Genomic DNA, 226,373 nt, shown 5'->3' on the forward strand with positions numbered 1-226,373 from the left:
GGTGAGCAGGTATTTACCGGCGAGCAGGGCAGTGTATCGCTTGAATTGAGCGATGGTCGCGAGGTCGACCTGGGTCGTGACTCTTCCTTCCGCGTTGCCGACGATGAAGCTGCCGCAGCAACAGACCAGCCCCAGGATCTGGATATTGACGCCATTCAGGCGGCGATCGCAGCCGGTGTTGACCCGACCCAATTGCTTGAGGCGACAGCGGCCGGTCCGGCGGCCGGCGCAGCGGGTGCCGGTGGTCAGGGTGGTGGCCATTCCTTCGTTTTGCTTGATCGTCTTGATCTGCGTGTGACCCCCGACGTTGGCCTGGATACCGGCCCGATTGCGTCCGCTCCCCTTGAGATTCCCAACGAAGAAGACCTGTTTCTGCCCGAGGATGGCGGCCCGGTTATTTCCATTACACCGGTTGAGCCCGGCGGCGATGTAGACGGTGCGCAGGCGGTGGAAGGCGGCTCTCTCGACTTTCTGGTGTCCCTCTCTGCACCCAGCACGGTACCGGTTACCTTTACCTGGAGCGTCACCCTGGGCTCGGCTGATGGCGATGATCTGCCCGGCGGCACCCTCTTGACCGGTACGGTCACCATTCCGGCCGGTGAGACCAGTTATCTGCTGTCGATTCCGACCTTCGATGACGCTCTTTTCGAAGGCGGCCCCGGTAGCTTTGAAGACCTGGTTGTGTCCATTACCGATGTCGTTGCGGCGGTGCCGGGTGATGTGTCTGCCGTGGGCCTGATCGAAGACAATGACGCCATTCCGGTCGTCAACCTGGACGATGCTGACGGTATCGGCGCACAGACCGTCGAAGGCGGCGATCTGGTATTCGGCATCACCATGAGCGGTGCGTCCGATGAGGACGTGACCGTCAACTGGACAATGACCCTGGGCAGTGCCGAAGCCGACGACCTGACTTCACCGATCGAGTACAGCGGCAGTGTATTGATTCCGGCAGGCAGCACGACGGGTCAGATCATCATTCCGACCTTCGATGACAGCTTGTTCGAAGGTGGTGCGGGCAGTTTCGAAAACCTGACCATGACCCTGACCTCGGTATCGGGTGCGAATCTGGGCAGCACAACCAGCGTGACTGGTCAGATCGAAGACAACGAAGAGGTCCCGGTCATTGATCTGGTCGAGACCGACGTGCAGGGCGTGGGCGCCATCGCCGTGGAAGGCGAAGACCTGGTGTTCAACCTGGAGATGAGCGGGCCGTCGGACACCGACGTCACCGTGACCTGGACCCTGACACTGGATGGCAGCGCTGAAGCCAATGACCTGACTGGCCCGATCACCTACACCGGTGTGGCGACCATTCTGGCCGGTGAAACCACCGCTGAAATCCGTGTACCGACCTTTGACGATGCGCTGTTCGAGGGTGGCGAAGGCACCTTTGAAAACCTGACCATGACCCTGAGCAACCCGAACGGGGCGACGCTGGGCACCGCCAGCCTGCAGGGTCAGATCGAAGACAACGAAGAGGTCCCGGTCATTGATCTGGTCGAGACCGACGTGCAGGGCGTGGGCGCCATCGCCGTGGAAGGCGAAGACCTGGTGTTCAACCTGGAGATGAGCGGGCCGTCGGACACCGACGTCACCGTGACCTGGACCCTGACGCTGGATGGCAGCGCCGAAGCCAATGACCTGACTGGCCCGATCACCTACACCGGTGTGGCGACCATTCTGGCCGGTGAAACCACCGCTGAAATCCGTGTACCGACCTTTGACGATGCGCTGTTCGAGGGTGGCGAAGGCACCTTTGAAAACCTGACCATGACCCTGAGCAACCCGAACGGGGCGACGCTGGGCACCGCCAGCCTGCAGGGTCAGATCGAAGACAACGAAGAGATCCCGGTCATTGATCTGGTCGAGACCGACGTGCAGGGCGTGGGCGCCATCGCCGTGGAAGGCGAAGACCTGGTGTTCAACCTGGAGATGAGCGGGCCGTCGGACACCGACGTCACCGTGACCTGGACGCTGACGCTGGATGGCAGCGCTAAAGCCAATGACCTGACCGGCCCGATCACCTATACCGGTGTGGCGACCATTCTGGCCGGTGAAACCACCGCTGAAATCCGCGTACCGACCTTTGACGATGCGCTGTTCGAGGGTGGTGAAGGCACCTTTGAAAACCTGACCATGACCCTGAGCAACCCGAACGGGGCGACGCTGGGTACTGCCAGCCTGCAGGGTCAGATCGAAGATAACGAAGAGGTCCCGGTCATTGATCTGGTCGAGACCGACGTGCAGGGCGTGGGCGCCATCGCCGTGGAAGGCGAAGACCTGGTGTTCAACCTGGAGATGAGCGGGCCGTCGGACACCGACGTCACCGTGACCTGGACCCTGACACTGGATGGCAGCGCTGAAGCCAATGACCTGACTGGCCCGATCACCTACACCGGTGTGGCGACCATTCTGGCCGGTGAAACCACCGCTGAAATCCGCGTACCGACCTTTGACGATGCGCTGTTCGAGGGTGGTGAAGACACCTTTGAAAACCTGACCATGACCCTGAGCAACCCGAACGGGGCGACGCTGGGCACCGCCAGCCTGCAGGGTCAGATCGAAGACAACGAAGAGGTCCCGGTCATTGATCTGGTCGAGACCGACGTGCAGGGCGTGGGCGCCATCGCCGTGGAAGGCGAAGACCTGGTGTTCAACCTGGAGATGAGCGGGCCGTCGGACACCGACGTCACCGTGACCTGGACCCTGACGCTGGATGGCAGCGCTGAAGCCAATGACCTGACTGGCCCGATCACCTACACCGGTGTGGCGACCATTCTGGCCGGTGAAACCACCGCTGAAATCCGCGTACCGACCTTTGACGATGCGCTGTTCGAGGGTGGTGAAGACACCTTTGAAAACCTGACCATGACCCTGAGCAACCCGAACGGGGCGACGCTGGGCACCGCCAGCCTGCAGGGTCAGATCGAAGACAACGAAGAGGTCCCGGTCATTGATCTGGTCGAGACCGACGTGCAGGGCGTGGGCGCCATCGCCGTGGAAGGCGAAGACCTGGTGTTCAACCTGGAGATGAGCGGGCCGTCGGACACCGACGTCACCGTGACCTGGACCCTGACACTGGATGGCAGCGCTGAAGCCAATGACCTGACTGGCCCGATCACCTACACCGGTGTGGCGACCATTCTGGCCGGTGAAACCACCGCTGAAATCCGCGTACCGACCTTTGACGATGCGCTGTTCGAGGGTGGTGAAGGCACCTTTGAAAACCTGACCATGACCCTGAGCAACCCGAACGGGGCGACGCTGGGCACCGCCAGCCTGCAGGGTCAGATCGAAGACAACGAAGAGGTCCCGGTCATTGATCTGGTCGAGACCGACGTGCAGGGCGTGGGCGCCATCGCCGTGGAAGGCGAAGACCTGGTGTTCAACCTGGAGATGAGCGGGCCGTCGGACACCGACGTCACCGTGACCTGGACCCTGACGCTGGATGGCAGCGCCGAAGCCAATGACCTGACTGGCCCGATCACCTACACCGGTGTGGCGACCATTCTGGCCGGTGAAACCACCGCTGAAATCCGTGTACCGACCTTTGACGATGCGCTGTTCGAGGGTGGCGAAGGCACCTTTGAAAACCTGACCATGACCCTGAGCAACCCGAACGGGGCGACGCTGGGCACCGCCAGCCTGCAGGGTCAGATCGAAGACAACGAAGAGATCCCGGTCATTGATCTGGTCGAGACCGACGTGCAGGGCGTGGGCGCCATCGCCGTGGAAGGCGAAGACCTGGTGTTCAACCTGGAAATGAGCGGGCCGTCGGACACCGACGTCACCGTGACCTGGACCCTGACGCTGGATGGTAGCGCTGAAGCCAATGACCTGACTGGCCCGATCACCTACACCGGTGTGGCGACCATTCTGGCCGGTGAAACCACCGCTGAAATTCGCGTACCGACCTTTGACGATGCGCTGTTCGAGGGTGGTGAAGACACCTTTGAAAACCTGACCATGACCCTGAGCAACCCGAACGGGGCGACGCTGGGCACCGCCAGCCTGCAGGGTCAGATCGAAGACAACGAAGAGGTCCCGGTCATTGATCTGGTCGAGACCGACGTGCAGGGCGTGGGCGCCATCGCCGTGGAAGGCGAAGACCTGGTGTTCAACCTGGAGATGAGCGGGCCGTCGGACACCGACGTCACCGTGACCTGGACGCTGACGCTGGATGGCAGCGCTGAAGCCAATGACCTGACTGGCCCGATCACCTACACCGGTGTGGCGACCATTCTGGCCGGTGAAACCACCGCTGAAATCCGCGTACCGACCTTTGACGATGCGCTGTTCGAGGGTGGTGAAGACACCTTTGAAAACCTGACCATGACCCTGAGCAACCCGAACGGGGCGACGCTGGGCACCGCCAGCCTGCAGGGTCAGATCGAAGACAACGAAGAGGTCCCGGTCATTGATCTGGTCGAGACCGACGTGCAGGGCGTGGGCGCCATCGCCGTGGAAGGCGAAGACCTGGTGTTCAACCTGGAGATGAGCGGGCCGTCGGACACCGACGTCACCGTGACCTGGACCCTGACGCTGGATGGCAGCGCTGAAGCCAATGACCTGACTGGCCCGATCACCTACACCGGTGTGGCGACCATTCTGGCCGGTGAAACCACCGCTGAAATTCGCGTACCGACCTTTGACGATGCGCTGTTCGAGGGTGGTGAAGACACCTTTGAAAACCTGACCATGACCCTGAGCAACCCGAACGGGGCGACGCTGGGCACCGCCAGCCTGCAGGGTCAGATCGAAGACAACGAAGAGATCCCGGTCATTGATCTGGTCGAGACCGACGTGCAGGGCGTGGGCGCCATCGCCGTGGAAGGCGAAGACCTGGTGTTCAACCTGGAGATGAGCGGGCCGTCGGACACCGACGTCACCGTGACCTGGACCCTGACACTGGATGGCAGCGCTGAAGCCAATGACCTGACTGGCCCGATCACCTACACCGGTGTGGCGACCATTCTGGCCGGTGAAACCACCGCTGAAATCCGCGTACCGACCTTTGACGATGCGCTGTTCGAGGGTGGCGAAGGCACCTTTGAAGACCTGACCATGACCCTGAGCAACCCGAACGGGGCGACGCTGGGCACCGCCAGCCTGCAGGGTCAGATCGAAGACAACGAAGAGGTCCCGGTCATTGATCTGGTCGAGACCGACGTGCAGGGCGTGGGCGCCATCGCCGTGGAAGGCGAAGACCTGGTGTTCAATCTGGAGATGAGCGGGCCGTCGGACACCGACGTCACCGTGACCTGGACGCTGACGCTGGATGGCAGCGCTGAAGCCAATGACCTGACTGGCCCGATCACCTACACCGGTGTGGCGACCATTCTGGCCGGTGAAACCACCGCTGAAATCCGCGTACCGACCTTTGACGATGCGCTGTTCGAGGGTGGTGAAGACACCTTTGAAAACCTGACCATGACCCTGAGCAACCCGAACGGGGCGACGCTGGGCACCGCCAGCCTGCAGGGTCAGATCGAAGACAACGAAGAGATCCCGGTCATTGATCTGGTCGAGACCGACGTGCAGGGCGTGGGCGCCATCGCCGTGGAAGGCGAAGACCTGGTGTTCAACCTGGAAATGAGCGGGCCGTCGGACACCGACGTCACCGTGACCTGGACGCTGACGCTGGATGGCAGCGCCGAAGCCAATGACCTGACTGGCCCGATCACCTACACCGGTGTGGCGACCATTCTGGCCGGTGAAACCACCGCTGAAATCCGCGTGCCGACCTTTAATGATGAGCTGTTCGAGGGTGGCGTGGGCACCTTTGAAAACCTGACCATGACCCTGAGCAACCCGAACGGGGCGACGCTGGGCACCGCCAGCCTGCAGGGTCAGATCGAAGACAACGACGAGGTCCCGGTTATTGATCTGGTCGAGACTGACGTGCAGGGCGTGGGCGCCATCGTCGTGGAAGGCGAAGACCTGGTGTTCAATCTGGAGATGAGCGGACCGTCGGACACCGACGTCACCGTGACCTGGACCCTGACGCTGGATGGCAGCGCTGAAGCCAATGACCTGACTGGCCCGATCACCTACACCGGTGTGGCGACCATTCTGGCCGGTGAAACCACCGCTGAAATCCGCGTACCGACCTTTGACGATGCCCTGTTCGAGGGTGGCGAAGGCACCTTTGAAGACCTGACCATGACCCTGAGCAACCCGAACGGGGCGACGCTGGGCACCGCCAGCCTGCAGGGTCAGATCGAAGACAACGAAGAGGTCCCGGTCATTGATCTGGTCGAGACCGACGTGCAGGGCGTGGGCGCCATCGCCGTGGAAGGCGAAGACCTGGTGTTCAATCTGGAGATGAGCGGGCCGTCGGACACCGACGTCACCGTGACCTGGACGCTGACGCTGGATGGCAGCGCCGAAGCCAATGACCTGACTGGCCCGATCACCTACACCGGTGTGGCGACCATTCTGGCCGGTGAAACCACCGCTGAAATCCGCGTACCGACCTTTGACGATGCGCTGTTCGAGGGTGGCGAAGGCACCTTTGAAAACCTGACCATGACCCTGAGCAACCCGAACGGGGCGACGCTGGGTACTGCCAGCCTGCAGGGTCAGATCGAAGACAACGACTCCTTCTCTGGTGGCACCACCGATCAGTATGGGGTCACCGAGGGCAGCACTCTGGATACAGACGCCGATGGCACTATCAATGGCGTCCTGTTCAATGATCCGGCTGGTCGCAGCGTATCGAGCGTGTCCAATAACGCAGACGGCACTGGCGGTACAGCCGTCGGCTCGACGGGTGCTGTGTTGACCACCGCGCTGGGTGGCACGGTTACCGTCTATGCCAACGGCGAGTTCACCTATGACGCGCCGGTGCTGGATCACCCGCTTGCCGATCCGTATCTGACCGACAGTTTCTACTACACCGCCACTGACGGCACCAATACCGCAGACCCGGTATTGGTCAACATCCGTGTGTATGACACAGTGCCCCTGATCTCTGCAGTAGACGATATGACTACCTCGAATGAGGCTGGTGTTACCGTCGGCAACTGGTCTTATAGCGGTGGTGCCGATGGCCTGTCGGATGTTGCATCTGACCTGGAAAGCGGCATCAATTTGAGCTTCGATGCTGCAGGCCTGGGTGAGGCATTCTCCGCCGTGCGCGAAGACGTCTACAACGCCGGCGAGTATCAGGGTGAGCTGCTGACCGTCAGTTATGCCGATGGTACCGACAGCTACACTTACTTCACCCTGTTCATGAAGGTGGATGGCACCTACGAATTTAATCTGGTTACGCCCAAGCCAACCGGCTCGGAAGATGTGGTATTCACCAGCATCAACGGCGGTATCGCTCCTACGCTGTGGGCGTCTCAGGTTATCAATAACTATGATGGGGCGACCGATATTCGCTTCACCGCGACCAAGAACGGCAGCACCGACGAGGTGAACTGGGGTAATCAGGGCATTGGCTCCGACAACAACCTGTTCTCAATTGGCGAAACACTGACGCTGGCGTTCTTTGACGCCACCGGTACTTCAACCCTGCCGGCGGCGGACGCGACCAAACTGGTCGATTCAGCCACCCTGACGTTCAACTTCAATGGCAGCGGAGATGACGCCAAGATCAGCATTGATGTGCTGGATGAAAACGGTGACGTCATCGCCACGTTGAATGACATCGCGCTGACCGACACCTCACCGACGATTCTGATCAGTGCCGATGATCTGAATATCGATGGTTTCTATGGCGTCACCATCAAGCACCAGGGTGGCTTTGACAGCACCAATGGTGATGAGATTCGTCTGGCCTCGATGGATATCGAAACCGCATTGCTGCCGGCTGACACCCATCTGGACTTTGGCGTCGAGATTGTCGATGCCGACGGCGACACCGACGATGCCCAGTTCAGCGTGGACGTGAATTCACCAGCGGTTGACCAGCTGATTGTTGGTACTGCCGAAGATGACACCCTCAACGCCGGGCGTGGCAACGACATCATCATCGGTGATGTCGAAGGCTCCTACAGTGTCGTTGTGCCGGATGACTACAACATCGCCCTGATGGTGGATTTGTCTGCAAGTATGAATGACAGCTCGGGTACCGCAGGCAAAAGCCGTCTGGAACTGATGAAAGAGTCGCTCACCAAACTGGTCAATGACCTCGGCTCGCATGGTGGTGTGGTGAACGTCCGGCTGATCACCTTCGGTGGCGATGTCGGCCAGGAAACCAGCTACTCACTGAACAGCCCGGCTCAGCTCAATGCTTTGCTGCTGGCAATTTCCGGCCTGGCAGCTTACTCGGGCTCTACCGATATGGGCGGCACCAACTACGAGGCTGTGCTGCGCGCAGCCAAGAGCTGGTTCGATACCCAGACCCCTGGCACGCCTGACTTTGAAAACCTGGCGCTGTTCCTGACTGACGGTAACCCGACATTCCATCTGAACAGTAGCGGTAACCCGACCGATGGCGGCAGTGGCAACAGCACCCAGTACTGGGACCTGGCTGATGCAGTAAGCGCCATGGCCTCGCTGGTGGGGCAGCCCTACAGCGTCAAGGTCAATGCCATTGGCATTGGTGACGGCAGTAATACGGACTATCTCCGCTTCTTCGACAACACCGATACCACAGGCAATGCCTCGGTTTGGGTCGACGGGTGGCGGATCAGAGGGCCGGTTGGCGAGGTTGAAAACGTCGATACCGCGGAGGACCTGGAGCTGGCTCTGGACAGCAGCGTGACCGTGGTACCGAAGGTTGGTGATGACACCCTGGTCGGCACAGCCGGTGATGACATCATCTATGGCGACACCGTCAGCTCGGACAGCCTGGGTACCGACTACGCCGGCATGGGTTATCAGGGTATTGTCGATTACCTGACTGACACCCTCGGCCATGCGCCCAGCACCGAAGAAGTTATCGCACTGCTGCGGGCCAACCCGCTGGACTTCTATGACCAGACCACCACCGAAGGTGGGGCCGATACCATCACCGCCGGTGCTGGTAACGACCTGCTGATGGCCGGTGCCGGCGATGACGTACTGATCGGCGGTCAGGGCAATGACATCCTCTACGGTGGCCTCGGCTCTGACACCTTCGTCTGGCAGAGCGGTGATGCCGGCGCGGTTGGCACCCCGGCAGTCGACATGGTCATGGACTTCTCCCTCGGGACCGACGTGCTTGACCTCAGTTCGCTGCTGGGCGATATCACTCCCTCTGAAATTGCTGACTATCTGCAGGTCTCCAGCGCCTCGGTTGATGGCGTGGCTAGTGCCCAGCTCAATATCAGCACTACAGGCGATATTGCCAGCGGTGCGGATCAGGTGATTCTGGTCAAGGGGCTCAGTGTGTCTGACATCAACAGCATGCTGGCAGGCCCGGATCCGAGCCTGATTGTCTAAGCGTCAGTAAAAGCAAGGGCCAGGGGCCGACATCGGGTGACCGGTGTCGGCCCTTGTTCTATAGTCGCTGTATCAATCCAGCCTCCGGCAGAAGGGGAGTGCATGTACGTCAAGCGTGACACCGATGGCGCAATCAGCGCGATTTCCAGCGAGGCCGGCAACGGCTTCTCCGAATGGCTGGCCGATGACGCAAGGGAACTGATGGAGTGGCAGCAGGGCCGCTCGATGAAGGAGAGCCTGCAACGCCTTCAAGGCAGCGATGCCGATATGATCCGGGTGCTGGAAGACCTGATCGAAGTCCTGTTGCGGCGTGGCGTCATTCGCATTACCGACCTGCCAGAAGCCGCCGTCGCCAAACTCAACAGCCGCTCTGCCGAACGGGCGAAGCTCAGTGAACTGAGCGGCCTGATCGATCAAGACGAGCTGGATGTACTGATCTAGCTCACCCCGTCACTCCCATCTTTTCCTCTCATCCCCGCGAAGGCGGGGATCCAGCGACCCCGGGTACTAACCGGGCACATGGGTTACACATCAAACCGCATCATGCCAATCACCGACACTACCTGCGTCCTCAAGGCTCGCCACACGTCGTGACCGGGTTCGCCGAATCGCCCGGCATATCCGTTTATGATCCGGGGCATGCAATACGCCGCCGGATTGCGGCAACAGACAATAACAACCAGGCAAAAGGAATTTGCTGATGAACCAACACCCCTATCCGCGGGTGCAGCACCATGGCGCGGTCAACGGCGTGACCGGGTCCTGCCACCAACTGTGGATGACACCGACCGACAGCCTGCTGATCGACTGCGGCCTATTCCAGGGCGCCGAGACCTCCGGCGCCGGTGCCGGCCAGGATCAGCTCGCCATCGAGTTCCCCCTCGACTCGGTACATGCACTGCTGCTCACCCACGTCCATGTGGATCACGTGGGGCGCCTGCCCTGGTTGCTGGCAGCGGGCTTTGATCGGGCTGTTCATGCCACCGACGCCTCGGCGTTGCTGCTGCCTGCCGTACTGGAGGATGCCTTCCGGGTTGGCGTGCGCCCGGATGCGGCGCTGGCCTCGCGCTATGTCGCCGCCGTCTCCGCGTTACTCCAGGGGCACGCCTACGGGCAGTGGGTCAGCCTAATCACCCGGGACGATCTCATTTGCCGGATTCGCTTCCAGCCGGCGGGGCATATTCTCGGGTCGGCCTATGTTGAAATCGATATCGACTATCCGCCGGAACAGCGCAGCCAACGTGTGGTCTTCTCCGGCGATCTTGGTGCCGCCGGCGCACCCCTGCTCGAACCGCCCCAGCCACCCGAGCGCGCCGATTTGCTGATACTGGAAAGCACCTACGGCGACCGCCTGCACGAAGATCGCGCCACCCGGCGTGCCCGCCTGCAGCGGGTGCTGGAACAGGCGCTGGCCGATGGCGGTACCGTGATCGTGCCGGCCTTCAGCATTGGCCGTACCCAGGAGCTGCTCTACGAACTCGAAGGCATCATGCACGACAACCCCGAGTGGCAGCAGATCCCCGTCATTCTGGATGCACCACTGGCCGGGCGTTTTACCGCCCTGTACCGCGAGCTGCGCCAGAGCTGGAACGCAGAAGGGCAGGCACGTCTTGCCGCCGGCCGGCGACCGCTCGGCTTTGATCAACTGCTTAAGGTGCAGACTCATGCCCAGCACCAGCGGATGCTTAACCGGCTGGTCAGCACCCGCCAGCCGGCCGTGGTGATTACCGGCAGCGGCATGTGCAACGCCGGCCGGGTGGTCAACTACCTCAAGGCCATGCTGGGTGATGTACGGCACAACGTCGTGTTTGTCGGCTACCAGGCCAAAGGCACACCCGGACACGCCATCCAGCAATACGGCCCCGCCGGTGGGTATGTTGAACTCGACGGTCAGCGTTACACCATCCGCGCCGGTGTTCATTCACTGGGAGGCTATTCCGCCCACGCCGATCAGGCCGGGCTGATAGCCTTTGTGCGCGACATTCCGGTTGCGCCGCGCGAAGTGCGTCTGGTTCACGGAGACGCAGCAGCCAAAGCCGAATTGGCTGCGCAGCTGCGGGCTGATGCCAAAGCGCAGGACCGGTCGCTGAACGTTGTGATTGCAGACTGACCCTGGGTCAGCCACCACGGACGCGACATGTCGCGTCCCTACGGCTGGTGCGAGACACGTCACAGCGTCGCAGAGAATCATCCCGCGCACCGCCCTTTGTCACGGCACAGCGTGCTGTGCCCAATGTGCACCCAACCCGAATGTAGGGCCACGACATGTCGTGGCCGCCCCCTCCGCAACGACAGCCTCTCAACCATTCGACGTACACTGCGTGGGAATCATTCTCGATAATCCATTTGTATTACTGCCCGAACATACGTTTTGACTGTTAGAATCCCGGCGCAAACCAGCGTCAAAATGTTGCTTGCACCATCTTTGACTCACTGGTTATGATCCCGCCTCTCGTCAAAAGCTGGTGGCAATGAGCCATCTATTGAGCTGCTTCGAGACGCATGCCAGACGTGTTCAGGCGACTTCAGGATGACCCTGAAGATGTGAGCCAATCGCGGTTTTCAGGGTTTGCCTGTGCTAGTCGGCAGTCAGCGATGAACCATGCGGTTGCGCTTTGCTCGAACGGCAATCGACTGCCCCTCGTGACGGGACACGAGTCTTGCAAAGGAAGATTGACGGTATGTGCGGAATTGTAGGTGGCATCGCCACGCGTGACTTGACCCCGGTTCTGCTGGAGGGGTTGCGGCGGCTGGAATATCGCGGTTACGACTCGGCCGGCATCGCCGCGCTGGATGCTGCCGGAGCGGTGAATCGTGCCCGCTCCACCGGCAAGGTCGCCGAGCTTGAGCAACGGCTCGCCCGGCAACCGCTCACGGGCCAACTGGGCATTGCCCATACCCGCTGGGCAACCCACGGCAAGGCCAGTGAGCAGAACGCCCACCCGCATTGTTCCGACCGCCTGGCTATCGTCCACAACGGTATCATCGAGAATCACCACCCGTTGCGCCTGCAGCTGCAGGAACTTGGCTACGTATTCACCTCCGAGACCGACACCGAAGTGGTCGCCCACCTGCTGGCTCACCACTACGGCCGTCAGCAGAACATGCTCAGCGCCCTGCGTTGCACGCTGGCCGAACTGCGCGGCGCCTTTGCCCTCGGCATCATCCATCAGGATGAACCCGACACCCTGTATTGCGCCCGCATGGGCAGCCCGCTGGTCATCGGCGTGGGCAGCGGCGAGCATTACATCGGCTCCGACCCCCTGGCCCTGCTGCAGGTGACCGACCGCTTTATCTATCTGGATGAAGGCGAACACGCCCGCCTGACCCGTGACGACTGCCAGATCTGGAACAGGCAGAACCAGCCAGTCCAGCACGCTGTGCAGCAATACCAGCACGCGGCCCTGAGCATGGACAAGGGCGAGTATCAGCACTTTATGCTCAAGGAAATCTTTGAGCAGCCCGCCGCCATCGCCGACACGCTGGATGGCCTGCTCGCGGATGATCATGTCCTCACCGCCGCCCTGGGCCCCGGGGCTGAAAGCCAGCTGCCGTTGATCCGCAATATTCACATCGTCGCCTGCGGCACCAGCTACCACGCCGGTATGGTTGCCCGTTACTGGATCGAAGAGCAGACGGGCCTGCCCTGTCAGGTCGAGGTCGCCAGCGAATACCGTTACCGTCAGGTCTGTGTGCCCGAAGGCACCCTGCTGATCGCCATCTCCCAATCCGGAGAAACGGCCGATACCCTGGCTGCGTTGCGCTATGCCCGCGAGCAGCAATATCTTGGCACCCTGGCGATTTGCAACGTACCGGGCAGCTCCCTGGTGCGTGAGGCAGACTGGCGGTTGCTGACCCATGCCGGCCCGGAAATTGGCGTGGCCTCCACCAAGGCGTTTACCACCCAACTCACCGCACTGCTGTGGCTGACCACCGCCTTGGCCCAGGTGCGCGAGCGCGCCCCTGAAATCATCGCCGCCAATGTGCGCGCTCTGCGCAGCCTGCCGGCCCGCATCAGCGACACACTGGAGCTGGCCCCGGCGATTGCCGAGCTGGCAAAGCAGTTTCAGGCAAAGCATCACGCCTTGTTCCTGGGCCGCGGGCCGCATTACCCCATCGCGATGGAAGGGGCGCTCAAGCTCAAGGAAATTTCCTACATTCACGCAGAAGCCTACGCCGCCGGCGAGCTAAAACACGGCCCGCTGGCTCTGGTCGACGACGACATGCCCGTCGTCAGCGTCGCCCCCAGCGACAGCCTGCTGGAGAAGCTCAAGTCCAACTTGCAGGAAGTCCGCGCCCGCGGCGGACAATTGATCAACTTCGCCTGCGAACGCGCCGCGCTTGATGACGGCGAAGGCATCACCCATATCGCCATGCCCTGGGTGTACGAAACTGTTTCTCCGATTCTGTACACCATCCCGCTGCAACTACTCAGCTACCATGTCGCCCTGATCAAGGGCACGGATGTAGACAAGCCGCGGAACCTAGCCAAGTCGGTCACCGTGGAGTAAGGGTTCGGTCAATCCACTTTTTTTGATGATCCCAACATTGATAGCGAAAGACAGCTAATGTGGGAATACACGTAACTGTTGGCAAAGGTGGCTAGAGTCGCACATCGTGCGGCTTTTCAAGCGAAGTCGCGCTGCACCATCATGCCTAGGAAGAGCAAAGACGGAAATGAACATCACAGTAGTAGGCACAGGCTACGTAGGTCTATCAAACGCGGTTCTCTTGAGTCAGCACAACAAGGTCATCGCTTTGGATATCGCCAAGCACCGTGTAGAGATGCTGAACGATCGGATTTCACCAATCGTAGATGCTGAGATAACGGACTACCTTAAGAATAAGCCGCTAAACCTGACAGCCACGCTGGATAAACAGCAAGCGTTGAGCAGGGCAGACTTCGTGATCATTGCCACACCAACTGACTACGATCCCAAAACTAACTACTTCGATACGAGTAGCGTAGAAGGCGTAATTCAGGATGTATTGTCCATAAACCCTGCCGCAATCATGGTCATCAAATCGACCGTGCCGGTTGGCTATACCCAGTCGGTCAAACAGAAGTTCAACACCGACAATGTCATCTTCTCCCCTGAATTTCTGCGCGAAGGCAAGGCTTTATACGACAACCTCTACCCGTCACGGATCATTGTCGGCGAACAGAGCGAGCGCGCCCAAATCTTTGCAGGGCTGCTTCAGCAGGGCGCATTAAAAAAAGATATACCGGTTCTGTTCGCAAATTCGACTGAGGCGGAAGCCATAAAGCTTTTCTCGAATACGTATTTAGCCATGCGCGTGGCTTACTTCAATGAGCTTGACAGCTACGCTCAGGTACACGGTCTGGACACCAGGCATATAATTGAGGGGGTAGGACTGGATCCTCGTATTGGGACACACTACAACAACCCTTCTTTTGGGTACGGCGGCTATTGTCTGCCTAAAGACACTAAACAATTGCTTGCTAACTATGATCAGGTACCGAATAACCTGATTAGAGCAATTGTTGATGCGAATAGTACTAGGAAGGATTTTATTGCAAGCTCCGTTCTTGCAGGGCAGCCAAAAGTGGTAGGTGTTTATAGGTTAGTAATGAAAGCGGGTTCTGATAACTTTAGAGCTTCTGCTATTCAAGGGGTAATGAGACGGATAAGAGAGAAGGGCGTGGAGGTCGTGGTGTTTGAGCCAGTATTAGAGGGTTGCTTGTATTGTGGTTCAAAAGTAATTTCTGATTTGAAAGAATTTAAGGAATATTCAGATGTGATACTGGCGAACAGGGTTTCACCTGATATAGAGGATGTGGTGGAGAAGGTTTATACACGCGATTTATTCGGAAGTGACTAGTTTATAGTTGGGATGGTTTATTGATGAAGAGTAAAATTAATTAATGGTCTGGATAAGAGAGGTATTTCGCTCGCGTTTTATTCGCAACGTAGCGGTTGTCGCGACGGGAACTGCGGGTGCGCAAGTTATTACCATGTTGTTCTCTCCAATGGTGACTCGAATATATGGTCCAGAAGCATTCGGGTTGCTTGGTACATTTATAGCTATACTTGCGGTCTTAACTCCAATGGCTGCAATGAGTTATCCTATAGCAATTGTTTTGCCTAAGCGCGATGTTGAGGCGCTAATGGTTGCGAAGCTTAGCCTTGTAATTTCTGCGATGGTGTTTTTACTTGTTTTTTTTGTAATTATAGTTTGGGGCGATTTATTGGTTGTCTTGTTAGGTGCGGATGTTGTTAAAGATTATTTATGGTTGGTGCCGATAGCAATGCTGTTTTCTGCATTGCATCAGATATGTGAGCAGTACGTGATACGCCAGAGAAAATTCAGGGCAGCGGCCAGAGTGGCGTTAATACAGTCTATAGCGCTAAACACCGCAAAAACCGGAGCAGGAATGATTTACCCCGCAGCGATGGTTCTAGTCTTAATGCAAGCTATTAATAGCGGTGTTCACGCGTTTCTTCTGTGGTTTAGTGTGCGAAGAAGCTTTCCTGTAAGAAACTGGTGCGGGCCAGAAACTGGTATAAACCTAAGGTCGCTATCTTATAAATATCGTGATTTTGCTTTTTATCGAGCACCGGAGGGAGTAATCAACGCCGCATCCCAAAGTCTGCCGATACTTATGCTAGCGGCGTTATTTGGCCCGGCGTCAGCAGGTTTTTATACCCTCGGGCGAACTGTGATGGGGATGCCTGCTGCCCTGATTGGTAAGTCAGTGGGTGATGTTTTTTATCCTCGTATTAGTGAAGCTGCTAATAAAGGGGAAGAGCTTTATCCTCTCGTTCGCAATGCGACTTTAGCTCTAGCGGCTGTCGGAGTGTTGCCTTTTTTAATTGTGATTATATTTGGTCCGTCGCTTTTCTCATTTGTGTTTGGTGATGATTGGGCGGAAGCTGGGGATTATGCTCGATGGCTAGCGATTTGGATGTTTTTTATGTTTATTAATAACCCCTCTATAAAGGTCATTCCTGTCATAAGGGTTCAGGGATTTCAGCTTGCATATACGCTCTTGAGTTTGGTTCTAAGAGCATGTGTTTTGTATTTTGCTTATTACTGTTATCGGGATGATCAGTTGGCTGTCTCGCTATTTAGTGTGGTGGGGGCGATTCTTAATATCGGATTGATAGCAATAGTTTTTGTGAAGTGTGCTTACTATGATCGCGCTGGGGTGGTGGATGGCTAAAATATTTGCTTGTGGTGATGTTGTTAACTATGGCAATAATACCGGATTGCTCTGCGATGCGAAGCTTGAAAGTATAATTTCTGGTGCTGATTACTCTGTTTGTAACTTCGAGGCTCCGATTGCTGGGTTTGGTCGACCGATAAGTAAATGTGGGCCCCATTTACAGCAGGATAAAAAAACGTTGACTGGTTTAAAAGAGCAAGGGTTTGATCTGGTGCTGCTCGCTAATAACCACATAATGGATTATGGCCGTGCGGGGTTAAAAGCAACAATTGATGCTGCAAATGATGTCGGTTTGGATACTGTTGGTGCCGGTCTCGACTTTCAGAGTGCTTACAAATCGTTAGTAAGAGATATTGCAGGTGTTCGTGTTGGGATAATTAACGCTTGTGAAGCTCAATTTGGTGTGCTTGATGGCTCTGGTACTATTGGTGATGCAGGTTATGCTTGGATAAATCACAATAAGATTGATGCCGAAATTTTTAGCTTAAGGAAAGAGTGTGATTTTGTGTTACTTTTTGCCCATGCCGGGTTAGAGGATGTGCACATCCCTCAAAAGGAATGGCGTAGTAGATATAAATATTTTTGCGATCTTGGTGTGGATGTTGTTATTGGTTCACACCCTCATGTTCCGCAAGGTTACGAGGCTTACAATAAATCCTTAATATTTTATAGCTTAGGTAATTTTTATTTTGATTATGGATATGCCAAGAACTATAAAAATCATTCGTATGCTTTAATGCTTCATCTGGAAAAGGGGCGAACAATATCTTTCGAACCTGTTCATCATGTAACTAATTCCCATAAGGTTTTTGTTTGCGAAGATGAGGTTGATATAAATGGCTTATGCCGAAGTTTGGTGGAGAACTACAATGAGAAACTCGACGAAATAAGTTTGGCGGCTTACCGCCACATAAATAGACAATTGATTTCGTCGGGCTCACAGCTTCCATTTGATGGTACTTTATTTGGTTCGTTGAAGGAGTTGGTGGCGACCATTTTAGGTAGGCGAAAAGCTTCTTACAAAAGGTTGGTTCAATTGCATTATGTAAGGAATGAAACTTATCATTATGCGGCTAAGCATGCGCTGGATGTGTTGAGTAAGAACTATGTTGCTTAAAATAAAAAGGGTTTTGCCCGAAGGTTTTAAGGCCCCACTTAGACGGTTGTGGTCGTTTTTTCTGCGGGGTGTGAATTCTCTCTCTCCAGTGCTAGCAACAAAAATACTTCATTGGGTTAATACTGGAAGTTGGATTAACTTTAATAGGCCCAAGAACTTTAATGAGAAGCTGCAGTGGTTGAAGTTTAATGAGGATCAGCTGTTAAGGGCGAGGTGTTCGGATAAATATGAGGTTTATGGTTATATAAGAGATAATTATGATCCTACAATTTTGAATAATTTGATTTCAGTTCATGATGACCCGAATGAGATTGTTTGGGAGCATCTTCCTGAGAAGTTTGTAATAAAGTGCACTCATGGATGTGGTTATAATATTATTGCTAAAAATAAGGGCGAATTAAATAAGAGAGAGGTTTTTAGGAGGTTGGCAGCATGGATGCGGGAGGACTTCTCTAGGCGCTCGCTTGAATATCATTACGGATTGATTAAGCCGAGAATTATTGTTGAGGATTATATCGAAGATGGTGCTGGCGAACTTCCTCTAGATTATAAAATCTATTGTTTCAATGGTGTTCCTCGTCTTGTATTGGTCTGTTCTGAAAGAGATGAGAGCCTGAGGTTGGATTTCTTTGATCTTGATTGGAATAAGTTGGCTATAGGTCTTGAAGTAAATGAAAGCACAGAGTGCATTCCTAAGCCAAAATCTTTTGACGACATGGTCAGGCATGCTGCTGCGCTTGCAAAGCCATTTGTTTTTGTACGTATAGATTTTTACGATAAAGATGGAATTCCGATATTCGGTGAGTTTACTTTTACTCCAGCAGGTAATATGGCTAACTACTATAATGAATATGGTCTTCATTGGCTTGGCGATCTTCTAGATATTGGATCCTCTTAGTGCTAAATGTTGGCTTGCTGGCGGGGTCGGGCTTGGTTGTTCGTATGCTGCCTACTTTCAGTTCTTGGTTATGTACGTTTGCTAGGTTTCTAAATCTAATATGTCGATTTTTTCTTTAAAAAAGCGAAAGCTACGTGTGGCACTCGTGCCGGATAAGTTTGCCCATTATAGATATCCTGTGTTTAAGAAGTTAAGCGATGCAAAAGAAAATGATTTCGTCTTGGATATTTATGCTGATAGCCTACCTCATGGTAATATTGAGTTGGCAAGTTCTGATTTTTGTAACCTGGATTACGAAAAAGGTGGTGTGCGATGGCAGTTAATTCGCGACTATGTTGTGCGCGGAGTGTGCGTATGGCAAAGCAAAATTGTAGCTTTGGGTTTGCTTAGTGATTACGAGATAATTGTGTATTGGGGGGATGCCTGGAGACTATCTACTTGGGTTAGCGCTATTTCAGCTCGTATTAGGGGGAAAAAAGTAGTTTTCTGGACGCATGGTCTTTATGGTAAAGAATCTAGGTTAAAGCTTTTTGTCCGATTAGCTTTTTATAAGATCGCTAACGGGATGCTGCTGTATGGTTGCCACGCGAAAACTCTTTTGGTGATGCATGGTTTTGATAGCGCTAAGTTATGGGTGATCAATAATTCGCTTGACTATGATGAGCAGATTAGAATCTATTCCTCAAGTTCTACCATCAAGCGCTCAGGTAGGTTCTTTGATGCCCAGTGTAAAACGTTGATTTTTGTTGGTCGGCTTGAGCCTAGTAAATCATTAGATATGTTGATCGTGGCATTAAGCGCGCTGCTTAAATCTAACTATAACGTTGGGCTGCTTTTGGTTGGTGATGGCAGTTGCCGCCGCGAGCTCGAGGAGTTGGCAATAAGACTGGGTGTTATGTCTCGAGTTGTTTTTTATGGTGCATGCTATAATCAAGTTGAAATTGCGTCTTTGATTATTAATTGTGATGTATGTGTTTCGCCGGGAAATGTGGGCTTGACGGCAATGCAGTCCCTTGTTTACGGTGTTCCGGTGGTGACTCATAGTAATTTTGCTATGCAAATGCCTGAGTTTGAAGCGGTTGTAGAGGGCCAAAGCGGAGCGCTTTATGAATATGGGTCGCAGCAGTCTTTAAATGAAGCTATTGTTAGATGTATTGGGTATTTGGATTCTGGTTCCATAAGCGCTCGTTCATGTCAAGCTGTAATTGAAAGTGGCTATACGCCTAGTTTTCAGGTTGGCGTTTTTAATGAGATGTTGTCTGGTTTGGATTGTATTCGCACCTGAATTCTTTTAAAGAAACTCGCCCTGGGTTGGGGTAGATTTTTGATATGAAAATAATTTTATTTAATTTGTATGTAGGTCTTTTTTTTCTACTGCCAATTCCTTTGTTCTTTGAGTTGCAAGACTTTAGTTTGTTTTTAATTCGTGTTGATGAGTTTAATTATCTGCTTGACTCTCCTAAGATTCCAGTTCCTATTGGGGCTTTGGCTTTATTTTTTTCAATAATATTGGGGTATTGTTGTTCTCTGGTTTCTCCGGAAAGAATGTCGTGCGTGATGCGTCCGAAAGCGTTATTGGTTTTTTATTTGTTTGTTGTTTTTCCTCTGTTTTTGTATGTTCGGTTTGTCTCTGGCTTGGCGATGACTAGAATTGTCCAGGTTATGCTGCCTTTGTTGTTTCTAAGTATGCTTAGTTTTCCGCGTAAAGCAGAGGATCGACTGGCCATCCTGTCAGTCTCCATATTGGGGGCAGCTGTTTTTTTTGGATTGCATTTTTTATCTATTTTGATTGAGTCTGATAGATTCATCTCTCCTGATGAAAAGCTAGAGTTTTCGTCATTTTTTGGTTATTTGCTTTACCAATCTCTTGTCTCTTATCCCGGGGTATTGTCGCTTTATTTGTTTCTTTGCTTTGCCGTTATCTACTCAAGGCGAGTGGATGGCGAGAAGTTCTCTAGAACGATAAAAGTTTTAGTTTGGATGTTGCCGGTTGTTTTGCTTTATTTGCTGGCCGCGAGCGGTAGGCGTGCGTTCTTGGTGGAGTTTCTAAGTGGTTCTGCTATTGTCCTTTTTTCGTGCTTTATTTATATGGTTTCTCATGGTCGGATCAAGATTCGTGCTAGCATGTATTTTTCTCTTTTTCTTGCGCTAGCAGTGTTTTTCTTTGTTTTTTACTTCTTGTCTCCTCTTTCGGACAGAGTTGTTTCTTCTATTTATGATAATACTTTTGATTCAGGTAGATTGAATATTATCAGCAAGGCGTATGCTTTTTTTTCTGATAATGTGGCGGTGTTTTTTTTAGGTGCGGGTGGGCACGAGTCTCCGGGTTTTCATAATTACATCCTAGATCAAGTTTATAGAGTTGGTTTGGTTGGGTTCCTGTGGATCTATTTTGTTAATGGTTTTTTGATATATAAGTTTGTAAAGATGGCCGACTTGGGTGTAAATATGATTTTTGCCAGGAAGATATTTTCTATTGTTTTGTTATCTTGCTTGTTTTGGCAGTCCATGATTAATGCTTCTATTTCTCAGCCCTTTTATTTTGTAAATTTTCTTTTGGTTGCGATGCTTTCTGTCTTTGTAGTCTTTAGTGTTCCCAATAGTTCAGTGATTGGTGAAAATTTTCCGGGAGGGCGTGATGTGGAAGGGAAAAATGTTTGCTAACAAGTGTCTGCTTATTACAGGTGGTACGGGCTCGTTTGGCAACGCAGCGCTGAATCGCTTTTTAAGTACAGGTATTGCGGAAATTCGAATCTTCAGTCGAGATGAGAAAAAACAGGATGACATGCGCAAGCGCTATGCTAACCCTAAGCTCAAGTTCTACATTGGCGATGTGCGGGATTACAGCAGCGTTCTGAACGCCACCCGGGGTGTGGATTTTATTTTTCATGCAGCAGCTCTAAAGCAGGTTCCTTCTTGCGAGTTTCATCCCATGGAGGCGGTTAAAACCAATGTGATTGGTACTGAGAATATTTTGGAAGCGGCCATCCAGAACGAAGTAAAGCGGGTAGTGTGCCTAAGTACCGATAAAGCAGTTTATCCCATCAACGCCATGGGTATTTCCAAGGCGATGATGGAAAAAGTCATGGTCGCCAAATCTCGTAACGTTGATGAGCGCAAGACGGTTATCTGCGGTACTCGCTATGGCAATGTGATGGCATCCCGTGGGTCGGTCATTCCGCTGTTCATCGAGCAAATTCGTGCAGGTAAGCCGCTGACATTGACCGACCCCAATATGACTCGCTTCATGATGACGTTGGCTGATGCCGTTGATCTCGTTCTGTACGCCTTTGAGCACGGTAATAACGGTGATCTGTTCGTGCAGAAAGCGCCCGCTGCGACTGTAGAGACGCTTGCACTTGCCTTGACTGATCTTGTTGGCAAGCCGGATCACCCTATCCAGGTAATAGGCACACGGCACGGCGAGAAGCTCTATGAGGCGCTTTTGAGTCGTGAAGAAATGGCTTGTGCTGAGGATATGGGAGATTACTTCCGGGTCCCGCCGGATCTGCGTGATCTCAACTACACGAAGTACGTTGAGCAGGGAGAAACTAGAATATCCAGGTCCGAAGATTACAACTCGCATAATACCGAGCGGCTTGATGTGGCCGGCATGCAGCGCCTGTTGTTGAAACTGGAATTTATGCAAGCCATTCAGCGTGGCGAGCACGCCACACCCGAGGAGTGAGCATGAGGGTCTTGATTACCGGCGCCAACGGTTTTGTCGGGCAGAACCTGATTGCCCACTTGAACGAAAGGGCAGATGTCGATGTCTTGCGGTTCACCCGTGAAGAGTCCCTTGCTGATTTGCCCAGCCTAGTCGCTCAGGCTGACTATGTGTTTCATCTTGCCGGTATCAATCGCCCTCAAGATCCGCAAGAGTTCGTGACCGGCAATGCCGATTTGACCAAGGCTCTCTGTAATGCGGTCAGGGCCAGTGGCAGGCAGGTTCCGGTGGTGTACACCTCATCTATCCAGGCTGAGCTTAACAACCCTTATGGTCAGAGCAAGCAGGCGGCAGAACAGGCACTGTTGGAACTGTTCGAGACGTATGGCTCACCTGTTCATATTTTTCGCTTGCCTAACGTATTTGGCAAATGGGCTCGGCCGAACTATAACTCTGCGGTTGCGACCTTTTGTCATAACGTCGCGCGCGATCTGCCTATCCAAATCAACGACCTGCACGCCGTTATCAGGCTGGTTTATATCGACGATGTTGTTCGTCGGTTCATCGCCGTGATGGATGGCACGTTAGCTGACGCGCCGTTTGTTAGCGTCGCGCCTGAATATCAGATTTCCGTGGGTGAGCTGGCCGAGCAGCTTTACGCGTTCCGCGATAGCCGCCAGACGATGGTTACTGAGCGAGTAGGCACGGGGCTGGTCAGAGCTCTTTATTCCACGTACCTAAGCTATCTGCCGCCAGCGCGGTTCACCTATGAAGTACCAAGGCATGGTGATCCTCGCGGTGTGTTCGTCGAGATGCTCAAAACGAGTGATTCAGGTCAGTTTTCTTACTTCACGGCTCACCCCGGAATTACCCGTGGCGGACATTATCATCACTCCAAGACTGAGAAGTTCTTGGTCATCAAGGGGCATGCGTGCTTCCGATTCAGGCATATCGTGACAGGCGAATTTTACGAGTTACACACTACAGGCGAGCAGCCTGAGATTGTCGAAACCGTACCGGGATGGACGCATGACGTCACCAACGTGGGCGATGACGAAATGATCGTGATGCTTTGGGCCAACGAGATTTTTGACAGGGTAAATCCCGATACCTACGCCCGTCCGGTTGGCGCCAAAGTTTAATAGCATTGAGACTCGCATGAAAAAATTGAAAGTAATGACTGTGGTAGGCACCCGGCCAGAGATTATCCGTCTCTCTCGCGTGATGGCTGCGCTGGATGAGCACTGTGAACATATTTTGGTACACACAGGGCAGAACTACGATTTCGAACTGAACGAGATATTTTTCCAGGATTTGGGGATCCGCAAGCCGGACCACTTCCTTAGTGCCGCCGGTGCAACGGGGGCGGAAACCATTGGTAATGTGATCATTGCCGTGGATAAGGTGCTGGCAGAGGTACAGCCCGAGGCCGTGCTGGTGTTGGGTGACACCAACAGTTGCATGGCTGTCATCCCTGCCAAGCGTCGCAAGATTCCTACGTTTCATATGGAAGCCGGCAATCGTTGCTTTGATATGCGAGTTCCCGAGGAAATCAACCGCCGCATCGTGGATCACACCGCTGATATCAATCTGACTTACAGCACCATTGCTCGTGACTATCTGTTGCGTGAAGGCTTGCCGCCGGATCGGGTAATCAAAACCGGCAGCCCGATGTTCGAGGTTCTGAACTACTACCGGGACGGCATTGAGGCCTCGGATGTACTGAAAAGGTTGGGGCTGGCTGAGCGCAAGTTCTTTGTGGTCAGTGCTCATCGGGAAGAGAACGTGGACTCAGATAGAAACTTCCTGGCGCTGGTGGACACTCTCAATGCCGTGGCTGAGCAGTACGACCATCCTGTGATCGTCTCCACTCATCCCCGTACTCAGAAGCGAGTCGATGCGATGGGAGTGCAATTCCACCGTAATGTGCGCCTTCTGAAACCATTGGGATTCAAGGACTACAACAAGCTTCAACTGAGCGCTAAGGCGGTGTTGTCTGATAGCGGCACGATTAATGAAGAAGCCTCCATACTGAACTTTCCGGCCCTAAACCTGCGCGAAGCGCATGAGCGCCCCGAAGGTATGGAAGAGGCCGCTGCCATGATGGTCGGCCTGAGTAAGGAACGGGTGCTTCAGGGGCTGGCCATTTTGGAGACCCAGGCGCGTGGTGATAAGCGTAGCCTCCGCTTGGTTGCCGACTACAACATGCCGAATGTTGCCGATAAGGTCGTGCGCATTATTCACAGCTATCGGGATTATGTAATGCAGACGGTTTGGAAGCAGTATTGAAGATGCCTGTAGCTATGGCACGTAAAAGAACAGATTTGGCAATCGTAAATCGGAGCTTCTGGCCACAAGACCAAGTTATCGGCGAAGGGCTGATGCAGTTCGCAGAGCGAGCAGCTCAGCATAATTCGGTCTGTGTGATCACTCAGGCCGACGTCAACCTGTCCGCGCTATTTGCTAGTTCGGGGCGTGGCGAACGAGTGCAGGTGCATGCTTGCAAGTCTTATACAACCTCGGCCAGTAGTGTGTTCAAACGCATCTTCGAAGCGCTGTACTTTATGTTTTGGGTGTTTGTCAGTCTGCTTCGTTCCAAACCGTCAAATGTGTATGTTTCTACCAACCCGCCGGTGGCGGTGCCTTTCATTGTGGCGTTGTATTGCCGGCTCTTTGGGGCCAGGTATGTGTACCACCTGCAAGACATTCATCCCGAAGCTGCCAATGTTGTGGTACCGCTCAATGGGCTTTTGTTCAAGCTATTGCAAGCGGTGGATAATTTCACTCTGCGCCATGCAGATTCAATCATCACGCTATCTGAGGATATGAAAAGCTATATCCAAGAGCGTAGCCGCACCGAGCGCCCGATTTACCTGTTGGATAACCCCTCCTTTGAGGTTACCCATGTTCCGACTGGGCAGCGGCCCAACGACATCGTTTTCTGCGGCAACGCAGGTCGTTTGCAACGCATTCCCTTGCTGATGACAGCGATTAGGGATTACTTGCAACAAGGGGGGAAGCTTCGGTTTACCTTCGCCGGTGGTGGTGTGCACTCTACAGACATCAAAGCGCTGGCGAGTGCATACGAACAAGTGGATTACCTCGGAGTGATTCCGGCCTCCGACGCAGCAGAGTTGGTAAGTCAGCATCGCTGGGCATTGTTGCCTATTGAAGACGAAGTCACCAAATACGCCTTCCCTAGCAAATCTTCTGGCTATGCATTATCCGGCGCCGGGGTTTTGGCTGTGTGCGGGGCGACCACCAGCGTTGCTCGATGGGTAAATCAGTTGAAGGTTGGCCTGGTTTGTCCTGCGGAGCATAGTGCTTTGGTGCGTTGTTTTTTTTCGCTTGAAGGGCGTGAAATAGATGGCTTTTTGATGGATGAAGATGTGCGTGAGAAGCTGAAAGTACCCTATTTCGCCGACCAGTTGTTCCGATTAGCTGTGCCGGGCAAGCCCTGAGGTTCTGATGTTAAAAAGACTTTTCGATATTTTTGCTTCAGCTTTTGGTCTAGTGCTGCTTGCCCCTGTGATCGTTTTTGTCGCTTGGCAAATCAGCCGCAAGATGGGCTCACCTGTGTTATTTCGACAGGTGCGCCCCGGTCTGCACGGTAAGCCGTTCCAGATGGTCAAGTTCCGAACCATGAAAGATGCTCTGGATGCTGCCGGTAACCCGCTGCCCGATGCAGAGCGCTTGACGCCCTTTGGTCAGTTCTTGCGTTCATCCAGCCTGGACGAGTTGCCTGAGTTGTGGAATGTGCTTAAGGGCGATATGAGTCTGGTGGGCCCGCGCCCTCTGTTGATGGAATATTTGCCGCTGTACTCGCCTGAGCAGGCTCGGCGGCATGAGGTGCGGCCGGGTGTTACCGGTTGGGCCCAGGTGAATGGTCGTAACACGCTGAGCTGGGAAGACAAGTTCAAGCTGGACGTTTGGTACGTGGATAACCGTTCGCTCTGGCTGGACATCAAGGTGTTGTTTCTGACCGTAAAAAAGGTACTGGTGCGTGATGGCATCAGTGCGGAAGGGGAGGCAACGATGACACGGTTTTATGGCAACGGAAGCGAGAAGAAAGATGGCTAGTGTACTTGTCGGGGTTTACGGTGCCAGTGGTTTTGGTCGAGAAGTCATGCCTCTGGTGGTTCGGCAGTTAGGGGATCAATCGGATACGCGCTTTGTATTTGTTGATGATGCGCCACCTTCTGACTCGTTGAATGGGTATCCGGTACTCACCTATGCCCAGTTGCTGGCTTCCGACGCGGACACTCGCCAGGTGGTTTTGGCTATCGCGAATAGCACCGTTAGAGAAAATCTGGTTTCGCGCTGCTCCTCTGATGGCGTTCAAGTTCTCTCTGTCTCGGCTGACAATGTAGTGGTTCTGGATGAGGTAGCGGTTGGCGAGGGGGCCATTCTTTGCCACTTTGTGCAGCTAACCTCGAATATCCGCATCGGTAAGCAATTCCATGCCAACATTTACAGCTATGTTGCGCATGATTGTGTCATTGGTGATTACGTCACCTTCGCACCCGGAGTGCGTTGCAACGGGAACATTCATATCCATGACCATGCCTATATCGGTACTGGTGCGATCATCAAGCAAGGCACGCCTGAGAAACCTCTGGTGATTGGAAAAGGCGCTGTCGTTGGTATGGGTGCCGTTGTGACAAAGGATGTGCCTCCGGGGGTTACCGTTGTCGGCAACCCAGCCAAGCCATTGGTTAGAAGCTGAGTGTCCATTCACCCTAGCCGTTGTTCGATTTTATATAGCCTGAAGGTTTTCAATGCTTAACACCCCGTTTTCTCCCTGGCCGTCGTTCACCTCAGAAGAAGCCGACGCGCTGCAGGCGGTGCTCTTGTCCAACAAGGTCAATTACTGGACCGGGCAGGAGGGGCGCGAGTTTGAGAAGGAGTTTGCGGCCTGGGCCGACTGCAATCACGCCATTGCGCTGTCCAATGGCACGCAGGCGCTGGATCTGGCGCTGAAGGGGCTGGGCATTGGGCCGGGTGACGAGGTGATTGTCACGCCGCGTACCTTTCTGGCGTCCGCTTCGAGCATTGTGACGGCAGGTGCCGTGCCGGTGTTTGCGGATGTGGACCGTGACTCGCAGAACATCACTGCCGAAACCATTGCAGCGGTGCTGAGCGAGCGCACCAGAGCCATCATCTGTGTGCACTTGGCGGGTTGGCCGTGCGATATGGACCCGATCATGGCGTTGGCGGCCAAGCGCGGTCTCTTCGTGATTGAGGATTGTGCGCAGGCGCATGGTGCCCGTTACAAGGGGCGTTCGGTTGGCTCCATTGGGCATGTGGGCGCGTGGTCGTTCTGTCAGGACAAGATCATGACCACCGGCGGTGAAGGCGGTATGGTGACGACCAACGACCGCGAACTGTGGTCGCGCATGTGGTCTTACAAGGATCACGGCAAGAGCTGGGAGGCGGTATATGAGCGCGAGCATCCGCCGGGTTTCCGCTGGCTGCACGAGAGCTTTGGCACCAACTGGCGCATGACCGAACTGCAGGCGGTGATCGGGCGAATTCAGCTGCGGCGCATGGCCGACTGGACGGCGGCGCGCATGCGCAATGCGGAGCGTATCTGGAATACCTGCCGCGCATTTGATGTTGTGCGCGTACCGGCATTCCCCGCCGATTGTGTGCACGCCCATTACAAGTGTTACGTTCAGGTGGTGCCGGAGAGGTTGGCTTCTGGCTGGACGCGTGACCGTATTATCGAGGCGATTGTGGCCGAAGGCGTGCCCTGTTTTCAGGGGTCCTGTTCCGAGGTGTATCTGGAGAAGGCGTTTGACGATACCGGCTGGCGGCCGGCGGAGCGTTTGCCGGTGGCGCGTGAGCTGGGTGAGACCAGCTTGATGTTTCTGGTGCACCCGACGCTGACCGAGGCGGAGATGACCAAAACCTGTGCAGTGATTGAGCAAGTTCTGGCGCAGGCTGGGCATCGTTGATCATTGCGGGATCGCCGTTTTAGAGCGGTTGACGTTCTTTGGTGGCGTATTGATCCCGTTGGGGTGGTGCCAATCTTGCTTGGTTGGGTTATGGGTTTCTGTGCGGACGCGGCATGCCGCGTCCCTGCAGGTGCAGGGTGTTTTGTGCGTGGGCAGTGTGTGCGATGCACCGCAGTTGTCTAATGCCGCCGTTGATTCGTAGGGCCACGGCATGCCGTGGCCGGTTGGGGCAGGGTGGACGTTGGCGTCGCGCCCCACAGGATGAATGAATTTGAATAATCAGGAGTTGCCGTGAAGGTTACCAAGGCTGTTTTACCCGTAGCGGGGCTGGGCACGCGGTTTTTGCCGGCCAGTAAAGCGATTCCGAAGGAAATGGTCACCGTGGTGGACAAGCCCGTGGTGCAGTATGTGGCTGAGGAAGCGCTGGCGGCGGGTATCAACGAGATTGTGCTGGTGACCCACGCGAGCAAGAAGGCCATTGAAGATCACTTTGACGTTAACTACGAGCTTGAGGCCGAGCTGGCACGGCGCGGTAAGGACGCCCTGCTGCAGGTGCTGCGCGAGATTGCGCCGCCGGAGCTGAAGGTTACGGCGGTGCGCCAGGGCCGTGCGCTGGGTCTGGGTCACGCGGTGGCCTGCGCGCGCCCAGTGGTGGGCGATCAGCCCTTTGCGGTGTTGCTGCCGGATGTGCTGGTGGCCCAGGCGGGGGCGGTGTCTGATTTGCAGGCGATGACCGAGCGTTTTGTCGCCACTGGCAAGGCGCAGGTGATGGTTGAGCCGGTGCCGTGGGAGCAGGTGCATCAATACGGTGTGGTTGATCTGGGCGGCGCGCAGTTGCATCAGGGCAAGCAGGCGCTGATGCAGCAGGTGGTGGAAAAGCCCGCCCGCGAGGCGGCACCCTCCAATCTGGCGATTGTGGGCCGCTATGTGCTGCCGGGTGAGATCTTCGAGCTGCTGGCAGCAACAAAGCCGGGCGCCGGCGGCGAGATTCAGCTGACCGATGCGATTGCGGCACTGATGCAGCAGACCGGGGCAGAGGCCTATCGCATGCGTGGCCGCTCGTTCGACTGCGGCAGCAAGCTGGGTTATCTGGAAGCGACACTGGCCTACGGGCTGGAGCATCCGGTGTTGGGGCAGGATTTCAAGGGATTGCTGGCCCGCTATGCGCAGTAAGCGCGCGGGCTGAGGACAGGCACCATGCAGGTTGATGTTTACGGTGACACGCTGTGCGCCCTGGTCAGCGCAACGGCGCTGGCTTCGACCGGTAACCAGGTGCAGTTGCACCTGCCGGCCGGTCCGCACGCAGAGCAGTTGCAGCGCGGCGAGTGCCCCTTTCGGGAGGCCGGGCTGGCAGACCTGATGGCTGAGCAGATGCAAGGCGGCAGGCTGATGCTTGCGCCGCTCGCCGCACCGCCGCAGCCGTCCGCGGTGATCTGGCTGGCGTTGAACCCGGACAGCATGCCCGAGGCTCTCTCGCTGATCGCTGCGTTGCCGGAGCGCTGCACGCGGCGCTGGCTGGTGGTGAATCAGTCCACCTTTGCGGTGGGCAGCAGCGAGTTGCTGCAACAAACCCTGCTCGACTGCGATACGCCGCCTGTGAATCCGGGGGCGGTGGTCAGCCTGCCGGATCTGCTGATCGAGGGTAATGCGCTGCAGAGTTTCATGCGTGCCGACAGCTGGCTGCTGGGCGCTGATGCCGACTGGGCCCGCCAACTGGTAACCGAGCTGCTGCGGCCATTCAATCGCCGCCGCGACGCCATCATGCCGATGCGCCCGCGTGAGGCGGAGTTCACCAAACTGGCGATCACCGGCATGCTCGCCACGCGTTTGAGCTACATGAACGATATGGCCAATCTGGCCGACAGCCTGGATGTGGATATCGAACAGGTGCGCCAGGGCATGGGCGCTGACCGGCGGATTGGTGATGCCTACCTGTATCCCGGCTGCGGCTTCGGCGGGCTGAGTTTCTCCCGCGATGTGATGAGCCTGGCCTCGACCCTCGAAGGCAGCGGCCTGGCGGCTCAGCTGCTCGATGAGGTGCTGAATATCAACGAGCGCCAGAAAGAGGTGCTGTTTCGCAAGCTATGGCGTCATTACGGTACCGACCTGCGCGGCCGCAAGGTGGCACTGTGGGGCGTGGCGTTCAAGCCGGAAACCTCGCGCATCAACAATGCGCCTGCGCTCAAATTGCTTGAGGCGCTCTGGGCCCAGGGCGTTGAGGTGCATGTGCATGATCCGCGTGCGCTCGACACGCTGGCCCGCTGGGCGGGTGAGCGCGATGATCTGGTGCTGCATCAGGACCCGTATGCGGCAGTCGCCGGTGCCGATGCGTTGATGCTGGTCACCGAATGGAAAGCCTACTGGAGCCCTGATCTGCCGCGCCTGCGCGAGCTGATGGCCGCGCCTCTGCTGCTCGACGGCCGCAATGTATGGGATCCTGCGTTTATGAAGCAGAACGGCTTTACCTACTACGGCATAGGACGGCGATGACATGAGCAGTTCATTGACGCAAAAGGCCGCCTGGCAGGCGCTGATGCAGCATGCCGCGGAGCTGCGCAGCAGCCATCTGGCCGAGCTGTTTGCCGCCGATGCAGGGCGTTTTGACAGCCTGCATCGTGCCTTTGGCCCGCTGCTGTTTGATTTTTCCAAGCAGCGGCTGGACGCCCGCACGCTGCCGCTGCTGTTTGATCTGGCAGCCGAGCAGGGGCTGGCCGAGCACATGAGCGAGCTGTTCTCCGGTGCGGCGGTCAACCCAAGCGAAGGCCGGGCCGCGATGCACTGGGCTTTGCGCCTGCCGGCCGAGCATGGCTGCGTGCTTGGTGGCGAGGACATCAACGCCCAGGTTCAGGCCCAGTTGCAACGCATGGACAACATCGTGCAGAAGGTGCGCAGCGGTCAGTGGCGCGGCGCCACCGGAGAGGCGATTACCGATGTGGTCAATATCGGTGTTGGTGGCTCGGATCTTGGTCCGCTGATGGTCACCGAGGCGCTCACCGACTCCCGCCCGGCTAACGATTCACCGCTGCGGGTGCACTTTGCCTCGACCATGGACGGCAGCCAGGTGTCGCAGTTGCTGGGTGGCCTGAACCCGCATGCGACGCTGTTTATCATTTCGTCCAAGTCGTTCTCCACCATCGATACCCTGAGCAATGCGGCCACCGCCCGCGGCTGGCTGGAGCGCGAGCTGGGCGAGCTGCCGGGGCTCTTGGCCTGCCACTTTGTCGGCGTGTCGGCGGCGGCCGAGCGCATGACCGAGTGGGGGATTGCCCCGGCCAATCAGCTGGCGCTGTGGGAGTGGGTTGGCGGGCGGTTTTCGTTGTGGTCGGCCATTGGCCTGCCGATTGCCCTGTCGATCGGCATGGCGGGTTTTCGTGAGTTGCTGGCCGGTGCGCATGCGATGGACGAGCATTTCCGTCAGGCGCCCTGGGCCGACAATCTGCCGGTGCTGCTGGGGCTGATCGGGATCTGGAACACCAACATGCTGGGCATCAACGCCCACGCGGTACTGCCCTACGACGGACGCCTCAAGGAGTTGCCCAACTACCTGGAGCAACTGGAGATGGAGTCCAACGGCAAGTCGGTCAATCTGGCCGGCGACACGGTGGATTACGCCACCTGCCCGATTGTCTGGGGCACCATTGGCCCCAACGCGCAGCATGCGTTCTATCAGTTGCTGCACCAGGGGACCGAGCCGGTCACCTGCGACTTTATCGTGCCGGCACGGCGCTACCGCGAGGCCCAGCACAGCCTTGCCGTGGCCGAACTGAGGGCCCAGCACGAGCTGGCATTGGCGAACTGTCTGGCCCAGTCGCGGCTGCTGGCACTCGGTGATGCGGCGGTAGAGGATGCCGACACCTTGCCGCGTAACCGTCGCTATCGCGGTAATCAACCCAGCTCGACCCTGCTGCTGGACGAACTGACACCCTACAGCCTGGGGGCGCTGATTGCGTTGTATGAACACAAGGTATTCGTGCAGTCGGTGATCTGGGAAATCAACCCGTTCGACCAGTGGGGCGTGGAGATGGGCAAACGCATCGCGGTGGACGCGCTGGCCTGCATCCGCGGCGACATCGAGCGCCTGCCGGGCGCTGATGCCTCTACCGCCGGCCTGCTGGCGCGGATCATGGCCGGTAGCGCGTGATCAGCGGCGCAACGCGTAGGGCGGACTAAGCGCAGCGTGTCCGCCGTTCAGCCCCGGTGGCCAACGCGATGCGTTGACCACCCTACGGGCGAACTGTCGCAGGCTTGGCGAAGGAGCCGGTGACGGTGCCAGGTCATGGCGGGGATAACGCGTAGGGCGGACTAAGCAAAGCGTGTCCGCCGTTCAACCCCGGTGGCCAACGCTGTGCGTTGACCACCCTACAGGCGATATGTCGCAGGGCTTGGCGAAGCAGCCGATGACGATGCCAGGCCACGGCGGAGATAATACGTAGGGCGGACTAAGCGCAGCGTGTCCGCCGTTCAGCCCCGGTGGCCAACGCGGTGCGTTGACCACCCTACAGGCGATATGTCGCAGGGCTTGGCGAAGCAGCCGATGACGATGCCAGGCCACGGCGGGGATAATGCGTAGGGCGGACTAAGCAAAGCGTGTCCGCCGTTCAACCCCGGTGGCCAACGCGGTGCGTTGACCACCCTACGGGCGAACTGTCGCAGGCTTGGCGAAGGAGCCGGTGACGGTGCCAGGTCATGGCGGGGATAACGCGTAGGGCGGACTAAGCAAAGCGTGTCCGCCGTTTAGCCCCGGCGACCATGGAGTTAGCAGTGCGGATCAGTCCAAGGCCTGCAGGATGCGGTTGGACAGCACACGCGAGCCGGCTGCGGTCGGATGAATGCCGTCACTGGTGATGTAAATCGACTCGCGGCCGGCGAAGTCGGCGCGCACATCGACGAACTTCACACCCATGCCCGGGTAGGCGGCAGCCTTGTAGTTCATGCTGTAGTTGTTGATGTCCTGCAGGTCCTCGGCGCTGCCCACGGCGTTGTAGTAGCCGAGGAAGATGATCTCTTCGATACCGTCATTGCGCATCTTTTGCACCAGGGTGGCGATGCGATCTTCCAGCTCGTTGAGCAGCGGCATGCAGGCGCTCAGGGAAGGACGGCAGCTGTTGAGCTGAATGTCATTACCGCCGCCATTGAAGATCACCGTACGAATGCCGCTCTTGTCGGCCCGGGCGTACTGGTTTTCTACCGAATACAGCCGTGAACAGAGAATGTTACCGCCGGTCAGCTGGCAGCCGGAGCGGGCGTAGGTGTCGATGTTCTCGTCCAGATCGGCTTCCAGGTTCTCGTGAATATCACCGGACAGGGCAAAGATCGAATCGCCAAGGATCATGGTGTCCGGGCTGCTGATGCCGGGGTTGCTGGCCATGGCCGGCAGGCTGACCAGGGTGCTGAGGGCGAGTGCGGCCAGACCGCGTTTGAACAGAGTGTGCATGGGCATTCCTTTTTGTTGTTGTGCTGACGGGTCTCCAGTAAGGCTGAATCAGGTGTTGAAACAAAAGGAGACATTTTCGCAATATGCATCGCGCATGTTAGGCGGCAGCGGCTGGTAAACAAGCACCCAAACGGGCGAGTGGGCAGAACAATACGTAGGGCGGACTAAGCGCAGCGTGTCCGCCGTTTGTGAACGTGTTGGTCAGAGTTTGCGCTGGCTTGACGTGTCCATGGCGGAGACGCCGTTGGCTTATGCCGCCCGACGTCGGGCGGCGTTCCGTCGGGCGGCGATCCGTAGGGCGGACTAAGCGTAGCGTGTCCGCCGTTTGAGGGCCGTTGCCTAGTTGGCCAGTTCGATATGCTCCGGATGAATCCGAATAACGCCTTTTTTCAGCAGGCCGCCGAGCGCCTTTTTGAAGTTGCTCTTGCTGACGTTGAAAGCCTCGCTGATGGCCTCGGGGCTGCTGCGGTCGCTCAGGGCGAGCTGACCGCCATTGGCCTGCAGACGTTCGAGAATCTGTTGCTGGAGCAGGTCTGCTGCCTGGCCGCCAACCGGTTGCAGGCTGAGGTTGATCTTGCCGTCCGGGCGGACTTCGCGAATGTAGCCCTGTTCCTTGCGGCCCAGCTTGACCGGCCTGAACGCTTCGTTGCGGTGCAGCAGGCCCCAGTGTTCGCTGTTGATGATGGCCTTGTAGCCCAGGTCGGTGCGCTCTACCAGCAGTAGGTTGACCGCATCACCGACCTTGTAGCGGGCCGGGGTCTTGTCCAGATAGCGGTCGAGTCGGGTGGTCGCCAGTACCCGGCTGGTGTGCTTGTCGAGGTACAGGTAGGCAACGCAGTACTGGCCTTCTTCGAGCGGCTTCTTCAGTTCGGCAAACGGCAGCAGCACATCCTTGGGCAGACCCCAGTCGAGGAACAGACCGACCTGATTGCGCGCGACCACCTTGAGGTTGGCGAACTCGCCGACCTGCGCGCGCGGGCGCGTGGTGGTGGCGATGATGCGGTCTTCGCTGTCGAAGTAGATAAATACCCGCAGCCAGTCACCGACCTCGGTGGGCTGGTCTTTTGGCACATAGCGGTTGGGCAGCAGGATCTCGTCGTCTTCACCGCCGTCCAGGTACAGCCCGAAGCCGGTCTGCTTGATGATCTGCAGTTTGTTGAATCGCCCGATGTCGGCCATGTAATTGCTCCTGAGTTAGCCGCGCATTCTAGGGGCTATCGCGCTGCGATAACAGTGCGGGTCGTCGCTATTGCCGTTGCCTGCCATCCGCATCGGTTGTCTGGGTTGCCCCGGCCACGGCATCCTGCACGCTGTTGACCTCGATGCGGTCGGCATCAAACAGTGTTTCCAGCTCCGCACGGGCCTGACGGGCTGTCTGCATTACCGCGGCGGCGTCATCGTAGACCCTGTGCTGGGCCGCCAGCACCGCTTCATCGTGGCGGCGGAAACGGGCGATACGCGAGTCGGCCTGCTCCGGGCTGAGACCCATGCCGGTCAGAATCTGCCGGCTCATTTCCAGACTGGAATGGAAGGTTTCGCGCACGGCCAGGACATTCAGGTCGATCAGCTTGTGCACGTGCTGACGGTTGCGGGCGCGGGCGATGATAGTGATCGCCGGGTACAGGCGGCGCACGGTTTCGGCGGTGCGCAGGGTCACGTCCGGGTCGCTGCTGGTGATGATGAAGAACTGCGCCTTGTCGACCTGGGCCGCGCGCAGGATCTCGGGACGCAGCGGGTCACCGTAGAAAATCGGCATGTCGGCGCTGAGGCTGCGCGACATGTCGATACTGTCGACCGAGGTATCCAGCGCAATGTAGGGCACACGCTGGGCGCGCATCATGCGGGCGATCACCTGGCCCATCCGGCCCATACCGGAGATCACGACGCGAGGGCTGTCGGATTCGATCTGCTCGTACTCTGGCGGAACCGGCTTGATGCTGCTGGCGGCCCGGCTCAGCAGTGGTGACAGGGCGAGAATCAGCAGCGGGGTGATGGCCATCGAGAGGGTGATCGCCAGCACCAGCATGCCGTGCAGAGCGGGGCTCAGCAGCTGGTGCCCGGCAGCCAGCTGGAAGACCACGAAGGCGAACTCGCCACCGGCGGCCAGCACCAGGCCAAGACGCAGCGCGTTGGCGCTATCGAGCCCGGCTACGCTGCGGCCAACCAGATAGATCAGCGGCAGTTTGAGACCGATCACCAGTGCGGTCAGCAGGGCCACCGCGCTGCCGTTGCTGGCCAGCAGTGAGAGGTCCGCCTGCATGCCCACGGTGATGAAAAACAGGCCCAGCAGCAGCCCCTTGAATGGCTCGATCTGCGACTCCAGCTCGTGACGGTATTCGGAATCGGCCAGCAGCAGGCCGGCCAGAAACGCGCCCAGTGCCATCGACACGCCAACCATGTCCATCAGCCAGGCGGTGCCGATCACCACCAGCAACGCGGTGGCGGTGGAGACCTCCTGCAGACCGGTGCGGGCGACCACGCGGAACAGCGGGCGCAGCAGATAGCGTCCGCCGATCACGATCACGGCGATGCTGCCGAGCACCTCAGCGGTTCGCACTAGCGGGTTGCCGTCAGCACTGCCCTCCGGCTGGACTCCCAGCAGCGGAATCAGTGCGATCAGCGGGATGGCTGCGATGTCCTGAAACAGCAATACGGCAAAGGCCTGGCGGCCGTGCGGGCTGTTGAGCTCTCGCCGTTCGGCCAGCAGCTGCAGGCCGAATGCGGTGGACGACAGGGCCAGACCCAGGCCGAGAATCAGCGCGGTCTGCAGCGGTTGGGCAAACACCAGCCAGGCGAGCAGTGCCATCACGCTTGCGCACAGCAGCACCTGAGCAAGTCCGGTGCCGAACACCGCGCGGCGCATGACCCACAGGCGTTTGGGCGACAGTTCCAGGCCGATGATAAACAGCAGCAGGACAACGCCCAGCTCGGAGACATGGCTCATGCTTTCCGGGTGCGCGATCAGTGCCAGTGCACCGGGGCCGATGATCACACCCGCCGCCAGGTAACCAATCACAGCGCCCAGACGCAGGCGTTTGGCCAATGGCACCGCGATCACGGTGGCGAGCAGAAGGACGACAACGACCTGTAGAATGCTGCCCGGTTCATGCATGAAGAGATACCCGAAGGGAGATTGGCTGGGGGAGGTGGCAAGAGCTTGCCAGACGGCCAATTCTAGGCCCTCGCAGGCCTGCTGCTCAATGCGCCACAGACGCTTTTTTAACCGCCACGCTGCAGGTCCAGTTGCGCATGGCGGACCAGGCGCAGCGTGTCCGCCGCTCAGCTCCGGTGGCCAACGCGGTGCGTTGACCACCCTACAGGCGAATTGTCGCAGGGCTCGACGACGGTGCCGGGTCAAGGCGGGGATAATGCGTGGGGCGGACCAGGCGCAGCGTGTCCGCCGTTCAACCCCGGTGGCCTGTCGCAGGGCTTGGCGAAACAGTCGATGACGATGCTGGGTCACGGCGGTGATAATACGTAGGGCGGACTAAGCGTAGCGTGTCCGCCGCGCCCCCACATTTCAGTCAGAACAGAGGTCAACCAGCACGACATGACGATTTTGCAGCGCATCAGACAGCTCGGTGCATGGCTCGGGTTGCGCCCGCGTGGCGAGCAGGAGCGGGAGGTCGAGCGCCTGCGCGATGATTTCGGGCTGATCCGGGTGACCGAGCTTGGCGAGCTGCGCTATCTGTTCTTTGGCGAGCAGACCGAGCAAAGCTGCGGGCTGATCGGCAATCCGGCCTGGCTGGAGTACGACTACACCCGCGCCATGCTGCTGGCCGGCTACTGGCTGGAGGATACGCAGCGGGTGCTGGCGCTGGGCCTCGGTGGCGGCTCGCTGGTCAGCGCGGTGCTGACCCATCTGCAACCGCAGCAGATCACCGCCGTGGAGCTGCGCCCCGGTGTGGTGGAGGTAGCCCGGCGCTGGTTCGGCCTGCCGGATGATCCGCGACTGACCGTGCTGATCGACAGCGCCGAGAAGGTCATTGCGCGCGAGCAGGCCAGTGCCGACCTGGTGCTGCTCGACCTGTATATGGAGGGCGGGATCACCGCCCTGCAATTGCGTATGGACTTTCTCGAACAGTGCCATGCGGCGCTGCGCCCGGGCGGGCTGATGGTGGTGAACCAGTGGCAGTTGGGCCATACCGGGCAGCCCTACGCGGCAGAGCGGTTGCAGAAACTGTTTGGTGACCGCTATCTGCAGGTGGAAGTCGAGGAGGGCAATATCGTGCTGTTCATTCCGCAGGCGGGCGAGTTGCCGCTGGATCAGGATACGATGCGCCGCTGGGCAGACAGCCTGGAGCCGCAGCTCGGGTACAGCCTGCGCCCCTATGTGGAAGTGCTGCGCAGAGCCGAAGACGCTATCCCTGCTGCCGACTGCCGGTAAACTGCAGCTGGCTGCCGCAACGGCGACACAGATAACGCGAGCCACGGGCAACCCGGGCGTGGCGTTGCGCGGTAAAGGGCATCGGGTCCGGGCAGGCGCAGCGGTACAGGTAACGGGTGACCCGCCGGGTTGGCACCGCGTAGTTGTGGCAGCGGTTGGCGGGCAGACCATACAACCCGGTCATCAGGCCCTGCCACTCCCGGCCGTGCGGGCGAATGCGATGCCCGTACAGTTGATGGGCAATCAGGTGCGCGACCTCGTGCGCCACGGTGTGCTGCAGGAAGTGCTCCTGGTTCTCGCGGTACATGCGGCCGTTGAAACGCAGCAGGTTGCGATCCAGATAGGCAACCCCTGCGCGCTGGCCACGCAGATCCAGTTCAATATCGGGGCGCGGAAAACGGCGGCGAAAGTGCTGCTCTGCCAGCCGGTAGCACTCCTCGGTGCGGGCGATTACGCGGTCCATCGACTCAGAACACCCCGTTGTCGAGACCGGCAGCCAGATACAGCCCCAATTCTTCTACCTGCTGCTCAAACCCGTCCTGCCAGTCGCCGCGCAGGGTCAGTGGTTCCTGCACCCAGTTCCAGCGCAGGCCGGTGACGATCGACTCGACGGCGCGGCGAGTGCCGGTGCCATCCATGCCGGCGCGGATATACAGCGCACAGGGCAGCCCCTGTTTTTCCTCCAGCACCGGGTAATAACAGCGGTCGAAAAAGTCCTTCAGGGCGCCGCTCATGTAGCCGAGGTTTTCCGTGGTGCCGAGCAGAATCGCATCGGCCGCCAGTACGTCGTCAGGTTGCGCCTCGAGCGGCGGCACCCAGCGTGCGTCTACCTGCTCGATATCGGCATGGCTGGCGCCGCGCAGGGCCGCTTCGGCCAGGCGCCGGGTATTCGGCGAGGGGGCGTGGGCGACGATCAGTAGCTGCTTGCGAGGCATTTCGCTCACCCTTGCCGGCTGTTCCACAGCCGCGAAACGGCGCGGTCGCTGCCCAACCAGGCAATCAGCAAACCTGCCAGGCCGATCAGGCCGAACACGGCGACCGGCAGCAGGAAGAACGGATCGCTGCCGGAGGGCAGCAAGACCGCCAGGCCGATGGCGATGGTCAGAAACAGGGCGCACATGATGACCAGAATCAGGCGACTTTTGGGCGCGTAGTGGAATGGCTCGTCGCCGCGTTCCAGCGGGGCGAGCAGGGGAGCGCACAGTGTGCGGGCGTGATCTTTGAGTGTGGCCATGCGGAAGTCTGTGTCTCTGCGAGGAACCTTTCGGCGAGTGTAACCCGACGGCTCCGCCGCGCAAACCGGCCAGGGCCGCTTCCGCTCATGCGCTGGTCATCGCGGCCCTGATGGGGTAGGGTGTTTACAGCTGAATATAAATATCCGTGGGTCACCAAGACCCCCATTTGCACCCCCTACCTGCCTGGAACCGATCCACCGTTTGGGAGACGCGGCTCCATGATCAGGCTTTTGTTGCCCATCGCGGCACTGCTCTGCGGCATTGCGTTGCTGCTGCTGGGCACCGGACTGCTCAATACCCTGCTGGCCTTGCGTGGCAGTGCCGAGCAGTTCAGTGATCAGACCCTGGGTTTACTCGGCTCGGCCTACTTTGCCGGTTTCATCCTCGGCACCTGGCTGTGCCCGCGGCTGATCCGGCGCATGGGGCATGTGCGCGCCTTCACCTTTCTCGCCGCTGCCGAAGCGGCCTGTGTACTCATTCATCTGCTGTGGATTCAACCTGGCCTGTGGCTGCTGCTGCGGGTGATCACCGGCGTGGCGCTGGTGGGCATCTATACCGTGATCGAAAGCTGGCTCAACACCCAGGCGCCGCCCGAGCGCCGCGGCCAGGTGTTTGCCTGCTATATGGCAGTCAACCTCGGCGCGCTGGCGCTGGCCCAGCAGATGCTGAACTGGGACAGCCCGCTGACCTTTACCCTGTTTGCCGTAGCCGCGACCTTCATCGTACTCGCGGTGATGCCGGTGTCGGCCACCCGCCTGCCGCAACCCGTGATTGACGATACCCCGCCATTGAAGCTCGCCAGGCTCTGGCAGGCGGCGCCGGTGGCCTGTGCCGGCGCGGTGCTGTCCGGCCTTGGCATGGGCGGATTCTGGGGGCTGGGGGCGGTCTATGCCGCGCGCATGGAAATGGATACCGCGCAGATCGCCGGCTTTGTGTCGTTGGTGATCCTTGCTGGTGCATTGGCCCAGTGGCCGATGGGGCGCCTGTCCGACAGTATCGACCGGCGCCGGGCACTGGTGATCATCGCCGGTTTGGCGGCGGCAGGTGGAGTGCTGATGGCGTTGCTCGGCCCGTTCGGTCTCTGGTTGCTGGTGGCGGCGGCGATTTTCGGCGCGGGTGCCTTCTCGGTGTATCCGGCGGTTGTGGCGCATCTGATCGATCACTTACACCAGGAAGATATTCTCTCGGGCAACGCCTCTCTGTTGATGCTGCACGGCCTTGGGGCTGCAGTTGGTCCGGCGCTGGCCGGTGCCCTGATGGGAATCACGGCTGCATCGGCGTTGCCGCTGTTTTTTGCCCTGATGTTCTCACTGATTGCGGTCTATGCCCTGCGTCATCTGCGTCAGGGCGATGACCGGATTGTCGATGGCGCGGCGCATCAGGTCCCGATGGTGCGCACCTCGACCGCGGTACTGGAAATGATGCTGGAAGAGGCAAGTGGTGACGAGTTGGCAGGCAGTAATCACGCGGCGGACGGTCGAGAGGCCGCCCGCGATGAATTCGAGCAGCAAGATGGAGATCACGCCCATGATGTTGGCAACCGACCTTGATGGAACCTTTCTGGCAGGCGATCCGGACAACCGGCAGCGCCTGTATCAACTGATCAACGCACACCCCGGTATCACTCTGGTGTTCGTGACGGGACGGGGGTTGGAGGTAGTGGTGCCATTGCTCTCCGATCCGGCCATTCCGCGACCGGACTACATCATCTGTGATGTAGGTGCGACCCTGGTTGATGGCGACACCCTGCAGCCGGTCTACCCGGTGCAGAGTGAAATAGAGCAGCGCTGGCCGGGCGAGCAGGTGGTCGCCCAGCGGATGGCCGGCTTCCCCGGACTGGAACGTCAGGAAGTACCCCAGCAGCGCCGCTGCTCCTGGTTCTGCGAACCCGGTGCGGTGACCGAGCGGGTACACAAGGCGGCGGATGAGCTGGGCTGTGATCTGCTGTTTTCCGCCGGCATGTATCTGGACTGCCTGCCCAAGGGCGTAAACAAGGGCTCGACGCTGCGTCGGCTGGTTGAGCATCTGGGGGAGTCGATGGACCGGGTGCTGGTAGCCGGCGACACCCTGAATGACCTGTCCATGTACGAGCAGGGCTTTATGGGCGTGTGCGTTGGCGAATCGGAGCAGGGGTTGCTGGACGCCACCGCTGATCGGGCCAAGGTGCTGCATGCGCGCCTGAGCGGCTGCGGCGGGATTCTGGAAGCGGTGTCGCACTTCGGCTTTCTCGGCCCGCTCGGTGTGGATTCCGAGCTGCGTGATCTGCAGATCAAGGGCAAGGCGGACCTGGTGATGGTGTATCACCGCTTGCCTTACGAGGAAGTGATCGAGGACGGCAAGCTGGTGCGCCGTCCGCCCACCTCGCCCAACGGCATCCTGCCAACCCTGCTGAGTTTCTTCGGTGGCGACCAGCCCGGCTCCTGGGTGGCCTGGTCGATTCACGACCCGCGTCAGCGCGAGGCCTTCGAGGTGCACACCAAGGTGGATGCCGAGCGTTATCCCAATCTGGTGGCGGCGCGGGTTGCACTGACCAAGGACGATGTCGACGTGTTCTACAAGCGCTTCTCCAAGGAGGCGTTCTGGCCCACCCTGCACACCTTCTGGGAGCGCGCGGTGTTCCGCGAGGAGGACTGGGCGGTGTTCCTCAAGGTGAACCGGCTGTTTGCCGAGCGCACTGCGGCAGAGGCGGCTGAGGGCGCGGTAGTCTGGCTGCACGACTACAACCTGTGGATGGTGCCGGCGTTTCTGCGCTCGCTGCGGCCGGATCTGAATATCGCCTTCTTTCACCATACCTACTTCCCGTCGGCTGACGTATTCAACGTGCTGCCCTGGCGGCGCGAGATCATCGGCAGCCTGCTGCAGTGCGATTACATCGGCTTTCACATACCGCGTCAGGCCGAAAACTTTGTCGACGTGGCCCGCGGCGTCGCGCCGCTGGAGGTGCTGGAGGAAAAGGGCTGCGCGCCGCGCTATCTGACCTACGGCTGCGCCGTCGGGCTGGACCGCATGACCAGCTGCATCAGTGTGCACGGCCGCGAGATCGGTCTGGGCGCGCATCCGGTCGGGCTGGATATCGGCCGGGTGCAGAAGGTGATCGACAGCGACCACTGCCAGCAGCTGATCGGCGAGCTGCGTGAGCAACTGCAGGGGGTGCGGGTGGTGCTGTCGGTCGAGCGGCTGGATTACACCAAGGGCACCTATGCCAAGCTGCTGGCCTTTGAAGCGCTGCTGGATGCCCACCCGGAGCTGATCGGCAAGGTCACGCTGATTACCATCTGCGTGCCGGCCGCCCGGGAGATGACGGTCTATGACGAGCTGATCAGCCAGATCGAGCAGGCGGTCGGGCGTATCAACGGGCGCTTCTCGAAGGTCGGCTGGACGCCGGTGCAGTTCTTCTATCGCGCGGTGCCGTTTGAGGATCTGGTGGCCTATTACCTGATGGCCGATGTGATGTGGATTACCCCGCTGCGCGACGGCCTGAATCTGGTCGCCAAGGAATATGTCGCAACCCAGGGGCTGTGCCAGGGCAGTGGGGTGCTGGTGCTGTCGGAGTTTGCCGGCGCGGCGGCCGAGCTGCACGGGGCGCTGCTGACCAATCCGCATGATCCCCATGACCTGCGCGACACCCTCTACATCGGCCTGACGCTGGGCAAGGCCGAGCGGCTGGCACGCTTGCGCGAATTGTTTGGCGTGGTGCAGTACAACGACATTCGCCGTTGGGGCGATGAGTTTCTGCAGGCGGTGCGCCAGCGCCGTGAGGCTGCGAGCGCGCTGGAGGCTGACGAGGTGGGGGAGGTTGCCTGAGGCGGGGCTTGCCGACCGGGAACCCGGTCGGCAAGTGTGGTCAGGTGCTGATCAGTTCACGATCTGATTGATCTGATACACCGCAGTGGTGCCGCTGACCTCGTTGCCGATGACCAGCAGCGCCTCGCCGTTGGGCGAATCTTCCGGGGCAATGAATACCAGACCTTCCGGACCCAGGTCACCGGCTGTCGCCAGCACGGTGGACGGGTCTGCGGTGGTCCAGTCTTCGCGGGTGTTGAGGTAATCCACCAGCACCGGAGCGGTCGGGTCGGTGATGTCCCAGGCCATGACACCGCCAATGCGCTCCAGACCGATGAAGGCAAAGGTCTTGTTGCCAAGCTGGCCGACGGTCACGCCTTCCGGTTCCGGCCCTTTGTTGTCGCTGCGGTTGTCGAAGGTATCGCCTTCATCATGGGTGGCGTTGAAATAGTCGGTGCACGGAATGGTGCGGTTGGCGCCGAGCATGCACGCATCACTGGCGAAATACTGCTCGAGCTGGTCGCCGGAATCCCACACCAGTTGGCCCTCGCCGTCACGGATCGAGAACGAGCGAGCGCCGTAGGCGTAGAGGTTGTCGTACATCAGCCGGTCACCGGCGAGGTTCTGGTTGCCGGACGCGTCGAACAGCACCGGATCGCCGTTGGCGTCCTTGCGGTAGCCGTCGGTCCAGGCCACGGTCAGGCGGCCGAGGTTTTCGTCGGCGCGGCAGTCACCCGGATCGGCAGCGGTCGCGCCGCAGTAGGCGAAGGTGGTCGGGTTGAGCAGGGCGCCGGCGGCCAGCTCGCGCAGCTGCGGCGGCAGGTCGTCGCCGGCACGGCGGTCGAAGCCGCTGACGTGAACCAGATGCTTGACGCGGAATTCTTCAACAAAGCCCTTGCTGGCATCGCCATCCCAGTAAGCCTGGTCGTCTTCACCCCAGGCGCGGGAGTCGCCCTCGTTGGCGGTGACCAGCAGGGTTTCGCCGTCGACCTCGTAGGCGGCGATGCTGTCTGGCTGGTACATGCCGAGTACGCCCGTCCAGGTATCGATGTTGATGGCGTCGTCGGAATCACTGACATCCAGACCATTGCCTGCGGTGCCGTGATCCTTGTAGCCGAGCGGCAGGATGTCGGTGACAGTGGCCGTGGCGATGTCGACCTTGGCCAGGGCGTTGTTCTCCTGCAGCGATACCCAGGCAGTGCTGCTGTCGCTGGAGATGGCAATGTATTCCGGCTCCAGATCCTGCTCGACGCTGGCATTCGGGCCGTAGATCCGCACGCCGGCGCTGCGCAGCGCATCGGCCTGGGTGTTGAAGGCACTGAATCCGGCTGTGCGAACCTCAACGAGCTGACCTTCCGAGACGCCCAGAATGCTGATCGAGCCTACCGGGTCGATCTGATAGTCGGTGCTCGGCTCGCCTTCGTTGGCTGTCAGCACATACTCGCCATCCGGGGTAAAGGTGACCATGTCCGGCTGGGCCCCGACCTGCTCATAGCCAAGCATTTCCAGGCTGGTAGCGTCGAACAGGGCGACCCAGCCGTTGTCGGTTTTGGTGGGTGCTTCGACGGCCACGGCCAGATAGCCACCCTTGTAGGCAATACTGTTGACCACGGCGCCTTCGGTGATGGATTCGACTGTCAACTCCTGCAGCAGCACCGGGTTGGCCGGATCGGCAGCGTTGAGCACATCGACGGCACCCTTTTGCGCATTGACGATGAAGATGCGCTGGTTGACCGGATCGAAGGCCGGAATTTCAGCGGCGCTGGCGCCGAAGATGTTGGCACTGTAGCGGCCGAGATAATTCAGCGTGATGCTGTCGGGTGTGACCACCTCGGGGGCATCGTTATCGTCGTTGCTGCTGCTCTTGCAGCCGGCCAGGGTGGCCAGCAGGGCCGCGCTGGTCGCAGCCATCATCCATTTTTTCATTGTCTGTTGCCTGTACTGGGTTCACGAAGGATGACAGTGATACACACAGGCGATGACATGGGGTTGTCAGTCTGATGGCAGAGTGATGACAGGCGTGGAGGGGAGGGTATGTGGCGGCTCTGTTACACTCGGGCACATGATTGATGTGCAACCCGACATGCTGCTCCCCGACGCCTTTGATGAGGGCCTGCTGCAACTGCTGCACGGCCATCCGGCAGGGCTGAGCGAATATGCCCTGTTGCAGGCACTGGCCGAGCGCTTTCCTGATTCACTGTTTGCCGAACCGGGAGTGCTGCGCGACCCGTTGCAGTTGTTTCGGGTGCACTTTCTGCTGTTTCACCAGCTTTATCAGTTGGCCGACCAGCTGGGTGACGACGGCCTGACGCTGCAGATCCATGCCCTGAATATTCAGGTTCAGCCACGCGCCTCCGGCACTGAGGCGCTGCAGGTCGATGACCCACTGCGGCGTTATTACCTCGACTGGGCGCAGTGGCGTACGACCAACCGGGATGACGTGGAGCAGCTGATCGACAGCTTCTGGCGTCGCCGCGCGCCGGTTTCCGCGCCAGAGGTGGATGCCGCGCTGGCCGTGCTGGGGCTGGAGCCGGGCGCCGACGCCGTGGCTTGCCGGCGGCAGTACCGACGCATGCTCAGCGTTCATCACCCTGACCGGGGTGGCAGCACCGCCCGCGCGCAGGAAATCAACCAGGCCATGCTAATTCTGCAACGCTATTACGGCAAAAGCTGAAGTCGCCAATCTCTCTAAGCAAACCACCTTACTTCATTTTCTTTTTGGCTATAGTCAATGCAGGGCGCGGGTAACCCCGCAGTCCGCTTGCTCTGCCGGCCGTTGTCGTGCGGAGCCGAATAATAACCAGGAGGTCAGACCATGATCCATCACGTACTGGGGCTATTCACTCATCCCGATGAGGAATGGAAGGAAATCAAGGGCGAAGACGAAAGCATTGGCCACATGTATCTCACCCATGTGCTTGTGCTTGCCGCCATTCCGGTCATTTCGGCCTATATCGGCACCACCCAGGTGGGCTGGACGATAGGCACGGAGGACCCGGTCAAGCTGACGCAGGCCAGCGCCCTGCAGATGACGGTGCTGTCCTATATCGCCATGCTGGCCGGCGTTGCCGTGATGGGCGCCTTCATTCACTGGATGGCGCGCACCTATGATGCCAATCCAACCTTCAACGATTGCGTGATCTTCGCCGCTTACACCGCCACGCCGCTGTTCATTGCCGGCCTTGCTGCGCTGTATCCGAGCCTCTGGCTGGGCATGCTGGTGGGCACGGCAGCGATCTCCTACACGGTGTACCTGCTGTATCAGGGCATTCCGATCTTTATGGACATCCCCAGTGACGAGGGCTTCCTGTTCTCCAGCTCCGTGCTTGCCGTGGGTCTGGTGGTGCTGGTTGCGATGATTGCGACCTCGGTTATCTTCTGGGGATTCGGCGTCGGTCCCGTTTATCTTCGCTGAGTGGTTTGGGGACCCCTCGGCGTCATTCCCGGCCTGCCTGAGCCAGCAACAACCCCCGTCAGCACTGCTGACGGGGGTTGTTGTTTTTATGTACAGCAGATTTCAGTAGAATGCCCGTTTTTGCCGAGCCGGTACCCCGTCCATGAGCCACCTGAGCGTTAACCAGAACAAGCTGCAGAAACGTCTGCGTCGTCTGACTGCCGAGGCAGTGACCGATTACAACATGATCGAAGACGGCGACAAGGTGATGGTCTGCCTATCCGGCGGCAAGGACAGCTACACCATGCTCGACATGCTGCTGTACCTGCAGAAGGTGGCGCCGATCAAGTTCGAGCTGGTGGCGGTCAATATGGACCAGAAGCAGCCGGGCTTTCCGGAAGAGGTGCTGCCGGCCTACCTCGAGAGCATTGGCGTGCCGTATCACATCCTTGAGCGCGACACCTATTCGATCGTCAAGGAGAAGATTCCGGAGGGTAAGACGACCTGTTCGCTATGCTCGCGCCTGCGCCGCGGCAATCTGTATACCTTCGCCGACGAGATCGGTGCGACCAAGATGGCACTGGGTCACCATCGTGACGACATCGTTGAGACCTTCTTCCTCAACATGTTCTTCGGCGGCAACCTCAAGGCGATGCCGCCCAAACTGCGCTCCGACGATGGCCGCAACGTGGTGATTCGCCCGCTGTCCTACTGCAACGAAGTGGATATCGAAGCGTATGCCACGTTGCAAAACTTCCCGATCATCCCGTGTAACCTGTGTGGCTCGCAGGAGAACCTGCAGCGCAAGGTAGTCAAGGAAATGCTGCAGGGCTGGGAGAAGGCCAACCCGGGGCGGGTGGAAAATATCTTCCGGGCGCTGAAAAACGTCCAACCCTCACAGTTGGCCGACACCGCGTTGTTCGATTTTGCCAGTCTGCGTATCGACGAGCAGGCTGCCTCGCGCGTTCTGAGCGTAATGAACCTCTGAGCCCAGGATTAGCCGATGCAGGATTACCGCTGGCTGCACGCGTACTGTCTCAACCGCTTCGGATCGGCTGCTGCTCTGGAAGCGCGCCTGCCTCAGGTCAGGAGTGCCGAGCAGTTACGCGCGATCAGCGACGACCGCTATCTGTCGATGATCGCCCTGCGGGTGTTCCGCGCAGGCCTCAAGCACAGTGTGGTGGATGCCAAGTGGCCGGCCTTTGAACAGGTGTTTTTTGGCTTTGATCCGGAGAAGGTGGTGCTGATGAGCGCCGAGCATCTGGAGCGACTGATGGCCGACACCCGGATCATTCGTCACTTGGGCAAGCTGCGCAGTGTGCCGCGCAATGCGCAACTGGTGCTGGATTTGCGTGCCGAATACGGCTCGGTGGGCAATCTGATCGCTGATTGGCCGGTGGACGATATCATCGGGCTCTGGCGGTTGCTGGCCAAGCGCGGCGCCCAACTGGGCGGGCTGTCGGCACCGCGGCTGCTGCGCATGGTTGGCAAGGATACCTGGGTCGCCACCGATGACGTGGTTGCCGCGCTGAAGGCGCAGGGCATCATCGACAAGGCGCCGACCAGTCAGCGCGATCAGGCCACCGTGCAGGCCGCCTTCAATCAGTGGCGGGCGGAAAGTGGACGGCCGCTGTGCCAGCTGTCCATGATGCTGGCGTATACCGTCAACCATTGAACTGTGTTTTCTGAATTCTCCATAAAAGCTGCTCGCTTGGCACATGAAGTTAAAGTAAATTCTTGACCTCGCGCCGATCCCGGTGCATTTTTTGATCAGAACCCCTGTGCTGGAGGTGGCCGGATGCGGCTCGCTGGACTGCTGACATTGTTGATTGCTGCCCTGCTGGCAGGCTGCTCCAGTGCCCCGCCGGCGCCGGTCACCGTGAGCGTGCCGAGCCCGGTTGAGTCCATCCCCGACTATGAACTCAAGCGTCACGATGTGGTGTTCCAGGCGTTCAGTCTGGTTGGCACTCCCTACCGCTGGGGCGGCAGCTCGCCGGCTACCGGCTTCGACTGCAGTGGCCTGATTCAGTATGTCTACCGGGAAGCGGCGGGTGTGAGCCTGCCGCGCACCACCTCCGATCTCTACAATCTGCAGGTTTCCAGACCCCCGGAAAACTCGCTCGCGCCGGGTGATCTGGTGCTGTTTGCGATGAACGGCGGGCGGGTGAACCATGCGGGCATCTACATCGGCGATGGGCGTTTTCTGCATGCGCCCAGCACCGGTGGTGTGGTGCGGGTGGACGAGCTGGAATCCTCCTTCTGGCAGCGCAGCTTCAAGGGTGCGCGCCGGGTACTGGGCAGTCTCTGAGTCCCTATGGCGAACCCTCCGCCAGACCCCGCGCGCTGTCCATTCTGTGCCGGCAGCAATGCCTGCGCCGCTGACAGCGGCAGCTGCTGGTGCTTTGCGCTGACGGTACCGCAAGGGCTGCTGGCACTGGTGCCTGAGGCGCAGCGCAACCGGGCCTGCATCTGTCAGCGTTGCATCCAGTCGTTTGTGGCTGATCCGCCGGGTTTTGCCGCGCGTTTCAGTCGGCGCTGAGCTCTGGCTTGCGCAGCAGCGCGACATCGGCACCGATCAGTTCCAGCTCTGCCTGCCATTTTGCCGCCAGCCAGCGGAAGCTCTGTTCGCTGAAAAAGCTGATGTGGGTCGGATCGCTCTTGTAGTGCCAGCGGCTGAAGGCCTCCGGACTGATAACCCGCTTGGTCATCAGGCCGAGCCAGCCGCCCGGTTTCAGGCACTGCCACAGCTGCTCAAGCACCTCACGCGGGGCGGCCAGATGCTCGACCACCTCGGTTGCGGTGATGAAATCCCATTGCTGGCGCAGGGCTTCGGGGTTGGGGTGATAGTAGAGATCGTGCAGGGCAACCTGATGGCCGTGTTCGCGCAGCATCATGGCCAGCGCCGGCCCCGGGCCGCAGCCGAAATCCAGGCCGCTGCCGGCGGCCGGCAGGCGCGCCAGCAGGGGCTCTGCCAGGCGTGAGAGAAAGCGTCGATAGCCCGGATCATCCGGGTGGTTTTCGTGGCGGTCGTACTCGGCCTTTTCCAGCTCGGCGGTCAGCTGCCAGCGGGGCGGTACATGCACCATCAGGCATTGCTCGCACTGCCAGTAGCTGCGCTTGCGATCATCCAGCAGCCAGTGGCTTGCGGCGCCGCAGAGCGGGCAGGGCAGTGCCTCGTGTTGCTCGCTCACAGCGGTTTGATGCGGTCGATCAGACGGCCGGAGTCGGCCAGCTCGAGAAATTCATCGCCGAGGCGCTGGCTCTCGCTCATCGCCTTGCGCCAGTAGGCTTCACGGCCGTCGTTGTCGTAGACGTAGCGGTTGAAGTCCTTGCGGTCGGGCAGCTTGCGATGCGGCAGGCGCTCAAGATACTCGGGTGAGGGGGCCAGCAGCAGCACGTCGCGCAGCTGCTCTGCGTTGTGCTTGCGCCAGGGAATGGTCTTGTCGAACCAGCCGGGCACCACCCGATCAAGAAAGTGCGGGTAGAGGATCACGCCGGGGGCGGTGTAGGGCAGGTCGAGGTGGTAATCCAGCAGGCCGCCGTCGCGGTAAACACCGGGCGCGGCGCCGGGTATGTCGCGTACGGCTTCCATGACCATGGGGATCGAGCCCGACGCCAGCAGGGCCGAGCGCAGATTCTGCGGCGTCAGCTCCACGTGCGCGCTGGTGAAGTCGCGCAGTTCTGCCAGCTCCGGCAATTGCCGCGGATCGTGCAGAATGACGCGCTCGAAGAAGCGCCCCAGATGGCGGCGGCCCAGCAGGTTGGCACCGATGACACCACCCAGGCCCAGCGCCAAACGCGCGCGCGAATCATGCCGCAGCAGCCCGCGGCTTTTCACCACGACGATATTGAGACGGTAGTTGGGGTTGCTGAGGATGGCCTCAAACTGCCCCTGCAGCAGCTCGTCGATCATCTGGCCGCAGGCGGCGCTGATGGTCTGGATGGTGACACCCTTGGGGAAGCGCATGGCGGTGTAGAGTTCGCCCAGCTGGCGCAGGGTGTGCACCGGGTCAGGCATGCAGGCACTGGCGAAGCGCCAACTGCCGATCGAGGCACCGATCAGGCTGCGCGGCTGGGGCGCGCGTGGCAGCCACTCGCCGAACAGGGCCAGGTCGAGCCCCTGAATGCCCAGCGCCTTGGGGCCGCCAGCCGCACCGGGGATCATATGGACGTCGGCTGGCTGTAACCCGTTGTTGCGGATATGCTCAATGGCGCGATGCCCTGCTCGCAGCGTCAATGCCGGAGCGCGAACCTGGATAGCTGTCATGCGGTAAGGGGTCCCTTGGAGTGCGCGGCCAATTTTAAGGTTGGTTTCAGCTCGGCGCTATAGTCTGAGACTGTCTAAACGCAACGGAGGAATCCAACATGTACAAACACATTCTCGCTCTTTCCTGTTCTGCAATCCTGGCGCTGGGCAGTTCTGCACTGCTGGCCGACGACGATGTGCGCATGGATGAAGTCAACGGGCTGGTGGAACAGGGTACCATTCAATCCCTGGAAAGCCTGAACGAAAAGGCATTGGCGGTGCAACCCGGCACCATCACTGATACCGACCTGGACAAGCACTATGGCCGTTTTATCTATGAAGTCGAAATCCGCGACGCCCAGGGGCAGGAGTGGGATATTGACCTGGATGCGTCCAATGGTGATGTGCTCGAACACCGCCGCGACGACTGATCGGTTGCGCAATCCTCTGCCGGCCCTGTTGCTGGGTGCGCTGGTGCTGCTGCCAGGGGTGGCGGCAGCACACGACCTCAGTCAGGACGAAGCACTGGCGCTAACCGAGCAGGGGCGCATCCTGCCCCTGCCGGTGTTTATCGAAGACGCGCTGACGCGGTTCCCCGGCCGCTTTCTGGAAGCCGAGCTGGAGCTGGACGACGGGCGTTATATCTATGAACTGGAGCTGGTGACCCGTGATCGCCGGGTCATGGAACTGGAATACGATGCTGTCAGCGGCGAGCTGCTGGATGCGGAAGAGGACGACTGATGCGCCTGCTGCTGGTGGAAGACAATGTGGCGCTGGCCGATAGCCTGTGCAGCGTGCTGAAACGCGCCGGGTATGCGGTGGATTGGCGTACCGATGGCCGCGATGCCGTGGTGCTGGGCGAGCAGGAGCCTTACGACCTTGCCATTCTCGATCTTGGCCTGCCCGGTATGGACGGGCTGGCCGTGCTGCAGCGCTGGCGTGCAGCCGGCAGTAGCCTGCCGGTACTGATTCTGACCGCCCGCAGCCGCTGGACCGAGCGTGTGGAGGGGCTGCAGGCCGGGGCCGACGATTATCTGACCAAACCCTTTCACAACGAGGAACTGCTGCTGCGGGTACAGGCGTTGCTGCGCCGCGCCCACGGTCGGGTGCCCCAGGCGCTGCTCAGCGTCGCCGGGTTGCAGCTGGACGAGGCGCAGCAGCAGGTGCGGGTCGGAGATGCCGAACCGCTCAGCCTGTCGGCCAGTGAATTCAAGCTGTTGCGCTACTTCATGCTCAATCCGGGCAAGGTGCTGTCGAAGACGCAACTGGCCGAGCACCTGTATGACTACGAGGATGAGCGCGACTCCAATGTGATCGAGGTACTGATCAATCATCTGCGCCGCAAGCTGGGTCGCGAGGCGATCGAAACGCGCCGTGGCCAGGGCTACGTGCTGGTCGGGCACGCAGAATGACATCGATCAGTCGCCGGCTGGCGGCCACGCTGGTGCCGCTGCTGTTGTGCAGCGTGCTGCTGATCGTGCAGGGCAGTGTCTGGCTGTATGACCGCGCCCAGCGCAATTACCTGACCCTGCTGCTGCAGCGCGAAACCGACAGCCTGCTGGCGGCGCTGACGGTTGGCCCCGACGGTCTGTTTCTGGATCTGGACAAGATTGATCCGGATTACCGCAGGCCGTATTCCGGGCGCTATTTCGTTGTTCAGGGGCGTGAGAAATGGCGTTCGCGATCGCTCTGGGATCATCGTCTGCCGCTGCCCGGGGATGGCTTGCAGAGCGGTCTTCTGCCCGGCCCGCAGGGGCAGGAGCTGCTGGTGTGGTCTGGTGAATACCGCAAGGCGGGGGAGCCGGTGACCATCAGCGTGGCGCTCGATTATCAGCCGTTGATGACCGAGTTTCGGCGGGCCAGCATCTGGATCAGTGCTCTGGCTGTGCTGGTGACGCTGCTGGCGGTATTGATACAGCAGTGGCTGCTGCGGCGCTCGCTGCTGCCGCTGCGGCGGGTACAGCAGGAACTGGCCGAATGGCGCAGCGGTGAACGTCTGCATCTGAGCGAGCAGGTGCCGCAGGAGTTGCAGCCGCTGGTGGCAGAAATCAATCATCTTGGGGCGCAGATTGAGGCGCTGCTGCTGCGTGCGCGCAACAGTGCCGGCGACCTGGGGCACGCTCTGAAAACACCGCTGGCGGTGATCGAGAGCCGGCTTGATGCCCTCGCACCGAGTTTGCCTGGGGAGCAACTGACCGAGCTGCAGGCGCAGCTGCAGGCCATGCGTAACCAGCTGGAGCGCACGCTGCAGCGTGCCAGACTGGCAACCGATCAGTCGCGGGCACAGCGCTTTGATCCTGCGACCGATCTGCCGGCGCTGGTGCAGACGCTGGCCAGCCTGTATCCGGCGGTGCCCGAGATCAGGCTGGACGGCGCGTCGGACACGCGCTGGCCGTTTGACCGGGAAGACATGCTCGAGTTGCTCGGCAATCTGCTGGATAACGCCTGCAAATGGGCGCGGGCCCGGGTCAGGCTAAGTTGGCGCCTGGACGCCCAGCACCTCTGCGTTGAGGTGGCAGACGACGGCCCCGGTATTGATCGTGATGCGCGTGATCAGGTTTTGAGTCGCGGCCTGCGGCTTGATCAGCAGACCCCGGGTCACGGCCTGGGGCTGGCCATTGTGCGAGATCTGGTTGCCGCCTACGGTGGCACACTGTCACTCGAGCAGGCGCCCGAAGGCGGCCTGCTGGTCAGCATCAGTTTGCCGCGGGAGCGGCGTTGATCAGAGGAATGACGCGTCGATGTCGACCAGCAACAGGTGCCGGCTGTCGTCGATGAACAGGCCCGAGGTCATGCAGTACTGATTGGTGGTGGCATCGCGGTAGCGGTTCGACAGGATGACCCGGCTGTCCTCTCCGGCCTCGGCGAGAATCTGATAGAAGTACGGCCGCCAGGACCAGTTATGGTCCAGATAGCGCGGGTCGGTGTGCCAGGCGTCACCACGCCATTCGAAGTTCGGCGAAATCTGGGTGCCTTCGGCATCGCACAGAAAGCAGCGCAGCAGCCATGGGTAGTTGCGCGGGTCCGGCAGGTGCGCCGGTTGTGCGCCGCGGGCCAGCCACTGGCGCAGTTCGGCAAACAGCTCTGCCAGCGAGCTGCGCAGGGTCGCCAGCTTCTCTCGCTCGGCCAGTTTGGCCCGTACGTAATGATCGCGCATGATTGAGAACTGCTTCTGCACGGCGTCGCTGGGCAGGAAGTTCTCCTCCGGGCGGCCGAACAGATAGCCTTGCACGTAACGCGCGCCGCACTCCAGTGCAAAGTGCAGCTCCTGTTCGGTTTCCACGCCCTCGGCGATGATCCAGCAGCCACTCTTTTCCGCCATCAGGGCCAGCGCGCGTACAAAGTCGCCGCTGTTGCTGTTGCCCGCTGCCGCCTGGCGGAACAGCTGGATATCCAGCTTGAGAATGTCGGGTTCCAGTGCCAGCACCCGGTCGAGCATCGAATATCCCGCGCCAAAATCATCGATGGCAATGCGTATGCCGGCGGCACGGTAGCGCTGCACTACATCACGCAGCTGCTCGATGCTGCCCTGCAGTTCGGTGATTTCGAAAACGATCTGGTCTGTTGGTAGCCCCAGCTCCTCAAGCAGCTGCAGGCTGGGCAGCGGCTTGCCCGGCAGCAGCTGGCTGACCCAGGCCGGTGAAATATTCAGGCTGATAAAGCCTTCGGGGGTATCGCGAAAGCGTTCCAGCGCCTGCCTGCGGATGTTGCGATCCAGTTCCAGCAGCTCGGCCTGCGAGACTGAAGGGTCGGTAAACAGTGGGCCGGCACTGCTGATATTGCCCTCATCGTCGCGCAGGCGCGCCAGCGCCTCATAACCGGCAATGCGGCCGGTGGCGGTATCGATCAGGGGTTGGAAGTAAGGCAGTGGCTGTCCAGTAAACACATCTTTCTCCGGGGTCGGAACGTCGGGCGCTGAACTTATGCAAGATTGTAGCCAAGCGACCGGCAGGCGACTGCCTGCGTGTGCCGGGCATGCGCTTTCGGGTGCCAGGGCACCCGTCGAACGCTTTCAGTGCATGATTCTGCCTCTTTGGTATGGCGATTGCACTATCACGGTGAGGTGAGCTGGTTCGTCCGCATCAATTTGGTGCCTGTTTTGCTGAATGGCGGTCAGGATTGGCATACAAGTAATTGAAAAATAAAAATTATTTCAGATTGCTCGGAATGCGTGCCGATCAGGGTGGTTTGTGTGGAATCTTTTTGATTGCACTACAACGGTTCACTCGTCTCGCATGCGCACGCAACGGGTGCATTTTCTGACTTGATAGAGGCTGCTTGAATGGAAAACCTGAACAGTGCTGTGGAAACCCTGATCCACGGTGCAAACACCCTGTTTATTCTGATGGGCGCGATCATGGTTCTGGCCATGCACGCCGGTTTTGCGTTTCTTGAGGTAGGTACGGTTCGGCAAAAGAATCAGGTAAACGCGCTGTCGAAAATCATCAGTGATTTCGCGATTTCGTGTCTTGCCTATTTCTTTGTCGGCTACTGGATTGCCTATGGGGCTACCTTCTTTGCCGATGCGGCAACCCTGTCGCAGAACAACGGTTACGCGCTGGTGAAGTTCTTCTTCCTGATGACCTTTGCCGCAGCCATTCCGGCGATCATCTCCGGTGGTATTGCCGAACGGGCCAAGTTTGCGCCGCAGCTGTGCGCCTCGCTGCTGATCGTTGGTGTGGTGTATCCGTTCTTTGAAGGTATCGTCTGGAATGGCAACTACGGCTTCCAGGGCTGGCTGGAAGCGCAGTTTGGTGCCGGCTTCCACGACTTTGCCGGCTCGGTTGTTGTGCACGCCGTTGGCGGCTGGATTGCGCTGGCGGCGGTATTGCTGCTGGGAGCGCGTAACGGCCGCTATCGCGGTGGTCATGTGGTGGCGATGCCGCCATCCAATATTCCGTTTCTGGCACTGGGCGCATGGATTCTGACGATTGGCTGGTTCGGCTTTAATGTGATGTCTGCGCAGACGCTGGAGGGCATCAGCGGTCTGGTGGCAGTCAACTCACTGATGGCGATGGTCGGTGGCACCCTGGTGGCGCTGCTGGTGGGGCGTGCCGACCCGGGCTTTATTCATAACGGCCCGTTGGCGGGGCTGGTGGCGGTGTGTGCCGGTTCCGACCTGATGCATCCGCTGGGCGCGCTGGCGACCGGTGCGGTCGCTGGTGGCCTGTTTGTCTGGACCTTTATCCTGACCCAGAACCGCTTCAAGATCGATGACGTGCTGGGTGTCTGGCCGCTGCACGGCCTGTGCGGTGTGTGGGGCGGTCTGGCGGCCGGTATCTTTGGCACCAAAGCGCTGGGCGGTCTGGGCGGCGTGAGCTTCATGTCGCAACTGATTGGCTCGCTGGCCGGTGTGGTCATCGCCTTTGCCGGTGGTCTGCTGGTGTACGGCGTGATCAAGGCGGTAGCCGGGTTGCGCCTGACAGATGAAGAGGAATATCAGGGCGCCGACCTGTCGATCCACAAGATCGGCGCGACCTCGGTCGACTGAGCTGCGCCGGGGGCTGGCGGACACGCCTTTGGCTTAGTCCGCCCTACGGTGCGGTGCGGGGCGGGGCGGTATGGTAGGGCGGACTAAGCGAAGCGTGTCCGCCATCGGGGCCACGCGGTACAGACCCTGAGGGCACAAAAAAACCGGGCGGTTGGGCCCGGTTTTTTATTGTCCGCAAAAAGCGGCGGCTTACTCTTCCAGACCACCCATGGCGGTGATGTTGAAGCCACCGTCAACGTAGGTGATTTCACCGGATATGCCGGAGGCCAGGTCGGAGCAGAGGAAGGCGCCGACGTTGCCGACTTCCTCGATGGTAACGTTGCGACGCAGCGGCGTTTGCGCAGCGTTGTGGGCCAGCATCTTGCGGAAGCTCTTGATGCCGGAAGCGGCCAGGGTGCGGATCGGGCCGGCAGAGATCGCGTTGACGCGGGTGCCTTCCGGGCCCAGGCTGGTAGCCAGGTAGCGAACGCCAGCTTCCAGACTGGCCTTGGCCATACCCATCACGTTGTAGTTCGGCATGGTGCGCTCGGCGCCGAGGTACGACAGGGTCAGCAGGCTGCCGTTGCGGCCTTTCATCAGTTCACGGCCGGCCTTGGCCAGGGCGACGAAGCTGTAGGCGCTGATGTCGTGGGCGATGCGGAAGCCTTCGCGGGTGGTGACTTCGGCAAAGTTGCCATCCAGCTGGTCGCCCGGAGCGAAGCCAACGGAGTGAACGATGCAGTCCAGGCCGTCCCACTTCTTGGCCAGCTCGACGAATACCTGCTCGATCTCGGCGTCATCGGCGACGTCGCAGGGGAAGCACAGCTCAGGACCGGAGCCCCAGCCGGCAGCGAATTCTTCAACCCGGCCTTTCAGCTTTTCGTTCTGATAGGTGAAGGCCAGTTCGGCGCCCTCGCGGTGCATGGCCGCGGCGATGCCGGAGGCAATGGACAGTTTGCTGGCAACGCCAACGATGAGTACGCGCTTTCCGCTGAGAAATCCCATAGTACTTTCCTGTTTAGTGCATGGCCGTATCGGCCCTGTTATCGGTTTGCGGCAGGGCAAAGGCCGCTTCCAGCAGCTGACGAGTATAGTCATGCTGTGGTGAAGCGAAGATTTCACCTGCCGGTCCCTGTTCGACTACTTCGCCCTGGCGGATCACCATCAATTGATGGCTGAGAACCTTGACCACTGCCAGGTCGTGACTGATAAACAAATACGTCAAATTGTACTTCTGCTGCAGACTGCGCAGCAGTTCCACCACCTGGCCCTGCACGGTGCGATCCAGTGCCGACGTTGGTTCGTCGAGCAGGATCAGCTTGGGCTTGAGCACCAGTGCCCGGGCAATCGAGATCCGCTGCCGCTGGCCGCCGGAGAACTCGTGCGGGTAGCGGTGGCGGGTCTCCGGATCCAGGCCGACTTCTTCCAGCGCCTGAATCACCATCTGTTCGCGCTCGGCCTCAGTGCCGATACGGTGAATCTCCAGCCCCTCGCTGATGATCTGGCCTACCGACATGCGCGGGCTCAGGCTGCCATAGGGGTCCTGAAAGACCACCTGAAACTCACGGCGCAGTGGGCGAACCTGCTGCTGGCTCAGGCCATCAAGCCGGGTGCCGTCGCATTCGATCAGCCCCTGGCTGTCGATCAGTCTGAGCAGGGCCATGCCCAGCGTGGTCTTGCCCGAGCCGCTTTCACCGACAATGCCCAGAGTCTGTCCTCGGGGCAGGGTAAAGCTGATGTCGGTCACTGCCTTGACGTGATCCACGGTGCGCCGCAGCACCCCTTTCCTGATCGGAAACCAGACCCGCAATTGCTCTGTCCGCAGAATTTCCGGGGCGTCCGGATCAACGGGGACCGGTTCGCCGCGCGGGTCGGCTGCCAACAGCTGACGGGTATATTCATGCTGCGGTGAGCTGAACAAGGTGGCGCAATCGTTTTCTTCGACGACGTTACCGCGGTACATGACACATACTCGGTGGGCAATTTTACGCACCAGATTCAGATCGTGACTGATCAGCAGCAGTGCCATGCCCAGTTTCTGCTGCAATTCGCGCAGCAGTTCGAGGATTTTCAGCTGCACGGTGACGTCCAGTGCGGTGGTTGGCTCGTCGGCGATCAGCAGTTCCGGCTCATTGGCCAGCGCCATGGCGATCATCACGCGCTGGCGTTGGCCGCCGGACAGTTCGTGCGGATAGGCACCGAGGCGCTTGCGCGGCTCGGGGATGCCAACCAGGTCCAGCAGCTCCAGCGTGCGCTCGCGCGCCTGCGCCTTGTTCAGGCCTTTGTGCAGGGCCAATACCTCGCCGATCTGCCGCTCGACCGTATGCAGCGGGTTGAGCGAACTCATCGGTTCCTGAAAGATCATCGAGATACGGTTGCCGCGCACCTTGCGCAGGGTGTTCTCGTTGGCCTTGAGCAGGTCCTGGCCGTCGAATTCGATGCTGCCGCTCGGGTGTGATGCGGCCGGGTAGGGCAGCAGCCTCAGGATCGAGTGCGCGGTTACGGATTTGCCCGAGCCGCTCTCGCCCACCAGCGCCAGGGTCTGGCCGGGGCGGATATCGAAGCTGACGTCCTTGACCGCCATGGTCTGATCGCTGCCCTGGCGGAAGGCGACGCTGAGATTGCGGATACTGATCAACGGTTGTTCGCTCATCTCATTTCCTTGGGTCGAAGGCATCGCGCAGGGCCTCGCCGATGAACACCAGCAAGCTGAGCATCAGTGACAGCACGACAAAGGCGGTAATGCCGAGCCAGGGTGCCTGCAGGTTGGCTTTGCCCTGGGCGATCAGCTCGCCCAGCGACGGCGCACCCGGCGGCAGGCCGAAGCCGAGGAAGTCGAGAGAGGTCAGGGTGATGACGCCACCGGTCAGAATGAACGGGAAGAAGGTCAGGGTGGCGACCATGGCGTTGGGCAGGATATGCCTGAACATGATGGTCTGGTTGCTGGCGCCCAGGGCGCGTGCGGCGCGCACGTATTCCAGGTTGCGGCCGCGCAGAAACTCGGCGCGTACCACGTCCACCAGTGCCATCCACGAGAACAGCAGCATGATGCCGAGCAGCCACCAGAAGTTCGGCTGAACGAAACTGGCCAGAATGATCAGCAGGTACAGCACCGGCAGGCCTGACCAGACCTCGATAAAGCGCTGGCCGATCAGGTCGATACGTCCGCCGTAGAAGCCCTGCACGGCACCGGCGATGACGCCGATGATGGAGCTGAGAATGGTCAGGGTCAGGGCGAATAGTACCGAAATACGGAACCCGTAAATCACCCGTGACATCACATCGCGGGCCTGATCGTCGGTACCCAGCCAGTTGTCCGCCGAGGGCGGCGCCGGCGCCGGAACGCGCAGATCGTAGTTGATGGTGTCGTAGTGGTACGGGATTGGCGGCCAGAGCATCCAGCCGTCGCCGTCCTCGGTGATCAGTTGCTGAACATAGGGGCTGCGGTAGTCCGCTTCAATCGGGAATTCGCCGCCAAAGGCGGTTTCCGGATAACGCTTGAAGACCGGGAAATACAGCTCGCCCTGATAGCCGACAGCGAGCGGTTTATCGTTGGCGATCAGTTCGGCGCCAAGGCTGAGCACGAACAGCACCAGAAACAGGTGCAGTGACCACCAGCCACGGCGGTTGGCACGGAAACGGGCGAAGCGGCGCTGGTTGAGCGGAGAGAGGTTGAACAATTTCATCTCAACCCTCCCTGCTGTCGAAGTCAATGCGCGGATCGACCAGGGTGTAGGTAATGTCACCGATCAGCTTCACCACCAGACCGACCAGCGTGAAGATGTACAGGGTGCCGAACATCACCGGGTAGTCGCGATTGATGGCCGCTTCAAAGCCGAGCAGGCCGAGGCCGTCGAGGGAGAAGATCACCTCGATCAGCAGCGCGCCGGTAAAGAAGATGCTGATCAGCGCGGACGGGAAGCCGGCAATGATCAGCAGCATGGCGTTGCGGAACACGTGACCATACAGTACGCGGCGCTCTGAAAGCCCTTTGGCGCGGGCAGTGACCACGTACTGCTTGCCGATTTCATCGAGAAAGCAGTTCTTGGTCAGCATGGTCAGGGTGGCGAAGCTGCCCACCACCATGGCAAAGATCGGCAGCACCAGATGCCAGAAGTAGTCGAGGATCTGCTCGCCGGTGCTCATCTGATCGAAGTTGTTGGAGGTCAGCCCGCGCAGCGGGAACCAGTCCAGATAGCTGCCGCCGGCGAACAGCACGATCAGCAGGATAGCCAGCAGAAAGCCGGGGATGGCGTAGCCGACGATGATCAGTGAACTGGTCCAGACGTCGAAGGCCGAGCCGTGCTTGATCGCCTTGCGGATGCCCAGCGGAATGGAGATCAGGTAGGTCAGCAGGGTGGTCCACAGCCCGAGCGAGATCGAGACCGGCATCTTCTCGATGATCAGGTCGGTGACCTTGGCGTCGCGGAAGAAACTGTCACCGAAGTCGAATTGCAGGTAACCCTTGATCATCAGCCAGAAGCGCTCGTGGGCCGGCTTGTCGAAGCCGTACATGCGTTCGATTTCGGCGATGATGTCCGGGTCGAGACCCTGTGCGCCGCGGTAACTGCCGCCGCTGGCAACCTCGCTGCCGCCGCCGGAAACCCGGCTGGTGGCGCCGCCTTCAAAGCCTTCAAGGTTGGCGATCATCTGTTCGACCGGCCCGCCGGGGGCGGCCTGAATGATCAGAAAATTGATCAGCAAGATGCCGAACAGGGTGGGGATGATCAGCAGCAGACGACGAACGATATAGGCCAGCATGCTTATTCAGCCCCTGCCGGCTGGTCGCCTTGCTGCTGCCCGGCGCCGTCGTCTTGCTGCCTGCCCAATGCGCCGCGCAGGCGCGCTTCCTTGTCCGGGTCGACCCACCAGGTGAACAGCCCCAGATCATACTTTGGCGGCGTCGCCGGATGGCCAAACTTGTTCCAGTAGGCGACCCGATAGACGCTGGTATACCAGTTGGGCACCAGCAGATGCAGCGAACGCAGGGCCCGGTCCAGCGCATGGGTATGGGTGATCAGCGATTCGCGGGAGTCGGCCTGCACCAGCCCATCGACCAGAGCATCAACGGCCGGGTCTTTCAGACCCATGAGATTGCGACTGCCGGGATTGTCTGCGCTGGAGGAGTGCCAGTATTCGCGTTGCTCGTTCCCGGGCGAGTTGGACTGGCCAAAGCCGGTGACCACCATGTCGAACTCACGTGAGCGCAGCCGATTGATGTACTGGGAGACATCGACCCGGCGCAACTCCATGGTAATGCCGAGCGAGGCCAGATTGCGTTTGAATGGCAGCAGAACCCGCTCAAACTCTGGCTGCACCAGCAGAAACTCGAACTGCAGGGGCTCACCGTCGGCGTTGACCAACTGGTCGTCAACGATCTGCCAGCCGGCGTCCTTGAGCAGCGCGTAGGCAGTGCGGCGCTGCTCGCGGATGGCACCGCTGCCATCGGTTTTCGGCGGCACCCATGCCGGGCCGAATACGGCAGCCGGCAACTGGTCGCGCAACGGTTCCAGCAGTGCCAGCTCACTGGCGTCGGGCTCGCCACGGGCAGCCAGCTCGGAGTTGTCAAAGTAGCTGGAGGTGCGGGTGTAGGCGTTGTGAAACAACGTGGCGTTGGACCATTCAAAGTCGAACAGCAGCGTGATCGCCTGGCGCACCCGGGCGTCCTGGAAGTAGGGTTTGCGCAGGTTGAATACAAAGCCCTGCATGCCCTGGGTATTGTTGTTGGGTATCTCTTCCTTGACGATCTGGCCGGCGTCCAGCGCCGGGCTGGCATAGCCGGTCGCCCAGTTCTTGGCGGCCATTTCCTGGTTGAAGTCGAACTGGCCGGCCTTGAAGGCCTCCAGGGTGACGTTGCCGTCGCGGTAGTAGTCGACCACCACGGTGTCGAAATTGTAGAAGCCGCGCATCACCGGTAGGTCTTTGGCCCAGTAGTCTTCGACGCGCTCAAAACTGATGCTGCGACCGGGGCGCACCTGACCGATGCGGTAGGGACCGCTGCCCAGTGGCGGTTCCAGCGAGCCCTTGCTGAAGTCGCGGCCTTGCCAATAGTGTTTGGGCAGCACGGGGAGCTGACCGAGTACCAGTGGCAGCTCGCGGTTGCCGGTATGCTTGAAGTGGAAGGTGACGCTCTGCGGGTTGTCGGCGACCACGCGATCCACATCGCCATAGTAGGCGCGATAAAACGGGGCACCGTGTTCGATCAGGGTATTGAAGGTGAATACCACGTCGTCGGCGGTGATGGCGACGCCATCATGGAAGCGCGCTTCCGGGCGCAGGGTGAAGCGCACCCAGCTGCCGTCATCGGCCTTTTCCATGCTTTCGGCAACCAGGCCGTATTCGGTAAAGGGCTCGTCCAGGGCATGGAAGGTCAGGGTGTCGTAGATCAGACCGAGCTGGTCGGCCGAGGTGCCGCGGCTGATGTAGGGATTGAGCGAGTCAAAGCCGCCGAAGCCGGACAGCCGCAGGGTACCGCCCTTGGGGGCATCGGGATTGACGTACTCGAAGTGGCTGAAGTCGGCGGGGTACCTGGGTGCTTCATCGTAGAGCGTCAAGGCGTGCTGTGGTGCGGCGTTAAGGGCACCTGCCCAACAGGTCAGCAGTGCCAGACAGCAGGATTTCAGCGAGTGTTGCATTCAGATCCCTTGTTTTTCTAGTTGCTTGCCGGGTCTTTCCACCAGCTGCGGATGGCCAGCGTATACGGCGGTATGTCCGGGGTGCGCAGCCAGTTCCGATAGGCAATGCGGTGGTAGTTTATATACCAGTTCGGAATTGTATAGTGATTCCACAGCAGTACCCTGTCGAGGGCGCGCGCGGCCGCGATCTGCTCACTGCGGCTGCTGGCGGCGCCCAGGCGTTCGACCAGTTCGTCGACCACCGGATTGTTGATGCCGGCATAGTTGCGACTGCCTTTGACATTGCGCTGGCTGGAGTGGAAGTAGCTGATCTGCTCCAGTCCGGGCGACAGCCCCTGCGGCAGGGTAGTCAGAATCATGTCGTAATCAAACTGATCCAGCCGGGCCTTGTATTGCGCCCGGTCGACGGTGCGGATCTGCATGTCGATACCCAGCCGTGCAAGATTGGCTCGATAAGGCTGCAGGATCCGTTCCAGACTCGAGTTGACCAGCAGTACCTCGAAGCGCAACGGATCACCATCGGCATTTTCAAGGCGCCCTCTGCGCAGTTTCCAGCCGGCCTCGGCAAACAGCTCCACCGCTTCGCGCAGTGTCTCGCGCGGGATTCCCCGGCCGTCGGTGACAGGTAGACTGAATGGCTCAAGAAAGAGTTCCGGTGGCAGTTGATTGCGGTGCGGCGACAGGTAGAGAAACTCCTGTCCGGCCGGGATCCCGGTGGCACTGAACGGACTGTTCGGGTAGTAGCTCTGCGAGCGCTGGTAGGCATCGTAGAACAGCACCCGGTTGGACCATTCGAAGTCGAACAGCATGCCGAGCGCCTTGCGCAGGGGCAGGTTGTCAAAGGGCGTTCGCCGGGTGTTGAAGAACATCGCCTGGGTCGGGCTGGGAATCTGGTGGGTTATTTCGCGCTTGATGATGTCGCCGCGCGCGACTGCCGGAAACTGGTAGGCATTGGCCCAGTTGCTGGCCTTGTGGTCGTTGTAGAGGTCGAACTCGCCGGCCTTGAAAGCCTCGAAGGCGACGTTGTTGTCGCGGTAAAACTCGACCTCCATGCGATCGAAGTTGTACTTGCCGCGGTTGATCGGCAGGTCTCGCCCCCAGTAACTCTTGACCCGCTCGAACACCACGCGGCGGCCGGGATCGACACTGACCACCCGATACGGGCCGCTGTTCAGGCCGGCCTCAAAGGTTGTGCTGGCAAAATCGCGGCCTTGCCAGTAATGCGCCGGCAGCACCGGCAGCTCGCCCAGGCGCAGGATCAGCAGCGAATTGCCGGGGCGCTTGAAGACAAAGCGAATACGTCGTTCGCCGAGAATGTCGATGCGGCTGACATCCTGCAGTACGGAGCGATAGTTGGGGTGGCCCTGTTCCTTGAGCAGACGATAGGAGAATGCTACGTCCTCGGCGGTGATCTGCCGGCCGTCGTGAAAGCGTGCCTCGGGGCGCAGGTTGAAGACTACCCAGCTGCGATTGTCGGCAAACTCCAGGCTTTCGGCGATCAGACCGTAGGCGGAGTAGGGCTCGTCGCCGGACGGGTCATACAGGCCGCTGCCGACCATCAGTGGCTCGTTCAGCTCACTGATGCCGAGCTGGGCAAAGTCGCCGGTGTTGATCGGGCTGGTGCCCTTGAGGGTATAGGGGTTCAGGGTATCGAAGGTGCCGCTGCCCATGACCCGCAGCGTGCCCCCCTTCGGTGCGTCCGGGTTGACGTAGTCGAGGTGCTCGAAGTTTTCCGGGTAGCGGGGCTGGCCGTAGAGTGAATAGCCGTGCTGGCGATACAGCGTGGCCCAGCTGGGTAGAGCGGTTGCAAGGAGCAGTGTCAGGACAAGTGAGCGGGACAGCAGCGACATGGATTTCCGCGCGGTGGTAGGGCCGTGGGATAACGGCTGGCGCATTTGAATCAGCGGCAGCCGTCAGCAATGTGCCAACGCTACCATGCTGATGCAGCCGGGCGGAAGCCCGACGGCTCAAGGGACGAACAGGGTCAACTGCTGGCCCGGCTGCAGGTAGCGGCCAAGCTGGTTCCAGTCGCGAATCCGCTCGACGTTGACATTGAAGCGCTGGGCGATGGTGTACAGCGAGTCGCCCGACTTGACGGTATAGGCAATGCGCCGTCCATTGGCTGTGGCGGGTTGGGCCTGCGTCTGTGCTGCCGACGCCAGCATCAGGGTGTGACCGACGGTCAGGGCGCTGTCCTGCAGATTGTTGTCGCGCTTGATGCGATTCACGGTAGTGCCGTGGCTGCGGGCGATACTCCACAGGTTGTCGCCTGGCTTTACCCGGTAGCGCAGCTGCTCGACGCCGGCGATACGCTGGCGGCTGACCGGTTCGCTGGCCGGGGCATCATTGAACTGGGGCAGCATCAGGGTCTGGCCGACGCGCAGCAGGCTGCCGTTGATGTCGTTGACGTCGCGGATAGCGCTGACGGTCAGCTGGTGACGACGGGCAATCTGCGAGAGGGTGTCGCCACTGCGAACGCGATAGTGCCGGTAATTGATGCGCTCATCGTCCGGCAGCTCGGCAAGCGCTTCGGTGAACTGGTCAACCCGGTCGACCGGAATCAGCAACTGGTATTCGGCGTTGGGCGCGGTGACCCGCTGGTTGAACGCGGGGTTCAGGCTCAGCAGCTCGTCGGTGGAGACGTCGGCCAGCTCCGCGACCTTGCGCAGGTCGATCTGCTGATCGAGGGTAACCTCGGCGAAGTAGGGTTCGTTGGCCAGGCTTGGCAGCACGGTGCCGTAGGCGGTCGGACTGTCGACGATCTGCGCCAGAGCCAGCAGCTTGGGTACGTAGTTCATGGTTTCGCGCGGCAGCTGCAGATTCCAGTAGTCGGTTGGCAGGCCGAGCGCTTCGTTGCGCTTGATGGCTCGGCCCACGCAGCCTTCGCCGCAGTTGTAGGCGGCCAGCGCGAGCAGCCAGTCGCCATCGAAGTAGTCGTGCAGCAGGCTGAGGTAATCAAGCGCCGCCTGGGTGGAGGCGGTTACGTCGCGGCGACCGTCGTACCACCAGTCCTGACGCAGCGAGAAGTTGCGTCCGGTGGACGGAATGAACTGCCACAGGCCGGCGGCCTGGGCGCTGGAGATGGCCTGCGGATTATAGGCACTTTCGATGAATGGCAGCAGTGCCAGCTCCTGCGGCATGTCGCGGCTTTCCAGCTGCTCGACAACGTAATAGAGGTAACGCTGCGCTCGCGCGGAGGTCAGCTCGAAGTAGCGTGACTGGTTGGCGAAGGCGATGCGCTGCTGGTCGATTCGGGGGTTGTCGATGGTCGCCGGGTCAAGGCTGAAACCGGCTCGAATACGCCCCCACAGGGTATGCGGTTTGGTCTGTACGGCTTGCGATGCGGCGGCTTGTGCGCTGGGCGTGCGGAATGGGGATGCTGTGCGTTCTGTGACCGGTGAGCGGTAATCGGCTTCGCTCTGGCTCAGTCCGCTGTGGTCGGTGGTCTGACAGCCGGCAATCAGCAGCAGACCACCGAGGGACGCTGCTGACAGCACTCTGGGCAAGATGGCAGATACCACACGACGCATGAACGACCCCCAAAATGAGGTCGATTCTATGGACCAGCCGCGGGAGGGTCAAGGCGCCTTCGGTCAGAAGCGGTCTTTCCAGGCCCGAATTGCGGCGAACGTCTCAACCCCGGGTGCCACGGCTGCGCCGGTCTGCTGGCTGGCCGCTTGCGTCACAGCGTCGCAGTCAGAGCGCAGGAAGGGGTTGGTGCGTTTTTCCAGTGCCAGGTCGGTTGGCAGTGTCATGCGACCGGCCGCGCGCAGGTCATCCACGACCTCCAGTCGAATCTTGATATCGGTGTTGTCGGGCTCCACCGCGCGGGCAAAGCGCAGATTGGACTGGGTGTATTCATGGGCGCAGTAAATGCGGGTGTTGTCGGGCAGTGCAGCGAGACGCGACAGCGACTGGTGCATTTGCTCGGCGGTGCCCTCGAACAGCCTGCCGCAGCCCCCCGCGAACAGGGTGTCACCACTGAGCAGCCAGGGGTCACCTGTATTGTCGCAGAAGAAGGCAATGTGGCCGAGGGTATGGCCGGGTACGCCGATCACCTCGAGTGTGTGGCCGAACAGGGTAACGCGGTCGCCGTCGTTAAGGGCGCGATCACGGCCGGGGATGGTTTCGGCGGCGGGGCCCCAGACCTTGCATTCGGTGCCGGCCTTGAGTGCGTTGATGCCGCCGACGTGGTCAGGATGGTGATGGGTGACCAGTACATGGCTCAGGCTGTATTCCGGGTGGCGGCCCAGCCAGGCGATGACCGGCTTGGCGTCACCGGGATCGACGGCGGCAACCTGTTGGCGTTGTTCGTCGACCAGCAGCCAGATGTAGTTGTCATTGAAAGCGGGTAGCGCGATAAAGGTGGACATGAGGCAGCTTTTCCTTAACGTGTAGAGCTATTTTAGCGAATTGTGTCGATGGCAAGTACCGTGGAGAGGTAATGGAGATCAGCGAAGCCAGGCGCTCGATCAGTCAGGCGGACATGTTGCGTCTGCTGCAGGAGGCACGGCAATGGCTGGAGCAGCCGGCCGGACGCATGCTGTTGCAGGCCGAGTGCAGCGCGCAGCGCGAGTTGCTGCCCAATTGCTTTGGGCAGCATCTGGTTCAGTACGGCCTGGCCCCGGGCCTGTTGGCACCGGAGGTCAAGGTGCTGCGTCACTGCTGGCATCTGGATATGCTCAGCCAGGGCGAGAGTATCGCGGTGGATGAGGCCTGCTGGCCGTTTGCGCCGCAGGCCCTGGATGTGGTGGTGCTGCATCACGGGCTGGATTTCAGTCTGTCGCCCCGGGCGTTGCTGCGCGAGGCAAGTCAGGCGGTGCGTGCCGGCGGTCATCTGCTGATCTTTGGCTTCAATCCGATGAGTACCTGGGGCTGGCAGCACTATTTTGGCCGCAGCTGGTTTGGCGAGGCGGGGTTCGTCAGTCCGGCCCGGCTGGTCGATTGGCTGGAGCTGCTCGGCTTTGCGGTGGAGAAACGCATCGATGGGTGCTATCGTCCGCCGCTCGCATCCTCCACCTGGTTACAACGTCTCGATTTCATGGAGTCGCTGGGGCAGCGTCGCTGTCTGCCGGGGGGCGGTTTCTATTGTCTGCTGGCGCGGCGCCAGATGCTTGGAATAACGCCGCAGCGTGAGCGCGGGCGGGTGTTTCCGGCGTTGACGATGCCCCCTCTGGCAGCGGGCAGCCGGCGGGCGCACAAACGGGAAGGTAGATGAGTCAAGCAATCGAGATCTATACCGACGGGGCATGCAAGGGTAATCCCGGCCCCGGCGGCTGGGGCGTGCTGCTGCGGCTGGGGTCGCACGAGAAGCGCCTGTACGGCGGTGAGCCGGAGACCACCAATAACCGCATGGAGCTGACGGCTGCCATTCGCGGACTGGAGGCGCTCAAGCGTCCGGCTTCGGTGGTGTTGACCACCGACTCGCAGTACGTCATGAAAGGGGTCCGCGAGTGGATGCCCAACTGGAAGAAGCGCAACTGGCAGACCGCCAGCAAGCAGCCGGTCAAGAATGTGGATCTCTGGCAGCAGCTCGATGCGCTGGTCAGTCAGCATGAGATTGAGTGGCGTTGGGTGCGCGGTCATACCGGCCACCCGGAAAACGAGCTGGCCGACCAGTTGGCCAACCTCGGTGTTGAACACGTGTTGAAAGAACGGAAGGGCTGAGCATGCGTGAAGTGGTTCTGGATACCGAAACGACGGGTATCGAGCACAAGGAAGGTCACCGGATCATCGAGATCGGCTGTGTCGAGGTCATTGATCGACGCCTGACCGGCCGTCACTACCACGTTTATATCAATCCGCAGCGTGAGATTGACGAAGGCGCGCAGGCCGTTCACGGGATTTCGCTGGAGTTTCTCGCCGACAAGCCGGTGTTTGCCGATATCGCCGATGATTTCATGAACTTTATCAGCGGCGCGCGGCTGGTCATCCATAACGCCGCGTTTGACGTCGGCTTTCTGGACAGCGAGCTGACCCGCCTCAATCGCGGGCATGGCCTGATTGCCGATCACTGCAGCGTACTCGACACCCTGGCCATGGCGCGGGAGAAACACCCCGGTCAGCGCAACAGCCTGGATGCGCTGTGCAAGCGCTACGGGGTAGACAACTCGCAGCGCGAGCTGCACGGCGCTTTGCTCGACGCCGAGATTCTTGCCGACGTCTACCTGACCATGACCGGTGGCCAGACGGCGCTGTCGCTGGCAGCACACGGTCAGGGTGAGGGTGGGGATGGCAGCTCGGTGAGCGCGATTCGGCGGATAGACCCTGCTCTGCGCGAACAGCTGCGGGTGCTGCGTGCCAGCGCCGAAGAGCTGGAGGCCCATGATCAGCGCCTGGCGGCGGTCGAGAAGTCGGCGGGGTTTGCCCTGTGGCGCGGTGCGCCCGAGCAGTGAGCTGAGTAAGTGCTGACGTAAAAGAATGCCCCGCTGATGTCAGCGGGGCATTCTTGTTTCTACAGCCACCAGGTGACGGCAATCAGGCCGACGCCGCCCAGCACCAGGGTGTAGGGCAGGGCCATGAATACCATGCGGCCATAGGACAGACGCACCAGCGGCGCGATCGCCGAGGTCAGCAGGAACAGGAAGGCGGCCTGGCCGTTCGGGGTGGCAACACTCGGCAAATTGGTGCCGGTGTTGATGGCGATTGCCAGTTGCTCGAATTGGGCGCGGGTGATTTCACCCGCATCCAGACTCTGTTTGACCTCGCTGATGTAGACGGTGGCCACAAACACGTTATCGCTGATCATCGACAGTACACCGTTGGCGATAAAGAACATGCTGGGCTGTTGCTCGGGTGGCAATGCCAGTACCGCGTGGATGATCGGGCTGAACAGGTGCTGCTCGTGGATCACCGCCACGATGGCAAAGAACACGACCAGCAGCGAGGTGAACGGCAGGGCTTCCTGGAAGGATTTGCCGATCTGGTGTTCGTCAATGATGCCGTTGAACGAGGCAATCAGGATGATCACCATCAGACCGATAAAGCCGACTTCAGCCAGGTGCAGTGCCAGGCCAATGACCAGCAGCACGGCAGCGATGGCCTGAATCAGCAGGGCGGCTTTTTGCGGCGCCCGGCGCTTGGCCTGCTCGGCGGCGGCAAAGTCCTCAAGCACCCTGCGAACCGGGCGCGGCAGGCGTGCGCCGTAACCGAACCAGCTGGTTTTCTCCAGCAGCAGGCAGGTCAGCAGGCCGGCGGCCAGCACCGGCATGCTGACCGGGGCCATCAGGGTGAAGAACTGAATAAAGTCCCAGCCGGCAACACCTGCGATCAGCAGGTTCTGAGGCTCACCGACCAGCGTGCACACACCGCCCAGGGCAGTGCCGACCGCGCCGTGCATCAGCAGACTGCGCAGAAAGGCACGGAACTCTTCCAGGTGCTCGCGGTGCAGCGGGTTTTCGTCGGGGTCAATGCTGGCGCCTTCGCTCGGGCCGGCTGAGGCCACCTTGTGATACACACCGTAAAAGCCGACAGCGACGGTGATGATCACTGCGGTTACCGTGAGTGCGTCAAGGAAGGCCGAAAGCACTGCGGCGACCAGACTGAACAGCAGCGCAAGGGTCGATTTGGAGCGCACCCCAAGGATCAGCTTGGTGAAGGTCAGCAGCAGCAGGTCCTTCATGAAGTAGATGCCGGCGACCATGAACATCAGCAGCAGAATCACCGGGAAATTTCCGAGCACCTCCTTGTAGAGGGCTTCCGGTGAGGTCATGCCAATGGCCAGGGCTTCCAGTGCGAGCAGGCCGCCGGGCAGCAGCGGGTAGCATTTAAGCGCCATGGCCAGGGTGAAGATGAACTCGATGATCAGCAGCCAGCCGGTTATGTAAGGGCCCAGCAGCCACATTGCGAGGGGGTTGAGCAGCAGGAAGGCAATGATGGTGCGCTTGTACCAGCCGGGCGCCTGGCCCAGAAAGTTGTGCGCCAGCGCCGGCAACATGGCTTCAGACATGGTGAAGGTCCTGTTTCTATTAGGGGAAAGTGTGTCGAACAGCCCCCTTGCCTGCCGTTCCGGCAAGGGGGCTGTTCGACATGCTCTCGCTGACCCGAGGCAAGCATAAACTACTGCTTCCTTCATGGCTGCCCCGACGCAGGTCTTTGTTTGCCCTACTTTGGAAGCTGCCTGGTAGTCCAAGCGCGTCGCATTTTCAGTATCTTAGGCGAGCTTGCTGAGTAATTGGTTATGGAGTTTGAGTGTCAGCTTGATATAGTCATGCCAATGCAAATAGTCCAAGGTGGTATTTGATTCGAATCGGATTCGTGTCAGGTGCCGGTTGTTACCTACAAGAAAAAGGCCGTATATGTCGCAATACGAGACGCTGCTGGTTGAGCAAGTTGGCAAGGTCGCCCACATCCAGATCAACCGCCCGGAGAAGATCAATGCCATGAACCGCGCGTTCTGGCTGGAGATCATCGACGTCTTCAAGTGGGTTGATGAAACCCCCGAGGTTCGTTGTGCTGTGATATCCGGAGCGGGCAAACACTTCTCTGCGGGGATCGACCTGCAGATGCTTGCCGAAGCCTCAAGTGGCATGGACAAGGACATCGGCCGCAAGGCAGAGGCCATTCGTCGCAACGTGCTGCAGTTGCAAGAGTCCTTCAACGTGATCGATCGCTGCCGCAAGCCGGTCATCGCCGCTATTCACGGCTACTGCATAGGTGGGGCGATTGACCTGATCTCCGCCTGCGATATGCGTTACAGCACCGAGGACGCCAGTTTCTCGATCAAGGAAATCGATATGGGGATGGCCGCAGACGTCGGCACCCTTCAGCGTTTGCCGCGTCTTATCAGCGATGGCATGATGCGGGAGCTGGCCTATACCGGTCGCTTCGTCGATGGTCATGAGGCGGCGCGTATCGGCCTGGTCAATCGTACCTGGAGCGATCACGTCCAGCTGATGGCGGGTGTCATGGAGCTGGCCCGGGAAATTGCTTCCAAGTCGCCGCTCGCTATTCGTGGCACCAAGGAAATGATCCGCTTTGCCCGTGACCACAGTGTGGAAGACGGCCTGAACTACATCGCGACCTGGAACGCCGCAATGCTGCAGTCCGATGACCTCAAGGTTGCGGTCATGGCGCATATGAGCAAGCAGACGCCCGAGTTTGCAGACTGATCGACAACCGCGCTACGCAGGGATGGTGGGAGACTGAATGCCATGTTGACCGGTACCACTTCACTGGATCTTGTCAGGGACGAACTCTTCGCCAGCATGGGTGAAGTGGAAAACCTGTTGCAGCAGTTCCTCGAGGATCGTCAGGACGGCAGCCTGCTGCAGCAGTCTATCGAAGGGCTTCAGCAGTTGCGCGGTACCCTGGCCTTGATAGAGCTCAAGGGCGCTGCATTGCTGCTGGACGAGATGATCAGTCTGGCGATGGATATTCCCGTTCACGACGGGGAAGAGCGCAATGAGCCGCTGTCGTCGTTGTGCGATGCACTGTTTTTGCTGGAGCGCTATCTGGATCAGGCACGCCAGCAGGGGCGTGAACGCCCCGAGTTGCTGCTGCCGATGATCAATCAGATGCGTCAGCACCGGCCGGGTGTCCCCGCGTTGCCTGACAGTCATTTTTATCCGCTGCCGGTGGCCGGCTTGCCAGCCGGGTTCCGCAAGGGTGCAACCGGGCCCGTTGAACCCAAGGTCGCCGGCCGACTGCGCCAGATGTATCAACTGGGTCTGCTGGGGTTGCTGCGCGATGACGGGCTGGCGGCGTCTGTACCGCTGATGCAGCGCGCGCTGGCACGCTTTGAGGGCAGCCTTGCCTCACGCATGGCGACCCTGTGCTGGGTTGCCGGGGCGGCCCTGGAAGCCATTGAGCAAACGCCGCTGAATCTGACCCCCGCGCGCAAGCGCCTGTTCGCGCTGCTGGATCGCGAAATTCGGGGAGCCCTGCTCAATGCCGCCGAGCACCGACTCAATGAAGGGCTGTTGCGCGAGCTGTTGTTTCTCGTTGCACTGGCCGATGCCGGTTGTGATCGTTGCGCCGAAGTGAGCACGGCCTATCAGTTGCCGGATCCCGGCTTTACCGAATACGAGTTGAACGACGCCTTTGCCAAGCTGCATGGTCCCGGCATTGATGTCATGCGCTCTGTGGCCGAAGCGTTGCGGGAAGAGGTTAACGCCCTGAAGGATCTGCTGGATCTGTTGGCGCGCAATGCCGGGGATGCCGAACAGTCACTGGAAAGCCTGTCGTCTGGACTGGAGCGACTGTGGAAAACGCTGTCGATGCTTGACCTCAAGGCCGAGTCCGAGGCGATTCACGCCATTTCCGGTCGTCTTGCCGGTTGGCAGCCTGGTGACGTTGCTGTGCTGGAACAGGTCGCCGATGCGGTGTTGCGCGCTGAAACAGCAGTCAATCGACTCGACTCTTCGGCTTTCGCAGGCGATACGGCTGCCGGTGCCGAGGGTGAGTTTGCCGAACCGCTGGAGCTGAAAGAGGCCCGCATCGTTCTGATCGAGGAATCACAAGCCGGCCTGGCACTGGCGAAACGGTCCATCACGGCGTACATGGAATCCGGTAACGACGCCATGCATTTGCTCAACGTGCCGCCCTCGCTGGAGACGGTTCGCGGCGGTCTGCTGTTCCTGGGCATGGGGCGTGCCGCCAGAATTATCAGCATGGCAGCGAACTTCATCCGTGAAACCATGCTCGAGCGCAAGCAGGTACCGACGGATGCCCAATTGGAGGTGCTGGCCGATGCCTTGACCAGTATCGAGTTCTATCTGGAGTCAGCTGAGCGTGCAACGGTAGCTTCAGGCGATGTGCTGGCGCTGGCCGAGGACAGCATGGCTGAGCTGGGATACGCTGTATCGGGGAATACGTCCGAATGAGATCCTTTCGTGTGTTTCAACCCGCCTCGCGCCTGGATGCTGCTGCGCAGCAGCAGGGCGTGGTCGTGGTGTTTTATCAGAATCAATTTGCCATGTACGACGGCAGCTTGCTGCATGACCCGGATCAGGCGTTGTACTTTGGCGATGTGAGCCACCGTTTGCCTCTTGGTCTGGTCGACGGTCGGGCCTGCGAGCTGATTCACCTGAGCGACAGCCTGGACATGCCGGGCCTGAGTTGGCACGGACTGCGCACGCTGGTCGGGCAGGTCGACGATCAGCTGTTTCGTCTGTTGGGCGTCGCCCAGCAACTGAATGCCTGGTATCAGAGTCACCGTTTCTGCGGCTGCTGCGGCGAGCCCATGCAGCCGCGTGAAGAGGAGCGGGCGATGGAGTGCGTGCGCTGTGAACGGCGCGAGTATCCCAAGCTGGCACCCTGCATCATTGTGCTGATCACCCGTGGCAGTGAGATTCTGCTGGCCCGTTCTCCGCATTTTCCTCCCGGATTTTTCAGTACGCTGGCCGGTTTTATCGAGCCGGGCGAGTCGGTAGAGCAATGCCTGCACCGCGAGGTGAAGGAAGAGGTCAATCTTGAGGTCAGCAACCTTGAGTACCTGGGCAGCCAGAGCTGGCCGTTCCCCAATTCGCTGATGCTGGGTTTCCACGCCGAATATGCAGGTGGCGACATCATCCCTCAGGAGGGCGAGATTGAAGCGGCCTACTGGTGGTCGATAGATGAGTTGCCGAAGATACCGCCGCGCGGCACCATCTCGCGCTGGCTTATTGATTGCTATCTTGCGCGGCAGGCGGGTGTTGAAGCCCCGCCAGTGCCAAGCTGATTCGGGCGAGGAGCCACGATGCAATTTCCGGGATTGGCCCTGATTGCGGCAATCATTGCCGCCGTTCTGGTGCTGCTGACGTTGAGTCAGGGCTGGCGCCTGCGCTGGCTGGCGGGTTGGCTGCGCGGCAATTTGCTGCTGGCAGCGCTGGCACTGGCCGCGGTTCTCGGGCTGGCGGCCTGGGACCTCCAGTCTTTCCGTGTCATTGACGGCAAGGGCACCGCGGGGACCTTGAGTTTTACCCAGGTTGCGCCCCAGCAATACGATGCAGTGATTACGACCTCGGCGGGCGAGCAGCGCGTGCGTCTGGCCGGTGATCTGTGGGAGCTGGAAGTTCAGGTTTTGCGTTGGCAGGGGCTGGCTTCGCTGATTGGTCTGGAAGACGGATATCGACTGCACCGCCTGCTGGGTCGTTATCTTGCCCTTGAGCAGCAGCGCGGGGCCAGTTCTGGGCTGGCGGCGAATCTGAACTCGACGCCGGCCTGGCGTGACCTTTGGCTGTGGCTGGACCGTGCGGGCGGCGCGTCGCTGGTGCATGCGGACGCCTTCGAGGTGCGTTTTGTTCCGTTGGTAGATGGCGCCCGCTTTTCGCTGGAAATCGGGCCGACCGGTTTGATCCCCGAGCCGCTCAATACACAGGCCAAAGCCGCGCTCAAGCGCTTTCAGTAATACCGTTGCGGAAACAAAAAAGGCTGCCCCAGGGCAGCCTTTCTGCTTTATGCCGCAGGTTTATGCGAGCATGCCGCCGTCGACGTTGATCGCAGCGCCAGTGGTGTAGCTTGAGGCGTCGCTGACCAGATACAGGACGGTGCCTGCCATTTCGGTCGGATCCGCTGCACGGGCCAGCGGGATGCGCTGCAGTGCCGGCTTGAGGATAGCGTCGTTGGTGGTCAGGGCGGAGGCGAACTTGGTGTCGGTCAGGCCCGGCAGCAGGGCGTTGCAGCGAATGCCGAACTGAGCGCACTCCTTGGCGAATACCTTGGTCATGTTGATGACTGCTGCCTTGGTGATCGAGTAGATACCCTGCAGCTGACCGGGAACCACACCATTGACGGAGGCTACGTTGAGGATGTTGCCGCCGCCGTTTTCGCGCATCAGTTTGCCCGCTTCAACCGACATGAAGAAGTAGCCGCGGATGTTGACGTCTACGGTCTTCTGGAAGGCGCCCAGATCGGTGTCCAGCACGTTGCCGAAGTAGGGGTTGGCAGCGGCGTTGTTAACCAGGATATCCAGCTTGCCGAACTGCTCGCGAATGGCGGCAACGGTGGCAACGATCTGATCCATGTCGCCGATGTGGCAGGCGAGTGCGGAGGCTTTGCCGCCGGCGGCGACGATGGCGTCGGCAACGGCCTGGCAGTCATCGATCTTGCGGCTGGAGATGATCACGTGCGCACCCTGCTGGGCCAGTAGCTTGGCAATCGCCTCGCCGATACCGCGGCTGGCGCCGGTTACCAGGGCAACTTTGCCGTCGAGGTCGAACAGTTGGGTCTTTTCCATGATGAATCCTTGTTGTCGTGCTGCCCCGGCTCACGAGGCTGTCAGTGGGTGTCGGGCAGTTGCTGATAGCAAGGCTGTCTGCGACACGGCTTGGTCGCCTAATTTAAAGCAGTGGCAGGGTGCGAACAAGAAAACCGCGAATGCATCAGGTCCGGTGTTGGCCGGCCATTGTCTTGATCAATGAGTGTCTGAGGGGGCGAGAGCATTCGGCGTAGAAGGGATGCTGTCTGTTGCCTGCAGGGCGCGCTGGCGAGCCTGCTGCAGCATGTGCAGGGTGACCTTGCGTACTTCTGCCTTGCTTGCCTCTATGTGCGCGGTCAGCAGGTGCTGGGCCTGTTGCAGTTCGCCGGCGCGAATGTGCCGCAGGATTTGCCCATGTTCTTCCCAGGTCTTGTCGAGCCGCTCGGCACGCTCGAAATCCAGTTTGCGAACAACGCGTATGCGCTCGCAGATCTCGGCGTGCAGACGCGTCATCTCGCCGTTGCCGGCGGCTTCCACCAGTTGGCAGTGAAAGTGCTCATCCATGACGAACACCTGCTGGCCGTCACCAGTGCGCAGCGCGGGCGCTACGCACCAGGTGTCATGCAGGGTTTTCAGTATGTGCTCTGCTGCCGTGCCGGGCTGGCCGGTGCAAAGACGCCTGAGCGCTTCCATCTCCAGCACGATGCGCAGGTCATAGAGCTCCTCGAAGCGGGTAAAGTCGAAGCTTCTGACCTGCCAGCCACTGCGAAAACGCACCTCCAGATAGCCTTCGCGCTCAAGCTGATAGAGTGCCTGGCGCACCGGTGTGCGGCTGGCGTTCATGCGTGCGGCGATTTCACCCTCGGAAAAGCGGTCACCGGGCAGCAGCCGGAAGGACAAGATGTCCTCCTTGAGCCGCGCGTGGATGCGCTCGGCGAGGTTCTCCCGCCGAGCTGCTGTGTTGGATGGCTGGCTCAGTTGCACGGTGTGACCTGCTCAGGCTGCACTGAGGCTGGCAATGAATGCACGCCAGCCGCCGAAGGCGGTAATGTCGCGGGCGTCGGCGAGTGCGGCCGGTTCACAAATAAAGCCCTTCACCCAGCGACCATCTGCCAGCTGCAGGTTGCCAATGCCCAGCGGCGGCGGAATCTCGGCGACGAATTCCCCGAAGCGGGCCAGCGGGATATCCCACAGCTCGACAATAATCTGTGCGCCATCCTGCGCAACCCGCGCCAGACCAGGCTTGGGGGGAACGGTGCCGGGCAGGGCATACAGCCGGTAATCCGGACAGGTCAGGGTTTGTTCGACCAGCACGGCGTCGCGACTGGTCAGCTGGAAGTTCAGCGGCATGCCGGTCAGGTGCGCGCCGACCACCGCTACGGGCACGCTACCCGGCGCTTGAATAGTCTGTTGCGCACCCGGACAGGGCTTGCCGGTTGCGCCCAGTGGCAGTGCCTGGGCTTGCTGCCAGCGTTTGCCCAGCTCGGCCAGGGCGTAATCGTGCCAGGCCGGTGCAATCAGGGTGACGCCGGCGGGCAGGCCGTCTTCGCGCATCCCTGCGGGCAAGGCCAGTGCGCAAAGGTCGGCCAGGTTGGTGAAGTTGGTATAGGTGCCGAACTGGCTGTTGTAGAGTACCGGTTCCTCCGCCATCTCGCTGATCCGGCGAATGGTCGGCGAGGTTGGCACCAGCAGGGCATCAAAGTCGGCCAGGATCAGGCTGATCTGGCGTGACAACTCGGCACGGATGTATTCGGCCTGATAGGCCTCGCAGGCGCTGTATTTATGACCGCCTTCGACGATGCCGCGTACGACCGGATCCATTTTATCCGGGTCCATATCGCCAACGGCGACGGTGCGTTCGGCCACCCACGAGCCCTGATAGAGCTGTGCCGCCAGGTCCGCAAAGGGGCTGAAGTCAATCTCGACCAGCTCTGCGCCAAACGCGCGCCACTTCTCGAGCGCTGCTTCATAGGCTGTCTGCATCTGCGTGTCGTCGAAGAACTCGGGATTGGCCGGTATGGCCAGTTTCGGCCTGACCGGCAACCCGACCGGCGCGCTACAGGGGTTGGCGCGGCTGTAGGCGTCGCTGGGATCGAAGCCGCCGGCGATGGTGGCGACTGCCTGGGCGTCGGCAACAGTCAGGGCGAATACCGAGATGCAATCGAGGGTTCGGCAGGCCGGTACCAGTCCGGTATTGGAGAGCCAGCCGCGGGTCGGTTTGAGGCCGACAATATTGTTGAAGCCGGCCGGCACGCGGCCGGACCCGGCGGTGTCGGTGCCGAGCGCAAAGGGTACCAGGCCACGGGCGACCACACTGGCGGAGCCGGAGCTGGAGCCACCGCTGACGTAATCGGCGTTGAAGCTGTTGCTGACGGCGCCATACGGGGAACGGGTGCCGACCAGGCCGGTGGCGAATTGGTCCAGATTGGTCTTGCCAATCAGAATGGCTCCTGCCGCGCGCAGGCGGGCAACGACGGTGGCATCGGCACTAGCCTGGTGAGCGAAGGCCGGGCAGGCGGCAGTGGTGTCCCAGCCAGCTGCGTCGATGTTGTCCTTTACCGCGAAGGGGACGCCGTACAGTGGCAGCGATGCGACGTTGCCTTCCACCTGTTGCAGGCGCTCATCCAGAGCGGCTAACTGCTCGTTGAGCTGGGCCTCGCTGGCAAGGCTGATCCAGGCGTTATCGTCGGTGCTCAGCTCGTTGCGCAGGGCACCGAGCACTGCTGCAGGAGCGAGACCTTCCTGTTGATATGCCTGTTGCCAGTCGGAGAGGGTAAAGCCGAGGGTCTGTTGTGTCATGTCTGAATACCATCTTGGATACAAGTTGGTATTTACAGAGCAATCGTCGTGCCTGTTTGTTATTTATCAATAAAAACAGAGGTTTATGTTGTTTTTTTGAGTTTTTGGTCAGGGGGCAGGCGAAGAAGTGAGGATTGCTGGTGCAGGTCTGCAGTACGAAGTGCAATTGTGGTGCAGGGACCGGCAGGTGCCAATGAGCGGCGGCCTGCCGGTCTGCATGGGATCAGGCCGGGAACAGTTCGCCCAGCTTGAGTGCCAGCATCATGTCGCCTTCGGCGCGCAGTTTGCCGCCCATGAAGGCCTGCATGCCGTCGGTTTCACCGGTCATCACGCCGACCAGGGTTTCCTTGTCCATGATCAGGGTCACGTTCGGATCGGCGGCTTCGCCCTGAGCTACAGCGCAGCTGCCGTCCTTGACGGTCACGTTGAAGTTTTCGTCGTCGGTGATGTTGAACTGGAATACCAGATCCAGACCGGCTGCAGCGGCTGAGTTGAACTTGGATTCCATTTGGCTGGTGATTTCTGCAACGGTAGTCATTGGTGGTTCCTTTGCTAGGTAATGCAGGGCGCGGGATGCGCACTGCGACTCATCTGAAGCTGATCCACTCGGGTTGGCGGTGAATCTCAAGATGTGCCTGGCTGTTGAAGTAGGCCAGACTCAGCTTGTCTGCACGGTACTGCAGGCGGCTTACAGAGGTATTCACGATTTGCCAGTTCAGCTCAAAGGCGCTGGTGGCCGGCATTTGCGTGATCAGTTGCAGGGCGGCGGTAATGGTGCCGCCCGATGCGAATACGGCGATGTTCTGGCCGCTGCCGCGGTTGTCATCGATAACCCGGCGCAGGCCTGTGCCAACCTGCTCGACATAGCTCTGCCAGGAAGGGCAGCCCGGGCGCTCGCGGGTGTCGGTGATCCAGAGTGTCACGGCGTGACTGAATATGCGCTGAAACTCCTTGCGGAACTGTCCTGCGTTCTTCAGGTAGTGCTCGGCGTCGGGGATGGCTTCGAGCACCTGCGGCAGGTAGCTTTCAAGCACCTGGTCAGAGTGGTATTCGTTAAAGCTGGCGTCGCTCTGGACCGCGAGGGAGGACTGATTCATCGCGTCGAGCGCGTGGCGGGCGGTATCGATCTGGCGTTGCAGGGTGCCGGCGTAGCAGGCATCAAACTGCAGGCCGAGCGCGCCGAAATGTTCGCCGCACAGCTGTGACTGGCGGATGCCGAGGGGGGACAGGACGTCGTAGTTGGCTGCGCCAAGTGATGCCTGTCCATGCCTGATCAGATAGATACTGCCCACAATCTGCCGCCTTGTAATGTTATGTAGACGGAGGTTAGGGGCAAGCTCGCGAAGCTGTCAACCAAAAATCATACGGGCGTTTGAATTTTCCCCGGACGGCCTGCGCCCATGCCCTGATGATCCTGTATGCTTGCTGTGCTTAGCGGGTTTTGCAGAGACGGGAGAACACTGTGGAATGGTTTGATCAATATGTCTATTTTCTTGCCAAGGCCCTGACGGTGCTGGTGGTGGTGGCGCTGATTCTGGCGATGATTGCTGCCGGCAAGGCGCGCAGCAAGCGTACCGAGGGTACACTGAGTGTGACTCGCCTGAACGACCGTCTGCAGCGCATGCACGAGCAGCTTGGGCTGATGGTGCTCAGCAAGGGCACTCGCAAGGCCCGGCAGAAGCAGCTCAAGCAGGAGGCGAAGGCCCGCGACAAGGATGCAGCCCAGGATGAGCGCGGGCGCGTTTATGTGCTCAACTTTCATGGCGACATCAAGGCCAGTGCGCTGGAAAATCTGCGCCATGAAGTGACGGCGGTGCTGGAGCTGGCGCGTCCGCAGGATGAGGTCGTTGTTCGCCTGGAAAGTGGTGGCGGCATGGTGCATGCGTACGGGCTTGCGTCATCGCAGCTGGTGCGTGTGCGCGAGGCGGGTATCCCGCTGACCATCTCCGTCGACAAGGTGGCAGCCAGTGGCGGCTATATGATGGCCTGTATCGCTGATCGGATTCTGGCGGCACCCTTCGCCATGCTGGGCTCGATCGGCGTTGTCGCGCAGTTGCCCAACTTCAATCGATTGCTGAAAAAGCACGATATTGATTTTGAAATGCTGACTGCGGGGGAGTACAAGCGCACACTGACGGTATTTGGCGAGAACAGTGACAAGGCGCGGGAAAAGTTTCAGGATGACCTGGAAAACATTCACCGCCTGTTCAAGCAGTTTGTTGCGCGCTATCGCCCAAGCCTGGACATTGAGACGGTCGCCACAGGTGAGGTCTGGTTCGGCAGCGAGGCATTGCTGCGCGGGCTGGCCGACGAGATCAAGACCAGTGACCAGTACCTGTGTGAGCGGGTCAGGCAGGCTGATGTATTTGAGGTGCAGTTTGAGCAGCGCAAGCGCCTGCAGGACCGGTTGTCCGGCGGGCTGGCCCAGGCGGCGGACCGACTGTTGCTGACCTGGGTGTCGCGCTTCAACAATCAACGTTTCTGGTAGGAGTGGATATGTCTGAATTCAAGGCGCTGGTGGTGTCGGAGCAGGACGGCCGGTATGTCACCGAGATCAAGCAACGGCATGTGGATGAGCTGCCTGCAGGGGATGTGCTCATTCGTGTGCGCTACTCCTCCCTGAACTACAAGGACGCGCTCTCGGCCACCGGTAACAAGGGTGTGACGCGGAACTTCCCCCATACCCCGGGTATTGATGCAGCCGGTGTGGTGGAGGCCAGTTCGGTGCCTGAATTGGCAGTCGGTGATGAGGTAATCGTCACCGGCTACGACCTCGGCATGAATACCGCTGGCGGCTTTGGTCAATACATCCGCGTGCCGGCCGGCTGGGTGATCAAGCGTCCGGAAGGGTTGTCGCTGCGTGACAGCATGGTGCTGGGTACTGCCGGCCTGACGGCGGCGCTGTGTATCGACAAGCTGGAGCAGGCGGGCCTGACGCCGGGGCAGGGCCCGGTGCTGGTAACCGGCGCCACCGGTGGTGTAGGCAGCATTGCGGTGGCCATGCTGGCATCTCTGGGTTACGAGGTGGCAGCCTCGACCGGCAAGGTTGATCAGGTGGATATGCTCAAGAGCCTGGGTGCCAGCCAGATCGTTGATCGCGCTGCGCTGGCGGCGGGTGTCGAGAAAATGTTGCTCAAGGAACAGTGGGCTGGCGCGGTGGATACCGTCGGTGGCGACATTCTGTTCAATGTGGTCAAGTCACTGCGTTATGGCGCCAGTGTTGCGACCTGCGGAATGACCGCTGGCGGTGGGTTTGCAGCCAGTGTGTTCCCGTTCATTTTGCGCAATGTGAACCTGCTGGGCGTCGACTCGGTAGAGCTGCCGCTGGTGGTCAAGGCCTCGATGTGGGATCGGTTGTCACTGCAATGGAAGACCGATCTGCACAATCTTGAGCGCGAGGTGACGCTGGAGCAGTTGCCCGCCGAGATCGAGCGCATTCTGGCCGGCAAGATGATCGGTCGGGTAGTCGTTAATCTGGGCTGATCGGCAGCCCTGCAGCAGGCACAAAAAAACCGGGGCAGTGTGCCCCGGTTTTTTATTTGCGTATCAGGCGCGGCGGCGGAACAGCGGCAAGGGCTGGTCCGTCGCAGCCTGGTAGCAGTTGGAAAAGTCTTTCAGGCTTTCCAGTGCTTCCTCGGCATTACGGTCGGCACGCAGGGCAAAGGCGTCAAAGCCGCAGCGCTGCATGAAGAACAGCTGGTCGCGCAGTACGTCGCCTATGGCGCGTACCTCGCCCTGGTACTGGTAACGATCACGCAGCAGGCGGGCGTTGGAGTAATTGCGGCCGTCGCTGAAGACCGGGAAGTTCAGCGCGATGACCTGGAACTGATCCAGATCGCCGGCGATGCTTTCCACTTCCTCGTCGCTGTCCAGCCAGACACCCAGACCACCGTCGCGGGCTTTCAGCGCATGGCTGTGTTCCAGCCACAGGGCCAGCGGGACGATGATGCTGTCACTGTTGGGCAGGCCGTCCAGCGTGGCGTCCTTGTCCAGAACGTGCCAGCTGTCGTTAACGACTGCACCGTTCTTAATTAGTCGCTGCATACACGCGCTCCTTGAAAGGTGCCATGCCGATACGCTTGAAAGTATCGAGGAACTGTTCTTCGGGGGTGCGGTTCTCGATGTACACATCGATTACCTTGGTCATCACGCTGGGCATGTCTTCGGCCGAGAAGGATGGGCCGAGGATCTGACCGATGCTGGCATCACGGCCGCTGTTGCCGCCGAGGGAGACCTGATAGAACTCCTGACCTTTCTTGTCGACACCCAGTACGCCGATGTGGCCGACGTGGTGGTGGCCGCAGGCGTTCATGCAGCCGGAGATGTTCAGGTCCAGATCGCCGATGTCGTGCAGGTAATCCAGGTCATCAAAGGTGCGCTGGATGGCTTCGGCAATCGGAATCGACTTGGCGTTGGCCAGGGCACAGAAATCGCCGCCGGGGCAGCAGATGATGTCGGTCAACAGGCCGATGTTCGGGGTTGCGAAGCCGTGCTTGCGGCAGGCTTGCCAGAGGTCATACAGGTCGCTCTGGCGCACGTCGGCCAGCACCAGGTTCTGCTGGTGGGTAACGCGCAGTTCGCCGAAGCTGAACTGGTCGGCCAGGTCTGCAATGGCTTCAAGCTGCTTGTCGTCAGCATCGCCCGGGGCAACCGCGGTCGGTTTCAGCGACAGGGTGACGGCGGCGTAGCCCGGCACCTTGTGCGCCTGAACGTTGCGCATGGCCCAGTTGTTGAAGCCCTTTTCGGCTTCGCGCTTGGCCAGGTAGCCCGCATCGTCACCGCTGAACTGCTCGTAGGCAGGGGCGGAGAAGTGGCCGGCAACGCGATCCAGCTCCTGCTGGGTCAGGGTGGCCGGGCCATCCTTGGTGTGCGCCCATTCGGCGTTGACCTTTTCGGCAAACACTTCAGGGGTCAATGCCTTGACCAGAATCTTGATGCGCGCCTTGTACTTGTTGTCACGACGGCCATAGCGGTTGTACACACGCAGGATGGCATCGAGGTAGGTCAGCAGGTGCTGCCAAGGCAGGAACTCGCAGATCTGCGAGCCCACCATCGGGGTGCGGCCGAGGCCGCCACCAACAAGGACGCGGAAGCCGATTTCGCCAGCGGCGTTGCGCACGACGTTCAGACCAATGTCGTGTACGCCGATGGCGGCACGATCCGCCTCGGCGCCGTTGACTGCGATCTTGAACTTGCGCGGCAGGAAGGCAAATTCGGGATGGAAAGTGGACCACTGACGAATGATCTCGCACCACGGACGCGGATCGACCAGCTCATCTGCGGCAACGCCGGCAAATTGGTCGGTGGTGGTGTTGCGGATACAGTTGCCGCTGGTTTGAATGGCATGCATCTGCACTTCAGCCAGGTGGGCCAGAATGTCCGGCACATCCTCCAGGGCCGGCCAGTTGAACTGGACGTTCTGGCGGGTGCTGAAGTGAACATAGCCCTTGTCGTAGGTACGGGCGATGAAGGCCAGCTTGCGTACCTGCCGGGCGGAAATCAGCCCGTAGGGAATGGCAACGCGCAGCATTGGGGCGTAGCGCTGGACGTACAGGCCGTTCTGCAGTCGCAGCGGCAGGAACTCACTCTCGCTCAGCTCGCCTGCGAGAAAGCGGCGGGTCTGATCGCGGAACTGCTTTACGCGGTCCTCGACGATCTGCTGATCATATTCGTCGTAGATATACATACAGAAACCTGTTCATCGGGCACTGACGGCCCTTCGCTAGTCATGGCCCATCAGGCTTGGGCGGGCAGACAATAGCAGTTTTTGAATATGCACAAAAGGAATGTTTATCTATATCTTTAGATTGAAAATGCACATAGAAAACCGCCTTGTACGGCCCGGTACCATGGTCTTTACTGGGGGGTGACCATAACAATAATCAGGGGGCCAGGCCATGGCTGACCAGCAGTCACAGAACAACCAGTCTTCACTCGATGCGGTGGCATCGGTTGCGCTGATCGTTATCGTAGTGGTGGCGGCGGTATTCTGGGTAAGCGGCCAGTAGGTGCGCCGGATTCAGACTCCGGCGAGGTAGAGCACGAGCTTTACGACGCCCAGAACTACCATCACAAACAGCAGGGTAAAGGCCACGCCAAGGGCGATGAAATGGCTGGGTTTGCCCTTTGAGAAGTCGCGCTCCCTGGCGCGATTGCTCTGCACGCCCAAGGCCGCGGCAAGCACGCTCTGCAAGGTGTCGCGCAGGCGCATCGGTTCTTCGTGTTGTGGTTTGTCCCGTGAGTCGTTCATGCTGCCTCCACGTTATCCGTTCTCAGCAGCTTAGTCGCTCCTGCGCCTTGGCGCAGGTCAGATATCGATTGCGGCCCAGTGCCGTCTGCGCCACATGAAGGCAAATATCAGCGAGTTGATGCAGCGATAGACTGATTGCAGCAGCCAGACCGCCAGCAGCCCGCCCCCCAGCACCGGGCCAATCAGATAGGCGCAGGGCAGAAACAGCAGCCACTGACTGCCCATGTTGACGCCCATCACGGTGCGGCTTGCACCGGCCCCGAGCAACGCCTGGGTCAGTACCAGGGCAGTTGCATCCAGACTCATGCCCAGGCCCGTGATGCGCAGTGGCCATTCGCCGAGGGCGATCAGGTCTGCATCTGGGGTGAACAGGCCGAGAATCAGGTGCGGCGCTAGCCAGAAGGGCATGCCAAGCAGAAACAGGGTGCATGCTGCTACCCGCACCACGTCCCAACCCCAGCGATAGGCTTCCTCTGCATCATTCTGGCCCAGACTATGGCTTACCAGCGTGGTTGCGGCCATACCCAGGCCCACGCCGGGAAGGATGAGGAACAATGCCAGGTTGATCAGCACGTGGGCGATTGCCAGTTCGTCGGTGCCTATCTGGGCAATGATCCAGAACAACGTAGTGATACCGGTGGCAAAAAAGAATTGCTGCAGTGAGTTCGGCACCGCCAGCCGGAGCATGGCGCGGATGTCCCGCCAGCGGGGGCGGGCGCGCAGAAAGCCGTGTTTGCGGCCGCTGTAGAGGGTGGTGGCAAAGTAGAGCGCGCAGCCGATCAGCATAGCGATCGCCGTACCGGCGCCGGAGCCTTCGGCGCCCATCTGCGGCAGACCGAAGTGGCCGAAGATCAGGCTGTAGCTTATGCCAATGTTGGCCAGATGCATGATCACCAGGATCTGCAGATAGCGGCCGGCGTTGTGGATACCGTTCCAGTAGCCGCGGAACGCAAAGTTGGCGCCAACGGCTGCAATCGCCAGCACGCGCCACTGAAAATAATGGGTGCCGACCTCTATGACCCCCGGGTCGTCGGCCAGAAAACGGATGATGGCGTCAGCCTGGGTCCAGCCAATCAGCGTCAGGGGAATGGCCAGCAGCAGGGCGATCAGCAGGCCTTCATTCAGTGGTCCGGCGATCTCGCCGGTTGCGCCGGCGCCCTTGCGGCGGGCGACCATGGCCTGCACCCCGGCACCCAGGCCCATGACCAGCGCAACAGCCATGAAGTTGGCGTAGCTCCCCAGGCCGACGCCGGCCAGTGCCTCGCTGCCCAGGCTGCCGACCATGGCGGCATCAATCAGGTTGAGCAGGCTCTGGCTGAGCATGCCACCCATGATCGGCAGACCGAGGGTGGTGATGCGTGTCAGCCGCTCGCGCGCCGGCAGCAGGGCCATCGGTTCAGCGGTCGTAGTTCAGGTTCGGGGCGAGCCAGCGCTCGACACCGTCCAGCTCCTGCTGTTTGCGCTGACTGTAGCGCTCGACCTGATCGCGACCGATTTTGCCAACCGCAAAGTATTGGCTCTGCGGGTGCGAGAAGTACCAGCCGCTGACCGACGCCGCCGGGTACATGGCAAAGTGCTCGGTCAGGCTGACGCCGCATTGCTGTTGGGGGTCAAGCAGGCTGAACAGGGTGGCCTTTTCGGTGTGGTCCGGGCAGGCAGGGTAGCCCGGTGCCGGACGAATGCCGCGGTATTTTTCGCGGATCAGGTCATCGTTTGCCAACTTCTCGTCGTCGGCGTAGCCCCAGTAGGTCTTGCGCACCTGTTCGTGCAGCCATTCGGCGCAGGCTTCCGCCAGGCGGTCTGCCAGTGCCTTGACCATGATCGCGTTGTAGTCGTCGCCCTTGGCTTCGTATTCCCTGGCCATTTCCTCGGCGCCGATGCCGGCAGTGGTAATAAAACCGCCTACATAGTCGGTCTTGCCGCTGTTTTCAGGGGCGACAAAGTCGGCCAGCGACAGGTTGGGCTTGCCGTCCGGCTTGATGTTCTGCTGGCGCAGATGATGCAGGCGGGCGAGGGGGGCACCCTGCTCGTCGCGCAGCTGAATGTCGTCGCCATCGACCTGGTTGGCCGGCCAGAAGCCGAACAGGGCGCGGGCCGTCAGGCGCTTCTCTCGGATGATTTTTTCCAGCAGCGCCTGAGCATCGTTGAACAGCGAGGTGGCGGCTTCGCCAACCACGTCGTCCTGCAGGATGCGCGGGTATTTTCCGGCCAGGTCCCAGGCGATGAAGAACGGTGTCCAGTCGATGTACTCAGCCAGCGTGCGCAGGTCGATGTTGTCCAGCAGTTGGACGCCGTGTACGCGGGGGGCTGGCGGTGTGTAGTCGTTCCAGTCGAGCTGCAGGCGGTTGTCGAGCGCCTGCTGATAACTCAGGTATTCGGTACGGGCCGAGCGGTTGGCGGTGCGCTCACGCACCACCGCATAGTCTTCGCGAACCTGCTGGACATAGCCGCTCTTCAGCTCTTTGGACAGCAGTGATGTTGCGACACCGACCGCGCGCGAGGCGTCGGTCACGTAGACCACGGCGTCGTTCTGGTAGTGCGGCTCGATCTTGACTGCGGTATGGGCCTTTGAGGTGGTGGCGCCACCGATCATCAGCGGCAGGTGGAAGTCGCGACGCTGCATTTCGCGGGCAACGTGGACCATCTCGTCCAGCGACGGCGTGATCAGTCCGGACAGGCCGATGATGTCGCACTTTTCGTCGATGGCGGTCTGCAGGATCTTTTCCGCCGGGACCATCACGCCCAGATCAACCACGTCATAGCCGTTGCAGCCGAGCACCACGCCAACGATATTCTTGCCGATGTCATGTACGTCACCCTTGACCGTCGCCATGAGGATCTTGCCCTTGGCCTCGGGGGTGTCGCCTTTTTCTTCCTCGATGAACGGAATCAGATGGGCAACGGCCTGTTTCATGACGCGGGCCGATTTGACCACCTGCGGCAGGAACATCTTGCCGGAACCGAACAGGTCGCCGACTACGTTCATGCCGGCCATCAAGGGGCCTTCAATGACCTCGATCGGGCGCGCGCAGGCCTGCCTGGCCAGCTCGGTATCCTCGACGATCCAGGTCGTGATGCCTTTGACCAGCGAGTGCTCAAGGCGTTTTTCAACCGGCCAGCTGCGCCATTCCTCGTTTTCGGCTTCCTTGACGCTGCCGTCGCCCTTGAACTGATCGGCAATCGCCAGCAGCGCTTCGGTTGCTTCCGCAGTCCGGTTGAGCACCACGTCTTCCACCCGGTCACGCAGCAGCGGCGGAATCTCGTCGTAAATCTCCAGCTGGCCGGCATTGACGATACCCATGCTCAGGCCGTTGCGGATGGCGTAATAGAGGAACACCGAGTGAATGGCTTCGCGTACCGGGTTGTTGCCACGGAACGAGAACGAGACGTTGGATACGCCCCCTGAACTCAATGCGTAGGGCAGGTTGTCACGGATATAGGCACAGGCGTTGATGAAATCGACGGCGTAGTTGTTGTGCTCTTCGATGCCGGTGGCCACGGCGAAGATGTTCGGGTCGAAGATGATGTCTTCCGGCGGGAAGCCGACTTCGTTGACCAGAATGTCGTAGCTGCGCTGACATATTTCGGTTTTGCGTGCTTCTGTGTCTGCCTGGCCCTTTTCGTCGAAGGCCATCACCACGACCGCAGCGCCGTAGCGCTTGCACAGGCGAGCGTGCTGCTTGAATTGTTCAACACCTTCCTTCATGGAAATGGAGTTGACGATGCCCTTGCCCTGGATGCACTTGAGGCCCGCTTCGATGACTTCCCATTTTGAGGAGTCGATCATGATCGGCACACGGGAGATGTCCGGCTCGGAGGCGATCAGATTCAGGAACCGTACCATCGCCGCCTTGGAGTCGAGCATGCCCTCGTCCATGTTGATGTCGATGATCTGGGCGCCGGCTTCGACCTGCTGCTGGGCCACTTCCAGCGCTTCGGCGTAGTTCTCTTCGCGGATCAGGCGGGCGAACTTGGCGCTGCCGGTAATGTTGGTGCGTTCGCCGACGTTAACGAACAGCGAGTTGCGATCGATGGTGAACGGCTCGAGGCCGGACAGGCGGCAGGCGCGCGGAATCTCGGGGATCGCGCGCGGTGGATACTTCGCAACCGCTTCGGCGATGGCCTGGATGTGGCCGGGGGTTGTACCGCAGCAGCCGCCGATAATGTTCAGGAAGCCTGCAGCGGCAAATTCCTCGACCACGACAGCCATCTGCGCCGGAGTTTCGTCGTATTCACCAAACTCGTTCGGCAGGCCGGCATTGGGGTGCGCGGATACGTGGGTGCCGGCCTTGTTCGACAGCTCTTCCAGATAGGGGCGCAGTTCTTTGGCGCCAAGGGCGCAGTTAAGGCCAACGGAGATCGGGTTGGCGTGGCGCACCGAGTTCCAGAATGCCTCGGTGGTCTGGCCGGACAGGGTGCGGCCGGAGGCGTCGGTGATGGTGCCGGAAATCATGATCGGCAGTTCGACACCGTCTTCTTCGAACACCTGCTGAACCGCAAAGATCGCAGCCTTGGCGTTCAGGGTGTCGAAGATGGTCTCGATCAGGATCAGGTCGGCGCCGCCTTCGATCAGGCCGCGGGTAGCCTCGGTGTAGTTCTCGACCAGCTCGTCAAAGGTGACGTTACGATAACCGGGGTCGTTGACGTCCGGTGAAATGGAGCAGGTGCGGCTGGTCGGGCCGAGTACGCCGGCGACAAAGCGCGGGCGATCCGGCGTTTCTGCTGTCTTGGCATCGCAAACCTGGCGGGCAACCCGTGCGCCGGCGACGTTCAGTTCGTACGCCAGTTCCTGCATGCCGTAATCAGCCTGGGAGATGCGCGTGGCGTTGAAGGTATTGGTTTCGATGATGTCGGCGCCTGCGTCCAGATACGCCTTTTCGATCTCGGCAATGACCTCCGGTTTGCTCAGCAGCAGCAGGTCATTGTTGCCCTTGACGTCGCTTGGCCAGTCCGCAAAACGCGCGCCCCGGTAGTCCTGTTCCTCCAGCTTGTAGCTCTGGATCATTGTCCCCATGCCGCCATCAAGGATCAGAATGCGCTGCTGCAGTGCTGTACGCAGGGCGGTCAGGCGGGTGCTACGGTCAGACATGGGTACTCCGAAATGGCGCGCTGAAAAGCCGCAAAGCATATCACGGAGCGCGGGCAGGCTGAATCTCTGTGCGCTGACGGTAATAACCAAGCAAAAAGGTAGGGCTTTATTCGTGCAGCCGCATCCCTTACACTTGCACCCTCTGGTCATTGAGCAAGAGGCATTTCATGGCAGGCATTATCTTTACCAAGGCAGCGGAAGAGTATTTGGCTGATCTGCTGTCAAAGCAGGACACCGAGGGTGTCGGCATCCGGGTGTTTATCACGCAGCCGGGCACGCCCTACGCGGAGACCTGTATCGCCTACTGCAAACCTGGTGAAGAGAAGCCCGAGGACCGCCTGCTGGCGCTGGAGTCCTTCCGTGTCTGGATCGATGCGGTGAGTGAGCCTTTTCTGGAGGAGGCACTCGTTGACTTCGCCACCGACCGCATGGGTGGTCAACTGACTATCAAGGCGCCAAACGCCAAGGTGCCGATGGTCAACGATGACAGCCCGTTGAACGACCGAATCAACTATCTGCTGCAGACTGAAATCAATCCGGGGCTGGCCAGCCACGGTGGTGAGGTCAAGCTGATCGATGTTGTCGAGGGCGGTATTGCCATTCTGCAGTTTGGCGGCGGTTGTCAGGGCTGCGGCATGGTGGACGTGACCCTCAAGGAAGGCATTGAGAAAACCATGATCGCGCGGATTCCGGAGATTAACGGGGTGCGTGACGCTACCGACCACTCGGTAACCGAAAACGCCTACTACTGAGCACGACTTGTCTTTCCTCGCCTGACTGGCGCTATACTGCCTGAACCGGGCTGGCATCCTGCCAGTCCCTGAGTTTACGGTTTGGCGAGGCGAGTTATGGCAGGGGTACTGGATACGGTCGATCAGCGGACTCGCCTGGTAGGCGAGAACCGGCTGGAAATATTGCTGTTTCAGCTGGCCGGCCCCCAGCTGTTTGCCCTCAACGTATTCAAGATTCGCGAAGTGCTCACGCTGCCGGCTCTGACTCAGATGCCGCAGCGCCATCCGCACGTCGTTGGTGTGATTCATCTGCGTGGACAGACCATTCCGGTCATTGATCTCTCCGGAGCCATAGGCCTTCAGCCGCAGAAGGCCGAACCCGACAGCACCATCATCGTGACCGAGTACAACCTGTCGGTTCAGGCTTTCCTGGTGCGCACGGTGGACCGTATTCTCAATCTCAACTGGGACGCCGTGCAGCCCCCGCCGCGGGGTGCAGGTCGCGCGCATTATCTGACCGCCATTACCCGTCTGGAGAATATGCGGCTGGTTGAAATCATCGACGTGGAAAAAGTGCTGGCCGAGATCGTGCCGTTCAATACCCGTGTCAGTGATGCGCTGCTGGAGGATCCGCTGCTGGAGCGTGCTCGCGGACGTGAGGTGCTGGTAGTGGATGACTCTCCGACCGGGGTAAATCAGGTGCGCGACACGCTGGCCCAGCTGGACCTGAAACTGCATGTGGCAACGGACGGTCTGAAAGCCCTGAAGATGCTCAAAGCCTGGGTTGATGCGGGTGAAGACATCAACGAGCGGCTGCTGATGGTGATTACCGACGCGGAAATGCCGGAGATGGACGGCTACCGCCTGACCACCGAGATTCGCCAGGATCCGCGCCTGAAGAACCTCTACGTGGTGCTGCACACCTCCCTGTCTGGCAATTTCAACAAGGCGATGGTCGAGAAGGTGGGCTGTGACGGATTTCTGTCCAAGTTCCAACCTGATCAACTGGTAGAAACCGTGCGCACGCGCCTGCAGCTTCTCGACGCCTGAGCCATTGCGGTGGACACGCCTTCGGCTTAGGCCACCCTGCGCATCATGGGGGCGTAGCGCCCCCAACCCTTTGGCATCCTTACGGTTCCAGATAGCGCTCGTGCTGTTCCATCACCGGTTGCTGAATGCCGAGTTTCTGGCCGTAGATCACCGCGTAGCTCAGCACGCTCTGCACATACTTGCGGGTTTCATCAAACGGGATGGATTCGATCCAGACATCGGCGGGCAGGCTGCCCATGCCCCGTGTCCACTGGCGCACGCGCCCCGGGCCGGCATTGTAGGCGGCAGACGCGAGGACGCGATTGCCACGGAACTGCTGGCTGAGACCGGACAGATAGGCGGCGCCCAGTGCGATATTGCGTTCCGGGATCAGCGCGTCGTGGTTGCCTGAATAGGGAATGGCGTAGCGACGTGCAGTTTCCCGTGCAGTAGCGGGCATCAGTTGCATCAAGCCCATGGCGCCGGCATGCGAGCGGGCGTCGGCCATGAAGGCGCTTTCCTGGCGGGTGATGGCGTAGACCCAGGTGGAGTTGATCTGGCGCGCACGGGCCTGATCCTGAATCGGTTGCTGGTAGGCCATCGGGAAGCGGATATCCAGATCGTCCCAGTACTGCGCCTGGCTGACTCCACGGATGGCCGGAAAGTACCAGGCCATGTCGTTTGCCAGCACCGCCTGGGCAATCAGTTGCTCGCGATTGAAGCGTTCGCCGGCGTGATACCACTCCCGCCGGGCGCTGATAACGTCGTTGCGATCGAGGAACTCGCGGGCACGCAGGATGCCCGGATCCTGTTGCACGCTGCGCATTACCTCGTCGGCGACACTGGCGCGCTGGTGATTGAGGGCGTAGGGCTGGCGGGCACGCTCGGCGGCCAGGAATCCGTAGAAGTCCCGTTCCTGGGCGAGTGACTTGTATTCGCTGACCAGCTCACCGGCGGAGCTGGAGGACAGCTGAGTGCTGCGCAGGCGCCAGTAGCGCCAGCGGCTCTGTTCGGCCAGTGACGCCGGCAGCTGTTCAGTCAGCTGTCGGGCGGTATCCCATTGGCGGGTGCGCAAGGCCAGTCGCACACGCCATTCGCTGACATCGTCGTCCTGCATGCGTGGATCGTTGGCGGCCATGAACGGCAGCGCCGCCGGGTCGATCTTCTTGGCCAGACGCACGCCAATGTCACGGGTGATGGCCAGGCGGTCTTCGTCGCTGTACGGCAGGTCGCGGTAATGTGGCCACAGGGCGAGGGCCCCACTGGCGTCGTCACGGCCCATGCGGCGCAGCGAGACTGTGGCGATATCTGCCATCTTGCTGGCCGGCAGGCCCCGGTAGCGGTCGGCATCGGCCAGTTTGGCCGGCTGGGTAGCAGTGTCGACAAACAGGGTCGCCAGTGCCTGATTCTGTTGCATCAGTTTGGTCAGATAGCGCGCCAGCGCGTCCTGTCGGTAGAGCAGGGCGAGTCGAATACGCTGCCAGACGATCTCGTCCGTCAGGCCGCCAGCGGCGCGCCAGCGCTCAAACAGGGGGTCGCAGGCATTGGGCTGAGAGCGGCCAACCGTCCAAAGCGTGCGGGCCTGCTGCATGGCGCCGGCGCGGTCGCCCAGGTCCCATTGGTGCATGGCGCGTCGACAGTCCTGGCTGGCGTTTCTGTCGCCGGGCAGGTAGTGCTGATCGAACAGTGCCCACTTGCCCTCACTGGCCAGCCGGGTCAGCCAGCGGTCCTTGAGTCGTGCGACAAACGGCAGGTCGCTGTGCTCGGTAACGAATCGGGCCAGATCTTCGTCTGATGCGCTGGCAAAGGTCTGATTCAGATAGGCCTGGCGCACATAGGGGTAAAGAATGTAGCTGCGCAGACCGGGTTCGAGCTGCTGGAACACGGCCCACTGCTGCTTTTCTATGCTGACGAGGGCCCGGTCATAGGCCAGTCGCTGACTTTCGATGCGACCGTCGGCGTGCGACAGCGCGGGCAGCAGCAGAGCGCTGATGACGATAAGGGTGTGACGAAGAGCGAAGCGGGTTTGGTAACGCATGATGATCCTGCCGCAGGGCGGTGTAGCGCGATTGAACGTCAGCTGCTCGTCGCGAGTGCGACGGACGACAAGGCTGTTGCTACAGCTTAGCGGTTTGCCTGATATCGGCATAGGGGGAAGCGGGCACTTGCTCGGTTCCGCTCGCAGCGGGCATGTGGAATTAATCAGTGCTTCCTTAATCAATCGCCGGGTGGCGGTTATGTGTTGCCGCCGCTCAGGGTAGAATGTCCGGCTTGATAGCCAACAGGTGAGTTATGCCGCTGCTTTCGTTTTCCGATGTATCTCTGGCCTACGGGCTCAATCCGCTGCTGGATAAAGTGGGCTTTCAGCTCGATCGTGGCGAGCGGGTCTGCCTGATTGGTCGCAACGGTGCGGGTAAATCCAGCCTGTTTCGCCTGGTGACCGGTGAGCAGACAGCCGACGAAGGCGAGATCTGGTTTGCCCCGGGATTGAAGGTGGGGCAGTTGCCGCAGGAGCTGCCGGCGGCCGACGACAAGACCGTCTATGACGTGGTGGCGTCCGGTCTGGCTGGTGTCGGTGAGCTGCTTGCCGAGTATCATCATCTGATCTCCGGTGATATGGGTGACGCCGAGCTGGCGCGGCTGGAGAAGGTGCAGGGGCAGTTGGAGGCGAAGGACGGTTGGCGTCTTGATCAACTGGTCGATACCACCCTGACCCGGCTCGGATTGCCGGCCGACAAGCAGATGTCGGAGCTCTCCGGTGGCTGGCGCCGCCGGGTGCTGCTGGCGCAGGCGCTGGTGGCAGAGCCGGACGTGCTGCTGCTGGACGAACCGACCAACCACCTGGATATTCATACCATCGCCTGGCTGGAAAGCGTGCTGCTGGAGTTCCGTGGTGCGGTGCTGTTTATCACCCACGACCGGGCATTCCTGCAGGCCTTGGCGACCCGCATTCTTGAGCTGGATCGCGGTCAGCTGATTGATTGGCAGGGTGACTATCGCAGCTTCCTGGAGCACAAGGAGCAGCAGCTGGCAGCCGAAGCGACAGCCAATGCGTTGTTCGACAAGAAGCTGGCGCAGGAAGAGGTCTGGATTCGTCAGGGCATCAAGGCCCGCCGTACCCGTAACGAAGGCCGTGTGCGCGCGCTCAAGGCGATGCGCGAAGAGCGTGCCCAGCGTATTGAGCGTCAGGGCAAGGCGAGCTTTCAGCTGGAAACTGCCGAGGCGTCCGGCAAGCGGGTTACTGAGGTCGAGAATGTCAGCTTTGCCTGGCCTGGCCGCGCGCCGCTGGTGCGTGACCTGTCGCTTAATGTGATTCGCGGGGATCGGATCGGTCTGATCGGCAACAACGGTTCCGGCAAAAGTACCCTGCTCAAGCTGCTGCTGGGGCAGTTGCAGCCAACCAGTGGCCGCATTCATAGCGGCACGCGGCTGGAGGTCGCCTACTTCGATCAGTTGCGTGATCAGCTCGATCCGGAAAAGACCGTGATCGACAATATTTCCGAAGGGCGCGACTTCATCGAGATCAATGGCGATCGCCGCCACATCATCAGCTATCTCGGGGACTTTCTGTTCTCTGCCGAGCGCGCCCGTACGCCGGTCAAGGCACTGTCCGGTGGCGAACGCGCAAGGCTGCTGCTGGCGCGCTTGTTCAGCAAGCCCGCCAACCTGCTGGTGCTCGATGAGCCTACCAACGATCTCGACGTGGAAACCCTGGAACTGCTGGAAGAAGTGCTCGCCGGTTTCGACGGCACCGTGCTGATCGTCAGCCACGACCGGGCGTTTCTGGATAACGTGGTCACCAGCAGTCTGGTGTTTGAAGGTCAGGGCAGGGTGCGTGAGTATGTCGGCGGCTATGCCGACTGGCTGCGGCAGGGCGGCAGTGTTGACCAACTCGCGGAGTGGGGTGAAAAGGCGCAGCCCCAGAGTGCGCCTGTTGCCGAGCCGACCCCTGAGCCGGCTCCGGCAGCACCGGCAGCGGCCGCCAAGCCCAAACTCAGCTACAAGTTGCAGCGCGAACTGGATGGCTTGCCTGCGGTGCTGGAAAAGCTGGAAGCGGAGCTGGAAGCCTTGCAGGTGCAGGTCGGTGATCCCGATTTCTACCTGCAGTCCCATGAAGTGACCGCCCCGGTGCTGGCGGCAGTGGAAGCCAAACAGGCCGAACTGGACGCCGCCATGGAGCGCTGGGCGGAGCTGGAGGATATGGCGGGCGGCTAAGCCATCTCGCTCTAGCTACAAGCTTCAAGCGAGGGAAGGCTGTCTTCCGGGTTTCTCCTGCAGCTTGAGGCTTGTGGCTTGCAGCTCCCGCAGGGGCGCTAGCCCTTCTTCCCCAGCCGCACTGCGATCACGTCGCAGGGCGCGCCGTGCAGTACGTCGTTGGCGGTCGAACCCAGCAGCAGCGCCAGGCCGTGGCGGCCGTGGCTGCCTACGACGATAAGGTCGCAATCCTGCTCGGTGGCGACCCGGTGGATTTCCTGGCGCGGATGGCCGAAGGCAATCTGCAGCTGTTCTTCAGGCAGGCCGTAATCCGCAGCAAACAGCTGCATGCGCTCCTTTGCCTGCTCGAACTGCTGTTGCTGCAGCATCGACAGGTCCATGGGTACATCTCCGCCGTATGCCATTGCCAGCGGTTCTACCACGTGCAGCAATGACAGTTTTGCATCCAGGGCTTTGGCCAGCTGCAGGGCGTGGTCAGCGACAGCGCGGCACTCTTCGATCAGGTCAACCGCGACCAGCACATGTTTGTACAGCATCGGCTCTTTCTCCTTTTTTGCAGCGATACTAGCAGTCTTGTCGAGCAAGGTGCAGCCCGTTTCTTCGAGGGCTTCCGCGGCTGCCTGGCGAACCTCGTCTATTCTCAGCATAGCGCCGATCAGGGCGTTGATGCAGACTGTTTCCGTCCGTTTTTTCATGGCCTGGCGGCAGCCGCGACTGCTGTGGAGACGGGTTTTTTGCTGCAGGCTGCATTGCTTGAAGAGAAAGTTGATGGTCTGGTTTGGAATTGGGTGTTCTTTTTATCTAATTGTTTTTAAAGAATTTATTTGTTGTTTTTGTTGGGGGAAGACAGCTGTTTTGGCGGCGCTGATGCCGTCCCCCAATTGACAACAGGGCTGAATTCAAAGAAGGTGTGCGCACCCGAATCAAACGGTCGTATGAATTTTTTGATTCAGCGTGTCCCCCGATTATCGGGATCGTTCATGACACTGGCAGGCGACGTGTCGGCAAAGAGACGTGGCTGGCCGGTGTTTCTCATGTGCTTTTCATAGCGTGGAGATCAGTTGATGATTTACGAAGGTAAAGCCATCACGGTTCAAGGCCTTGAAGACGGCATCGTCGAGCTCAGATTTGATCTGCAGGGCGAGTCGGTCAACAAGTTCAACAGCGCCACTCTGTCCGAGCTGCAGGCGGCGGTAGAGGCCATCCAGAACAATGCCGATGTCACCGGCGTTGTTGTCACCAGCGGCAAGGACGTTTTCATCGTCGGCGCCGACATCACCGAATTCGTTGGTACGTTCAAGCTGCCGGAAGAAGATCTGGTTGCCGGAAACCTGGAAGCCAACAAGATCTTCAACGCATTTGAAGACCTGAACGTTCCCACCGTTGCTGCCATCAATGGCATCGCGCTGGGTGGTGGTCTGGAAATGTGTCTGGCTGCCGATTTCCGTGTCATGGCCGCCAGCGCCAAGATCGGTCTGCCGGAAGTCAAGCTGGGTATCTACCCGGGCTTCGGCGGCACCGTTCGCCTGCCGCGCCTGATCGGCGTGGACAACGCCATCGAGTGGATCTGCGGCGGTACCGAGCAGCGTGCCGACAAGGCTCTGAAAGCCGGTGCAGTTGATGCGGTTGTTGCCGATGACCAGCTCAAGGCGGCTGCCATTGACGTGATCAAGCGTGCCATCGCCGGCGAGCTGGACTACAAGGCCAAGCGTCAGCCCAAACTGGAAAAGGTCAAGCTGAACACCATCGAGCAGATGATGGCGTTTGAAACCTCCAAGGGTTTCGTCGCCGGTCAGGCTGGCCCGAACTACCCGGCCCCGGTTGAAGCGATCAAGACCATCCAGAAGGCCGCCAACCACGGCCGTGAAAAGGCGCTGGAAATTGAAGCTGCCGGTTTTGCCAAGCTGGCCAAGACCTCTGTTGCTGCCAGCCTCGTTGGTCTGTTCCTGAACGATCAGGTGCTCAAGCACAAAGCCAAGAAGTACGACAAGCAGGCTGGTGATGTGAAGCTGGCTGCCGTACTGGGCGCAGGCATCATGGGTGGCGGTATCGCCTACCAGTCTGCCGTCAAGGGCACTCCGATCCTGATGAAGGATATCCGCGAGGAAGGCATCCAGCTGGGTCTGGACGAAGCCTCCAAGCTGCTGGGCAAGCGTGTTGCCAAAGGCCGCATGAAGCCTGAGCAAATGGCCAAGGCGCTGAACGCCATCCGTCCGACCATGTCTTACGGCGACTTCAAGGAAGTTGACCTGGTGGTTGAAGCGGTTGTCGAGAATCCGAAGGTCAAGCACGCGGTGCTGGCAGAAGTGGAAGGTCAGGTAACGGAAGACACCATCATCACTTCCAATACCTCGACTATCTCCATCACCTATCTGGCCGAGGCGCTCAAGCGTCCGGAGAACTTCTGCGGCATGCACTTCTTCAACCCGGTACACATGATGCCGCTGGTTGAGGTTATCCGTGGCGCGAAGTCCAGCGACAAAGCGGTTGCCACCACTGTTGCCTACGCCAAGAAGATGGGCAAGACCCCGGTTGTGGTCAACGACTGCCCCGGTTTCCTGGTCAATCGTATCCTGTTCCCGTATTTCGGTGGCTTTGCTCGCCTGATCGGCATGGGTGCCGACTTCCAGCGCGTTGACAAGGTCATGGAAAAGTTTGGCTGGCCGATGGGCCCGGCTTACCTGATGGACGTTGTCGGCATGGACACCGGTCACCACGGCCGTGACGTCATGGCTGAAGGCTACCCGGACCGTATGGCCGACAAGACCCGCACCGCTGTTGACGTCATGTACGACGCCGGCCGTCTGGGTCAGAAGACCGGCAGCGGCTTCTATGCCTACGAGATGGACAAGAAGGGCAAGCCGAAGAAGGTTGTCGACGCCAAGGCTTATGAGCTGCTGAAAGAAGTGGTTCTGGAGCAGCGCGAGTTCACCGACGAGGAAATCATCGAAATCATGATGGTTCCGCTGTGCCTGGAAACCGTACGCTGCCTGGAAGATGGCATCGTCGAGTCCGCGGCTGACGCAGATATGGGTCTGGTCTACGGTATCGGCTTCCCGCCCTTCCGTGGTGGCGCCCTGCGTTACATCGACACCATCGGCGTGGCCGAGTTTGTTGCCATTGCTGATAAATACGCCGAGTTCGGCGCCATGTACGCACCGACTGAAAAGCTGCGTGAAATGGCGAAGAACGGTCAGAAATTCTTCGGTTAACCGCGGAACGTACAGAGCGAGAGTAAATCTATGAGCCTGAATCCGAGAGACGTCGTAATTGTCGATTTCGGCCGCACCCCGATGGGCCGTTCCAAGGGCGGCATGTATCGCAACGTGCGTGCTGAAACCCTGTCCGCCAACCTGATTACCGGCGTACTGGCACGTAACCCGAAGATCGATCCGGCAGAAGTCGAAGATGTGATCTGGGGCTGTGTAAACCAGACCCTGGAGCAGGGTTGGAACATCGCACGCATGGCGTCGCTGATGACCCCGATTCCGCACACCAGTGCCGCGCAAACCGTCAGCCGTCTGTGTGGTTCGTCCATGAGTGCGCTGCACACCGCTGCTCAGGCGATCATGACCGGTAACGGTGATGTGTTCGTCGTCGGTGGCGTCGAGCACATGGGTCACGTTGGCATGATGCACGGTGTTGATCCGAACCCGGCACTGTCGCTGTACGCTGCCAAGGCGTCCGGCATGATGGGTCTGACTGCTGAAATGCTGGGCAAGATGCATGGCATCACCCGCGAGCAGCAGGACGCCTTCGGTGAGCGTTCTCACCGTCTGGCGCACAAGGCCACCGTCGAAGGTAACTTCAAGGATGAAATCATCCCGATGGAAGGCCATGACGAGAACGGCTTCCTGCGGGTGTTCACCGAGGACGAAACCATTCGCCCGGAAACCACCATCGAGAGCCTGGCTGCCCTGCGCCCGGCGTTCAACCCGAAAGGCGGTACCGTCACTGCGGGTACCTCCTCGCAGATCACTGACGGCGCTTCCTGCATGATCGTGATGTCTGCCGAGCGCGCCCAGGCCCTGGGTCTTGAGCCGCTGGCGGTCATTCGCTCCATGGCGGTTGCCGGTGTTGATCCGGCGATCATGGGTTATGGTCCGGTACCGTCCACCAAGAAGGCACTGCAGCGCGCCGGCCTGACCATGGATGACGTCGACTTCGTTGAACTGAACGAAGCCTTCGCTGCCCAGGCACTGCCGGTCCTGAAAGACCTGAAGCTGCTGGACAAGATGGACGAGAAAGTGAACCTGCACGGCGGTGCGATCGCCCTGGGTCACCCGTTTGGCTGCTCCGGTGCACGTATCTCCGGTACTCTGCTGAACGTCATGAAACAGAACGGCGGCACTATCGGTATCTCTACCATGTGCGTTGGTCTGGGTCAGGGTATCACCACAGTCTTCGAGCGTGTCTGAAGCCTGCAGGTGGTAGCGAAAGCCGAGGCCTTGTGCCTCGGCTTTTTTATTGATGCTGACACTGGATACAGAGGAGGGCAGTAATGCGTCCGGGACGTTATCGGCACTATAAAGGAAAGGACTATCAGGTCATCGGTCTGGCGCGGCACTCGGAGACCGAGGAGCCGCTCGTCGTGTATCGAACCCTGTACGGCGACTTCGACCTCTGGGTAAGACCGCTGGCCATGTTCAACGAAGTGGTCGAGGTTGACGGCGAGTCACATCCGCGCTTTACCTTTATCAGCGAAGACGTGTAGGCTCTGGCCCCTCCAGCCCATCCGGCAGTTTGCCGTGTGATGTGGCTGAGTCGCCAGTTTCGAGTTCAGTTCGGGTCAGGAAAAAAAGTATCCATGGGAAAAGCACTGGTCATTGTGGAGTCGCCAGCCAAGGCCAAGACAATCAACAAGTATCTCGGTAACGAGTATGTGGTGAAGTCGAGTATCGGCCATATTCGCGACCTGCCCACCAGCGGCAGTGGCAAGACCGAAAGCAAACCCAAGGGTGGGCGCAAGACCGCTGCCAGCGAGCAGGAAAAGCAGCAGAAAGCCAGGGCGCAACTGGTCAAGCGCATGGGTGTCGATCCGGAGAACGACTGGAAAGCCCACTACGAAATTCTGCCCGGCAAGGAAAAGGTCGTCGACGAGCTGCGTCGTCTGGCCAAGGACGCCGACACCGTCTATCTCGCAACGGACTTGGACCGCGAAGGGGAAGCCATCGCCTGGCACCTGCGCGAGAGCATCGGTGGCGACGATTCACGCTACAAGCGCGTGGTGTTCAACGAAATCACCAAAAAGGCTATCCAGGAGGCGTTCTCGCAGCCTGGTGAGCTGGATATGAACCGGGTCAATGCCCAGCAGGCGCGTCGTTTCCTTGATCGCGTGGTGGGTTATATGGTTTCGCCGCTGTTGTGGCAGAAGATTGCTCGCGGGCTTTCTGCTGGCCGCGTGCAGTCGGTGGCGGTCAAGCTGATCGTTGATCGTGAGCGCGAAATCCGTGCCTTTGTGCCTGAGGAGTTCTGGGAGGTGCATGCGCGCCTGAACACGCCCAAGGCAGAAAGTGTCCGCTTCGAGGTGGTCAAGCAGAACGGTGAGACCTTCCGCCCGACCAACAAGGCGCAGACCGATGCCGCGCTGGCGGTGCTTGAAAATGCGGCCTACAAGGCGGTCAAGCGTGAGGACAAGCCGACCAGCTCGCGTCCGAATGCGCCCTTTATTACCTCCACACTGCAGCAGGCTGCCAGTACGCGCCTGGGTTTCAGTGTGAAGAAAACCATGATGATGGCCCAGCGTCTCTACGAGGCGGGTTACATCACCTATATGCGTACCGACTCGACCAATCTGTCGGCGGATGCCATTGCGATGGCGCGCAGCTATATCGAAAGCAACTTTGGCGACGCCTACCTGCCGGAAAAGCCGAACCTGTACAGCAGCAAGGAAGGCGCGCAGGAAGCACACGAAGCCATCCGTCCTTCCGACGTCAAGCTCAAGCAGACCGATCTCAAGGGCATGGAGCGCGATGCTGAACGTCTGTATGAGTTGATCTGGCGTCAATTTGTGGCGTGTCAGATGACGCCGGCCAAGTACCTGTCGACCAGTATCCAGGTAGCCGCTGGCGAGTTTGAGTTGCGTGCCAAGGGCCGCATTCTCAAGTTTGACGGCTATACCCGGGTGATGCCGCAGCAGGGCAAGGGCGGCGAAGACGAGGTGTTGCCGGAGATCAAGGTTGATGATGTGCTGGCGCTGCAGGGCCTGGACCCCAAGCAGCACTTCACCAAGCCGCCGGCGCGCTACGCCGAAGCCAGCCTGGTCAAGGAGCTGGAAAAGCGCGGCATTGGCCGCCCTTCGACCTATGCGTCGATTATTTCCACGATTCAGGATCGTGGCTACGTGACCCTGAATAACCGCCGGTTCTACGCCGAGAAGATGGGCGATATCGTTACCGAGCGCCTGAACGAGAGCTTCCCGAACCTGATGGACTATGGCTTTACCGCGAAGATGGAGGAGTCACTGGATGACGTCGCTCACGGTGAAGTGCTGTGGAAGCAGGTGCTGAATAATTTCTATGCCGATTTCAGTGCCAGGTTGAGTGCCGCCTCTGCGTCTGGTGAAGATAAGGGGATGCGCGCGAATCAGCCGACGATGACCGATATCCCGTGTCAGGATTGTGGTCGACCGATGATGATTCGTACGGCCTCGACGGGTGTGTTCCTCGGCTGTTCCGGTTATGCCCTGCCACCGAAAGAGCGTTGCAAGGCGACCATTAACCTGGTGCCGGGCAATGAAGTGGCGGCAGATGACGAAGAAGGCGAGTCTCGCGTGCTGCGTGGCAAGCATCGTTGCGCTATCTGCGGCACCGCGATGGACAGTTATCTGATCGACGAGCGGCGCAAGTTGCATGTCTGTGGTAACAACCCGGATTGCTCGGGTTTCGAGATCGAGACAGGTCAGTTCAAGATCAAGGGCTATGACGGTCCAACCCTTGAGTGCGACAAGTGCGGCAGCGAAATGCAGCTCAAGACCGGCCGTTTCGGCAAGTATTTCGGCTGTACCAACAGCGAGTGCAAGAACACCCGCAAGCTGCTGCGTAACGGTGAGGCCGCGCCGCCGAAAGCGGATCCGGTGCCGATGCCGGAACTCAAGTGTGAAAAGGTTGATGATGTATACGTACTGCGCGACGGTGCTTCCGGCCTGTTCCTGGCTGCAAGCCAGTTCCCGAAAAACCGGGAAACCCGGGCGCCTCTGGTCAAGGAGCTGATTCCGCACAAGGCGGAGATCGATCCGAAATACCACTTCCTGCTGGATGCGCCGGTGGCTGATCCTGACGGCAATCCGACTGTCGTGCGCTACAGCCGCAAGACCAAGGAGCAGTACGTGCAGACCGAAGTTGAGGGTAAGCCCACAGGGTGGCGGGCTTTCCATGATGGCAAGCAGTGGTCGGTGGATGACGGCCGCAGCAAGAAGGCCAAGCGGTAAGGCAGGCAACCATGGCTAATGAAGTCTATACCCGCACCAATCAGGCGTTGTATTTTGCCCGCCGTGCGATCGAGTCCTGGCAGCAGGCAGAGCAGAGCGACGCAATCGATGCACTGACGCAGGCGCAGTATCATCGTGAGCATGCGGTTTTTCATCTCTACCGGGGCGTATTGGCGCTGATTCATGAGGTGGCAGACCGGTACCGCTGGCCGCTGGTTGATGCGCGTCAGGTCGAATCGGTGCTGGTACCCGCGGTAGTCAGTCGGTTTCCCGGTCCCGAGCTGGCGGAACTCACCGAGCTGGCTGACAGCGCTGGTACCTGGCTGGCCGGTGTCATTGCCGCCTGGCAGCGATTGCAGGCACCGCCGCAGCCGGTCGACAACTCGACCAACTCGCTGATTGCCACCAGTGCCACGCCGGTCACCGAGTGGACCAGTGTGCAAGCCGAGGAGGCTCTGCAGGAGGTTTCCCGTCGCGTACGTGCCTATCGCGACGGCATGCAGGAATGGTGAAGGCGGGATCGCGGATGCCGTGAGTACGGCGCTGTGTTACACTGCGCGCAGTTCAGACAGGAGATATCCGCAATGCCTTCACCCTTCCTTGAAATCGTCGAGCTCGCCAATGGCAAGGTTGCTCTGCGCCGTTCCGACGAAGAGGGTGAGCCGTTGGTGGTGATCGAGTTTTCCCGCGATGCGCGGGAATATCTGCAGGAAAGCTATATTGAAGTTGCCAAGGCGATGATCAGTGCCGGCATGCAGGCCGCTGGCCAGATGATGGATGAGGATGACGACGGCGACGCCATCCCTGAAAGCCGTGTCCTGCATTAATCGACACCGCGATAGTTCAAAGGCCAGCATTGAGCTGGCCTTTTTTGTATCTGTTTTCAGCCCAGATGGACGTTCAGGCTGTGGCAGCGGCCGGCCTGGGCCGCTCGTTCCAGGCGCGGGGCAATGCAGCTGTCGTGATCAAGCCAGCTGACAACGGTATGGCTGCCGCCCATCCTGAGCAGGTCGCAGCAGAGTTTGAGGCTGTCCATGCCGGCCTTGGAGCGCACGATCATGATGCGTTGAGGGTCGAGGTTGGCGCCGCGAAGCCATTGCTGGCTGAGTGCAGCGGGCGGGTCGATCAGGGTAAGCCAGCGCCGGCTGTCTTTCTGGCTCAGTTCGCGCAGCACCGGGGCCAGCCACTGCAGGCACTGGCGGGCGCTGCCTTGCAGGGTCATCTCGCTGTAACTGCCATCCTGTTCATCATCCTGCGGCAGTGCCTGTGCTGGCTGCGCAAAGGCACGGTGCTTCAGGCGTGTTGCCATCAGGGCGTTGTGAAACAGGTCGGTCTGGGTCAGGGTCTGTTGCTCGGTGCGGGCGTACTGCATGATCAGCTCCTCAGCGGCGGATAACTCCGACGCTTAAACCTTCAATGGTAAGTTCCTGTTCTGCAAGGTCGATCTCAATCGGCCTGAAGTCCGGGTTTTCTGCAATCAGCGAGACCTTGCGGCCCTGGCGCTGAAAGCGTTTTACCGTGACTTCTTCTCCTATGCGGGCCACTACGACCTGCCCGTTACGGGCTTCGCTGGTGCGGTGTACTGCCAGCAGGTCGCCGTCCATGATGCCGATGTCTTTCATGCTTTCCCCATGGACCCGCAGCAGGTAGTCGGCGCGGGGAGTGAAAAAGTCGGGGGAGATACGGCAATGGTCTTCGATATTTTCAAGCGCCAGAATCGGCGCACCGGCTGCCACTCGACCGATCACCGGAAGCTGGTCATCACTGGCTTCGCTATCCGATTCCGGCAGGCGAATACCGCGCGAGGCGCCGGGGATCATCTCGATAGCGCCCTTGCGGGCCAGGGCGCGCAGATGGTCTTCGGCTGCGTTGGGCGACTTGAAGCCCAGAGTCTTGGCAATATCGACGCGCGTCGGCGGGTAGCCGTTGCTGTCCATGTATTCCTTGATGAACGCCAGAACCTGCTGTTGTCGCGCGGTAAGTTTCTGCATGGCGGGTTGCCTGTGTTTTTATCCAGTAACTGAGATTATATACAGTTGTTTTGCTCCGGCAACCCCTAATTTTCGTGTCGCTGTTCACCGCTTTGCCAAAGGGAGGATGGGATTTACGTGGGCAGGAAGGTAGTCTGGGGTTGACACTAAAATCGTTTTAAACGTATGTTTGAAACGAATGTTTGCCTCACTTGGGGGAGCGCATGGCGCAGTCCGACACGGTCAAGCGAATACTTGACGCCGCAGAACAGCTTTTTGCCGAAAAGGGTTTCGCGGAAACCTCTCTACGCCTGATTACCAGCAAGGCAGGCGTCAATCTGGCCGCGGTCAACTACCATTTTGGCTCAAAGAAGGCATTGATTCAGGCCGTATTCGTCCGGTTCCTGGATCCCTTCGTCAGCAGCCTTGAGAAGGAACTGGATCTGCGCGAGTCGCGTGACAAGGGCGCGCCACCCAGTCTTGAGGTGCTGCTCGAAATGCTGGTTCAGCAGGCGCTGGCAGTGAAGCCGCGCAACGGCCATGACCTCTCAACCTTCATGCGGTTGCTAGGGCTCGCATTCAACCAGAGCCAGGGCCATCTGCGCAAATACCTCAGCGAGGTGTATGGCAAGGTATTTCAGCGTTATATGCAGCTTCTGGTCAGTGCTGTGCCGGGCATACCTCCGCAGGAGCTGTTCTGGCGCGTTCACTTTATGCTCGGCAGCGCGGCCTTCACCATGTCCAGCATGAAGGCGCTGCGTGCGATTGCGGAGGCGGAGCTGGGCGAGCCGCGTCCGGTCGACGATGTGTTGCGGCTGATGGTTCCGTTCCTGGCAGCCGGAATGCGCGCCGAGAGCGCGACGTTGAGCCGGCCCGAGGCGATGGCGCTGTAACCTGCATTTACCTCCGCTGCGCTGTCCGCTAAGGTGTGCGCAGCGCTGGAGGTGACATGCAGCTCGATCATATTCATATTTCCCTGAACGATCAGACCCTGGTTGGCTTCTGCGCTGGCGAGGTTGTCTGTCGTTATGCCGTATCCACAGCGCTTAATGGCCCTGGCGAGCAGGAAGGGTCTGGCTGCACGCCGCGCGGCGCCCATCGGGTGCGCGCTCGAATCGGCGATGGTCAGCCGCTGGGTGCCGTGTTCATCGGCCGGCGTCCCACCGGGGAGGTATGGACCCGGGCGCTGGCGGAGCAATTTCCCGAGCGTGACTGGATTTTGACCCGAATTCTCTGGCTCTGCGGTGAGCAGGTCGGATTCAACCGCGGTGGCCGGGTTGATTCCCAGCGCCGCTATATCTATCTGCATGGTACCGGCGACGATCAGCCGATGGGTGCGCCGCTGTCCCATGGCTGCATTCGTCTGCGTAATGCCGACATGCTGGAACTGTTCGAGCGCACGCCGGTCGGTTGTAGCGTTCAGATTGACGCGCAGTGATGATGCGCTGTCGTTTTCAGGAGAAGCAATATTGAAACAGGGTGCCTTGATGCTGGATCTGCCTGGCCTTTGGCTGGAAGCAGAGGACAGGCAGATGTTGCGTCAGCCGGAAGTCGCCGGCTTGATCTTGTTTGCGCGCAATACAGAATCGCCGCGCCAGGTCGCCGAGCTGGTAAGGGCCATCCGCAAGGAGCGCCCGGACATGCTGATAGCGATAGACCAGGAAGGCGGGCGCGTTCAGCGCCTGCGCCGTGACGTACTCAGGCTGCCCGCGCTGGCTGACGTCGCTGCGGTGGATGACGCGCAGGCTGACGCGGTGGCCCGGGCTGCTGCCTGGGTAATGGCGACCGAGATGCTGGCCTGTGGTATCGATATCAGCTTTGCGCCGGTTCTTGATCTTGATTACGGTCGCAGTCAGGTGATCGGTAATCGCTCGCTTGGCGGCGATCCTGATCGCGTGGCACGTCTCGCCAGTGCCTATATTGATGGTCTGCACGCGGCGGGTATGGCGGCCACCGGCAAGCACTTCCCTGGCCACGGCTGGGCCGAGGCGGATTCGCACTTTGCGCTGCCGGTGGATGACCGGTCACTGGAGGATATTCGCCAGAGCGATCTGGTGCCCTTTGCGGCGCTTGCCGGCAAGCTGGACGGCATCATGCCGGCCCACGTGGTGTATTCGCAGGTTGATGCGTTGCCCGCCGGATTCTCGACCTGCTGGCTGCAGGACATCCTGCGCGCAGAGCTGGGTTTTGATGGCGTTATCTTCAGTGATGATCTGACCATGGCCGGCGCGCATGCGGTTGGCGGTATGGCAGAGCGGATCGATGCCGCGCAGGCGGCGGGGTGCGACATGCTGCTGATCTGCAATGATCGTGCGGCGGCGGAAGAAGGGCTGGTGCACGCGCAGAAGCAAGGCTTGCAATGCCCGGCCCGCATCGCTCGCATGCTGACGCTCAGGCCGGCCGGTGCCGATTACCATGCGACGCCTGAATGGCGTCAGGCTGTTTCCTTGCTGAGGGAGTTTGATCTGGTTTGAATGATTTCATCGAACAGTTGCCGGAGCAGTTGCAGCTCGATCAGCTTCCGCTGATTGGCGAGGCCTGGATCTACCATGTGTTTGCCGTGGTGCTGGCGTCGCTGGTGACCGCCTATATCGCCAAGCGTGTGCTGGACCACATGCAAAAGCGTGCCGAGAAAACCCGCAATATCTGGGACGATGCGCTGGTCGATGCGGCCCGGCGCCCGGCCTGGGTGCTGATCTGGAGTATGGGGCTGCTTTGGGCGGCGCGGATTACTGCGCTGCAGATGGATGATGATCTGGCAGCGGTGCTGGATCAGGTGCAGCGGGTGCTGCTGATCGTGCTGCTGACCTGGTTCATCCTGCGCATGATGCGGCAGGTTGAGCAGCGGCTTGTTGATCCTGCCTACAGGGAGACTCCGGCCGACAAAACGACGGTTGGTGCGATTGGCAAGTTGCTCAGGGCTTCTGTGGTCATCACTGCGGCGCTGGTCGTGTTGCAGTCGCTCGGATACAGCATTTCCGGGGTGCTGGCATTTGGTGGTATTGGTGGTATTGCCGTCGGCTTTGCTGCCAAGGATCTGCTTGCGAACTTCTTCGGCGGGCTGATGATCTATCTGGATCGCCCCTTTGTGGTGGGCAACTGGATACGCTCGCCGGATCGCAACATTGAAGGTACCGTCGAGGATATCGGCTGGCGTTTGACCCGGATTCGCACCTTCGACAAGCGCCCTCTATACATCCCCAACGCGGTGTTCGCCAATATTGTGGTGGAAAACCCCTCGCGCATGACCCATCGGCGAATTTACGAGCATATCGGTATTCGCTATGACGATATCAAGCGCATGGAGCCCATTGTGGCGGATGTGCGCAAGATGCTGCAGGCGCATGAGGATATCGATCAGGAACAGACTCTGATGGTGTTCTTTGATCGCTGCTCGCCGTCGTCGGTGGATTTCTTTATCTACTGCTTCACGACGCCGGTATGGGCCGAGTTCCACCGGGTGAAGGAGGATGTGCTGTTGAAGATTCTGGCGATCGTCGAGAAGCATGAGGCTCAGGTCGCATTTCCGACGTCGACCATTCATTTGCCGGATGCGCTTGAGTTGCGCAGCGCTCAGCTTGCCGACGGGCGGCCGCGCGATTCTGTGCGTGAGCTGCAGGAGAGTGACGCGTGAGCGGGATTTGGGGTGTTATCGGTGGTACCGGCCTCAGTGCCCTGGACGGTCTGGAAATCGAGAGTGAAGAGCTGATTCAGACTCCTTGGGGTGCGCCTTCTGCGCCGGTTGTCCGTGGCCGTATTGACGGGCAGGCGGTCTGTTTTCTGGCGCGGCATGGTCATCCGCATCGGATACCGCCGCATCGGGTCAATTACCGGGCAAACCTCTGGGCGCTGCGGGAAGCCGGAGTTGATCGCATCGTTGCGGTCAATGCGGTCGGCGGTATTCACCCGCAGTTGCAGACCGGCACGTTCTGCGTGCCGGATCAGCTGATCGACTATACGTGGGGGCGTGCCTCGACTTACTTCGAGGATGATCTGCAAAGCGTCACCCACATTGATTTCACCTCGCCCTACGACGAGCCAGTGCGCGAGCAGCTGCTGGCCGCCCTCAAGGCGCAGAATATCGGTTGTCTGCCGTTTGGCGTCTACGCGGCAACCCAGGGGCCGCGGCTGGAAACTGCGGCCGAGATTCGAAGGTTGGAGCGCGATGGCGCGGATCTGGTCGGCATGACCGGTATGCCCGAGGCGGCGCTGGCCCGAGAGCTGGGGCTCGCCTACGCCTGTCTGGCGCTGGTGGTCAATCCGGCGGCCGGCAAGGCGACCGAGGTGATTACCATGGAAGCTATCGAGGCGGTTGTCGTGGCAGGCATGCAGCAGGTCAAGGCTGTGCTGCAGCGGCTATTGCAGGGCCCGCCACACGCCTGAGTGTGCGGCGGGCTGAGGTGATCAGCGGCTGATGGTGACCAGCATGCCAAGGCTCTGATGGTCCAGGTAATGAACTTCACCCGGGCGCAATGCGCGGGTTTGATGCAGGAACTCGGAAATCAGTGGCGTCTCGGACTGCAGTTGCAGTTCCGCCGCTGAGCGGTTGCGCCAGAACGCTACCTTCAGTTCGGTCAGGGTTGCCTGGCGCAGGTTAACCAGCCCCTGAATCGGATAAACCCCGTTTTCTGGATTGCCGCGGTGCAGGGCGACGACCAGGTCGTTATCCAGTGGTTGTGACCATGCCTGATGCAGGTAGATCTGATAGCCGTTCTGCTCCAGCTTGCGGGCCTGGTCACTGAGGCGGTAGCGGGTCTGGTCGATGGCGCGAACATCGGTTCGCGCAGTGTTTTCCAGATCTACCGCGTCTACTTCCCAATCAAGCTCCGGATTGCTGCCCTGTACCAACGGTGCCGACGGCTGACCGAAAAAGACGACTTCGACCAGATACTCTTCGGCGCTGGCCACCAGCGAGAAGCCGGCCAGGGTGGACAGCAGGGCAATCGAGAGCAGTTTGCTCAGCAGTTTCATGGGCGTTTTCCTTTGCCTTGAGGGGTGTCTTTCGGGATGTTGGCGAGGCGCTCGAACAGGGCTTCGACCGTGTTCAGGCGCAGCTCGGCATTGCCCATGGGCGAATTGAAGCGAAATACCGTAGCGCCTTCAAGTCGATAGCGCTGCGGGTTGTCCTGAATCATGCGCACCAGCACCATCGGATCGATGCGGGTATCTGCAGCAAACTCGATACGGCCATGCTCGGCACCCACGTCAATCTTGGTAATGCCCAGCGGCTCGCAACGCAGTTTCAGCGAGGTGATCCGGAACAGGGTTTTTACCGGTTCCGGCAGCAGGCCGAAGCGGTCGATCATTTCAACCTGAAGATCCTTCAGAGCATCCTCGTCTGCGGCGTTGGCGATGCGCTTGTAGAGGATCAGGCGGGCGTGCACGTCGGGCAGGTAGTCTTCGGGAATCAGCGCCGGCAGGCGCAGATTGATATCGGTTCCGCCGCCCAGTGGTTGTTCCAGCTCAGGCTGCTTGCCTTGCTTGATCGCCTTGACGGCGCGTTCGAGCATTTCCATGTACAGGGTAAAGCCGACCGCCTGAATCTGGCCGCTCTGGCCTTCGCCCAGCAGTTCGCCGGCGCCGCGAATTTCGAGGTCGTGAGTGGCCAGAGTGAAACCGGCGCCCAGGTCCTGGGCGCCGGCGATGGCTTCCAGGCGTTTCTCTGCGTCGCTGGTGATCTTTCGGCCTTCCGGAGTAAGCAGGTAGGCATAGGCCTGGTGGTGGCTGCGGCCAACGCGCCCGCGCAGCTGATGCAATTGGGCCAGGCCGAACTTGTCGGCGCGCTCAATGATGATGGTGTTGGCGCTGGGTACGTCGATGCCGGTTTCGATGATGGTGCTGGTAACCAGAATATTGAAGCGGCGATGGTAGAAATCGCGCATCACCTGTTCCAGTGCACGCTCGGGCATCTGGCCGTGGCTGATGCCAATGCGCGCTTCCGGCACCAGTTCGGCCAGATCGGCAGCGCATTTTTCGATGGTCTCGACGTCGTTGTGCAGATAGTAGACCTGGCCGCCGCGCAGCAGCTCACGCAGGATCGCTTCCTTGACCACGGGCTTCTGTTGGACCATGACAAAGGTCTTGACCGACAGTCGGCGTGCGGGCGGTGTGGCGATGATCGACAGGTCGCGCATGCCGGAAAACGACATGTTCAGGGTGCGCGGGATTGGGGTGGCGGTCAGGGTCAGCACATCGACTTCGCTGCGCAGTGCTTTGAGTGCTTCTTTCTGGCGCACACCAAAGCGGTGCTCTTCGTCGATGATCACCAGGCCGAGATCCTGGAACTGGACGTCGCCCTGCAGCAGCTTGTGGGTGCCGATCATGATGTCGACCTTACCCTCGGCCAGTTCGGCGGCCGCGGCTTTGACTTCCTTGGCGGATTTGAAGCGCGACATGACTTCCACGCGCACCGGCCAGTTGGCGAAGCGGTCCTTGAAGCTGTTGTAGTGTTGCTGGGCGAGCAGGGTGGTCGGCACCAGCACCGCAACCTGCTTGCCGCTGTGCACTGCGAGGAAGGCCGCGCGCATGGCGACCTCGGTCTTGCCGAAGCCGACATCGCCGCAGACCAGGCGGTCCATCGGCTGCGGGCTGGTCATGTCCTTGAATACCGCCTCAATGGCGGCCAACTGGTCGGCGGTTTCCTCAAACGGGAAGTCGTCGGCAAAGCTCTGGTAGTCCTGTTCCGGGTCGGCGAAGCTGAAGCCCTGGCGCGCGGCGCGGCGGGCATATACGTCGAGCAGTTCGGCAGCGACGTCGCGAACTTTCTCGGCGGCCTTGCGACGCGCCTTCTGCCATTGATCAGAGCCCAGACGGTGCAGTGGCGCACTGTCGTCATCGCTGCCGGAATAGCGGGCAATCAGGTGCAGGTTGGCGACCGGCACGTACAGCGTCGCCTCGTCGGCGTACTCCAGTACCAGAAACTCGGCCTGCTGATCTTCAACGGTCAGGTTGGTAAGACCCCGATAGCGGCCGACGCCGTGGTCGATATGAACCACCGGCGCGCCTTCGCGCAGCTCGGTCAGGTTTCGGATGACCGCGTCGCCCAGATCGGTCGCCTTGCCACGGCGGCGGCGCTGCATGACACGCTGGCCGAACAGCTGGCTTTCGGCAATCAGGGCAACGGCGGCACTGTTGATCAGCATGCCTTGGTCGAGCGGCGCGATAGTGATGGCGACGGGGCTGCTGCCGGTGCTGAAGGCCGGCCAGCTGTCGACGTCATCCGGTTTGATCCGGATGCGGGCGAGCAGCTCGGTCAGCGCTTCGCGGCGTCCGGCGGTCTCGGCGACAAACAGGGTGCGGCCCGGGTGCTGCTGCAGGAAGCGTTGAAGCTCTGCCAGCGGGTTTTCCAGCTTATTGTCGATCGCCAGGTCGGGCGGCAGCGGGCAATCAAATACGCTGGCCTGCGATTCGTCAGGACGATCCTGATGGCAGACAATGCGCGGATGCTGTTTGAGCAGCGCAAAGGCTTCCTCTACCGGCAGAAACAATTCGCCTGGCGGCAGCAGCGGGCGAGTTGGGTCTACGCCCTGTTCGCTGTGGCGGGTGCGTACGTCCTGCCAGAAGTGCTCGGCGTTCTGCTCGATGCCGGGCAGGGTGAACAGCCGGGTATTGTTCGGCAGGTAGTCGAACAGGCTGGCCAGTTCGTCGAAGAACAGCGGCAGATAGTACTCAATGCCTGGTGGAACAAGGCCTTCGCTGAGGTCCATGTACAGCGGGCAACGCCGATGATCCACTTCAAAGCGTTCGCGAAAGCGCGCGCGAAAGCCAGTCAGCGCAGACTTGTCGAGCGGGAACTCCTTGGCCGGCAGCAGGTGGATGCGGTCTACCTTGTCGATCGAGCGCTGGGTTTCCGGATCAAAGGTGCGCAGCGTCTCGATCTCGTCGTCCAGCAGGTCGATGCGGTAGGGCAGTGCACTACCCATTGGATAGAGATCCAGCAGCGCTCCGCGTACCGCGTAGTCTCCGTGTTCGTAGACCGTGTCGACGCAGCGGTAGCCGGCCGCGTCGAGGTTGATGCGCATCCGGTCGATGTCCAGTTGCTGGCCAATCTCCAGCAGCAGGACCGAGCCGCCCAGAAACTCACGCGGCGGCAGCCGGTGCAGCACCGTGGTCATGGGTACAACAAGGATGCCCTGGCCGATGCGAGGCAGCTGGAACAGCGTTTTAAGGCGCTGGGAGATGATGTCCTGGTGCGGAGAGAAACGGTCGTACGGCAGGGTTTCCCAGTCGGGGAAGCTGATGACGGGGAGCTGTGGTGCGAAAAAGCGCAGCTCCTGCTCGAGACTGTCGGCGGCAGCGGTGTCGGGTGTGATCACCAGGCTCAGGCCGTCGTGCTGCTGGGCACCTTCGGCGATGGCCAGGGCGCGAGCGGCGCCCTGCAGGCCGGACCAGTACAGGCGGTTGCCGGTGGCGGCCGTCAATGGAGGAGATAGCAGCAGCTTTGATGCGGGCATGCGATAACTCTTGAGGTCGGTTCGGTGGCGTGCTGGCCGATGCTAGGCTGGCAACGGCAGGCAGTTTACCGTGCTAGTTGCGTTTGTGCCCGCACCGGCTGGATTTTGTCCTGATCATTGCCTATGGTGCGCGCTGAAAGCATAATATGCGCCCTTTGGTTATCAAGACTTGGAAGGTAAAGCCGTGACTCAAGCCCAATTTGAGCAGTGTCTGGAAAACTGGACGGACCGTGAAGCCACCGCTGAGGCGATGATTCCTCTGATTGGCCGTCTGTACCGTGAGCATAACGTTGTCACCTCCGTCTACGGTCGTGGCCTGGTCAATCGCTCGGTCATCAGCCTGCTGAAATCCCACCGTTTCGCTCGTCAGATCGATGACAATGAGCTGTCGGTTCATGACACCTTCCCGGTTCTGAAGGAGCTGCTGGACCTGAACCTGGGCCCGGCCTCCATCGATCTTGCCCGTCTGGTCAACAAGTTCCGTGCCTCCGGCAGCGACGACCTGAATGCCTTCCTGCGGGTCGAGCTGGCCAGTGTTATCGGCAAGACCGGCGAGCGCCGTCAGGGTCGTGATGTGGTGTTGTACGGCTTCGGTCGCATCGGTCGGCTGCTGGCGCGCATCATGATCGAGAAGGCCGGTGCCGGTGATGGCCTGCGCCTGCGCGCCATCGTTGTCCGCAAGGGCGCAGCCAACGACCTGTCCAAGCGTGCCAGTCTGCTGCGTCGTGATTCGGTTCACGGCTCCTTCCAGGGCACCATCACCATTGATGAAGAAAACAACACCATCACTGCCAACGGCAACCTGATTCAGGTTATCTACGCCAGCGATCCGACCAGCATCGATTACACAGCCTACGGTATCGAAGACGCCATTGTTGTCGACAACACCGGTGTGTGGCGTGACGAAGCGGGTCTGTCCCAGCACCTGCAGTGCAAGGGCGCGTCCCAGGTAGTGCTGACTGCGCCGGGCAAGGGTGACCTGAAGAATATCGTTCATGGCATCAACCACGCTGCCATTACACCCGAAGACAAGATCATTTCTGCGGCGTCCTGCACCACCAATGCCATCGTGCCGGTGCTGAAAGCGATCAACGACAAGTTCGGTATCGCCAATGGTCACGTTGAGACGGTTCACTCGTACACCAACGACCAGAATCTGATCGACAACTTCCACAAGGGCAATCGTCGTGGTCGCAGTGCCGCGCTGAACATGGTTATCACCGAGACCGGTGCAGCCAAGGCGGTCGCCAAGGCACTGCCGGAGCTGGCTGGTAAGCTGAGCGGCAACGCCATCCGTGTTCCGACTCCGAACGTCTCGATGGCGATTCTGAACCTGAACCTGGAAAAGTCGACCAATCGCGATGAGGTTAACGACTACCTGCGTCACATGGCGCTGCACTCCGAGCTGCACAAGCAGATTGACTTCACCAACTCGCAGGAAGTGGTTTCCACTGACTTCGTGGGTTCGCGTCACGCTGGTGTGGTCGATGCCGAAGCAACCATCTGCAACGACAATCGTGTGATTCTGTACGTGTGGTACGACAACGAGTTCGGTTACAGCTGCCAGGTTGTGCGCATTCTGGAAGATATGGCTCACGTCAATCCGCCGGCGTTCCCGGTCTGATTTTCGGATATGTCAGCAACAAAAAAGGCGCTTCGGCGCCTTTTTTGTTGCTTGCTTTCTGCTTTTGCTGTGTTGCTAGCGCAGCAGGGCGCTGCGCAGGTCGTCAGACAGCCCGTTCTGGCCAAGCCAGATGCCAAGGTACGCATCGGCCAGCCCCGGCGTCTTGCTGCTGAAACTGAGCTGATTGTTATGGTACAGCTGGAGTTCTCCGTCGGCAGTGCGAGCCAGGCTGTAGGTGTCTCCCTCGCTGACGTCGACGAAATGGGTGTGCAACTGGTCGATGTCGGCTTGCAGTTGGGCAAGTCGGGATGCCGGGTGCTGGCGCTCCAGTGTGACCTGCGCGGCCTTGATCATGTCATCCCGGTCTATCGAGCGGTGATACTGCAGGGTTAGTCGAACCGGTTGACCGCTGTCGAGAATACCGGTCAGGTTGCTGTTGCTCGGGGCGCACAGTGTGGCGGTGTAGACATCCACGAACAGGTAGCGAAACAGGTGCTGATTGCGGGTAGTCAGCGTCGTCTCGGTGGTTGCTGCGGCGCTGGTTGAAGCGAGCAGCAGCAAAGCGCTGAGGAAGATGCTCGGCAGTGACATGTGAATCTCCCTGGTTGGATGATTTGTGATCAGTTTATGTTGGTTGGACCGCTTTTCGGACAAACTGATCGCTGGGTCTGAAGATCAGTGTTTCCGCGTATTTCAGGATCGCCCCGAAAGGGCTGCCGGTGTTATCGATTTCATCAATGGGGGCAATTTAAAAACCGAAAAATCCCGGGGCTCGGTAGCATTGAGTAGTCATGCTCTTTATACTTGGCGGGATTTTTTATGGGGGTTTGAGGCTGCTCCGATTCGTGCCTGCGTTGGCTGTCAGCACGGATGGGACAACGCATTTGCGTTCGCTTTGGCAGCCCCGCCCGTGAAGATTTCAAACAGTGATTAGGCTATTCGTATGATAAAAATCAAACGGGGCTTGGATCTGCCAATCACCGGTTCTCCCGAACAGCGCATTGAAGACGCTCGTGCGGTGCGTAGTGTTGCCGTCGTCGGCTTCGACTACCACGGCATGAAGCCGACCATGGAAGTGCGTGAGGGAGATCGGGTCAAACTTGGACAGGTTCTGTTCAGCGACAAGAAAACTCCTGGTGTGGTCTTTACCGCGCCTGCCGCTGGTGTCGTCAGCGCAATCAATCGTGGTGACAAGCGTGTTTTGCAGTCGGTCGTTATCGAGATCGACGGCGATGACGCCGAGACCTTTCCTGCCCATGACGCCAAAGCGCTGGATGGCCTGGCGCCCCAGCAGATTCGCGAGCAGCTGATCGGCTCGGGTCTGTGGACTGCGCTGCGCACCCGCCCCTACAGCAAGACCCCGGCTGTCGATGCTGAGCCCAGTTCGATTTTTGTCACAGCAATGGACTCCAATCCGCTGGCGGCCGATCCGGCTGTCATCATCAAGGAGCACGCTGCAGACTTCGAAAACGGTCTGAAGGTTCTGGCACGGCTGGCCAAGGTATGGCTGTGCAAGGCTGATGGTGTCAGCCTGCCGGGCGAAGGGGTCAGTGGTGTCAGTACCGAGAGCTTTGCCGGTCCGCACCCTGCAGGCCTGCCCGGTACCCATATCCATTTCCTTGATCCGGTTAACGAGAGCAAGAGCGTCTGGCAGATCAACTACCAGGACGTGATCGCCTTCGGTGTGCTGTTCACCCAGGGTCGTATCTGGACTGATCGCTATGTCGCCCTCGCTGGCCCGCAGGTAGAGAAACCCCGTCTGCTGAAAACTCGCCTGGGTGCCAATCTGGACGAGCTGACCGCTGGCGAGCTGAAAGCCGGCAATAACCGGGTGATTTCCGGCTCGGTGTTCGGTGGTCGCGCCGTTCGTGGTCCGATCGCTTACCTGGGACGCTTTCACTCCCAGGTGTCGGTTCTCAAGGAAGGCAACGAGCGCCAGATGCTGCACTATCTGCGTGCTGGCGTGAACAAGCACTCTGTTCTGAATATCTTCGTTTCCAAGCTGGCGCCGTCGCGCCTGTTCAATTTTGATACCAGCACCAACGGCAGTCCGCGTGCCATGGTCCCGGTAGGCAACTACGAACTGGTGATGCCGCTGGATATCCTGCCGACCCAGTTGCTGCGTTATCTGGTAGTCGGTGACACCGATATGGCCCAGAAGCTGGGTGCACTGGAGCTGGATGAAGAAGATCTGGCGCTGTGCAGCTACGTCTGTGCCGGCAAGTACGAGTACGGCCCGATTCTTCGGGATAACCTGACTCGCATCGAGAAGGAGGGCTGACATGAGCCTGCGTTCATTCCTCGACAAGATCGAGCACAACTTCGAGAAGGGCGGCAAGCACGAAAAGTGGTACGCCCTCTACGAAGCCATTGATACCTTCTTCTACCGCCCGGGCAGCGTCACCAAGACGACTGCGCACGTGCGCGACGGTCTCGACCTCAAGCGCATGATGATTACCGTATGGCTGTGCACCTTCCCGGTAATTTTCTACGGGATGTACAACATCGGTTTCCAGGCCAACAGCATTTATGCCGGCAACCCGGATCTGCTGGCTGCCCAGGATAACTGGCGTCTGGCGCTGATCGCCATGTTTGCCGGTTTCGATCCGGCCAGCCTGTGGGACAACCTGATCCACGGTGCAGCCTACTTCCTCCCGGTCTATGCCGTGACCTTCCTGGTCGGCGGTTTCTGGGAAGTGGTATTCGCCTCCATCCGCAAGCATGAAGTCAACGAAGGCTTCTTCGTGACCTCCATCCTGTTTGCCCTGATCGTGCCGCCGAGCATTCCGCTGTGGCAGGTCGCGCTGGGTATCAGCTTTGGTGTTGTGATCGGCAAGGAAGTGTTCGGCGGTACCGGTAAAAACTTCCTCAACCCGGCGCTGACCGGTCGTGCGTTTCTGTTCTTCGCCTACCCGGCGCAGATGTCTGGTGACGCGGTCTGGACTGCTGTCGACGGCTTCGCGGGTGCTACAGCGCTGAGCATGGCTGCCTCCGGCGGCGTTGAGCAGATCGTTGCCAGCGGCCTGACCTGGCTGGACGCCTTCTACGGCAACATGCAGGGTTCCATGGGCGAAGTGTCTACCCTGGCCATCTTCATCGGTGGTGCGGTGCTGCTGCTGACCAAGATCGCCAACTGGCGCATCGTTGCCGGCGTGATGCTCGGTATGGTCGCCACCAGCCTGCTGTTCAACATGATTGGCTCCGACACCAACCCGATGTTCGCCATGCCCTGGTACTGGCACATGGTTGTGGGCGGGTTCGCTTTCGGCATGATCTTCATGGCGACCGATCCGGTATCGGCGTCGATGACCAACACCGGCAAGTGGTTCTTTGGTGCCCTGATCGGTCTGATGGTTATCCTGATCCGTGTCGTCAACCCGGCGTTCCCCGAGGGCATGATGCTGGCGATTCTGTTCGCCAACCTGTTTGCTCCGCTCATCGACCACTTCGTGGTTCAGGCCAACATCAAACGGAGGCTTGCACGTAATGTCCGCTAAGAAAGAATCCGTTGCCCGCACGCTGACGGTCGCGCTGCTTGTCTGTCTGGTCTGCTCCGTTGTGGTATCCGCCGCCGCGGTTGCGCTCAAACCGGTACAGACGACCAACAAACTGCAGGACAAGCAGCGCAACATTCTGCAGATTGCCGGTTTGTTTGATCCGGGCGCCAGTGTGCAGGAGCAGTTCCAGCAGATCACGCCGCGTCTGGTTGATCTGCGCACCGGCGAGTTCAGTGACGCCCTTGATGCGCTGACCTTCGATCAGCAGAAAGCGTCGAAAGATCCGGCCATGTCCCAGCAGCTGGATGGCGAACAGGACATTGCCAGCATCCGTCGCCGCGCTGACTACTCCACTGTGTATGTAGTGGAAAACCCCGATGGCAGCATCAAGACCCTGATTTTGCCGATCCACGGTTATGGCCTGTGGTCCACCCTCTACGGCTTTATGGCGCTGGAAAGCGATCTGAAAACCGTCGTGGGTCTGGGCTTCTATCAGCATGCCGAAACCCCCGGTCTGGGCGGTGAGGTGGATAACCCGAACTGGAAGGCGCAATGGACCGGCAAGGTTGTCTTTGACGAGTCCGGCAAGCCTGCGATTAGCGTAGTCAAGGGTTCGGTTGATCCGAGTAACCCCAATGCCGAACACCAGGTGGACGGTCTGGCTGGCGCCACACTGACCAGCCGGGGCGTAGAAAACCTGGTGCGTTTCTGGCTGGGTGAAGACGGCTTTGGTCCGTTCCTCGAACATCTTCGTGCAGGGGAGGCATAATCATGGCTAAGGCCACTGCAAAACAGGTTCTGTTCGAGCCTATTTTCAGCAACAACCCGATTGCCCTGCAGATCCTCGGGATCTGCTCGGCACTGGCGGTTACCACCAGCCTGAGCGTGACCCTGGTCATGTGTATCGCGCTGACCTCGGTAACGGCACTGTCGAACTTCTTTATCTCGATCGTGCGTAACCAGATCCCCAGCTCGATTCGTATGATCGTGCAGATGGTGATCATCGCGTCGCTGGTAATCGTGGTAGACCAGGTGCTCAAGGCCTACGCCTACAGCATCAGCAAGCAGCTGTCGGTCTTCGTCGGTCTGATCATCACCAACTGTATCGTGATGGGTCGCGCCGAAGCCTTTGCCATGCAGAATCCGCCGCACATGAGCTTCCTCGATGGTGTGGGTAACGGTCTGGGCTACAGCTTCATTCTGATCTGCGTTGCGGTCATCCGCGAGCTGTTTGGTGCCGGCAAGCTGTTCGGTATCGAAATCCTGCCGCTGGTCAGTGCCGGTGGCTGGTATCAGCCCAACGGCCTGCTGCTGCTGCCGCCGTCTGCGTTCTTCATCATTGGTCTGATCATCTGGGCGCTGCGCTCCTGGAAGAAGGATCAGGTGGAAGCTGCAGAGTTCAAGATGGCGCCGCAAAGCCGTGCCATGAAGGAGGCCATGTAAGCCATGATTGAACATTACATCAGCCTGCTGGTGCGGGCGATTTTCGTCGAAAACATGGCGCTGGCCTTCTTCCTGGGGATGTGTACCTTTATCGCCATCTCCAAGAAGGTTCAGACCGCGCTGGGTCTGGGTATTGCGGTGGTTGTGGTATTGACCATCACGGTTCCGGCCAACAACCTGATCTACACCTACTTGCTCAAGGATGGCGCGCTGGCCTGGGCCGGCATGCCGAACGTTGATCTGAGCTTCCTGGGTCTGCTCAGCTATATCGGTGTCATCGCGGCGATCGTGCAGATCCTCGAGATGCTGCTCGACAAGTTCGTGCCTGCGCTCTACAACGCGCTGGGTGTGTTCCTGCCGCTGATTACCGTTAACTGCGCGATCATGGGTGCCTCCCTGTTCATGGTTGAACGTGACTACGCCTTCGGTGAAAGCGTGGTGTATGGCGCCGGTGCCGGTATCGGCTGGGCGCTGGCCATCGTTGCCCTGGCGGGCATCCGTGAAAAGCTCAAGTACAGCGATGTACCGGACGGGCTTCGTGGCCTGGGCATCACCTTCATTACTGTTGGTCTGATGTCGCTGGGCTTCATGTCCTTCTCCGGCGTTCAACTGTAAGAGGAGCTGTAACTGATGAACATGGAAATCTATCTGGGCGTCGGAATGTTTACCGCGATCGTGCTGTCGCTGGTGGCCATCATTCTGATCGCCCGTTCCAAGCTGGTCAGCAGCGGCGATGTCACCATCGACATCAACGGTGAGCGCAAGGTCACTGTGGCTGCCGGCTCCAAGCTGCTCAATACCCTCGCCAGCAATGGCGTGTTCCTGTCCTCTGCCTGTGGCGGTGGCGGTACCTGTGCCCAGTGCAAGTGCATTGTGAAAAGCGGTGGCGGCGAGATGCTGCCGACCGAGGAGTCGCATTTCACCAAGCGCGAAGCGAAGGAAGGCTGGCGCCTGTCCTGCCAGACTCCGGTCAAGCAGGATATGGAAATTGAAGTGCCTGAAGAAGTCTTCGGCGTGAAGAAGTGGGAGTGCACTGTCGCTTCCAACCCGAACGTCGCAACCTTCATCAAGGAACTGACCCTGAAGCTGCCGGAAGGCGAGAACGTTGACTTCCGTGCCGGTGGTTATGTGCAGCTGGAATGTCCGCCGCACACCGTCCACTACAAGGATTTCGACATTCAGCCGGAATTCCGTGGTGACTGGGACAAGTTCAACCTGTGGAAGTACGTATCGAAGGTCGATGAGACGACTATTCGTGCCTATTCCATGGCGAACTATCCGGAAGAAAAGGGGCTGGTGAAGTTCAACATCCGTGTGGCTTCGCCGCCGCCCGGTCGTGATGACCTGCCGCCCGGCAAGATGTCCTCCTGGGTGTTCTCGCTGAAACCGGGTGACAAGGTTACCGTGTACGGTCCCTTTGGTGAGTTCTTTGCGCGTGATACCGACGCCGAGATGGTCTTTATCGGTGGCGGTGCCGGCATGGCTCCGATGCGTTCGCACATCTTCGACCAGCTCAAGCGCCTGCACTCCACGCGCAAGATGAGCTTCTGGTACGGTGCGCGCTCGCTGCGCGAGGCGTTCTATGTCGAAGAGTACGATCAACTGGCGGCCGAGAACGACAACTTCGAGTGGCATCTGGCTTTGTCCGATCCGCTGCCTGAAGACAACTGGGAAGGCCCGACCGGCTTTATCCACAATGTCCTGTTCGAGAACTATCTGAAGGACCATCCGGCGCCCGAGGACTGCGAGTTCTACATGTGTGGACCGCCGATGATGAACGCATCCGTGATCAAGATGCTGCAGGACCTGGGTGTCGAGCCCGAGAATATCCTGCTCGACGACTTCGGCGGCTAGTATGCGGCTGAGCGTTATCCGGCCCGTTATTGCTGTTGCCCTGGCAACAGCCCTAACGGGCTGTTTCAATTCTGTGGACCCGGTTGCGGAAATATATGGTGCAACCATGGGCAGTACCTATTCGATCAAGTGGGTGCCGGTTGATGATTCGCCGGATGTCGAGACCCTGCAGGCCGATATTGACGCCATGCTGGCGCGTTTTGACGATGAAGTATCGACCTGGCGCTCCGATTCCGACCTGGCGCGTTTCAATGCGGCACCGGCCGGGACCTGTATGGATATGCCGGAGTCGGTTCTGACACTGGTTGCTCTGACAGACCAGCTGCATAAGGAGAGTGGCGGAGCATTCGATATTACAGTGGCGCCATTGCTCCAGCTTTGGGGCTTTCACGGCGACCCTCAGTTACAGAGCGTGCCAGACCCGCAGGCACTTGCCGAGACAATGCAATCGGTTGGCCAGCAGCATCTGCACCTGCAGGGCACCCAGCTCTGCAAGGATCGTGCGTTAACCGTCGACCTGAGCAGTGTGGGAGCTGGCTACATGGTTGACCGGGTAGCTGAACGACTTGAGCAGTTCGGCATCAAAAGTTATATGGTGGAGTTGACCGGTGAGCTAAAGGCCGTTGGCCGCAAGCCCGGTGACCGGCCTTGGCGTATCGCCGTTGAGGAGCCGCGGGATGACAACCGTGTCGCCCAGATCATTGTCTCGCTTGACGGCGAAGGGGTCTCGACCTCTGGAGATTACCGCAATTATTTCGAGCTCGACGGACAGCGGTTCTCGCATACCTTCGATGCGCGTAACGGGCGTCCGGTAATGCATCGCCTGGCGTCGGTAACCGTGCTTGATCCTTCTGCCGCGAAGGCTGACGGGCTATCTACCGTGCTCATGATCATGGGCGAAGAGGCAGGATGGAAATATGCGCTGGCGCATGATATCGCCGCGTTTTTTGTTGTTCGCGAGGGTGACACGTTCGAGTCCAGGGTGACGCCCCGCTTTGATGCCCTGACCCCGGGCAAGGAGTAAAACATGGTTTGGTTAATGGCCTTTGTGGTGATGCTGCTGTGTGTGGCCGGCATGGCTGTGGGTGTCATGATGGGCCGCAAGCCGATTGCCGGCTCCTGCGGCGGGATCGGTGCGGTAGGTGTCGACAAGGCCTGCGGCATTTGTGGTGGTGATGTCACCAAGTGTGAGGAGGCCAGTGCCAACGCCGGTGCGCCGCAGCGTCCGCTTAATGCTGATCTTGCCCGTGACGCGACCAAGGTCGACTAGTCGCTGTTGGTGACGCGTGGCACCCTCTTTTTGCGAGATACAAGGAACAGACTGAATGGCCGTATACAACTACGACGTAGTGGTGCTGGGCTCCGGCCCGGCGGGTGAGGGCGCGGCGATGAATGCCGCCAAGCATGGTCGCAAGGTGGCTGTGGTTGAAGAACGTCGTGAAGTGGGCGGTAATTGCACCCATCTTGGCACCATCCCGTCGAAGGCGTTGCGTTATTCGGTCAAGCAGATCATTCAGTTCAACACCAATCCGATGTTCCGGCAGATTGGTGAACCGCGCTGGTTCTCGTTTCCGGACGTTCTGCGCAGTGCCGAGAAGGTGATGAACAAGCAGGTGGCTTCGCGCACCAGCTACTACGCCCGCAACCGGGTTGACGTGTTCTTTGGCAAGGGCAGCTTTGCCGACGAACATACCATCGAGGTGGTAGACGGCTCCGGCGCGGTGGAAAAGCTGATCGCCAAGGAGGTGATCATTGCCACCGGCTCGCGTCCATATCGTCCGGCTGATGTGAACTTCAGTCACCCGCGTATCTATGACAGTGACACCATTCTCAAGCTCAACCATACACCGCGTACGCTGATCATCTATGGTGCCGGTGTCATTGGTTGCGAGTACGCTTCGATTTTCTGTGGTCTTGGGGTCAAGGTTGACCTGATCGATACCCGTGATCGGCTGCTCAGCTTCCTCGACGATGAGATCTCCGATGCGCTGAGTTATCACCTGCGCAACAGCAGTGTGCTGATTCGCCATAACGAGGAGTATGAAAAGATCGAAGGGCTGGACAACCGAGGCGTTGTCCTGCAGCTCAAGTCCGGCAAGCGGCTGAAGGCCGATGCATTGCTGTGGTGTAACGGGCGTACCGGCAATACCGATGGACTGGGCCTTGAGAACGTGGCTCTGCATCCCAATGGCCGTGGTCAGCTGGAAGTGGATGAAAACTACCGCACCAGCGTGCCGAATATCTACGCGGTTGGTGATGTGATCGGCTGGCCAAGCCTGGCCAGTGCAGCCTTTGACCAGGGGCGTTCAGCGGCGGGCAATATTGTCAGCAACGACGGCTGGCGCTTTGTCGATGACGTGCCGACAGGCATTTACACGATTCCTGAAATCAGCTCGCTGGGTAAAACCGAACGCGAGCTGACCGATGCATGTGTGCCATATGAGATTGGCCAGGCCTTTTTCAAGAGTATTGCGCGTGCGCAGATCAGTGGTGAGCCGGTCGGCCTGCTGAAGATCCTGTTCCACCGCGAGACGCTCGAGGTACTGGGTATTCATTGCTTTGGCGACCAGGCCGCCGAGATCGTGCACATCGGTCAGGCGATCATGAACCAGAAAGATGGCGCCAACACCATCAACTACTTCGTCAATACTACGTTCAACTATCCGACCATGGCCGAAGCCTACCGGGTAGCTGCGCTGGATGGCCTGAACAGGCTGTTCTGAGTGTTCGGGGCGCTATGCGCGCCCCTGATTGATTACCTTCACCGCCAGTGATGGCAGGTCGGTAATCAGGCTGTCGACCCCCATTTCGGCAAGTCGCTGCATGAGCGCAGCGTCGTTGACTGTCCATACCGACACGTGAAGTCCGGCCGCCTGCGCTGCACGCAGGCGCTGTTGGCTGCATAGTTTCCAGTTCAGAATCAGATAGTCGCAACCGTAGCGGCGAGCGCTTTTTACCGGATCCAGCAGTCCGTATTCTTCGACCAGCCCGGTTGGCAGCATGAAGTTGCTTCGCCTGGCATAGCGCAGCAATGTTCGGCTGGAAGAGGTGACGACGGCCTTGTCGTGCAGGTTGTATCGTTCGGTCAGCGTGGCGATGGCATCCAGCACGATCCGTGACTGACGCTCTGAACCGCTCTTTACCTCAAGCTGGTAATGCTCGATTTCCGGGCATTGCTGCAGGAGTTGGGCAAGGGTGGGAATAGCACAGGGCGTCTTCCAGCCGGGCAGACCGAAACGCGCGTCGATGCGCGACAGCTCCGCTGCCGTATGCTGGGCAACCTTGCCGCGCAGGCCGGTTGTCCGTTTCAGGGTCGGGTCGTGAATGACCACCAGTTGCTGATCGGCGGAAAGATGAAGGTCCAGCTCGACCCGGGTAACGCCCGCCTCGAGCGCCTTGCGAAAGCTGGGCAGGGTGTTTTCCGGTGCTTCTGCCCGTGCACCGCGGTGGCCGTAAATCAGTGTCATGTCGGATCAGGGGGCCTTTGGCGTATGCTGACGCACGCTGTCGATGACCTTGTCATGCTCGAAGTAGACACTGAAGCCCGGATAGTCCCAGCGGGTAATTGGCGGTTGGCCGACCGCGGCGTGGCGCTTGCTCGGCTCGCCCCAGCGCGCAGTGACGCTGTCAAAACTGGCGCCACGCTGCGGCAGGGGCGTGTGCTGGTTGCCGGCCTGCTCGCCGACGGGAATGCGCAGGGTATCTGCCTGGGCGGCGCCGGCCAGAGCCAGGCAGGCGCATAACAGCAATGAAGGGGTAGCTTTCATCTCGGAGGTCCTTTCAGGTGGATTTGGCGGCGCGTATGTCCTGTGCCTGCTTCTGCAGAATATGCCGCGCCAGCAGCTGACGCTGGGCGTCATTGATCAGGTCAAAGTTCAGTGCGACATGCCAGCGGCCGGGTGAGCCAGCTGGTTCGCAGCGCACGACCCGGGCCGGAATGGCCAGGCCCAGTGGTGCAGGCAGCAGGACCAGGCGCGCAGCTACCCAGCTGTCGGCCGGGTAGGCCACACTGCTTTCGAAATCGACACCGCCTTCGCTCAGGGTAACGCCTTGCGGCTCGCCCAGGTCATCGCCCAGCTCAAGGGCCAGCGTCTTGCCAAGCAGATCGATGCGTTTGTTGATGATCTTGAGGTATTGGGCCAGAGCCCTGTCACGCTCACTGATCTGCCGCAGCAGATGCTGCGACTCGTAGTCGAGCATGTGCAGATCGGCAAGCAGATTGAACAGGGCGCTTTGCCTGGCCCCCAGGTCATCTTCCGGTCCGGCAATGGGCTTGCAGTCCAGGTGGATGTGATCCTGAATACGAAAGAACTCGCGGCTGTCTTCGTGGTCTGTGTGCATGGCGATTCTCTATTCGCGCCGTCGGCAGGCGCTGACCAGACTGTGATGTTCAGTGTAACATGTCGCTCAAAATCCACCGGCTGCGGCTGGAGCATAAGGTAAACCGCTTTTCATGTTCAGACCTTTACCCTTTTTTATCGGCCTGCGCTATACCCGCGCCAAGCGGCGAAATCATTTCATTTCCTTCATCTCGCTGATTTCCATGCTCGGGCTGACGCTGGGCGTTATGGTCATGATCCTGGTGCTGTCGGTGATGAACGGCTTTGATCGGGAGTTGCGCACACGGATTCTCGGTATGGTGCCACACGCCACAATCAACGGTTACCAGCCGATCAGCGACTGGCAATCGCTGGCCGAGCGCTTCGAGCAGAATCCGAAGGTGGTTGGCACTGCACCCTTTATTCAGCTTCAGGGCATGTTGACGCACAACGGCAGCGTTGCGCCGGTGCTGGTCAACGGTATCGAGCCGCAGGCAGAGAAGCGCGTCTCGATTCTGGAAAACCACATGCAATCGGGCTCGCTGGATAATCTGGCGGCAGGAGAGTTCGGCATCGTGATCGGCGAGCTGATAGCCAAGCGCTTCAACGTGGCGGTGGGTGACAAGCTGACATTCGTGCTGCCTGAGGCCTCGGTTACCCCGGCGGGGGTCTTTCCGCGACTCAAGCGCTTCACCGTGACCGGCGTTTTCAAGGTGGGTGCCGAGCTGGACAGCTCGCTGGCCATGATTCACGTTGATGACGCTGCCCGGCTCAGTCGCTGGGAACCGGGCCAGGTCCAGGGCGTTCGGCTGAAATTGAAGAACCTGTTTGAGGCTCCGCAGGTGGCCTGGGACCTGGTGCGTGAACTGCCGGGTGACTACTACGCCCAGGACTGGACCCGTACGCACGGTAATCTGTTCGCCGCGATCAAGATGGAAAAGACCATGATTGGTCTTCTGCTGATGCTGATCGTCGCAGTCGCTGCGTTCAATATCATTTCCACCCTGGTTATGGTGGTGACCGACAAGAAGGCGGATATCGCGATTTTGCGTACCCTGGGCGCCACGCCAGGGGCGATCATGGGGATATTTATGGTGCAGGGCTCGCTGATCGGTGTGGTGGGCACCCTCAGTGGCGGTATTCTGGGTGTGCTTGCCGCGCTGAATGTCTCCGAGATGGTGGCCTGGCTTGAGCGCGTGCTGGGTATTCAGTTCCTCAGCTCGGATGTGTATTTCATCAGCTACCTGCCATCCCAGCTGATCTGGAGTGATGTGGTCGTCATCTGTGTGACGGCACTGAGTCTCAGCTTCCTTGCTACCCTCTATCCCGCCTGGCGGGCCTCACGAACCGAGCCTGCGGAGGCGCTGCGCTATGACTGATCTGGTTCTCGAATGTCGGGATCTGTGCAAGGACTACGCCGTCGGGCCGCAGAATTTGCGGGTGCTGAATAATGTTCAGCTTCAACTCCAGCGTGGTGAGCGGGTGGCGATTGTCGGCAGCTCCGGTTCCGGCAAGACGACGCTGCTCAATATGCTTGGCGGCCTGGATACACCGACATCAGGCGAGGTGCGGCTGGCCGGGCGACAGCTGTCCGCCCTGAAAGAGGTGGAGAGGGGCCGGCTGCGCAATGAGGAGCTCGGGTTCGTCTATCAGTTTCATCATCTGCTGCCGGAGTTCAGTGCGCTGGAGAATGTCTGCATGCCGCTGCTGATCGGTCGCACGCCGATTGCCGAGGCGCGTGAGCGTGCCACAGCCATGCTGGAGCGTGTCGGTTTGGGCAAGCGCATCGGGCACAAGCCGGCGGAGCTGTCAGGTGGGGAGCGGCAGCGGGTTGCCATTGCCCGTGCCTTGATCAATAAGCCTGCCTGTGTACTGCTCGACGAGCCGACCGGTAATCTGGATCAGGATACTGCCGAGAGTGTCCAGCAATTGATGCTGGAACTGAGTCAGACCCTGCAAACGGCCTTTCTGGTGGTAACTCACGATCTTGCGCTGGCTGCGCAGATGGATCGTACCCTCACCCTGCGTCAGGGCCAGTTGCTGTCGGCCTGAGGCTTCACTCCTGCGATTGGCGACGACGTCGCAATTTGCGTCGTTGCCAGTTGCGTGACACCCACATGCGCCAATACAACAGCGTCAGCACGTAACCCAGTGCTGCGACGACGGTGCCGACCACCAGCGACCCCAGCAGCAGGGGTTGCCAAATGTGATGCAGTTCAGCCATCAGCCAGTTCACTGACAGCTCCATCGGCATGCTGCGCTCGGATGCGCCAAGCAGCAATACGCCGACCTGATACTGGGCGAAGAAAATCGGCGGCATGGTGACCGGGTTGGTCAGCCAGACCAGGCTGACCGAAATTGGCAGGTTGGAGCGCGCGATAATGGCGATGGCAGCGGCAACGGCCATTTGCATCGGTATTGGCATCAAGGCTACGAACAGGCCAACCGCCATGGCGCGTGAGACGCTGTGTCGGTTGAGATGCCACAGATTCGGATCATGCAGCAAATTACCCATGAACTGCAGGGATTTGCTGCCCTTGATACGGTCGGGGTGGGGCATCATGCGTTTGAGGAAACGGCGCGGCATCGCAGGGTTCGGTCTGGCTGGCGTGGGCCAATTATGCATGGAATGTCGGGCGGGCACTACTGCCTGACGGCTAAAGCAAAACAGGATGTTTGCGTGAATGAAATGCGCCTGCTGCTGTTCAGCCTGCTGGCAGGGCTGCTCTGTCCGCTGCTGTTCTCGGCTCTGCCGCCCTGGCAGCCGTTTGCATTCGGCTTCGTGCTTTTGCTGGTGTTCTGCTATCTCCGGCCAGCGGCGGCAGTCCGGCCTGTTATGGCGTTCCTGTTGGCCTTTTGCTGGGCCCTGTTCGGTCATCAACTGCTGCTTGATCGGCGTTTGCCCGAGGCACTGGATAATCAGCGTATTCAGCTCAGTGGTCGCATCGACTCGTTACCCGCACAGACGCAAACAGGCTGGCGTTTTCTGCTGCGCGATGTACGCGATACGAGTGGGCAGGCTTTGCCGAGCATGCGCCTGCACTGGTGGGATGGTGAGCCGCTGGCGGCGGGGGAACACTGGCGGTTTGAGGTACGCCTGCGGCGGCCTCGCGGTATGCGTAATCCCGGCACGTTCGATTACGAAGCCTGGTTGTATGCCCAGGGCATTGGTGCAGTCGGCAGTGTGACAGCCGGCCAGCGCATTGAACCTGCTCCGGGCTGGGGGCAGTGGCGCGATCGATTGCAGGCCCGCCTGGCCGGCACGCTCGAGGCTGTTGAGGGCGGGCGGCGGCTGCTGGCCTTGCTGACGGGGGACCGTCAGGCGCTTGACCAGGCGGATTGGGATCGACTGCAGGCAACCGGTACAACCCATCTGCTGGTTATCTCCGGCCTGCATGTCGGCATGCTGGCGGCAGCGGTGTTTGCCCTGACAGCCCTTGTCCTGCGTTACCTTCCGCTACGCTGGTCACGCCCTCAGCTGTGGTTGAGCGCACCTGTTGCCTTGCTGGCAGCGGCCGGATATGCCGGGCTTGCCGGTATGGAGGTACCGGTTCAGCGTGCACTGCTGATGTGCTCGCTGGTGTTGCTGCTGAAGCTTTGGCGGCGTCAGTTGCCGGCCATTGAGCTGTGGCTGGCGGCGATGGTCATTGTCACCCTGGTCAATCCTGCTGCACCGCTGCGGGCGGGTTATTGGCTGTCGTTTATGGCGGTGGGGCTGCTGTTGCTGGGGATGGGAGGGCGGCTGCACGTCCGTGCCCCATGGTGGCGCTGGGGACGCTCGCAATGGATTGCCTTCGCAGGCCTTTGGCCCTGGTTGCTGCTGTGGGGGATGCCGGCCAGTACCGTCGCCATGGGCGTCAATCTGCTGGCAATCCCCTGGGTCAGTCTGCTGATTGTGCCTGCAGCTTTGCTTGGCGCTGTGCTTGACCTGCTTTTCGGGGTGGATCTGCTGCTTCTGCTGGCGGCCCGCCTGCTCAATCTGCTGATGCTTGCGTTGGACTGGGTGGCACAGTGGGGCGCTGTGCTGCATCTGCCGTTCCCCGGCTGGCTGGCTTGGATGATAGGCCTGCTGGGTGTGCTGATCTGGCTGTTGCCGGTTGGGCTGTTGCGTCCGCTGGGGGTGTTGTGTGTTCTCCCCTTGTTGCTGCCCCAGCACGAGCGTCCGCTGGCGGGCGAGGCGCGTGTGGTCGTGCTGGACGTGGGGCAGGGGCTGGCGGTTCTGGTGCAGACCGCCCGCCACGATCTGTTGTACGACGCCGCCGCACGGCATGCCAGCGGATTCGATCTGGGCGAGGCGGTTGTCGCCCCGGGCTTGCTTGGTCTGGGTGTCCGTCAGCTGGATCTGCTGCTGTTGAGTCATGCTGATACCGATCATGCCGGCGGTGCGGTTGCCGTCATGCAGCGGCTGCAACCGCACCGGGTGATCAGCGGTGAGGCCGAGCAGCTGCCTGCGGCGCTGGCGGCTGTGCCCTGTACTAACGGGCAGGAGTGGGTCTGGGACGATGTGCGCTTTCGCCTGTTGCAGGCGCAGAACGAAGGGGAGGACGGCAATGCGCGCTCCTGCGTTTTGCAGATATGGGCAGGCCAGCGCTCTGTGCTCTTGCCAGGTGATATCGGCAAGGCGGACGAGCTGCAATTGCTGGCGCAGCTGGCGCCCGCTGATGTGCTGTTGGCGCCCCATCATGGCAGCCGCAGCTCTTCCAGCTATGTCTTCATCAGGCGTCTCGAGCCGCACTGGGTTGTCTTCAGCGCGGCCTATCACAACCCCTTCGGACACCCCCATCAGCAGGTTGTGGATCGGTACCGCGAATTGGGCAGTGAAGCAATTTATACTGGCAGCGCCGGTGCGGTCAGCTTTATCCTGAGCCCGGATCGGCCGCTTGTTCCGGAGTGGCGCTGGCGCGACAGGGCGCGGCGTTTCTGGCATGAATAACAAACAGTAGTGCGCTGCTTGCGCGGGCCTTTGAGCCGGCTCGCTGTGCTAGAGTAGGCAACGTTTTGGGGGAGGGATCGCTTGTGTGGGAATTGATCAGTTCTGGCGGATGGTTGATGTTGCCCATCATCCTGTCGTCAGTCATCGCGGTGGCCATTGTTATCGAGCGTCTATGGACGCTGCGCAGCGGCAGAGTGGCGCCGGCCAATCTGCTTGGACAGGTCTGGCGATGGGTCAAGGATGGTCAACTGGACTCGACAAAACTCAAGACGCTGCGCGCCGACTCTCCACTGGGTGAGATTCTGGCTGCGGGGCTGGCCAACTCGCGTCATGGTCGCGAGATCATGAAAGAGTGTATTCAGGAAGCCGCCGGCAAGGTGGTGCACGAACTGGAACGCTACCTCAATACCCTGGGGACCATTGCAGCCATTACGCCGCTACTCGGCTTGCTGGGTACCGTGATCGGCATGATTGACGTGTTCAGCGCGATCATGATCCAGGGCACGGGCAACACCGGCGTGCTGGCGGGTGGCATCTCCAAGGCGCTGATTACAACGGCAGCCGGCCTGACGGTCGCCATTCCTGCCGTGTTCTTCCACCGCTTCTTCGTGCGCCGGGTGGACGAGCTGGTCGTTACCATGGAGCAGGAAGCGACCAAGCTGGTCGAAGTCATGCAGGGTAACCGCGAGGTCGACTTTAACGGCAACGGCAACGGCAACGGCAACGGCAACGGCCGGAAGGTTGCCAGCGGCGCAAAGGGGGCCTGAGCGTGAACTTTCGCCGGCAGAAGATAGAAGAGGTCAGCGTCAACCTGACACCGCTGATCGACGTGGTGTTTCTGCTGCTGATCTTCTTCATGGTGTCCACCACCTTTACCCGCGAAACCCAGCTGAAGCTTGATCTGCCGGAGGCCGTATCGGGTGAGCGGGTGGAAGACCGCACCGTCAAACAGCTGGAACTTACCATCAACGCGGCAGGTGAGATGGCGTTGAATGAACGCACCCTGATCAGCTCCGACCTCAAGACCCTGATGGCGGCGCTGCAAAAAGAGTCCGCAGGTGACAGCCAGATCCCTCTGGTGATCAGTGCAGACGCCCAGACCCCGCACCAATATGTCATTACCGCCATGGACGCCGCCGGTCAGCTCGGTTTCAATCGCCTGCGCCTGACCACCAGTGAAGCCGAGGCGGACGCGCAGCAGTGAGCGTGCCCTCGCTGGAGCAGCGACTGCTGCGTGCCTGGTATGACAAGGCTGCCTGGCTGGCTCTGCTGCGGCCTCTTTCTGCCCTGTATCGCTGTCTGGCGGTGCGTCGCAGACAGGCTTATCTGACCGGTGCGCGCGCGCAGTGGCAGCCGCCAGTGCCGCTGATCGTGGTTGGCAATATCACGGTAGGCGGCACTGGCAAGACGCCGATGGTGGTGTGGCTGGTCGAGTATCTGCGTGCGCGTGGCTATCGGGTTGGGGTGGTCAGCCGTGGCTATGGGGCCAGGCCACCGAGCTATCCGTGGAGCGTGTCTGCCACCGATGATCCTGCGGTCTGTGGTGACGAGCCAGCCTTGCTGGTCCGCCGCTGTGGCGTGCCGGTGGTGATTGACCCTGATCGGCCCGCCGCTGCGCGTCATCTGCTCGCCACCACGGATGTAAACCTGATTATCAGCGACGATGGTTTGCAGCATTACGCGCTGGGGCGCACTGTCGAGCTGGTCATGCTGGATCAGCAGCGTGGGCTGGGTAACGCGCGCTGTCTGCCTGAGGGGCCACTGCGTGAGCCGGCCGAGCGACTGGAGTCGGTTGATCTGGTGGTCAGAAATGGTGCCGCCGGCGATGCGGTCGATGGCTTTGGCATGCAACTGTTGCCTCGGGCACTGGTCAATCTGGTAACCGGGGAGCGGGTTGCCGCGGCGCGCTGGTCCGGGCCACGTCAGGTGACAGCCATGGCCGGCATCGGCAATCCGCAGCGCTTTTTTCGCACCCTCGATGACCTGGCCTTTGATTTTGATACCCGTATCTTTCCCGACCACGCGCATTACGACGCGTCCATACTGTCGGTTCTTCCGACGGACCGCCCGGTGGTGATGACCGAGAAGGATGCGGTGAAGTGCGCGCCGCAGGCGCAAGAAAACTGGTGGTATCTGAGTGTTGAGGCTCAATTGAGTGAGGCTTTCGCGGCGGCGCTGTACCGCCTGTTGCCTTCTCCTTCCGATGAAATCAAGCAGGAGTAACTGATGGACCCTAAATTGCTGGATGTACTGGCTTGTCCCCTGTGCAAGGGGCCGCTGGTGCTGAGTAACGACAAGCAGGAATTGTGGTGCCGCGCCGACGGCCTGGCGTTCCCCGTGCGCGATGGTATTCCGGTGATGCTGGAAACCGAAGCGCGGGCTCTGGATGCCGATGAAAAGTTGGGTGACTGAACATGTTCCACGTCATCATCCCGGCACGTTATGCCTCCACCCGATTACCGGGCAAGCCATTGCAGCTGATTGACCGCAAGCCGATGGTCCAGCATGTCTGGCAGCAGGCGTGCAAGAGCGGTGCGGCCTCGGTGATTGTGGCCACCGATGATCAGCGCATCATGGATGCCTGTGCTGGTTTTGGCGCCAGGGCAATCATGACCCGGGCGGACCATCCGACCGGGACTGATCGCCTGCAGGAAGTAGTGAGTCAGTTGGGTCTGCCGGACGACGCCTGTGTGGTCAATGTGCAGGGTGATGAGCCGATGATTCCGCCTGCGGTCATTGATCAGGTGGCGGCCAACCTGATCGCGGCGCAGGACGCAGGTATCGCTACCCTTGCTGAGCCGATTCACGACAGCGAGACCCTGTTCAATCCCAATGCGGTCAAGGTGGTCTGTGATCATCAGGGCTACGCGCTGTACTTCAGTCGAGCGCCCATGCCCTGGTGTCGTGATCAGTTTGCAAACGGCCCGGCGGCGTTGCCGGATGCCATTCCGTTCCGCCGCCACGTGGGTATCTATGCCTACAAGGTCAGCTTCCTTCATGCCTACGTTGGCTGGCCTGCCAGTCCGCTGGAAACGGCCGAGTCACTTGAGCAATTGCGTGCGCTCTGGTTCGGTACCCGTATTCACGTCGCTGATGCCTGCCAGACATTGCCGGCTGGTGTCGATACCGCCGAGGATCTCGAGCGGGTGCGGGCACTGCTGGGGTCGGCATGACTCGAGTTCTGTTTGTTTGTCTGGGCAATATCTGTCGCTCGCCTACTGCGCAGGGTGTGTTCGAGGCCATGCTCGCCGAACGCGGGCTGCAGGCGCACTACACGGTGGATTCGGCCGGTACCGGCGGCTATCACGCCGGAGAGGCGCCTGATCGCAGGGCCCAGCTGGCAGCCCGCCGCCGCGGTTACGATCTCAGTGCCCAGCGTGCCCGCGCCGTGTGCGCAGACGACTTTGAACAGTTCGATCTGATACTGGCGATGGATCGCAGCAACCTGGAGAACCTGTTGCGGGTCGCGCCAGCCAACTGTGCTGCCCGAATTCGGCTGTTCATGAGTTATGCGCCGTCCTTGCCCGCAGAGGTACCCGATCCGTATTTCGGTGGTGATGAAGGCTTTGAGCAGGTGCTGGACATGCTGGAGGCGGCCTCCGCCGGGCTATTGGATGAGGCGCACAACGGATGCTGACGCTGGAGACCAACGCTGAGCTGCAACCGTTCAACACGATGGCTATTCGCGAACGCGCCGAGTATCTGGTGCGGGTGGAATCTGACGTCGAGCTGCGCGAAGCGCTCGCGCAGGCTGACGCGCGTGGCTGGCCGGTTACCCTGTTGGGAGGTGGTAGCAACATCGTGGTGGCGGGTCCTGTTTCGGGGCTCGTCGTAGTGATGTGCAGTCGGGGGCGGCGGATTTTGCAGCGCCGGGGCAGTGACGTGCTGATCGAGGCCGAGGCAGGGGAGAACTGGCATCGTCTCGTGGGCTGGTCGCTGGATCTTGGCTTGAGCGGGCTGGAGAACCTGGCGCTGATTCCGGGTACGGTGGGCGCTGCGCCAGTGCAGAACATTGGCGCCTACGGTGTCGAAGTGCGTGATCTGTTTGACAGCCTGGATGCCCTTGATCGCGAGACCGGCGAAATTCGCTGCTTTACCCGTGATGCGTGCAATTTTGCCTATCGTGACAGCGTGTTCAAGCGTGCCGCCGGGCGTTTTGTCATTCTCCGTGTTCGCCTGCGTTTGCACACGCGTGCCCAGTTGCGAGTGGATTACGCGCCGCTCGCGGCGGCCTGGGCGTCGACGGGCCTGAGTCGGCCGGATGCAAGGGTTGTCGCCGAGCTGGTCATGTCGATTCGGCGAAGCAAGCTGCCGGACCCGGCCGTCGTGCCCAATGCGGGAAGTTTTTTCAAGAATCCACTGGTCCCGGGCTTGGCGGCAGATCAGCTCGCCACCCGGTTCCCGGCGATGCCGCAATTTCCGCAGGCTGACGGACAGGTAAAGCTGGCGGCGGGCTGGTTGATTGATCAGGCGGGCTGGAAAGGCTATCGAGAGGGGCCGGTCGGCGTGCACAGTGAGCAGGCGCTGGTACTGGTCAATCCGGGCGGAGGTAGTGGTGCCGAGGTACTCGGGCTGGCCGAGAAAATCAGGCAGGACGTGTTGCAGCGTTACGGTGTAATGCTCGAGCAGGAGCCGCCGGTGGTCGGTCTATAACCTTGGTGGTGAAGATATTGGGCGCATAAAAAAGGGGATGCAATGCATCCCCTTTTTCGTTGCCGACTATCAGGGCTTGTCGCCCTCTGTCGGCTCAGGCTTGCGCGGCGCTTGTTCCGTCTCGGCCTGTTCTGGCGATGGCTCTACCTGAGCGTCGGCCTGCACGGCTTCGTCGGCAGCTGCAGCATCTGCAGGTTGCTCGGCAGCAGCATCGGTGAGCAGATCAACCTGTTGAGGCTGGCTCGGCTCTACCTCTGCAGCCTTTTGCTCGACAGCCTCTGCCGGCGCTTCAGGCTGATCGACAACGGCTTCCTGCGCGGCAGGTTGCTCAGGCTGTACCTGTGCGGCCCTGGCCGCTTCTTCCTCGGCCTGACGCTTGGCTTCAAGCTGGCGCTTGCGAATCTCGCGTGGGTCGTTGTAGGCGCGGCCGCTCTCTGTCAGGGCGGGGATGCTGCTTTCGGCCTGAACCGGCTGCTCGGCGACGGCTTCGACCTTGGGCGCTTCTGCAGGTACTTCTGCTGTCGGCTGCTGGCTGGCTTCTACCTTGGGTTCCACCTCTGCAGTTACCTGCGCGACAGGCGCTGGCTCTTCGGCTGGCTGTTCGACCGCTGCCGGCTCGCTGGAGACCGCTGCCTCGGTGCTTTCTACCGGTGCTTCGCTCTCCTGGCTCTCGGTCTTGGCCTCAGCTTCGACTTTGGCTTCAGCTTCGATGCTGGCTTCTTGCGGCTGAGCCTGGCTGAAGGCTTCAACGGCTGTCTCGATGGAGGCCTCTGCCTTGCTTGCCGCTTCACTCAGGCTGGCTTCGACCGGTGATTGCAGGTCGGTAACCTCGGCCTGCTGCTCGTCATCAGCCTTGCCCTCGGCCGGTGCGTCCCCGGTATTGGCGGTTGCTGTCGCTACTGCTGCAATGCTGGCTGCGTCCGGGTTGCTGTCAGCTGAGGCTGAGGTTGCTGCGTCTGCGTTATCGCCCTGGCTCTCGGTATCGGTCCCTTCGGCTTGCGGACGACGACGGTTGTTGCGGCGGCGCTGGCTGCTGCGAGAGCGACGTTTGGGGCGTTCACCTTCGCCGGCGTCGGTTTCCGCGCTGACGCTTTCGTCGGCCACATCGGCGGCGCTGACCTGATCTTCGATCTGCTCGGCCGGCTCAGTCTGCTCGGGGCGCGGCTGTTGCGGCCGACGCTCGCGCTGCGGACGCTCCTGGACGGGGCTGTTCTCGCGGCTGCTCTGCTGCTCTGTATCCGCCTGTGGCGCAGCAGCAGGAGCTGGACGACGACGGCGGCGCTGCTGATTGCCACCCTCGTTGCGCGCTTCTGTGCTTTCTGCTTCGTTGCTGCGCTCGGTGCGCGGCTGCTGTTTGCGCTCAGTGTCCTGACGGTTGCCGCGCTCGCTGCGTTCGTTGCGTTCAGGGCGTTCTGCACGCTCACCCCGCTCACCGCGCTCGTTGCGGTCGCCCCGCTGACGGCGGTTACGGTTGTTGCGGCGCTCGTCGGCGTTGCGGCTGCTGCGCTCGCGCTTCGGTTCGCTGCTGGCTTGCTCCTGCTGTTTGGCAGGCTCGGCTGCAGTCTGCTCACTGGCAAACAGGCCGACCAGGCTCTTGATCAGGCCCTTGAACAGATTGGGTTGGGCGGCCTGAACCGCTTCAACGGCAGCCGGCGGAGTCGGCGCGGGGCGTGCAGGGGAGAGTGCCTTGACGGCGGCTTCCTGGCGTACGATGGCGCGGGTCTGGCTAACCGGAGCCGGCTCTTCCACTTCAACCGTGCTGGTGGCGTTGTAGCTGGTTTCACCGTTCAGGACAGATTCGTGGTCGTCGCGCAGGCGCTGGACATCGAAATGCGGGGTGTCCATGTGCGGGTTTGGCAGAACCAGTACGCGAACGCGGGTGCGTGCTTCGGTTTTGGCCAGAGCATCGCGCTTTTCGTTCAGCAGGAAGGTGGCAACCGGTACCGGCACGTGGGCGCGGACTTCGGCTGTGCGTTCCTTCAGGGCTTCTTCTTCGATCAGGCGCAGAACCGACAGCGACAGGGATTCGACATCGCGAATGGTGCCGCGGCCATTACAGCGAGGGCAGACGATACCGCTGGTTTCACCCAGCGACGGACGCAGGCGCTGACGAGACATTTCCAGCAGGCCAAAGCGAGAGATGCGGCCAACCTGAACGCGGGCGCGATCGGCTTCCAGGCTCTCGCGAACGCGTTCCTCAACGGCGCGCTGGTTTTTGGCCGGCGTCATATCGATGAAGTCGATAACAATTAGGCCGCCAATGTCGCGCAGGCGCAGCTGGCGGGCTATCTCTTCAGCCGCTTCCAGGTTGGTCTGCAGTGCGGTTTCCTCGATATCGCCACCCTTGGTTGCGCGGGCGGAGTTGATGTCGATGGAGACCAGGGCTTCGGTATGGTCGATTACGATAGAGCCGCCGGACGGCAGCTTCACTTCGCGCTCGAATGCGGTCTCGATCTGGCTTTCGATCTGGAAGCGATTGAACAGCGGCACGGGGTCTTCATACAGCTTGACCTTGCTCGCGTACTGCGGCATGACCTGGCTGATGAAGTTGAGAGCCTCTTCCTTGACCTCTGGGCTGTCAATCAGCACTTCACCGATGTCCTGGCGCAGATAGTCACGAATGGCGCGGATGATGACATTGCTTTCCTGATAGATCAGGAACGGGCTCTTGCGTTCTTCGGAGGCACCCTTGATGGCTTCCCATAGCTGCAGGAGGTAGTCAAGGTCCCATTGCAGTTCTTCGGCGCTGCGGCCAAGGCCTGCGGTGCGCACGATCATGCCCATATCGGCAGGGACGTTGAGGCTGTTCAGGGCTTCGCGCAGTTCATTGCGCTCTTCACCCTCGATGCGTCGGGAAATGCCGCCGGCACGCGGGTTGTTCGGCATCAGCACCAGATAGCGGCCAGCGAGGCTGATGAAGGTGGTCAGGGCTGCGCCCTTGTTGCCGCGTTCTTCCTTGTCGACCTGGACGATGACTTCCTGGCCTTCTTTCAGAACGTCTTTGATGTTGACGCGACCTTCAACCTGTTTGGAGAAGTATTCGCGGGAGATTTCCTTGAGCGGGAGAAAGCCGTGTCGTTCGGAGCCGAAGTCGACAAAGGCGGCTTCCAGGCTGGGTTCGACGCGGGTGATACGGCCTTTGTAGATGTTAGCCTTTTTCTGCTCGCGAGCGCCGGATTCGATATCCAGATCGTAGAGGCGTTGACCATCTACCAGGGCGACACGCAACTCTTCGGGTTGAGTTGCGTTAATGAGCATTCTTTTCATGAAGTACCGTTGTGTTTCCGATGCTTTCCGGTCTACACGGGCACGGCACCTGCGACTCTCTGGTTCGGTGTCAGGTGTGTTTCTGTCATCGGCACTCGGCCGAGATGCAGAGTTCACATCGCCAGGTTATGGCGACAGTTCAATCTGTTACAGCTACTGCATACAGAGAAACTGCTTCTGGACCCCCGGCAGAACGGTTCTGGCGGGCGCGGCAGCGGGTGGCTGCCGGAAGGGGCTCTAGGGTGTCAGCGCATTGTCTGCGGGGGCCTTCGAGCCATACAGCCGTCGCACCTTGCGCGGCTGCCGGGAATCCTTGGGGAGGAATCAGCTGGACTGGGGACGGGGACACGCTAGTTGGCTAGTGTCTGCGCTCGTCACATCATCCTGAAGCTGTGCATCTCCACCTAAACACGTACCCATCTGAATCGGGTGCCGCTCCGTTGTTGGTCGGTAGCGGGTTAATGTTCTGGCCTTCATCACGATGGCCAGGGTGTAAGCATGAGTCCTGTCGGCGGCGGGTGTTGCCTGCTGCGACCGGGCTGCATGTGGTTGTTTCTGGGGTTTGGCAGGTGGTTTTGACCTGAGATCCCCGGCTGCAGAATCGGCAGCTCGCCGGACTATAGCAGTATTTTTTAAGTGCTTCAATTGAATGAAAAATTGTATGATGCGCCGATGAAAAACACCTCTCCAGAACTGCCTGCCCAAGTCCAATTCGATGATATCTCTGCCGATCAGGCGGGGCAGCGCATCGATAATTATCTGATTACGCGCCTCAAGGGGGCTCCCAAGACGCTTGTCTATCGCATTTTGCGCAAGGGCGAGGTGCGAGTGAACAAGGGTCGGGTCAAGCCGGACTACCGCCTGCAGGCGGGCGACCAGTTGCGCATCCCGCCGGTGCGTCTGCCGGCGCCTGACGAGCCGGTGCTGGTCGGGCAGGGCATTCTCAATGCGCTCGAGCAGAATATCCTGTTTGAGGACAAGGGAATTATTGTGGTGAACAAGCCGGCTGGTCTGGCGGTTCATGGGGGTAGCGGTCTGCATTTCGGCGTTATTGAGGCAATGCGCCAGTTGCGTCCGGATTGTCCGCAAATGGAGCTGGTCCATCGGCTTGATCGTGATACCTCCGGCTGCCTGATGATTGCCAAAAAGCGCAGTGTGCTTCGGCATCTTCATGCGGCGCTGCGGGGTGATGGTGTCAACAAGCGGTATTGGGCTCTGGTGCGCGGGCGCTGGCCCGGGTCGACAAAAAAGGTGCATGCGCCTTTGCAGAAAAATAATCTGCGCTCCGGCGAGCGTATGGTTGAGGTGGATCCGGCCGGCAAGGAGAGTCTGACCGAGTTCAAGGTGCTGCAGCGGTTTGCCGATTACGCGACCCTGGTCGAGGCAAGGCCCATTACCGGTCGCACTCATCAGATTCGAGTGCATGCCAAGTATGCGGGGCATCCAATTGGTGGCGACCCCAAGTACGGTGATGATGACTTTTCCCGCGAGTTGCGAGAGCTGGGCGGCAAGCGCTTGTTTCTGCATGCGCGCTCGCTGTCGGTGGAAATGGCTGATGGCAGCATGCTGGAAGTTGAGGCCGAGCCGGGTCCGATGTGGGATGAAACGCTGCGCAGGCTGGCCAATGTCGGCAATTGATACGCTGATTTTTGATTGGGATGGCACGTTGGCTGATTCGGTTGGTCATATCGTCAGTGTCATGCAACGCGCAGCGGCAGCGGTCGGGCTCGATGTGCCTGCTTCGGATGCGGTGCGCGGGATTATCGGTCTGAGTCTGTCCGAGGCGGCGGCCAGGCTGTTTCCGCAGCAGTCTCATCTGCATGTCGTTGTGGTCGAGGCCTACCGCGATATCTATCTGTCTGAGGATCAGGCAAGCGTGTCATTGTTCCCTGGTGTGCGTGAGGCGCTTGATACCTGGCGTGAGCAGGGGTTCAGGTTGGCGGTGGCCACAGGCAAGGGGCGTAAGGGCTTGGCTCGAATTCTCGAGCAGCACGATATGCTCGATTATTTCGATGCAACGCGCTGTGCTGACGAGGCGGTGAGCAAGCCGGATCCTGCCATGCTGCACCAGTTGGTTGATATGCTTGAGACCTCTGCCGCGCGCTCGCTGATGGTTGGCGACAGCAGTTTTGATATTGAGATGGCACATAATGCCGGGATGCGTTCGGTCGCCGTCAGCTATGGCGCTCAATCGCGGGCGCAGCTGCTGGCTTGTGCGCCCTTGCATTGTATTGATGTGTTTGCCGAGTTGCCGTTGTGGCTGCGTGCTCAGCGTGCTGATTGGCAGGTAATCGGACTGAGAGGCTGTAATGGATCGTGATCGCTGGACTGAAGGTGAAATGGTGTCTACGGCTGACTCCAAGGGTGCTGTTGAGGACGCCAAGGCGTGGGCTTTGCTGGAGGGCACGCTGAATGCCTCGCTGCAGGAGCAGCGGCGGTCACGCCGTTGGGGGATTTTCTTCAAGCTGCTGACCTTTACCTATCTGTTTGTGGCGCTGGCGCTGTTGTCGCCCCTTGGGCAGTTGGGGTCCTCTGCCGCGGTAGGACCGCATACGGCGGTTATTGAGGTGCGCGGCGTGATTGCCGATCAGGAGGAGGCGAGTGCCGACAACCTGGTCGGAGCCTTGCGCGAGGCGTTTGAAGATGAAAACACCAAGGGCATTGTGCTGCGAATCAACAGTCCAGGTGGAAGTCCAGTGCAGTCCGGTTACGTCTATGACGAAATCAAGCGGCTGCGCGCACTGCATCCGGATGTGAAGGTGTATGCGGTTATTACCGATATTGGCGCCTCGGGTGCCTATTACATTGCCTCCGCTGCAGATGAAATCTATGCCGATAAGGCCAGTCTTGTGGGTTCGATCGGGGTGACTGCTGCCGGCTTCGGATTTGTCGGCACCATGGACAAGTTGGGTGTCGAGCGGCGTATCTATACCGCCGGCGAGCACAAGGCGTTCCTGGATCCGTTTCAGCCGGAAAAGCCCGATGAGCGAGCCTTCTGGCAGCAGGTGCTGAACACCACCCATGAGCAGTTTATTCGCAGTGTGCGTGTGGGGCGTGGAGATCGGCTGAAAGAGACGCCGGATATGTTCAGCGGTCTGGTCTGGTCGGGTGAGCAGGCGCTGGAGCTTGGTCTGGTTGATGGTTTGGCGAGTACGTCTGCCGTTGCACGTGATGTGATCGGTGCTGAGGATCTGGTCGATTTCACCCGTCAGGAGTCGCCGCTGCAGCGCTTTACTCGCCAGCTGGGCGCCAGTGTCGGAGCGGAGCTGGCGACGCGCCTCGGGTTGCAAGGTCCGTCGCTGCGCTGAGTTCAGGGTAGGTTGAGGCCTTCGTTCGCGAGCATGGCGCGCAGGCGGATCAATGGCAGTCCGATCAGGCTGGTCGGGTCATTCCCCTGGATGCGTGCAATCAGGGTGATGCCGAGTCCCTCCGACTTGAAGCTGCCGGCGCAATCGTAGGGTTGCTCAAGTTGCAGGTAGCGCTCGATCTCCTCGGGGTTCAGGTCGCGAAAGGTGACGTGCACGGGCTCGATGCAGGTTTGTTCGTGACCGTTTGCGCTGTTCAGGACGCAAAGGGCTGTTGAAAAGGTCAGTGTGCGGCCGCTGCTGCGGGTCAGTTGGTCGACTGCGGCGGCGTGGCTCACTGGCTTGCTGACGGGTTCCCCATCGAGCAGCAGGACCTGATCCGAGCCGATGATGAGGTGATCGCTGAATCGGCTGCGCAGTGTCTGTGCTTTGGTTCGGGCCAGGCGCTGGGTGAGTTGCTCGGCGGTTTCGCCCGGCTGCGGGGTTTCGTCGATATCCGGCGAGGCGCACTCGAACGGCTGTCGAAGACGTTCAAGCAGGCTCTTGCGGTATGGTGAACTGGAAGCAAGAACCAGTTTTTGCATGTTGTATCTCCGCTGGGTTGAGGTGCTTATGGTAGCGGCTGGGATGATTGTTGTGCGAGCTGCCGAACGGCATGCCCAAGGGCTTAAATAGTTTTGACAGGCGGGGTTTGTGCCCCTAGAATTGCGCGCTTATGTCTGGAACCATACCCCCGCACATCGAACCGGCTCGACTGGTTGACCGCAGAATTACGCTGAAAGGCGTAGTGAAGGTGAGCAGTCTTGAGCGCTTTTCGGCGGTGTTGCAGGCCGCGACTGGAGAAGTTCAGGTTGAACTGTACTTTTCCCGGGACGAGCAGCGCATAGCAACCATGCATGGTCATTATCAGGTCGATGCGCCGTTGTTGTGTCAGCGTTGTCTTGAGCAGGTTGTCGTGCCGATCGACAGCGAGTGTGATGTGGGGTTTGTAACGAGCGACGAGGCGGCAAAACAGCTTCCGCGTCACTATGAACCGGTTATTGTGGGTGATGAACCGCTCGATCTGCATGCGCTGATCGAGGACGAGCTGCTCCTGGCTTTGCCTGCAGTTCCGATGCATCCGCAACAAACTTGTCAGCATCCGCCAGGGTATCGCCCTGAGACGGCGGAGCTGGAGGAAAAGTCTGAGAAGCCTAATCCTTTCAGCGTGCTGGCCAAATTAAAACGCGATACCTGAGCTTAGGAGCTTATTAGTCATGGCTGTTCAGCAGAACAAAAAGTCCCGTTCCGCACGCGGCATGCGTCGTTCGCATGATGCCCTGTCCGCCTCCGCCTTGTCCGTCGACAAGACTACTGGTGAAACCCACCTGCGCCACCACGTTTCCCCTGACGGTTTCTACCGTGGTCGTCAGGTGATCAACAAGGACAACGACGAATAAGTCTTGTCCACGTCAATCCGCATTGCGATTGATGTGATGGGCGGGGACCGCGGTCCCCGCTGCATTGTCCCTGCTGCGCTGCGCAGTCTCTCGCTGTACCCCTTCCTGCATATTACTCTGGTTGGTGCTGCCGACATCGTCGAGCCCCTGCTGGGTAGTGCTGCTGTTGATTCTGATCGTCTGTCATTTCGTCCTGCCCGTGAACAGATTCTCGCTGATGATCCGCCTGCCAGCGTGCTGCGCGGTAAGCGCGATGCCTCCATGCGTGTTGCTCTTGAGCTGGTCCGAGACGGGCAGGTTGATGGCTGTCTGAGTGCGGGCAATACCGGTGCGCTGATGGTGCTTGCGCGTGCGGTGCTGGGCACCCTTGAGGGTATTCGTCGGCCTGCAATCATGGCCGCATTGCCGGTATCGGGGCGCCTGTGTCATGTCCTTGATCTGGGTGCGAACGTAGATTGCCCGGCCGAACAGTTGGTCGAGTTTGCGATCATGGGCGCTGCCGCGGCCGCTGAGCTGAGCGGTAACCCGGCGCCGCGGGTCGGACTGCTGAATATCGGCAGCGAGACGCATAAGGGCAATCGCCAGGTACGTCAGGCGGCTGCGTTGCTGCAGGTCTGCCCGGCGATCAATTACGTTGGTTCGGTCGAGGGTGATGGCCTGTTTCGGGGTGAGGCGGACGTAGTGGTCTGTGATGGCTTTGTCGGTAATGTGCTGCTGAAAGCCAGCGAAGGGGTTGCGGGCTACCTGCAGGCGGAGCTGCGCAGTGCGGTGGCGGATAGCTGGTTGCTGCGCTGGCTGGCACCGCTGGTGCTGCATGCCACCCGGAGCACGCGCGAGCGCCACGACCCGGCACGTTATAACGGGGCTAGTCTGCTTGGTCTGCGCGGCGTGGTGATGAAAAGCCACGGTTCGGCAGATGAGGAGGCGATTCTGGCTGCCATAGGGCATACGCTCAAGGCGTGTCAGGCACGCTTGCCGGAGCGTATTGCTGGTCGGGTGCGTGAATGCGGGGCCGTGCTGTGACCCCGGGCGCATTGCCGGCATCCAAATTCCGATGTCACACGCAGGTGTCTAGACTCTCTGCAATCTTTTGATAACAGGATGATGTTATGACTAACACCCTTGGCTTTGTCTTTCCCGGTCAGGGCTCCCAGTCCGTCGGCATGCTGAGCGAACTGGCCCAGCAGCACGCGATTATCACTGAGACGTTTGCCGAAGCATCCAGTGCTCTGGGTTACGATCTCTGGGCGCTGAGCCAGAACGGTCCCGAAGCGGATCTGAATCGCACCGATCGCACCCAGCCTGCGATTCTGACTGCGTCTGTTGCCCTGTGGCGACTCTGGTGTGCCGAATCCGGCGTGCGTCCTGGCTTTGTTGCCGGGCACAGCCTGGGTGAATATTCGGCGCTGGTTGCGGCCAATGTGCTTGATTTTGCCGATGCGGTGCGTCTGGTTGAGCGTCGCGGCCAGTTGATGCAGCAGGCTGTGCCCGAAGGGCAGGGCAGCATGGCTGCTATTCTGGGGCTGGAGGATCAGCAGATCATTGATATCTGCGCTGCGGCATCTCAGGGTGAGGTAGTCAGTGCGGTCAACTTCAATGCGCCGGGTCAGGTTGTGATTGCTGGGCAGGTCGACGCTGTCGCTCGTGCGATTGATGGCTGCAAGGCGGCTGGTGCCAAGCGTGCGCTGCCGTTGCCGGTCAGTGTGCCGTCGCATTGCGCGCTGATGCAGCCAGCTGCAGAGCAGCTGGCTGAGGACTTTGCGGCGCTGAGCTGGCGCGCGCCGGAGATTACCCTGGTGCAGAACGTTACTGCGCGGCCGGCGTCGGATGTGACCGCGCTGCGTCAGTTGCTGGTCGAGCAGCTGTACAGTCCGGTTCGCTGGGTAGAGTCGGTTGTTTACATGGCCGAGCAGGGCGTAACCGATCTGGTCGAGTGTGGACCGGGCAAGGTGTTGGGTGGTCTGAACAAGCGTTGCGCCAAAGGTGTCAACAACCACAGTCTGGAAAGCGTGGCGGGTTTTGATGCGTTCCGCGCGCAGTTTGCTTGAGGAGCAGGGCATGAGTCTGGAAGGAAAGGTTGCACTGGTTACCGGTGCCAGCAGAGGGATTGGGCAGGCAATTGCGCATGCGCTGGCCGCTCAGGGTGCAGTGGTCGTCGGCACGGCTACCAGCGATGCGGGCGCTCAGGCGATCGCTGACAAGCTGGCAGAAGCGGGCTACAAGGGTGCCGGCATGAAGCTGGATGTGCGTGATGCCGAGTCTGTCAGTGCTGTTTTGTCGGCCATTACCGAGGCCTACGGTGCGCCGGCCATCCTGGTCAATAATGCAGGTATCACCGCCGATAATCTGCTGATGCGCATGAAAGATGAAGAGTGGGATGACGTGATCGGCACTAACCTCAGCTCGGTCTACCGTTTGTCCAAGGCAGTCCTGCGGGGCATGACCAAGGGCCGCTGGGGGCGTATCATCAACATCAGTTCCGTGGTCGGCTGCATGGGTAACGCCGGTCAGTCGAACTACGCTGCGGCCAAGGCGGGTATGGAAGGGTTTACCCGCGCGCTGGCGCGAGAAGTCGGTTCGCGAGCCATTACTGTGAACGCGGTGGCACCTGGCTTTATTGACACCGACATGACGCGTGCGCTTAATGACAGCCAGCGTTCGGTCATGCTGGAGCAAATTCCGCTCGGTCGTCTGGGGCAGGCAGAGGAAATTGCTGCCGCTGTTGCGTTCCTGGCGAGCGAAAATGCTGGCTACATCACCGGTGCTACACTGCCGGTCAACGGTGGCATGTACATGTAATTCACTGCCGGTATCGACCGGGGTCGATATTGGCTTGAGTTTCATTGGGTGGAAGCCGCAGGCTTTGACCTCTTTGCGTCAGAGACGATTCGCGCTTGAAACCAAGAGAATTGTTTCTATAAACTACCCGCAGTCCGGCTTCTCGGAACTGCAAATAGGAGTGAGAACAAGGTATGAGTACCATCGAAGAACGCGTCAAGAAAATCGTTGCCGAGCAGCTCGGTGTCAAAGAAGAAGAAGTAACCAACAGTGCTTCTTTTGTTGAAGATCTTGGCGCTGACTCCCTGGACACCGTGGAGCTGGTGATGGCTCTCGAAGAAGAATTCGAGACCGAGATTCCGGATGAAGAAGCCGAGAAGATCACCACCGTTCAGGAAGCTATCGACTACGTGAACGCTCACCAGAAGTAATCACGTAGCCTGCTTGCAGGACGAAAAAAGCCGCAGTACTGGTTTCCAGGCTGCGGCTTTTTTGCATCCGGCTATTTGCACCTGTCGGTTGTGCCGCGGTTCGTGTTGCCGCAAGCGGCATTTGCACGGACAATAGGGCGATTTTACGCAGGCTCGCGGGCCTGTAGCGGTTTTCACGAGTTGAATAAGGAGTGTGCCGTGTCGCGCAGACGCGTTGTTGTAACTGGTCTGGGTATGCTGTCGCCGCTGGGTAATTCGGTTGAGAGCAGTTGGCAGGCGGCCCTGGCGGGCAAAAGCGGTATCGGTCCGATCGAACATATGGATGTCAGTGCGTTCTCAACCCGCATCGGCGGCTCGGTTCGCGACTTTGACGTCGAGCTGTACATGGCGGCCAAGGAAGCGCGCAAGCTGGACCTGTTTATTCAATACGGTCTGGCGGCCTGTATTCAGTCGCTTCAGGACTCGGGTCTCGAAGTCACCGACGAGAATCGCGACCGCATTGGTGTGGTCATGGGGTCGGGTATTGGTGGTCTGACCAACATCGAGAAGAACTGTGAGCAGTTGCTGAACAGCGGCCCGCGTCGCATCTCTCCGTTCTTTGTGCCCGGCTCGATCATCAACATGGTCGCAGGTTACCTGTCTATTCAGTACGGTCTTCAGGGGCCGAACTACGCGCTGACCACTGCTTGCACCACTGGCACGCACAGCATCGGTATGGCCGCGCGCAACATTGCCTATGGCGAAGCCGATGTCATGGTGGCTGGTGGTTCCGAGATGGCGACTACCGGTCTGGGGCTGGGCGGTTTTGCCGCGGCCCGTGCCATGTCGACCCGCAACGATGACCCGCAGGGCGCGAGCCGCCCCTGGGATCGTGAGCGGGACGGCTTCGTGCTGTCCGACGGCGCTGGCGCCATGGTGCTGGAAGAGTACGAACACGCCAAGGCTCGCGGTGCGCGCATTTATGCCGAGCTGGTTGGTTTTGGCATGAGTGGTGACGCCTATCACATGACTGCACCGCCGGAAGACGGGCGTGGCGGAGCCAAGTGCATGGTCAATGCGCTCAGGGATGCCGGTCTGAACCCGGAGGATGTTGATTATATCAACGCCCATGGCACCTCGACTCCTGCTGGTGACATTGCCGAAACCTGTGCGGTCAAGTCTGTGTTTGGTGCCCACGCTCGTGATCTGGCCATCAGCTCGACCAAGTCGATGACCGGACACCTGCTGGGTGCTGCCGGCGCGGTAGAGGCGGTGTTCAGTGTGCTTGCACTGCGTGATCAGGTGGCGCCGCCAACCATCAACCTGGATAACCCGGACGAGGGGTGTGATCTGAACTACGTTGCCCATCAGGCGCAGCAGCGCAAGATTGAGGTCACGCTGTCCAACTCCTTCGGTTTTGGTGGCACCAACGGCAGTCTGGTATTCCGTCGCTGCGAATGAATCAAGCGACGCCGGCGGCCACAACATGGGTAAACGGGCAGCTGGCCGATCAGTTGCCTGTTACCGATCGCGGGCTCGCCTACGGTGACGGTCTGTTCGAAACCCTGCGCGCCTGTCGCGGCACACTGCCGTTGCAGGCGCTGCATCTGGCACGTCTGCGGCGCGGTTGTGCCGCGCTGCGAATACCCTTTCAGGCGGATTTGATTGCCGCCGAGCTGAACAACGCAGCAGCCAGTGTCGGCGACGGGGTGGTCAAGCTGATGCTGACCCGTGGCAGTGGGCAGCGGGGCTATGCCATGCCGGCTGACGCAACCCCGTCGCGGGTGATATCCACTTCCCCCTTGCCGCTGTATCCGCCCGACAGGCACGATGGCATTCAATTGTTTGCCTGTACAACGCGGCTGGCTGATCAGCCGCTGCTCGCGGGCATCAAGCATCTGAATCGACTGGAACAGGTGCTGGCGCGCAGCGAGTGGCAGGATCCGGCATTCGCCGAGGGCCTGGTGTGCGATCAGCAGGGAGCGGTAATCGAATGCACCATGAGCAACCTGTTTGCGCGCGTGGCAGGGCAATGGGTTACACCTGATCTCGGCCGTTGTGGTGTGCGCGGGGTGATGCGCGAATACCTGCTGGCGCAGTTGGCCGAGCGAGGGCGGCCGGCACGTGAAGGACGGCTGACGCGTGACGCCTTGTACCAGGCGGATGAGGTATTTTGCTGCAATAGTTTGATAGGGGTCTGGCCGGTTGTAGGGCTGGACGATCGGGTCTGGCAGGTCGGGGGCGAAACCCGGCTGCTGCAATCCCTGGCTGAACAGGTTTATCTGTGAAGATTTTTGCCAAGTTTCTGGTTGTTTCACTGTTTCTGGTTTGTGTCATTGGTCTGGCCGGCGGCGTGTGGGGCTTTCTCACCCTGCAGCGTGCGCTGCATCAGCCGTTACAGCTGACGGAGCCGAGCACGCTGGTGGTGGAGGCCGGCAGCACACCCGGGCGGGTCTTTGCCCGGCTGGAGCAGGAGGGTGTGCTAGAGGGGGCCGGCTGGCTGCGTCGATACTGGCAGTGGCAAATGCAAGGGGCGGTTTTGCATGTGGGCGAATATGCTCTGCAGCCCGAGATGACGGCGGCCGAGCTGCTGCACATGATGGAGCGCGGAGAGGTTGTTCAGCGTACCCTCACGCTGGTCGAAGGCTGGAATTTCAGTCAGGTGCGCCAGGCGCTGCGTGCGGCCGAACACCTGGAGCAGACCTTGTCGCCAGACCTGAGCGATGCCGAGGTCATGGCGGCTCTGGGGTATGAGGGTGAACATCCGGAGGGACGTTTTTTCCCGGATACCTATCAGTACACGTTGGGCATGAGTGATCGGGACATCCTGCAGCGCGCGCACGAGCGTATGGCGCAGGTACTGGCGGAGGTTTGGGCAGAGCGTGATGAGGGCTTGCCGATCAAGTCTGCTTACGAGGCACTGATTCTCGCGTCGATCGTGGAGAAGGAAACCGGAGTACCGTCCGAGCGGGCCGAAATCGCTGGCGTATTTACCCGTCGGCTGCGCATCGGCATGCGTTTGCAGACCGATCCGACCGTGATTTACGGCATGGGGACGGACTATCAGGGCAATATACGTCGTCGCCATCTGCAGCAGGCGACACCTTACAACACCTATGTGATTGATGGTCTGCCGCCGACGCCGATTGCCATGCCCGGGCGCGAGGCGATCGAGGCTGCTGTGCATCCGGCTGACGGCAAGAGCCTGTATTTTGTTGCCAGGGGGGATGGCTCGCACGTGTTCTCCAATACCCTGGCTGAGCATAACCGGGCGGTGCGTGCGTTTCAGCTCAAGCGCCGCAGCGACTATCGATCCAGCCCTGCACCGGAGAGCGCACAATGACAGGTGTATTTGTCACCCTGGAAGGGCCTGAGGGTGCAGGCAAGTCAACCAACCTCGGTTATGTTGCCGACGCATTGCGCCGCGCAGGCTGTGAACCGCTGTTGACCCGTGAGCCGGGTGGTACTCCGATTGCCGAGCGGATGCGCGGCATTCTGCTCGAGCACCATGAAGAGCCGATGGACCCGGATGCGGAGTTGTTGCTGGTTTTTGCTGCGCGCGCCCAGCATCTGAATCGGGTGATCAAGCCGGCGTTGGCGCAGGGGCGTGTAGTCATCAGTGATCGCTTTACCGATGCGACCTACGCCTATCAGGGCGGCGGGCGGGGGATCGACGCTGCTCGCATTGCTGCGCTTGAAAACTGGACTCAAGGCAGTTTGCGGCCTGATTTGACGCTGGTGCTGGATGTGCCGGTTGAGGTGGGTATGGCGAGGGCGCGGGCGCGCAGCGCACTTGACCGTTTTGAAAGCGAGCAGCGGGCGTTCTTTGACGCGGTGCGCGAGACCTATTTGCGGCGTGCTGCAGAACATCCGGCGCGCTATCGAGTCGTCGATGCCAGTGGTGAGCTGGACCAGGTTCAGCGTCACCTTGAACCGGTCATCGCACAGATTCTGGAGCGCTGGCGTGCTTGAACAGGCCCGTACCCCCTTGCCATGGCACGAACCGCTGTGGGCTGCGTTGGCCGCCCAGCAGCAATTTGCCCATGCCTATCTGTTCTGTGGCGCGGCGGGTGCAGGCAAGCGTCATTTCGCTGCAGCGTTCGCCGGCTGGCTGATGTGTGACCAGCCTGGACCACAAGGCCCGTGCCAGCAGTGTCGCAGCTGTTTGCTTCGCCAGGCCGGCAGTCATCCCGACCTGCTGCTGATCGAGCCGGAGGAGGAGGGCAAGGCGATCCGCGTAGATGCCATCCGTCAGTTGGTTGGCTTCATCAGTCAAACCGCCCAGCAGGGCGGGCGCAAGGTGGTTGTGCTGCATCCGGCCGAGGCGATGAACCAGAACGCCGCCAATGCGCTGCTCAAGTCGCTTGAGGAGCCAACTGCCGAGACCTATCTGCTGCTGATCAGTGATCAGCCGAGTCGTCTGCTGCCGACCATCCGCAGTCGGTGCCGGGTGCAGCCCCTGGGGTTGCCCGGTCTGCAGCAGGCCCGGGACTGGCTGGGGGCGGAGCTGCCGGATGTGGACGACAATCAGCGTACGCTTCTGCTGCAGATGGCTATGGGGGCTCCGTTGCGAGCGCTGGATTTGCATCAGCAGGGGGCCGTTGCCCACCGGGAAAAGGTGGTTGAAGGTGTCAAGGCGCTGCTGAAGGGACAGATATCCGCGCCCAGGCTGGCCGAGCAGTGGAATAGCATCGCCCTTGATTTGCTGCTGGACTGGTTTGCCGCCTGGACGCTGGAGTTGCTGAAACTGAATCAGGGGGCGCAGGAGGCGGCAAGCAGCGCCGATATGGACAAGGTTCTGGGCTACTTGGCATCGCGGATTCAGGCAAGCGAGCTGCTCGATTGGCAGGATTGGCTGTTGCAGCACCGTCGGCAATTCGACAACAAGGCCAACCTCAATCGCCAGCTGTTCCTCGAAAAGCTGCTTGCGCGCTGGAAAATGCTGGCCGAAAGACGTTAATCTGGCGGCCATCGCGTTGAGTGAAAGGAATGATCAATGACTAATCCCACGGCTCCGGGGCCTCGCAACGGTATTCTGTCGCTGACGATCAAGGACAAGTCGGTGCTTTATGCGGCCTACATGCCGTTCGTCAAGCATGGCGGGCTGTTCATTCCGACCAACAAGAATTACCGCCTCGGTGACGAGGTGTTCATGCTGCTGAATCTGATGGACGAGCCGGAGAAGATCCCGGTTGCCGGCAAGGTTATCTGGGTAACCCCGAAGGGTGCCCAGGGCAATCGCGCGGCAGGTATCGGTGTCCAGTTCAGTGATCAGGATAATACCGCGCGCAGCAAAATCGAAACCTATCTGGCCGGTGCGCTGCAATCGGATCGGCCGACCCACACCATGTAGTCTTCATGCTTATTGATTCGCACTGTCATCTGGATCGTCTTGATTTAACGCCCTACAACGGCTCCCTTGATGCGTTGCTGGATGCAGCTCGCGGCCGCGGTGTCGGCAAGTTTCTCTGTATCGGGGTCGATGCCGACAACGCTGCTACCGTGCAGCAACTGGCCGACAGCCATGCAGATGTGTTCTGCAGCGTCGGTATTCATCCGCTCGATCTCAAGGATGGCAAGGCGACCGATCTGGTCTGGCTACTCGAGCGACTGCAGCATCCGCGCACTGTAGCCATCGGCGAAACCGGGCTCGACTATCACTACCAGCCCGAGTTGGCCGAGCAGCAGAAAGCGTCCTTCGCCATTCATCTTGAGGCGGCGAAGCAGACGGGGAAGCCGGTGGTGATTCATACCCGCGCGGCACGCCAGGATACGCTGGAGATGCTGCGCGAGGCAGACCTTGCCAATGCCGGTGTGCTGCATTGCTTTACCGAAGACTGGGAGATGGCCCGGGCCGCGCTGGATATGGGCTATTACATTTCGCTGTCGGGCATTGTGACCTTTCGCAATGCCGACGCATTGCGCGAGGTGGCGCGTCAGGTTCCTGCTGACCGCTTGCTGGTTGAGACCGATTCTCCCTATCTGGCGCCGGTTCCCCATCGCGGAAAGTCGAACGAACCACAGTTTGTCTGTGAAGTGGCGGCATTTCTGGCCGAGTTGCGCGGTGAGGCCCTGGAACATTTCCGTGAGCAAACTACCGATAACTTCCATCGCTTGTTTCCTCTGGCGCAAAGCTGATTTCGAGGCAAAAAAAACCCGAATTCTGGGGGAGGAATTCGGGTTAAGACCATTAGGAGTGATACAGAGGCAGGGCAGTGCCTGCCAGCACAGGAGCAACACTTGGGGGGTATGTCGTTCCTGATAACTTCAGTATTGTCGAAATTGCCCTGCTTTCCAGCTTCATTTCCCGCGTTTATAAACTGATTTGGAATACGCTCTGCGTATTTTATCGTGAAGTGTTGTTATCTCTTTGCGAGGCAATCAGTGCTTCCAGCTGTTCGACCGCCCGCCGCAGGCAAGCGCTGCTGGTGTAGAAATGGGGTGACCAGCGAATACCACCGCCGCGCAGCGCGCAGATCACGCCCTGATCCATTAACTGGCGATGCAGCTCTTTTAGCGTAACGCCCTCAACTGAAAACGTCAGAATGCCCGATCGTCGTTCGTTGCTCAGATTGCTGAGTATGCGCACGCCCGGGATCGCCTCCAGCAAGCTGGCAAGCAGGCAGATGCGGCGGTCGAGCTCGGCAGCGACGGTATCCATGCCGATCTCAAGCAGCAGCGACAGGCTGGCTGACAGAGCTTGTTGAGCCAGGGTGTTTGGGCTGCCGGCCTCGAATCGCCGCGCCGAACGGGCCGGCTGCCAGTCGCAGCGATCATAATCGCCCATCGCCTCAACCATATGCCAGCCGTGCTGGGTCAGCTTCAGTTGATCCCGTACTCGACCGTGGCAATAGAACACACCAAGGCCTTCCGGGCCGAGTAGCCATTTGTGGCCGTCAGCCATGGCAAAATCGCAGTCAATCGTCTGGACATCCAGTGGCTGCGCGCCGAGGGTCTGTATGGCGTCCACGCAGAACAGGACGCCGCGTTCGCGGCAGGCTTGCCCAAGGCGTTCCAGATCCATGCGCAGTCCGCTGCCGTATTGCACGGAGCTGATGCTCAGCAGGCGGGTGCGCGGCGTCATCGCGTTGATCAGCGCCTGTTCCGGCTGGTTGCCCAGCGCCACGCTGCAAACCCGAACGCCCTGGTCTGCCAATGCCTCCCAGGGAATGCGGTTTGAGGGAAACTCCTGATCGCTGATCAGAACTTCATCGCCGGGTGCCCAGGATAATCCCTGGGCGACAAAGGACAGGGCCTCGGAGGTGTTCTTGACCAGCGCGATATCGCTGACCGCAGGGGCATTAAGCAGGGCTTTAAGTTGCTCGCGCAGGTGTTTTTCGGTCCGGCTCCAGCGCGGATAGTCGCGCGCACCCTGAATCAGGTTTTCGCGGGCGAAGGCGCTGACGGCGTCCGCTGCCCGCTTCGGCCAGGGAGCTACCGCGGCATGATTCAGGTAGCAGAGTTTCGGATCCTGCGGGAATTCATGCTGCCATTGCTGGTTGAGATCCATGTCGAGCCTCATGTGTGGTGCCATTTTGGCCAAAGATGGGACTGGCACGCGCGGTTATGCCTTAACGGGCCTTTTTCCCCATATTTAGACACATTTGAACTGGATAGTCAGCTTGTAAGCAAATCTGGGCAGCGAGTCATCAACTTGGCATAATGGGGCACTTTGCCAATTTGAATCCGGGTACCTTGATGCAGAAAGAGTCACGTAAAGTTCGCGAATTTCGTCGTCGTGAGCAGGAAATTCTCGATAGCGCGCTGCGCCTGTTCCTTGAGCAGGGTGAAGACAGTGTAACCGTCGAGATGATCGCAGACGAGGTTGGCATCGGCAAAGGGACCATCTACAAGCATTTCAAGTCCAAGGCAGAGATTTATCTGCGGTTGATGCTCGACTATGAGCGAGACCTGGCTGATTTGCTGCATTCGGAGTCCATCGAGCGCGACAAGGCGGCCCTCTCGCGGGAGTACTTCGCGTTTCGCATGAGCGACCCCGAGCGCTATCGGTTGTTTGACCGGCTGGAAGAAAAGGTGGTCAAGTCGAACCAGTTGCCGGCCATGGTCGAAGAGTTGCACAAGATCCGGACCTCCAACTTCAATCACATCACCGGTGTGATTCAGTCCCGTATCGATGATGGCAAGCTGGAAGATGTTCCTGCCTACTTCCATTACTGCGCAGCATGGGCGCTGGTGCACGGCGCGATGGCCATGTACCACTCGCCGTTCTGGCAGGACGTGATCAAGGATCAGGAGGGCTACATGCAATTTTTGATGGATGTAGGCGTGCGAATGGGCAACCGATTCAAACGCCGCAAGGACGGTGAGGAAGCCTAGCCCGAGGCTGGTGCTGAACTCCTGATTTGACCGGCAGTCTCAAACTGGGCAGCCATGTCAGGAGTCAGACCTTGCCCATCTTTCGCATACTTGCTGTGGGCGTGCTCATGCTGGGCACGTTGCCAGGCAACCCCGCCCAGGCGCGGGACTATCGATACACCGACGCCCACCTGCATTACGTTGATTTCTTTCAGGAGTCAGAAGGGGCGGACGCGCTTATTCAGGCGATGGACGCCGCCGGTGTCGATCATGCCATGATCAGTGGTGTGCCTGTCGCCAAGCAATGGCACGAGAATGAGCCCAAGCGCCCGCGCTATTACGCTGGTGACGATGGCGGCGCCTACTGGTTCAGTGCAACCGATGTGCTGGTCGCTGATGCGATTGCGTCGATGCCGGCGGACCAGCGTCGGCGGTTTCATCCCTTTCTATCCGGCTTCAATCCGAACGACAAGAACGCAGATGCCCACATCCGTCGCATGCTCGAGCTGTATCCCGGCTTTTGGCAGGGAATAGGCGAGGTATTTACCCGGCACGACGATCTGACAGCGCTGATCCATGGTGAACCACCGCGGGCCAACAGCGAGGCCATGCACCGGGTCTATGCGCTGGCCGCGGAGTATGATCTGCCGGTGCTGGTGCACAGCAATATCACCTCGCAGCGTGAGCGTAATCCGCTCTATCTGGCCGAAATGGAAGAGCCGCTGCGCAACCATCCGCGGGTACGCTTTATCTGGGCGCATGCCGGCACCAGCATGGAAATTCATCGCCATCAGACACAATTGCCGTTTTTATTGCCGACGTTGCGCCGGCTGCTGACCGCCTACCCGAATCTGTATATTGATCTGTCCTGGACGCTGCGCGAGCCCTATCTTCTTGACTCGGAAGGCAAGCCGGACCCTGACTGGGTTGCTCTGGTCGAGGATTTCCCCGAGCGCTTTATGCTCGGCTCGGATGTGGTGGGGCAGTTCGGCAGTATCGGAAAATATATGCGCGGGTTTGAGCCGTTTCTTGATGCGTTACCGGAAACGGTAGCGCGTGGGGTTGCACGGGATAACTTTCTCGCTATCTTGCCGAGCGCCGAGTTGCGATCGGCCCCGCCGGGCGAGGCCGATCTGGTCGATCAGCGCAATACCAGTGGCGGGTCAGCCCAGTAGCTGCAGTGGTGATAGCCCAGGAAGCCAAGCGTATTTGCGTTGCTTGCGTTGGGTACGTCCAGCGTCATCAGGTTTCCGGTCGCTGCCTGCTGCCAGGCTGCTGCGACCCCGTCGGTGGTGTTGGGGTCGCCGGTTTTGGCGAACTGGGTCCAGTAGTCGACCATCTCGCCGGCCAGACTGTTCAGGTCATCCGGATCGCCGGTATAGCGCTGCTCCATGATGGCCTGTGGGTAGAGTACGTAAGGGATTTCCCCGGCGTGGGTGGCCCCCAGCGGGAAGCTCACAGCAAATGGCGGCACCAGGGTCCAGGGGGCGTCCTCGTCACGGAACCAGTACTGGAAGGTATTCATGCTGGCGCCGGCAAAGGTGCTGGCCTGCGAGTAGGCGTTGCAGGCGAACATGAAGTCGGTCCAGATACCGGACAGGGCTGCCTCGAAGGGTTTTGCCTCACCGTCAACAAAGTCCAGATAATCGGTGGCGATCTGGTCGTCGTCGAAGGGGATACTCGCCTGGTAGGGCTGGAAGAACTCGGCAACGCGCTCACGGTATTCCGCCTCGCCATCAATAGGATCGCCTCCTACTTCATCCAGCGCGACGAACAGGGTGCCCTCGTTCTGGTTGCTGCCGATCATGATGTCGAGCGAGCTGTTGAAGTCGCCGTCGGCCAGTGCCTGCTGAATGGACTTGGGCAGCAAGTCGTCGTCCGGATCCACAACCGGGATTGACTGCGAGCCCTGGGCCGCCAGGAACGCCGATACCGGCAAGGAGCGCAGGCAGCTTGCAGCGGTCTCCGGGTCGGTGCAGCCGAGTCCATTGGCTACCGATGTGCCGAGGAACTGCGCTGTTGCCTTGGGCATCTGGAAGGGCGCGTAGGAGCCGCTCTGGACAATGGCGCGCTGGAACAGGTCCGCCTCTTCAGCCCGAGGCGAGACTATGTGGCTCATCACGCTGTGGCCACCGGCGGACTCGCCGAAGATTGTGACATTGGCCGGATCACCGCCAAAGGCAGTGATGTTTTCCTTGACCCAGGCCAGCGCCAGCTGCTGATCCATCAGGGCAAAGTTACCGGCGTCGGATTCCAGGGCAGGGTGGGCCAGAAAACCGAGATTGCCAAGGCGATAATTGAGGGTCACGACGATAACGTCCTGTTCGACCAGGCGCGTCGGGTCGTACTCACCGCCGCCGTTACCAAACACGAAGGCGCCACCATGGATCCAGACCATCACCGGCAGATCCTCCGCTTCAGCGGGCGCATAAACGTTCAGGTACAGGCAGTCCTCGTTGCCTACCTGCTGGCCAGTGGTCAGATCGGACTGCGGGCAGCTGTTGCCGAACTCTTCGCTCAGTCTGAGTGTTTCACTTCTGCTGGCGGGTGGCTGCGGCGGGGCGAGGCGCAGGTCGCCAACCGGCGGCGCGGCGTAGGGAATGCCACGGAAGACGCGGATGCCGTCGTTGCTGATACCGACGACTTTGCCCTCGCTGGTTTCAATCGCCAGGGGGTTGGGGCCGTCGGCACCGCCACCGCCGCCACCTGACAGGCAGGCGGATAGCGTGAGGGCCGCGACGGCGACGGAAAGTAGCTTGAGTGTTGATGCCGAGGTCGGCGTCAGGCGAGCAGTACTCATTATTGTTGTCCTGTACTGTTTAAAAGATTGAGGCATATGCTGAAAGTGATCCGGCCTCAGGGCGAATGCGAGTTATGCGTATGCGTAGAAACTATATGTGAACTCTGTCACGCAGAGCTAAACACGTCCGGGTGGTTTGCTTCGCCAGTCAGACTGGCTATGATGTGCGGTTTTGTGCGGCTCAGCGCCGGGTACAGAGGAGAGGGGCATGGCTATGCAAGAGGCGTTTCCGGTCAGTTATATCGAGCCGGTTTTCCGCCCGCCGAGTGAGGCGCATTCGCTGATTTTGCCGGTGACCAACGGCTGTTCGTGGAACAAGTGCACGTTCTGTGATTAGTTATCCTCGTTTGCAGTCCTAAATCCTCCCGCAAGATCCCTCATTCCGCATAATTTTTTCAAATTTGGCAGCAGATTTCGTTTGCCTGTATGAATAGAAGCAGTAAAGTTACCCCAAGGAAGTAAATAAAATCCAAAAGTATTGCAGGACGGCGCGTGGCCATTATCCTCGAATCATCGCATAGAGAGTTCAGAACCATTGTCGCTGACGCGACTGGCGTTCAGTGCGTCTTGCCCGTCATCGTCACCGAGCATGGGGTGCTGGATCAGTTTGTTCGCTACATGCACCTGAACCGGCTCAAGAGTCGATCATGGCAAGAGTCTGCGACCTTCGCGGTGCAGCTGCTTCTGGAGTACATGGAGGCAAATCAAGGGCTCTATGACGCGCCGAGGGCGTTGTTCGCCGCCTTTTCCGACGCGCTCTATACCGGCACTGTGTCGAATAGCATCGACCCCTCGGGCCTATGGTGGCAGCCCAGGCAACCCGAAGATGCCAGCAAGTTGATCGGCCATGTCAGCCGATTCAGCGACTGGCTGGCTGTCGTCAACGAAGACGCCAAGATGCAGCTCAATCCTTGGCGGCAGGCGACTCGGCATGAACAACGGCTGAATTGGGCAGCCTATTCGCACCGCAGGGATAACGCCTTTCTTTCCCATCTCTGGCGTTCATCGTCGCAGACGAAGCAGTCCCGAGTCGTGCGCTCAAGGACAATGCCCGTTGAACGGCAAGCGCCGATCAAGGCATTTCCAGAGGAATACTTCGAGCTGCTGGTATGCGAGGGTTTCCGCAGGAGGTCACGAGATTCACGCGGGCCTACAGACCTTCGAAATGTCCTGATTACCTACCTCATGCACTACGGTGGTTTAAGGCTGTCTGAAGCGCTATCGCTTTGGAGTGAAGACGTTAGCCTAGAGGCCGGGGAGGTCATCGTCCGTATTTATCACCCTGAATACGGGCTGGCACCTGGCGGTAAAGGCAATCGCGCTGCTTACCTTCAAAGCCAGTACGCGCTGCAACCCCGCAACCGACTGGTCAAGGCGACCGACCCGCTGTTCATCGGGTGGAAGAACAGCCTGATTACCGACCCGCACAGACGCTGTTTCGAGGTCTTTTTCTTCCCCCATGAAGCCGGGCAGATTTTTGCCGAGTTGTGGCGTGACTACCACCTGAAACAGCGGATAAAGCCGAAGGCCAGCGAAGGTCATCCCTATACCTTTACCAACCGCGACGGCCAGCCCTACTCGCATCGCATGTTCCGCAAGGCTCACAGGTTGGGTATTGAGAGGATTGGGTTAGTGTACGAGAAGAGCGAGGGCACAACCCCGCATGGCCACCGCCATGCCTATGGACAGCGACTGGCTCGCGATGGCGCCGACCCGCTGTTGATCAAGAACGCCATGCACCATGCCTCGATCACATCAAGTCAGACCTACACGCAGCCCACAACGGCGCAAATGCGTCAGAGTCTCCGAGACCTGGAAGCGCGGCTGCGCTTCCAACATGCAGATGATTCCCACGACCTTTGACCAAGGACTGACGCCGATGCCAACCAAGAAAAATTTTTATAACTACTCCGGGGCAAAGGCAGCAGTCCAGGCGCTGGGCATCAAGAGTCTGCCCGACTACATAAAGCGCTACCGCGAAGACCCGCGGCTGCCGTCCCGCCCCAGAGAGTTATATGCCGACGCCGGCTGGATAGACTGGTACGACTTCCTCGGCAATGAACGGCCCGACATCTACCCGACCTACGCCGAGGCAAAGGCAGCAGTCCAGGCGCTGGGCATCAAGAGTCTGCCCGACTACAAAAAGCGCTACCGCGAAGACCCGCGGCTGCCGTCCAGCCCCAATGAGTTCTATGCCGACGCCGGCTGGATGGACTGGTACGACTTACTCGGCAATGAACGGCCCGACTTCTACCCGACCTACGCCGAGGCCCAGGCGGCAGCCCAGGCGCTGGGCATCAAGAGTCTGCCCGACTACATAAAGCGCTACCGCGAAGACCCGCGGCTGCCGTCCCGCCCCAGAGAGTTATATGCCGACGCCGGCTGGATAGACTGGTACGACTTCCTCGGCAATGAACGGCCCGACATCTACCCGACCTACGCCGAGGCACAGGCGGCAGCCCAGGCGCTGGGCATCAAGAGTCGGCTCGACTATACAAAGCGCTACCGCGAAGACCCGCGGCTGCCGTCCAGCCCCAGTGATGTCTATGCCGCCGCCGGTTGGATAGACTGGTACGACTTCCTCGGCAATGAACGGCCCGACTTCTACCCGACCTACGCCGAAGCCCAGGTGGCAGCCCAGGCGCTGGGCATCAAGAGTCTGCCCGACTACAAAAAGCGCTACCGCGAAGACCCGCAGCTGCCGTCCCGCCCCGATTCGTTCTATGCCGACGCCGGCTGGATAGACTGGTACGACTTCCACGGCAATGAAAACCCCGACATCTATCCGACCTACGCCGAGGCCCAGGCGGCAGCCCAGGCGCTGGGCATCAAGAGTCAGCCCGACTACATAAAGCGCTACCGCGAAGACCCGCGGCTGCCGTCCAGCCCCAGTGATGTCTATGCCGCCGCCGGTTGGATAGACTGGTACGACTTCCTCGGCAATGAACGGCCCGACTTCTACCCGACCTACGCCGAGGCCCAGGCGGCAGCCCAGGCGCTGGGCATCAAGAGTCTGCCCGACTACATAAAGCGCTACCGCGAAGACCCGCGGCTGCCGTCCCGCCCCAGAGAGTTATATGCCGACGCCGGCTGGATAGACTGGTACGACTTCCTCGGCAATGAAAACCCTAGCGCTGCTCTGGCGGACTACCCACACATGTGGGCAAATGTTGAGCTGTGGTTGAAGAACCAAACAAACATCGTCGGAAAGAAAGCCGCGATGAGGGTGTTTTTGAGTGGTTTCTATCAGGTACAGGAATTGCCAGATGAGCCGGTACACCTGCTGCTGCGAGCCAATCCATTTCCCACTGAGGCCTATCAGCAGTTCATTGAAGCCCAGGCTGAGTCCCAGAAAAGGCCCTATCACAGTGCTATCGCGGCCTTTTTCGGTTGGATTTTGGATGAACATTGCACCGATGCCGACACGGACGAGCGCATTGTGCTTGCTGAGTTCCGGAATCCCTTTCAAACGGTGCTGGCCGGCTTTGCAGATAGCTTGCAGGCCTATCGCCCCAACCAGTCCACCAAGCCGCCGCTTGGTTATGAATACATCCTACGGGCGCGCAATTTCCTCGTGCCGAACGGCGAACAGGTATTGCAGACAAGGCCCAGTCTGACGGATCTGCCGCACCTACAAGACTTCTTTGCGACCCGCGCCGACTGGATTTATGTGGATGAATCGCTGATCGACCGCGACGATCCGAACTGCATCTGGCGCGAGGTTAAGGCTGACCGCAAAATGAAAGGCAAGCGCGAAGTAGTAAACAGCTATCAGATTTGGTCGCCTGTTCGCTTCGTGGCGCTCTACACACTTCTGCGATTTCCGCTGCGCGGCCAACAGATTCTTTGGCTGGACAGCGGCGAGGCGGATAAAGAGATAGCTGTTCTCGATGCTGAGCATGGCGGTGTTCGCTGGGAGAAGAACACCGGCCCCCTGGCTGGGAAAGGGAGCAAGAAACGCCAGCCACAGGCTGTGGTACAGCGCGGCGACAAGGAAGCGCCAAAGCTCTATGTGACTACCAACAAGACCGGACGCCAGGGAGGGGGCTACGAAGTTCCGTGGATTCCTGATGATCTGCTCTATTGGTTCCTCTTGCTGCGTGACTGGCAGGCCAAGTACAGCCCGCTTAAAGAGCCGACGAGCTGGTCTGATATCAAGCTTCGTGCTGAAACCAATGAGAAAATTTTGCAGGCGCGTGGCACCCAGTGTTTTCTATTCCGCACGGACGCCTCGGGTCAGCCGGCGTTCACCACAACGGTTTTCACTCATACTTTGCCGGCATTGCTCTACGCGATTCAGCGCCCGGGCGAAAACCTAGCCAGCGAAAGCCCCAACTTTAAGGCGAACAATCAGCGCTATATCAGCCCCTACACACCGCACAGCCTTGTAGTGGTCAACTGATCCCGGACACTGTTTTAAGTTTTTCTTCTGCCACTACCGGTGCGATCCCCCCATTGAAGGCATGGGGCCGCTCCTGATTGTAATATCCCATCAGGTAGCTGCTGATATCCTTCCGGGCAGCGGCCAGGCTGTGGTAGCCCATCGGCGGTATCCATTCCGTTTTCAGGCTGCGGAACAGACGCTCCATGGGGGCGTTGTCCCAGCAATTTCCACGACGGCTCATGCTCTGTACCAGGCGGTAACGCCAGAGCCTTTGCCGGAACTTGCGACTCGCATACTGCGACCCTTGATCCGAATGGAACATAACCCCGTGGGGGCGCCCACGCTGTTCCCAGGCATGATCCAGAGCCTGAACAACCAGATCTGCATCGGCGGTATCAGACATAGCCCAGCCGACCACCCGACGGGCATACAGATCCAGTACTACCGCCAGATAGCTCCAGCGCTGCCCCGTCCAGATGTAAGTGATATCACCACACCAAACCTGATCAGGCTGTGCCACATCAAACTCCCGATCCAGTCGGTTAGGGATATCCAGCCGCTCCACTGTTGCTCGTTTGTACGCGTGAGGCCCCGGCTGCTTGCAGACCAAGCCCAGCTCGCTCATCAGCCGGCGCACCTTGAAGCGACCGATGCCGACTCCCTGGTCGTTCAGTAAACCCTGTATGGTACGGCTACCTGCGGAGCTGCGGCTTTTGTTGAACAGCTCGTTAACCTGGGCCCTCAGGGCTACACGCTCAGCATCCACACGCTGGACCTTCTGGCGGTGTTCGTAATAACAGGAACGATTGATATCAAAGGCTGCGCACACCATGTCAACCGGGGCTTGCTCTCTCAACTGGTCAATCAGCGTGTACGTTTCCAGTCGTCCGACATCAAGAGAGCGGTAGCCTTTTTTAGGATGGTCTTCTCCATCTCCAACCGCCGGCAACGCTCTTCCAACTCCTGAATTCGCTGCTGCTCTGGCGTCATGGCTTTGCCTTTAGGGGTTACACCCTGCCGCTCCTCAGTGAGCTGTTTGACCCATTTGCGCAGGACACTTTCAACCACACCCAACGATAGGCTGGCTTGAGTAATGCTGTAGCCTTGGTCCAGCACCAGGCTGGCTGCTTCCTGTTTGAATTCAGGGGTAAAAGTACGTCGCTTTCTTGTCATCGAACACCTCTCAATGGCGAGTATTGTCGCCTAGTTGGTGTCCGGTTTCATTAGACCACTACACCTGCGTGTCAGTCTGATTACGGCGTTCATCGCAGACGGCGAAGCGCCTATTCACCTTATCTCCAAGCTTGTTGGTCATTCATCGCTAGTGATGACGATCTACTACATCAGGCTGAACAACGATCTGAACCGCCCCGGGTTTCGCGGAGGCTGTTTGGTTTAAGTCAAGCCGCCACCTTGGAAGCCTGACTGGCTAGTTGCCGATAGTAGTTTGCCTCAGCCTCTGCCGGCGGTATATATCCGATGGGTTCGAGCAGTCGCTGGTGATTGAACCAATGCACCCATTGGAGCGTGGCCAGTTCCACCTGCTCACGATTGCGCCACGAGCGTCTGTGGATCACTTCGGCCTTGTACAGGCCGTTAATCGTCTCAGCCAGGGCATTGTCGTAGCTGTCCCCTTTGCTGCCTACCGACGGCTCCACGCCAGCCTCGGCCAACCGTTCGCTGTAGCGGATACTGACGTATTGCGACCCGCGATCGCTATGGTGGATCAGATGGCTACCGCGTTCAGGCTGACGTGCGTATAAGGCCTGTTCCAGCGCATCCAGCACGAAGTCGGTTGTCATCGATGGGCTCACCCGCCAGCCGACAATGCGCCGGGCAAAGACGTCCACAACGAAGGCCACGTACAGCCAGCCTTGCCAAGTGGAAACATAGGTGAAGTCGGACACCCACAACTGATTCGGTCGGTCGGCTCGGAACTGCCGGTTCACCTTGTCCAGCGGGCACGGAGCCTTGTGGTCGCTGACTGTGGTGCGGACGATCTTGCCACGCCGGACTCCGCGCAGGCCAAGTCGTCGCATCAACCGCTCGACCGTGCAGCGGGCCACGGCGTCTCCTTCACGGTTCATCTGCTTCCAAACCTTGTCAGCACCGTAAACTTGCAGGTTCGCGTTCCACACAGCTTCGATCTTTGGCATCAACTTGCTGTCGCGCCGGGCTCGGTGGCTTTGCAAATCCGGATTTCGACGGCGGGCGGCATACCGGCGATAGGCTGACGGGGCAATCTGCAGCACCGTGCAGATTGGCTCGACCCCAAAAGCATCCCGGTGTCCATCCACCAGAGCGTAGATCACTTCAGCCGGCGGTCGAGCTCCGCCTGGGCGAAAAACGCACTGGCCACCTTGAGTATTTCGTTGGCCCGGCGCAACTCCTTGACCTCGCGCTCGAGCTCTTTGACGCGTTGCGCGTCGGCTGTGCTGACGCCCGGCCGTACGCCGGCATCGACGTCTGCACGCTTGACCCATTCCAGCAACGTTTGGGGTACGCAGCCGATCTTGGGTGCAATCGACTCGACCGCCGACCACAGCGAGGGATAGTCGCCGCGATGCTCTTGCACCATCCGCACGGCTCGTTCACGGACTTCAGGGGAAAACTTGTTTGTCTTGTTCATGGCTTCATCTTCTCAGGAGTTGAAGCCTCCGCGAAACCCGGGGCGGTTCAATCAGATGCGCCGTACCATGGGCGAGACTGAGAAGCGCGCCGCAGAGATTTCAACTCAGCACCATGCTGAAGTGCTTAGGACGCAGGGGTTACAGCCGCTTCGCCATCAACTGATTGCAACGGACGGAAATCGCTTGCTGCTCGAATCTGACGTGCCGAACTCGGCCTGCGTGGTGTTCGATCACGGCATATGTCCCATGTCAGGCGCTGCATGCCAAATCGGCGGCGAGGCTGTAGCCGAGAGAAAAGTTGAAAGTCTTTATGCCCCTGTCGAGGCGGGCTATCTCGGGCAGAAAAATTGCCCGCGATGTCGGTTCTTTGTCACCGGGGTTCCGTTCCTTGGCGGCCTAGTGGCGCTGGCCAACGAACTCGCGTTGGAGATTCATGCGGAAAGCGCACGTTTTCAGAGCTACGCGGCGGAGGTCGGTCGGCTTGAGAAGGACTGGTATGACGCCTGCCAAGCCAATCAACCAGACACTCAGCACTCGATACGAAAGCAGGCGAGCGCCAACCAGCAACTGAGCGCGGGGAAGCTCGATGGTCTGCTGACTGACTATGCAGCCGTCAATCACTACGTCCAGGGCTGCCTGAAACTCATCAATGAAGGCGAGCAGGGCGGCGAAGGCGAGAATGGCGTCAGACTAATCGCCAGTGGAGATCTTGCCGAGGTCGGTGTCGCTTTTGACGAATCCAAGACTAACTACCATTTGCTGGCCGAGATCTGCCAGAATGCGACCATCTATCGGTCTGCTAATCCCTCGCGGGCCGTGCCGCTGATCGCCCAGGCCATCGACCGTATGGCCGAGAACAACGGCTTGGCGCCGACCATGTACAGGCTCGACGACGAACAGAAGCTGGTCGTTGCCAACGAAATGAACCGAATTCTCCTTCAGCGTTTAGGGTCCTGGGAAAAGATCGACGACCTGTTTTCGGGCGACCTGATGCTGCTTGACATCGACGCTCACGAGCCGGAACTGACGCGCATTTCGACCGAGATCAAACAGCTTTTCTCCAATCCGAGTAGCACGCGCCACTTGACCCACGAGGCTTCTATCAATGAGTGATCAACTTGTTTCGCCGCAGGACACCTTCGGGCGGCTGATGAGCGAGGCCAGCGATAGCCGCCGTAAGCGCAGCCTTGAAGCCATCAACGAAGCCTGCCGGCTGCTGCATGAGCGGCACTCCTCGGACTTCTCCTACAAGACCATCATCACTCTTGGTAATGACCGTGGGCTTCCAGTCCCCGGCGAAAAGTCCATCGTCAATAAGACCGGCGAGCATTACCGGGAGCTGATCCAGTCTTGGAAACTCGCGTCGCTGCCCAAGGCCAGTAAGGCAAAAGCTGATCCAAATGATTGGATCGAACACATCCAAGACCCGGTTCTGCGCATGAGCGTGAGCCTGCTCGCCAAAGAGTTGCGGGCGCTCAAGGCCAAGGCGTCGCGCAAGGCTGCGCACAGTAGCGCACCGATCATCCTGGGAAACGTGGCGGGGCAAGCCGTTCCCACTCGGCCGCTCTTGAATGATGCTGAGTTGGGAGCGTTGAAAGCTGCGATTGATCCGGCCTCGCTTGGCCTGGTCGGGCTGTCGATTGGCAGCAGGGGTGAATTGGTGGATGTGAAAGGGCGGACGATCCACAAACCTGGCTTCCGCGACGCCATTGAAAAGGTTCTGGCTGTGGAGGTGAAGTGAAAACCGCCATTTAGGGTAGATTCACGGTTTTGTACGTATTCAAAGGAGCAATAGTGTGAACACGGAAAATCATTCCCAGACGGCCGCCTTTCTCTGGTCGATTGCCTAACTGCTGCGGCGCTTAGAGTGTGTGCTGGAGACGACCAAGGAGGCGGTAATCCGTGAGTCCTATGTGCAGGCTAGCCTGATCTGGTGGCGTCCCAGTTGTACCTTGTAGAACCGTCATCATTTAGCCTTTCACCTTTCACTGATCATATGCCACTGATGTTCGGGATACTAAAGAATGGAATTTTCCAGCCAAACCAATAACGAAGAAACAGCACCTATTAAAATCACAGATGCAACACCGAGCCATCTCCCTTTAGTGACTCTGCTGTGCCCAAATATTGCGTAGTCGTGCATTTGTTTGCTCCTATGTATTCAGTAATTAATGTACGACCACAGAAGCCATCCCATCCAACCGCTCCTTGGTCTTTTCCCACTCGAGGGTGTGCAGAATTCTGTGTAACCGGGGATGGGGTTACTACTGTGGCAGCCTGCCTTCGTAGCTGATCGTAAAGCGTGTCAGTGCCGCTTTCCAGTCACGGATCGGCATCGTCCATTTCTTGCTGATGTTGCGTAGCGCCAGATAGAACAGTTTCAGCAGCGCCTCGTCGCTGGGGAACGAGCCGCGGTTCTTGGTTATCTTGCGCAAACTCATGTTCACCGACTCAATGGCGTTGGTGGTATAGATCACTTTGCGGATCTCCGGTGGGAAGTCGAAGAACGGCGTGATCCGAGCCCAGTTGCGCCGCCAGGACTGACCAATTGGCAGGTAGTCGTCATCCCATTTGGTTTCGAACTCGCCAAGGCGCAGCTCAGCCTCGTCCGCCGTGCTGGACTGGTAAATCCGCTTCAGGTCAGCCGCTACCTCGGCGCGCCGTTTCCAAGAGACGTAGTTCAGGCTGTGCCTGACCATATGCACGATGCACAGTTGCACGCTGGTGTGCGGGAAGACAGCCTCGATGGCCTCGGGGAAGCCCTTCAGGCCATCCACGCAGGCGATGAAGATGTCCTGCACGCCACGGTTGCGCAACTCGGTCACCACCTGCAACCAGAACTTGGCACCCTCGCTCTGGGCGATCCATAGCCCGAGGATTTCCTTCTCCCCGGCCAGGTTGATGCCCAGCGCCAGGTAAACCGCCTTCACCCGCACGGCACCCTCACGCACCTTGGTGTGGATGCAGTCGAGGTAGACGATGGGATAGACCGCGTCGAGCGGCCGTGACTGCCAGGCCTTCACCTCATCGGTTACGGCATCGGTCACCGAGGAGATCAGACTGGGCGATACCTCGGCGCCATACATCTCCTGTAGGTGTGCCTGAATCTCGCGCACGGTCATGCCCCGTGCGTACAGCGAAAGAATCTTGTCGTCGAACCCCACCCAGCGGGTCTGGTGCTTCTCGACGATCTGCGGTTCGAAGGTGCCATGCCGATCACGCGGTATCTCAATGGGCAGCTCGCCGAACTCGCCCTTGAGCTTCTTGCGGCTAAAGCCGTTGCGGGTATTGCCAGACGAGTTACCGACCGGCTGATGCTTGTCGTGCCCCAGATGGTGAGTCAACTCGGCATCCAGCGCACGCTCAACCAGCTTTTTGGTCAGCTGCTTGAGGATGCCTTCGGCACCAATCAGGTCTTCAGGTTTTTGATAGTTGGCCAAGAGCTGATCCAGCAGCTCGTCGGTGATGGGATGTAGTTTCTTGCTCATCGTGTCTCCGGTTCGGAGCGACAGTGTCGCTCATTAGCCGGTTACACAAAAATTCGTACACCTCCACTGAATCGCTTTACGATTCAGTTCGAAGACCGCATGATGCCCTTGTAATCAACCCTACAGGTTACACAAAATTCAGTACACCCCCCCTTTCTGTTAGCGATTGTCTGACGCGGTTGTAGCACCTCCAGTATTTTTCGTACTGTTTTTTGCTTCATCCTCTTTTATTTGTTGATCACGGGCTTCTCTGCGCTCTTTGTTTTGTTCACGCAGGTTCTCTACCATCTGCCGGTAACGCATGCTCCCATCTTCTGCATGGACTACCGCAGTAACGTTCAGCGCAAATAAAAACATGAAAATCGTTGCTAGGGTCCTCATGGCTATACCTCTCATCTGAAATGGATTTTTGGGGACTCGTTAGTATGGTACATGGCGTCACCTGTCCGGCTGGTGACGCTGCGATTACAAAAATGTCATGCTGAAATAGATCAACGATCCGACCTTGTATTACCTCAATGTAATGTCCGTTTCACTTTGGTGACAGAAACGGTGTGCCATCATGTGCTTTGGATAATTCTAAAGGCAGGGCGGCGGCAAAAACTGAGTGCAACACCTGACCTTTCCGGTACGGTGCTGCCCCATGTCTTATTCCGAACTCAGCGTTGAAGAGCGTGCCACCATTCAAGTTAGTCATGCCCAAGGCCTCAGCTTGCGCAGGATTGCCTGCTTGATCAACCGATCCCCTTCGACGGTCAGCCGAGAGATGCGCCGCAATCGAGATGCAGCTGGCAGCTACTCGGCCCGCGTGGCTCAGCAGCGGATGAAGGTCCGCCGCCAGGCTTGTCGGCCCATGCGAAAGCTGCTGCCAGGTAGTGAGCGCTTTGAACTGGTGATCCATATGCTGCGCCAGCGTTTGTCTCCCGAGCAGATTGCCGGCAAGCTGCGCAGTATGAACATACCCAGTCTTAGAGATGCCTACGTCTGTCGCGAGACGATCTACAACGCGATCTATGCCCTGCCCGTCGGTGAGCTGCGCAAGGAGTTGATCCTTTGTTTGCGCCAAGGCAAGATGACACGTAGACCACGCCTTGGCGGTGTGGATCGGCGCGGGCAGATTCCAGAGATGGTCAGCATTCACTTGCGCCCGCCGGAAGTTGAAGACCGACTGATGCCGGGGCATTGGGAAGGCGACCTTATTAAGGGTAAGGCTAACGCCTCTTCTGTAGGTACGCTGGTGGAGCGCACTAGTGGCTACCTGATGCTGGTGAAGATGAACGACGCGACGGCGACCTCGGCAATGGAGGGCTTCAGCGCCGCCCTCAATAACATGCCGCTGGCGATGCGCAAGAGCATGACCTACGACCAGGGCAGGGAAATGGCACAGCACGCCGAGATCACCCAGAGAACCGGTGTGGCGATCTACTTCTGTGACCCGCACAGCCCTTGGCAGCGCGGCAGCAACGAAAACATTAATGGCCTGATCCGCCAGTACCTGCCCAAGGGCACTGACTTGTCGGTACATAGCCAAGAAGAACTGGATGCCATTGCGTTTCAACTGAACATGCGTCCACGTAAGCGCTTCGATTTCAAATGTCCTATCGAAGTCATGAGCGAAGTGATGCAGAAAGCCTTGGCTATGCAATATGATGCTCCTGCGTCAATTCAATAACCGTGTTGCACTCAGCTCCTGCAACCGCCTTGTTTTAATTGTAGCGCATAGTAAGCTTATGCTTCGCTGCAGTGATTGTCGGTCTGCTTGGTGTCGAGTGTAGTGGTCTAATGAAACCGGACACCAACTAGGCGACAATACTCGCCATTGAGAGGTGTTCGATGACAAGAAAGCGACGTACTTTTACCCCTGAATTCAAACAGGAAGCAGCCAGCCTGGTGCTGGACCAAGGCTACAGCATTACTCAAGCCAGCCTATCGTTGGGTGTGGTTGAAAGTGTCCTGCGCAAATGGGTCAAACAGCTCACTGAGGAGCGGCAGGGTGTAACCCCTAAAGGCAAAGCCATGACGCCAGAGCAGCAGCGAATTCAGGAGTTGGAAGAGCGTTGCCGGCGGTTGGAGATGGAGAAGACCATCCTAAAAAAGGCTACCGCTCTCTTGATGTCGGACGACTGGAAACGTACACGCTGATTGACCAGTTGAGAGAGCAAGCCCCGGTTGACATGGTGTGCGCAGCCTTTGATATCAATCGTTCCTGTTATTACGAACACCGCCAGAAGGTCCAGCGTGTGGATGCTGAGCGTGTAGCCCTGAGGGCCCAGGTTAACGAGCTGTTCAACAAAAGCCGCAGCTCCGCAGGTAGCCGTACCATACAGGGTTTACTGAACGACCAGGGAGTCGGCATCGGTCGCTTCAAGGTGCGCCGGCTGATGAGCGAGCTGGGCTTGGTCTGCAAGCAGCCGGGGCCTCACGCGTACAAACGAGCAACAGTGGAGCGGCTGGATATCCCTAACCGACTGGATCGGGAGTTTGATGTGGCACAGCCTGATCAGGTTTGGTGTGGTGATATCACTTACATCTGGACGGGGCAGCGCTGGAGCTATCTGGCGGTAGTACTGGATCTGTATGCCCGTCGGGTGGTCGGCTGGGCTATGTCTGATACCGCCGATGCAGATCTGGTTGTTCAGGCTCTGGATCATGCCTGGGAACAGCGTGGGCGCCCCCACGGGGTTATGTTCCATTCGGATCAAGGGTCGCAGTATGCGAGTCGCAAGTTCCGGCAAAGGCTCTGGCGTTACCGCCTGGTACAGAGCATGAGCCGTCGTGGAAATTGCTGGGACAACGCCCCCATGGAGCGTCTGTTCCGCAGCCTGAAAACGGAATGGATACCGCCGATGGGCTACCACAGCCTGGCCGCTGCCCGGAAGGATATCAGCAGCTACCTGATGGGATATTACAATCAGGAGCGGCCCCATGCCTTCAATGGGGGGATCGCACCGGTAGTGGCAGAAGAAAAACTTAAAACAGTGTCCGGGATCAGTTGACCACTACAGAGACAAACACTGCCGTCTAGCTCCATCTCGAGTGTCGAGTGGCTAATTTTGAATTGCTCATGGAGTACACGTTTCAAATCAGTCTTCACTCGTTCGATCCCAGGCAGACTCGCCTTCTTGATGACAACATGTGCTTCCAGTGCAATTGTATGCTCAGCGATTTCCCAAACATGCACGTGGTGAACGCCCTCGACGTCGTTTACTTGTTCCATGACATTGATTATATCAGCGACGGAAACGCCTTCTGGCGCGCCCTCCATTAACAGATGGATGGTTTTAGGCAGCATGCTAAAGCCTTGCCAGAGCACGTAGCCAGCAATCATCAGTGTCAGTACAGTATCCGCCCAGTACCACCCATACAGAAGTATCAATGTCCCGGCGATAACAACGCCGACGGAGGCCAGCGCATCCGACACATTGTGCAAGAATGCCGCCTTTATATTCATGCTGTTCTTGGACATTGTGTAGGTGAGAAAGGCCGTGACGATATCTACAACCAAGGCTATTCCCGCGACCACGACCACTGTCCAACCTTCAATGGGCTGCGGGGAAAACAACCGGCCTATGGCCTCGTAAATAAGATAGAGACCGACGATGATCAGGGTGACCAAGTTGATCAAAGCCGCTATGGTTTCACTGCGTCGATAGCCAAAGGTTTTAAATGCATCTGGCGGTCTGCGACCGATCTTACGTGCGATCAGCGCAATAACCAGTGATGCGGCATCGCTCAAATTATGTAGCGCGTCAGCAATGAGTGATAAGCTACCAGAGAGTATTCCACCGACTATTTGTGCCAGTGTTAATGCGGCGTTAACGCCTATAGCAGCAATTAGACGCTTATCGCCTATAGCTTCGGTGTTATGGTTATGTTCGTGGCCCATTGGTTTTTAACCTGTATTTAAGCGCCTTTCGAGGCGCTTTTTTTGTTTCTCGATAACGTACCCGTCAGTCGTTACCAGCGCATTGGGGCCACAAATCCTTTCAGTGAACCCTTCGAAGCTTCGATTGGATATTCATAAAAAGGCCAGGCATCAAGCCTGGCCTACGTTGGGAGAAAACCAATATCAGCTCGCGTCCTCAGCCTCTTCGTTGCGTTTCATGCGGCGCTGCAGAGCCGTGTAATAGAGCGCAGGCAATACCAGCAGCGTCAGTGCTGTCGAGGACAGGATGCCGCCAATGACCACGGTCGCCAGAGGCCGTTGGACTTCCGCGCCGGTCCCTGTGGCCAACGCCATTGGGACGAAGCCGAGCGACGCCACCAGCGCTGTCATCAGGACTGGGCGCAATCGCACCAGTGCGCCCTCACGCACAGCCTCGGATAAAGGCCGGCCTTCCTCTAGCAATCCTTTAATGAAAGCAATCATCACCAGTCCGTTGAGTACTGCCACACCCGACAACGCGATGAACCCGACGCCAGCGGAAATTGAGAGGGGAATGTCCCGGAGCCAGAGTGCAAGAATTCCCCCAGTAAGCGCGAACGGAATGCCAGTGAAGACGACCAGCCCATCGCGCAGTGTGTTGAACATCATGAACAGCAGCACGAAGACCAGCAGTAAGGCGACTGGGACGACCAGCTGCAGGCGCTTGGCGGCAGCCTGCAGCTGCTCGAACTGCCCACCCCACGTCGTCCAGTAACCGGGCGGTACCGGGTTTCGTTCAGCGATTGCTGCAGACGCATCTTGGACGAAACTGCCAATGTCACGCCCTCGAACGTTGGCGCTTACCACCACCAGACGCTTGCCATCCTCACGGCTGATCTGATTCGGGCCCAGCACGAATTCCAGCGTGGCAACCTCAGCCAGCGGGATAAAGTCGATTCGGTCGTTGGCAGCACCCGCTACCGCTGGCACCGGAATCGGCAGGCGAGCCAGCACATCCGGATCGGCACGCAGCGTATCGGAAAGACGAACAACGATGTCGAAACGACGGTCACCCTCAAAAAAGGTTCCGGCTTCCCGTCCGCCAATCGCGGCGGCGACGGTATCCTGCACATCGCCGATGTTGAGCCCGAAGCGTGCCGCCTTGTCACGATCCACATTGACGCTCAGCAATGGGAGGCCCGTCGTCTGCTCCACTTTAACTTCGGAAGCGCCTGGTACGTCTTGCAATATCGCCGCGATGTCATCAGCTGTTTTGTTGAGAACATCCATATCGTCCCCGAACACCTTAACGGCCACATCGCTGCGAACTCCGGAAATTAGCTCGTTAAAGCGTAACTGGATCGGCTGAGACATCTCATAGTTGCTGCCCGGCACAGATGCGGCCGCCTTTTGGATGTCCTCAATGAGCTGCTCGCGGGATTTGTCCGGATCTGGCCATTCTTCCTTGGGCTTGAGCATCACATAGCTGTCCGAAATATTCGGCGGCATCGGGTCAGCCGCGATCTCGGCGGTGCCGGTTCGGGCAAATGTACGCTTGACCTCCGGGACCTGCTCGGCAATTGCCTTTTCCAGCCGCTGCTGCATATCCACGGATTGGGAGAGGCTGGTCCCTGGAACGCGCAGAGCTTGAAGCGCAAAATCACCCTCGCTAAGGCTCGGAATGAACTCGCTACCCATTCGCATCACCAGCAGGGCAGACAGCAGCACGCTAGCGACGGCGCCACTGAATACCAATGTGCGATGACGCATGACCCAGTCGAGCACGGGCGCATAGCCATTGCGCGCCGCGCGCATCAGGCGGTTGTCCTTCTCTTGCACCTTACCGGTGACAAAAAGCGCAACAGCAGCGGGCACGAAGGTGACCGATAGAATCATGGCACCCAACAGTGCGATTACCACGGTGAATGCCATGGGGTGGAACATCTTCCCCTCGACACCAGTGAGCGCAAAGATGGGCAGGTAGACCACCATGATGATCAGCTGGCCGTAGATGAGCGGACGCCGTGCCTCCTTGGCCGCCGCGAATACTTCGTGGAAACGCTCGCTACGGGTCAGAATCCTGCCATGTTTTTCCTGCGCGTGGGCAAGCCGGCGGATGGCGTTTTCGACGATGACCACCGCACCGTCGACGATGATGCCGAAGTCGAGAGCCCCTAGGCTCATGAGGTTGGCACTGACTTTGTTGGTGGCCATGCCGGTGAAGGTGAACAGCATGGACAACGGGATGACCATTGCTGTGATCAGGGCTGCACGCAGGTTGCCGAGGAAGAGAAACAGCACGGCGATAACCAGGATCGCGCCTTCGATCAGGTTCTTGCGAACCGTGGCGATTGCCTTGTCTACGAGGTCGGTCCGGTCATAGACCGTTATCGCGCTTACGCCTTTTGGCAGGTTCTGGTTGATAATCTCCAAGCGCTGCGCGACGGCCTGCGACACGCTACGGCTATTTTCTCCTACCAGCATGAACGCGGTCCCAAGGACCACCTCGCGTCCATTGTCGGTGGCTGCCCCTGAACGCAGCTCACGACCGATCCCCACTTCGGCAATATCGCGAACCCGCACGGGCGCGCCGCCTGCGTTGCTCAGGACGATATTGCCAATGTCCGCGGGGGAGCCGAGCTGGCCAGGTGTGCGGATCGACAACTGTTCGCCGTTACGCTCAATGAAGCCGGCGCCGACGTTGGCATTGTTGCGCTCAAGCGCAACGACGAGCTGTTCCAGAGTGATTCGGTAAGCGGCCATGCGCTTCGGATCGGGCGCTACCTGATACTCTTTGGCGAAGCCACCGATCGTGTTGATCTCGGCAACGCCTCGAACGTTTCGCAGCTGCGGCTTGATGATCCAGTCCTGGATTTCACGCAGGTCGGTCGGCGTGTAGGGCTGACCATCAGGACGGCGCGCCTCGGGCTCGGCCTCGACCGTCCAGAGGAAGATTTCCCCCAGGCCGGTGGAGATGGGACCGAGAGTGACCTCCACGCCCTGCGGAAGCTCGTTGCTCGCGGCCTGCAGCCGTTCACTCACCAATTGCCGGGCGAAATAGAGATCGGTGCCATCATCAAAGATTACGGTGATCTGAGCGAACCCGGAGCGCGATAATGAACGTGTCTGGCGCAGGTGGGGCAAGCCGGCCATCGCCGTCTCGATGGGGAAGGTAACGCGTTGCTCGGTTTCAAGCGGCGACGCGCCTGGGACTGCGGCGTTAATTTGAACCTGTACATTGGTGATGTCGGGCACAGCGTCGATAGGTAAGCGCTGATAGCTATAAACCCCGACGCCCGCCATGCCCAAGACCGCCAGCAGCACTAGCCAGCGCTGCTCGATGGCGAAGCGAAGAATACGTTCGAACATGAGTTAGGTATCCGGAGGATCAGTGAACGTGCTCGGCGGAGCCTTTGCCGAGTTCGGATTTCAGGATGAAGCTGCCAGCGGTCGCGATCTGTTGGCCGGCCTGCAATCCGTCACGAATTTCCACGCGATTTTCGTCGCGCTGGCCCAGCGAAACCGGGTGCGCCTGGAAGCCGTGCGGCGTGCGAACGAAAACCGTCGGCGCGTTTTCGACGGTCTGGACCGCCTCGACTGGAACCGTGACCGGTGCACTGCGTCCATCGGCGCTAACTCGGACCGTCACGAAAAGACCGGGACGCCAAGCCCCATCGGGGTTGGCCAGGGTCACGCGGGCTGTCGCGGCACGCGTCTGCTCGCCCAGCAGGCTGCCCACATGGGCGACCTTCCCCATTGTTCGCACGCCTAGCTCGCCGGCAACAACTTCGACTTCTCGGCCGACGGTTACGCGCATCAAATCACGGGCAGGTACGCTGAACGTGGCCCAAACCCGCGACAAATCAGTCAGAGTGAAGACGCTGGTCGTTTCATCCACACGCTCGCCCAGCACAATATGCTTCTCGACGACCACTGCATCGAAAGGTGCGCGCAGCTCGTAGCGGTTGCCTACGCCTGCGCCACTTCCGCCGCCCAGCGCCCGTGTTTTTTCTTGGGCATTACGCAAGTCGATTTCTGCTACGCGCAGGCTCTGCTGGGCCTGCAAATAGTCCTGTTCTGCAGAGATACGCTCCTGCCATAGGGTGCGCTCACGCTCGAACAAGGTGCGAGCCAGCCGGAGGCGCTGCTCGGCGGCAGCCAGCTCACTACGCTGCTCGGACAGCTGCTCGCTGGCGATAACCGCCAGCAACTGGCCCTTCTTCACTTGGTCACCCAGGTTGACCGAAACCGATTCGACAACGCCGGCCACACGGGGCACGACATGTGCGGTACGGTCTTCGTCGAAACGCAGCTCGCCCGGCAAAGATACAGACGAGCCGATTTCAGCCGGTCCGGCCTTGCTTAGCTGAATGCCTGCGGCACGTATCTGCTCTTCGGAAAGCTCAATCTCACCTTCGGCATGCGTTTCGTTGCCGTGCTCGTCCTCCTCACCGCCATGACCGCTTTCGTCACCATGGCCGTGGCCATCGCCTTCAGCGTCATGACCGTCTTCGTCCCCATGGTCGTTCTCAGATTCCTCGTGACCGCTTTCTCCATCCTCATGCGCGTGGCCATCCTCGGCGTGCTCAGCCTTGTTATCGCTGGCCTGCGCCTCAAGAACGAAGCCCTGTTTTACGCCAACGCCGGTCAGCAGTACCAAAGCGACCGCCAGAGCGATTCCCGTCTGTTTTTTCATGCAAGCTCCCCCACCGCCAATACGTAATGGCGGCGTTTCGGTCATTCGAAGGTAGTGGTAGGTCCGTACAGCCGCTCGATACGCGCCCAGGCGTCGACCACGGCTTGCAATGACTGCAGATAGCGCGTGCGTGCATCTATCAGCGCACGCTGTGCGTCGAGCACGTCGAGGAACGCGAAGCGGCCAAGACTGAAACCACGTGTGGCCGCTTCCACGGTTCGCTGTCCTGCCGGCAGTATCCGGTTGCGTATTTCCTCGACGTCTGCACGTGCGGTACGCCAGTCGCGAAGGGCCTGCTGGATCTCCGCACGAACGCGCAGCTCTGCCGCATTACGAAGATCACGCGCCTGCTCCGCCCGCCGTGCGGCCGCCAGAACATTGCCTTGGTTACGATCGAATAAAGGCAGCGGAACAGAGAGGCCGACGAGGTTGACGCGCTCACGCTCGATTTCGTCGTACTGGCTACCGATACTGACGCTTATGTCCGGGTAGCGCTGGCTTCGCTGAAGCCCCAGCTCGGCTTCACTCAAGGCCACTTGGCGCAGAGCCCTACGCATATCGGCACTCTCACGCACGCGCGCCAATAATGCAGATTCGCTAGGCACATCTGGCAGGTGTTCGAAACTGCCCAGCAAACTGCCAAACTCCGGTGCGTCGGTCCCGAGTAGGCGCGCTAGCATCTGTCGAGCGTTGTCCCATTCCTGGCGTGCTCGCCGCAGGTCCAGTTGTACGGTCGCCAGTTGCATATCGGCGCGCGTCGCCTCCACTGGCGAAACTTTTCCGGCATCGACCTGTGCATCGGCGACCTTAGCAGCCCGTTCGGCCAATGACAGAGAGGCCTCGGCCAGTCGCATGCCTTCTTGGGCGCGCAGGGCGGCGAAGAATGCCTGGATCACATCTGCACGTAATCCTTGGCGTCGAAGGTCGAGATCGGCATCCACCATCGAGCGATTAGCATCCGCCACGCCGACTCGAGCGCCGCGCTTGCCGCCCAACTCGATCGACTGGGTGATTGTAATTGAGCGGGTCTGGCGGTCGGACTGAGTGTCTTCCACCTCGAACCCTAATTCCGGGTTCGGGATAACCCCAGCTTGGCGGCGCAGACCGCTTGCGATGCCGATCTCCGACCGCGCAGCGGAAAATTCTGGGTTGCGTTCATACGCAAGGGACACGGCCCGCTCCAGTGTCAGACCGTCTTGCGCGCCCACCTCGAGCGACATTAGTGCCAGCCCGAGCCCAAGCAGCCCGCTAGCAAGCAGATACAAGCGTTTCTTTTGATACATACGCAACACTGCAGTGCAGTGCCCCCTTCGTCGATAGCGTTTCCTCAGCCGCACTAAACCGGCCAGATAGCTGATGGCTAAGCGGCGTGATTTTAGATAAGCGCGGATATCGGCCGGGTGACTACGACATTACAAATTTGTAATCCAAGGAATATCTGCGATTGCACCGCTCAAGATTACGAGATCGTCATTTACCGCTAATCCTGCGGTCATTTACAGGGGGAGATCATCGCCCGGCACTCGAACAAAAAGGCGAAGGCGTCATTCGAGCGCTGACATGCCGTATATCAGGAGCATCATCATGAGCAAAAAGGCCGCCCTTTCACTTACAGCCCTTTCACTGGCACTGGGCAGCGCCCCGGTCTTTGCCCAATCGGAAACAGCGGAGGGCTTCATCGAAGGCAGCACGCTTTCGCTGATAAATCGCAACTTTTATTTCAACCGAGATTTTCGCGACGGTGGGAGCGCCACCGGCAATGGCTATTCTGAGGAATGGGCTCACGGACTGATGGCATTCTTTGAGTCCGGATATACCCAAGGCTCGGTGGGGATCGGCGTCGACGCCTTCGCCATGCTCGGCCTCAAACTCGATTCCGGTTCGGGACGCTCCGGTGTGGGTGGCAGCATCGACCTGCTTCCCCACGACAGCGCTGGCGATGCCGAGGATGACTTTTCTCGAGTAGGGGGGGCCGTGAAAGCACGGTTCTTGGGCACCGAGATCAAGGCAGGCGATGTATTTCCCGCTACTCCTGTCGTGCACTTTGGTGACGCACGGCTGCTGCCGGAGTCTTTCAAGGGTGTCACCGTTGTGAACAACTCGCTGGACGACCTCACCCTCCAGGGCGGCCGCCTGCACGCGATGAGCCAGCCCAATACCAGCAACACGAACGATGACTTCGTCACGTTTTATGGCGGCGGCGTCGACTCGCCTTGGCTCGGCTACGCAGGCGGCGACTATAGCGTGAACGAAAACCTCAGTCTTAGCCTGTATACCAGCCGGCTGAAGGATGCCTGGGATCAACATTATTTCGGTGTCTCGGCCACCTATCCACTTTCCGATGCCGTCGTGCTGCTGGGCAGCTTCAACTACTACAAGGCAACCGACGAAGGTCGGAAATTGCTGGGCGAGTTTAACAACAGCATCTGGAGTTCCAGTCTGGGTGTCGCCTTCGGCGCGCACACCGTCACGGCGTCGTATCAGCGAAACAACGGTAACAACGACTTTGACTACCTGCGCCAGGCGGACTCGATCTACCTGAACAACTCCATCCAGTACAGTGATTTCAACTCACCTAAAGAGCAGTCCTGGATGCTGCGTTACGACCTGAACATGGCGGAATACGGCATACCCGGCCTTACCTTCATGACCCGCTACGCCCGCGGTTGGGGCGCCGATTACAGCAACGCCAACGAGGTGTACATGCGCCAAGACGATAACGGTGCCCCTCTGACCGGACAGAAACGCTGGGAACGCGACGTCGAAGCACGCTACGTTGTACAGACAGGCTCGTTCAAGGGCCTCTCTCTGCGGGTGCGCCAGGCTACTACGCGGGCGACTGCTTTCGAGTCCGACCTCGATGAGGTTCGATTCATCGCAGAGTACCCGCTCTCGATCCTGTGAGCACCACGGGCAACACCACATCTTCGTTTTTTGCTCCCTTGGTTTGAAGATGTGTTTCAGGCGCCCATAGGGGCGCCTTTTTTTGCTTGAGTGAGCCTCCTTGCGCTGCCAGTCAACCAAATGACCAGTAGATTACAAATCTGCAAGATGGCCCTGCAGGTCTTTTACGGCGCTAGAGTGCTTCGCGCTTCCCTAGGCAGATCTTCGCTTCTGTCTTTCACGCTAGGGCCAGGTCGCTTTTGTCTTGACCTTATACTTATAGTTACTACATAGATTATTTTTGGTTCCGTTTAACCGGCACCCTACCTCCTTACCGAGCTACCTGAAAACATGCGCATCCTGGTTGTAGAAGACGAAAACAAAGCTGCGGACTACCTGCAGCAGGGCCTTATCGAATGTGGTTACACGGTTGATCGAGCGGATGATGGGCTCGATGGATTTCACCTGGCACTGCAGAACGACTATGACATCGTGCTACTGGATGTAAATCTGCCAACCATGGATGGGTGGGAGGTGCTCGAACTCATCAGGCGGCGTAAGCAGACACGCGTGATCATGCTGACCGCCAATGGTCGCTTAGAGCAAAAAGTCCGCGGTTTGGAACTGGGCGCCGACGACTACCTGGTCAAGCCGTTCCAGTTCCCCGAGCTGCTCGCTCGTATCCGGACACTGTTGCGGCGAGGCGAGGCAGTCGCACTTCCAAGCAACCTGCGTGTAGCCGACCTCGAACTGGACCCTGGCCGGCATCGGGCCTACCGGAGTGGTCAGCGTATTGATCTCACCAGCAAAGAATTTGCGTTACTGCACCTGCTCATGCGCCGGACTGGCGAGGTGCTGACGCGCACCGAAATTACCGCCTTGGTCTGGGACATTAACTTCGACTGCGATACCAACGTGGTGGATGTCGCAATTCGTCGCTTGCGGATGAAGGTGGACGAACCCTTTGGCGATCGCCTGATACACACCATTCGCGGTGTCGGGTACGTGCTGGAGGCGCGGCCTTGAAGCCACTCAGCCTCGCATCGCGTCTCGCGCTTCAAATCACACTGACCGGCGCCGCTTTGGTCGCGCTACTGATTGCACTGAGCTACTGGGTACTTGTGCGCCAACTGGAATTGCGCGCCCAGGAGGAGGTGACGGCCAAGCTCTCGCAGATCGATCATGGACTCCTAGAAGACACCAAAGCCCGTATGGGTCGTTCCTGGCAACACGCACTGAGCGATACGGTACTCGGCCATGACAACCTTTCGATTACGGTCATCGGCGATACGGCGCAATCAGCCATTTTCAATATCGGCCGGTTCGCCCATGCGCCGCAGCTGCTGGATCTCGTGAGCAGGGACGGCGACTATCTTGGCTGGACAACGAAGGATGGCGTGCAGATGCTAACCGGGCGCAAGCAAATCCAGGTCCCGGGACTGGCTCCAATGACGCTTTTGCTTTCGCAAGATCGCAGTGCCGATCAACGGCTGGTGGCTGCATTCCTGCGCTCGGCCTTAGTGATCGTGCCGATGCTACTGATATTGATCGGATTGGCTGGATGGCTAATCGCCCAAAATGGTTTGCGACCGCTGCGCAAGTTCCGGGTCTTGGCGACTAAGGTATCGACACAGGACCTATCACCCCGAATCCGCAGCGATCGGCTCCCACAAGAACTCCAGGCATTAGCGCACAGCCTCAACGTAATGCTTCATCGACTCGATGACGGAGTTCAGCAACTGTCACAGTTCTCGGACGATGTGGCCCATGAATTGAAAACTCCGCTGAACAACCTAATAGGCAAGGCGCAAGTGACTTTGGTACGTGAGCGAAGCAAAGAGCAGTATCGTGAAGTACTCGAATCATCCGTTGAAGAACTGGAACGTATGGATCGAATCGTGTCAGACATGCTGTTTCTCGCCCAGGCCAGCCACGCCAGCCCAGCACTGAAACTCGAACAACTATCCCTGGGAAGTGAGGCGAATCGCGTCTGTGAATACCTCGAAGTCCTCGCCGAAGAAGCCGGAGTCGCAACGACGGTAACGGGCGATGCCATAGTTCTAGGAAATCGGCTTATGGTCCAACGGGCCATTTCCAACCTGCTATCCAACGCGTTGCGGCATTCGAATACTGGCAGCACGGTCGAAATTAAGATACTTGAGAAGGACATAGACATCGTCTCGCTGGCTGTCACCAATCATGGCGCGACTATCGAATCGGATCATCTCCCGCACCTGTTCGACCGCTTTTACCGCGTTAACGGCATACAACCTCGTGGGGCAGGATTGGGGCTAGCTATTGTCCGTTCAGTGATGAACCTCCACAAAGGCCACGTGGCCGTCGCCAGCAAAGACGGTCGGACCACATTCGAACTTACCTTTCCTCGGCACGCCTGATTCAAAGTGATACGGCTTGGTACCCACTCCCCATCAGACCAACGCCATACATTTAATGCATGCATGTAATGCATGCATTGAATCGCCCCTAGTTTCGTAGACACCTCCTGGCCTCATAATACGGCCCACTAGGAGGTGCCATGAGCAACCCACGTTATCCCGAAGAATTCAAAATCGAAGCAGTCAAACAGGTGACCGAACGGGGTCTGCCAGTGGCTGAGGTAGCTGCTCGATTGGGTATGTCGACCCACAGCCTGTATGCCTGGGTTAAACGCTACAGAAAGCCCCAAGAGCAGCGCGCGCAAGAGGACGATCAGCAAGCTGAACTGCGTCGCCTTCGTGCCGAACTCAAGCGCGTGACCGAAGAGCGAGACATCCTAAAAAAGGCCGCCGCGTACTTTGCCAAGGAGTGCGGCTGAAGTACGCCTTCATCAACCAGCTATCCGCTGAGTATTCGGTTCGCCGCCTGTGTCTGACGCTGAAAGTACATGCCAGTGGTTACTACGCGTGGCTGGCTGAACCGCAGTCGGCACGAGCCAAGGATGACAAACGCCTGCTTGGACTGATCAAGCACGCGTGGCTAGAGAGCGGTGGCGTCTACGGCTACCGCAAAATCCACGACGACCTGCGTGAGCTTGGAGAAGCATGCGGCAAGCATCGTGTTGCTCGACTAATGCGCTTGGAAGGGATGCGCTCGCAGACAGGCTATCGTCGTCGACCGGGCCGCTATGGTGGCAAGCCTCCAGTAGCCTCACCGAATCATCTGGAGCGCCGATTCAATGTCACTGAACCCAACAAGGTCTGGGTCACGGACATCACCTACATCCGCACCTATGAGGGCTGGTTGTATTTGGCGGTGGTGCTTGATCTGTTTTCGCGGCAGGTAATCGGTTGGTCGATGAAGCCGCAGATGACCAGCGACCTGGCTATTGATGCGTTGCTGATGGCAGTTTGGCGGCGTAAGCCAAAGCAGGAAGTGATGATTCACTCAGACAGTAAGAATGTACTGGCCAGTGTTTCCATGTGGTCTGACTCAGACAGCGATAGACCGATGATGGATGATCTGGTCGTGGAGTGTCCCGAATGGCCTGACCCACACTCAGATCGACCCTTGTGTCTTTCCCCGGACCTGTCGACCGCTTGGGAACACTGCACGTCAAGGTGACCGCCTTGCCGATACATGTGACCCAAGAAGGGCCTGACGTCACGTCACTTTACTGTCTTGTCCAGGTGTCCGGTTGGAGCGGTTCAGTTCGAGCCCGGTGAACCGGAGAGACCAGCCATGCACAACGTTAAAATCAGCAGTGTTTCGAGACAGGTCGTAGGCGGCGTAGATACCCATAAAGATCTTCACGTCGCCGCAGTTGTAGATGAGCAGGATCGTATCTTGGCCAGTGAGAGCTTTGCGACTACGCGTCAGGGCTACAAGCAAATGCTGACGTGGATGCGCTCGTTTGGTGACCTGGCGCGAGTGGGCATCGAGTGCAGCGGTACGTACGGTGCAGGCCTATTACGCTACTTGGAACAGGCTGAAGTCACCGTTCTTGAAGTTACTGCGCCTGATAAAAGCGATAGGCGCAAGCGGGGCAAGGATGACACCCTTGATGCTGAAAATGCCGCACATGCTGCCTTCGCAGGTATTCGTACAGTTACCCCCAAAAAACGTGACGGCATGGTCGAATCGTTACGCGTGCTCAAAGTATGTCGCAAGACTGCCATGCAGGCTAGGCGCATTACCTTGCAACTGATCCAGAACACCATCGTTAGCGCGCCGGATGATCTGCGTGAGTCATTACGCACGTTGACTCGCATGCAATTGATTAGAACGCTGGCAGCATGGCGTCCAGATCTATCAAGCTATCGTCAAGTTACATCCGCCTACCGGATAGCCCTGAAGTCACTGGGGCGGCGTTATCTCGAACTGCATGACGAGATAGCGGACTTGGATGTGATGATTGCAGCCTTGGTTAATGATCTTGCCCCAGAGTTGGTTTCCCGAAATGCCATTGGCTACGAGACCGCTGCTCAGCTTCTACTGACAGCTGGTGAAAACAGCAATCGTTTCCGCTCAGAGTCCAGCTTCGCGGCTTTATGCGGGGTTAGCCCAGTCCAAGCCTCTTCAGGGAAGGTCACCCGACATCGTCTGAATCGAGGTGGTGATCGTGCCGCGAACAGTGCGCTGCATATCATCGCTATTGGCAGACTTCGAACAGACGCCCGAACCCAGGCTTATGTCAGTCGGCGCCTCGCAGAGGGACATTCGAAACTGGAAGCTATCCGCTGCCTAAAGCGCTACATCGCACGGGAGGTATACAGCATCATCCAGAGGCGAAATAGCATCATCAACCAAAGCACAGTATCCACTTGACCTTTAGAAGGGCGTCCAGGGTAGCCAGTTCAGCAGCGGAGACTGGCAGAGCTTCCTGAAAGCCAACAACTTGCTTGGCAGCATGAGTCGACGTGGCAACTGCCATGACAACGCGGTAGCGGAAAGCTTTTTCCAACTGCTGAAGCGGGAACGGATCAGGCGAAAGATCTACAGCACCAGGCAGGATGCTCGCGCTGACGTGTTCGACTACATCGAGATGTTTTACAACCCAAAACGCCGACACGGTTTCAACAACCAGCTGTCACCGGTAGAGTTTGAAAGGCAACATTTACTGAGCCTGGAAAGTGTCTAGGAAATCCGGGGCGATTCAATCGAGATAACCAGGGCCAGTCCGATGAAAAGCGGCTGCTGCCAACCGCCGACATCCGCGAGAAAGCTGAAGGCCGCCCCCGTATTGTGGCGGTGGACCCAATTGAAGAAGGGTGCGGCAGGCACGCTTTCACCATGCGCTAGCATGGTGCTGGCAAGGTACTTGCTCGCCTGATCGACAAACAGTAACAGGAGCGAGAGCCACAGCCAGCGCATCGCCTTTCCCGGCTCGTGGGCTTTCTCTGCGAGCCGACTGCCATAAGTAGACATATCCCCTTCCTCCTGACCCAATCTAGAATTTGCTCGCTGCTAAATAACAAGCGTCATGTACCCAACCGATGATGCCGACGAATTCGACGGAGCAGGAGCAGGCCGAGTCCGAGTGCGGTCAGGCCAAGGACAGGCCAATCCCGCCAGCGCACATAAGGGGGCGCGCCAGTTCGCGGTGTCACTTCGGCGCTGAGGGTGGCCACTTCGAACTGCGGAGCACGCTTGAGCACTTTGCCCTCATGATTGATGGCTGCTGTGATACCGGTGTTCGTGGCTCTAAGAAGGTCACGTCCGGTTTCGATGGCACGCATGCGTGCCATCTGGAAATGCTGGAGGGGGCCGAGCGAGCTGCCGAACCAGGCATCGTTGCTGACATTCACCAGTAACTGCGCTTCGGGCAGAAGCTCAGTGACTTCGGCACCAAAGACCGCCTCGTAGCAGATGAGTGCCCCTACGGGCACCCCTGCTGCATTCAGGACGTGCGCTTCCCGTCCCGGTGTGAAGTCGGACATGGGCGCCCCGAGCACGTCGAGGGCCGACCCCAAAAGATCCCGAAACGGAACATATTCACCGAAGGGCACCAGGTGGCGTTTGTAGTAGAAGCCTGAGGGATCGGAGAGGCTTACCACGGCGTTGTAGGTACGGCCCTCCGCCTCGCGTACCGGGACGCCAATCATTAACGATGTGCCTGCCTGATCGGCTAACGCCTCAAGCTCAGCAAGATATGCTTTGGCCTGGTCATGCCACATCGGGATTGCCGCTTCTGGCCAGATCACGATATCGGCTCCGAGATGCTGTGCGGTAAGCGCCTGATAGCGCTCAAGTGTGATGTCCCGGTATCTCGGGTCCCATTTCTTGTCTTGCGCGATGTTTCCTTGCAAGAGGACGACATCGATCGGGTCAGCGGCTGGCTGCGTCCATTCACGATCCAGCAGTTGCAAGCCGGCGAGGGTAGCGACTAACACGGCACCGACTACCGCAGCACGGCGCAGGCTTGGCCCCTGGACAACCCAGGCAAGCCCGCCAGCGAGAAGTGCCACCAGTAAACTCACGCCAAGCACGCCAAAGACGGGAGCGATAGTGGCAAGTGTGGTGTCGGTCTGGCTGTAGCCAATGAAGAGCCAGGGAAAGCCGGTCAAGAACCAGGTGCGCATCCATTCACTCAGCACCCATGCCGCAGGTAGCCCTAGCCAGAGTGCCATTGCATCCATCTCAGGGCGCAGGCAGCGCACGAGGTACGCGACGCCCCATGGAAAGAGGGCGAGCAGCGAGACAAAGGCCGCCGTGACTAACACCGCCACCACGGGGCCATTGCCGTACTGGCTAATGCTGATAAAGACCCAGGAGACACCCACGCCGAAGTAGCCAAGGCCAAAGAGGTAGGCCGACCACAGCGCCTGACGCCTTGAAGACTGCGCGGTCAGGACAAAAAATGTTGCCAGAGCGATCACCGCAAGCCATGCCCAGCCCACAGGGGCAAAGGCAAGCGGCATGGCGCCTCCAGCAAGTAGAGCCATCCCCCCTGTCAGAAGCGGCTTATAGCGCACGCCCGTGTATAGGCTAGAGGGTAGCGCGCACTTATCACCCAATGCTCTCTCGCCTCCGAATCCAGGATCAACCCTGTGGCTCATGCTTTCTTGCTCCGCTTAATCAAGCTGCGTCAATTCATTCGGCCGGCTGGCCAGGGTGGCAAAGTGAATGTTTCTGGACTCGACTAGGTGCGCCGTAAGCTGGGAGCTGCTTCGTATTCGGCCAGCACGACAGTGGCTGTGTTGGGGAGCAGTACGTTAGCTTTGCGATACCACCCCTTCCAAGCCCGCTGATACCAGAACGAACAGGACGAAGCCGCCTATGAAAGCCAGCGGTGAGATGTGCGTATCGTCACCGCTCTCGTGAGCCTCGGAGGCCATATCTTCGATGGCAGCGACCGTGAGAAGGCCTGCCGTGAACGTCAGTGCCGCTAGCTTAAATGCCTCCGGCTGGTTCCTGAGTACGAAGTAAGCAAAGACGGCTGCCGAGAGCACAGGAATCGCGAAGGAAGCAGAGAGCAGTATCCGCTTGCTACGAGGGATTCCTTTATCTTTCATGGTGGCGATCGTCGCAAAGCCCTCAGGAACATCGGCGAGAACCTGACCCGCCGCCAGGATTATCGCGACCGACGGTGAGACCGCCGACCCCGCCCCGATCAGGAGGCCATCGCTGAACAGGTCGATGGATACGGCGATATAGATCATCCAGACACTCGTCTGACCGCCTTCTCCCTGCTGGCCTTGTCGCTTCTGGAGACTCTCAACGAGCTTCTCGATACCTACGTAAGCAATGCCGCCCAGCGCGAAAGCGAGGGCGATTACCCAGGCTGAGAGGTTCTCTAGCACGCGCGGCATGATTTCAACCGCCACCACCGCAATGACGAGGCCGGCAGCGCCGTGAAGGGCGTAATTGAGACGGCGCCCGGTAGTTCGGGAGGCCTCCGCAGCGAGCCCACCACTAAAATTGCCTAAGGCGGGCAACAGCGCCAGGCCGAGTACCAGCCAGATACTATCCATCATCTTCCTTCCTTGGTTGATTCCTAGATACGCTACCTTGCTGGCTCCGAGCCTTCGCGCTATATGCTGTCGTTCAGGCCTAGCGCGCTTGTACAGCCACTTCGATCAAGTGTCCCAGGCATCGATAGCTGCGTACCGTGCAGCCTCACCCCTTGAGCGCCAGGATGCGCCGAGCGCCGTTGAGGACGATCAGGCCCACGATGGTACCGATAATCAGGTCAGGGTAGCTGGACCCCGTCCAGGCGACCAAGGCACCGGCGGCGATGACGCCCATGTTGATCACCACATCATTGGCCGAGAATATCCAGCTTGCCTTCATATGCGCGCCGCCTTCGCGGTGCTTGGATATCAACAGCAGGCAACCGGTATTGGCGATCAACGCGACGAAGGCGATCGCCATCATCATCAGCGATTCAGGCTCACTACCGAAAACAAAGCGTCGCATCACCTCGACGAGTACGCCGATAGCCAAAATCAGTTGCAGTACCCCTGCCAGATGCGCGGCACGTACCTGCATTTTCGCACTGTGCCCTACGGCATAGAGAGCCAGGCCATAGACGGCTGCATCGGCAAACATATCCAGGGAATCAGCGATCAGGCCGGTAGACTGGGCGATCAGGCCAGCAGTCATTTCCACCACGAACATGATCGCATTGATACCGAGCAACACGCGCAGAGTGCCTGACTCCTGCGTAGCAGAGACTGCCGAGCTCTCAGCGGCCTTGATCGTCTCTGGGTCGGCAATGACGGTTTCCTGAAGAGAGGCGCCTAGCCCCAAGGTCGCCAGTTTCGCGGTAATGGGCTCAGCCTCGCCGTCATGCACGACCTCCAATCGGCGGTTCGACAAGTCGAAGGACAGCGTTCGAATCTCATCAAAGCCGTTCAGCGCCAAGCGGATCATCCGTTCTTCTGAGGGACAATCCATCTTCGGCACAGCATACACGCTGACCCATTCCCCTGACGCTTCGGAGGGGACCGGCATATCGGTATCCGCTGCAGGCGTTGCATCGCAGCTACATGGGCCACCACAGGCTTTACTCACGATACGGCTCCAGTTAACCAACATAGATTGCTAGTATTAAAAACTATATAGCTACCATAAGGTCAATGGGACAGATGATCCGTTGAGGAGTAAGCCTGATGCGCATTGGTCAGTTAGCCCAGATAGCGGGTATCGACACGCAGACGATCCGCTTCTATGAGCAGCAGGGCCTGTTGCCGCCGCCAGAACGGCAGGAGAATGGTTACCGTGTCTATACCGAGAAGCATGGCGAGTGGCTTGCCTTTATCCGCCGCTGCCGAATTCTGGACCTGTCACTGACAGAGATTCGCGAGCTACAGAGCTATCAGGACGACCCTCGCCAGCCTTGTACCGCCGTCAACGCCATGCTCGATGACCACATCTCTCATGTGCGGTCGCAGATAACTGCTCTGCAAGCGCTTGAGCAACAACTCGTTTCACTGAGGGCGAGTTGCAACGAGGGTCGGGAGATCAATGCCTGCGGCATCCTGACGGGGATCAGCGAGGAGAGCAAACAACAGCTGTATAGGGCTAGCTCAGGCCGTAAGGACTGAGCAGAGACATGCCGGACCTTGCAGTGACATTGTGAATGCATGGTGTGTTGATCGCGAAGCCTCACTGCGTATCTCGGCATGCGAACCTGGGCGTTGCTGCAAACTTGCAGGGGCCGTGAAGAAGAGTCGTCATCAACCAGGTAATCCGCTGAGCTGATGGTTGGTTCCGTCATCATGATATGAGCCAATCAACCAAAAAATCCGGATACCCGGCAAAACCAGCCTGTCGTAGAGCTTGTCCATAACATCCCCCTGAACAATGCGTGCCATAGGTTTTGGGCATATGGGCCAATCATTGCTCCCAGCATTGTTGTCGTACTGGCCAGCCTCATTCTCTCACAGCCGGTCCAAACCAGTGCCCAGACGAGGATGCCAGGCTGCTAACGGCTAGCGGGGGCGCAATACCCAGACGTGCGAAACAAGTCTGACAGGGAGGGGAAGCCTCAAGTCACAGGGAGCAGCCTAGCTGCCGCTCTAGGACGGTCTTTATAGTCAATTATAGAGTGATTATAGAATCATTCATTCCGGCTGCCTGATTTGCCGCGACCGGTTCAACTGAAGGATCTTCTGAGGTTGTTAATCGACCTCATTCCTAAGCATCAGGGAACTGTTTGTTCCTACACCTGTAACCCACGTCGGCACCAACCATGTTTTCCTCGCCGTGTAGCAGCGATCGACCTGGGTGACACACGTCAGAATCGCCGCATCGCGATACCCATGTGGTTTTTTAAAATTGTGATATTAATCATATGGATAGAGGGGAGGTGAGTGAATTTTCCCCTTATCTCGGCATGACCCCTTATTGATCTGGAAAACCGCAAGGTGACGTCGTCCATTGGCGGCACCCTGAATACCCACGGTTCGGCACTGACCCCGGATGGCCGGCATCTGGTGGTGGGTAGTTTGTCGGCGCATGATCGTCAGGAGCCGGTTAGTCGCCCCGAAGGCGTTTCAGAAGATGAACACGCCGCTCATCATGGGGGCGGGCAGTCTACTGAATTGGAAGCAGGGAGTACCGGGCTGCTCTATTTGGTGAACACGGCCACAAAGACGATTGACCGCAAACTGGAAGTGCCGGGGCCGGTGCACCATGTGCTGGTGACTTCCGACAGTCGCTATGCCGTTTCCACGCATCCTGCCAGTGGCAGCATCAGCGTTGTGGATCTGGATTCCGGTCAGTTGGTCAAAACTGTGGCGACGGGGCCGGCCCCCAACTATCTGGTGCAAACCGACGACGGCCAATCCCTTCTGGTCAGCAATACCGGTAATGGCACGGTCAGCGAAGTGGATACCGAGCACTGGTTCGTCGAGCGCAACCTGCGGGTTGGCGGCAACCCAGAGCATCTGGTGCTTGCCCCCGGCAACCAGCGGCTCTACGTGAATGATGCTGCATCCGGCCAGGTTCTTGTCATTGAGCTTGCCAAAGGCGCGGTGGCGGACCGGTACGAGGTTGGGGAGGCGCCCCATGGCGTTGGCTTGAGCGCAGATGGCCAGACCTTCTATGCCACCAGCCAGGGCGGCAACCAGGTGGTCCGGATTGAGCTAGCCAGCGGCGCCCGCCACACCAGGCCGCTGGCTCCTGCGCCCTATCATCTTGCGGTCTCTCCCTACGATGGCCAGCTACTGGTGACCAGTCGGGCAGAGAACAAGCTTTGGGTGCTCGACCCGGAATCCCTCGATGTGGTTGATGAGATCGCGCTGAGCGGCATAGGCCATCAGATATCCCTTGAAGCCCATTAGTACTCTGTTCTGACACTGTTTTTTTCGCAAAGGAACCGCTCATGGATCGACGCTTTAAAATTTCCTTGGCAATATTTGCCGTTATCGCACTGGTTTTACTCTGGGGAGAACACAAGGTTCATCTGCTTGGCGCCTTGCCCTGGCTGATACTGCTTGCTTGTCCGCTGATCCATATTTTTATGCACGGAGGGCACGGAGGGCACGGAGGGCATGGAGGACATAACCACCAGGCAGAGCAACCGGGAAAGAGTGGAGAGCAGCGTGATGACTGATGGTGCATCGGATTATGGCATTTGGAGCCTAGTGGTGCTGAATTCGGCGATTTTCATATTCTTCGCCTTCAGTTTTTTCAAACCGCAGACCCGCCGGGACTGGCGTTCGTTTGGTGCCTTCAGCGCATTTCTGGTGGCACTGTTCACCGAGATGTACGGGTTCCCGCTGACGCTCTACTTCCTCTCCGGCTGGCTGCAGAGCCAGTATCCCGACGTGAACTGGTTGGCTCACGACAGTGGCCACTTGCTGGAAATGCTGTTTGGTTGGAAGGGTTCCCCACACTTTGGGCCGTTTCATCTCTTGAGCACAGTGTTTATTGGCCTCGGGTTTTATCTGATTACGGCTGGCTGGCGTACCCTGTATGCCGCGCAAAAGGCAGGGCAGTTGGCCACAACCGGCCTTTATGCCCACGTTCGCCACCCTCAGTATTCCGGCTTCGTGCTCATCATGTTCGGTTTTCTGCTGCAGTGGCCAACGCTGCTGACGCTGGCCATGTTCCCGGTGCTGGTGTGGATGTACTCGCGCCTGTCTATTCACGAGGAGCGTGAAACAGAAAAAGCGTTCGGCTCCGATTGGCGGGCCTATGCAGCCAGAACTCCCCGTTTTATTCCGCGATTGAGGAATTTGAGGCGCAAGGAAATCGAGGAACAAGAATGATGCATGGGGCAACTATCTCAGTAGGCGTTCTTGCAGTCGCACTAATCAGCGGCTGCGGTAAACAGACGGTGGATGACCGCTGGTACACACAGGCTGAGGTCGAGCGCGGCGCAGTGGTGTTCGACGACAACTGCGCAAGCTGCCATGGCGGCAATGCCCAAGGCGCTTTCAATTGGAAAAAGACTCTGAAGGATGGCTCTTACCCGCCGCCACCGCTCAACGGAACAGGTCATGCCTGGCACCATTCCTTCGACACGCTGATGGGTACAATTAGTCAAGGTGGCGCCCCCATGGGTGGGAAAATGCCGGCCTTCGCAGACGAGCTCTCCAGGGACGATCAAAAAGCCGCTATCGCCTATTTCCAGAGCAAATGGGACAAGCGGATCTATGAGGCATGGTCTGAAAGGAGTGGGCTCTGATTTCTCTGGGTAATCAGACGATTAACTCAAGGAGGCAGCGTATGAAATGCTTATGGGTGGTGGCTTTTCTAAGTGTTTTTCCGGGCAGTGCGCTGGGTGGTGCGCCCTCGGCGGAATCATTGATTGAGGGGATGGAGGCCACCCTGTGGTCGGACAGCAACCACGGCCGTTTCACCATGCGTATCGAAACCGAATACTGGACCTGGGAACCGGACCTGGAGGCATGGATGGTTCGGCAGGTTTAAGATGGAATTATAGCGAGGGCGGCGGCAAAAACTGAGCGCAACACCTGACCTTTCCGGTACGGTGCCGCCCTATGTCTTATTCCGAACTCAGCGTTGAAGAGCGTGCCACCATTCAAGTTAGTCATGCCCAAGGCCTCAGCTTGCGCAGGATTGCCTGCTTGATCAACCGATCCCCTTCGACGGTCAGCCGAGAGATGCGCCGCAATCGAGATGCAGCTGGCAGCTACTCGGCCCGCGTGGCTCAGCAGCGGATGAAGGTCTGCCGCCAGGCTTGTCGGCCCATGCGAAAGCTGCTGCCAGGTAGTGAGCGCTTTGAACTGGTGATCCATATGCTGCGCCAGCGTTTGTCTCCCGAGCAGATTGCCGGCAAGCTGCGCAGTATGAACATACCCAGTCTTAGAGATGCCTACGTCTGTCGCGAGACGATCTACAACGCGATCTATGCCCTGCCCGTCGGTGAGCTGCGCAAGGAGTTGATCCTTTGTTTGCGCCAAGGCAAGACGACACGTAGACCACGCCTTGGCGGTGTGGATCGGCGCGGGCAGATTCCAGAGATGGTCAGCATTCACTTGCGCCCGCCGGAAGTTGAAGACCGACTGATGCCGGAGCATTGGGAAGGGGGTTCTACCCCGTTACTGCGGACACTTTTGAAAAGAGGCACAATGTGCCAAAGGAGTGTTCATGTCCAAACGCAGAAGATACAGCCCCGAATTCAAGCGCGAAGCCATCGCGCTATCTCGCCAGCCAGGTGCCAATTGCCGCCAGGTGGCCTTAGAGATTGGTATTAATCCCAACCTGCTGTCCCGGTGGGCGCGTGAAGCCGAAGGGGAGCCAAGCAAGGCCTTCAAGGGCTCGGGAACGCCGCGTGACGAAGAGCTTGCGCACTTGAAGCGCGAACTGGCACGGGTAAAAAAGGAACGTGATTTTTTGCGCGAAGCGGCAGTGTTCTTTGCAAAGGAGTCGTCCTGAGGTATCAGGCGATTCAACACTGTCGCAGTCTTTTCCCGATACGTCTTATGTGTCGTTGCCTGAAGGTATCGGCCAGCGGCTATTACGCTTGGGCATCTCGTCCGCAGTCCAGCAGGGCAACAGCGAACGAGAGTCTGTTGCAGCGGATCAGAGAGATTCATGATGACAGTGGCGGAATGCTTGGGTCGCCCCGTATGCACGAAGACTTAGCTGCCGAAGGCGTTGCAGCCAGCCTGAATCGGGTTGCAAGGCTAATGGCTAAGCACGGCATTCAGGGTTGGCCCCGCAGGAAGCGAGGACGCCTTGGACGCGCATCAAATCGGCCACAAGGTATTCAGAATCATCTTGAACGGGATTTCTCCGCACTGGAACCTGATACCAAGTGGGTTACTGACATAACGGAGATCTCCACGCAGGAAGGAAAACTATTTCTCTGCGTGGTCCTGGATTTGTTCAGCAAGCTGATCGTCGGCTGGTCTATGCACCACAGGCAGGATCGGCAGATGGTAATCAGAGCCGTTCAAATGGCTGTCTGGCAACGTCAGGGCAAAACACCGGTGATATTGCATTCAGACCGAGGCAGTCAGTTCACCAGCGGTGATTACCAGCGATACCTAGGCAGTAACGATTTGGTCAGCAGTATGAGCGCGGTTGGCCATTGTGGAGACAACGCCGCCTGTGAGGGGTTCTTCGGAATGCTGAAACGAGAGCGGGTACACCATCGGCGTTACCGTACGCAGGACGAGGCAAGAGCTGACCTATTTGAATACATCGAGCTGTTCCATAATCCCAGGATGCGACGTAGAGTTGCTGCTCAGGATCGAAAACTTACAGCCGTTTTATAACCGTCCGTGGAAGCGGGGTAGAACCCAGGCGACCTTATTAAGGGTAAGGCTAACGCCTCGTCTGTAGGTACGCTGGTGGAGCGACTATGGTCTCGCTATGAAGAAAGTTTCCTCGCTCGTCCCAAAACTTACAGAGACCGCATTGTAGTGGTCAACTGATCCCGGACACTGTTTTAAGTTTTTCTTCTGCCACTACCGGTGCGATCCCCCCATTGAAGGCATGGGGCCGCTCCTGATTGTAATATCCCATCAGGTAGCTGCTGATATCCTTCCGGGCAGCGGCCAGGCTGTGGTAGCCCATCGGCGGTATCCATTCCGTTTTCAGGCTGCGGAACAGACGCTCCATGGGGGCGTTGTCCCAGCAATTTCCACGACGGCTCATGCTCTGTACCAGGCGGTAACGCCAGAGCCTTTGCCGGAACTTGCGACTCGCATACTGCGACCCTTGATCCGAATGGAACATAACCCCGTGGGGGCGCCCACGCTGTTCCCAGGCATGATCCAGAGCCTGAACAACCAGATCTGCATCGGCGGTATCAGACATAGCCCAGCCGACCACCCGACGGGCATACAGATCCAGTACTACCGCCAGATAGCTCCAGCGCTGCCCCGTCCAGATGTAAGTGATATCACCACACCAAACCTGATCAGGCTGTGCCACATCAAACTCCCGATCCAGTCGGTTAGGGATATCCAGCCGCTCCACTGTTGCTCGTTTGTACGCGTGAGGCCCCGGCTGCTTGCAGACCAAGCCCAGCTCGCTCATCAGCCGGCGCACCTTGAAGCGACCGATGCCGACTCCCTGGTCGTTCAGTAAACCCTGTATGGTACGGCTACCTGCGGAGCTGCGGCTTTTGTTGAACAGCTCGTTAACCTGGGCCCTCAGGGCTACACGCTCAGCATCCACACGCTGGACCTTCTGGCGGTGTTCGTAATAACAGGAACGATTGATATCAAAGGCTGCGCACACCATGTCAACCGGGGCTTGCTCTCTCAACTGGTCAATCAGCGTGTACGTTTCCAGTCGTCCGACATCAAGAGAGCGGTAGCCTTTTTTAGGATGGTCTTCTCCATCTCCAACCGCCGGCAACGCTCTTCCAACTCCTGAATTCGCTGCTGCTCTGGCGTCATGGCTTTGCCTTTAGGGGTTACACCCTGCCGCTCCTCAGTGAGCTGTTTGACCCATTTGCGCAGGACACTTTCAACCACACCCAACGATAGGCTGGCTTGAGTAATGCTGTAGCCTTGGTCCAGCACCAGGCTGGCTGCTTCCTGTTTGAATTCAGGGGTAAAAGTACGTCGCTTTCTTGTCATCGAACACCTCTCAATGGCGAGTATTGTCGCCTAGTTGGTGTCCGGTTTCATTAGACCACTACAGATCAATGAAACGCAAAAATCAACGCGATTTAGGTGTGAATTTTAGTTCTGATGAGCTAGATCGTATCAAGAGGGCGGCGGATATCTGTGATCAATCAATCTCGGAGTTTATCGTTCAAGCCGCGTTTGACAAAGCCGTCAGGACTATTCTTACTGACAAGGTGGCATTTATTTCTGACGAGGCTTACCAAGTAGCATGTCGTACCGTCTTAGATTTGCATGCTAAGGATCGGGGCTAGGCCTAGTTTTTTCCCCTTCTGAGCGCTGACGCTTAGACCCGCCGACAGCAGCCTAGGAAGCGCGTAGCCGGGCTATGGGCTCATGCACAGTTTAGGAGTTGCATGTTTAGTTGACCCTAAAGATGGTTAATTGTAAATCCCAATGAATTCAATGATATATTTTCAGGTTTTGGAGAATTGGGGTGTTTTAAGGGTAACTATCTGTGGAATGTACACGGTCTCGCAGATGGTTCCATAACCGATTGATTATGAAGCGGTTTTCGAGTTGTTGCTGTTGTCCTGTACCAAATCCGTACCAAAATAGCTGTTTTCCAGCTTTTCGACCTCGGCCCAGTCGTCAACTGTATTGATCCATTTCGCGTAATGACGCAGCAAAGTTCGGACGCTGTGGCCGAGCTGTTGAGCGATAAAAGCGGGCTTGGCTCCAGCCATCAAAGCGAGCGTTGCAAATGTGTGGCGAGTGTCTCGTTGGCGGCGGTCGCGCAGGCCGAGTTTTCGCAACGCTTTTTTGAAGTTGTACCGGGTCAATTCTGTGTTCGTGAAATAGCCTTCATCCCTCGCCAAATGTTGATTGGTTATTGGCGGGCAAAAAACGAACTCGCTGCGCATCATTGACAGGGGCTTCATTACTTGCAACGCATGCAGTGCTCTGCCGAGCAATCTGACTGTCCGTACACGCTTGGTTTTTGTCCGCTGGTGAATCTGTTTTTCAGCGAGGATTGCGCGAACCGTAACAGTGCGGCTGGCGAAGTCCACATCGGCCCAGCGTAAGGCGAGTAATTCTGTGATCCGCATGCCGGTGAAAAACGCGAACTCGAAAAAGGCCCCGTAGGTCGGGTCAGAGTTTGCGTAAAGCCACTCGATAATTTTGTCGCGTTCCTCAACCGTGAATGGGTCGATGTCGCGCTCGGGTTCGGGTGTTTGCGTGAGCACCCGCATCGGGTTGTTGTCGATGATCCCGTCTACGACAGCCGAGTTGAACACCTGCTTGGCGACGGTCAGCGCCCGGTTGGCCACATTGCCTGAGTACCAGTCGTTTGCGGTGAACACCTTGCGGGCGTCCACTGGGGTTATCTGGTCTATGCGTGTTTTGGCCCACGCCGGAATCCAGTGGGCGTTGAGGAGCTGTTTGTACTTTTTCCGGGTGCCCGGGGTCACTTTCAGGCTATCGAGCCAGATTTGGGCATATTCCAGGAAAGTGGGGGTGGTGTGCTGGAGCTTGCTGCGCGAACGGGGGAACAGCTCGGCATATTTGTCCTGGTCAAATACACCGAGCTTGATCAGTTGGATTACCTGAGTTCTAAGGGCTGCGGCGGCCTTGATCCCGGCGGGAGTTGCCGGGTAGGGGAGCGTCTCGCAGTACCGTTTCTTGTTCCAGGTGAAGCGGATACGGAGACTTGCCCCCACCGTTTCGACGCCGGCCACTGACTTTCTACCCATTCGTCATACCGTTTGAGGCTGTATGTGATACGGCCGTCAATTAAAGCATAGACGCCTTCCGGGATCACCCCGCGCTGGCGCTTTCGCTCCAGTGCTTTTGGGGTGCTGCCAATGAGTTCTGCGAGCTGGGCCTCTGTCACTTTGTCGATTGGCGCCTGCACGATCAGCAGTTTATCGGTTGCCTCAGCCATTTGCCGCGTCCTCAAGGTAGTCGGCCATCGCTTCGGCTTGGAAAAACATCCGCGCTTCCAGACTGTGTGCCCGCATGTGCCCCCACCCGCCGGTGATGAACATGCAGGCGCTGACCAGTTCCATGTACCAATCGCGCAGGAAGAACGCCCAGCCACGCCAGTTGGCATCCTTGTAGCGTTCCAGAGTGTTGGCATCCAGCCAGCTGTTGACGCCGGCCACCATCAGCGGGTGCAGGAACGACTGGTTCTGGGCGTAGAACGGGTCTGTCGGTAGCACGAGAAGCGCTCGCGTGAACGCATCGTTGATGTCGCTATCGTCGATGGGCTTGTCGCGGTCGATCAGGTCGTCCCACACTTCGGCTATTTGAAAGAGGTTGAGCAGGAAGCGCACTGCGGTTGCGTCATCACACATCCAGGCGAGCAGCTTGGCGTCGCGCGTTTCCCGCCACTCCGGGCTGTCAAAGGGCGTGTTCATTCGATTGGTTTCCTTATGCGCTGCCAACCTTGGCAAATGGTGCAGAAAATCCAGCCGGTGCTTTGGTAAAAAACGGCACCCGTACCCGCGAGCTTATGATCGCACTCGCAGGTTTTGTGGTCCTTCGGGGGTTCGGTGGTATATCCCGGTTCCTTGCTCATTTCGGTGCCTTCGCCGAGAAGTATTTTTGCCAAAGGTCGGGGTGGTCTTGCTTAAACCGCGCAATGCGGATGGACAGGACGCTTTGCGCACTGGCTGCGGTCTGAAACCGCAGGTCCAGTTCTGCCAAGGCTTGCCTACATCTGCCGCAACGGTGGGGTTTTTTCCCGAACAGGCGCAGCAGGAGTGCTTTCATTGGGTCAGCTCCTTGTAGGGGAAGATCACAGCAATTACCTCAGCGATGGCCAACGCGATATCGCGGTGTTCAGCTTGAGTACCGTTGGCACCGCGCAGCTCCAGGTAGTGAATCCACGACCGGATGCTCATTTTCATGTGCAGGTCGGTGAGGGTCAGGCCTTCCGGCAGCACTACACGGGCGCACTCTTTGGCGATCTTGTTACGACGCGCCCATTCGTAAGCGCGGCGGGCAGCGGAGAGCACTTCCATCTGATACAGCGCCCACTCGTTGTCCAGCTCAGGGTTGTTGGTCGGGACGCTGGACTGGCGGTCGGTCGGATGCTCAAGGCGAGCTTCGCGCAGACAATGGCGATCACCCTCGACGTTGGCATAGCGCTGGCTGAACTCTTGGAACACCGCAGAGCGGTGACGCAGTTGCTGACGCGAGATATCGCGGGCTGTGGTGATTTCGAGGGTCGCATCGACCATTTCTAGCGGTGACCATTCTTTGCGGTTGATCAGGCTGCGGATCAGTTTGGCTGCTGTCGCGCTGTTGAGCTGGTTTGCCGGGTTGCTGACGCGGGCACAGAAGGCGATCAGTTCGAGCGGGGTATTGACCCCGAGTTTGCTCATTTCTTCTGTGGGCCGGGTGTAGCTGATGAGTCGGATTTTCGGGGACAGATAATCGGGGAGTTCGATGTCCATTTTATTAGCTCTGCTGATATGGTTTGGCAATAGAAAGCCCGGGGGTGCCGGGCTTTTTTCCTATTCGGCTGCTTTGGCCCGCAGTCGAATAGGGCGATTCACAATGGGGCGTTCGACGCTGACGATGGGGTCGAGCGTGGTTACCCTGCCGGCATCCAGCTCTTCGACTTCCTCTGAGGTCAGGCCTTTGACCACGATAACGCCGCGGGCGTTGTCAGTGGCTACAAAGCGCTTGATCAGGTGGATGTCTTTCTCGCCCATTTTGTAGACGATGAACACTTCGTCTCCCGAAATGGGTTCTTCGTCAGTGCTGACAATCAGGTGCGATCCTTTTTTGGCAAAAGGCTCAAACCCGTCAATGTCGACAGAAACGCTATACATTTGCCTTGTCATCCTGGTAACTATCTCCACTGTCTCGGATGCGCCGGGGGCAGCCCCCGACATAGTTGTTACCACTCGGACCCGTGTTCGGCGTAAGGTCGCGTCCGCAATGCCGAAAGTCCCAAGGGTCGGGTCGATTTCGCTTGCGGGCACTTGCAGCAAATGCGCCCATTTGAGGATGGCCTCGGTGTTCAGGGCCACTTTGCAGTGCAGTTGCTGGCTGACCATCGACTGAGAAGCGTAACCCAGCAGGGATGCTGCTTTTTTCTGGTCGAGGTTCAACGGTCCTTTCTTCGCCTTCCACAGCATGAAAAGACGACGGGCGTTTTCACGGTCTTGGTCGGTGGTGGTTCGGTTGATCATGTCCCCTCCTGGGCGGTGCAGTTACGAATGCATCTGTTTGGATGCAGTATCCACAATATAGGCGAGCACTTTGTCTTTATCAACACTGCGAATGCAGAAATCTTCCCTGCTTATGCGGGTTTCCCACTCCAGATTTTCCAGAATGAGACTTCCTTGGTCGGAGCCCACGATTACAGCTACCTTTCTTCCTTGCCTGTGACGAGCCGCGAGCCAAAGCAGCTGGAGCTGGCTGAGGCCGAGGTTTATCACGGTGTCGGCGCGTTTCGGCAGCTTGACATATTTGTACTCTACCCAGTGATCAGACGAACCTGAGTAATAGGCGTCCGCTACGCCCCCTTGGTAGTTGTCATTGATTTTCCACGCATAGATGGAGGGGTGCTTGGTGGCGAGGGAACGATGTATGGATCGGACGTAGGAGTGTTCGTTCATGCGTAGGAGTCGCCCCCTCCCTGGGGCGTTCCCTGTCAGTGGACGGCGTTGCCAGCGATGCCTTGATAGAGCTTCTTGGCTTCCTGGTACAGCTCGTCGCCTGCCCAGCCGGCGAAAGTGATCTTGAGGTTCTGATACGGCTGACCCTGACGGTTCTTCTCGCCTACCGCCGAGAGGGTCCACACAGAAGCGAAGCGATCCGCCCGTGGGTCTTTCAGCGTGATTTCCGAGTTCCATGCACGGCTTACCTTCTGCTTGGAACCGCTCATGTAGATGATTGCCGGGGACTGCGGCATACCGGTCTCGTCGAGCAGCAGAACCTTGTGGATACCGGTTTCCGACACGTCATACTGATCACGCGGCAGGCCTTGGGAATCCAGGTGGGCCAGTGCTTCCGCTTCGGTGTCGAAGCTGCCTTCAAAACCGCCACCAAACTTGCGCTTCTTGAAAATCTGGTACTTGGTTTCGTAGTGCAGGTTGACGACAAAGCAGTGGTCGTACAGGTCACCGGTCAGGCTGTTGAAGATATGGCCCAGCTTGGCGCCCTCGATGTAGCGAGCATCGCTCGGGTCCAGTTGAGGGGACAGTTGCTGGATCACGTCCAGTCGCGGGATCGACATATCGGAGGTCGATACGTTCTCGTTCCCGGCGCCAGTGCCGCGTTGCAGGTGTTCGGGGAGTTGGTCACCGGCTACGAAGCCGACGATGGATTTGGTTTCAGCGGTAGCTACTTCGTTCTTGGCCATAATGGCGTCTCCTTCGTGGCCCTTTCGGGCATTTTTTAGTGCAGCCTTTGCAGGCGTCGGTCGGAATGACCTGTTAATTATATCAGCAGTGCTGATATTGTCACGCGCTCGCGCGCATGTTGATGGAGCGTTTTACGAACGGCACAACGCCGGGGAGGTCGTTCCCGTCGTCGAGCATTTCCTTGAACGCCGCGTTGGCGAGGCGGCGTTGGAGCAGGTAAAACGCGTCGTTTTCCTTGATGTACTCGTACACCTTGTCCCAGTCTTCGACGCTGCCGACGACGTTCTCGCTGACTGAGAAGCTCAGCTTGCCGACTGCGAAGCGCTTCATGCCGAGGGCATCTGCAACCTCAAGAATCTGGATTTCGTTTTCGTCCAGCTCGCGGTCGATCTCGGCGATCTCATTGTTCAGGGCGCGTTTCCTTTCGCGCAGCTCGAAGCGCTGCTGTGCCAGGTCGTCGAGCCGGGGTAGGGTTTGGTTGCTCATGGATAATTCACCGTGCTTTGGATGCAGTCGTATACCCAGCCCCAGTAGTCTTCTTCGGTGTCGCATTCCTGCCACATGCTCCGAGTAAACACTGGGTGTCCGTCTGGATACGCCTGCTGGAGTTCCCGGGGCGACCGCTCAGTGTCGATCCCGAGGATGAATGGGGGCGGGGTGATGGCCCCGTACCCCTCGCTTCGCTGGTACATCAGTTGTCCAGTGCGCGAATCTGCACCGAGACTTCGGCCAGTGTGTCGCGGACTGTATCCACACCGGTGCGCAGGGTCTCCAGCAGCTTTTCGCGTTGCTCGATGGTCTTGTCCAGCTTGTTGTTCAGTTGCTGGAAGGTTTTGATGGCGGCTTTGAAGTCGCCGTTCGTGTCCATCGCTTCGGTGACAGCTTCTCGCGCGGCTTTGACCTTGAGGTGCATGTCGGCCAGTGTGTCGTCCATGCCCTCCAGCTTGTCTACGACCTTGGCTACGGCTTTGGCCGAGTCCAGCAGGGCTTGGGTCGGGCGGATGGTGTCAGTGGCGATGTCAGTCATTGCGTTCATGGGTATTTCCTTTCGGTTGGGGATTACAGGTTGAGAGCCAGGTGGAGCAGGTTGTCCATCCGGCCGAGTTTGCCTTGCAGCTTTTCGTACATGAGGATTTCCCGTGTATCGCGGGCTGCAATGCAGATGGTTTCGGTACGTTGCGTTTGGCCGGCGCGGTAGATGCGGCGGTCGAATTGACGGAAGTGTTCTGCGTTGGGTGTTGGGCTGACCCAAATCGTGGCTGTGCCCCGGGTGAGGGTGAGGCCGTGACTGGTGCTCTTGGGTTGGCAGAACAGGGTTTGCAGGTCGCCTTGCTGGTAGCGTTCGACGAGGACATCGCGTTCTTTCGGCTTAACGCTGCCGTCGATGACGGCGTAGCGAATGCCGCGTTGCTCGGCGCCGCGCACAAGCAGGTCTCGCTGGTGCCGCCAGATGAACGCCGTGACACTGTGCTGGCGTTGCTCGATCAGATCGAGGGCGAGGTCGGTACGGCTGGTGTCGAACACCTTGTATTCGCCTTCGCCTTCATCATCGCCATCCACATAGACGGCCCCGGCGCACAGTTGCAGCAGTTTGTTGCCTTTGGACGCAGCGTGTACCGCGGTGACCCGGGCACCCGACTCGTGCAGCAGCGCTGCTTCGCGCATCAGCTCGTTGTACTGCACCCGCAGCTTCTTCGGCAGCTCGACTTCCAGCGTGTGGAAGGTGTGCTCGGGCATATCCAGACAGTCTTCCAGACAGACGCGGAAGGTGATGTCCTTGAGCCGGTCGGCGACGATTTCCTCGGCGTGGGGCTTGTCCTGCCACTGGATGTACTCGCCGCGCGGGCCAGTCGGCATGGGGGTGCAGACCTGTGAGCGGAAGCCGGCGAACGAGCGGCCGAGACGAGCGCCGTCGTCGCACAGGAACGCCGGGTGCCAGATGTCACAGATACCGTTCGGGTTTGGCGTACCGGAGAGCAGCCAGCGGATATCGAACAGCGACCGCATTTTCGCCATCGCCTTGCTGCGCTGGCTGGTGCGGTGCTTGTACACCGTGAACTCGTCGATGCACAGCGCCCAGCGGCCTGTCGGCTTCCACTCTTGCAGCCACCGCACACTGTCGTGGTTGGTGACGAACACTTGCCCTGTGGCTGTTGGCGGCAGGCCATTGAACTTGTTCTTCGCCGTTACGACCTGACACCTGAGGTGCGGGGTGAACGACGCGCAGTCTTTGGCCCAGCTTGGGTTGAGGATCGACAGTGGTGCCAGCACCAGCAGGTAGTCGACTTCCCCCGCTTCGTGCAGGCGCGAGAACGCTTCCAGCACGGTGCGGGTTTTCCCAGTGCCCGGGTCAGATTCATCGAGCACTCGCGGGTGTTCGACTTTGAATTGGACACTGGCCTCTTGGTGATCGAACAGAGGCGGGATATCAGCTCTGCTGATTCTGTCGGGCGTAGGGAAAGTGGTCATGGTTATTCAGCGTCAGGCAACGCTGCCTCCATTTCGGCTTTCTCGTTACGGTGGATGGCTTGCTTAGCCGAGAACTTTTCCGGGTATCGGGCTTTGAGCTTGTTGATGTTCGCTTCCAGCACACCGTCGAAGTCTGGGTAGTCGCTGAGTTGGGCACGGCATTCGCGGGTTACTACGGTCAGGCCAATGACCATTTCCAGCAGGATGGTTTTCAGCCCTTCCTTGTCGAGGGTAGCGCCGTAAGCATAGGCCTTTTTCACTTTGCTCACGAAAGCGTGGATCATCTGCGGCAGCGGTCTCAGACTTCCCAGCTGGATGTCGTCCAGGCCGTCGATGCGTTTGGCTGCGGTGAAGGGATCGTAGTCGAGGGTTTTGCCGGCCAGGGCTATGAACCAGCACAGATCGCCGCTTTCGGTAGCTTGCTCTTGCCAGTTTTCGGCCATGTGCAGCTCGAACAGCTCGTCGGTCATACCGAGCGTTGCATGGATCAGGTCTGGCGAAATGCCGAAAGTGCCGGTCAGTGGGGAGTTGGTGCGCATTGCGTTGTCGATATAGTTCATGGTTTTAGTCCAGAAATGCGTAGATCGCGGAAGTGTCGAGGGTTGACCCGTCTCGGAAAGCCCAGGCATGCAGCTTGTCCCAGTGGGCTTGCAGCGCTTGGGCGCGTTCTTGCTTATGGAGGTGGAAGTGGTGCCATACCAGGCGGTTCAACGCCATCAATGTAACTGCCACCCCGAATGATTCGGCGTCCATGTCGTTGTTTTCGTAGTAGTTACCTTCGCAGGACACGGCCACCGAGTCGCAGTCCGGCACCCAGTAGCCCACTTCACCGTTGGAGTGGAAATGCCAAACACCCCCTTCGTAGTCGGGGCAGCAGGCGGCTGCCAGATTGAAAATCGTCGGCTCGATAGACATGGACTCGCCCCCATAAATCGCATGGATGGCGTTCATCATCTGAAAAGAGCGGTCGGGGGTGTACGTCTGCATGGTTGTCAGTCCTTTCCTAGAGAGTGTGGCTGTCCGCATAACGGCAAGCTGGTTCGTCCCGGCCTTCCTGAATCTTGGCGTGGGGGCACCAGCGGCAGGCATGGAACGAGGGTTTGGGTTCAAAGTCGGTGCAGGTAGTGAACTTGTCCGCGCGGGTTGTCAGGCCGGGGCGCAGCAACTCGGCCTGGGCACGGGTATAGCTGCCTTCCAGCGTGTCGTTCTTGTCGAGGTACACGAACTTCACCTTGACAAACTCCAGCTCGGGGTACAGTGCGAAGGCTGAAATGGCGTAACCCATACCCTGTTGGTTGTGCTTCATTTCGTTGCCAAACTTGCGACCGGTTTTCCAGTCGTAGACGATGGCGGAAGTGGGCGATTCCGTGTGGAATGCATCGAGCTTGAAGCGGCCCCAGGCGTCTTTGGCATTCCACTCGGTTGGCGTCCAGTCGCGCTTGACGGCCCAGTCACCTTCCAGCTGCACTTCACCGGCGTTGTAGCCGTCGCGCAATTGGTCGATCAGCTTCTGGAAGCCGTGCATTTCCTTGATCACATCGCTGTGATTGCCGTTAATGTAGTTCTCGATGTGGTCGTGGATTTGGGTGCCGCGCTCGGCTGCCGGCCCGCTTGGGTCCGGCATTTTTTCGACCTTGGAGAGGTACACCTTGTAGGGGCATTCTTCAAAATCGAACAGGCGGCTCATCGACCACGTTGGGACAGGCCCAAGCGGCGCGGTGCGTAGGTCGACGAGCTGCTGCTTTTTTTCCTGCATCTTGGCGTTGATCGCCTGCGGGTTGAACTGGGTTGTGTCCCGTTCTACCGGCGCCGGGGTTACTTTCCCGGAGCCGAACGCAGACGGGTCGAATACAGGTCGATCAGTCATGGGATGTCCTCAATGGAAATTGGCGTGTGCCGGTTTTGCGCCGGGGGGCGCGGTCAAGGCGTCAATGTCTTCCTGGCTCAGCGTCGTGTACCACTCGATATCCACGCAGCTCAGCTTGGAGTTGCCCAGTTTCTTGCGCTCTACGTTCACGTCATTGCGCCCGAGCATCTGGGTGAACTTGGTCTGGGTCATGCCCTTGGAGTCATGCAGGGCGATGTACACCGTGAACAGGTCAGACGTGGGAATGCGCGTCTTGCCTGAACCCGAAGAACCAAGCCAGGAGCGGACGTATTTCTGCGCAGTGGTGATCTGGGTGGATTTCGTCAGGTCGTTGGCGATATCCATGTCGAACACGTCGAGGAAGTAATCGAGCTGGCCATGGCGTACCGCCATGCAGAAGCGGGCGTTGTAACCCATCGCCAGCTGTTTCATCCTGGCCTTGTGTTCGTTTTCGATGCAGGTACGCGCGTCATGCTCGCTGATGTTGAACGCCATCAGGAAGCCGGCGAACGTGCCCAGCTCGGTGTCGATCAGATCAAGCTCTTCCGTGATCTTGGGCCACACTTGGCGCAGCGGCACCAGCTGCGGCGGCGCTACGTTGAAACGCCGGTCGCCATCCTCAATCCGCATCACGTCGTGGTGGTTGGAGAAGAAGATGTAATTGGTGAAGTTGGCCTTGTCGACCACATCGGTACGCATCGCCCGGATGTTGCTGGTCGCCCCGGTGATTTCGTCTTTGAGCTTGTTCAGCAGCCGCTCGTCATGCTTTGAGTCGGACAGGCGGAACTCGTCATAGACGAGGAACAGGGTCTCTTCCAGGTAGGCGTTGAACTGCTCTTCCAGATGGTCGATGCGTTTGCGTGTCGCATAGCGGTCGCCGATCAGCGGGCGCAGGATGCGCTCGAAGAACAGCCCTTTACCGGTGCCGGGTACGCCGCTGAAAATCCACGCGGTGTGCGCTTTCTTGCGGGTCTGCACCGTGTAGGCCAGCCAGTTGATGAACCACTCGTATTCCAGATCACCGTTGCCGCAGATGTGGTAGAGCAGCCGGTGAATGTTCGGGCATAGCTGCGGGAGCAGTGTGACCGTCTCACCGATCTTGCACTTGCTGTACTGCGGCAGGACTGCTGGCGGGTTACGGATCAGATCAGTCGGTTGGAACGTGTTGAGGATATGGTTATCCCAGTCGATCACCGTGGTGGACTGGGGGTTGAACGTCAAATCCCATTGCGGCAGTGGATCGGGTGCGGGCACCCCGTAGGATGCGCACCAGTCGCCAATGTTGGGTTTGGCGATTTTGGCAATGCGGATGATCAGGTCGTCGCGCGGGTTGTACTCCACCGCGTAGTGCTGGTCGCTGGTCTGCTCGCGGAAAACCAGAGGTCGCGGGTCGCTGGTCTGGCGAATCTGGGTTTTGAACTGCTCGCAGTACCAGTTGTAGACATCCTCGTTCGCCCGGCGCAGCTCAAAGGGCGGTTCACCCTTGAAGTTGTAGATGATTTCCGGGTTGCCGATGGGGTTGTAGTAGGCATTGGAGTCGCCACCGTTGATATTCCAGTAGGCGAAGGCATCCGTTGTCCGTACCAGGGTCATTTGCAGCTGATCCGGGTTGGTCAGCACCTGAATACGCTCGCCGTCTACTTCCAGTCGGCGGTAGCGGGGCACGATCTTTTTCAGTCCGACGCTGCGGCGGGCCTCGGCCAGTCGCTTTTCGGCAGCGGCTTGCACTGCTGCCGGCATGGTGTCATCCAGCAGGGGTTGCAGGTCGGTTACCCAGCGGTCCCCCTCCAGCATCACCCAGCGGTCGGCGTCGGACGCGAAGGAATCGGTTACGCCGTCGGCCAGTTGCGGCGGGGCGATGTAGATGATCTGCGCGTTACGGGCGACTACCGGGTCAACGACGTACTTGAGGCTGATACCGCTGCGGTTCAGGCCGACCTGTTGGTTGAATGCGTCGATGGAGAAGTTAAGCCAGGTCAACCAGTGGCTCAGCTGACTCGGGGATACCGGGCGTTCCAGGATGAAAAACAGGTGCATGCCGATCTTGCCGCCGTGTTTGAAGCCAGTCGAGGCCGAGGCGTTGGCTATGCAGGCGGTGGTGTTCAGTGGTTCCGGGAGGTATCCGCGGATTTCCCTCGCCAGTTCGGCCAGATCGGTGGCGGTGGTCGGGGTCGGCAGCTTGGTCTGCGGGATGAAATCATCTACGTCGATCACCAGCAGCGCAGTCGGGGCGTTGGCATCGGCCTTCCCGCGGCGCGGCTCTTTGATGATCGGCTCTTTCAGCACACCCTTGTGGATCGCATGACCCATCGAGGCATGTTTTTGCATGGCGGCGAACGCTTCTCGCAAGCCCGCCTCGTCGGGCGAAAGATACAACTGGTGGCTGGTGAATCGCTTCGCCAGCGGGTACGGCAGCGACCCGTCTTTGGTGATGGTTTTTGCTAGCCGTAGGTTGCGGGCAGGCTCAAGGAAGACGAGAGGCACTGACATCTGGAAACTCCTATATTAGCAGTGCTGATATTAAAGGGGGTGGCCTTCCTTGGCTAGGGCAGTACGTCAGCGGGCATCACTTGCTATAACTGAAATCAAAACCGCCTTCGGAGTCGAGAGGCAGGTCTGGCGCCCATTCCGGCGGGGTGCGCATGATTCGCAGCATGTCCGAAAAAAGTGTGTCCGCACCTTCGCTGTCGATCCAGACATCTTTACCCTTGGCATCTTTCCCCACCCATTTGGCACCGAACGAGGGGCCGACAGTGATCACTTCGTCGTGGACGTTCAGTGCCACCCGGCCATCGTGCTCTTGGAACAGGTCGTCGATGTCGAGCATCTGCCCAAACAGGGCGATTCGCGACAGCGCCTGGATGATGTTCTCCACCAGCTTGCCGCCGTAGATGTTGGTCCAGAACTTGCCGTTCCAGTATTCCCACCCGCCGAAGGTGGTGCCGTCTTCGCTCGGTTCGACCGGGCGCAGGCCGGGGTACTGGAGCGCCATCCCGTTGGGCATGACCAGGCAGTTTTTGTGGATGGTCAGGACACCCCACTGGCGGGTGTTGCCGAGGTACATATCGGCAATGGCGGCGTCGGCTTCGCGCCAGAAGTTGACGATGGCCTGGTTGGCCGCGCGGTAGGTGTTGACCGCGTTCTGGGCCTCGACCTCGGAGAAATACACCGGCGGGCCGCCCAGTGCCCCGGCGGCCAGGGTGTCGCGGAACTTGCGCCACCCCATACCGTAGCCGAGGCCGAGCACACAGACCTTGCCGATGAATCGCTCAAGCGGGTGGTCATGTTTGTTGACCGGGAAACCGAACAGGATCGAGGCGAAGTTCGAGTACACGTCACCGTTGTTGCGAAAAATCTCCAACAGGTTGTCCTGGCCGGCAACCCACGCCAGCATGCGGGCCTCGATGTTGGAGGAGTCTGCGACGTAGATCAGCTCGTCGCCCGTGATGTAATAGTCGAGGACTTCATCTACCAGTGTTGTGTCAAAGGGGACGGTCATCGGGTGTCTCCGGTGTAATGGTGAAGTCGTTTCGGTTAAAGGCATGCCAGCCGAAGCCCATGCGATCTCCGCCCCATGTCAGGTTGCGGTCGTCGAATTGAGCCAGCAGCAACCCGTGGTTGCCCCCTTCACAGGTCACGGGGTCATCTCGCAGCAGGGCGGTCTTACCCCGCAGCAGTGCTACGAGGCCGCAGTAGGTTCCGTGCTTCACCATTTCACTCTCCGCGAAGGTACGCTCAGTGATCGACGCAGCTCAGAGCCACGGCCGAGGTTTTGTAGGTTGAGCTTCTCGCCCCCGCCATACCGCCCGGTGTGCGCCGAGTAGTAGATCAGGGGCACCGGCATCATGCCGTTGCACTGCTCATGGGTTTCGAGGAAGCGTTCTGCTCGGGCGATTTCGCCAACACTTTTGGCGGCGACCCGCGCTGCCCAGATCGGTTCCATGTCCGGGTAGGTGCGGCGCAGGTCGAGGAACCCGAGGTCACTTTTTCCGAGTGCCGCGATCATCACCGGTTCGTCCGTGGGGTTGCCGTTTTCGTCCTTGACCTTGGCGGTTGGCGATGGCTTCAATGGGATGGGGATATCCCGGTCGCGCAGGAACTTCTCGAACTGGGTGTTGGACGACAGCACTGACTCCGCTACGCCCGACGCGCGGATCACTTCCTCGCGCTTGGTCGAGGCTTCCCGATGGCAGTTTTCGACCCGCTCCTTGTCGATGTACAGCACAGGCTCGCACATCATCCGCAGGGTCAGGTCGATCAGCCGCAATTCGTCGTCGGGGTAGAACTCCACCATCCGCATGAATGCGGCGTGGGTCAGGCCAACGTCACCCAGCGAGCGGTTGTTGCCTATGCAATAGACCCGCATGGTGTCTTCCAGCGCCGGCGTGGACCACAGCTGTTCGGTGGTGACCCCCTTGAACTGCACCAGCTCCTTGCCTTTGCGCATCTTGGGGTCATTCGGCCAGAGCCGCTCGGCCAGTGCCCCGAGCCCCGCTGATTCTGTCGGGAACATCCCGCGTGACATGCACATGGTGTCCAGGTACAGATCGGGGTGCCAGTCGAACAGGTGGTGGAGAATCCAGCCGTCGAAATAGGTGTTGTGGCACAGCAGGGCAATGGGCAGGTTCTGCTCGTTCAGACTGTCGATGTAATCGAGCGCATCCTGAGTGTTGCGGAACCACTGGCGCGGGTAGGTTTCGACCTGGACTCCGACGCCATGGATCGAGAACAGCGGGTGTGCGACGTAGGCGAAGGTATTCATTACGGTGAGGCTGTACTTCGGGGCGTAAAACGTCTCGAAGTCCAGCGTCACCAGTAGGTAGTCTTGGTCGAAAATGCGCATCAGTGGACAACCTCCGGTCGTGCGTGTTCAGCTGCCAGGGCTTCCACGTCGATGCTCATAATGTCGGTGATGATGGTATGCATCAGGTGAGCAATTGGCTCCCGACCCTCGGGCCGTGCCATTGCTGCCGCGGCAGCGGCTGCGTGGAATGTCAGCGCCATGACGGTGGCGATCTGCGGTTGGATATCGGCCGCTTTGGCCGCTTCGATGATGCTGGTGGTCAGTCCATCGCACTGGCTGACGATCTGCTCCTGCTGGAGCAATTCTTTTACGGCGGGGGACAACGCGACCAGGGTGAGTGAGGTCATAAGGCTCATGGTGATACTCCTTTATGGCGGTCGATATCAGCCCTGCTGATATCGGCGGGTACGGTTTTACCGGGATACGTCTTGGGTGGTGAAGTGTTTCGGGTTTTTCCCGGAATGCAGCTGTTTGAGCCGCGCGACGTGCGGCGTCAAACGGGTGACCAGTTCACGATAGCCGGGTGTTTCGGCGTACATGCGGTCATCGACCAGCTTTTCGTTGGCGTCGGCGTCAACGAGGATGGCCAGACAGGCCAGAGCATGTGCAAGGTGGGGCAGGCCGCTGTCGGGGTCGAAGTCTTCGCCTTCAAACCATGCGTTGAGGTGCCGTTTGCAGGCGTCAACGTAGATGGAGGCGCGTACTCCGCTTTCCCGCCAGTTGCTGCGGCCGTACTTGAGCATGCCGTCGAGCAGCCCAAGGCAACCCATCAACGTGGCGGTTTCCGGCCACAGGTGCAGTGGCAGTTTGTCGCAGCCGATCAGGTCTTTCGGGTTGGTCGGTTTGGACTTATGCGCCGCCATATCCTTGTCGGCGTTTTCGAGCGGGTCGGTTACACCGTCGATCATGCGTTTGCTTCCGTGTGGGTGGACAGGGGGGCCAGTGCCTTGAGGGTGGCCATTACAATGCGGGCTTGGAAACGGGCATCATCGAGGGCGTTGTGATGGGTGCCTGCACGCTCGACATTTACCTCCACGCCAAGGCGCAGGTGCAGGTCACGCAGAGTGCGCATGTCGCGTACTTTGCGGAAATCCCACGGTACGAACGGGCCGCGTTCTTTGTAGGCGTGTTCCAGGATGGCTACGTCGAATGCCGCCCCGTTGCCCCACGGGTAAATGTCGTGGGTTTCGCCGATATCGCCGAGCCACTGGGTAAAGGCATCCAGCGCTTCGTCGAGGCTGGGTGCGTTTGTCGATTTGGCCTGGTCGAGCACTTCACGGGCTTGGTCGGATTGGGATTCCCACCAATCCAGTGTGGATTGGCTGACATGGCGATGCGGTTGTGATTCGAGATTGCAAACGGTGTAGAACGCAATCTCGTTCCCTTGGGTTTCGCAAACGGCTACTGCCCCGATGGACAGTATCGTGGCCGCAGGGGAGGTGCTGAGCGTTTCGAGGTCAATCGAGACGTGGGCCTTGGGCTTCATCATGGAGTTCCTTCAATGCAATGTTGATCACCCGCCTCGGGTCAGACGACATCTGCACGATGGCGCATATCCCGCGCTGGCTTTTGGGGAGTCGCCGGGCGACCCTGCGGGCGACCCAGCGGATTTTTTCTGGTGACGTGTGGAAATGGGCTGCTAGCGCGAGGCACAGCAACCCATCCAGCAGGGAATACTGGCGTTTCACTGTTCTACGAGTAGTTCGGTTCGAATGATCTTGATGTTACGCGGTGCCAGCACCATGACGCGGTAGGTGGCGTTGGCGTCTGGCCGGTGCTTGCGCAGCTCGACTACGACGTTGGGCATTACTTCAACGGGCTGGTCAGGCCTGATCGGGGTCGTTTTTCCCCCTTCGGGGGTTTCGACTTTGATGCACAGCCCACTCTGGTTGCGTAGCAGGGTGACTTTGTGGGTATCGCCTACCAGGAAACTTTCGCCGATGCGGCGGGTGATGATCAGGCGGCTTACATCCGCTGGTTTGGGGGTCATGGTCGATCCTCGCTGTGACATACCGCCCAATATATCAGCAGTGCTGATATCGTGCGAGGGTTTTTGGTGGATCATGGGACTCCTTTCTTTGACAAACGGTAATTGTTGGTTGCTTATTGTAGGGCGAGGCCCGGCCGGGTTTATGAAGGTTCCGCCTTTCATCCCCCAAAGGGCCGGGCCTCGGTTACAGGTCAGCTGTCCAGATCGGCGAGCTGCTGGCGCAGTTGGTCCGCAGACAGGGCGTGGATTGCCTCGTTTTCCTTGGCTTCCAGCGCTGCCAGCAGCTGCTGGCGCTTGACCGCTTTCTGCGCCTGTTCGGCCTTGGCGGCGTTCTCGGCCATCTTCGCTGCGATGATGTGCTTGATCAGCTCCATGCGCAGGGACAGCTCGGGGTTGGCCTTCTTCGGCGCGACGAAGCTGTCGTCTTCCTGGTCGCGCAGGGCACGGGAGGTGGCTTTCGCCAGTGTGTCCAGGTCGAAGCCGGATTTGGATTGCAGCGGCATGTCCCACAGCTGTTCAACCATCAGGTCACCTTTGGGGCTGGGGAAGCGCAGTTTGGTGCGGCAGGCTTGTTCGAAGATGTTCACCGGCTTACTCCTTGTCGAGGATGGCAACGACGTTTTTCAGCATGCCGTTGAGTTCATCAATACGGGCGTTGATCGCCTTGGACGGGGTGCGGATCGCTTTGAGGTTGTCGATTTCCGCTTCCAGGTTCTTGATCGCACTGATCAGTTCGCCTTGGGTCATTTTGCTGGCGTCTTGGCCGAAGATCATGTGCTTGGTTTCAAATGCTGGTGCAGTGTTGGTCATGGTTTTTTCCTGTTCGTTCGTGTCGAGTTCGGTGCAGGCCACTCCAGGCGGGAGCATGGTGCATAGTTCAGGTGGGATTGGCGGTGTTGGTGGCGGGAAAAGATCCAAGTACGTTCCCCATTCGGTCATCCCGCCGTTCTTTCGAAAGTCCATCAGCGGGTGACCCTCGTCCATCCACATGCGAGCGAGGATGTACGGCCAATCGAGCTTGTCCGGGTTATCATGGAGCCCCGTTCGTAGCTTTTGCACATACGGCCAGGTAATGGTGCGGAAACGGCTTAGGGCTCTTTCCTCGACGGCGGCTCGTGTATCGCGATACCAATTGCCGTCATTTTTCAGGGACAAGATGTACTGGGTCTCCAGCCAGTCTTTACGGGCTTGGCTGAGTTTTGCCATCAGGCCTCCTAGAAGTTGATCTGGTAGGTGCGCTCACGCTGTTCCTTAATCACTGCTGACATGGGCTTGCTCCTTCACCAGGTTGATATGCGTTTTTGCTGCGGCGGCTCTGAGCAGTGCGTCGTTAATCAGGCCGACGTCAGCCACGATGTGCTTTGCACCGGGGAGCAGGTTCTCGATGGCTTTGGCACACAGCTCCAGTGCGTTTCGGGCGGCGTCGAGCGCGGTGGCGGTTTCCACCGGAGGGGCTGCGCTTCGCAACTCCGCGAACATGGCTGCTTCCGCTGCGGAAACCTCATCAAACTCGTTCCACTTTGCAACGGCCCCATTCAAGTGGTAGCCGGCCACGCCCGTTGAGTCTGAGACGATTGCCAGAAAGCCGGACAACGCTGCTTCTAACTCGGCGATCCGCGCCTTGTCTGCTTGCTTGCTCATGGCATGCGGCCCTCCGCGTTAACTAGGAGCATCTGCTCCATTTGCTGTTCGGTCATGCTGATGACCTTCCGGTTGTTCACTTCCGTCAGCTCGGCGCCGAACGCCATCGCCAGGTCTTTGGTACTGACGGATCGCGGTGGCAGGCCGTTTTCGTTCCAGTCGAGGAACACGATTTGGCCTTTGGCGATGCCCAGGACGCCAACTGACGTGGGGTTGCAGTTCCACTTCTCCGCTGCTTTACGCACAGCGAAGTACATCGCCAGCTCAGGGGTCAGCGTTTTTACCGACTGCACATGCACACAGTCGGTCATCCTGTGGAACAGGACGACCACATAGTCGGTGTTCCCCGTTGCCGGGGCGTTGCGCAGTGGCAGGTTGTTGTCCCGTGCCCACTTTTTGATGAGGGCGTCGAGGTTTTCCGGCAACTTGTAGTTGGTCGCCAGCTCGATCCACTCATCGTCGTCCATCCACCGTAACAGGACGTGGGGTAGGGCGGCCGTGCTGTCCAGTTCGCAGTAGTCGTAGGCGAAGACGCCATCACACAGGGCCGTGTCGACCGTCTCGTACACCAGTTCGATCGTTCTGTGGGCCAGTCGCAGGCAGGCAGCGGCCAGGTGGTCGCAGCCGAAGTGGTTACCGACCAGCTCCTTGTTGCGCTGATCAGCGACCGGCGAGTTCCACCAGCCGAATAGGGCGGCGAACAGGATGCTCACCTCCCGGTCGTTGCGGGGCGTCAGTTCATACGCGTAAGTCATCAGTCGAGTCCTCGGTAGGGGTTGTAGTCATCGACCGCGTTGGAGGGCAGGCCGGGGTAGTCGTCAATGGCGTCGTCGGGCTCACCGTAGCGGTGCAGCTCGCGCTCAAGGAAACCGCTGTCGTAGCCCAGGTCGCAGAGCAGCGCTGCTGTTTCGAACGGGAACTCCTCGATCAGAGCCACGATTTCGTGCAGCTCTGCTTCCCCTGCGCTGAGTTGTTTTCCGCCGAGCCGGTAGTTGTTCCAGTTGTAGAAATTGTCCGGGTCTTCCTCACCTGGCTCGCGTTTCTGCGGCAGAGCGGCGAAGTTGATTTCAATCAGGCGATTGACCAGGCGGGTGATGAACGTGATGTCCTGACACTCGTCCATGGTGTGCTGGTCGTAGTAACCCACCGACAGGTTGGTGCATTCCCCAATCAGGTCGATGTAGTTGGCGCTGTCGGTGAACGAGCCGCCGTCGTCGGCTTCGAAGTCGAACAGCCCATCGGCATTGAGCTGGTCGGCAAAGGCATCGGCGAAGTCGTCAGAGCAGCAGCGGCCGCAGCCCTGATGGGTGATGATGTCGCGGGTGCCCTTGCGGTCGAAGGCGATGCAGTGCTTGATACCCATGCCCGTGATGACCGGCGCATGGTGCTGGGCGATGTACGAAGAGCCCCGGCCACCGATTTCTTCGTCACGGTGGAAAATGTAGAGCCCCGGCACACCGGCCTTGATCAGGTTGAGCATGATCCACATGCCGGAGCCATCATCGGCGCCCAGCACCCCACCGCCTTTCACGCTCAGCCAGCCGTTGCGATACGACAGCTTGTAGGGGGTGTTCTCGGCCTTGGCCTTGTGAACCGTGTCAGTGTGCGAACTGAACATGGTCGAGGGCGGGGTGCCATCGGGGTTGTGGATGGTCAGCCAGTAGTTGCCGTGGGCATCCGGCGTGATGTCGGGGATGGTGGCGATGTACTGGTCGATGATGTACTTCTCGCCTGCCGAGCCGGCGAAACGGGGCCTGCGGCAAATGTCGAAGAGCACTTCGACCGGCACCGGTGTTTTTACCGGCTTGGCAAAGGCCGTCGACATTTCGGTCATTGAGGTGTTGAAAGCTCTCATGCGGCTTCCTCCTGAGCAGGGGTGATGTAGGCGGTGAGCATGCTGTACTCGTCGCTGTCGTTATCCACTTCTTCCAACGCTGAAATATCAACACTGCTGATTTCGACAGGCTCGTCGTCAACCAGGCAGTAGTCGTCGACCCGTTCCAGGTCGCCGTCCAGCATGAAAAGGCCCAGCTTGTCGATGTCCTCGTCGAGGATGTAAGTGCCGTCAGCGGCGTAGTAGGTTGCGTCATCACTGAGCGCGGCCTCGTTGCCGTAATACTCGCTATCGAGCGCGACGAAGCGATCGTTGTCGATCAGCACATGGTCGGCATAAGCGACGCGGCGGCTGGGGATATGTGATGTGCCGTAGAGGTCGGAGCTATCGTCTGGTACATACATGCAGCAGCCATCACTCGGGATATAGGCGTAGACGTAGTGGTCGCTGAGGCAGCAGTCGCAGACTCGATCACCGCTCTCTACCGTGGTCAGGTCATCCTCGCCGGTCGTTTCATCGCAATAGTCGCAGAGGGCTGAGTCGATGTCGTATGACTCAAGGCATCCCGTCGCGTGGTTGGCCTCATAACTACCGCCGATGATCAGGTGGTTGTCGTGTATCTCCACGCCGCGGTTGCCCGAGTCGATGTAGGGGCAGATGATCGCCTCGCTGTTGCGATCCGGGGACACCAGGAGGATTTTCTCGCCATCCAGCCCCTCACCGTCCTGGTAGAAGCCTTTCTCGCTCAGGTACTCGGTGAACTTGGAGTGCGCATTGTGCAGCCAGTCGCAGGCATAGATCGTCGGGTAGGTCTTGTTGCGCAGGTTGACCACCGCCCGGGCGGCGATCTTACCCTCGGACTCCATCCAGACGATGCGCAGGTTGTTCTCCGGGTGGGCATAGACCCGCACCGGGTGGAAAAACTCCCCGTTAACGTGCAGGTGGCCGAACTTCTCCTCGTCATACCCCATGCAGCTGCTCGGCCCGTGCATATAGACCCGGGCGAAGTCCTCCTGGTCATGGCTCATGTGGAAGGTCAGTTGGCCGATGCTCTCGAACATCGCCGTCAGTTCCTTGACATACTGGTCGCTCGCCTCGGGCAGCACCATGCGGAAGAAGCGGCCCGGTTTCATCACCTGCTGGCGGTCACGCACGCCGGCGTTGACGTTCTGGGTGAAGGCGATTTGCCCTGCGTTGCCGCTCTTTTCCGGCAGGTGCGGGAACAGGGTAAACAGCGCCTGGGCGGGCAACTGTGACTCCAGGTCCCGTGGCAGTCGGTCGTATCGGCCATACGTCAGCCGTGCGCCCTCGCGCAGACGCCAAGCCGCCACGTTGGGGGTTGCGCAGATGTATTCCAAGTTGCCAAAACCAATACCATCGACAAGCTCAGTCTGGTTGAAATTGTACCAGCTAATTTGCAGCGGGCTGCCGGCAAGCTGGCAGACCGCCGGGCAATCTGTCCATGCGGTCGGTTCAATGTTGTCGTCTATGGTCGGGCGCAGGTACAGCGGGCCTGTGCGGCTTTCCACAGGACGGGGGTCGAATGACTCAATGCAGTCGTCATCGAAGCCCAGTGTATGCAGCATTGCGATGGCTTCGGCTGTTTGCTCATCCATATTGCCGGCCAGCATTTCCCCAAATACCCGCAGCAATGGGCGATACAACATCAGCATAGTGCTGGGGATGCCGAGGTAGGCGTAACCACCGTGGTGGTTCAAATACATCCTTGAGCGGTGGTACACGTCGTCCCACGCGTTTGACTGACCCGTCAGGCTTTTGAAATGGATGCTGAACTGGCCGGGCGTGGCGCCACTGAGCCGGGTACTCGTGAAGTGCCGGGCATGCCATTGCAGTGTGCCCCTCAGATCAGAGGTGCAGAAATCACCCTCCAGCACTCGTGCTTTGATGGTGGCAAGCGCCGGGCTTTTCATCATGTCGCGGCAATACTCACGCAGCGCGTCCAGATAGCTGTACTCGGTCACTTTAAATTGGTCAGGTTGCATAGCTGAATATCCTTTCATAACTACAAGGCACCTGCGGCCTTGAGGAAGTGGTAGGCCAAGGCGGCGGTGAACACCGCCAAGGCCAGTGACCCGCAAATGGCATCGCGCATTACGCTACGCGGGCCATGCTGGGGTTGCGGGTGTTCGCTGCGGCTGTGGTGAACAGCTGATCCGCGGTGAGACTTGGCACCACGTCCTGTGCCGCGAACGCCTGCAACAGGGCACGGTTCTGTGCCAGTTCGGCCTGGATTCGATCCAGACTGTTCTGGATGGACGGGGTGGGGTTGGGGAAGGCGCGGTTGATGTCGTCGAGGAACACCTCGACTCGATCGAAGTCCACACGCTCCGGCTCAAAGCCGTAGGGGGTGAACAGCCGAGCGAGGCGGTACTGTTGCTCTGCGACCTTGATCGCGGCTTGGTTGACGATGATCTGCAACGGGTTTTCAGTGGTTTTCATGGTGATTCTCCGATGATTGTGTACAAAGGTGACAAGTGATGTTTATCAGCGGTGCTGATACGGTTAGGCACGCCGATCCCACACACGGGATTGGCGCGTGATTTCCTCAGCCAGTCGAAGGTCGATCTGGCTCAGGGTTTTACCTCTGCCGAGGTAAAAGGTGTCCCCAGCGTTGGGGTTGTTGAAGCGGGCTACGTCATGGAACTGATCAGACGTGACCTCCCGTAACGCAGCATTACCCCACAACAGGGTTTCGCTGGGGCTGTTGATCTTGTGGAACCAGTACGCGACCAGTCGCAAGGGCAGGTCGTGCTCGATGATGAACTCCTGCACTCTGGCAGGGTTCATCGTGGCGAGAGTGCGCTCCCACCATTCCTTTTTGTCCGCGTAGCTGGCCATGTTCAGGCGCATGCCCAGCTGGTACGCATGGTGTTGCAGCGAGCGGGTGTGCAGGTTGTGGCGGGCCGCATACAGATCGGGCGGTAACCCCGAGGCACGTTGAGCCTTTACATGCTGTTCTGGGGTGTTTCGCAACCGTTCCCGGTCACGCAGCGAGAGGCCATTGTCATTCAGCGCACGATAGATGCGCATGGGCTTTACATCCCAGCTTTCAGCCAGTTCTTTTACGGTCAGGCTCGGGTCCGCGATAAGGGCCGCGTGGGCCTGTCTGATTTCGTCACGCGTTAGCGGCATCGGTCTTCTCCACAAGGCGGATGAACTCGGCCAGGTCAACCGCCAGGTCAATGATTTGCTCGGCCTTGGCCTTGTCCTCGCCACAGGCCGCTTTCAACACAGGGGCTGACGGCTTTCCGTGCCGCCAGCACAGGATCAGGGCAGTGATGGTCTCCGCATCATCACTGCTGATATTCAGTCCCACAGGGTGACCTCCTCGCCATCTTTGTCGGTCAACGACCACCAAAGGAGGAAGGGTTCATAACTGGCGTGGAGTGCCCGGGCCTGTTTGAGGGTCAGCGGGCCGACCTCTTGCTCATTGCCGGGGTCGTCCATCAGCTCGAATGTTGCTATCAGGCCGTACATGGGGCGTACTCCACGCTGACGGTTGATGGGCGGGTGTCCTTTGGCACTTCGACGAGGGCCAGCATGAAGTGCAGCTGCCGGCCTTGTTTCAGCAGCATGGAGCGCAGGCGCATTTCAGCATCGAGCGGATTGGCCGCTTCGATGGTCTTGGTCTGCTTGCGAGGGGCGTCCGGGACGTAACGGTCCCGATGGGTGAACGAGGCGCGATATTTGGCCATGAGTCCTCCTGACTGAATGCGAAGGGGAATATAAGCCCTGCTGATATCTATATCAACAGGGCTGACTGGTAGGTGGCATTTTTGCCTGTGACGGTGGTTCTAAAAATGCCACCCTGAAACCCCCGTTCTAGAGCGGTTGACGGGGGACAGGGGGCACTTTGGGGGCAGCAGGGGGCACTTTGGTGGCAAATAAGTGCCACCGCTGGAGGCCGCGTGGTTACTGGGCTGTAGGGGTTTTAGGGGGTGTTTTTCTTAGTTTTTAACTAAGTTGAGCCACAAAATGATATTCAATCACAAAATATTGTTGTATGGCTCCGCCAACCCCATTGTGTGAAGTGGGGAATGCTATGCAATATTTTGTGATTTTATTCCCGTTGCTGGGCCAACTGGAAAAAAAAGTAGTCCAAGTGCCACCTTTTTCCCTGTAGCCCACGGATGGCGCGGGTTCTGGCGGTGGCATTGTTTTTTTGAAAGTGCCCCCAAAGTGCCCCCTAAATCTGGCGAAGGCTCTAGGACGGGCCTTTCCAGGGGGCAGTTTTGAACCCCTTAAAATTGGTAAGACCAATTTTTCCACGCATTTTGACGATTTACGTCTCGTCAATGAGACACTTTGGACTTTAGTATCGTCCCTTGCCGCAGGTCATCCCACTCCGGCACTCGCCAACTGACAGGGGGCAAGTGACCCTTGTCGAGCAGATAGCGATGAACGCCCTCTGCCTGCGCGTTGGCAGCCTCAAGGTGTATTGTACACCCGAAGGCCTTACCCTTCATCTGCACTTTCCACACGCCGTCTGTTTTGCTCCAGGTGACGCCTTTCGCGGGTCGGATGTCCCCTGTATCGGGTTTAGGTTTACCCATCGTCTGTACCCCGCTGCGTTCGCTTGGTTGGCAGCAACCGCCAAAGGTCACGGGCCAATGCGGGCCAGAGCACCCGCCGTGGGACACCGTACAATCGTGCCAGCCGGTAGCAGGCCAGCAGCACCCTGAGCTTACGACTCATCGACCACCTCGCAATACTCGTTGGTGATTTCGTACCAGAGCGCCCATTCGTGCTGGGCGAACACCTGAGCTTCTTCCAGTGTCGGGAAGGTGGCGCTCTGTTCCCCAACGCCATCAACTGCCTGATATCTGACAGTGTATTCAGGTTGCATGGTCTTTCTCCTGTGATCTGTGATCTGTGATCTGTGATCTATGCCAAGTGGCAAGTGACCCGTGATTCAGGGCAAGTGGCAAGTGGCAAGTGTCGAGTGCCAAGTGACCCTCGTCCGTCCACCCAGTGAAGCCAAGTGACTATTGACATTCGTCATCTGACAGCGCACACCTGTCCCATCACGAATGGCAATACAACCCGACGCAGACGCAGACGCAGACGCAGACGCAGACGCAGACGCAGACGCAGACGCAGACGCAGACGCAGACGCAGACGCGGACGCGGACGCAGACGCGGGTGTTAGGGGTTAATCGGAGGGGTTAGCCCGCACTCACGCGGCGGTCGCGGCACTGACATGGCAGACCGGGCCAGCGCCTCGCACCCGCCCGAGGTAGAAGGCCATGTCTCGTGCATCGAGACGACCCTTGCCGTTGCAGCGGAAGCACCGCTCGTTCCGGCGAGGGTCTGTGTGGAACAGGTAGCGCCCTGTCCCGTGGCAGTGGGGGCAGCTGCCACCCTCGTGGTGGTCAGCGACCTTACTTTCCAGCCAGCGGGCCAACTGGCCCACTGCCTTCGGCTTGAGGCCAAGTGCTTCGCGCAGCATGTCCTCGGTGACGGTGCCGCCGGACACCACGCGGATGCGCGGCTTGGCGGGCTTGGCGGGCTTGATTGGCTCAGCTGCTACAGCAGCCTTGAGCTTTTGGACACGCTGCTTGGATGCAGCCATTCGATCTTGCATAGACATAGAACCTCCTGCCCGGGGCATGTGCCCCGGGACTTGGTGAGTGAGTTGATTACTTCGAAGCCAGCATCAGCTGGATTGCAGCGAGGGCCGCATCGTCATCCATCATGCGGGTCTTGGCCTTCCACTCAGCCTGCTCGACGAGCAGTGCATCCTGAGCTTCTTGCTCGGTCAGATACCAGCCGTGCTTGTTCCAGTACACCGGCGGTGCAACCGGCATCGCGTCGCGGGCGAACAGCTCCCACATCTTGGCCAGCGACAGGTCAAGCTCGCGCAGCTCCTTGTACACCGGGGTGATTGCATCGCGCTGTGCCTCGCAGGCCTCGATCACCGCGTTGAACCAGGCGCGGTCACGATCTTCCTGAGTGCCAGTGTCCAGTTGATGCCCACCACCAGTGTGGAAGTGAACGCCATCCGCCCCCAGATGCGGCATGGAGTCGATTACCGCGCTCGCGGACCCGTCCCCGAACACTGACATCCGTACCAGCTCGGAGCCGAAGCCCACATCCGCCTCGCTGATATCGCCGAAGGGCAGGTATTGCACCCGCGACAGCTCAGTCGCTTCGCCCATGCCCACGCGAGTGACGCTGGCCGGTGCGTTGTAGCGTTCCTCGGCGAATGCCTGACGATCCAGACGCTCCAGCTGCTGCTCAAAGCGTTCCTTGGTCATCTTGAGAGCCTGAATGTCACGCCATACCCGGCGGGTGACGTGGTTGATGGCCCAGCGGGCGTACATCGGCTTGCTGTGAAGATCATCGAGCGAAGTCATGCGGCGCTCGATCTTCTTCTGCATTGCCTCCTTGTCGTCCGCGTACTCCAGCGCTGCGGCCCAGCTATCAGCGAGGCGATCTAGCACCAGGTCCCAGGCAACGCTTGGCTGCGGCCACTGCTTCCCGATCAGTGCGACCTTGGCCGTTGCGGCCTCGATCCAGTCGATATCGGTGAACTCCATATCCCAGAGCTGGCTAGGATCGTGAATTGCGGTGATCAGCTTGCCTTCGTCCTCGGACATGCTGCCTGCCCGTTCCCCGCTGTTGTGCGAGGCGAGCGCGGCTTCCTGCATTTCGAGGATTTCTTCGATCTGCTCGTAGTCGTAACCCGACTCCAGCAGCTCCTCCTCTGTATACAGCTCGGGAGCCCCCGATGTGGCTTCATCGAAGCAGCCATCCTTGACTGCCAGCGTGACCTCAGCGAGCACCAGCTCGCGGTGGTTCTCACCCCGGTGGGCAGCGAAGCCCATCGAGACCTTCTCAATCAAGCGGTGCGCATCGCGCATGTGCTTGACTGCCTTGGTGTATGGCAACAGCCCCAACTCATTGGCTGCACGAAGCGCCAATGCGATGTTGGTCATCGCCATTTGGCTCTTGAACATGGTGTCCCGGAACAGGGACATCTCATATCCGTTGCGTGTTGTGACGCTCTGGCCGAGCATCGGTTTTACCCATTCAAGCAGGTCAGCGTCCTTGGTCAGGACAGGCAACCATACCTCGCTACCGTAGGCAGTGGACATTACATCGTTAACAGTGATAGTTTTCATATCGTGACTTCTCCAAGTTACAAGTGGTAGGCCCATCACCGGCTGCAACCAGTGATGGGCTTTTTTATGGCAGATGCGGGCACACAGCCATTGCCGTGCGACGCGTACTGCGAACTGCTGTTTGGCAGACTCATCAGTAGCGGCATGCCAAGCCGCTAGACACCACATCCTTGTGGTGTTTCGTCTTACATCCAGTCCTTTTCCTGCTGGATGTCGAACCTGTGAACGGAAGACCCGTCGGCTCCCTCCCACCACCAGTCCACGTCGATACCGCCCTCGCGGGCGATGGCCAACGCCTCTCTGTGTTTCCCCTCATCGAGGAGATACTTCATTTCGCTTATCTCCCCCTCACTGCCCCCGTGCAGGTGGAATGACTCTGTGCTGGAGTCGTTCTGGTTCTTGATGCTTACTACGGTCATGTTTTTCATCGTGTATTCTCTCGTGTAAAAGTGGCAGACTCATCAGTGGTGGCATGCCAAGCCACCAGACACCACGTCCTTGTGGTGTTTCGTCTTATGCGCTGAGTACAACCCACCCCTGTGAGGTGGACATGATGCGGGCATAGCGCCCAGTCATGCGTAGCTCGCTGCACAGTGCGCGAGCCACGGCTTGCGATGACACTGGGAAGAGCTTCATACTGCACCCCCCAGTATTGCGCCCAGCACTGCGACGCCTATCACCAGCGCCGGTATCCCTACCAGCTGACCCAAGCCCATGTGCGCTTGGCGCATGGCCTTGGCTTTGGCATAGCGGTTAGCCCTGTGCGCTACCATGTAGAGGTGGGCCACGCCTACTGCGGCAGCAGTGAAGTAGATCGCGATGAGCACAAGCGCGAAGATGATGTGTGTTGCGTACATAGGTATCTCCTAACCCCCCGGGGAGGGGGTAAAACAAGGTTCCTTGGGTTTGAAACTGGAATCGCCGGAACCTGAGAAGCGAATCCAATCGGGAGTCCCTGAACCGCGCACCCCCATACCCCCCTGCCACCCGCGCCCTGTGACAATTGCCACTCGACTTTCACCCCTTGCCCCCCGCCCCTTGCCCCTTGCCTTGGCCAGGACAAATCGACTTTTGCCCCTTGACTTTTTTCCCCGGGAAATCGACCCTTTTCGAAAAAGCGAAACGGAATTTTTTTCTATGAAATTTTTGCTAGGCCTTTTCCTCCTGACCGCCGCCACTTCGACCGTTGCCGAGAGCTACAACGGCGCCCCTTACCCGACGCTCAACGGGGGCGTCCCTGACCACGGTTCGGATGGCTACCGCCAATACCGGCTGCACGAGCAGCAGCGCTTAAACGACTCGCTAAACCAGCAGAACATGGCGGCTGCACAGGCTCGGGAGGCAGAGGCGAATGCCCAGCGCCGCCACAACGAACTGATGCAGCAGCTTCAGCAGCTTCAGTCACCGGCCCAGGAAGAAGGCTGGCGCCCGCGCTGACCTGATAAGGGTCCAAGTGGCCCTTTTCTTTACCGGCCAATATCAGCAGTGCTAATATTCCCGGCATGGCTGCTACCCCAATCCTTGACCCTGACGCTCAGCTCGCCTCGATAGAGGCCGACGAGAAGCTCAACCTGCTTGATCTGCCCCGCATCACTGCGCAGCAGAAGGTGTACGTCGCTGCCCGTGTTTCAGGGCTCAGTTCCCGCGCTTCCGCCGAGAGGGCGGGCGCTTGCCGCGCTACCGGGTTGAAGTGGGAGCGCGACGAGGTGATCCAGGCCTACATCGCCAAGTATGAGGAGGAAATGGAGAAGCAATCGCTTCCCCGAGTCCGCTTCGGCATTGAGGATGCGCATGCGATGTACATGCAGGCGTACCACATGAGTGCCACCGCCGCTGAAATGGTCAAGGCCACCGACTCGCTGGTGAAGCTGCACCGCCTCAATGAGGTTCCGACCAAGGAGCTGCCGACCGACGTGACCCCGCAGCAGCTGGCCGACTTGCCGGTATCCGAGCTGATGCGCCTCGCAGGCTTGAAGGTCCAGAGTTTGCAGCCAGAGCTTCTCGAAGGGCAGTTTGAGGAGGTCGAAGATTGACCGTCGTTGCCCGAGGTAAGCGCGTCGAGCTGCGCGAGTGCCCGAAGTGCTCCAAATCACATCCCCATACCCTGTTCAATGCACAGGGATTTTGCATCTACTGTGTGCAGAACGCAGTTCAGGCCACCAACGAGGAGGTGGCGAAGCAGACCTTCACAGACCCGGGCGATTCGCTGGCCAAGAAAAGGGCCGAGTATCAGCGCATTCAGCGTGAGAAGAAGAAGGCGCTAAAACGGATCAAGCAGGATCGCGAGGACAAGGTTGCCGAAGCCGCTGCTATGAGCGCAGCAGAAGCGGCCAAGCAGGAGCTGGCCCGCCGCGAGCTGGCCCGCAATCACTTGTTGCCCTTCATCCTGCGTTTCAATGACAGCTATGACCCGGGCTGGGTGCATCAGGACATTTGCGACAAGCTGGAGTGGTTCAGCGCCCAGGTTGCAGCCCAGCAGTCCCCGCGACTGATGATTTTCATGCCGCCGCGTCATGGGAAATCGGAAATTGGCTCCCGGTCCTTCCCCGCGTGGCACCTCGGCAATTACCCGAAGCACGAGTTCATCGGCTGTTCCTACGGCTCTGACCTGGCGAACGGCTTTTCGCGCAAAGTCCGTGACCTTGTGCGCGACCCTGCGTACTCGGCGGTTTTCCCGGAGTGCCGTATCAACAAGGACTCTCAGTCGGTTGAGAACTGGCTGACGACCGAGGGCGGCGGCTATGCGGCGGCGGGTGTTGGCGGCCCCATCACTGGCCGGGGCGCACACGTCCTGGTAATCGACGACCCGATCAAGAACCGAACCGACGCTGAGTCCGCCACCAACCGCGAGGCG

At 59.2% G+C, this 226,373-nt stretch carries 212 protein-coding genes, 4 pseudogenes and 1 other annotated feature (2 of these 217 only partly in view); of the genes and pseudogenes, 121 read left to right on the forward strand and 95 right to left on the reverse strand.

All coding sequences use genetic code 11. The features are described from left to right. The 20 genes from ACZ5WQ_RS01620 to pgi form a co-directional block, all read left to right on the forward strand. On the forward strand, window positions 1-9,375 hold the 3' portion of the coding sequence (locus tag ACZ5WQ_RS01620; RefSeq protein ID WP_464382992.1) for a retention module-containing protein. Its footprint begins 102 nt before the window's first position; only the last 9,375 of its 9,477 coding nucleotides appear in the window; its start codon lies beyond the left edge, outside the window; the stop codon is at window positions 9,373-9,375. A gap of 102 nt (window positions 9,376-9,477) precedes the next feature. Next, window positions 9,478-9,816 (forward strand): tryptophan synthase subunit beta, encoded by a 339-nt coding sequence (locus ACZ5WQ_RS01625; protein ID WP_464382993.1) that lies wholly within the window; start codon window positions 9,478-9,480, stop codon window positions 9,814-9,816. A 259-nt stretch (window positions 9,817-10,075) separates the two neighbouring features. Continuing rightward, on the forward strand, window positions 10,076-11,485 hold the full coding sequence (locus ACZ5WQ_RS01630) for an MBL fold metallo-hydrolase RNA specificity domain-containing protein (RefSeq protein ID WP_464382994.1): 1,410 nt from the start codon (window positions 10,076-10,078) through the stop codon (window positions 11,483-11,485). A gap of 571 nt (window positions 11,486-12,056) precedes the next feature. Further along, window positions 12,057-13,886, forward strand: a complete 1,830-nt coding sequence (glmS, locus tag ACZ5WQ_RS01635) for a glutamine--fructose-6-phosphate transaminase (isomerizing) (protein WP_464382995.1) — start codon at window positions 12,057-12,059, stop codon at window positions 13,884-13,886. 166 nt (window positions 13,887-14,052) lie between these two features. Further along, the gene (locus tag ACZ5WQ_RS01640; RefSeq protein ID WP_464382996.1) at window positions 14,053-15,219 is read left to right on the forward strand and encodes a nucleotide sugar dehydrogenase; all 1,167 of its coding nucleotides are present in this window, start codon (window positions 14,053-14,055) and stop codon (window positions 15,217-15,219) included. Between the two features lie 43 nt (window positions 15,220-15,262). Next, on the forward strand, window positions 15,263-16,561 hold the full coding sequence (locus ACZ5WQ_RS01645) for a lipopolysaccharide biosynthesis protein (RefSeq protein ID WP_464382997.1): 1,299 nt from the start codon (window positions 15,263-15,265) through the stop codon (window positions 16,559-16,561). Then, entirely contained in the window at window positions 16,554-17,681 is a 1,128-nt protein-coding gene (locus tag ACZ5WQ_RS01650) for a CapA family protein (protein WP_464382998.1), read from the forward strand. Before ACZ5WQ_RS01645 ends, ACZ5WQ_RS01650 begins: the two co-directional genes overlap by 8 nt. Beyond that, window positions 17,671-18,579: an ATP-grasp fold amidoligase family protein gene (locus ACZ5WQ_RS01655; RefSeq protein ID WP_464382999.1), complete on the forward strand. Its 909-nt coding sequence runs from the start codon at window positions 17,671-17,673 to the stop codon at window positions 18,577-18,579. The genes ACZ5WQ_RS01650 and ACZ5WQ_RS01655 overlap by 11 nt, the downstream gene beginning before the upstream one ends. A 100-nt stretch (window positions 18,580-18,679) precedes the next feature. Beyond that, the gene (locus ACZ5WQ_RS01660; RefSeq protein ID WP_464383000.1) at window positions 18,680-19,864 is read left to right on the forward strand and encodes a glycosyltransferase family 4 protein; all 1,185 of its coding nucleotides are present in this window, start codon (window positions 18,680-18,682) and stop codon (window positions 19,862-19,864) included. Window positions 19,865-19,908: 44 nt separating this feature from the next. Further along, window positions 19,909-21,243: a hypothetical protein gene (locus ACZ5WQ_RS01665; RefSeq protein ID WP_464383001.1), complete on the forward strand. Its 1,335-nt coding sequence runs from the start codon at window positions 19,909-19,911 to the stop codon at window positions 21,241-21,243. Beyond that, on the forward strand, window positions 21,233-22,267 hold the full coding sequence (locus ACZ5WQ_RS01670; protein ID WP_464383002.1) for a polysaccharide biosynthesis protein: 1,035 nt from the start codon (window positions 21,233-21,235) through the stop codon (window positions 22,265-22,267). The genes ACZ5WQ_RS01665 and ACZ5WQ_RS01670 overlap by 11 nt, the downstream gene beginning before the upstream one ends. 2 nt (window positions 22,268-22,269) lie before the next feature. Then, on the forward strand, window positions 22,270-23,388 hold the full coding sequence (gene wbjC / locus ACZ5WQ_RS01675) for a UDP-2-acetamido-2,6-beta-L-arabino-hexul-4-ose reductase (protein ID WP_464383003.1): 1,119 nt from the start codon (window positions 22,270-22,272) through the stop codon (window positions 23,386-23,388). Window positions 23,389-23,404: 16 nt separating this feature from the next. Continuing rightward, window positions 23,405-24,535, forward strand: a complete 1,131-nt coding sequence (gene wecB / locus ACZ5WQ_RS01680) for a non-hydrolyzing UDP-N-acetylglucosamine 2-epimerase (protein ID WP_464383004.1) — start codon at window positions 23,405-23,407, stop codon at window positions 24,533-24,535. A 2-nt stretch (window positions 24,536-24,537) separates the two neighbouring features. Beyond that, window positions 24,538-25,707 carry a glycosyltransferase gene (locus ACZ5WQ_RS01685; RefSeq protein WP_464383609.1) on the forward strand — a complete coding sequence of 390 codons (1,170 nt, stop codon included), beginning with the start codon at window positions 24,538-24,540 and terminating at the stop codon, window positions 25,705-25,707. 7 nt (window positions 25,708-25,714) lie between these two features. Beyond that, window positions 25,715-26,326 carry a sugar transferase gene (locus tag ACZ5WQ_RS01690; protein ID WP_464383005.1) on the forward strand — a complete coding sequence of 204 codons (612 nt, stop codon included), beginning with the start codon at window positions 25,715-25,717 and terminating at the stop codon, window positions 26,324-26,326. Further along, on the forward strand, window positions 26,319-26,972 hold the full coding sequence (locus ACZ5WQ_RS01695) for an acetyltransferase (RefSeq protein ID WP_464383006.1): 654 nt from the start codon (window positions 26,319-26,321) through the stop codon (window positions 26,970-26,972). Before ACZ5WQ_RS01690 ends, ACZ5WQ_RS01695 begins: the two co-directional genes overlap by 8 nt. 52 nt (window positions 26,973-27,024) lie before the next feature. Further along, window positions 27,025-28,203 carry a DegT/DnrJ/EryC1/StrS family aminotransferase gene (locus ACZ5WQ_RS01700; protein ID WP_464383007.1) on the forward strand — a complete coding sequence of 393 codons (1,179 nt, stop codon included), beginning with the start codon at window positions 27,025-27,027 and terminating at the stop codon, window positions 28,201-28,203. A gap of 291 nt (window positions 28,204-28,494) precedes the next feature. Next, entirely contained in the window at window positions 28,495-29,376 is an 882-nt protein-coding gene (gene galU, locus ACZ5WQ_RS01705; RefSeq protein ID WP_464383008.1) for a UTP--glucose-1-phosphate uridylyltransferase GalU, read from the forward strand. 24 nt (window positions 29,377-29,400) lie between these two features. Further along, window positions 29,401-30,693: a UDP-glucose dehydrogenase family protein gene (locus ACZ5WQ_RS01710; protein ID WP_464383009.1), complete on the forward strand. Its 1,293-nt coding sequence runs from the start codon at window positions 29,401-29,403 to the stop codon at window positions 30,691-30,693. A gap of 1 nt (window position 30,694) precedes the next feature. Continuing rightward, entirely contained in the window at window positions 30,695-32,344 is a 1,650-nt protein-coding gene (gene pgi / locus ACZ5WQ_RS01715) for a glucose-6-phosphate isomerase (RefSeq protein ID WP_464383010.1), read from the forward strand. A 627-nt stretch (window positions 32,345-32,971) separates the two neighbouring features. On the opposite strand, the gene ACZ5WQ_RS01720 is transcribed toward pgi, so the two are convergent. The 3 genes from ACZ5WQ_RS01720 to ACZ5WQ_RS01730 all read right to left on the reverse strand — a co-directional run bounded on the left by ACZ5WQ_RS01720 (window position 32,972) and on the right by ACZ5WQ_RS01730 (window position 36,749). Beyond that, complete coding sequence (locus ACZ5WQ_RS01720) at window positions 32,972-33,637, reverse strand: SGNH/GDSL hydrolase family protein (protein ID WP_233049365.1); 666 nt, start codon at window positions 33,635-33,637, stop codon at window positions 32,972-32,974. Window positions 33,638-33,976: 339 nt separating this feature from the next. Then, a complete protein-coding gene (locus ACZ5WQ_RS01725) occupies window positions 33,977-34,816 on the reverse strand; it encodes a CvfB family protein (protein WP_464383011.1) in 840 nt (279 codons plus the stop codon). A gap of 67 nt (window positions 34,817-34,883) precedes the next feature. Continuing rightward, a complete protein-coding gene (locus ACZ5WQ_RS01730) occupies window positions 34,884-36,749 on the reverse strand; it encodes a monovalent cation:proton antiporter-2 (CPA2) family protein (RefSeq protein ID WP_464383012.1) in 1,866 nt (621 codons plus the stop codon). Between the two features lie 438 nt (window positions 36,750-37,187). Here ACZ5WQ_RS01730 and ACZ5WQ_RS01735 point away from each other — a divergent pair, with 438 nt between their 5' ends. Then, a complete protein-coding gene (locus ACZ5WQ_RS01735; RefSeq protein WP_464383013.1) occupies window positions 37,188-38,024 on the forward strand; it encodes a spermine/spermidine synthase domain-containing protein in 837 nt (278 codons plus the stop codon). Here ACZ5WQ_RS01735 and ACZ5WQ_RS01740 read toward each other — a convergent pair. The 3 genes from ACZ5WQ_RS01740 to ACZ5WQ_RS01750 are packed head-to-tail and all read right to left on the reverse strand — an operon-like array spanning window position 37,999 to window position 39,258. Then, window positions 37,999-38,487 carry a SprT family zinc-dependent metalloprotease gene (locus ACZ5WQ_RS01740; protein ID WP_269687671.1) on the reverse strand — a complete coding sequence of 163 codons (489 nt, stop codon included), beginning with the start codon at window positions 38,485-38,487 and terminating at the stop codon, window positions 37,999-38,001. The two genes, ACZ5WQ_RS01735 and ACZ5WQ_RS01740, sit on opposite strands and share 26 nt — an antisense overlap. A 4-nt stretch (window positions 38,488-38,491) precedes the next feature. After that, window positions 38,492-38,959, reverse strand: coding sequence for a flavodoxin family protein (locus tag ACZ5WQ_RS01745; RefSeq protein ID WP_269687670.1), 468 nt, complete (start codon window positions 38,957-38,959; stop codon window positions 38,492-38,494). A 5-nt stretch (window positions 38,960-38,964) separates the two neighbouring features. Continuing rightward, a complete protein-coding gene (locus tag ACZ5WQ_RS01750; RefSeq protein WP_088276569.1) occupies window positions 38,965-39,258 on the reverse strand; it encodes a hypothetical protein in 294 nt (97 codons plus the stop codon). Window positions 39,259-39,477: 219 nt separating this feature from the next. Between ACZ5WQ_RS01750 and ACZ5WQ_RS01755 the strand changes: the two genes are divergently transcribed. Together ACZ5WQ_RS01755 and ggpS are read left to right on the forward strand one after the other, a co-directional pair. Further along, on the forward strand, window positions 39,478-40,809 hold the full coding sequence (locus tag ACZ5WQ_RS01755; RefSeq protein WP_464383014.1) for an MFS transporter: 1,332 nt from the start codon (window positions 39,478-39,480) through the stop codon (window positions 40,807-40,809). Beyond that, complete coding sequence (gene ggpS, locus ACZ5WQ_RS01760) at window positions 40,787-43,063, forward strand: glucosylglycerol-phosphate synthase (RefSeq protein WP_464383015.1); 2,277 nt, start codon at window positions 40,787-40,789, stop codon at window positions 43,061-43,063. The genes ACZ5WQ_RS01755 and ggpS overlap by 23 nt, the downstream gene beginning before the upstream one ends. Before the next feature lie 51 nt (window positions 43,064-43,114). On the opposite strand, the gene ACZ5WQ_RS01765 is transcribed toward ggpS, so the two are convergent. Further along, complete coding sequence (locus tag ACZ5WQ_RS01765; RefSeq protein ID WP_464383016.1) at window positions 43,115-44,968, reverse strand: choice-of-anchor I family protein; 1,854 nt, start codon at window positions 44,966-44,968, stop codon at window positions 43,115-43,117. 136 nt (window positions 44,969-45,104) lie between these two features. Here ACZ5WQ_RS01765 and ACZ5WQ_RS01770 point away from each other — a divergent pair, with 136 nt between their 5' ends. From ACZ5WQ_RS01770 to ACZ5WQ_RS01795, 6 genes are all read left to right on the forward strand, one after another. After that, on the forward strand, window positions 45,105-45,716 hold the full coding sequence (locus tag ACZ5WQ_RS01770; RefSeq protein WP_235005793.1) for a DNA-J related domain-containing protein: 612 nt from the start codon (window positions 45,105-45,107) through the stop codon (window positions 45,714-45,716). Between the two features lie 141 nt (window positions 45,717-45,857). Next, entirely contained in the window at window positions 45,858-46,457 is a 600-nt protein-coding gene (locus ACZ5WQ_RS01775) for a Yip1 family protein (protein ID WP_088276564.1), read from the forward strand. Window positions 46,458-46,599: 142 nt separating this feature from the next. Continuing rightward, entirely contained in the window at window positions 46,600-47,424 is an 825-nt protein-coding gene (gene ttcA, locus ACZ5WQ_RS01780; RefSeq protein WP_088276563.1) for a tRNA 2-thiocytidine(32) synthetase TtcA, read from the forward strand. 15 nt (window positions 47,425-47,439) lie between these two features. Beyond that, window positions 47,440-48,111, forward strand: a complete 672-nt coding sequence (locus tag ACZ5WQ_RS01785) for a DNA-3-methyladenine glycosylase I (protein WP_464383017.1) — start codon at window positions 47,440-47,442, stop codon at window positions 48,109-48,111. A gap of 123 nt (window positions 48,112-48,234) precedes the next feature. After that, window positions 48,235-48,744 carry a C40 family peptidase gene (locus ACZ5WQ_RS01790; RefSeq protein WP_464383018.1) on the forward strand — a complete coding sequence of 170 codons (510 nt, stop codon included), beginning with the start codon at window positions 48,235-48,237 and terminating at the stop codon, window positions 48,742-48,744. 6 nt (window positions 48,745-48,750) lie between these two features. After that, a complete protein-coding gene (locus ACZ5WQ_RS01795; RefSeq protein ID WP_088276560.1) occupies window positions 48,751-48,975 on the forward strand; it encodes a cysteine-rich CWC family protein in 225 nt (74 codons plus the stop codon). Here the strand turns inward: ACZ5WQ_RS01795 and ACZ5WQ_RS01800 are convergent. Beyond that, window positions 48,962-49,627, reverse strand: a complete 666-nt coding sequence (locus ACZ5WQ_RS01800; RefSeq protein ID WP_464383019.1) for a class I SAM-dependent methyltransferase — start codon at window positions 49,625-49,627, stop codon at window positions 48,962-48,964. The two genes, ACZ5WQ_RS01795 and ACZ5WQ_RS01800, sit on opposite strands and share 14 nt — an antisense overlap. Next, a complete protein-coding gene (locus tag ACZ5WQ_RS01805; RefSeq protein WP_464383020.1) occupies window positions 49,624-50,703 on the reverse strand; it encodes a patatin-like phospholipase family protein in 1,080 nt (359 codons plus the stop codon). Before ACZ5WQ_RS01805 ends, ACZ5WQ_RS01800 begins: the two co-directional genes overlap by 4 nt. A 98-nt stretch (window positions 50,704-50,801) precedes the next feature. On the opposite strand from ACZ5WQ_RS01805, the gene ACZ5WQ_RS01810 reads away from it, so the two are divergent. From ACZ5WQ_RS01810 to ACZ5WQ_RS01825, 4 genes are read left to right on the forward strand one after another with little or no spacing between them, the layout of a single operon-like run. Beyond that, window positions 50,802-51,113: a PepSY domain-containing protein gene (locus tag ACZ5WQ_RS01810; protein WP_088276557.1), complete on the forward strand. Its 312-nt coding sequence runs from the start codon at window positions 50,802-50,804 to the stop codon at window positions 51,111-51,113. Continuing rightward, window positions 51,079-51,423 (forward strand): PepSY domain-containing protein, encoded by a 345-nt coding sequence (locus tag ACZ5WQ_RS01815; RefSeq protein WP_464383021.1) that lies wholly within the window; start codon window positions 51,079-51,081, stop codon window positions 51,421-51,423. Before ACZ5WQ_RS01810 ends, ACZ5WQ_RS01815 begins: the two co-directional genes overlap by 35 nt. After that, a complete protein-coding gene (locus tag ACZ5WQ_RS01820; RefSeq protein WP_464383022.1) occupies window positions 51,423-52,094 on the forward strand; it encodes a response regulator transcription factor in 672 nt (223 codons plus the stop codon). Before ACZ5WQ_RS01815 ends, ACZ5WQ_RS01820 begins: the two co-directional genes overlap by 1 nt. Beyond that, the gene (locus tag ACZ5WQ_RS01825; RefSeq protein WP_464383023.1) at window positions 52,091-53,404 is read left to right on the forward strand and encodes a sensor histidine kinase; all 1,314 of its coding nucleotides are present in this window, start codon (window positions 52,091-52,093) and stop codon (window positions 53,402-53,404) included. The genes ACZ5WQ_RS01820 and ACZ5WQ_RS01825 overlap by 4 nt, the downstream gene beginning before the upstream one ends. On the opposite strand, the gene ACZ5WQ_RS01830 is transcribed toward ACZ5WQ_RS01825, so the two are convergent. After that, window positions 53,405-54,568: an EAL domain-containing protein gene (locus ACZ5WQ_RS01830; RefSeq protein ID WP_269687660.1), complete on the reverse strand. Its 1,164-nt coding sequence runs from the start codon at window positions 54,566-54,568 to the stop codon at window positions 53,405-53,407. Window positions 54,569-54,964: 396 nt separating this feature from the next. On the opposite strand from ACZ5WQ_RS01830, the gene ACZ5WQ_RS01835 reads away from it, so the two are divergent. Further along, the gene (locus tag ACZ5WQ_RS01835) at window positions 54,965-56,173 is read left to right on the forward strand and encodes an ammonium transporter (protein ID WP_464383024.1); all 1,209 of its coding nucleotides are present in this window, start codon (window positions 54,965-54,967) and stop codon (window positions 56,171-56,173) included. A gap of 189 nt (window positions 56,174-56,362) precedes the next feature. Here the strand turns inward: ACZ5WQ_RS01835 and fabI are convergent, their stop codons facing one another. From fabI to gloB, 8 genes are all read right to left on the reverse strand, one after another. Further along, window positions 56,363-57,157, reverse strand: coding sequence for an enoyl-ACP reductase FabI (gene fabI / locus ACZ5WQ_RS01840; protein WP_088276550.1), 795 nt, complete (start codon window positions 57,155-57,157; stop codon window positions 56,363-56,365). Window positions 57,158-57,170: 13 nt separating this feature from the next. Further along, entirely contained in the window at window positions 57,171-58,805 is a 1,635-nt protein-coding gene (locus tag ACZ5WQ_RS01845; RefSeq protein ID WP_464383025.1) for an ABC transporter ATP-binding protein, read from the reverse strand. A gap of 1 nt (window position 58,806) precedes the next feature. Further along, window positions 58,807-59,838, reverse strand: a complete 1,032-nt coding sequence (locus ACZ5WQ_RS01850; RefSeq protein ID WP_088276548.1) for an ABC transporter permease — start codon at window positions 59,836-59,838, stop codon at window positions 58,807-58,809. 1 nt (window position 59,839) lies between these two features. Continuing rightward, window positions 59,840-60,913, reverse strand: a complete 1,074-nt coding sequence (locus ACZ5WQ_RS01855) for a microcin C ABC transporter permease YejB (RefSeq protein ID WP_088276547.1) — start codon at window positions 60,911-60,913, stop codon at window positions 59,840-59,842. A 2-nt stretch (window positions 60,914-60,915) separates the two neighbouring features. After that, window positions 60,916-62,787 carry an extracellular solute-binding protein gene (locus tag ACZ5WQ_RS01860; protein WP_464383026.1) on the reverse strand — a complete coding sequence of 624 codons (1,872 nt, stop codon included), beginning with the start codon at window positions 62,785-62,787 and terminating at the stop codon, window positions 60,916-60,918. Window positions 62,788-62,804: 17 nt separating this feature from the next. Then, window positions 62,805-64,637: an extracellular solute-binding protein gene (locus ACZ5WQ_RS01865; protein ID WP_088276545.1), complete on the reverse strand. Its 1,833-nt coding sequence runs from the start codon at window positions 64,635-64,637 to the stop codon at window positions 62,805-62,807. A 117-nt stretch (window positions 64,638-64,754) separates the two neighbouring features. Continuing rightward, window positions 64,755-66,317 carry a lytic transglycosylase gene (locus ACZ5WQ_RS01870; protein WP_269687655.1) on the reverse strand — a complete coding sequence of 521 codons (1,563 nt, stop codon included), beginning with the start codon at window positions 66,315-66,317 and terminating at the stop codon, window positions 64,755-64,757. A 63-nt stretch (window positions 66,318-66,380) separates the two neighbouring features. Next, complete coding sequence (gene gloB / locus ACZ5WQ_RS01875) at window positions 66,381-67,160, reverse strand: hydroxyacylglutathione hydrolase (RefSeq protein WP_233049389.1); 780 nt, start codon at window positions 67,158-67,160, stop codon at window positions 66,381-66,383. Window positions 67,161-67,231: 71 nt separating this feature from the next. Between gloB and ACZ5WQ_RS01880 the strand changes: the two genes are divergently transcribed. Genes ACZ5WQ_RS01880 through dnaQ form a run of 3 tightly spaced genes read left to right on the forward strand, consistent with a single transcriptional unit; the run spans window position 67,232 to window position 69,182 of the window. Then, entirely contained in the window at window positions 67,232-68,005 is a 774-nt protein-coding gene (locus ACZ5WQ_RS01880; protein WP_088276541.1) for a class I SAM-dependent methyltransferase, read from the forward strand. Then, on the forward strand, window positions 68,002-68,454 hold the full coding sequence (gene rnhA / locus ACZ5WQ_RS01885; protein WP_464383027.1) for a ribonuclease HI: 453 nt from the start codon (window positions 68,002-68,004) through the stop codon (window positions 68,452-68,454). The genes ACZ5WQ_RS01880 and rnhA overlap by 4 nt, the downstream gene beginning before the upstream one ends. Window positions 68,455-68,456: 2 nt before the next feature. Continuing rightward, window positions 68,457-69,182: a DNA polymerase III subunit epsilon gene (dnaQ, locus tag ACZ5WQ_RS01890; RefSeq protein WP_088276539.1), complete on the forward strand. Its 726-nt coding sequence runs from the start codon at window positions 68,457-68,459 to the stop codon at window positions 69,180-69,182. Between the two features lie 59 nt (window positions 69,183-69,241). Here dnaQ and nhaB read toward each other — a convergent pair whose 3' ends face one another. After that, the gene (nhaB, locus tag ACZ5WQ_RS01895; protein WP_464383028.1) at window positions 69,242-70,735 is read right to left on the reverse strand and encodes a sodium/proton antiporter NhaB; all 1,494 of its coding nucleotides are present in this window, start codon (window positions 70,733-70,735) and stop codon (window positions 69,242-69,244) included. A gap of 349 nt (window positions 70,736-71,084) precedes the next feature. On the opposite strand from nhaB, the gene ACZ5WQ_RS01900 reads away from it, so the two are divergent. The 4 genes from ACZ5WQ_RS01900 to ACZ5WQ_RS01915 are packed head-to-tail and all read left to right on the forward strand — an operon-like array spanning window position 71,085 to window position 75,115. Beyond that, the gene (locus ACZ5WQ_RS01900; protein WP_269687653.1) at window positions 71,085-71,897 is read left to right on the forward strand and encodes a crotonase/enoyl-CoA hydratase family protein; all 813 of its coding nucleotides are present in this window, start codon (window positions 71,085-71,087) and stop codon (window positions 71,895-71,897) included. A gap of 42 nt (window positions 71,898-71,939) precedes the next feature. Continuing rightward, complete coding sequence (locus tag ACZ5WQ_RS01905; protein WP_088276536.1) at window positions 71,940-73,610, forward strand: ferrous iron transporter B; 1,671 nt, start codon at window positions 71,940-71,942, stop codon at window positions 73,608-73,610. Then, window positions 73,607-74,446 carry an NAD(+) diphosphatase gene (gene nudC, locus ACZ5WQ_RS01910; protein ID WP_088276534.1) on the forward strand — a complete coding sequence of 280 codons (840 nt, stop codon included), beginning with the start codon at window positions 73,607-73,609 and terminating at the stop codon, window positions 74,444-74,446. The genes ACZ5WQ_RS01905 and nudC overlap by 4 nt, the downstream gene beginning before the upstream one ends. Before the next feature lie 18 nt (window positions 74,447-74,464). After that, the gene (locus tag ACZ5WQ_RS01915) at window positions 74,465-75,115 is read left to right on the forward strand and encodes a hypothetical protein (RefSeq protein ID WP_464383029.1); all 651 of its coding nucleotides are present in this window, start codon (window positions 74,465-74,467) and stop codon (window positions 75,113-75,115) included. 60 nt (window positions 75,116-75,175) lie between these two features. Here the strand turns inward: ACZ5WQ_RS01915 and ACZ5WQ_RS01920 are convergent, their stop codons facing one another. The 5 genes from ACZ5WQ_RS01920 to ACZ5WQ_RS01940 all read right to left on the reverse strand — a co-directional run bounded on the left by ACZ5WQ_RS01920 (window position 75,176) and on the right by ACZ5WQ_RS01940 (window position 79,995). Then, window positions 75,176-75,943, reverse strand: coding sequence for an SDR family oxidoreductase (locus tag ACZ5WQ_RS01920; protein ID WP_088276532.1), 768 nt, complete (start codon window positions 75,941-75,943; stop codon window positions 75,176-75,178). A 177-nt stretch (window positions 75,944-76,120) separates the two neighbouring features. Then, a complete protein-coding gene (locus ACZ5WQ_RS01925; protein WP_464383030.1) occupies window positions 76,121-76,888 on the reverse strand; it encodes a GntR family transcriptional regulator in 768 nt (255 codons plus the stop codon). 12 nt (window positions 76,889-76,900) lie between these two features. Continuing rightward, window positions 76,901-78,703 carry an allophanate hydrolase gene (gene atzF, locus ACZ5WQ_RS01930; protein WP_464383031.1) on the reverse strand — a complete coding sequence of 601 codons (1,803 nt, stop codon included), beginning with the start codon at window positions 78,701-78,703 and terminating at the stop codon, window positions 76,901-76,903. Between the two features lie 223 nt (window positions 78,704-78,926). Next, the gene (locus ACZ5WQ_RS01935) at window positions 78,927-79,241 is read right to left on the reverse strand and encodes an SCP2 sterol-binding domain-containing protein (RefSeq protein ID WP_088276529.1); all 315 of its coding nucleotides are present in this window, start codon (window positions 79,239-79,241) and stop codon (window positions 78,927-78,929) included. Between the two features lie 49 nt (window positions 79,242-79,290). Then, window positions 79,291-79,995: a histidine phosphatase family protein gene (locus ACZ5WQ_RS01940; protein WP_464383032.1), complete on the reverse strand. Its 705-nt coding sequence runs from the start codon at window positions 79,993-79,995 to the stop codon at window positions 79,291-79,293. Window positions 79,996-80,165: 170 nt separating this feature from the next. On the opposite strand from ACZ5WQ_RS01940, the gene sohB reads away from it, so the two are divergent. Continuing rightward, window positions 80,166-81,191: a protease SohB gene (gene sohB, locus ACZ5WQ_RS01945; RefSeq protein ID WP_464383033.1), complete on the forward strand. Its 1,026-nt coding sequence runs from the start codon at window positions 80,166-80,168 to the stop codon at window positions 81,189-81,191. An 8-nt stretch (window positions 81,192-81,199) separates the two neighbouring features. Next, window positions 81,200-82,186 (forward strand): YhdH/YhfP family quinone oxidoreductase, encoded by a 987-nt coding sequence (locus ACZ5WQ_RS01950; protein ID WP_228246707.1) that lies wholly within the window; start codon window positions 81,200-81,202, stop codon window positions 82,184-82,186. A gap of 63 nt (window positions 82,187-82,249) precedes the next feature. Here ACZ5WQ_RS01950 and ACZ5WQ_RS01955 read toward each other — a convergent pair whose 3' ends face one another. The 5 genes from ACZ5WQ_RS01955 to metH all read right to left on the reverse strand — a co-directional run bounded on the left by ACZ5WQ_RS01955 (window position 82,250) and on the right by metH (window position 90,081). Continuing rightward, entirely contained in the window at window positions 82,250-82,747 is a 498-nt protein-coding gene (locus ACZ5WQ_RS01955; RefSeq protein ID WP_228246706.1) for a DUF934 domain-containing protein, read from the reverse strand. Beyond that, window positions 82,731-84,389 (reverse strand): nitrite/sulfite reductase, encoded by a 1,659-nt coding sequence (locus ACZ5WQ_RS01960; RefSeq protein WP_088276523.1) that lies wholly within the window; start codon window positions 84,387-84,389, stop codon window positions 82,731-82,733. Before ACZ5WQ_RS01960 ends, ACZ5WQ_RS01955 begins: the two co-directional genes overlap by 17 nt. 333 nt (window positions 84,390-84,722) lie before the next feature. Continuing rightward, window positions 84,723-84,953 (reverse strand): DUF2970 domain-containing protein, encoded by a 231-nt coding sequence (locus ACZ5WQ_RS01965; RefSeq protein WP_228246705.1) that lies wholly within the window; start codon window positions 84,951-84,953, stop codon window positions 84,723-84,725. 57 nt (window positions 84,954-85,010) lie between these two features. Then, window positions 85,011-86,345: an MATE family efflux transporter gene (locus ACZ5WQ_RS01970; protein WP_464383034.1), complete on the reverse strand. Its 1,335-nt coding sequence runs from the start codon at window positions 86,343-86,345 to the stop codon at window positions 85,011-85,013. A 4-nt stretch (window positions 86,346-86,349) separates the two neighbouring features. Beyond that, window positions 86,350-90,081, reverse strand: coding sequence for a methionine synthase (gene metH / locus ACZ5WQ_RS01975; protein WP_464383035.1), 3,732 nt, complete (start codon window positions 90,079-90,081; stop codon window positions 86,350-86,352). Window positions 90,082-90,209: 128 nt separating this feature from the next. On the opposite strand from metH, the gene nfuA reads away from it, so the two are divergent. Beyond that, window positions 90,210-90,794: a Fe-S biogenesis protein NfuA gene (gene nfuA / locus ACZ5WQ_RS01980; protein ID WP_088276519.1), complete on the forward strand. Its 585-nt coding sequence runs from the start codon at window positions 90,210-90,212 to the stop codon at window positions 90,792-90,794. A gap of 96 nt (window positions 90,795-90,890) precedes the next feature. Further along, window positions 90,891-91,823: a chemotaxis protein CheV gene (locus tag ACZ5WQ_RS01985; RefSeq protein WP_088276518.1), complete on the forward strand. Its 933-nt coding sequence runs from the start codon at window positions 90,891-90,893 to the stop codon at window positions 91,821-91,823. Between the two features lie 79 nt (window positions 91,824-91,902). Here the strand turns inward: ACZ5WQ_RS01985 and ACZ5WQ_RS01990 are convergent, their stop codons facing one another. Continuing rightward, window positions 91,903-93,840 (reverse strand): transglycosylase SLT domain-containing protein, encoded by a 1,938-nt coding sequence (locus tag ACZ5WQ_RS01990; RefSeq protein WP_228246702.1) that lies wholly within the window; start codon window positions 93,838-93,840, stop codon window positions 91,903-91,905. A 254-nt stretch (window positions 93,841-94,094) separates the two neighbouring features. Between ACZ5WQ_RS01990 and ACZ5WQ_RS01995 the strand changes: the two genes are divergently transcribed. Next, window positions 94,095-96,017, forward strand: coding sequence for an ATP-binding cassette domain-containing protein (locus tag ACZ5WQ_RS01995; protein ID WP_464383036.1), 1,923 nt, complete (start codon window positions 94,095-94,097; stop codon window positions 96,015-96,017). A 98-nt stretch (window positions 96,018-96,115) separates the two neighbouring features. Here ACZ5WQ_RS01995 and ACZ5WQ_RS02000 read toward each other — a convergent pair whose 3' ends face one another. Further along, window positions 96,116-96,553 carry a universal stress protein gene (locus tag ACZ5WQ_RS02000; protein ID WP_088276515.1) on the reverse strand — a complete coding sequence of 146 codons (438 nt, stop codon included), beginning with the start codon at window positions 96,551-96,553 and terminating at the stop codon, window positions 96,116-96,118. Here ACZ5WQ_RS02000 and ACZ5WQ_RS02005 point away from each other — a divergent pair. The 7 genes from ACZ5WQ_RS02005 (at window position 96,539) to ACZ5WQ_RS02035 (ending at window position 104,273) form a co-directional block, all read left to right on the forward strand. Further along, the gene (locus ACZ5WQ_RS02005; RefSeq protein WP_228246700.1) at window positions 96,539-96,832 is read left to right on the forward strand and encodes a hypothetical protein; all 294 of its coding nucleotides are present in this window, start codon (window positions 96,539-96,541) and stop codon (window positions 96,830-96,832) included. The two genes, ACZ5WQ_RS02000 and ACZ5WQ_RS02005, sit on opposite strands and share 15 nt — an antisense overlap. A 249-nt stretch (window positions 96,833-97,081) precedes the next feature. Beyond that, window positions 97,082-99,229: a fatty acid oxidation complex subunit alpha FadB gene (gene fadB / locus ACZ5WQ_RS02010; RefSeq protein ID WP_228246699.1), complete on the forward strand. Its 2,148-nt coding sequence runs from the start codon at window positions 97,082-97,084 to the stop codon at window positions 99,227-99,229. A gap of 30 nt (window positions 99,230-99,259) precedes the next feature. After that, a complete protein-coding gene (gene fadA, locus ACZ5WQ_RS02015; protein WP_228246698.1) occupies window positions 99,260-100,435 on the forward strand; it encodes an acetyl-CoA C-acyltransferase FadA in 1,176 nt (391 codons plus the stop codon). Window positions 100,436-100,518: 83 nt separating this feature from the next. After that, window positions 100,519-100,731 (forward strand): DUF1653 domain-containing protein, encoded by a 213-nt coding sequence (locus ACZ5WQ_RS02020; RefSeq protein WP_088276511.1) that lies wholly within the window; start codon window positions 100,519-100,521, stop codon window positions 100,729-100,731. 93 nt (window positions 100,732-100,824) lie between these two features. Further along, entirely contained in the window at window positions 100,825-103,446 is a 2,622-nt protein-coding gene (gene topA / locus ACZ5WQ_RS02025) for a type I DNA topoisomerase (RefSeq protein WP_464383037.1), read from the forward strand. An 11-nt stretch (window positions 103,447-103,457) separates the two neighbouring features. Further along, window positions 103,458-103,958, forward strand: coding sequence for a DUF6586 family protein (locus ACZ5WQ_RS02030; protein WP_228246696.1), 501 nt, complete (start codon window positions 103,458-103,460; stop codon window positions 103,956-103,958). A gap of 72 nt (window positions 103,959-104,030) precedes the next feature. Continuing rightward, the gene (locus ACZ5WQ_RS02035) at window positions 104,031-104,273 is read left to right on the forward strand and encodes a hypothetical protein (protein WP_088276508.1); all 243 of its coding nucleotides are present in this window, start codon (window positions 104,031-104,033) and stop codon (window positions 104,271-104,273) included. A 56-nt stretch (window positions 104,274-104,329) separates the two neighbouring features. Here the strand turns inward: ACZ5WQ_RS02035 and sulA are convergent, their stop codons facing one another. Both sulA and lexA read right to left on the reverse strand, forming a co-directional pair. After that, window positions 104,330-104,818: an SOS-induced cell division inhibitor SulA gene (gene sulA, locus ACZ5WQ_RS02040; RefSeq protein ID WP_228246695.1), complete on the reverse strand. Its 489-nt coding sequence runs from the start codon at window positions 104,816-104,818 to the stop codon at window positions 104,330-104,332. A gap of 10 nt (window positions 104,819-104,828) precedes the next feature. Next, window positions 104,829-105,437: a transcriptional repressor LexA gene (lexA, locus tag ACZ5WQ_RS02045; protein WP_228246694.1), complete on the reverse strand. Its 609-nt coding sequence runs from the start codon at window positions 105,435-105,437 to the stop codon at window positions 104,829-104,831. Window positions 105,438-105,640: 203 nt separating this feature from the next. Between lexA and ACZ5WQ_RS02050 the strand changes: the two genes are divergently transcribed. The 5 genes from ACZ5WQ_RS02050 to ACZ5WQ_RS02070 are packed head-to-tail and all read left to right on the forward strand — an operon-like array spanning window position 105,641 to window position 109,799. Continuing rightward, window positions 105,641-106,309, forward strand: coding sequence for a TetR/AcrR family transcriptional regulator (locus ACZ5WQ_RS02050; protein ID WP_088276504.1), 669 nt, complete (start codon window positions 105,641-105,643; stop codon window positions 106,307-106,309). A 56-nt stretch (window positions 106,310-106,365) separates the two neighbouring features. Further along, window positions 106,366-106,854 carry a L,D-transpeptidase gene (locus ACZ5WQ_RS02055; protein ID WP_088276502.1) on the forward strand — a complete coding sequence of 163 codons (489 nt, stop codon included), beginning with the start codon at window positions 106,366-106,368 and terminating at the stop codon, window positions 106,852-106,854. A 49-nt stretch (window positions 106,855-106,903) separates the two neighbouring features. Continuing rightward, window positions 106,904-107,890, forward strand: a complete 987-nt coding sequence (gene nagZ, locus ACZ5WQ_RS02060) for a beta-N-acetylhexosaminidase (RefSeq protein WP_464383610.1) — start codon at window positions 106,904-106,906, stop codon at window positions 107,888-107,890. Beyond that, window positions 107,887-109,050: a mechanosensitive ion channel family protein gene (locus ACZ5WQ_RS02065; RefSeq protein WP_338213491.1), complete on the forward strand. Its 1,164-nt coding sequence runs from the start codon at window positions 107,887-107,889 to the stop codon at window positions 109,048-109,050. The genes nagZ and ACZ5WQ_RS02065 overlap by 4 nt, the downstream gene beginning before the upstream one ends. Beyond that, window positions 109,047-109,799 carry an S-methyl-5'-thioinosine phosphorylase gene (locus ACZ5WQ_RS02070; protein ID WP_228246185.1) on the forward strand — a complete coding sequence of 251 codons (753 nt, stop codon included), beginning with the start codon at window positions 109,047-109,049 and terminating at the stop codon, window positions 109,797-109,799. Before ACZ5WQ_RS02065 ends, ACZ5WQ_RS02070 begins: the two co-directional genes overlap by 4 nt. A gap of 21 nt (window positions 109,800-109,820) precedes the next feature. Here the strand turns inward: ACZ5WQ_RS02070 and ACZ5WQ_RS02075 are convergent, their stop codons facing one another. Together ACZ5WQ_RS02075 and mfd are read right to left on the reverse strand one after the other, a co-directional pair. Beyond that, the gene (locus tag ACZ5WQ_RS02075) at window positions 109,821-110,387 is read right to left on the reverse strand and encodes a CsiV family protein (protein WP_088276498.1); all 567 of its coding nucleotides are present in this window, start codon (window positions 110,385-110,387) and stop codon (window positions 109,821-109,823) included. Then, the gene (gene mfd / locus ACZ5WQ_RS02080; protein WP_464383038.1) at window positions 110,384-113,869 is read right to left on the reverse strand and encodes a transcription-repair coupling factor; all 3,486 of its coding nucleotides are present in this window, start codon (window positions 113,867-113,869) and stop codon (window positions 110,384-110,386) included. Before mfd ends, ACZ5WQ_RS02075 begins: the two co-directional genes overlap by 4 nt. A 184-nt stretch (window positions 113,870-114,053) precedes the next feature. On the opposite strand from mfd, the gene ACZ5WQ_RS02085 reads away from it, so the two are divergent. Then, entirely contained in the window at window positions 114,054-115,493 is a 1,440-nt protein-coding gene (locus ACZ5WQ_RS02085) for a glyceraldehyde-3-phosphate dehydrogenase (protein WP_228246187.1), read from the forward strand. A 75-nt stretch (window positions 115,494-115,568) separates the two neighbouring features. On the opposite strand, the gene ACZ5WQ_RS02090 is transcribed toward ACZ5WQ_RS02085, so the two are convergent. Continuing rightward, window positions 115,569-116,084 carry a chalcone isomerase family protein gene (locus tag ACZ5WQ_RS02090; protein WP_464383039.1) on the reverse strand — a complete coding sequence of 172 codons (516 nt, stop codon included), beginning with the start codon at window positions 116,082-116,084 and terminating at the stop codon, window positions 115,569-115,571. Window positions 116,085-116,436: 352 nt separating this feature from the next. Here ACZ5WQ_RS02090 and ACZ5WQ_RS02095 point away from each other — a divergent pair, with 352 nt between their 5' ends. Genes ACZ5WQ_RS02095 through sthA form a run of 9 tightly spaced genes read left to right on the forward strand, consistent with a single transcriptional unit; the run spans window position 116,437 to window position 125,010 of the window. Further along, a complete protein-coding gene (locus ACZ5WQ_RS02095) occupies window positions 116,437-117,774 on the forward strand; it encodes a Na(+)-translocating NADH-quinone reductase subunit A (protein ID WP_228246189.1) in 1,338 nt (445 codons plus the stop codon). A 1-nt stretch (window position 117,775) separates the two neighbouring features. Beyond that, the gene (locus ACZ5WQ_RS02100; RefSeq protein ID WP_228246190.1) at window positions 117,776-118,990 is read left to right on the forward strand and encodes an NADH:ubiquinone reductase (Na(+)-transporting) subunit B; all 1,215 of its coding nucleotides are present in this window, start codon (window positions 117,776-117,778) and stop codon (window positions 118,988-118,990) included. Then, window positions 118,980-119,759, forward strand: coding sequence for a Na(+)-translocating NADH-quinone reductase subunit C (locus ACZ5WQ_RS02105; protein ID WP_464383040.1), 780 nt, complete (start codon window positions 118,980-118,982; stop codon window positions 119,757-119,759). The genes ACZ5WQ_RS02100 and ACZ5WQ_RS02105 overlap by 11 nt, the downstream gene beginning before the upstream one ends. Window positions 119,760-119,761: 2 nt before the next feature. Further along, window positions 119,762-120,433 carry an NADH:ubiquinone reductase (Na(+)-transporting) subunit D gene (locus tag ACZ5WQ_RS02110; RefSeq protein ID WP_088276484.1) on the forward strand — a complete coding sequence of 224 codons (672 nt, stop codon included), beginning with the start codon at window positions 119,762-119,764 and terminating at the stop codon, window positions 120,431-120,433. 6 nt (window positions 120,434-120,439) lie between these two features. Then, window positions 120,440-121,048, forward strand: coding sequence for an NADH:ubiquinone reductase (Na(+)-transporting) subunit E (gene nqrE, locus ACZ5WQ_RS02115; RefSeq protein ID WP_083726043.1), 609 nt, complete (start codon window positions 120,440-120,442; stop codon window positions 121,046-121,048). A gap of 15 nt (window positions 121,049-121,063) precedes the next feature. Then, window positions 121,064-122,287: an NADH:ubiquinone reductase (Na(+)-transporting) subunit F gene (gene nqrF, locus ACZ5WQ_RS02120; protein WP_373315049.1), complete on the forward strand. Its 1,224-nt coding sequence runs from the start codon at window positions 121,064-121,066 to the stop codon at window positions 122,285-122,287. 1 nt (window position 122,288) lies between these two features. After that, entirely contained in the window at window positions 122,289-123,311 is a 1,023-nt protein-coding gene (locus tag ACZ5WQ_RS02125; protein ID WP_373315050.1) for an FAD:protein FMN transferase, read from the forward strand. A gap of 3 nt (window positions 123,312-123,314) precedes the next feature. Then, window positions 123,315-123,557, forward strand: coding sequence for a (Na+)-NQR maturation NqrM (gene nqrM / locus ACZ5WQ_RS02130; RefSeq protein WP_228246193.1), 243 nt, complete (start codon window positions 123,315-123,317; stop codon window positions 123,555-123,557). Window positions 123,558-123,612: 55 nt separating this feature from the next. After that, a complete protein-coding gene (gene sthA, locus ACZ5WQ_RS02135; RefSeq protein ID WP_088276476.1) occupies window positions 123,613-125,010 on the forward strand; it encodes a Si-specific NAD(P)(+) transhydrogenase in 1,398 nt (465 codons plus the stop codon). A 12-nt stretch (window positions 125,011-125,022) separates the two neighbouring features. On the opposite strand, the gene ACZ5WQ_RS02140 is transcribed toward sthA, so the two are convergent. From ACZ5WQ_RS02140 to ACZ5WQ_RS02150, 3 genes are read right to left on the reverse strand one after another with little or no spacing between them, the layout of a single operon-like run. Then, the gene (locus ACZ5WQ_RS02140) at window positions 125,023-125,754 is read right to left on the reverse strand and encodes a glycerophosphodiester phosphodiesterase (RefSeq protein WP_338213488.1); all 732 of its coding nucleotides are present in this window, start codon (window positions 125,752-125,754) and stop codon (window positions 125,023-125,025) included. Between the two features lie 6 nt (window positions 125,755-125,760). Next, entirely contained in the window at window positions 125,761-126,054 is a 294-nt protein-coding gene (locus tag ACZ5WQ_RS02145; RefSeq protein WP_338213487.1) for a phosphodiesterase, read from the reverse strand. Between the two features lie 13 nt (window positions 126,055-126,067). After that, window positions 126,068-126,628 carry a PilZ domain-containing protein gene (locus ACZ5WQ_RS02150; protein WP_228246194.1) on the reverse strand — a complete coding sequence of 187 codons (561 nt, stop codon included), beginning with the start codon at window positions 126,626-126,628 and terminating at the stop codon, window positions 126,068-126,070. Between the two features lie 112 nt (window positions 126,629-126,740). Between ACZ5WQ_RS02150 and ACZ5WQ_RS02155 the strand changes: the two genes are divergently transcribed. Next, complete coding sequence (locus tag ACZ5WQ_RS02155) at window positions 126,741-127,985, forward strand: lipoprotein-releasing ABC transporter permease subunit (RefSeq protein ID WP_285678072.1); 1,245 nt, start codon at window positions 126,741-126,743, stop codon at window positions 127,983-127,985. Continuing rightward, window positions 127,978-128,658: a lipoprotein-releasing ABC transporter ATP-binding protein LolD gene (lolD, locus tag ACZ5WQ_RS02160; RefSeq protein ID WP_269687638.1), complete on the forward strand. Its 681-nt coding sequence runs from the start codon at window positions 127,978-127,980 to the stop codon at window positions 128,656-128,658. The genes ACZ5WQ_RS02155 and lolD overlap by 8 nt, the downstream gene beginning before the upstream one ends. Before the next feature lie 4 nt (window positions 128,659-128,662). On the opposite strand, the gene ACZ5WQ_RS02165 is transcribed toward lolD, so the two are convergent. Continuing rightward, a complete protein-coding gene (locus ACZ5WQ_RS02165; RefSeq protein ID WP_088276617.1) occupies window positions 128,663-129,193 on the reverse strand; it encodes a DUF2062 domain-containing protein in 531 nt (176 codons plus the stop codon). 102 nt (window positions 129,194-129,295) lie between these two features. Between ACZ5WQ_RS02165 and ACZ5WQ_RS02170 the strand changes: the two genes are divergently transcribed. From ACZ5WQ_RS02170 to murB, 8 genes are all read left to right on the forward strand, one after another. Then, window positions 129,296-131,539: a DNA internalization-related competence protein ComEC/Rec2 gene (locus ACZ5WQ_RS02170; protein WP_464383611.1), complete on the forward strand. Its 2,244-nt coding sequence runs from the start codon at window positions 129,296-129,298 to the stop codon at window positions 131,537-131,539. A gap of 83 nt (window positions 131,540-131,622) precedes the next feature. Then, on the forward strand, window positions 131,623-132,306 hold the full coding sequence (locus ACZ5WQ_RS02175; protein ID WP_233049412.1) for a MotA/TolQ/ExbB proton channel family protein: 684 nt from the start codon (window positions 131,623-131,625) through the stop codon (window positions 132,304-132,306). Window positions 132,307-132,308: 2 nt separating this feature from the next. Next, window positions 132,309-132,743 carry an ExbD/TolR family protein gene (locus ACZ5WQ_RS02180; protein WP_088276463.1) on the forward strand — a complete coding sequence of 145 codons (435 nt, stop codon included), beginning with the start codon at window positions 132,309-132,311 and terminating at the stop codon, window positions 132,741-132,743. A gap of 2 nt (window positions 132,744-132,745) precedes the next feature. Further along, a complete protein-coding gene (gene lpxK / locus ACZ5WQ_RS02185; protein ID WP_228246273.1) occupies window positions 132,746-133,762 on the forward strand; it encodes a tetraacyldisaccharide 4'-kinase in 1,017 nt (338 codons plus the stop codon). A 3-nt stretch (window positions 133,763-133,765) separates the two neighbouring features. Beyond that, complete coding sequence (locus ACZ5WQ_RS02190) at window positions 133,766-133,951, forward strand: Trm112 family protein (RefSeq protein ID WP_088276460.1); 186 nt, start codon at window positions 133,766-133,768, stop codon at window positions 133,949-133,951. Between the two features lie 2 nt (window positions 133,952-133,953). Continuing rightward, entirely contained in the window at window positions 133,954-134,712 is a 759-nt protein-coding gene (kdsB, locus tag ACZ5WQ_RS02195) for a 3-deoxy-manno-octulosonate cytidylyltransferase (RefSeq protein ID WP_228246198.1), read from the forward strand. Beyond that, window positions 134,709-135,176 (forward strand): low molecular weight protein-tyrosine-phosphatase, encoded by a 468-nt coding sequence (locus tag ACZ5WQ_RS02200; protein WP_088276458.1) that lies wholly within the window; start codon window positions 134,709-134,711, stop codon window positions 135,174-135,176. Before kdsB ends, ACZ5WQ_RS02200 begins: the two co-directional genes overlap by 4 nt. Further along, window positions 135,170-136,192, forward strand: a complete 1,023-nt coding sequence (gene murB, locus ACZ5WQ_RS02205; protein WP_464383041.1) for a UDP-N-acetylmuramate dehydrogenase — start codon at window positions 135,170-135,172, stop codon at window positions 136,190-136,192. Before ACZ5WQ_RS02200 ends, murB begins: the two co-directional genes overlap by 7 nt. A 69-nt stretch (window positions 136,193-136,261) precedes the next feature. Here the strand turns inward: murB and rne are convergent, their stop codons facing one another. Further along, a complete protein-coding gene (rne, locus tag ACZ5WQ_RS02210) occupies window positions 136,262-139,459 on the reverse strand; it encodes a ribonuclease E (RefSeq protein ID WP_464383042.1) in 3,198 nt (1,065 codons plus the stop codon). A 672-nt stretch (window positions 139,460-140,131) separates the two neighbouring features. Here rne and rluC point away from each other — a divergent pair. The 3 genes from rluC to sppA are packed head-to-tail and all read left to right on the forward strand — an operon-like array spanning window position 140,132 to window position 142,767. Beyond that, on the forward strand, window positions 140,132-141,097 hold the full coding sequence (rluC, locus tag ACZ5WQ_RS02215) for a 23S rRNA pseudouridine(955/2504/2580) synthase RluC (protein WP_269687634.1): 966 nt from the start codon (window positions 140,132-140,134) through the stop codon (window positions 141,095-141,097). Beyond that, window positions 141,084-141,779 (forward strand): HAD-IIIA family hydrolase, encoded by a 696-nt coding sequence (locus ACZ5WQ_RS02220; RefSeq protein ID WP_269687633.1) that lies wholly within the window; start codon window positions 141,084-141,086, stop codon window positions 141,777-141,779. The genes rluC and ACZ5WQ_RS02220 overlap by 14 nt, the downstream gene beginning before the upstream one ends. Window positions 141,780-141,798: 19 nt before the next feature. Next, a complete protein-coding gene (gene sppA / locus ACZ5WQ_RS02225; RefSeq protein ID WP_464383612.1) occupies window positions 141,799-142,767 on the forward strand; it encodes a signal peptide peptidase SppA in 969 nt (322 codons plus the stop codon). 2 nt (window positions 142,768-142,769) lie between these two features. Here the strand turns inward: sppA and ACZ5WQ_RS02230 are convergent, their stop codons facing one another. After that, window positions 142,770-143,348, reverse strand: a complete 579-nt coding sequence (locus ACZ5WQ_RS02230) for a Maf family protein (RefSeq protein WP_088275393.1) — start codon at window positions 143,346-143,348, stop codon at window positions 142,770-142,772. Window positions 143,349-143,557: 209 nt separating this feature from the next. Between ACZ5WQ_RS02230 and ACZ5WQ_RS02235 the strand changes: the two genes are divergently transcribed. From ACZ5WQ_RS02235 to ACZ5WQ_RS02295, 13 genes are all read left to right on the forward strand, one after another. After that, on the forward strand, window positions 143,558-144,001 hold the full coding sequence (locus tag ACZ5WQ_RS02235; protein WP_160003160.1) for a YceD family protein: 444 nt from the start codon (window positions 143,558-143,560) through the stop codon (window positions 143,999-144,001). A 19-nt stretch (window positions 144,002-144,020) separates the two neighbouring features. Next, a complete protein-coding gene (rpmF, locus tag ACZ5WQ_RS02240) occupies window positions 144,021-144,203 on the forward strand; it encodes a 50S ribosomal protein L32 (RefSeq protein ID WP_088275389.1) in 183 nt (60 codons plus the stop codon). Window positions 144,204-144,239: 36 nt separating this feature from the next. Beyond that, window positions 144,240-145,226 (forward strand): phosphate acyltransferase PlsX, encoded by a 987-nt coding sequence (gene plsX / locus ACZ5WQ_RS02245; protein ID WP_464383613.1) that lies wholly within the window; start codon window positions 144,240-144,242, stop codon window positions 145,224-145,226. 86 nt (window positions 145,227-145,312) lie between these two features. After that, window positions 145,313-146,251 carry an ACP S-malonyltransferase gene (gene fabD, locus ACZ5WQ_RS02250; RefSeq protein WP_233049419.1) on the forward strand — a complete coding sequence of 313 codons (939 nt, stop codon included), beginning with the start codon at window positions 145,313-145,315 and terminating at the stop codon, window positions 146,249-146,251. A 10-nt stretch (window positions 146,252-146,261) separates the two neighbouring features. Beyond that, window positions 146,262-147,002 carry a 3-oxoacyl-ACP reductase FabG gene (gene fabG, locus ACZ5WQ_RS02255; RefSeq protein ID WP_464383043.1) on the forward strand — a complete coding sequence of 247 codons (741 nt, stop codon included), beginning with the start codon at window positions 146,262-146,264 and terminating at the stop codon, window positions 147,000-147,002. Between the two features lie 173 nt (window positions 147,003-147,175). Beyond that, on the forward strand, window positions 147,176-147,412 hold the full coding sequence (acpP, locus tag ACZ5WQ_RS02260) for an acyl carrier protein (RefSeq protein WP_088275384.1): 237 nt from the start codon (window positions 147,176-147,178) through the stop codon (window positions 147,410-147,412). A 198-nt stretch (window positions 147,413-147,610) separates the two neighbouring features. Further along, the gene (gene fabF, locus ACZ5WQ_RS02265) at window positions 147,611-148,852 is read left to right on the forward strand and encodes a beta-ketoacyl-ACP synthase II (protein ID WP_338213483.1); all 1,242 of its coding nucleotides are present in this window, start codon (window positions 147,611-147,613) and stop codon (window positions 148,850-148,852) included. Further along, entirely contained in the window at window positions 148,849-149,679 is an 831-nt protein-coding gene (gene pabC, locus ACZ5WQ_RS02270) for an aminodeoxychorismate lyase (RefSeq protein ID WP_464383044.1), read from the forward strand. The genes fabF and pabC overlap by 4 nt, the downstream gene beginning before the upstream one ends. Before the next feature lie 29 nt (window positions 149,680-149,708). Beyond that, complete coding sequence (gene mltG / locus ACZ5WQ_RS02275) at window positions 149,709-150,734, forward strand: endolytic transglycosylase MltG (RefSeq protein ID WP_464383614.1); 1,026 nt, start codon at window positions 149,709-149,711, stop codon at window positions 150,732-150,734. Further along, window positions 150,731-151,363, forward strand: coding sequence for a dTMP kinase (tmk, locus tag ACZ5WQ_RS02280; protein WP_228246209.1), 633 nt, complete (start codon window positions 150,731-150,733; stop codon window positions 151,361-151,363). The genes mltG and tmk overlap by 4 nt, the downstream gene beginning before the upstream one ends. Continuing rightward, entirely contained in the window at window positions 151,356-152,351 is a 996-nt protein-coding gene (locus tag ACZ5WQ_RS02285; RefSeq protein ID WP_233049422.1) for a DNA polymerase III subunit delta', read from the forward strand. The genes tmk and ACZ5WQ_RS02285 overlap by 8 nt, the downstream gene beginning before the upstream one ends. Before the next feature lie 36 nt (window positions 152,352-152,387). Further along, window positions 152,388-152,744 (forward strand): PilZ domain-containing protein, encoded by a 357-nt coding sequence (locus ACZ5WQ_RS02290; RefSeq protein ID WP_088275375.1) that lies wholly within the window; start codon window positions 152,388-152,390, stop codon window positions 152,742-152,744. Between the two features lie 5 nt (window positions 152,745-152,749). Continuing rightward, a complete protein-coding gene (locus tag ACZ5WQ_RS02295; RefSeq protein ID WP_228246211.1) occupies window positions 152,750-153,529 on the forward strand; it encodes a TatD family hydrolase in 780 nt (259 codons plus the stop codon). Between the two features lie 208 nt (window positions 153,530-153,737). Here ACZ5WQ_RS02295 and ACZ5WQ_RS02300 read toward each other — a convergent pair whose 3' ends face one another. Beyond that, window positions 153,738-154,901 (reverse strand): aminotransferase class V-fold PLP-dependent enzyme, encoded by a 1,164-nt coding sequence (locus tag ACZ5WQ_RS02300; RefSeq protein ID WP_338213481.1) that lies wholly within the window; start codon window positions 154,899-154,901, stop codon window positions 153,738-153,740. Window positions 154,902-155,089: 188 nt separating this feature from the next. Between ACZ5WQ_RS02300 and ACZ5WQ_RS02305 the strand changes: the two genes are divergently transcribed. Together ACZ5WQ_RS02305 and ACZ5WQ_RS02310 are read left to right on the forward strand one after the other, a co-directional pair. Continuing rightward, window positions 155,090-155,728: a TetR/AcrR family transcriptional regulator gene (locus ACZ5WQ_RS02305; RefSeq protein WP_088275433.1), complete on the forward strand. Its 639-nt coding sequence runs from the start codon at window positions 155,090-155,092 to the stop codon at window positions 155,726-155,728. A 107-nt stretch (window positions 155,729-155,835) separates the two neighbouring features. Beyond that, complete coding sequence (locus ACZ5WQ_RS02310; protein ID WP_464383615.1) at window positions 155,836-156,882, forward strand: amidohydrolase family protein; 1,047 nt, start codon at window positions 155,836-155,838, stop codon at window positions 156,880-156,882. On the opposite strand, the gene ACZ5WQ_RS02315 is transcribed toward ACZ5WQ_RS02310, so the two are convergent. Next, window positions 156,849-158,507 (reverse strand): carboxylesterase/lipase family protein, encoded by a 1,659-nt coding sequence (locus ACZ5WQ_RS02315; RefSeq protein ID WP_338213740.1) that lies wholly within the window; start codon window positions 158,505-158,507, stop codon window positions 156,849-156,851. The two genes, ACZ5WQ_RS02310 and ACZ5WQ_RS02315, sit on opposite strands and share 34 nt — an antisense overlap. 208 nt (window positions 158,508-158,715) lie before the next feature. Here ACZ5WQ_RS02315 and ACZ5WQ_RS02320 point away from each other — a divergent pair. From ACZ5WQ_RS02320 to ACZ5WQ_RS02330, 3 genes and pseudogenes are all read left to right on the forward strand, one after another. Further along, window positions 158,716-158,841, forward strand: a pseudogene (locus ACZ5WQ_RS02320) (radical SAM protein); the annotation flags it as partial. Window positions 158,842-158,999: 158 nt separating this feature from the next. Further along, the gene (gmtY, locus tag ACZ5WQ_RS02325; RefSeq protein ID WP_464383045.1) at window positions 159,000-160,370 is read left to right on the forward strand and encodes a gamma-mobile-trio recombinase GmtY; all 1,371 of its coding nucleotides are present in this window, start codon (window positions 159,000-159,002) and stop codon (window positions 160,368-160,370) included. Next, window positions 160,345-162,909, forward strand: coding sequence for a VPA1269 family protein (locus tag ACZ5WQ_RS02330; protein ID WP_464383046.1), 2,565 nt, complete (start codon window positions 160,345-160,347; stop codon window positions 162,907-162,909). The genes gmtY and ACZ5WQ_RS02330 overlap by 26 nt, the downstream gene beginning before the upstream one ends. Here ACZ5WQ_RS02330 and ACZ5WQ_RS02335 read toward each other — a convergent pair. Beyond that, a protein-coding gene (locus ACZ5WQ_RS02335; protein WP_464383047.1) for an IS3 family transposase occupies window positions 162,902-164,064 on the reverse strand; the annotation gives its coding sequence in 2 pieces (ribosomal slippage) (window positions 162,902-163,809 and window positions 163,809-164,064; 1,164 coding nt in all). The two genes, ACZ5WQ_RS02330 and ACZ5WQ_RS02335, sit on opposite strands and share 8 nt — an antisense overlap. A gap of 227 nt (window positions 164,065-164,291) precedes the next feature. After that, window positions 164,292-165,520, reverse strand: a protein-coding gene (locus tag ACZ5WQ_RS02340; protein WP_123891115.1) for an IS3 family transposase whose coding sequence is annotated in 2 segments (ribosomal slippage) — window positions 164,292-165,232 and window positions 165,232-165,520 — 1,230 coding nt in all. Because the reading frame shifts where the segments join, the coding sequence is not laid out codon by codon here. Continuing rightward, window positions 165,126-165,242 (reverse strand) — a sequence feature (AL1L pseudoknot). It overlaps the preceding gene by 117 nt. Window positions 165,521-165,575: 55 nt before the next feature. Here ACZ5WQ_RS02340 and ACZ5WQ_RS02345 point away from each other — a divergent pair. Continuing rightward, window positions 165,576-166,634, forward strand: coding sequence for a hypothetical protein (locus ACZ5WQ_RS02345; protein WP_464383048.1), 1,059 nt, complete (start codon window positions 165,576-165,578; stop codon window positions 166,632-166,634). After that, window positions 166,627-167,262 carry a gamma-mobile-trio protein GmtX gene (gmtX, locus tag ACZ5WQ_RS02350; RefSeq protein ID WP_464383049.1) on the forward strand — a complete coding sequence of 212 codons (636 nt, stop codon included), beginning with the start codon at window positions 166,627-166,629 and terminating at the stop codon, window positions 167,260-167,262. The genes ACZ5WQ_RS02345 and gmtX overlap by 8 nt, the downstream gene beginning before the upstream one ends. A 523-nt stretch (window positions 167,263-167,785) precedes the next feature. Here the strand turns inward: gmtX and ACZ5WQ_RS02355 are convergent. Then, a complete protein-coding gene (locus ACZ5WQ_RS02355; protein ID WP_233048513.1) occupies window positions 167,786-169,009 on the reverse strand; it encodes an IS256 family transposase in 1,224 nt (407 codons plus the stop codon). 159 nt (window positions 169,010-169,168) lie between these two features. Further along, a complete protein-coding gene (locus ACZ5WQ_RS02360; protein ID WP_136869545.1) occupies window positions 169,169-169,390 on the reverse strand; it encodes a hypothetical protein in 222 nt (73 codons plus the stop codon). 262 nt (window positions 169,391-169,652) lie between these two features. On the opposite strand from ACZ5WQ_RS02360, the gene ACZ5WQ_RS02365 reads away from it, so the two are divergent. After that, window positions 169,653-170,681: an IS30-like element ISPsp4 family transposase gene (locus ACZ5WQ_RS02365; RefSeq protein ID WP_464383050.1), complete on the forward strand. Its 1,029-nt coding sequence runs from the start codon at window positions 169,653-169,655 to the stop codon at window positions 170,679-170,681. A gap of 161 nt (window positions 170,682-170,842) precedes the next feature. After that, a protein-coding gene (locus ACZ5WQ_RS02370; protein WP_464383047.1) for an IS3 family transposase occupies window positions 170,843-172,005 on the forward strand; the annotation gives its coding sequence in 2 pieces (ribosomal slippage) (window positions 170,843-171,098 and window positions 171,098-172,005; 1,164 coding nt in all). Here ACZ5WQ_RS02370 and ACZ5WQ_RS02375 read toward each other — a convergent pair. The 4 genes from ACZ5WQ_RS02375 to ACZ5WQ_RS02390 form a co-directional block, all read right to left on the reverse strand. After that, entirely contained in the window at window positions 171,921-172,895 is a 975-nt protein-coding gene (locus ACZ5WQ_RS02375) for a cation diffusion facilitator family transporter (RefSeq protein ID WP_464383051.1), read from the reverse strand. The genes ACZ5WQ_RS02370 and ACZ5WQ_RS02375 overlap by 85 nt on opposite strands. A gap of 183 nt (window positions 172,896-173,078) precedes the next feature. After that, entirely contained in the window at window positions 173,079-176,243 is a 3,165-nt protein-coding gene (locus tag ACZ5WQ_RS02380; RefSeq protein WP_269688569.1) for a CusA/CzcA family heavy metal efflux RND transporter, read from the reverse strand. Between the two features lie 19 nt (window positions 176,244-176,262). Continuing rightward, window positions 176,263-177,570 (reverse strand): efflux RND transporter periplasmic adaptor subunit, encoded by a 1,308-nt coding sequence (locus tag ACZ5WQ_RS02385; protein WP_083729360.1) that lies wholly within the window; start codon window positions 177,568-177,570, stop codon window positions 176,263-176,265. A 41-nt stretch (window positions 177,571-177,611) separates the two neighbouring features. Beyond that, window positions 177,612-178,853, reverse strand: a complete 1,242-nt coding sequence (locus ACZ5WQ_RS02390) for a TolC family protein (protein ID WP_269688568.1) — start codon at window positions 178,851-178,853, stop codon at window positions 177,612-177,614. Between the two features lie 301 nt (window positions 178,854-179,154). Here ACZ5WQ_RS02390 and ACZ5WQ_RS02395 point away from each other — a divergent pair, with 301 nt between their 5' ends. The 6 genes and pseudogenes from ACZ5WQ_RS02395 to ACZ5WQ_RS02420 form a co-directional block, all read left to right on the forward strand. Then, window positions 179,155-180,474 (forward strand): OprD family porin, encoded by a 1,320-nt coding sequence (locus ACZ5WQ_RS02395; protein WP_464383052.1) that lies wholly within the window; start codon window positions 179,155-179,157, stop codon window positions 180,472-180,474. A gap of 330 nt (window positions 180,475-180,804) precedes the next feature. Continuing rightward, window positions 180,805-181,479: a heavy metal response regulator transcription factor gene (locus tag ACZ5WQ_RS02400; RefSeq protein WP_285677228.1), complete on the forward strand. Its 675-nt coding sequence runs from the start codon at window positions 180,805-180,807 to the stop codon at window positions 181,477-181,479. Continuing rightward, window positions 181,476-182,849: a heavy metal sensor histidine kinase gene (locus ACZ5WQ_RS02405; RefSeq protein ID WP_088276318.1), complete on the forward strand. Its 1,374-nt coding sequence runs from the start codon at window positions 181,476-181,478 to the stop codon at window positions 182,847-182,849. The genes ACZ5WQ_RS02400 and ACZ5WQ_RS02405 overlap by 4 nt, the downstream gene beginning before the upstream one ends. Window positions 182,850-182,989: 140 nt before the next feature. Next, window positions 182,990-183,864, forward strand: a pseudogene (locus tag ACZ5WQ_RS02410) (IS3 family transposase); the annotation flags it as partial. Window positions 183,865-184,131: 267 nt separating this feature from the next. After that, window positions 184,132-185,217: an IS110 family RNA-guided transposase gene (locus tag ACZ5WQ_RS02415; RefSeq protein ID WP_464383053.1), complete on the forward strand. Its 1,086-nt coding sequence runs from the start codon at window positions 184,132-184,134 to the stop codon at window positions 185,215-185,217. A 16-nt stretch (window positions 185,218-185,233) separates the two neighbouring features. Next, window positions 185,234-185,530, forward strand: a pseudogene (locus ACZ5WQ_RS02420) (IS3 family transposase); the annotation flags it as partial. On the opposite strand, the gene ACZ5WQ_RS02425 reads toward ACZ5WQ_RS02420, so the two are convergent. The 4 genes from ACZ5WQ_RS02425 to ACZ5WQ_RS02440 all read right to left on the reverse strand — a co-directional run bounded on the left by ACZ5WQ_RS02425 (window position 185,527) and on the right by ACZ5WQ_RS02440 (window position 189,405). Further along, window positions 185,527-185,817: a signal peptidase II gene (locus ACZ5WQ_RS02425; protein WP_464383054.1), complete on the reverse strand. Its 291-nt coding sequence runs from the start codon at window positions 185,815-185,817 to the stop codon at window positions 185,527-185,529. The pseudogene ACZ5WQ_RS02420 and the gene ACZ5WQ_RS02425 sit on opposite strands and share 4 nt — an antisense overlap. Window positions 185,818-185,870: 53 nt before the next feature. Further along, window positions 185,871-187,310 carry an apolipoprotein N-acyltransferase gene (gene lnt, locus ACZ5WQ_RS02430; protein ID WP_009686176.1) on the reverse strand — a complete coding sequence of 480 codons (1,440 nt, stop codon included), beginning with the start codon at window positions 187,308-187,310 and terminating at the stop codon, window positions 185,871-185,873. Window positions 187,311-187,604: 294 nt separating this feature from the next. Then, entirely contained in the window at window positions 187,605-188,366 is a 762-nt protein-coding gene (locus tag ACZ5WQ_RS02435; RefSeq protein ID WP_464383055.1) for a ZIP family metal transporter, read from the reverse strand. A 142-nt stretch (window positions 188,367-188,508) separates the two neighbouring features. Next, entirely contained in the window at window positions 188,509-189,405 is an 897-nt protein-coding gene (locus tag ACZ5WQ_RS02440) for a cation efflux transmembrane domain-containing protein (RefSeq protein ID WP_464383616.1), read from the reverse strand. 98 nt (window positions 189,406-189,503) lie between these two features. On the opposite strand from ACZ5WQ_RS02440, the gene cadR reads away from it, so the two are divergent. The 8 genes and pseudogenes from cadR to ACZ5WQ_RS02480 all read left to right on the forward strand — a co-directional run bounded on the left by cadR (window position 189,504) and on the right by ACZ5WQ_RS02480 (window position 195,086). Next, on the forward strand, window positions 189,504-189,938 hold the full coding sequence (gene cadR / locus ACZ5WQ_RS02445) for a Cd(II)/Pb(II)-responsive transcriptional regulator (RefSeq protein ID WP_008175821.1): 435 nt from the start codon (window positions 189,504-189,506) through the stop codon (window positions 189,936-189,938). A gap of 822 nt (window positions 189,939-190,760) precedes the next feature. Beyond that, window positions 190,761-191,678: a YncE family protein gene (locus ACZ5WQ_RS02450; RefSeq protein ID WP_464383056.1), complete on the forward strand. Its 918-nt coding sequence runs from the start codon at window positions 190,761-190,763 to the stop codon at window positions 191,676-191,678. A 41-nt stretch (window positions 191,679-191,719) separates the two neighbouring features. Next, window positions 191,720-191,950 carry a DUF2933 domain-containing protein gene (locus ACZ5WQ_RS02455; protein WP_464383057.1) on the forward strand — a complete coding sequence of 77 codons (231 nt, stop codon included), beginning with the start codon at window positions 191,720-191,722 and terminating at the stop codon, window positions 191,948-191,950. Continuing rightward, entirely contained in the window at window positions 191,943-192,608 is a 666-nt protein-coding gene (locus tag ACZ5WQ_RS02460) for a methyltransferase (RefSeq protein WP_464383058.1), read from the forward strand. Before ACZ5WQ_RS02455 ends, ACZ5WQ_RS02460 begins: the two co-directional genes overlap by 8 nt. Next, entirely contained in the window at window positions 192,605-193,027 is a 423-nt protein-coding gene (locus ACZ5WQ_RS02465; RefSeq protein ID WP_022990666.1) for a c-type cytochrome, read from the forward strand. The genes ACZ5WQ_RS02460 and ACZ5WQ_RS02465 overlap by 4 nt, the downstream gene beginning before the upstream one ends. A 41-nt stretch (window positions 193,028-193,068) precedes the next feature. Further along, window positions 193,069-193,272 (forward strand): hypothetical protein, encoded by a 204-nt coding sequence (locus tag ACZ5WQ_RS02470; protein ID WP_022990665.1) that lies wholly within the window; start codon window positions 193,069-193,071, stop codon window positions 193,270-193,272. A 71-nt stretch (window positions 193,273-193,343) separates the two neighbouring features. After that, window positions 193,344-193,949: pseudogene (locus ACZ5WQ_RS02475) on the forward strand (IS30 family transposase); the annotation flags it as partial. Between the two features lie 4 nt (window positions 193,950-193,953). Further along, a protein-coding gene (locus ACZ5WQ_RS02480) for an IS3 family transposase (protein ID WP_123891311.1) occupies window positions 193,954-195,086 on the forward strand; the annotation gives its coding sequence in 2 pieces (ribosomal slippage) (window positions 193,954-194,194 and window positions 194,194-195,086; 1,134 coding nt in all). 151 nt (window positions 195,087-195,237) lie between these two features. On the opposite strand, the gene ACZ5WQ_RS02485 is transcribed toward ACZ5WQ_RS02480, so the two are convergent. Then, a protein-coding gene (locus tag ACZ5WQ_RS02485; RefSeq protein ID WP_464383047.1) for an IS3 family transposase occupies window positions 195,238-196,400 on the reverse strand; the annotation gives its coding sequence in 2 pieces (ribosomal slippage) (window positions 195,238-196,145 and window positions 196,145-196,400; 1,164 coding nt in all). A gap of 68 nt (window positions 196,401-196,468) precedes the next feature. Here ACZ5WQ_RS02485 and ACZ5WQ_RS02490 point away from each other — a divergent pair. After that, on the forward strand, window positions 196,469-196,702 hold the full coding sequence (locus ACZ5WQ_RS02490; protein ID WP_464383059.1) for a type II toxin -antitoxin system TacA 1-like antitoxin: 234 nt from the start codon (window positions 196,469-196,471) through the stop codon (window positions 196,700-196,702). 246 nt (window positions 196,703-196,948) lie between these two features. Here ACZ5WQ_RS02490 and ACZ5WQ_RS02495 read toward each other — a convergent pair whose 3' ends face one another. From ACZ5WQ_RS02495 to ACZ5WQ_RS02680, 38 genes are all read right to left on the reverse strand, one after another. Further along, window positions 196,949-198,127, reverse strand: a complete 1,179-nt coding sequence (locus ACZ5WQ_RS02495; protein WP_464383060.1) for a tyrosine-type recombinase/integrase — start codon at window positions 198,125-198,127, stop codon at window positions 196,949-196,951. 198 nt (window positions 198,128-198,325) lie between these two features. Beyond that, on the reverse strand, window positions 198,326-198,808 hold the full coding sequence (locus ACZ5WQ_RS02500; protein ID WP_464383061.1) for a hypothetical protein: 483 nt from the start codon (window positions 198,806-198,808) through the stop codon (window positions 198,326-198,328). Window positions 198,809-198,965: 157 nt separating this feature from the next. Then, window positions 198,966-199,163: a hypothetical protein gene (locus tag ACZ5WQ_RS02505; protein WP_464383062.1), complete on the reverse strand. Its 198-nt coding sequence runs from the start codon at window positions 199,161-199,163 to the stop codon at window positions 198,966-198,968. Then, window positions 199,160-199,849 carry an FAD-dependent thymidylate synthase gene (thyX, locus tag ACZ5WQ_RS02510; protein ID WP_464383063.1) on the reverse strand — a complete coding sequence of 230 codons (690 nt, stop codon included), beginning with the start codon at window positions 199,847-199,849 and terminating at the stop codon, window positions 199,160-199,162. The genes ACZ5WQ_RS02505 and thyX overlap by 4 nt, the downstream gene beginning before the upstream one ends. Window positions 199,850-199,909: 60 nt before the next feature. After that, a complete protein-coding gene (locus tag ACZ5WQ_RS02515; RefSeq protein ID WP_464383064.1) occupies window positions 199,910-200,593 on the reverse strand; it encodes a hypothetical protein in 684 nt (227 codons plus the stop codon). Between the two features lie 21 nt (window positions 200,594-200,614). Beyond that, window positions 200,615-201,022, reverse strand: a complete 408-nt coding sequence (locus tag ACZ5WQ_RS02520; RefSeq protein ID WP_464383065.1) for a hypothetical protein — start codon at window positions 201,020-201,022, stop codon at window positions 200,615-200,617. Window positions 201,023-201,057: 35 nt separating this feature from the next. After that, window positions 201,058-201,768, reverse strand: coding sequence for a hypothetical protein (locus ACZ5WQ_RS02525; protein WP_464383066.1), 711 nt, complete (start codon window positions 201,766-201,768; stop codon window positions 201,058-201,060). Window positions 201,769-201,868: 100 nt separating this feature from the next. Next, a complete protein-coding gene (locus tag ACZ5WQ_RS02530; RefSeq protein WP_464383067.1) occupies window positions 201,869-202,255 on the reverse strand; it encodes a gp33 family protein in 387 nt (128 codons plus the stop codon). A 205-nt stretch (window positions 202,256-202,460) separates the two neighbouring features. Beyond that, entirely contained in the window at window positions 202,461-202,805 is a 345-nt protein-coding gene (locus tag ACZ5WQ_RS02535; protein ID WP_464383068.1) for a hypothetical protein, read from the reverse strand. A 23-nt stretch (window positions 202,806-202,828) separates the two neighbouring features. Next, window positions 202,829-204,136, reverse strand: a complete 1,308-nt coding sequence (locus ACZ5WQ_RS02540) for an SNF2-related protein (protein ID WP_464383069.1) — start codon at window positions 204,134-204,136, stop codon at window positions 202,829-202,831. Between the two features lie 104 nt (window positions 204,137-204,240). Beyond that, window positions 204,241-204,798: a hypothetical protein gene (locus tag ACZ5WQ_RS02545; protein WP_464383070.1), complete on the reverse strand. Its 558-nt coding sequence runs from the start codon at window positions 204,796-204,798 to the stop codon at window positions 204,241-204,243. A gap of 4 nt (window positions 204,799-204,802) precedes the next feature. Continuing rightward, complete coding sequence (locus tag ACZ5WQ_RS02550; RefSeq protein WP_464383071.1) at window positions 204,803-205,225, reverse strand: antirestriction protein; 423 nt, start codon at window positions 205,223-205,225, stop codon at window positions 204,803-204,805. A gap of 16 nt (window positions 205,226-205,241) precedes the next feature. Next, the gene (locus tag ACZ5WQ_RS02555) at window positions 205,242-206,105 is read right to left on the reverse strand and encodes a PD-(D/E)XK nuclease family protein (RefSeq protein WP_464383072.1); all 864 of its coding nucleotides are present in this window, start codon (window positions 206,103-206,105) and stop codon (window positions 205,242-205,244) included. A 9-nt stretch (window positions 206,106-206,114) separates the two neighbouring features. Then, window positions 206,115-208,595, reverse strand: coding sequence for a primase-helicase family protein (locus ACZ5WQ_RS02560; RefSeq protein ID WP_464383073.1), 2,481 nt, complete (start codon window positions 208,593-208,595; stop codon window positions 206,115-206,117). Between the two features lie 76 nt (window positions 208,596-208,671). Next, window positions 208,672-209,604 carry a DNA polymerase gene (locus ACZ5WQ_RS02565; protein WP_464383074.1) on the reverse strand — a complete coding sequence of 311 codons (933 nt, stop codon included), beginning with the start codon at window positions 209,602-209,604 and terminating at the stop codon, window positions 208,672-208,674. Then, complete coding sequence (locus ACZ5WQ_RS02570; protein ID WP_464383075.1) at window positions 209,588-209,818, reverse strand: hypothetical protein; 231 nt, start codon at window positions 209,816-209,818, stop codon at window positions 209,588-209,590. The genes ACZ5WQ_RS02565 and ACZ5WQ_RS02570 overlap by 17 nt, the downstream gene beginning before the upstream one ends. Further along, window positions 209,812-210,948, reverse strand: coding sequence for a hypothetical protein (locus ACZ5WQ_RS02575; RefSeq protein WP_464383076.1), 1,137 nt, complete (start codon window positions 210,946-210,948; stop codon window positions 209,812-209,814). The genes ACZ5WQ_RS02570 and ACZ5WQ_RS02575 overlap by 7 nt, the downstream gene beginning before the upstream one ends. Next, window positions 210,948-211,265 (reverse strand): hypothetical protein, encoded by a 318-nt coding sequence (locus ACZ5WQ_RS02580; protein ID WP_464383077.1) that lies wholly within the window; start codon window positions 211,263-211,265, stop codon window positions 210,948-210,950. The genes ACZ5WQ_RS02575 and ACZ5WQ_RS02580 overlap by 1 nt, the downstream gene beginning before the upstream one ends. A 57-nt stretch (window positions 211,266-211,322) precedes the next feature. Continuing rightward, window positions 211,323-211,817 carry a dATP/dGTP diphosphohydrolase domain-containing protein gene (locus tag ACZ5WQ_RS02585; RefSeq protein ID WP_464383078.1) on the reverse strand — a complete coding sequence of 165 codons (495 nt, stop codon included), beginning with the start codon at window positions 211,815-211,817 and terminating at the stop codon, window positions 211,323-211,325. After that, window positions 211,814-212,398, reverse strand: coding sequence for a 3'-5' exonuclease (locus tag ACZ5WQ_RS02590; RefSeq protein WP_464383079.1), 585 nt, complete (start codon window positions 212,396-212,398; stop codon window positions 211,814-211,816). Before ACZ5WQ_RS02590 ends, ACZ5WQ_RS02585 begins: the two co-directional genes overlap by 4 nt. Next, window positions 212,367-212,597: a DUF7740 domain-containing protein gene (locus ACZ5WQ_RS02595; RefSeq protein ID WP_464383080.1), complete on the reverse strand. Its 231-nt coding sequence runs from the start codon at window positions 212,595-212,597 to the stop codon at window positions 212,367-212,369. The genes ACZ5WQ_RS02590 and ACZ5WQ_RS02595 overlap by 32 nt, the downstream gene beginning before the upstream one ends. Beyond that, on the reverse strand, window positions 212,594-212,899 hold the full coding sequence (locus tag ACZ5WQ_RS02600) for a hypothetical protein (protein ID WP_464383081.1): 306 nt from the start codon (window positions 212,897-212,899) through the stop codon (window positions 212,594-212,596). Before ACZ5WQ_RS02600 ends, ACZ5WQ_RS02595 begins: the two co-directional genes overlap by 4 nt. Before the next feature lie 191 nt (window positions 212,900-213,090). Beyond that, entirely contained in the window at window positions 213,091-213,486 is a 396-nt protein-coding gene (locus ACZ5WQ_RS02605; protein WP_464383082.1) for a hypothetical protein, read from the reverse strand. A 4-nt stretch (window positions 213,487-213,490) separates the two neighbouring features. Beyond that, the gene (locus ACZ5WQ_RS02610; RefSeq protein WP_464383083.1) at window positions 213,491-214,105 is read right to left on the reverse strand and encodes a hypothetical protein; all 615 of its coding nucleotides are present in this window, start codon (window positions 214,103-214,105) and stop codon (window positions 213,491-213,493) included. Window positions 214,106-214,150: 45 nt separating this feature from the next. Next, the gene (locus ACZ5WQ_RS02615; protein WP_464383084.1) at window positions 214,151-214,540 is read right to left on the reverse strand and encodes a hypothetical protein; all 390 of its coding nucleotides are present in this window, start codon (window positions 214,538-214,540) and stop codon (window positions 214,151-214,153) included. After that, a complete protein-coding gene (locus ACZ5WQ_RS02620; RefSeq protein WP_464383085.1) occupies window positions 214,537-215,295 on the reverse strand; it encodes a hypothetical protein in 759 nt (252 codons plus the stop codon). The genes ACZ5WQ_RS02615 and ACZ5WQ_RS02620 overlap by 4 nt, the downstream gene beginning before the upstream one ends. Continuing rightward, window positions 215,295-216,395 (reverse strand): hypothetical protein, encoded by a 1,101-nt coding sequence (locus tag ACZ5WQ_RS02625; protein WP_464383086.1) that lies wholly within the window; start codon window positions 216,393-216,395, stop codon window positions 215,295-215,297. Before ACZ5WQ_RS02625 ends, ACZ5WQ_RS02620 begins: the two co-directional genes overlap by 1 nt. Then, window positions 216,392-218,377, reverse strand: coding sequence for a hypothetical protein (locus tag ACZ5WQ_RS02630; protein WP_464383087.1), 1,986 nt, complete (start codon window positions 218,375-218,377; stop codon window positions 216,392-216,394). Before ACZ5WQ_RS02630 ends, ACZ5WQ_RS02625 begins: the two co-directional genes overlap by 4 nt. Window positions 218,378-218,486: 109 nt before the next feature. Next, window positions 218,487-218,834 carry a hypothetical protein gene (locus ACZ5WQ_RS02635; RefSeq protein ID WP_464383088.1) on the reverse strand — a complete coding sequence of 116 codons (348 nt, stop codon included), beginning with the start codon at window positions 218,832-218,834 and terminating at the stop codon, window positions 218,487-218,489. A gap of 63 nt (window positions 218,835-218,897) precedes the next feature. Next, a complete protein-coding gene (locus ACZ5WQ_RS02640; RefSeq protein ID WP_464383089.1) occupies window positions 218,898-219,527 on the reverse strand; it encodes a hypothetical protein in 630 nt (209 codons plus the stop codon). Beyond that, window positions 219,511-219,711: a hypothetical protein gene (locus ACZ5WQ_RS02645; protein WP_464383090.1), complete on the reverse strand. Its 201-nt coding sequence runs from the start codon at window positions 219,709-219,711 to the stop codon at window positions 219,511-219,513. The genes ACZ5WQ_RS02640 and ACZ5WQ_RS02645 overlap by 17 nt, the downstream gene beginning before the upstream one ends. Then, a complete protein-coding gene (locus tag ACZ5WQ_RS02650; protein ID WP_464383091.1) occupies window positions 219,702-219,872 on the reverse strand; it encodes a hypothetical protein in 171 nt (56 codons plus the stop codon). The genes ACZ5WQ_RS02645 and ACZ5WQ_RS02650 overlap by 10 nt, the downstream gene beginning before the upstream one ends. After that, window positions 219,860-220,090 (reverse strand): hypothetical protein, encoded by a 231-nt coding sequence (locus ACZ5WQ_RS02655; protein ID WP_464383092.1) that lies wholly within the window; start codon window positions 220,088-220,090, stop codon window positions 219,860-219,862. The genes ACZ5WQ_RS02650 and ACZ5WQ_RS02655 overlap by 13 nt, the downstream gene beginning before the upstream one ends. 989 nt (window positions 220,091-221,079) lie before the next feature. After that, entirely contained in the window at window positions 221,080-221,241 is a 162-nt protein-coding gene (locus ACZ5WQ_RS02660) for a hypothetical protein (protein WP_464383093.1), read from the reverse strand. Window positions 221,242-221,571: 330 nt separating this feature from the next. Next, the gene (locus ACZ5WQ_RS02665) at window positions 221,572-221,985 is read right to left on the reverse strand and encodes a hypothetical protein (RefSeq protein ID WP_464383094.1); all 414 of its coding nucleotides are present in this window, start codon (window positions 221,983-221,985) and stop codon (window positions 221,572-221,574) included. Window positions 221,986-222,034: 49 nt separating this feature from the next. Further along, window positions 222,035-223,519 (reverse strand): hypothetical protein, encoded by a 1,485-nt coding sequence (locus ACZ5WQ_RS02670; protein ID WP_464383095.1) that lies wholly within the window; start codon window positions 223,517-223,519, stop codon window positions 222,035-222,037. Between the two features lie 185 nt (window positions 223,520-223,704). Next, window positions 223,705-223,947, reverse strand: coding sequence for a hypothetical protein (locus ACZ5WQ_RS02675; protein WP_464383096.1), 243 nt, complete (start codon window positions 223,945-223,947; stop codon window positions 223,705-223,707). A 204-nt stretch (window positions 223,948-224,151) separates the two neighbouring features. Beyond that, on the reverse strand, window positions 224,152-224,376 hold the full coding sequence (locus ACZ5WQ_RS02680) for a hypothetical protein (protein ID WP_464383097.1): 225 nt from the start codon (window positions 224,374-224,376) through the stop codon (window positions 224,152-224,154). A 280-nt stretch (window positions 224,377-224,656) separates the two neighbouring features. Here ACZ5WQ_RS02680 and ACZ5WQ_RS02685 point away from each other — a divergent pair, with 280 nt between their 5' ends. The 3 genes from ACZ5WQ_RS02685 to terL form a co-directional block, all read left to right on the forward strand. Further along, window positions 224,657-224,956, forward strand: coding sequence for a hypothetical protein (locus ACZ5WQ_RS02685; protein ID WP_464383098.1), 300 nt, complete (start codon window positions 224,657-224,659; stop codon window positions 224,954-224,956). A 65-nt stretch (window positions 224,957-225,021) separates the two neighbouring features. Beyond that, the gene (locus ACZ5WQ_RS02690; RefSeq protein WP_464383099.1) at window positions 225,022-225,552 is read left to right on the forward strand and encodes a hypothetical protein; all 531 of its coding nucleotides are present in this window, start codon (window positions 225,022-225,024) and stop codon (window positions 225,550-225,552) included. Next, a protein-coding gene (terL, locus tag ACZ5WQ_RS02695; RefSeq protein WP_464383100.1) for a phage terminase large subunit crosses the window boundary here: on the forward strand, window positions 225,549-226,373 show its 5' end (the start). 960 nt of this gene lie beyond the right edge of the window; the window shows 825 of its 1,785 coding nt (coding positions 1-825); its start codon is at window positions 225,549-225,551; its stop codon lies off the right edge, out of view. Before ACZ5WQ_RS02690 ends, terL begins: the two co-directional genes overlap by 4 nt.

The sequence above is a fragment of the Halopseudomonas sp. T1L2 genome (assembly GCF_055397385.1).

Bases quoted from the DNA above. Each gene is read 5' to 3' on its own strand.
- ACZ5WQ_RS01805 (WP_464383020.1), bottom strand. From the start codon at position 50,703: ATGACAGCTATCCAGGTTCGCGCTCCGGCATTGACGCTGCGAGCAGGG.
- ACZ5WQ_RS01880 (WP_088276541.1), top strand. From the start codon at position 67,232: ATGGAGATCAGCGAAGCCAGGCGCTCGATCAGTCAGGCGGACATGTTG.
- ACZ5WQ_RS02665 (WP_464383094.1), bottom strand. From the start codon at position 221,985: ATGTCTATGCAAGATCGAATGGCTGCATCCAAGCAGCGTGTCCAAAAG.
- ACZ5WQ_RS02375 (WP_464383051.1), bottom strand. From the start codon at position 172,895: ATGGGCCACGAACATAACCATAACACCGAAGCTATAGGCGATAAGCGT.
- topA (WP_464383037.1), top strand. From the start codon at position 100,825: ATGGGAAAAGCACTGGTCATTGTGGAGTCGCCAGCCAAGGCCAAGACA.
- ACZ5WQ_RS02655 (WP_464383092.1), bottom strand. From the start codon at position 220,090: ATGGCCAAATATCGCGCCTCGTTCACCCATCGGGACCGTTACGTCCCG.
- ACZ5WQ_RS02685 (WP_464383098.1), top strand. From the start codon at position 224,657: ATGAAATTTTTGCTAGGCCTTTTCCTCCTGACCGCCGCCACTTCGACC.
- mfd (WP_464383038.1), bottom strand. From the start codon at position 113,869: ATGCCCGCATCAAAGCTGCTGCTATCTCCTCCATTGACGGCCGCCACC.
- tmk (WP_228246209.1), top strand. From the start codon at position 150,731: ATGACAGGTGTATTTGTCACCCTGGAAGGGCCTGAGGGTGCAGGCAAG.
- ACZ5WQ_RS01995 (WP_464383036.1), top strand. From the start codon at position 94,095: ATGCCGCTGCTTTCGTTTTCCGATGTATCTCTGGCCTACGGGCTCAAT.
- ACZ5WQ_RS02500 (WP_464383061.1), bottom strand. From the start codon at position 198,808: ATGAACACGCCCTTTGACAGCCCGGAGTGGCGGGAAACGCGCGACGCC.
- ACZ5WQ_RS01685 (WP_464383609.1), top strand. From the start codon at position 24,538: ATGCCTGTAGCTATGGCACGTAAAAGAACAGATTTGGCAATCGTAAAT.
- acpP (WP_088275384.1), top strand. From the start codon at position 147,176: ATGAGTACCATCGAAGAACGCGTCAAGAAAATCGTTGCCGAGCAGCTC.
- ACZ5WQ_RS02610 (WP_464383083.1), bottom strand. From the start codon at position 214,105: ATGGCAAAACTCAGCCAAGCCCGTAAAGACTGGCTGGAGACCCAGTAC.
- ACZ5WQ_RS02505 (WP_464383062.1), bottom strand. From the start codon at position 199,163: ATGAAAGCACTCCTGCTGCGCCTGTTCGGGAAAAAACCCCACCGTTGC.
- ACZ5WQ_RS01735 (WP_464383013.1), top strand. From the start codon at position 37,188: ATGACGATTTTGCAGCGCATCAGACAGCTCGGTGCATGGCTCGGGTTG.
- sthA (WP_088276476.1), top strand. From the start codon at position 123,613: ATGGCCGTATACAACTACGACGTAGTGGTGCTGGGCTCCGGCCCGGCG.
- ACZ5WQ_RS01835 (WP_464383024.1), top strand. From the start codon at position 54,965: ATGGAAAACCTGAACAGTGCTGTGGAAACCCTGATCCACGGTGCAAAC.
- ACZ5WQ_RS02675 (WP_464383096.1), bottom strand. From the start codon at position 223,947: ATGAAAAACATGACCGTAGTAAGCATCAAGAACCAGAACGACTCCAGC.
- wecB (WP_464383004.1), top strand. From the start codon at position 23,405: ATGAAAAAATTGAAAGTAATGACTGTGGTAGGCACCCGGCCAGAGATT.
- gmtX (WP_464383049.1), top strand. From the start codon at position 166,627: ATGAGTGATCAACTTGTTTCGCCGCAGGACACCTTCGGGCGGCTGATG.
- ACZ5WQ_RS01765 (WP_464383016.1), bottom strand. From the start codon at position 44,968: ATGAAAAAATGGATGATGGCTGCGACCAGCGCGGCCCTGCTGGCCACC.
- ACZ5WQ_RS01795 (WP_088276560.1), top strand. From the start codon at position 48,751: ATGGCGAACCCTCCGCCAGACCCCGCGCGCTGTCCATTCTGTGCCGGC.
- ACZ5WQ_RS01650 (WP_464382998.1), top strand. From the start codon at position 16,554: ATGGCTAAAATATTTGCTTGTGGTGATGTTGTTAACTATGGCAATAAT.
- cadR (WP_008175821.1), top strand. From the start codon at position 189,504: ATGCGCATTGGTCAGTTAGCCCAGATAGCGGGTATCGACACGCAGACG.
- ACZ5WQ_RS02035 (WP_088276508.1), top strand. From the start codon at position 104,031: ATGCCTTCACCCTTCCTTGAAATCGTCGAGCTCGCCAATGGCAAGGTT.
- ACZ5WQ_RS02585 (WP_464383078.1), bottom strand. From the start codon at position 211,817: ATGATCGACGGTGTAACCGACCCGCTCGAAAACGCCGACAAGGATATG.
- ggpS (WP_464383015.1), top strand. From the start codon at position 40,787: ATGATGTTGGCAACCGACCTTGATGGAACCTTTCTGGCAGGCGATCCG.
- ACZ5WQ_RS02125 (WP_373315050.1), top strand. From the start codon at position 122,289: ATGCGGCTGAGCGTTATCCGGCCCGTTATTGCTGTTGCCCTGGCAACA.
- ACZ5WQ_RS02615 (WP_464383084.1), bottom strand. From the start codon at position 214,540: ATGAGCAAGCAAGCAGACAAGGCGCGGATCGCCGAGTTAGAAGCAGCG.
- lnt (WP_009686176.1), bottom strand. From the start codon at position 187,310: ATGCCGCTTGCCTTTGCCCCTGTGGGCTGGGCATGGCTTGCGGTGATC.
- ACZ5WQ_RS02365 (WP_464383050.1), top strand. From the start codon at position 169,653: ATGTCTTATTCCGAACTCAGCGTTGAAGAGCGTGCCACCATTCAAGTT.
- ACZ5WQ_RS02030 (WP_228246696.1), top strand. From the start codon at position 103,458: ATGGCTAATGAAGTCTATACCCGCACCAATCAGGCGTTGTATTTTGCC.
- ACZ5WQ_RS02660 (WP_464383093.1), bottom strand. From the start codon at position 221,241: ATGCAACCTGAATACACTGTCAGATATCAGGCAGTTGATGGCGTTGGG.
- fabG (WP_464383043.1), top strand. From the start codon at position 146,262: ATGAGTCTGGAAGGAAAGGTTGCACTGGTTACCGGTGCCAGCAGAGGG.
- ACZ5WQ_RS02680 (WP_464383097.1), bottom strand. From the start codon at position 224,376: ATGTACGCAACACACATCATCTTCGCGCTTGTGCTCATCGCGATCTAC.
- wbjC (WP_464383003.1), top strand. From the start codon at position 22,270: ATGAGGGTCTTGATTACCGGCGCCAACGGTTTTGTCGGGCAGAACCTG.
- ACZ5WQ_RS01630 (WP_464382994.1), top strand. From the start codon at position 10,076: ATGAACCAACACCCCTATCCGCGGGTGCAGCACCATGGCGCGGTCAAC.
- ACZ5WQ_RS01790 (WP_464383018.1), top strand. From the start codon at position 48,235: ATGCGGCTCGCTGGACTGCTGACATTGTTGATTGCTGCCCTGCTGGCA.
- ACZ5WQ_RS02690 (WP_464383099.1), top strand. From the start codon at position 225,022: ATGGCTGCTACCCCAATCCTTGACCCTGACGCTCAGCTCGCCTCGATA.
- ACZ5WQ_RS02050 (WP_088276504.1), top strand. From the start codon at position 105,641: ATGGCGCAGTCCGACACGGTCAAGCGAATACTTGACGCCGCAGAACAG.
- ACZ5WQ_RS01740 (WP_269687671.1), bottom strand. From the start codon at position 38,487: ATGGACCGCGTAATCGCCCGCACCGAGGAGTGCTACCGGCTGGCAGAG.
- ACZ5WQ_RS02455 (WP_464383057.1), top strand. From the start codon at position 191,720: ATGGATCGACGCTTTAAAATTTCCTTGGCAATATTTGCCGTTATCGCA.
- ACZ5WQ_RS01750 (WP_088276569.1), bottom strand. From the start codon at position 39,258: ATGGCCACACTCAAAGATCACGCCCGCACACTGTGCGCTCCCCTGCTC.
- lexA (WP_228246694.1), bottom strand. From the start codon at position 105,437: ATGCAGAAACTTACCGCGCGACAACAGCAGGTTCTGGCGTTCATCAAG.
- ACZ5WQ_RS02100 (WP_228246190.1), top strand. From the start codon at position 117,776: ATGAGCCTGCGTTCATTCCTCGACAAGATCGAGCACAACTTCGAGAAG.
- ACZ5WQ_RS02295 (WP_228246211.1), top strand. From the start codon at position 152,750: ATGCTTATTGATTCGCACTGTCATCTGGATCGTCTTGATTTAACGCCC.
- ACZ5WQ_RS01955 (WP_228246706.1), bottom strand. From the start codon at position 82,747: ATGCAGCGACTAATTAAGAACGGTGCAGTCGTTAACGACAGCTGGCAC.
- ACZ5WQ_RS02145 (WP_338213487.1), bottom strand. From the start codon at position 126,054: ATGAAAGCTACCCCTTCATTGCTGTTATGCGCCTGCCTGGCTCTGGCC.
- ACZ5WQ_RS02200 (WP_088276458.1), top strand. From the start codon at position 134,709: ATGACTCGAGTTCTGTTTGTTTGTCTGGGCAATATCTGTCGCTCGCCT.
- ACZ5WQ_RS02565 (WP_464383074.1), bottom strand. From the start codon at position 209,604: ATGACCGTCCCCTTTGACACAACACTGGTAGATGAAGTCCTCGACTAT.
- ACZ5WQ_RS01950 (WP_228246707.1), top strand. From the start codon at position 81,200: ATGTCTGAATTCAAGGCGCTGGTGGTGTCGGAGCAGGACGGCCGGTAT.
- ACZ5WQ_RS01860 (WP_464383026.1), bottom strand. From the start codon at position 62,787: ATGCAACACTCGCTGAAATCCTGCTGTCTGGCACTGCTGACCTGTTGG.
- ACZ5WQ_RS02400 (WP_285677228.1), top strand. From the start codon at position 180,805: ATGCGCATCCTGGTTGTAGAAGACGAAAACAAAGCTGCGGACTACCTG.
- ACZ5WQ_RS02345 (WP_464383048.1), top strand. From the start codon at position 165,576: ATGCGCCGTACCATGGGCGAGACTGAGAAGCGCGCCGCAGAGATTTCA.
- fabI (WP_088276550.1), bottom strand. From the start codon at position 57,157: ATGGGATTTCTCAGCGGAAAGCGCGTACTCATCGTTGGCGTTGCCAGC.
- ACZ5WQ_RS01700 (WP_464383007.1), top strand. From the start codon at position 27,025: ATGCTTAACACCCCGTTTTCTCCCTGGCCGTCGTTCACCTCAGAAGAA.
- ACZ5WQ_RS02630 (WP_464383087.1), bottom strand. From the start codon at position 218,377: ATGCAACCTGACCAATTTAAAGTGACCGAGTACAGCTATCTGGACGCG.
- ACZ5WQ_RS02095 (WP_228246189.1), top strand. From the start codon at position 116,437: ATGATAAAAATCAAACGGGGCTTGGATCTGCCAATCACCGGTTCTCCC.
- sulA (WP_228246695.1), bottom strand. From the start codon at position 104,818: ATGCAGTACGCCCGCACCGAGCAACAGACCCTGACCCAGACCGACCTG.
- ACZ5WQ_RS02380 (WP_269688569.1), bottom strand. From the start codon at position 176,243: ATGTTCGAACGTATTCTTCGCTTCGCCATCGAGCAGCGCTGGCTAGTG.
- ACZ5WQ_RS02110 (WP_088276484.1), top strand. From the start codon at position 119,762: ATGGCTAAGGCCACTGCAAAACAGGTTCTGTTCGAGCCTATTTTCAGC.
- ACZ5WQ_RS02305 (WP_088275433.1), top strand. From the start codon at position 155,090: ATGCAGAAAGAGTCACGTAAAGTTCGCGAATTTCGTCGTCGTGAGCAG.
- nudC (WP_088276534.1), top strand. From the start codon at position 73,607: ATGAGATCCTTTCGTGTGTTTCAACCCGCCTCGCGCCTGGATGCTGCT.
- kdsB (WP_228246198.1), top strand. From the start codon at position 133,954: ATGTTCCACGTCATCATCCCGGCACGTTATGCCTCCACCCGATTACCG.
- plsX (WP_464383613.1), top strand. From the start codon at position 144,240: ATGGGCGGGGACCGCGGTCCCCGCTGCATTGTCCCTGCTGCGCTGCGC.
- ACZ5WQ_RS02460 (WP_464383058.1), top strand. From the start codon at position 191,943: ATGACTGATGGTGCATCGGATTATGGCATTTGGAGCCTAGTGGTGCTG.
- ACZ5WQ_RS02155 (WP_285678072.1), top strand. From the start codon at position 126,741: ATGTTCAGACCTTTACCCTTTTTTATCGGCCTGCGCTATACCCGCGCC.
- ACZ5WQ_RS01745 (WP_269687670.1), bottom strand. From the start codon at position 38,959: ATGCCTCGCAAGCAGCTACTGATCGTCGCCCACGCCCCCTCGCCGAAT.
- ACZ5WQ_RS01965 (WP_228246705.1), bottom strand. From the start codon at position 84,953: ATGAACGACTCACGGGACAAACCACAACACGAAGAACCGATGCGCCTG.
- lolD (WP_269687638.1), top strand. From the start codon at position 127,978: ATGACTGATCTGGTTCTCGAATGTCGGGATCTGTGCAAGGACTACGCC.
- ACZ5WQ_RS02165 (WP_088276617.1), bottom strand. From the start codon at position 129,193: ATGCCGCGCCGTTTCCTCAAACGCATGATGCCCCACCCCGACCGTATC.
- ACZ5WQ_RS01770 (WP_235005793.1), top strand. From the start codon at position 45,105: ATGATTGATGTGCAACCCGACATGCTGCTCCCCGACGCCTTTGATGAG.
- ACZ5WQ_RS01660 (WP_464383000.1), top strand. From the start codon at position 18,680: ATGTCGATTTTTTCTTTAAAAAAGCGAAAGCTACGTGTGGCACTCGTG.
- ACZ5WQ_RS02290 (WP_088275375.1), top strand. From the start codon at position 152,388: ATGACTAATCCCACGGCTCCGGGGCCTCGCAACGGTATTCTGTCGCTG.
- thyX (WP_464383063.1), bottom strand. From the start codon at position 199,849: ATGGACATCGAACTCCCCGATTATCTGTCCCCGAAAATCCGACTCATC.
- ACZ5WQ_RS01970 (WP_464383034.1), bottom strand. From the start codon at position 86,345: ATGGCCCTGCTGCCGGCGCGCGAGCGGCTGACACGCATCACCACCCTC.
- ACZ5WQ_RS01960 (WP_088276523.1), bottom strand. From the start codon at position 84,389: ATGTATATCTACGACGAATATGATCAGCAGATCGTCGAGGACCGCGTA.
- ACZ5WQ_RS02395 (WP_464383052.1), top strand. From the start codon at position 179,155: ATGAGCAAAAAGGCCGCCCTTTCACTTACAGCCCTTTCACTGGCACTG.
- nqrM (WP_228246193.1), top strand. From the start codon at position 123,315: ATGGTTTGGTTAATGGCCTTTGTGGTGATGCTGCTGTGTGTGGCCGGC.
- ACZ5WQ_RS01775 (WP_088276564.1), top strand. From the start codon at position 45,858: ATGATCCATCACGTACTGGGGCTATTCACTCATCCCGATGAGGAATGG.
- rpmF (WP_088275389.1), top strand. From the start codon at position 144,021: ATGGCTGTTCAGCAGAACAAAAAGTCCCGTTCCGCACGCGGCATGCGT.
- ACZ5WQ_RS01625 (WP_464382993.1), top strand. From the start codon at position 9,478: ATGTACGTCAAGCGTGACACCGATGGCGCAATCAGCGCGATTTCCAGC.
- ACZ5WQ_RS01920 (WP_088276532.1), bottom strand. From the start codon at position 75,943: ATGGAAAAGACCCAACTGTTCGACCTCGACGGCAAAGTTGCCCTGGTA.
- ACZ5WQ_RS01815 (WP_464383021.1), top strand. From the start codon at position 51,079: ATGGTGATGTGCTCGAACACCGCCGCGACGACTGATCGGTTGCGCAAT.
- ACZ5WQ_RS02415 (WP_464383053.1), top strand. From the start codon at position 184,132: ATGCACAACGTTAAAATCAGCAGTGTTTCGAGACAGGTCGTAGGCGGC.
- ACZ5WQ_RS01990 (WP_228246702.1), bottom strand. From the start codon at position 93,840: ATGCGTTACCAAACCCGCTTCGCTCTTCGTCACACCCTTATCGTCATC.
- ACZ5WQ_RS01695 (WP_464383006.1), top strand. From the start codon at position 26,319: ATGGCTAGTGTACTTGTCGGGGTTTACGGTGCCAGTGGTTTTGGTCGA.
- gloB (WP_233049389.1), bottom strand. From the start codon at position 67,160: ATGTCCACCTTTATCGCGCTACCCGCTTTCAATGACAACTACATCTGG.
- ACZ5WQ_RS02300 (WP_338213481.1), bottom strand. From the start codon at position 154,901: ATGGATCTCAACCAGCAATGGCAGCATGAATTCCCGCAGGATCCGAAA.
- ACZ5WQ_RS02545 (WP_464383070.1), bottom strand. From the start codon at position 204,798: ATGAACTATATCGACAACGCAATGCGCACCAACTCCCCACTGACCGGC.
- ACZ5WQ_RS01810 (WP_088276557.1), top strand. From the start codon at position 50,802: ATGTACAAACACATTCTCGCTCTTTCCTGTTCTGCAATCCTGGCGCTG.
- ACZ5WQ_RS01825 (WP_464383023.1), top strand. From the start codon at position 52,091: ATGACATCGATCAGTCGCCGGCTGGCGGCCACGCTGGTGCCGCTGCTG.
- ACZ5WQ_RS02005 (WP_228246700.1), top strand. From the start codon at position 96,539: ATGTTTGTACAGCATCGGCTCTTTCTCCTTTTTTGCAGCGATACTAGC.
- ACZ5WQ_RS01985 (WP_088276518.1), top strand. From the start codon at position 90,891: ATGGCAGGGGTACTGGATACGGTCGATCAGCGGACTCGCCTGGTAGGC.
- ACZ5WQ_RS01720 (WP_233049365.1), bottom strand. From the start codon at position 33,637: ATGCACACTCTGTTCAAACGCGGTCTGGCCGCACTCGCCCTCAGCACC.
- ACZ5WQ_RS01935 (WP_088276529.1), bottom strand. From the start codon at position 79,241: ATGACTACCGTTGCAGAAATCACCAGCCAAATGGAATCCAAGTTCAAC.
- ACZ5WQ_RS02640 (WP_464383089.1), bottom strand. From the start codon at position 219,527: ATGCCGCTAACGCGTGACGAAATCAGACAGGCCCACGCGGCCCTTATC.
- ACZ5WQ_RS01820 (WP_464383022.1), top strand. From the start codon at position 51,423: ATGCGCCTGCTGCTGGTGGAAGACAATGTGGCGCTGGCCGATAGCCTG.
- ACZ5WQ_RS01870 (WP_269687655.1), bottom strand. From the start codon at position 66,317: ATGCGTCGTGTGGTATCTGCCATCTTGCCCAGAGTGCTGTCAGCAGCG.
- ACZ5WQ_RS02105 (WP_464383040.1), top strand. From the start codon at position 118,980: ATGTCCGCTAAGAAAGAATCCGTTGCCCGCACGCTGACGGTCGCGCTG.
- nfuA (WP_088276519.1), top strand. From the start codon at position 90,210: ATGGCAGGCATTATCTTTACCAAGGCAGCGGAAGAGTATTTGGCTGAT.
- nagZ (WP_464383610.1), top strand. From the start codon at position 106,904: ATGCTGGATCTGCCTGGCCTTTGGCTGGAAGCAGAGGACAGGCAGATG.
- ACZ5WQ_RS02575 (WP_464383076.1), bottom strand. From the start codon at position 210,948: ATGCGCATTTTCGACCAAGACTACCTACTGGTGACGCTGGACTTCGAG.
- ACZ5WQ_RS02330 (WP_464383046.1), top strand. From the start codon at position 160,345: ATGCAGATGATTCCCACGACCTTTGACCAAGGACTGACGCCGATGCCA.
- ACZ5WQ_RS01845 (WP_464383025.1), bottom strand. From the start codon at position 58,805: ATGAGCGAACAACCGTTGATCAGTATCCGCAATCTCAGCGTCGCCTTC.
- ACZ5WQ_RS02550 (WP_464383071.1), bottom strand. From the start codon at position 205,225: ATGCAGACGTACACCCCCGACCGCTCTTTTCAGATGATGAACGCCATC.
- ACZ5WQ_RS01670 (WP_464383002.1), top strand. From the start codon at position 21,233: ATGTTTGCTAACAAGTGTCTGCTTATTACAGGTGGTACGGGCTCGTTT.
- rne (WP_464383042.1), bottom strand. From the start codon at position 139,459: ATGAAAAGAATGCTCATTAACGCAACTCAACCCGAAGAGTTGCGTGTC.
- ACZ5WQ_RS01900 (WP_269687653.1), top strand. From the start codon at position 71,085: ATGTCGCAATACGAGACGCTGCTGGTTGAGCAAGTTGGCAAGGTCGCC.
- ACZ5WQ_RS01665 (WP_464383001.1), top strand. From the start codon at position 19,909: ATGAAAATAATTTTATTTAATTTGTATGTAGGTCTTTTTTTTCTACTG.
- ACZ5WQ_RS02530 (WP_464383067.1), bottom strand. From the start codon at position 202,255: ATGAGCAACCAAACCCTACCCCGGCTCGACGACCTGGCACAGCAGCGC.
- ACZ5WQ_RS01640 (WP_464382996.1), top strand. From the start codon at position 14,053: ATGAACATCACAGTAGTAGGCACAGGCTACGTAGGTCTATCAAACGCG.
- ACZ5WQ_RS02425 (WP_464383054.1), bottom strand. From the start codon at position 185,817: ATGTCTACTTATGGCAGTCGGCTCGCAGAGAAAGCCCACGAGCCGGGA.
- ACZ5WQ_RS01755 (WP_464383014.1), top strand. From the start codon at position 39,478: ATGATCAGGCTTTTGTTGCCCATCGCGGCACTGCTCTGCGGCATTGCG.
- pgi (WP_464383010.1), top strand. From the start codon at position 30,695: ATGAGCAGTTCATTGACGCAAAAGGCCGCCTGGCAGGCGCTGATGCAG.
- ACZ5WQ_RS02555 (WP_464383072.1), bottom strand. From the start codon at position 206,105: ATGACTGATCGACCTGTATTCGACCCGTCTGCGTTCGGCTCCGGGAAA.
- ACZ5WQ_RS02355 (WP_233048513.1), bottom strand. From the start codon at position 169,009: ATGAGCAAGAAACTACATCCCATCACCGACGAGCTGCTGGATCAGCTC.
- ACZ5WQ_RS02580 (WP_464383077.1), bottom strand. From the start codon at position 211,265: ATGAGCCTTATGACCTCACTCACCCTGGTCGCGTTGTCCCCCGCCGTA.
- ACZ5WQ_RS01865 (WP_088276545.1), bottom strand. From the start codon at position 64,637: ATGTCGCTGCTGTCCCGCTCACTTGTCCTGACACTGCTCCTTGCAACC.
- pabC (WP_464383044.1), top strand. From the start codon at position 148,849: ATGAATCAAGCGACGCCGGCGGCCACAACATGGGTAAACGGGCAGCTG.
- ACZ5WQ_RS02670 (WP_464383095.1), bottom strand. From the start codon at position 223,519: ATGAAAACTATCACTGTTAACGATGTAATGTCCACTGCCTACGGTAGC.
- ACZ5WQ_RS01725 (WP_464383011.1), bottom strand. From the start codon at position 34,816: ATGGCCGACATCGGGCGATTCAACAAACTGCAGATCATCAAGCAGACC.
- ACZ5WQ_RS02515 (WP_464383064.1), bottom strand. From the start codon at position 200,593: ATGATCAACCGAACCACCACCGACCAAGACCGTGAAAACGCCCGTCGT.
- ACZ5WQ_RS02520 (WP_464383065.1), bottom strand. From the start codon at position 201,022: ATGAACGAACACTCCTACGTCCGATCCATACATCGTTCCCTCGCCACC.
- ACZ5WQ_RS02230 (WP_088275393.1), bottom strand. From the start codon at position 143,348: ATGCAAAAACTGGTTCTTGCTTCCAGTTCACCATACCGCAAGAGCCTG.
- nhaB (WP_464383028.1), bottom strand. From the start codon at position 70,735: ATGTCTGAAGCCATGTTGCCGGCGCTGGCGCACAACTTTCTGGGCCAG.
- ACZ5WQ_RS02315 (WP_338213740.1), bottom strand. From the start codon at position 158,507: ATGAGTACTGCTCGCCTGACGCCGACCTCGGCATCAACACTCAAGCTA.
- ACZ5WQ_RS02075 (WP_088276498.1), bottom strand. From the start codon at position 110,387: ATGAAACTGCTGAGCAAACTGCTCTCGATTGCCCTGCTGTCCACCCTG.
- ACZ5WQ_RS02525 (WP_464383066.1), bottom strand. From the start codon at position 201,768: ATGGCCAAGAACGAAGTAGCTACCGCTGAAACCAAATCCATCGTCGGC.
- ACZ5WQ_RS02310 (WP_464383615.1), top strand. From the start codon at position 155,836: ATGCTGGGCACGTTGCCAGGCAACCCCGCCCAGGCGCGGGACTATCGA.
- ACZ5WQ_RS02170 (WP_464383611.1), top strand. From the start codon at position 129,296: ATGCGCCTGCTGCTGTTCAGCCTGCTGGCAGGGCTGCTCTGTCCGCTG.
- ACZ5WQ_RS01915 (WP_464383029.1), top strand. From the start codon at position 74,465: ATGCAATTTCCGGGATTGGCCCTGATTGCGGCAATCATTGCCGCCGTT.
- ACZ5WQ_RS01655 (WP_464382999.1), top strand. From the start codon at position 17,671: ATGTTGCTTAAAATAAAAAGGGTTTTGCCCGAAGGTTTTAAGGCCCCA.
- ttcA (WP_088276563.1), top strand. From the start codon at position 46,600: ATGAGCCACCTGAGCGTTAACCAGAACAAGCTGCAGAAACGTCTGCGT.
- fabD (WP_233049419.1), top strand. From the start codon at position 145,313: ATGACTAACACCCTTGGCTTTGTCTTTCCCGGTCAGGGCTCCCAGTCC.
- ACZ5WQ_RS02220 (WP_269687633.1), top strand. From the start codon at position 141,084: ATGTCGGCAATTGATACGCTGATTTTTGATTGGGATGGCACGTTGGCT.
- ACZ5WQ_RS01855 (WP_088276547.1), bottom strand. From the start codon at position 60,913: ATGCTGGCCTATATCGTTCGTCGTCTGCTGCTGATCATCCCCACCCTG.
- nqrF (WP_373315049.1), top strand. From the start codon at position 121,064: ATGAACATGGAAATCTATCTGGGCGTCGGAATGTTTACCGCGATCGTG.
- rluC (WP_269687634.1), top strand. From the start codon at position 140,132: ATGAAAAACACCTCTCCAGAACTGCCTGCCCAAGTCCAATTCGATGAT.
- ACZ5WQ_RS02490 (WP_464383059.1), top strand. From the start codon at position 196,469: ATGAAACGCAAAAATCAACGCGATTTAGGTGTGAATTTTAGTTCTGAT.
- ACZ5WQ_RS02190 (WP_088276460.1), top strand. From the start codon at position 133,766: ATGGACCCTAAATTGCTGGATGTACTGGCTTGTCCCCTGTGCAAGGGG.
- ACZ5WQ_RS02590 (WP_464383079.1), bottom strand. From the start codon at position 212,398: ATGATGAAGCCCAAGGCCCACGTCTCGATTGACCTCGAAACGCTCAGC.
- ACZ5WQ_RS02020 (WP_088276511.1), top strand. From the start codon at position 100,519: ATGCGTCCGGGACGTTATCGGCACTATAAAGGAAAGGACTATCAGGTC.
- ACZ5WQ_RS01905 (WP_088276536.1), top strand. From the start codon at position 71,940: ATGTTGACCGGTACCACTTCACTGGATCTTGTCAGGGACGAACTCTTC.
- ACZ5WQ_RS02625 (WP_464383086.1), bottom strand. From the start codon at position 216,395: ATGAGAGCTTTCAACACCTCAATGACCGAAATGTCGACGGCCTTTGCC.
- ACZ5WQ_RS02435 (WP_464383055.1), bottom strand. From the start codon at position 188,366: ATGATGGATAGTATCTGGCTGGTACTCGGCCTGGCGCTGTTGCCCGCC.
- ACZ5WQ_RS01690 (WP_464383005.1), top strand. From the start codon at position 25,715: ATGTTAAAAAGACTTTTCGATATTTTTGCTTCAGCTTTTGGTCTAGTG.
- metH (WP_464383035.1), bottom strand. From the start codon at position 90,081: ATGCTTTGCGGCTTTTCAGCGCGCCATTTCGGAGTACCCATGTCTGAC.
- ACZ5WQ_RS02385 (WP_083729360.1), bottom strand. From the start codon at position 177,570: ATGAAAAAACAGACGGGAATCGCTCTGGCGGTCGCTTTGGTACTGCTG.
- rnhA (WP_464383027.1), top strand. From the start codon at position 68,002: ATGAGTCAAGCAATCGAGATCTATACCGACGGGGCATGCAAGGGTAAT.
- ACZ5WQ_RS01710 (WP_464383009.1), top strand. From the start codon at position 29,401: ATGCAGGTTGATGTTTACGGTGACACGCTGTGCGCCCTGGTCAGCGCA.
- ACZ5WQ_RS02600 (WP_464383081.1), bottom strand. From the start codon at position 212,899: ATGACCCCCAAACCAGCGGATGTAAGCCGCCTGATCATCACCCGCCGC.
- ACZ5WQ_RS01645 (WP_464382997.1), top strand. From the start codon at position 15,263: ATGGTCTGGATAAGAGAGGTATTTCGCTCGCGTTTTATTCGCAACGTA.
- ACZ5WQ_RS02570 (WP_464383075.1), bottom strand. From the start codon at position 209,818: ATGGTGAAGCACGGAACCTACTGCGGCCTCGTAGCACTGCTGCGGGGT.
- ACZ5WQ_RS02140 (WP_338213488.1), bottom strand. From the start codon at position 125,754: ATGACACTGATTTACGGCCACCGCGGTGCACGGGCAGAAGCACCGGAA.
- atzF (WP_464383031.1), bottom strand. From the start codon at position 78,703: ATGACACAACAGACCCTCGGCTTTACCCTCTCCGACTGGCAACAGGCA.
- ACZ5WQ_RS01785 (WP_464383017.1), top strand. From the start codon at position 47,440: ATGCAGGATTACCGCTGGCTGCACGCGTACTGTCTCAACCGCTTCGGA.
- ACZ5WQ_RS02465 (WP_022990666.1), top strand. From the start codon at position 192,605: ATGATGCATGGGGCAACTATCTCAGTAGGCGTTCTTGCAGTCGCACTA.
- ACZ5WQ_RS02390 (WP_269688568.1), bottom strand. From the start codon at position 178,853: ATGTATCAAAAGAAACGCTTGTATCTGCTTGCTAGCGGGCTGCTTGGG.
- sppA (WP_464383612.1), top strand. From the start codon at position 141,799: ATGGTGTCTACGGCTGACTCCAAGGGTGCTGTTGAGGACGCCAAGGCG.
- ACZ5WQ_RS02055 (WP_088276502.1), top strand. From the start codon at position 106,366: ATGCAGCTCGATCATATTCATATTTCCCTGAACGATCAGACCCTGGTT.
- ACZ5WQ_RS02090 (WP_464383039.1), bottom strand. From the start codon at position 116,084: ATGTCACTGCCGAGCATCTTCCTCAGCGCTTTGCTGCTGCTCGCTTCA.
- ACZ5WQ_RS02360 (WP_136869545.1), bottom strand. From the start codon at position 169,390: ATGAGGACCCTAGCAACGATTTTCATGTTTTTATTTGCGCTGAACGTT.
- glmS (WP_464382995.1), top strand. From the start codon at position 12,057: ATGTGCGGAATTGTAGGTGGCATCGCCACGCGTGACTTGACCCCGGTT.
- ACZ5WQ_RS02620 (WP_464383085.1), bottom strand. From the start codon at position 215,295: ATGACTTACGCGTATGAACTGACGCCCCGCAACGACCGGGAGGTGAGC.
- murB (WP_464383041.1), top strand. From the start codon at position 135,170: ATGCTGACGCTGGAGACCAACGCTGAGCTGCAACCGTTCAACACGATG.
- ACZ5WQ_RS02560 (WP_464383073.1), bottom strand. From the start codon at position 208,595: ATGTCAGTGCCTCTCGTCTTCCTTGAGCCTGCCCGCAACCTACGGCTA.
- fadB (WP_228246699.1), top strand. From the start codon at position 97,082: ATGATTTACGAAGGTAAAGCCATCACGGTTCAAGGCCTTGAAGACGGC.
- ACZ5WQ_RS02650 (WP_464383091.1), bottom strand. From the start codon at position 219,872: ATGTACGGCCTGATAGCAACATTCGAGCTGATGGACGACCCCGGCAAT.
- ACZ5WQ_RS02150 (WP_228246194.1), bottom strand. From the start codon at position 126,628: ATGCACACAGACCACGAAGACAGCCGCGAGTTCTTTCGTATTCAGGAT.
- ACZ5WQ_RS01730 (WP_464383012.1), bottom strand. From the start codon at position 36,749: ATGCATGAACCGGGCAGCATTCTACAGGTCGTTGTCGTCCTTCTGCTC.
- ACZ5WQ_RS02470 (WP_022990665.1), top strand. From the start codon at position 193,069: ATGAAATGCTTATGGGTGGTGGCTTTTCTAAGTGTTTTTCCGGGCAGT.
- dnaQ (WP_088276539.1), top strand. From the start codon at position 68,457: ATGCGTGAAGTGGTTCTGGATACCGAAACGACGGGTATCGAGCACAAG.
- ACZ5WQ_RS02535 (WP_464383068.1), bottom strand. From the start codon at position 202,805: ATGAACGCAATGACTGACATCGCCACTGACACCATCCGCCCGACCCAA.
- ACZ5WQ_RS02635 (WP_464383088.1), bottom strand. From the start codon at position 218,834: ATGAAAACCACTGAAAACCCGTTGCAGATCATCGTCAACCAAGCCGCG.
- ACZ5WQ_RS01850 (WP_088276548.1), bottom strand. From the start codon at position 59,838: ATGAAATTGTTCAACCTCTCTCCGCTCAACCAGCGCCGCTTCGCCCGT.
- fadA (WP_228246698.1), top strand. From the start codon at position 99,260: ATGAGCCTGAATCCGAGAGACGTCGTAATTGTCGATTTCGGCCGCACC.
- ACZ5WQ_RS02000 (WP_088276515.1), bottom strand. From the start codon at position 96,553: ATGCTGTACAAACATGTGCTGGTCGCGGTTGACCTGATCGAAGAGTGC.